The sequence below is a fragment of the Allohahella marinimesophila genome, from assembly GCF_039538005.1.
GTDB lineage: Bacteria > Pseudomonadota > Gammaproteobacteria > Pseudomonadales > Oleiphilaceae > Allohahella > Allohahella marinimesophila.
In genome coordinates, this window is the sequence record NZ_BAABBO010000007.1 from 57,672 (window position 1) to 288,357 (window position 230,686).

Here is a 230,686-nt window from a genome sequence, read left to right on the forward strand (position 1 = left end):
TGCTGCAGCAGATGGGGCGCCTGCATAATGACTGTCGGGAACTGCTCGATGATCCGGCGAGTGCAATTCTCGATATTGATCAGAAAGTCATCACTTCCATGCAGGCTCCAGACTTTCCGGTTGAGTGCTTCAGTACTCCGCTAGCCGGTAGTGTTATTCCGTGGATCGATAGTCTCGTGGCCAATGGACAGACCCGTGAGGAGTGGAAGGCTGGCGCAGAGGCGAACAAGATTCTCGGGAATACACAGCGGCCGATTCCTATCGACGGTCTTTGTGTTCGCGTTGGAGCGATGCGTTCGCATAGCCAGTCGGTCACGGTAAAGCTGAAGAAGGGTGTATCGGTTCGCGCGCTGGAAGACATTGTTGCCAGTGGCAATGAGTGGGTGGAAGTGATCGAGAATACGCCGGAGGCCACTCGCGCCAGGTTGACGCCTGCCTATGCCAGTGGATCGCTCAAGATACCGGTTGGTCGTATCCGTAAACTCTCGTTAGGCGACGAATATCTCAGTCTCTTTACCGTTGGTGATCAGTTGCTCTGGGGTGCTGCCGAACCGTTGCGCCGCATGCTGGCCATCCTCGTGGGCCGGCTCTGATACATCCTACCTGACCCCTGCCTCGCCCGTTGATTCAGCGGGCGAGCGCACGCCCGCTGACCCCGCGGGCTAATTTCTTGTAAAAAACTGATCCCTCATCAATACTTACTTTCGATAAGACATTCCAATTCTAGGTACGCTAGAGGCTCGGCCTGTTTGTTCAAAATGGCAGAGCGAAACTCCGCGGACCTCTTTGATTCAGCATTGTGACACTAAGGAAATGGCTATGGTTCGCAAGTTCGCGGTTGCACTCTTCGCAGCATCCTCGCTCTCTGCCAGCATCGCTCAGGCGTTAGGCCTTGGCGAAGTTACCGTCAACTCATCGCTGAACCAGCCCCTTGATGCTCAGATCGAGCTGGTCAACACGGAAGGGCTACAGCCCTCCGAAATCGTGACAGCGCTGGCGAGTCAGGAGGCGTTTCGACGCGCCAATATCGACAGGGCATTTTTCCTGAACGATGTCCGCTTCAAGGTTGAGTGGAAGAATACTGGCAATGCCGTCATTCGCCTGACCAGTTCAAAGCCGGTGCGCGAGCCCTACCTCAACTTTCTGGTTGAAGTGAACTGGCCATCCGGGCGTCTGTTGCGCGAATATGCTTTGCTGATCGATCCGCCGACTTACAGTCTCGACGATACCACCTCTACCGCGCCGGTTCAGGCAGCACAGACGAATACTCCGGCACAACAGCCGACTCGCGAGCGCGAAACAGCGCAGCCGCGTTCCGAATCTGGAACAGCGTCGCAGCAGCCTGCTCGAACTACAGTTCCTGCCAGCACCGCCAGTCAGGGTGGCGGGCAGGCAGATGCCTACGGGCCGATCCGCTCCGACGAAACGATGTGGGAAATCGCGCTCAAGACCCGTCCGAATAGCCAGATATCGCCACAGCAAATGATGCTGGCGATCCAGGATCTCAATCCGGACGCATTCGTCAATAACAACATCAATCTGGTCAAGCGTGGCCAGATGCTGCAAATACCAGACGAACAGACCATCCTAGAACGCGATCGTCGAAACGCTACCAGCGAGTTTGCCGAGCAGAATCGTGAATTTGAAGAAATTACCGGTACAGAATTACCCCGATCGGAAAAGATGCGAATTCTGGCTGATGATCGAGGCACTGCGACTGGCTCTGAGGCAAATTCTGGAGAAGGTCAGGTCACGGGTACGAGTGTTCGCGCTACTGATCCTGTCGTACTGGGTGAAGATCTCGCCGAGCAGGCGCGTGCGAATGAAGAGCTCAAAAGTCGACTCGATGCTGTTCAGGAGCAGTTAGCCACGGCGCAGCGACTCGTTAAGTTGAAGGATGACGAGCTCGCGGCTCTGCAGGCCCAATTGGCTCAGGCCAGAGCCGAAGGCTCGCAGGCCGGCTCTGCTGATCAGGCCGCACCGGGGTCAGCAGATGGCGGAACAGCCATGCAGACCGAAGGGGCCGGTTCCGATGAGGTGTTCACTCAGGAAGAGGGCACTACTGAAGCCAGCGACAGCACGGCGAGCACAGATGACCCCATCGCCCAGCCAGGCGAGGGCGATCAGGCAGCTGAAGAGACTTCCGGTGAGCTTGAAGGCGCAGCAGGGGATACCGCAGCCATCGACAGCTCGGATCCGAGCGCCGAAATGGCGGCTGGCGACGCCACCGATGGCGAGATGACTGATGGTGCTGTCGAGGATGCTGAAGCGCCAGTGCTGACTGAAGAGATCCCTGTCGTCAAACCACGGGACGTCGCCCCTCCGGCCGCAACAGAACCTGAGAGTCTGCTCGACCAGATTGCATCGAATCCGCTGTATCAGATGGCGCTTGGCGGTGGACTGTTGCTGATCTTGCTTCTGTTGTGGGCAATGTCACGTCGCAAGGCCAACAAGGATGCTGATGGCTACGATGAGGTGGCCGACGATGCGGCTGGACCTTCCGGTGCAGCGCTGGCCGCGTCACGTGCAGGCATGTCCCGGAATGCTGACGATGCCGCTTCTGATGAATCGGATCCGGTGGCTGCGGCAGATGTCTATCTGGCTTACGATCGCGAAGATCAGGCCCGACAGGTGCTGGAAGATGCCCTTGAGAAAGAGCCGAATAATCAGCGCTACCGTCTGAAGCTTCTTGAAGTGCTTGGCATGGCTGGTGCGACCGTCGCCATGCAGCAGGCCTACGATCGTATCATGGCCGGCGAAGACGAAGACGCCATCGTTGAAGCTCAGACGGTCATGAATCGTTATGATGTCGCTACTGACAATCATGCCGGTATGGATGATGCCGACGATGACACTTCGCTCGAGGCGCTCGAAGAAGAACTGCGGAACTCGTCACCTTCACCAGCACCAGCGTATGCGCGAACCGGTCATCCGGATGATGAACTGAGCGACGATGATCTGGCCGATGTCTTTGGCGAGCCTGAACAGGCGCCAGAACGGTCCGGTAGCGCTTCCAGTGCCAGTAACGACATTGATGATCTCGATACTGACAGTGGCTACGATGCTGCCGTCAATACGCCGGATTCACCGAATAATTCCCGTGATCTGAGCTTCAGTCTCGACGACACCGCAACATCAGGTGCGTTCGACGACAGCGATGATCTGGATATCGACTTCCGCATCAGTGATCTCGATCTTGACGATGCCGATGACTCCCCGGCGTCTGTGTCGACCAGTAGCCTCGAAGACGAAGCTGATCTGCTCGACCTGGATTCGCTTGAGACTGTTGATGGCGACAAGAATGGTGATCCACGAAGCACTGAGTTCGACCGCTCCCTGCAGGCGGCCGAAGCCGCCGCCGATGAGATCAATGCCTCACTCGAAGAGCCCATCGAACTGGATTCGGACGAGGATGTGATCGATCTCGACAGTAGCGAGCTGGATCTCGAGCTGAGCGATGCCGAAGAAGACGAAGTTACCGATTTCGATCTCGAACTCGATGAAGAAGACACCATTCCGACGACAGGCTCAGTATTGGGCACAAGCCCAAGCGACAAGAAAGACGCTGACGATCTGGATCTCGCTGACCTCGACATGGACGACCTTGAATCGGTTGACCTCGAAGCAGATGAACCTGACCTGGATGATCTGCAGACCGCTGAGCTCGATGAGGATAGCCTCGACATCGACAGCACTTCGGGTGACCTGGCAGCGCCTGTTGTGACTGGCGGTTCTGACTCGGATCTAGCTGATGACGAGCCTGCTGAGGCAAAAGAGCTGGATGACGATTTCGACTTCATGTCGGATGCCGACGAGGCAGCGACAAAGCTTGATCTCGCTCGGGCCTATCTGGATATGGGTGACAAGGATGGCGCACGTGATATCCTTCTCGAAGTCGTCGAAGAAGGCAGCGACGAACAGAAGACAGAAGCCAACGAACTCCTCGCTGGCCTGTAGATCGGTAGTCACAGGGATGACAGGGAAAGCAGGATTTGCGATCAGCTTTAGAACGTTTCAGCAATGAGCCGCTTCCGGCTGGTCGCATCGCGCTTGTCGTTGCCTATCAGGGCAGCCTCTATCACGGCTGGCAAGCGCAGCAATCTGATCATGACACGGTACAAGGTACCCTGCAGAAGGCGCTGAGCCGGGTCGCGGCTCACGAAGTCGCGCTCAGCTGCGCCGGTCGAACTGATGCCGGTGTGCATGCCACCGCCCAGGTCGTCCATTTCGATACCACCTCGCTTCGCTCACCCCATGCCTGGGTTGCCGGCACCAATCATTTTCTGCCTCCGGACATCGTGGTTCGCTGGGCCGGGCCGGTCTCAACCGAATTCCACGCCCGCTACAGCGCCACAGCGCGCGAATACCGCTATGTCATCCTCAACCAGACCGTACCCCCGGCGCAGCGTTACAGACAGAGCACCTGGATTCACTACCCGCTGAATGAGCGGCGCATGCATGATGCGGCACAACTTCTCGTTGGTACCCATGACTTCAGTGCGCTGCGAGCAGCAGAGTGCCAATCGAAGACGCCAGTACGGCAGTTGCACTCTATTGATGTGAGCCGTCACGGTGATTACATTCTGCTGCAGTTGAGGGCCAACGCTTTCCTGCATCATATGGTCAGAAATATCACCGGTACTCTGCTGCCGATAGGTGAGGGCACTCGTCCTGTGGCCTGGGTATCGGACGTACTGGCATCGAAGGATCGCCGCTGCGCCGGTATTACAGCACCAGCTCATGGCCTCTATCTCGTCGGTGTTGATTATCCGGACGCCTTCGGTCTACCAGCTCTGCCGAAGGGCCCTGCAGTATTCACACCCGATATCTGAGCCAGCACAAGCGCTTGGCTTTAATGCGGGCATGAGCACATGTATACTCCGGAATCGATCGAAGTTCCGAGGTCTGCCCTTTGCAACGAGTGCGCGTGAAAATATGCGGTATCCGCGAGGCTGAACACGCCCATGCCGCAGCGCATGCCGGTGCCGATGCGCTTGGTTTTGTGTTCTATGCGCCAAGCGTGCGCGCGATCACGCCACGCCGCTGCGCTGATATCTGCCGTGACCTGCCGCCCTTCGTAACCCGCGTGGCCCTGTTCGTCAACCCGGAAGCTGATGAAGTTCGTCAGGTGATCGATGAAGCAGGCTGTCAGACCCTGCAGTTTCACGGCACCGAGGCACCTGAGTTCTGTGCACAATTCGGGCTGCCCTGGGTCAAGGCCATAGGCATGACTGACGATATAGACCTCGCAGCAGAAAGTTTGCGTTACAAAGCTGCGCAGGCGCTTCTGCTGGACAGTTACGATCCCATACACCATGGCGGCACTGGTCGTACCTTTGACTGGACGCTCGCTCACAACGGCCTGAGAAAGCCGCTCATTCTCGCTGGCGGCCTCACCGCCAGCAACGTCGGTGATGCAATACGTACAGTGCAGCCGTATGCTGTGGATATCAGCGGCGGCGTCGAGATAGAGAAAGGCGTCAAGTCGACCCAAAAGATTCAGCAGTTCCTGCATGAGGTAATGGCTACATATGCAATTCGATAAAGAGTATCTCGCACAGTTCCCAGATGTTAACGGCCGCTTCGGCGAATATGGCGGCCGCTTCGTGTCGGAAACGCTCATGGCCTCATTGCTCGAACTGGAGCAGGCTTACGCCAAACTGAAGAACGACGAAGTCTTTCAGCGTGAGTTCGATCGCGACCTGGCCGACTACGTCGGGCGCCCTTCGCCGCTGTATCTGGCGGAGCGCCTCACCAAGCAGATCGGCGGCGCCAAGCTCTATTTCAAGCGTGAAGATCTCAACCACACTGGTGCGCACAAGGTCAACAACACCATTGGGCAGGCCCTTCTGGCAAAGCACCTCGGCAAGAAGCGTATCATCGCCGAAACCGGAGCCGGTCAGCATGGTGTGGCTTCTGCGACAGTGGCAGCCCGCCTGGGTCTGCAGTGCGTCATATTCATGGGCGCCGAAGACATCGAGCGACAGTCACTCAATGTGTTTCGAATGAAGCTGCTTGGTGCCGAAGTTCGTTCGGTCACCAGTGGCACCGCGACCTTGAAGGATGCCATGAGCGAAGCCCTGCGCGACTGGGTCAGCACCGTCGAAGACACGTTCTATATTATCGGGACCGTTGCCGGCCCGCACCCTTATCCGCTGCTCGTGAGAGACTTCCAGTCCGTGATCGGCCGAGAAGCTCGTGAACAGATCCTCGAAAAGGAAGGCAAGCTGCCGGATGCCCTGGTGGCCTGTGTAGGCGGCGGTTCGAATGCTATTGGCCTGTTCTATCCGTTCCTTGGCGACGAATCGGTCAAGATTTACGGTGTCGAAGCCGGTGGCAAGGGGCTTGAGACCGGTCAGCATGCTGCGCCACTGTCTGCCGGGCGTCCAGGCGTGCTGCACGGTAACCGCACCTATCTCATGGAAGATGAAGACGGCCAGATTTCGGCGACTCACTCGGTATCTGCCGGTCTCGACTATCCTGGTGTCGGTCCTGAACATGCCTGGCTGAAGGATATCGGTCGCGCGCAGTATGTGGCCGCCACCGATGACGAAGCCATGGCCGCCTTCCATACGATGACCCGTATAGAAGGCATTATGCCGGCGCTGGAAACAGCCCATGCCATTGCCTATGCCATGAAACTGGCGAAGGATATGAGCCCGGAGCAAAGTATTATCGTCAACCTGTCCGGTCGCGGCGACAAGGACATACTCACGGTTGCGAAGTTGGACGGAATATCACTATGAGTCGTTTGAAATCACGTTTTGCTGCGCTGAAATCCAAAGGTGGCAAGGCCCTCATCCCCTTTATCACGGCAGGCGATCCTGATCTCGATACCACACTGAAGCTGTTGCATGCCCTGGTTGAATCAGGTGCTGATGCGATCGAGATTGGCATCCCGTTTTCAGATCCCATGGCCGATGGGCCGGTCATCCAGAAAGCGTGTGAGCGTGCACTCGCCAGTGGCACCAGCCTGAAAAAGATACTCGCCATGATCAGCGAATTTCGCAAGGATGACACTGAGACCCCCCTGGTATTGATGGGGTATCTCAATCCGCTCGAAGCCATGGGCTTTCAGGTGTTTACTGATGCAGCTGCGAAGGCCGGCGTCGATGGTGTGCTGACGGTGGACCTTCCGCCGGAAGAGGCCGGGCGCCTTGCGCCGATGCTTCAGGCGGCCGATCTGGATCCTATTTTCCTGATTGCGCCTACCACCCAGACCGCGCGAATCAGGACAGCTGCCAATAACGGTGGCGGATATATCTATTACGTTTCACTGAACGGTGTGACCGGGTCAAGCAAGCTCGATGTCGAATCTGTGAGGACCCATGTCGAAGCCATCCGGCAGGAATCGGACCTCCCGGTCTGCGTCGGCTTTGGCATCAAGGACGCCGTCTCCGCACGACAGGTGGCCGAAGTGTCCGATGGTGTCATCGTCGGCAGCGCACTCGTCAACATCATTGCTGAACAGGCTTCCCAGCCGGATCAGATGATTGAGCAGGTGAAGGGTCTGATGACGTCTATCAGGCAGGCCTTGGACGGCCTGATCGTCCATTCCAGTTAGTCATACAATTTTTTTTTGAAGCAGGATTGAGGCATGTCGAGCTGGCTCGAAAAACTGATTCCAGGAATGAGCAGTGCTCAAGCCAAAAGCAAGCACAAAAGCACCGTTCCTGAAGGTCTGTGGAAAAAGTGTCCCAACTGTGAGTCCGTGCTCTATAGGCCGGAGCTTGAGAAAAACGTCGAGGTCTGTCCGAAGTGCAGTTATCACATGCGGATCAATGCCAGGCGTCGTATCGCGGTTTTTCTCGATGCGGTGGGCGAGGGTGGTCTTGAGCAAAAAGAAATTGCCGCAGAGCTCGAACCAACTGACAAGCTGAAGTTTCGCGATACCAAGAAATACAAGGACAGAATAGCCGCCAACCAGAAAACGACGGGCGAGAAAGATGCGATGATCGTGGTCGAGGGTGGCCTGCATGGCATTCCGGTCGTCGTGGCGGCTTTTGAGTTCAGATTTCTGGGTGGATCGATGGGTGCTGTGGTGGGCGAGAAATTTGTCAGGGCCGTTAACCGTTGCATCGAGCTGCGGGCGCCCCTCATCTGCTTTTCTGCCAGTGGCGGCGCGCGTATGCAGGAAGCGCTTATTTCGCTGATGCAGATGGCGAAGACCGCCGCTGCACTCGAGCGCCTCAAGCGCGAGAAGCTGCCCTATGTCTCGATCATGACAGACCCGGTTTTTGGCGGTGTTTCAGCCAGTCTGGCCATGCTTGGCGACATCAATATCGCCGAACCGAAGGCCTTGGTGGGTTTTGCCGGTCCGCGGGTCATCGAGCAGACTGTTCGACAGACCTTGCCAGAAGGTTTCCAGCGTAGCGAGTTCCTGCTCTCTCATGGCGCCATCGACATGATCGTAGCCAGACCCGAAATGCGCGAGCGTGTGGCGAGCCTGCTCGCCAAGCTGATGAAGTTGCCGGTGCCGTCTTCGCTTTCAGGCGGTGATGATTACGACGCTCCACCATCTGCCGATCCCGCACCCCTTGCCAATATCGAAGTGGAGCAGCCCCCCCGCGTGCCGGACCAACCCGATAACGACGCTCAGGCAACGGTTGCTCAGTCGCCATCGGAGGATGGCAGACGGCAGACCATGTCAGCCATAGGATCAGGCGCCGCCTGGGATGAAGTCGAGGGCGCTGCGTATTCCCCGCTGGATACCGACGGGCCGGGCAGGCTGGCGTCGATTGAGCCGAAACACGGCAAATCGACCCCATCCGATTGACCGGAGCTGTGGGATGATCAAGCACGCTGCTGAGTTACCAGCAGCTGGCAGTGAGGACCTGGCTGGCTGGCTGACTTATCTGGAGAGCATGCTCGGCGCTGAGTTCAGCATGCGCCCGGGTCTCGATCGCAGTGCCCGGGTGTGGCAGCGACTCAACCCTCTTGGGCTTCGGATAGCGCGGCAGATCGTCATAGTGGCTGGCACAAACGGCAAGGGCTCGACAGCTGCAGGTTTGAGCGTAGGCGTCTATGGTTCACCCCATGTGCTCAGATTCAACGAGCGTTGTCGAATTGATGGAGAAGAAGTCAGCAATGCCCGCTTCTGCCAGGTGTTCGAGCAGGTCGAGACGGCTCGTCACGAGGCCGCAGTGCAGGGCCCGGTGCCGCTCTCCTATTACGAGTTCACCACCTTGGCGGTGTTCGAGCTGCTACGCGCTGCCGACCTCGATCTCGTGGTACTTGAAGTCGGGCTCGGTGGACGCCTCGATACCGTTAATCTGATTGACGCTGATCTTGCGATCATTACCCGTATCGGGCTAGATCATCAGGCCGTTCTCGGTAACACACTCGAACTGATCGGTGCAGAGAAAGCTGGCATCCTTCGCCAGGATGGGCTGTGTGTGCTTGGATCAGAGGCTATGCCCGCCAGCGTGCTGACACATGCTGCGGCACTAAATAACGTCGTCAGAGGCTACGGTGAACATTTCGATGAGCGCCACTATGGTCTGGCGGATGCAGGGTTGGAGCACCACGGGACCTGCCTGCCTGCGGTCAATCTCTCGGCAGCCTGCGCAGCGTTCGAGTTGCTTGGTCACGAACTACCAGATGATTACCTGCACCGCCTGAATGCACTGTCGCTCCCCGGACGCTTGCAAATCCTGCAGGCCGACCCAATGATCTGTGTAGATGCTGCGCATAACGAGCAGGCTGCAGAGTTTTTGGCCGCCTGGCTGCATAGGTATATGAAACCGACCAGGGAGGCTGGTGGAGAAGCGGGAGCTGGTCGGCGTGGCGACATTCGTGCAGTTTTTGCCTGCTTCGCCGACAAGGCAATCGAAGAATTGCTGGCACCGATGCTTCCATTGGTCAATCACTGGTGCCTGTTTCCGCTTCAGGGCCCTCGGGCCGCGAGCGTTGCCAGATTGGAGCAGGCGCTCGGTACCGCACTGGCCCAGGCCGCTTCGCAGTCACACACAGCAGCGATAGAGATGCCTCGAATTGAAGGCCACTGCTCGCTGTCGAATGCACTTGAGTCGGCCACCAAGGGGCTTCAGTCAGGCGATTGCGTCATAGCCTTCGGCTCTTTCCAGGTCGTGGAGGCGATGCTCTTGGGCTGGCACAACTCGAACAACAATTCTCACGCATCATGAACGGACGATATTACAAATGACCTCATTCAAAACCCGCGTCATAGGCGCCGTTATTCTTGTCTCATTGGCGATCATTTTTGTGCCCATGCTATTCAAGAGTCCTGCTGATCAGCCCGGTCAGGTGGAGACGCCACAGAGTGATAGCGCGCTTCGCTCCGGCAGTGACCGTACGCCCATGACCGATGCAGATCCTCGAGCCTCGCAGCGTCTTGAAGTGCCGCCGACGCCTGAAGTCCCTGAGTTCACCATTGAAGAGCCTGCCGAACCCGAATTACGTTATTCCGATCGCGCAGCGGATCTCGATGCCGGGCAGTCCGCCGTCGAGGCGCGCGGCAGCGACGATTTTGAAATCGAGCGGCCCACTGCAGGTGAGCGCGAGCCCCCGACGCCAGCAGCCGAGCAGAATGCTCAGCCTGCCTCTGCGCCCCGCGAGGCGCCAGCAGCCCAACCTGTGGAGAGGACTGCTTCGGCCCCCGCCACCCCGAGACCGGCTGCTGAAAAGCCCGCAGCACCAGCAGGCAGCTTCGGAGAAGCCTGGTCCATACAGGTAGGCTCGTTCTCGGACCAGGAACGGGCGCAGACAGTTCGCGCGGATCTCCAGAAAGAAGGCACGGCAGCCTATGTTCAGGAAGTACAGCTGGACAATGGCTCGACGATGGTGAGGGTCTATGCAGGGCCCATGCTTGAGCGAAGTACCGCCGAAAAACTGAAAGTGACATTGGACAAGAAGTTCGGCGTGAATTCTCTCATTATGCGCTACCGCCCTGTGCAACCCTAATCCGAGCTGTTACAATCCGCGCCCTTCGAACACCGACTCGCATCAGGATTGAAGCATAATTGACAGCACTGAACTGGTTTGACTGGGCCATCCTCGGCGTTATTGCGCTCTCGACGGTGGTCAGCCTGATGAGAGGCTTTGTGAAAGAGGCGCTCTCGCTGGTCGGCTGGTTCCTGGCATTCATCGTCGCCAGGCTGTTTTATATTGAATTTGCTTCTCTACTGGTAAATCTCATTGAAACACCCTCGATGCGCCTCATTGTCGCGTTTGCTGGGCTGTTTCTGCTGACGCTGCTGGTTTGCTCGCTGGCAAACCATCTGTTGTCCGCGCTGGTGAAGGCTACTGGGCTCGGTGGCTTCGACAGGGTTCTGGGTACCATTTTTGGCGCGCTGAGAGGCGTGATCATTGTTCTTGTCATTACCGGTACGCTGCGGATGACGCCCGTCGTAGAAGACGACTGGTGGCAGAATTCAGCATTCATACCATCCTTTGGAAGGATCGAAACCTGGGCGCGTTCTACGCTGGGTGATCCTCTCGAACGCATCGACTTCCAGGCATTGTGATGGCTGGATCAAAAGGTCGTGGCGTTACGCAATACGCTAATAAAAATCAGCAGTCTGAAGTCATACATTGCAGTGTCATCGTGTGAAAAGCAGGTAGCCTATGTGCGGAATTGTAGCAATCGTAAGTAAAAGCAATGTCAATCAGGACCTCTATGACGCCCTGACGGTATTGCAGCACAGAGGGCAGGATGCCGCTGGAATCGTAACATGTCAGGATGACCGGTTTTTCCTCCGGAAAGATAATGGCCTCGTCAAGGATGTGTTTCGAACGAAACATATGATGAGACTGGCTGGCAATGCCGGTATCGGTCACGTCCGGTACCCCACTGCAGGCACCAGCAGTTCCGCTGAAGCCCAGCCCTTTTATGTGAACTCACCCTACGGTATTACGCTGGCGCATAACGGGAACCTCACAAACACCCACGACGTCGCTGAAGACATCTTCAAGACCGACCTGCGTCACGTCAATACACACTCGGATTCCGAGGTGCTGCTGAACGTATTCGCTCACGAATTGCAGAAGCAGGGGAAATTCCGCCCCGGCCCTGACGAAGTGTTCGAAGCGGTCAAGTCCGTGCACCGCCGCGTTCGCGGTGCCTACGCTGCCGTAGCCCTCATCACTGGCTTTGGCGTCGTGGCCTTCCGCGATCCGCATGGCATTCGGCCCGTCTGTTTCGGCTCTAGAGAAACTGCCGAGGGCAAGGAATACATGGTCGCGTCCGAGAGCGTCGCCCTGAATTCGCTTGGCTTCAAGCTCGAGCGTGACATTGCCCCCGGCGAAGCGCTGTACATCGAAATTGACGGTACGCTTCACAGCGCGCAGTGCGCAGAGAATGCCGTGCTAGCGCCGTGTATTTTCGAGCATGTCTATTTCGCGCGCCCGGACAGCATCATCGACAACATTTCGGTATACAAGGCGCGCATGCGCATGGGCGATAGCCTGGCGGCCCGAATTCGGGAGAACTTCCCCGACCACGATATCGACGTCATCATCCCGATACCGGATACCAGCAGAACGGCCGCCCTTCAGATGGCCTTCAATCTCGGGGTGAAGTATCGCGAAGGCTTCATCAAGAATCGTTATATCGGCCGGACCTTCATCATGCCGGGGCAGCAACAGCGCAAGAAGTCCGTGCGCCAGAAGCTCAATCCGATCGACCTCGAGTTCCGAGGCAAGAACGTCATGCTGGTCGACGACTCCATCGTTCGCGGTACGACTTGTCGGGAAATTGTGCAAATGGCGCGGGATGCCGGGGCCAACAAGGTGTATTTCGCGTCAGCAGCGCCGCCGGTTCGCTATCCGAATGTCTACGGTATCGACATGCCCGCTGCCAGCGATCTCATCGCTCATGGCCGCACAGAGAAGGAAGTTCAGGAGATCATCGGCGCTGACTGGTTGATTTATCAGACGCTGGAAGACCTGATTGCCTCGGCTCACGAGGGGAATCCGGATATCGTAGAATTCGACTGTTCGGTGTTCACCGGTCAATATATCACTGGCGATATCACTGAAGATTATCTTACCAAACTCGAGAAGTTGCGCGGCGACAGGAACGAAGCGCTATGGGAGGCATCGAAGGAGGCTTCCCACACGCAGGTGCCGCTCGACCTGCACAACGACGTCTAGGAGATCACGAAGCGCCCATGTCCGAAGATAACCAGAAGCCAGAAGCCCAGCCATCTGCAGTGGCTCGAGGCCAACGCGAAGGACATGGCCGGCTTGGCCGAATCCACCAGGCAGACTGGTCGACCGAAACCCAGGCTATTCGCAGCGGGCAATATCGCACGGAAGAGCAGGAGCACTCCGAAGCGATCTTCCCGACATCCTCGTTCGTGTTCAATTCGGCAGCAGAAGCGGCTGCCAAGTTTGCCGGTGACGTGCCGGGCAACATCTACAGCCGCTTTACCAATCCGACCGTTCGCATGTTCGAAGAACGCCTGGCTGCCATGGAAACGCCAGCTGGGTACGCCGGCGGCGAAATCAGCTGCATCGGGACCTCGAGTGGTATGGCCGCCATTCTCGCTACCTGCATGGCCTTGTTGAAGCAGGGCGATCACATTGTCTCCTCCCGTCAGGTATTCGGCACCACCAATGTGGTGTTCGACAAGTACCTGGCCAAGTTTGGCGTGACGACCACCTGGGTCGACCTCACTGACTACGAGGCCTGGTCGGCTGCGATCAGACCTGAAACGAAACTGCTATTCCTCGAGACGCCATCGAATCCACTCAACGAAGTGGCCGATCTCGATCGGCTGAAAGCCATAGCGGTGGCTGGCGACTGCCTGCTCGTGGTCGATAACTGCTTCTGTACCCCGGTTCTGCAACAGCCACTGGCCTTTGGTGCCGACCTTATCATCCACTCTGCGACCAAGTACCTGGATGGCCAGGGGCGCGGCATCGGGGGTGCGGTCGTCGGCCGCGAAGACCTCGTCAATGAGATCAAGGTTTTCATGCGTAGCGGCGGCTTCAGCATGAGCCCCTTCAATGCCTGGATTTTCCTCAAGGGTCTTGAAACCCTGAGCATTCGCATGAAGGCGCACTGTGAGCAGACCGCCGAGCTCGCACGATGGTTGACCGAACAGAGCTGGGTTGAGAAGGTATATTATTGCGGCCTGCCAACACATCCCAGTCACGACATTGCCCTTCGTCAGCAGAGTGGCTTCGGTGGCGTTGTGTCCTTCACGGTGGCCGGTGGCCGTGATGCCGCCTGGCGTTTTATCGATGGCACACGCTGGATCTCGATCACCGCCAATCTGGGCGATGTGAAGACGACCATGACCCATCCGGGCAGCACCACGCATGGTCGGCTTTCACCTGAGGCCAGAGCTCAGGCGGGCATCGAGGATGGGCTGATCAGGCTGTGCATCGGACTTGAGTCTGCAGAAGATATACGCAAAGATTTGCTCAGTGGCAGTAAGGCCCTCTAGACTCCTGTAATGTCCACAAAAAACGTCGCACCAGCCGCTGGCAAGAAGTCAGCACGGGGATCCAGTCCCTCATCGTCCCCAGCCGCCAAAAAGGCCGCGCGATCGCCTGCGTTCGCCCGATATCTGGAGCATGTCGAGCGCGAAGGTTCGCTCATATTCTGGCTGTTCATGACTGCCTTCCTGATGATTGCCCTGGCCACCTACAGTCCGGCCGATCCCGGCTGGTCAAGCACGAGTGATCGGGAGCTGATTGAAAACTATGCCGGTCGCAGTGGCGCCTGGGTGGCCGATATCCTGCGCTTCTTCTTCGGTCATGTTGCCTACCTGTTCCCACTGGTCTTCGGTCTGAAGGCGATCAGCGTGCTGCGTAGCCGCATTACCGGCAGGATCGTTCATTGGCCCGTGATTGCCATGCGCCTGTTTGGCGTCATGCTCATCGTCTGCTCGCTTACCGCGATTTTCGACCTGTATGCTGTCATGACCTTGCCATTACAGTCGGGTGGCGCCCTCGGTCATGCCCTGGGCGAACTGTCTACCAGCGGCCTCAATATCGTCGGCAGTACCTTGTTGTGGATTGCGGCATTGTTTTTCGGCTTCAGTCTTGCCACTGGTTTTTCCTGGCTGCGTTTCATGGATCTGACAGGCGAGTATGCGCTCCGGACCGCGCAGAGCTTCGGCAGCTGGACCGGCATTGTGGCTGGATGGACCGGCAAGGGTCTGCGCAAGAGCTCTTCAGCTGCCGCCGGCTTCCTGCGTAAGCGCAATGCCCAGCGGCAGGCTGAAAAGGCGGCCAGAAGTGGCGTGAAGCGTTTGCCCAAACTGCCTGCCGAAGGGGCTGAGCGTGCAGCGGTCCAGTCGACCGCAAACAGCGCGTCTGCTAACAGCCAGGCCGCCCAGGCTGCGCCTGCAGCTTCCTCATCCAGGCCTCCAGAGGGCAGGATGCAGGCGGCCGGTCGGGCGGCGGCAACCGCAGCGGCTGAGGCAGCGGAAAAAGCTGTTCGTATTTCGCCCTTTCAGCGCAAGAAGGAAGCTGGCGCGCGCAGGGATCAGCCATCACTTTTCGATACCAACGACAGCCCCATACCGCCGCTGTCACTGCTGGATCCCTCGGAAGTCACCAAGAAGGGTGGCTATTCCGAGCAGGCGCTCATCGACATGTCCAGGCTGCTTGAAGCGAAGCTTGCTGATTTCGGTATTTCCGTCGAAGTGGTCGAGGTCAATCCCGGCCCGGTCATCACCCGCTTCGAAATTCAGCCGGCACCCGGTATCAAGGTCAGCCGAATCAGCAATCTGGTGAAGGATCTGGCGCGATCGCTGGCGGTCGTCGGTGTGCGAGTGGTCGAGGTCATTCCGGGCAAGTCGGTGGTGGGGATCGAGATTCCTAACGAGAACCGCGATATCGTCCGCCTCAGGGAAGTCCTCAGCTGCAGTGACTATGAGAACATGAAGTCACCGCTTGCCCTCGGCCTCGGCAACGACATTGCCGGTAACCCCGTGGTGGCCGATCTGGCGAAGATGCCGCACCTGCTGGTCGCTGGTACCACCGGGTCGGGTAAGTCCGTCGGCGTCAACGCCATGATATTGAGCATGCTCTTCAAGTCCACGCCGGAAGAGCTGCGGCTTATCATGATCGACCCGAAGATGCTGGAACTGTCGATCTATGACGGTATTCCGCATCTGCTCACGCCAGTCGTGGTCGACATGAAGGAGGCCGCTAATGCCTTGCGCTGGTGTGTTGGTGAAATGGAGCGACGTTACCGCCTGATGTCAGCGCTTGGCGTGCGTAACCTCGCGGGTTTCAATCGCAAGGTCAAGGATGCGCTCGCGGCAGGTGAGGGGATACCCGATCCACTGTGGAACCCATCCGACTCTGCTTTGGCCCATGAGCCGCCGGCCCTCGGACCTGTGCCGCACATCGTGGTCGTGATTGACGAGTTTGCCGACATGATGATGATTGTCGGCAAGAAGGTTGAAGAGCTGATCGCGCGTATCGCTCAGAAGGCTCGGGCCGCCGGTATACACCTCATTCTGGCGACACAGCGGCCATCAGTCGATGTCATCACCGGTCTGATCAAGGCCAACGTCCCGACGCGAATGGCTTTCCAGGTCTCCTCCAAGATCGATTCCAGAACAATTCTTGACCAGGGTGGAGCCGAACAGTTGCTCGGTCACGGTGATATGCTCTATATGCCGCCCGGCACCTCCTTGCCCGTGCGCGTGCATGGCGCCTTCGTGGACGATGACGAGGTGCATCGTGTGGTCGCCGAGTGGAAGCGCCGCGGCGAGCCAGACTATCTGACTGAAATTCTCGATGGCACCTCCGACAGCGACTTCGTCCAGAGTATCGACGGCAGCAGCGGAGGCGGTGAAAACGGCGATGGCGAGCAGGATGCGCTCTACGACGAAGCTGTCGCTTTCGTTATCGACTCGCGGAAAGCGTCTATATCTTCTGTGCAGAGAAGGCTTAAAGTAGGCTATAACAGGGCAGCCAATCTGGTCGATGCCATGGAGGCCGCCGGTGTCATCAGTGCTGCCGGTCACAATGGCGCTCGAGAGGTCCTGTCCCCACCATCACGGGAATAGTGTGCTGGCGCTCAATACCTTACAGGGACCTGCAATGATAATGAAAAGAACCATGAAACCTGCTCTGCTACTGCTCGGTCTGCTGGCCTGGCCGCTACTGGGCAATGCCGCCGAGGAAGCAGGCGTGCCGGACTCGGTACGACAGCTGCAGAGTGGCTCGCCTGACGCGGATCTTCAGTTCGAAGCCGCCCCAGGTGAAGCCCTTCGTGAACTGGTGCAGTTACTGAAGCCACTCGACACCCTGAGCGCGGAGTTCACCCAGCGGGTGTTTTCACAGAATGGCAACGCCATGCAGAGTGTTGAAGGCAGCTTCAAGGCCCGACGCCCCGGCCATTTCTTCTGGCAGACCGCAGCGCCCTCGGCGCAGACACTGGTCACCGATGGCGATTTCATCTGGCTTTACGATCCGGATCTGGAGCAAGTCACAGTGCAGAAGATGTCTGGTGAAATACAGACTACGCCGGCGCTGCTCTTCAGTGGTGAGGTGGCCGCTATCGACGAGCACTATACCGTGCGGCTGGTCGTGACCGGCGACAAGGATCCCGACGAGTTTCGCATGTTCGAGCTCAAGCCAAAGGCTACAGAATCGCTGTTCGAAACCTTGCGCATCAGTTTTCTTGAAGGTAAGCCTGTCGCACTGCTTATACAGGATGGACTTGGTCAATTTACCGTGCTTGAGCTGAGCTCGGTCAACATGAATCCGTCGATACCGGACAGTGTATTCAAGTTCGAAGTCCCGGATGGGGTCGATGTCATCAAGGATTTCTAGATGAACCTGTCCATGCTTCTCGCAGTGGCCTGCGGCGGCGCACTCGGTGCCATGGCCAGATACGCTGGCGGTAGCTACATCATGCAGAAGTTTGGTCCTGACTGGCCATTGCCGACTTTCAGCATCAATGTGGCGGGGTCGGCGCTCATGGGCGTCTGTCTGGCGCTGCTGCTGTCGTGGACTGCGGCAAGAACCGGTGCGTCAATAAGTCAGGCTTCGGTCTCATCCGAGCCGGTAAGCCTGTGGTTCAGTCCGGAGCAGTTTCGAGCCTTCGTCATGGTCGGCTTTCTGGGCGCGTTCACGACTTTTTCTACCTTCTCCATGGAGGTGGTGCACCTGCTGGAAGCTGGCAGGATTTCAATCGCGCTTTTTTATGCCGGTGGCAGCCTGGTCTTTGGCTGCCTGGCCTTTGCCGGTGGTTACATGCTCACGAGACTGCTGCTGCAGTCGTTCGTTCAGAGTTGATGCGATATCATCATTTTCAATAATTCGCTAAACGGATCTTTTCCACATGCTTGACCCAAAACTGCTGCGGCAGGACATCGACAGCGTCGCAAGCGCGCTGGCCAGGAAGAACTTCAAGCTCGACGTCGAGCGATTTCAGACACTCGAGGCCGAGCGCAAAACGCTGCAGGTCGATACCGAGCAGCTGCAGAGCGAGCGTAACGCCACCTCGAAGCAGATCGGCCAGGCCAAGGCCAAAGGTGAGGATACTTCTGCCATCATGGCGGCGGTGGCCGGTCTCGGCGAACGCCTGGATGAAAAGAAGAAAGCTCTGGTCATGCTCCAGGATGAGCTCGACGCCATGCTCGCTGGTCTTCCCAATCTGCCGGATGATTCGGTGCCAGCCGGCAAGGATGAATCTGATAACCAGGAGGTTCTGCGCTGGGGCGATCTGCCACAGTTCGACTTCGAGCCGAAAGAGCATCACATCCTCGCCGCCGACAACGCAGCGCTGCATGGCCAGATGGATTTTGCGGCTGCCGCAGCCTTGTCAGGGAGCCGTTTCGTGGTGCTGAAGGCCGACATTGCCAGGCTGCACCGTGCGCTGGCCCAGTTCATGCTGGACACGCAGGTCGACAAGCATGGCTATCACGAAGTCATCGTGCCGCTTCTGGTGCATGAGGCTGCGTTGATGGGTACTGGCCAATTGCCGAAATTTGCCGACGATCTGTTCAAGATCCCCGGAGATCGCGATTTCTACCTGATACCTACTGCGGAAGTACCGCTCACCAATCTCGTTAGCCAGCAGATCGTCGAAGCCGATGCGCTGCCGCTCAAGTTTGTTGCGCACTCCAACTGTTTCCGCAGTGAAGCAGGTGCATATGGACGTGATGTCAGCGGCATGATTCGACAGCACCAGTTTGAAAAGGTCGAGCTGGTACAGATCACCAGGCCTGAAGACAGCGATGCTGCGCTCGAGGCGATGACAGGCCACGCCGAGGCCATCCTGCGTGCGCTGAAGCTGCCGTATCGCAAGGTGCTGCTCTGCGGTGGCGACATCGGTTTTTCTGCCGCAAAAACCTACGATCTGGAAGTCTGGCTGCCAGGCCAGAACGCCTATCGCGAAATATCTTCCGTGAGTAATACGAGAGACTTCCAGGCTCGCCGTATGCAGGCTCGCTGGCGCGCACAGGCTGGTGCAAAGCCGGAGCTCGTCCATACCTTGAACGGTTCTGGTCTGGCGGTCGGTCGCACGCTGATCGCCGTACTGGAGAACTATCAGCAGGCGGATGGCAGTATCCGGATTCCAGAGGCGCTGCAGTCCTGGTTTGGCGACCGAACTCACATCGGGACCGCCGGCTGACATGACACAGCCAGCTGCCTGGCCTCTGTTACCGCTCGCACTTCGCCTCGAAGGGTCCGCCTGTCTGGTGGTCGGTGACACGGATCAGGCCGAACGAAAATGCGAACTGCTGACGAAGGCCGGTGCGCTTATCCAGCGCATGAGCCCGGCCCAGTTCCAGCAGTCCCTGGCTGACGGCACGCTCTGCAAGACGCTGGCAGGCGCTATGCTCGTCGTCTCAGCTACCGGTGATACGACCGTCGACGAAGCTGTCGCCACCGAAGCCCAGGCGCTCGGCATTTTCGTGAATGTCGCAGAAAACAGATTGCTCAGTTCTGCCATCTTTCCCTCCATCGTCGATCGATCACCATTACTGATAGCGGTCTCGAGCGGTGGAGAAGCCCCGGTGCTGACGCGCCTGATTCGTAATAGGCTTGAAGCCTTCCTGCCGTCTAGACTCGGCCACCTCGCGCAGTTGGCCAGTGCACTCCGGGAAACAGTGAAGTCGAAGCTCACGAATATCAATCAGCGTCGTCGTTACTGGGAGACGGTGCTTGAAGGTCAGGTGCCGGATCTTGTGTATAGCGGGGCTGAAGACAAGGCTCGCGACCGCATGCTCGAGGTGCTGGATACTGCCGATGACCTTAGTAGTGCTGGCGAGGTGTATCTCGTGGGTGCCGGCCCCGGTGATCCCGACCTGCTGACCTTTCGGGCACTGCGCCTGATGAGACAGGCTGATGTGGTGCTGTACGACCGTCTGGTATCACCGCAGATTCTCGATCTGGTCAGGCGCGATGCCGAGCGCATCGACGTCGGAAAGGCTCGCTCGCAGCACACGGTGCCGCAGGAAGAGATCAACGAGATGCTCGCCAGGCTGGCCCTCGAAGGCAAGCGCGTGTTGCGCCTCAAGGGCGGTGATCCCTTCATATTCGGACGTGGCGGTGAGGAAATTGACTTACTGGCGTCGAAGGGTGTTCCGTTTCAGGTAGTACCTGGCATCACCGCAGCCTCGGGCTGCGCGGCCTACTCGGGTATTCCGCTGACGCACCGTGATCACTCACAATCGGTGCGCTTCATAACAGCCCATCTCAAAAATAACACGAGCGACTTACCGTGGTTCGAGTTGGTCAGGCCCAGGCAGACGCTGGTCTTCTATATGGGGCTGGCTGCACTGCCACTGATTGCGAGGGAGTTGGTCGCACACGGCATGGCTGCAGATATGCCTGCAGCCATTGTATCGAAGGGCACACTGCCTGAGCAGCGTGTACTGACGAGTACCATTTCAGAACTGGCGGCACTGGTTGCCGCCGAGGAAGTACCGGGCCCCACGATTATCATCGTAGGGACGGTGGTCAGGCTCCGTGACCAGCTGGCCTGGCAGACAGTCGCTCACGACGCTGCTTCATGATCGGCTTGAGCTTCTGATCCATCTCGAGAATAGCTTTCTCGGTCGTTTCCCAGTCGATGCAGGCATCGGTCACTGATACACCATACTTGAGATCAGCCAGGTTCGCCGGAATAGGCTGATTGCCCCAGTTGATGTGACTTTCGACCATGACGCCGATGATGGACTCGTTGCCTTCAGCAATCTGACGGCTGATGTCCTGCAGCACCAGTGGCTGTATGCCGGGGTCCTTGCTGGAGTTGGCGTGGCTGCAATCTATCATGATCGCCTGGCGCAGCTTGGCGTTCTCGAGCTCTTTCTCACACAGCTTTACTGATACCGAATCATAGTTTGGCTGGCCACCGCCTCCCCGCAGCACCACGTGACCGTAGCGATTGCCCTTGGTCTTGATGATGGCCACGTTGCCTTCGTTATCGATGCCGAGAAAAGCGTGGGGATGGGCGACAGATTTCATGGCATTGACCGCCACGGTCAGGCTGCCATCGGTGCCGTTCTTGAAGCCGATAGGCATGGACAAGCCACTGCTCATTTCACGATGGGTCTGCGATTCAGTCGTTCGCGCGCCAATGGCCGACCAGGCAATCGTATCCTGCAGGTACTGCGGCGAAATCGGATCAAGCGCTTCGGTCGCCGTTGGCAGGCCCATTTCACACAGCTCGAGCAACAGACCACGACCCAGCTTCAGGCCTTCTTCAATCTCGAAGGAATCGTTCATGTGCGGATCGTTGATCAGGCCTTTCCAGCCAACGGTCGTGCGTGGCTTCTCGAAATAAACCCGCATCACCAGCACCAGCGTCTCATCGACCTTTTCTGCAAGCCCTTTCAAACGCCTGGCATAGTCGCGCGCGGCTTCGAGATCGTGGATCGAGCAGGGGCCGATGACCACGAACAATCGTGGATCTTCGCCGTCGAGGATCTGTTCGATGGTGCGGCGACCCGTATAGACGGTCTCCGCAGCCTTTTCGCTCAGCGGCAATTCGGCTTTGAGTTGTTCTGGTGTGATGAGCACCGTCTGGCTTTCAACGTTGACGTTGTGAATCTGGTTCATGGCTGCTAACTGCTATGTTGTTCTTTGGAGGCTGTCTTGAGTGACATGCGGGGTCATGCCCCCGATCAGCTGATTTGACTGGTGTAGCCGAGCAGGGAAGTGTCGTTTAGTGTGCTGCAAACTGGCGGCTAAATCAATCGACGATGCGGGCTTCGATTACAGCGCCTGACGTTGTAGAGTGGTAGTTGCAGCGCCGACGAGCGACTGCCTGACTCCAGCGACAGGACCTTTCATGCCGACCATTGAACTCCTCATCAGCGACTGCGACGGCGTGATCGTCGACAGTGAAATTCTTACCCATCGTATCCTGGTCGAAGCGCTGAGCGCCTACGTGCCGCTCGAAGAACTCGAAGCTGCGCTTGAAGGCACATTCGGGCTCATGGTGCCCGATATCATCGAACTTATCGAAAAGCGATTTGATCTTGAAGTGCCGGCGGATTTTGATAGCAAGTTGCGAGAGCAGACTGAAAAACTGTTGGCTACCGAGGTGCAGGCCATCCCTGGCGCCAGGGATGCGCTGCTGGCGATCGATCTGCCGCTCGCCGTGGCGTCAAACAGTCGTCGTCACAATCTGGCCTCCTCAGTTGAACGCGCTGGGCTTACAGAACGGGTAGCCGGCAACCTTTTCAGCTCTGACATGGTGCCAAACCCGAAGCCTGCCCCGGACGTGTACCTCCTGGCAGCCGAGCGTATGGGTGTGGCGCCAGGACACTGCCTGGTCGTCGAAGACAGCCCAACGGGCGTGCTGGCAGCGAGACGGGCTGGCATGCATGTCATTGGTTTTACGGGCGCAAGTCATATTCCCCCTGGCCACGATGCCGTGTTGAGGGAGCTGGGCGTGAGCGCAGTGATCAACAATATGCGTGACCTGCCTGATCTAGTTGCCGCTATAATGGCCGGCAAGTATGAGAGAGCCGCCAGATGAACCTTGAAAAGTCACAGAAAAGAATTGCGAAGCAGGTTAAAAAGGGCTTTCAGGGCTACCCCTTGATCAGCATCGTCTATTATGGCCCAAACGAGTCGATGGCGACCAAGGTCATTGTGGGTTTCACCGCTGAAGAAGGTGCGGAAATGATGACTGAAACCTTTAGTACCCAGACGGATATCCGTGAAGACACCGTGGTGCAGACCACGATCATCAAGATCATCGACCGCTCGGGCGCGAAATCCGTGACTATGGATGAGCGCGTTCAGCCACTGTAGTGGCGCTTATCCCACTCGTCGCCTGAGCATGGGTTGGAGATTGAAATAGGTCAGCGTCCGCCAGAGCCACTCGACTGGACCCTGTAGGAAATACCGCAACCAGATGAGCGATAACAGGATCTGACCACACCAGATTCCAACGATGATCGGCAGCAATTCCAGCCGTGAGAGCGAACCATACAGCCCCAGCCCATATCCGTAGAAGAGCAGGGCGCAAATGAGCGACTGCATCAGGTAATTCGTCAAAGCCATGCGTCCAACGGCAGCTAACGCCGTAGCCATACTTTTCGGCAGGACTGTCCGCAACGCCAGAAGCACCAAAGCTGCGTAGGCCACAGTCATGAACACAGCGCCAAGGTGCTGTGGAATCATGCCGAAGGCGTACCAGGCATCCATATTCCACTGCTGGGCATAATTCCACCACAGGCCAAATCCAGTCAGTGGCAGACCGATACCGAGGCAGATGCCGGCTAGTCTGCGATACTCACGACTCGTCCGCCAGCCTTGGAGTACGCCCAGTTTATAGAGGGCCATCCCCAGACACATCATGCCGAACACTTTAACCAACATGGCCAGCCCGCCTTTGGCCAGGATAAGGTCGGCGCTGTGTTCACTGTCGGTAAATTCTGTCGCCAGGGTGCCACGTACTGCAGCGACCGTGTCCTCATGGCTGCCGAGATACATGGCTCGCTGTTCTTCTACCTGAGCGATATCGGGCTGAAAATAGGCTTTCAGATCGTAGCGGCCATCCGCACCTATAGTCGCTTCACTGATATCGGGGAAATGACTCAGATACAGCGTCACATTGAGTGCACAGGCAGCAATTACCAACAGGGTCAGCGGGTTGAGGTATCTGAATGGATACAGCAGCAGAGCGATCATGGCGTAGATCTGCAGTACATCGCCCTCCCAGAGATACCAGGCGTGCATGAGACCAATGACCAGGAGCCAGAAGGTTCGACGATAATGCACTGACGCTGCGTTTCGGCCGCTGACCTCTGACTGTTCTGCCAGGAGCAGCATGCTCGCACCGAACAGCAGCGTGAACAGGCCCATGAATTTCTGGTCGGCGAAGAGATAGAAGAATCCGAAAAGAATATCGTTCAGGGCGTTGCCATCACCCCATGCCTGCGGATTGACATAAGCGGCCGAGGGCATCGCGAAGACAATGATATTCATGGTCGGCAGGCCAAGCAGCGCAAGGCCCCTCAACACATCGAGGCTGGCAATTCTGGAAGGGGAGGCGGGCTCAGTCACCAGTGACATGAGCCCACAGAGTCCTCAGGCGGATTCAGGCAACTCCGCGTTGTGGTAGACGTTCTGCACATCATCCAGCTCGTTGAGCATGTCGAGGAATTTTTCGAACATGGGCACGTCCTCACCGGTGACCGGTGTAAGCGTCTGGGGCAGGAAGTGAATATCGTCGGTGTCGTAATCGATCTCGCCGAATGCTTCAGCCAGGGCTTGCTTTGCATTGTTGAAGTCGGTGTGCGGCGTGAATACGGTCATCTTGCCGTTCTCACTCTCGATATCCGTGACTTCTACGTCAGCCATCATCAATGCCTCGAGCACGGCGTCTTCGTCTTCACCGGCAAAAGCAAGAATGGCGCAGTGGTCGAACATGTGGCTGACGCTGCCGGGGGTACCGATCTTGCATTTCGTCTTGGTGAATGCCTGGCGCACATCACCGAAGGTGCGATTTGGGTTATCCGTCAGACAGTCGACGATGACCATGGTCTGACCTGGTCCGTAGCCTTCGTATCGGGCTACAGCGTAGTCTTCTCCGCCAGCACCCTTTGCCTTGTCGATGGCTTTATCGATGACGTGCGAAGGCACCTGGTCTTTCTTCGCTCGATCGATTAGACCTCTCAATGTCAGGTTGGCATCCGGGTCAGGACTGCCCGACTTGGCCGATACGTAAATGGCGCGTGCGTACTTGCTGTAGACCTTGGTCTTGGCGTCGGCCGTTTTGGCCATGGATTCTTTGCGGTTCTGGTAGGCTCTGCCCATACCGGTATCCTGGAGCTGATTCGTGAAAAATGGAGAGTTTACACGGAACTGCCCCGCGGCCGATAGCTTGCAAGTTTGCGATCGATCACGAACCGCACTACGCTTTAACGCATCCAGTGACGAATTCGGCAGCGTGCGCCAGCATTCTGCCTGCGTCTCTTTTAACCGACAGACTCCCTATTCAGCATGAACAAACCGGTCGATTTCAAAGCTCTGTCCTGTAAACAATGTATCGAAAGCGTCGATCTCGGTTTCGAGTTCACCATGGCGTTTCAGCCTATTGTTGCTTGGGCCAGCAAAACAATCTTTGGCTACGAAGCCCTTTGCAGGGGGCTGAACAACGAGTCAGCCTGGTCGGTGATTCAGCAGGTCAACGAGAGTAACCGCTACCGTTTCGATCAGGTATGCCGGGTGAAAGCGATTGCACTGGCCGCGAAGCTGGAGATCCCGTCCGTGCTTAGTATCAACTTCTTCCCGAACGCGGTGTACAAGCCTGAATTATGTATCCGCACCACGCTGGAAGCCGCAAAAATCTGCGGCTTTCCAATTGAACGTATTCTCTTCGAATTCACTGAGGCTGAAAAACTCACATCCACCAGCCACGTAAAGCAGATCGTGGAATCATATCGGGAGATGGGTTTCAAGACGGCGACAGATGATTTTGGATCAGGTCATTCCGGACTGAATATGCTGGCCGATTATCAGACTGACATCATCAAGTTCGATATGGCGCTGGTGCGCAACATCGATAGCGACCTGGTGCGTCAGAAGATCGTCAAGCACTGCGTGAACCTATGCCTGGATCTTGGTATTACACCGTTGGCCGAAGGAATTGAGACAAAAGCGGAAATGGAGGTCTTGCAGTCGCTCGGTATCGACCTGATGCAGGGCTACTACTTCGCCAAACCTGGTTTCGAGTGCCTGCCTGAAGTCGATTTCGACCAGGCCTAGGCCTGTTTATAGCCCCAGAGTTCATCAAGATTCAGCGTCGGCAGAACCTTTGGCACCACGACGCCCTGAATGGTAAATTCCGCCTCGAGGCTTTCGCGCTTGAGCCCGCCCATATAAGCATTCCCCTTGGCGCTGATCACAGCCTGCATGCACGGTGGTGCGCCCTTGCGCTGTCGAGTGATGACGGCTGTTTCTCCGGTACGAATGGTGACGAGGCTGCCGGGGGGGAAATCTCCCATTCCCTCGAACAGAGCGTTATAGACCGTTTGATCCGGGTCCTCTGCGTATGCCTGCAGGATTTCCAGTCTGGCCTGATCACTGCAATACCGGTCGCGATAGGCTCGTCGCGTGACCATGGCGGTGTAACGCTCTGCGAGGGCCAGTGCCTTGGCTTCCGGGAGAATGGCGTCCCCCTTCAAGGCATTTGGATAGCCCCGGCCATTGAAGACCTCGTGATGCTGTTCGATGATTCGCAAATAGCGCGGCTGTTCGACACCGGCAGCCTTGAGTGCAGCAACGCTCAACAGTGGGTGCTTGTTGATGATGGCTCGTTGTGCATCGGTAAGCGCCATCTTCGAGTTATTCAATTTGTCCTGATGCGGTAAGAGCGCGATATTGGCTGACAGTGCCGCCGCCGCCAGGATGATGATCCTGTTAGGAATGAAGTTCAGTCGCTGACCGATGATACAGCACAGAATGGCGTAAAATAGCACTTGCTCGTAGGCAGTAGGCTCAACCGAATAAATGTGCACCAGCGCGATACAGGCATCAGGATCACCAGCACACATTTCGGCGATGCGCTTGGCGAGAATGAGAATTTTCTGGCTCGCCCGTGGATCCTTGACCAGGACCGAGTGCAGTCCAGCTTCGAGATCTTCCAGCAACAGCGCGTACTCGGCGAAGGGGCTGACCTTTCGACCTTCCTGACGCTCCTCGGAAATCTGCGCCCGGGTGGATTGCATGGTCTTCTGGAACATGCCCCGGTTGTAAAGCAGTTCGAGCTGGTATTCGCTTTGTATAACGTGTCCCTGGCTTAGCAGGAGACCACCATTTTCGTCGTAGACCGGCCACGGCAACGGTTTGCCAACGTACAGCGCGCCGGGGATGAGTTTTAACAAATCTGCCATAGTGACTGCTCAGCTACTACCTGTCTTCAGCAATGCCCGGGCCCGGGCCATAACATATGGAATAAATCCATTTAAGTTAAGCACATATTGGGAAAACTGCGACCCCAGAAGGGACGGCCACTATGGTCTTCATGGTGAAACGTTGCTGAAGTTCGCCGGCCGTGTCCAGGGTTCTGGCAGTGTCATTCCGCTCGAGGCCGCCTTTCCTGTTGCCGATGCGTGGGTCCTGCCAGAAGTTGGCTTTCTCATACAGGTCTGTGAGGCTCTGTATTTCTGCGTCAGCGCGCTTCTGAATACACTCGTTGACGTTATAGCGGGCATCCCCGACATCTTCATTGTTGCCACCAATATTTCGAATGCTCGGGCGGCCGGTCGTGTCTGTAAGCAGAAGCTGCACCAAGAATAGCCGCTGGACAACACTACCCTATACCAGTGTATGGTGATGCCGGACCATGCTCGAAACCAAAACGCAAGAGGCCCCCTATGGCACAGTTCCAGATTGATAAAGGACGCTTTATATCCAGTCGCATCGTCAGTACCGATCCCGCTGCGGAAGCCGAGTCGCTTCAGGATGGTGATATTCTTGTTGCGATCGATCGTTTCGCCTTTACGGCAAACAATGTCACCTACGCTGTTGCAGGCGATCAGCTGGGGTACTGGACATTCTTTCCGCCGGTACCGAGCCAGTCGAATGAAGACGTTTCCGGGTGGGGTGTGATTCCGGTATGGGGCTTTGCGGATGTCATTGCCTCGAAAAGCGAGGACATCGATGTGGGTGAGCGCCTGTTCGGTTATTTCCCCCCCGCAAACACCCTCAGGATCACGCCTGTTCGAGTGGCTGCCACACGGCTGATCGATGGTGCTCCGCATCGCTCCGAGCTGCCCCCAGCCTATAACAGCTACAGTCGGGTGAGTAACGAAACAGGCTACGACAGCGCTTTGGATAACCAGCGCATGCTCCTGTGGCCACTACATATCACCTCATACTGTCTTTGGGACATGCTGCAGGAGCAGGGCTGGTTCGGTGCGAAACAGGTGGTGATCCTGAGTGCTTCGAGCAAGACCAGTACCGGTCTGGCCTATGCCCTTGAGGCAGACGAGTCGGCGCCAGACGTCATTGCCATCACTTCGCAGCGAAATCTGCATTTTGTCGAAGGTCTTGGACTATATTCGAAGTGTCTTACGTATGATGAACTCGCTCACGTCGATGCCAGTGTGCCAACCGTGATTGTCGATATGTCCGGCAGTGGTCAGGCGCTTGGTCAGTTGCACACGCAGCTGGCCGATAATATGAAGCAGTGCATCAATGTTGGTCTCACACATTGGGATGAAGTCGTTCCGGGTAAGGGCATCATCAAATCGCGCAGCCAGTTCTTCTTTGCGCCAAGCCATATCCAGAAGCGTATCAAGGACTGGGGTGCGGATGGCTTTGCTGAGCGCTTAGCGGGCTTCCTGCGGAACACTGCCGAAAAGAGCTCGCAGTGGCTGAAACTGTCTACGGTAGCTGGTCTTTCGGGGCTTGCCGATGTGTACCCCAAGGTGTGTGAAGGTATGATAGCCCCGGATGAAGGGCTGATAGTGGTTCTGGAAGACGATACGTAAAATTTCCGCCCTCACAGGCATAGTAGTCAAACGCGTAGTGGTGAAGCATGGTCCTGAATGTTGAAGATCTTGATTTTGATAGGTGTGAAGATGAGCCCATACATATACCGGAATCCATACAGGGCTACGGCTATCTCTTTGCCCTGGATCGCACCGAGGGCAAGATCAGAATCGTCAGTGAAAATGTTCAGGACCTGTTCGTCGACACTGATGATCTCATCGGGTCAAATTTCTTCGATCTGCTCGATAGCAAGGAAGCAGTCTCTGACTTCCTGCGTGAAACATATCAACGGGCCAAGCAAAAGGAAACCAGGCTCCCGGTCGAGGTCAAGTTCAAGCAGTCGGTCATAAAGTCGACGCAGAGCACCGACTATTATGCGGTTGTATATGACAGCGACGATCACTTTGTCATCGAACTCGAACCAGCAGCCAATTTCCGCGACTCCTATTCGGCCAAGCATTTCATCAAGCTATATGCGCTTGGCATCGCGCCCAAGTTCAAGAAGTTCGAAAGCCTCGATACCATGGCGAAGGAGATCGTTGATACGATCAAGTACGTGACCAATATGGATCGTGTACTGCTATACAGGTTCAACGAGGATGCTTCAGGCAAGGTCATCGCCGAGGCGAAGGAACCGGACATGGAGTCTTATATCGATGTCTACTATCCGGCTTCGGATATTCCGCCCCAGGCCAGGGAGCTATACAAGAAGAACTGGGTGCGTCTGACGCCGAATGTGGACCTCGAGCCGTCCAAGCTTCTGCCAACGGTGGCTGAAAGCGGGCGCAAGCCCCTTGACCTGACTCATTCGATATTGCGCACGCTGTCGCCAATTCACCGGCAGTATATTCGCAACCAGGGCTTGAAGGCATCAATGTCGATGTCGCTGGTGACCCATGACAACCTCTGGGGCATCATTACCTGCCACAGCAGGGAAGCGGCCTACATACCGCAGAATGTTCGACTTGAGTGCGAAATGATTTCGCAACTGTTCAGCTGGCATCTCTATGCCAAGGAAGAAGAGCTGTATATCCGGAAAAAGGAAAGTGCAGATCAGGCGATCAGTCGCATGCTTTCGATGGTCTCGAGCGAACAGTCCATTATCGACATCTTCAAGCATCATGAAGATGAAGTGCTCAGGATCATGGACGCCGACGGCTTCGTGTTCTTTTCGGAAATTCAGGTGGTATCGATAGGCGTCACGCCGGAACTGGATGTCATCCATGAGATCTGTGATCGTCTTAACCATACCCAGGAAAAGCCGTACCTCTCCTCTGATATCAGTGCAGACTTCCTGGATACGGAGCGTCTCAACGGCATCAAGGGCGCGCTTTTCATGCCCCTGGCTGAAAAGCAGAATTACTATACAGTCTGGTTCCGTAAGGAAGAAAAGCTGGTGCAAAAATGGGCTGGCGTGCCGGATGAGAAAGCGGTGTCCAGTTCCAAGAAAGAGCGCTTGATGCCGCGGACTTCTTTCCAGGTGCATATCAGGGAAGTGAAAGGCAAGAGCAAGAAATGGGATCAGAATGATGTTGGCATGGCGGAGCGATTCAATCTCGTGTTCATGGCCTATGCACTGGAAACTCAGGAGAGGATGCATCGCAACCTGACAAACCTGGAGAAGCAGGACCGGCACAAGAATGAATTTCTCGCGACACTTGCTCATGAACTCCGTAACCCACTAACGCCCATCAGCACGGGCATATCCATTCTTGAAGCCGAAAGCAATGAGGCAGTGCGGAGCCGTGTGATCCAGACCATGACACGGCAGGTCGATAGCATGACGAGAATGATCGACGACCTGATGGAAGTCTCCCGAGTGACCCAGGGTAAGATTAAACTGGATATGCGCCGTGTCGTACTTCAGGATATCATCCGGGATGCGCTGGAGACCTGTGATAGCTTGCTGAAGGAAAAGCGGCACACGCTAGAACTGAAATTGCCGGAGGCGGAGTTACCAGTGACTGGCGACAGGACCAGGCTGGGACAGGTCTTTGGCAATATCATCAACAATGCTGCCAAATACACCGACGAAGGCGGCCGGATTCAGATTCGTGCCTACGCGCAGGATGGCCTCATACACATCAAGGTGATCGACAACGGTGTTGGTCTGGCACCGGAAAACACTGGTCTCATCTTTACCATGTTTACCCAGATGGACACTCACTCGAGCCGGGTAAAAGGTGGTCTTGGTATTGGCCTGACGCTCGTGCAGAAACTGGTGGAGCTACATGGCGGTAAGATCGTGGCGCGAAGCGCTGGTATCGGGCAGGGTGCCGAGTTCGAAGTCGTGCTGCCGCAATCCGAGCTTGATCAGAACAGCGAGCATACCAGCTCAACCGACCTGAACAGGGTGGCCACCAGCAAGAATCGTGTACTGATCGTTGATGATAACGAAGATATCGCAGCAATGTATGAGCTCTTGCTCATCGCAAGTGGCTACGACACGAGAAGCGTGACGAAACCAAAGGATTCCATAGAAGTGTTCAAACAGTTCCAGCCGCACTTCGCTCTGCTGGATATTGGCATGCCGGATATCGATGGTTATGAACTGTGCGGCATCCTATCTGCCTTACCTGAGGCGAGGCATACCATCTTTCTTTCGCAGTCCGGCTGGGGCAACAAGGAGGATATCGCCAAAGCCTACGCTGCTGGCTTCCGTGAGCATCTGGTGAAGCCCCTCAATAGTCAGGCTTTGCAACTTGTGCTGCAGAAATACGCCCAGGACTGAGGGTCCGCTTCCGCAACCGCCACGTAGAGTCTTCAACAAGCCTGCTCGAATCAGCTGGAAATGCAGTCGGCCGGGTAGAGTGTACACTTCTGAAGGACTCCCACGGCATGAGCGACAAGAGCAAGACCCAGGACGAGGACCTGCCACACTACGATAGACCAACTGGTGGCTGGGGCTCTGTCAAGAGTCTTGCCACCATCATGGAGCGAAGCAGGCCGGACCCTGGCGTCATGAAGACCCTCTGGCGCCAGAACAAGCCTGGTGGTCACATGTGTACCTCCTGCGCCTGGGCCAAGCCAGCAAAACCACATCCCTTCGAATTCTGCGAAAATGGCGCCAAGGCGACCGTCTGGGACCTCACCAGCCATCGTTGCACACCGGCCTTTTTTGCCGAGAATTCCGTCGAAACGCTGAAGAGCTGGAGCGATCATGACCTGGAGATGGTCGGACGCCTGACGCATCCGCTGCGCTACGATGCCAGTACCGATCATTATGTCGAGACTACCTGGGCAGAAGCATTCGCAGGCATCGCGGCGGAGTTGCAGCAACTCGATCCGAAATCCGTCGTGTTCTACACCTCCGGCCGCGCTGCTCTGGAAACGTCCTACCTCTGGGCCCTGTTCGCACGGCTCTACGGGCACAATAACCTGCCCGACAGTTCCAATATGTGTCACGAAACCACCTCAGTCGGACTTAAGAAGGTGATTGGCTCTTCCGTCGGCACCTGCACGCTCGAAGATTTCGAGCAGTGCGACATGATCATGTTCTTCGGGCAGAATACCGGTAGCAACAGCCCAAGGTTCCTGCACAACCTGCAGGCGGCGGCGAAACGCGGTTGCCACATCGTGACTTTCAATCCCGTGCGAGAGCGGGGGCTCATCGAGTTCGTCAATCCCCAGAGCCCGGTGCAGATGCTCACTACCTCGAGCACCCAGATATCCGAGCATTATCTGCAAGTCAAACCAGGCGGCGACATCGCTGTATTGGCCGGGCTTTGCAAGCGCGTTCTGGAACTGGAGGCAGAGAAGGGCGGCGTGCTCGACAAGACCTTCATTGCAGAGCATACAAAGGGCTTCGACGACTTCGTCCGGTCGATGCAGCAGACGCAATGGGCAGACATCGAGCAGGCTTCCGGTCTGAAGCGCGCAGATCTCGAAATGATAGCTGCCATGTACGCGACTGCGAAAAAGACCATCGGCATCTATGGCATGGGACTCACACAGCATGTGCATGGCTTCGTCAATCTCGCCATGTATGTGAATCTCCTGTTGATGAAGGGTCACATTGGACGTCTCGGCGGCGGGATCAGCCCGGTACGGGGCCATTCCAATGTACAGGGGCAGCGCACAGTCGGCATCTCGGAAAAGCCAAAGCTGGTGCCGCTCGACAAACTGGCCGAGATGTTCGATTTTGAACCGCCGCGCGATGAAGGCCGCACCACGGTCGAGGTCGTGCGAGGTGTGCTGGATGGTTCTGTAAAGGCATTCCTCAGTCTGGGCGGCAACTTCGCCCGCGCCATTCCCGATCAGGGTCAGGCTGATCCAGCGTGGAAGGATCTCACCCTGAATGTTCAGGTAGCGACGAAACTCAACCGTTCGCATCTGCTGGTCGGCAGGAAGACATGGTTACTCCCGTGCCTGGTGCGTGCCGAGGAGGATATGCAGGCGACTGGTGCGCAGGCTGTCAGCATGGAAGACAGTCTCAGTAATATCTATGGCTCGGTCGGCAAGCGTCAGCCCGCCAGCGAGCACCTGAAGTCGGAGATGGCTATCGTGGCTGGATTGGCCAAGGCGACGTTGAAGCCGAATCCGAAGGTGAAGTGGGATGAGTGGCTGGGCGATTACAGCCTGGTTCGTGATCTTATCGAAGAGACTTATCCAGATGACTTCAAAGACTTCAATGCCCGGATGTTCGAGGCTGGTGGCTTTTACCGTGGCAACCCAGCGCGGGAAAGAGTGTGGAAAACAGAGTCCGGCAAAGCCGAGTTCACCGCACCAAAGGTGCTGAGCGCACTCGGTGAACGACCCGGCAAAGGTGAGTTCACCATGATCACAATGCGCTCCAACGATCAGTTCAACACCACGATCTACGGCCATTCAGATCGCCTACGGGGGCTCGAAGGTTCACGCTATATTGTGCTGATGAACCCCGATGAGATCGCCAACGCGGGCCTCAGTGAAGGTCAGATGGTGACCCTGGAAAGCGCCGTGAACGACGGCGTCGAGCGTCGAGTAGCCAATATGAAGGTCACCGCCTATGACCTGCCTGATGGCTGCGTCGCGACCTACTATCCGGAGGCAAATCCATTGATTCCCCTGGATTATCACGATGAGGAATCCAAGACGCCGGCGTATAAGGGCGCGCCTGTTCGTATTGTGGTCTGACGAAACTGTGCAGCAGTCGTCACCACGCAAGACGGGTGGCTCATATTGCTCTCCCTCCAGGAATCGGTTGTATTTATTTGATGAACCGATGGGAGGTTAACAACGCCAATGTGACTGAAAAGTCGCTGAAATGTGGAATCTACGTCAGAGCCCGGATGGCAAGAGTCGTTTCAACTGAGGGGAAGTTTCAGCGCCACTCTATGTCACGCTTCTCTTTCCGGTGCAGCGAGTACTTTCCTGATGAGTCATCAGCTCAAGCAGGCCTTACGCTGGGACTGGTTCAGTTCGACTGGCGCGTGCCGGCACCACGACAAGCACCAGCAGTGACAGCAGCAACATGACCGAGAGGCCTGCAAAAGCTGAGCGGAGGCTCCAGGCTTCAGCCACCCAGCCGATCAGCGGGGGGAAAGTCAGCAGACCGATATAGCCAAGTCCTACTACCAGTGTGAGACCGCTCCCATGCGGCAGGCCGGGCACATTGGCCGCCATGAGGAAATAGACCGGCACGACATTCGCCAGCCCGAGTCCCAGTAGCGAATAGCCCAGCGTGGTGATGACCACATTCGGCGAGTAGACGATCACCAGGTAGGCCATCGCGCCCACGATCAGGCTAATGGCGATCACCCTGCGATCACCGAATCTGGCACGAAGCGCGTCGCCACTGAAGCGCATGATCGCCATCGATAGTGAAAAGGCAGCGAAGCCCAGCCCGAAGAGGGCGGGCTCAACACCCATCACGGTATCAAGATAGACGCCAGACCAATCGATCACGGCGCCTTCAGCGGTAAAGGCCACCAGCGCGGCGAGGCCAATAACCAGCAGAAGGGGAGAGAATGCTCGAGCTGGTGCAGCGGGGTCCTTAACGCTTGACTCAGGCGCCTCATACAGCAGGCCACGATTCACCAATGCAAAGAACAGTAACACCGTTGCGCAGGCCAGAATGGCCATCCATTCGAGCCCGAGCATTTCTCCGACGGGGCCGATCAGCAAGCCCGCCAGCCCGCCTGCAGAGTACCAGCCGTGGCACGACGACAGCATCGGACCTTTGCCAGTCGCCACATACAGCCGCTCTACTGCGACGGCATTGGCGTTCATTGAAATATCAGCAGATGCGAGGAGTACGCCAGCCAGAAATACCGTCACTACCAGCAGCGAGGGCACCGGCATCAGCGCCGGCAGGGCAAGGGCTATGAAGGCCATGAACACGGCTAGACGGGTGATCGTTGCGCTGGCATAGCGCGCCAGTAGAAACCGCGCCAATGGCAGTGCGACCAGGGCGCCGCAGCCGAAGGCCAGCAGAAAGCGGCCGAACTCAGCCTCCGAAAAGCCGAATTTGAGCCGGATAAGCGGTAGCATGACCGAGACCAGCGCAACGTTGCAGCCGATGGCGAAGAAGGTCGCGCTGATGGCAAATCTTGGAGTAATGGACATTGATAACCCGAATGAGACCTGAAGCGAAAGCCACAAACAGTACTCGTTAGCGGCAGGTTCGGATCATTACGCGTTATCTCCACCACTGCCATACGCAACTACACGGTTTCGACCGGCATGCTTGGCCGCGTACAAGGCCTCATCGGCACGCTTGATCAGACTCCTGGCTTCTTCGAAACGCTCAGGTATGCAACTGGCTACACCGATACTGACCGTGAGTGAGACGGTGTGACCCTCCCACACGAAAGGCGTTTCTGCCACGGCACATCGCACCCGCTCACCGATCAGCATCGCGCCGTCGAGCGTGGTATGGCACAGCAGGATCGCGAACTCTTCGCCACCATAACGCGCTACGCAGTCACCAGCTCGGGTGACCGACTGTTCGTAGATCTGCGCAAGATGTTGCAGGCAGGCATCGCCGCACAAATGTCCGTAAGTGTCGTTCACCCTCTTGAAGTAGTCGCCATCGATCATCAACAGGCTCATTTCGCCAGCGGCTCGCGTGCTCTTGCTCCACTCCTGTGTGAGCGTCTGCTCGAAGAAGTGACGATTCTTGACCTGAGTGAGGCCGTCGACGGAGCTGACTTCCATGAGTTTCTGATTCGCCAGTTCCAGTTCACTGGTACGCTCCCTGACGCGCTGCTCCAGCTCATCGTTCGCTTTGCGCTGCACCTGCAGCACTTCTGCCTGTGCAAGATAGCGCTTCTTGCGCTCCATGTTCACCCGGTAGGCCAGGGCAAATGAAAGAAGAAGACCCTCGGCAACGATACCGAATTGTTGAGCATGCTCGATCAACAGATGCCGCGGCAGGAAGCCGATCTTGCTCAGCGGTACAAGCACGCTGCCACCCAGCAATATGAACCAGGCGACGGTGTAGAAACGCGCCAGTACATCGCCGGCGCGCCAGACATAGACACCAGTACCGAACAGAAACAGGGCCGCCACCACTGACAATAGCGAAGCTACCATGACGAGCGATCCGTCCGGCATCACGAAGGTGAGGAGCGATAGCGCAATTCCGATGACAACGACACTGCGAATGGTCCATTTGATCACGGCCCCGTAGCGATCCAGTCGAAGAAAGGTGTACGCAAAGATGTTGGAAAATACCAGGGCCGTCGTCGTCGCCAGTACGATGGAGCCGTTGTTCAACTGCGGCCAGTTCGGCCAGATGAACTGGAACGCGAGACCCTGAAGAATGAGTGTGACCGAACTGATGCAGAGCAGGCTCAGTACATACCAGAGGTAGCTCCAGTCGCGAACCGCCAGGAAAAGAAAGAAGTTATAGATGGCCAGGGCCAGCACGACACCGACGAACACCAGGTGAATCAGGAGCATGATCTGTTCGTGCTCGAAGAAGGCATACACATCCCAGAGGTCCAGTGGCACCTGAAGGGCCCCACTCGTCTGCGCGCGAATCAACAGCTGGACTTCGCTAGTGGCTGGCACGTCGATCGGGAAGAGGGAGTGACGATGGTAGACTTCGCGACTCTCGATCGGATACTGATCGCCAGTGCTGAGAGAATCGACGATCTCGCCCTTGTACACCAGGTAGAAATTGACGTGATCCAGCAGGCCATAAGCCAGCTGCACCAGCTTGTGCACGCTTTCACTGGTTGGATTGCTCAACGAAGCAGAAAACCAGTAGGCTGATTCAGTCAGTCCAAAATTCAGCACTTTCTCGTTTCCGCGCTCCCATTTCAGCGCGGCACCATTCTGAATGATGTCCAGAGGCGTTAGCGAGCCTTCTGGGTCTTCCAGATAATGTAACTGGCTGCCGAGCGACAGTCGTGGTGCTAGCACTGAGTTTAGTTCTAAGCTTGGTGCATCAACAGGTTCAGCCGACACGAGGCTACTGGCTATCATAAGCCAAGCCACCAAGGCCGCTAGAAAAAAACGTTCAGGATTCATGCACGAAGGGACCGGCTTAGCGGTTGGATGGTAGATCGGATAAGGACCAGGCATGATGATAACTATAGCTACAGTCGAGAATTCTGCCGGGCTCTCGGGAAATGTTTGAACCTTCAGCCAGCTTTTCAAACGCTGGCGACAAGCTTGCTTGCCGAGACCCGCGCGCAGTGCAACACTGTGTCGACACCTGGGGGCCAGCAATGAACCAACATACCACCGTCGACGATGCCATCGTTGACTCAGTAAGGCAGTGGCTGACGACCATGGTCGTTGGCTTGAACCTTTGCCCCTTCGCCAAACGCGAACTGGTGAAGAACCGCATCCGCTTCAGCGTGACGAAAGCCTCCAGCGAGTCAGAGCTCCTGCATGCGCTCAAGGATGAGCTGATGCTGCTTGACGAAGACGAGAGCATTGAGACTACCTTGTTGATTCATCCCCATGTGCTCGCTGACTTCCGCGAATACAACGACTTTCTTGCCGAAGCTGACGGCTTGCTCGATCTCCTTGATCGGGAAGGCATCTATCAAGTGGCCAGTTTCCACCCCGATTACCAGTTCGGCGGCACCCACCCGGACGACGCCGAGAACTATACCAATCGCTCGCCAGTGCAGATGTTGCACATTCTTCGTGAAGACAGCCTGGAAAAGGCGATCGACGAATATCCTGATGTTGAGGGCATTCCGGAGCGGAACATTGCGTTGATGAACGAGATGGGTGTGGAACGCTTGAAGGCATTGTTGGGCTTGGGTAGATAGTCAGATAATCGATTCCAACTTTCGCCAGCCCCGATTCTATCGATGACCACTGCAACGGAGAACTCAGTGTCTTTGAAGAAATACCTGCTTCGCTTCACGGTCGCCTATGTGGTGCTGCTGATCGCAATAGCCATAGTGCTCGGCTATTTCGAGCGTGAGTCGAACACCGGCGCCAACATGGGGGCCCTGATGGGTGCGGCCTTGTTGGCTGTGAGCAAATTCATCAGTGATCACAAACGACCGCCCGATGCCAGAGAAAAACGAATACTGGTCATGAGCTCGTTTCTGGCCTCGCTCGTTGTGTCCGTGGCCCTGTTCATCCTGTCGGTGATGCTGGCGGGCGGGACGGCGACTCTTGAAAGCCTCAATAGCATCCCAACGACCATTCTTCTGGGTGTAATAGCCTTTGTCTGCCTCCTGAACCTTGTCGTGCTCTGGCTGGTATACGGTTACATGGCCCGCAAGCAATTCGAGGCGCTTCAGAAGAAGGGCAAAATCTGAGTGCTCGATTGGACCTGGGCGAGAAGCATTCCCTGCATGCCATTCGATGCCCTGCGTGCACTGTCCTCAGCGAACACACAACGGTGTTCGCCGCTGAATTTCGGCGTTATTCTCTCTCGAGGCTTTCGCCAACCCTCACGCAGTAGGCGGTAATTTCGCAGATGCGATCGTCTTTCAGGGTATACAGGTCGCAGAAGGCGTAGTGTTTTCCAGCGTCTTTCCCGGTGAAGGTGATGTCGCCGGTCAGCGCTGCGCTATCGCCGTCGACAATCAGACGTTCTATATTGATGTTTGCCTTGCTGTCACTGCAGTCCATAGACTTCAGCCAGTCAGCGAAGGCCGCCTTGCCTTCGACTGCTTCGTCGCTGTTGGCCATGCGAAACCGTATGTCATCGGTGACACTGGAGAGGATGGTATCGAGATCCGGTTGTGCCCAGGCGTTGTTGAATTCCCGAAGAAACTTTTTCACATCTTTCATGGGGCCTCCTGAAGGCTATGCTTGGTGTAGAAGTGTGACTTCACCTTATAGTCGTCCAGGGGAGCCACATATCGACAGCAGCCTCAAAAAAATATCGATCAGATCGACGTGGCACCCCCGTCCACAGGCAGCGCAACACCAGTCGTGAATGCAGCGCCTTCAGAGCAGAGGTACAACACAGCGGCAGCAATCTCACTGCTCTGTCCGATACGGCCTACCGGATGAATGGCTGCGGCGTAGGCAGCCTTTTTCGGATCCAGCTCTGCGGCACGGCGAAACATCTCGGTATCGATGACCCCGGGGCAGACTGCATTCACGCGGATGCCTTTCTTGCCATACTCGACCGCCGCGGATTTCGTAAATCCAATCACCGCATGCTTGCTGGCACTATAGATGCTCATCTTTGGCGCAGCGCCGAGGCCTGCGACAGAGGCCGTATTGACGATCACACCACCGCCCTGGGCCAACATGGCCTTGATCTCATGCCGCATGCAGTGCCAGACGCCTTTCACATTGATGTCCATGATGCGGTCGAAGGTGTCTTCGTCGCCATCGGCCAACTTGCCCTGCTCGAACTCGACACCAGCATTATTGAAGGCGAAGTCCAATCTGCCATAGGCTTCTAGCGTGCCAGTGATCAGCTGTTCGACTTGCTCACCCTGGCTGACATCGCAGGCAATGAAGATGGCTTTACCGCCGGTATTCCTGATAGCGCTGGCCGTTTCTTCACCGGCCTGCGCATTTACATCTGAAACGACGACTTGAGCGCCGTTGCGAGCGAATGCCTCTGCAGTTTCGCGCCCGATACCAGCTGCGCCGCCGGTTACCAACGCCACCTTGCCTTTGAATTGTTCTGTCATCTTGTTTTCCTGATTTTAGGGATGTCATTGGAAGCGTCCCACGGTCACGGCGTCTGTATATCCAGTTACCGAATGTGCCCAGGTCAACTTTAACCGCATTCGGGAGTATCCTAGCAGACAATATCATCGATAACGCAGCCAGTAGAGATTGGGTTTGGAAGAGAAACCATTAGTCACAGGGCAGGTCACTCCCGAAGAGGTCGAGGGCGTTCTGTCGTCGATTTCGCTGTCCAATACGCTGCAGAGGCCGGGTGCTAAAAAGCATGCGCTCATGACAGGAACTAAAAATCCCGCGACCCACCGGTTTTACCAGTCAGCTGGCTTCACGACTAGCAAGCAAGGCTATGAGATCCGGTTTAGGCAGGTATAACTTGGCCGGCTGAGGAGAAGTCCACCGGAGGGTTCAGCCTGACTATCCGAGTGCTCAGTCCGTTATCGGGGAGATAATGACCGAGCGTGACTGCCGCAGTGTTACGCTTTTGGTACGGCCCCGTAAGCTTCCAGAATATCATGAATCTCCATATTGGAGCCGCTTTGCATGCGCTGGTAGTGCCTGAGGGTTTGCTGCCGATACGCCTCGATAGCTTGACGCTTTTCGGCAGTGTCCGCCTGCCAGATGGCCTTGCCGACTTTGTGAATAGGCTCGCCTTCATCTGGATCGGAGGAGACCAGAAGAACTTCGTAGAAGCGCTGCCTGTCTTCAATCAGCACCTCGTCTTTCAGACTGAATGCCAGCCGGATCAGCTGCTCTCGCAGCGAAAACTGCTGTCGAACTGGGCAGAGGAGAAAGTCCATTTGGGTCTGAGGTATACGTTGATGAATGGCCTCGATGAACTGTCCGGTCAAAGCCCCACCCACGCCGGCAATGACGATGAGATGACGGCCTGGGTACTGCTGCAGCGGTAGCGCCCTGACATCGACGCAATGGGTCGTCCAGGCAGATATTGGCTGTGTGTCGAAGCGCTGAAGCTTATAGTCGAGGGCCTCTACCAGCTCCGGAACAATATCCACGAAGTGAATGTGGGGTGCCACGGCGCCCGACAGCAGGGCCGCCCCGAGCAGACCGTGATCGCAGCAGCAGTCCCAGATATGATCGTATCCCGGCGCCACCATGGCCTCGATTTGCCTCAGTCGTTTACCAAACCTCAAGTCAAAAATCCTTTTACAAGTCTGAATCTGATACTGTCGCCGCAATGGTCCATTAAAAATTCTTGACCCAAATTCGTTTGTACGAGGTCCGGGAGGAGACGGATGTTAAGGTATCGTAAGTGGCCGAAGTGGCTAAGTCATTGTTATCTTAGGGGTGTTGAATCGATACCAAAACCAAGGAGGTTAGTATGAAAGACTCAAATACGGATAAGGCAGAAGGTACTATCGATAAGATAAAAGGTAAGGCCAAAGAAGTTTTCGGCAAGGCAACTGATGACAAGGATACCGAAGCTGAAGGTAAGGCTGAAAATACCAAAGGTCATGCCAAAGAGACCAAAGGCAAGATGAAGGATACAGTGAAATCCGTTACCAGCTGATCCAGCCCGTCTCTACAGAAAGCAGCCGTCAGGCTGCTTTTTTTTCGTTTGCGGTTTCGGTTAGCTGATCTTTCCAACTCATTGCTGCGTTTTGCTGCTTGCTGTCTGCGCTGGCGAAGTTAAGATGCAGACTGCAGGATGACATACTCAGGAGAGAATGAATGCGTTCGTTGGAAAGCAAGATCGAAGCAGGTATTTTTGCGAGCCGCTGGCTCTTGGCGCCATTTTTCGTAGGCCTGATCGCGGCAATTCTCGTGTTGCTGGTGAAGTTCATGAAAGAGCTGGCCCTGCTGGTGATGAATGCCTGGACCGCCGATCAATACGAAGCTGTCATCTCAATTCTCACGCTGGTCGATACCGCCCTCATAGCCAGTCTTTTGCTGATTATTATCTTCAGTGGCTACGAAAACTTCGTGTCGAAGATTTCCGTAGGGGGGCATGAGGATCGTCCGGCCTGGATGGGGCGTGTGGGCTTCGCGGACCTGAAGCTGAAACTGATCGGTGCGATCGTGGCCATTTCGGCAGTAGAGCTCCTCAAGGCTTTTCTTGTCAGTGACCAATTCACGACAGAGCAGCTCGCATGGAAAGTCGGTATTCACTTCACTTTTGTCCTGTCCGGCGTGTTCTTCGCGCTGACTGACTGGATCTCCGAGTCCAGAAAGAAGGATCACTGACCAGAGGTTGAAGTGCCTGGTGGCCCGTCCGCATTAGCTCAGGCCTCCTTGAGACGCTCGTGGATATACGTCCTGAGCTGATGCAGATTTTGATCTTCATCATTGAAGCGGATGCGGGCAAGGTGATTCTTCACCGACAATATCCGGCCTCGCAAATCTGTAAAGCCGAATTGAAGTCGGACATCGTCTCCCTCGCGAATAGCTGCTTCAGAGGGCACTTTCGCCAGCGTACCCTTCTCTGACAGGTCCCTGATGTAGAGTGCTGTCTTGCTGCCACCGATCACACCCTCGATTTTCCGGCGAAAACGCAGTCTGGGGTTCTTGCGCTGAGGTTCGACTACGCGATGCCGCTCATGCTCAAGAAACAGATAGGACAGCAGGAAGGCGACCGCAAAACCCCTGAAGAAGCCGAACAGCAGGAAGGCCGCCACATTGATACCCGTAGTCTCCATTCCCCGAAACGACAGGTGTGTCAACAGTTGCAGCAAGCCCGTGATCAGGCCATACGCGATGGAGATTTGCACCGCCTTTACGATGACCTCTCGTGAGGTCTCATAATGCCGGTTACAGCTGGCGATGGTCACGGCCGAAAACAGGCCAAAGGAAATCGATAACCAGACGAAGGGCGGACTGAAGTTTTCACGAGCGAGCGTAAAGAATATGCCTGCGCCGAGTGTGCCGAACAGGAAGGCCAGAAGGTAGGCGATCCAGTTTCCCGGTCCCAGCTTCCTCGAGATGACCTCATTGAAAAAGATTCCGAACAGGGCAGCGATCACGTAGGAAGTCCACCCGCCCAGGGACCATCCTGTGATACGTTCGAGCTCAAACCAGCTCGCGGCCCCTGGTCGACCCGGCGGGCTGACGCCAGCCTCGTCAAAGGCCAGAAGACCTAGCGTTATGACGACTACGCACGCAGCAAGCATTCCGGCTATGGCAAGGATAAATGGCTGGTAGTCAGGTTCCTTATGGTCGAGATACTCGATGACGAGGCCGTACTGAAGTAGCATCGAATGACGTCGATTGCCATCCGGGTAATGCCGGACCGCATTTTTTGCCAGTATTTCAGTAAGGTCGTCCGTCAGGTTGTCGAGCTCCATCTGATACTCATGTAACTGTGTCCGGGAGGTGTCCGTCGAGACTCTGGGCAATATGGTGGCTAGTTCGGCCAGGCGTTTTTCGATGCGGGTCAGGTCCTCGATATCCGGCGTGGTCGGATGCAACAAATGATTGATGGCTGCCAGATACAGACTCTTGAGCAGTGCCTTACCTAACGGAGAAGTCTGCTGATCACCCTGACCGTCGACGACTGTCTGCCAGAAGATGCCATCACTATCGCCAGTGAATCTATCGATAATCGCTTGCATACGCTGGCCGTCGAGATTGATCTTCCAGAGGCTCGCAGAGAGACGAACCTTCAATTCGAGGGCATCTCGAGGAAGGCGTGCCAGTGAAAACAACGTGCTGCGCCAGCGCTCATCGACTTCGTTGATTCGTGGGACCGCCAGCAAGGCCGTCAGCATGATGAGAAATGCTGTGAATGAGCTGTTGCCCAGGATGTCGGTGAACTGCGACGGAATAGTCTGCGTGATGCTTGCCGAAATGGCCTCCGCGTTCTCCAGCTGGCTCAACGCAAAGGCAAACAGAACGAATGTACTCAGGTAAATGCTGCTGTAGAGAAAATATTTGCCCCGGCTGATGTACTCGGACGGCTTGCCGCTGAAACGTTCAGATTCGTTGCCAGGCCAACGGTTGAAGCGGGGCAGGATGACCAGAAACAGGATGACTGCGCTGGCGAGGATGTGAATAGCGACCATGGCACGGACCCTCCGTGGCCGGTCAGCTCATAGACCGACTCAATCTAATACTAGGCCTGTCAGACTGGAGTGAAAAGACTTAAATGGAATAAACCGCAGATAAAACGGTGCTAAGGCGATATTGGTACTGTCAGTCGAGGTATCTCTCAAGAATCGCATCGAAGTTGCCATCATTCTGCATATTTTCAAGCAGTTCCGAAAAGGCCTCCACGAATTCGGGCGAGGTGGTCTCTCGTGAAAAAGCGAAATAGGAAGGTGCATCAGCTACGATGAGGTCAGTTGGGCCGATGACCAAGCCGAGGCCAAGCGAGTTGAGCTCTGCACGGGCAGTGAGTTCATCTGCAATGACGCCATCAATCCGTCCCATCGCCAGCATTTTCCACAGCGATTCGCGTTCGTTGACGGCTACGAGCTGTTTCTCGAAACCAGCCCTCGTGCGCAGTCGTTCAAACTCACTGCTGTACGACACGCCGATCTGAACGCCGAGGCGATACTCACTGTCCTCAATATCGGCCAGTGCTCCCACTTGCCATCTGTCGAAAGCTGCTGTCTGTTGGAAGAGCCGATTAGGTGACTGGAAGTCTTTCGATGAAAATAGCGCAAAGGTATCTCTCTCTGCAGTTCGGAATGCGCCTCCCACCATATCGATCTTGCCTGCTTTCAATGCTTCGAGCGCACGAGCCCAGGGCATTTTGGTCAGTTCCAGGCTGCAGTCCATCTCGCTAAGAATCTCGCGCACGACATCGATATTGATTCCAATAGGGAGTGTAGGATGCGCTGCCGATATGAAGGAAAAAGGTGGGTCGTCATTCCAGCGAAGAATTTTGGTACAGGCGGTGGCTTTAGAGCTGAGCGTGATAAACAATGTCACAAGAACCAGTCTCTGCAGCATGGTCATCCTCTCAGAGTTACTACGGTGACAACAATTCTACAAGAGATAGCACCGTAAACCGCATTGATCAATGACTGTGATGGCTCAGCATGCCCATTTGTTTGTCGGCGCCGACAGCGCCACAACAGATCTCGCTGGATTCTACTCGGCGCCTTCTCTAGTATGACTTCGGGCATGGCTGCTTCAGTCATTGTAAAAGTTCGAAGCCAGAGGCGGGCGGGTTTGAAGGCAAGACGGCTCCACCAATTGACTGCCTGGCTGGCCCTGCTGTCCGTCCTGCTCATCTATTTAGCACCAATTCTGACGCAAACCCAGAATGCGCGCCGCGATCAGCCTGCGTCGCCTGCTTTATCCCACCTGCATCAATCCGATGATGCTCAGGATTCGACTGAACATCATTCGCATCATCATGACTTTGCTACCAGGCAGTCGGACTCACCAGCTTCGTCGCCTGCGACTGATCACGCCAAGCACAATGAGTGTGGGTACTGCGCACTTCTGACGACAACACCCCCGATTACGCCGCCGGATCTGTCAACTCACCGCCTTGAGCTGGCGTCGATGGGCTCCGGGACAGTCTCCTGGCTTTCCCTCCCGAAAAAAGCTCCGGTCTTTCCAGACTCACCCACCCGCGCTCCACCTGTCATGGCCTGAACCCGGACTACACCTTCTCAATTCAAGTTCAAGGATAGCCATGCTGAACCATAATCAAACCAGCGATAAAGGCTGGGAATACCCTCTGCTCGTTCGTCTGCACTTTTACGCCGGTCTGCTCGTCGGAACTTTTATTTTCATAGCAGCGCTTTCGGGCGCCTTGTTTGCACTGACACCCCAGATCGAAAACTGGCTCTACCAAACGGAACTGACAGCTGTGCAGGCGGGCGAACATCGTCCACTGGCGGCACAGGTAGAGGTCGCTCGCGAGGCTATTGGTGAACACGCTGTATTGTCAGCTGTTCGCCCCGCACCAGCGCCTGGCCAGACCACTCGCGTCATGTTCTCGGTAGATGGCCTCGCCCCTTCTGAACATCAGGCTATCTTTGTCGACCCGACAACATTGAAGGTCCGCGGTAGCCTCGCGGTCTACGGCACCAGTGGCACGCTACCTTTTCGTATATGGATCGACTATCTGCATCGGCAGCTTCATCTGGGTGAAGTTGGGCGCTACTACAGTGAATTGGCTGCCTCCTGGCTGTGGCTTGTCGCCCTGGGTGGCGTGTTGCTCTGGTGGCATCGACGTGGGCAGAATCGGGCGGCGAAAGCCGAAGGTGCTCGGGGTCGACTGCGGCGCTGGCACAGTACACTTGGCGTCATACTCTGTGTCGCCTTAGTATTTTTTTCTGTTACCGGCCTGACATGGTCGAAGTGGGCGGGTGCCAATATTGCCTCGCTCCGCGCCCAGTTGGATTGGAGCACACCGGGCCTGAGTACTTCCCTCAGTCCCGGCAATACTGGCTCCGAATTGTCTCATCATGAAGGTCATCACGCGGAGAGTCCGCGACTGACGATGCTGACCGATAGGCCCGCACTCTTCGATGAGATGCTCGCGCGAGCGCGATCGGCAGGCATCGATGCGGCGTTATTGGAAATCAGGCCAGCAGCCGATGCGGACAGTGCCTGGGTGGTCAAGGAGATCGATCGTCGCTGGCCTACACAGGTTGACGCTGTGGCTATCGACCCTCGAAGCATGACGGTCGTTGATAAGCAGGTGTTCGAAGAATTTCCCCTTGCCGCCAAGCTCACCCGCTGGGGCATCGACGCCCACATGGGTATTCTGTTTGGTTGGCCCAACCAGCTCTTTGTAGCCGCTTGTGCCTTGGCCTTATGCGTCCTCGTCGCACTGGGATACCGGATGTGGTGGCTTCGGCGACCTGCGCTGAACAGCCGTGTTTCGGCTGATCCAAAGCGGGTGATGACCCACCTGCGCAAGGCTTCGCCCATTGCCATGCTGGCCATGACGATAGTAGCGTTCATGCTCGGTATATTCGCGCCAGTTATGGGCGTTAGTCTCCTGATATTTCTCCTGATCGATGCCTGGCTTGGGCAGCGATCGATACCAACGCAGCCCGTGTTGATGGAATGATGTTCGAACCAAACACGGCATCATGCCGGTTCGTCTTTAGCATGCTCAGCTGTCGCTGCCTTGCAAATAGCCGAGCAGGGCTTCGTGAAAGCGTTCGGGTGCCTGGATCTGAGGTGAGTGACCGAGATCTTCGAAGCTGACCAGTGTGGCATTCGGTATTCGCTCCGCAGCATCCTGGCTGATCTGTGGATACTGCCCCAGGGTCTTCTGCTGCTCTGGCGATGCTGTAGCCTTGCCTACAGCGGTATTGTCCTGCTCACCTATCAACAGGAGGGTAGGCGGCTTCAGCTGGTCGAATTCGTATACCACGGGCTGGGTCAGAATCATGTCGTAGGTCAGCGCCGAGTTCCAGGCTACGGCTTCGCGGCCCTCGCCACGAAACATGCCCGCACGCATGTCTACCCAGCGATCAAACTCAGGGCGCCAGGTCCCCGCATAATAGGTGCTCTTCTGGTATTTTCGCATGCCCTCGGCAGAAGCATTTAGCTCACTTTCATACCAGCTGTCGATGCTTCTGTAAGGGACGCCCTTGGCAATCCAGTCTTCGAGTCCGATCGGATTGACGAGTATGAGCTGCTTGACCTGCTCCGGATTCAGGAGCGCATGTCGAGTCGCGAGCATGCCGCCCATGGAGTGTCCCATGACGCTGTGCCGCTCGATGCCAAGCGAACTCAGCAAAGCCGAGGTGTTTGCTGAGAGCTGGTGAAAGCTGAACTGATAGTGTTCAGGTTTGCTGGATTTGCAGAAGCCAATCTGATCTGGTGCGATGACCCGGTAACCGGCACCAGTCAGCGTCGTGATGGTGCTTTCCCAGGTGGCTGCACAGAAATTCTTGCCATGCAGAAGGACCACCGTTTCTCCATTGGGCTTCGCGGGTTTGATGTCCATGTAGGCCATCTCCAGCGTCTGGCCTTGCGAATCAAGCTCGAACTTTTTTACCGGATGAGGATAGTCGAAGCCTTCAAGTCTCGGCCCGTAGGCGGGCTCGTCAGCCGCCAGGGCGGGTAGAGCAGCAGCGAGTAACAGGGTATGAAGCAGGCGTTGCATGAAGACTGTTCTCCGAATGGGTATGTATGTCCAGCCTAGCAGGCACTGGTTCGTCAGGGCTATGCTTGTCGTCCTTGGAGCTGAGTGTAGTAGAGAGAAAATATCATGACTGAGGCAGTTCACAACCCACTGACCGAAGTTTACCGCGACGCGTGGCTGCTGGTAGTGCATAAGCCGGCTGGTTTGCTGGTGCATCGTAGCCCGATCGATCGGCATGAAACCGAATTTGCGCTGCAGTACGCCAGGTCGATGAACGATGGCGCGCATGTCTATCCTGTTCATCGTCTGGACAGGCCGACATCAGGATTGCTGGTATTCGCCCGTGACCCGCAAACGGCCAGTCAACTGGGGCAGAACTTGATGTCCGGCGCGGTTCAAAAGACCTATCTTGCCATGGTCAGGGGGTGGTGCCCCGAGAGCGGGATGATCGATCACCCGCTGCGAGAGGAGCCTGAGGACCGACGACGCAAGGCGGAACCGCAACCCATTCGCGAGGCGAGGACAAATTACCGACGGCTGGCGACAACGGAAATTCCAGTCGAAATTGAAGGCTATCCGATCAGTCGTTACAGTCTGGTCGAGCTACAGCCGGAGACCGGCCGCAAACACCAGCTCCGGAGGCACCTGAAGCATATCAACCACCCCATCATTGGCGATGCGAATCACGGACGGGGGCGTCACAATCGTTACTTTGCTGAGCGCTTCGGACAGAGCCGTCTCATGCTGGCGGCAACGCAGTTGATTTTCGAGCACCCGGTGACGCGAGAACGCTTGCATCTCAAGGCTGCCCCGGAAGCCAGCTTCCTTCAGGTGCTGTCTGTTTTTGACTGCAGCATTTGGCCTGGGCGAAGGGAATGACTCAAATGTCTCGGTCTGAGGATCGAAGCGTACATGACTGCGCCGTCATCATCCAACCGGCGCCGTAGCGCCGTAACCCACACTAACTTCTCATCCGATCTGCCGGCGCGCAGGTCGGACCCATAAAGGAATATCGATATGAACGAGAGAACCCTAGTGATAGGCAGCAGCGGCAATATAGGCAAGCTTCTGGTACCCATGCTGGCGAAAGCAGGCATTCCCACCGTCGCCATGGTGCGAGACAAGTCGAAGCTCGAAAGGCACGAAGGTATCGAGATTGTAGAAGCCGATCTCGAAAAGGATTTCGGGCATGTGTTCGAGGGTTGCAACAGGGTAGTATTCTGTGCCGGCTCGGGGCCGGATACCGGGCTCGACAAGACCTTTCTCGTCGACCTGTGGGGCGCAAGAAAAGCAGTGGCTCAGGCAAAGAAGCATGGAGTCGAACAGTTCGTCATGGTCAGTTCAATGGGTGCCGGCGACCCTGAGGCGGGCCCGCAAGCGATGCGTCCCTACCTCATCGCCAAGCACCTGGCTGATGAAGGTTTGATCCAGTCCGGTGTGCCTTATACGATACTGAGACCCGGTCAGCTGACCGACGTCGATGGCAGTGGTCGAATCACCACCACGGTCCCTGAACAGTCAGACGACCAGAAAGTACCGCGAGAAGATGTCGCGAGTGTGATTCTTGAGACCCTCAGGAAAGGCGCCCCTTTGAATGAGATTGTTGATATCTATCAGGGCGAAGAGGCCATCGAAAAAGCTATTGGCTGAAAATACTTTGATCCTTTCAATCGAGGGCATTGAAATCCACTTCCGTAGGCCTGGTGGCGCCAATATTGAACTGTTGAATCAGCACCTCGTAGGCGGGTTGCTTACGGAAGCTTCGGTAGGCCTGGGCAAACTGGTCCGCCTGGACTGAGTCCTTGTTCCGGGGAAAGGCGATATACATTTTAGTGGCAAGAAATGTCGAGTTTTCGAGCGCTTGCAGTTCATCCCGAAAGAGTGAGTTGACAGCGAGAGACAGCGCAGTGATCGAACCGAATACGGCATCGTATCGGTCGGTCTGAAGCATATTGAACAAACGTGACTGATTCACCGTGGCGGTATTGACGGAGTCACCTTTGTCTATCAGCGTCTGAATCCGTTCCCCCATGTAGTAGCCATCCGGAAAACCAATATGCCAGCGGTCGGCAAATGCTTCCAGCGGTTGATGGAACGTGATCTCGTCTGCGCGGGACTTCTTGATGTAGAGTGTGGCGCCATTGACATGTAGCAGATTGTCCGGAAGAAATTTGGCAAACGCCTCCCTTTCTGGACTGGCAGCCACATAGATAGCGGCGTCTACGCTATTGTTCTCAAGCTGTGAGATGACCCGTTTCCAGGGCAGGGCGATGAACGCGACATCCCATCCCAGGCTGGATGCGACAGCGCGCACCAACTCGATATGGAACCCGGTGAGGGTTTTGGACTGGTCCCGATACTCATACGGGCGATTGTCGGCATCTTCCAGAGCTACGAGAAATTTTTCTGCATTCGCCCAGGTAGCGCAGCAGCAGAATAGAATGAGTAGAACTCGTGGCATGGCGCCCTCGGGAAATCCGGGTAACGCGTGAATCGCGACCGTCTGCCAATTCCAGTGGCTGACTCTACAACGGGTCCATTGTTTCCTCTCCTCCAGCTTGAAAACTGTACCCGAGCAAAGGGGAGAGTGGTCGCGCTCGTACTGTCAGCAGAGTGATCTGTTCTGCCACCGATGCCGCTATACAGGTAAACAAAAGGGGACAAGGGAGATCGACGATGGCTACGAGCACGAGCACGAGCGAACACGCGAACAAGCAGGCTAGTCTGTATCGTATGGTCATGGACAAGCATCTGTGTCCCTACGGTCTCAAATCGAAAGACCTGTTGGAGCGGAACGGGTTTGAAGTCGATGACCATCATCTGACCTCTCGAGATGAGACCGAAGCCTTCAAGTCCAAGCATGACGTGGAGACTACGCCTCAGACCTTCATCGATGGCCAGCGTATCGGAGGATATGACGAGCTGCGTGAGCATTTTGGGGAAGACGTGCCAGAAGAGGGCGCGACAAGCTACAAGCCGGTCGTCGCAATCTTCGCTACGGCTGCGCTCATGGCGCTGGCCACTTCGTGGGCTGCTTACGGCGAGCTGTTAACGGTCAGGGCCGCTGAATGGTTCATCGCCATGTCGATGTGCATTCTGGCCATTCAGAAGTTGCAGGATCTTGAGAGCTTTTCAACCATGTTTCTCAACTATGACCTGCTAGCACAGAAGGTAGTCCGCTATGGCTATATCTATCCTTTCGGGGAGGCGCTGGCCGGCATATTGATGATTGCCGGTGCGTTAACCTGGCTGTCGGTACCCGTCGCGCTCTTTATCGGTACCGTCGGAGCGGTATCGGTATTCAAGGCGGTCTACATAGACAAACGCGAGATCAAATGCGCCTGTGTCGGCGGCAACAGCAATGTGCCGCTAGGCTTCGTCTCGCTTACCGAAAACCTGATGATGATCGCCATGGCGTTATGGATGATGATGAAATAGCCAATTTTCTGTCGACCAGCAGCTCAGGCTTATGTATGTGCCAGCCCTGAGCATAGTCGACCTTGAGTTCGCCGAGCCGTTCCATGATGCCCGCTGTCTCGACATATTCGGCGACCACTTCCAATCCCATGGCATGCGCTACCCGGGTCATGGACGAGACCATTTCCTGATCGACGGGGTCTGTCAACAGATCACGAATGAAGCAGCCGTCTATCTTCAGGCAGGTCACGGGCAAGCTCTTCAGGTAACCATAGGAGGCAAATCCGCTACCGAAATCGTCCAGTGCGAAACGGCAGCCAAGCTCACGAAGAGTGGCTATCAGGCTTTGCGTTTCGTTGATGCTGGCTACAGCGGCGCTTTCTGTAATCTCGAAACAGATCTTGTCTGCTGGAATATTATAACGCTTGAACGCACTCAGAATGAATGAAGTCAGTTCTGTGGTTCCGACCGACTGACCACTGAGGTTGATGTTAGCCTGGGCGAGCCCTTCGAGTTTGTCAGGATTTTCTGACAGCCAGCGGAAGTAGGTGTCGATGACCCAGCGGTCGAGTTCGATGATCATGTTGTAGCGCTCTGCGGCTGGAAGGAAGGCACCCGGCAAGAGAATTTCTCCGTTTCTTCGCATTCTCACCAGCAGCTCATATCGCTCGCCTTTGACTGCGCCGCCTTTTACAGTCGCTATTTTTTGATGATACAGGATCAGGTCGTCGTTGCTGATGGCCTCGCGAATGACCGCGACCAGTTCCATCTCGTTCTGACGCCTCACGATCTCTCCACTCTCCTCATCGTGAACAAAGACACGGTTGCGACCAGCATCCTTCGCCGCATAGCAGGCCGTATCGGCCAGACTGAGCAGTTCGCCGACGGTGCCGGCATCCTTGATCACGGGCACGACGCCGATGCTGATACCGACGTTGAAAATTTTGTCTTCCCAATTGAATCGGTAGTCAGCCACGTCCTGGCGAAGCCGCTGAGCAGTCTCGGCGGCTTCGGGCAGGGGCACGTCGTGCAACAGAATCGCGAACTCATCGCCGCCCAGGCGGGCGAGCGAATCGCTACTGCGAATGTGGCGCTGAAACAGCATGGCGATCTGCTTCAATAGTTGATCACCAGCACTGTGACCGCAGGTGTCATTGACAATCTTGAACTGGTCAAGATCCATCAGCAGCAGCGCGTGACTGTCATTCAGACGGCTTGCGCTCAGAATTGCGGTCTGAAGTCGCTTGTCGAATTTGAGGCGATTCAGCAGACCCGTCAGTGTGTCATGGCTGGCCAGGTAGTTGAGCTTTTGCTCACCAGCCTTTCGGTCTGTAATGTCGACCAGGGAGCCTTCCAGGATCGGCTCCCTGGTATCGGGATCATGAACCACTCGACCATACACCGCGACCCAGAACAGACTGCCGTCCATACGGCGGCATTCTGCCTCGAAGCCATCAAGCTTGCCGAAGCGGGTTAGCAGATCCATGGATTCGTGCAGCTTTTCCCGCCGAGCCGGCATCAGGGCTCGTGAATCAGGGTGATGGACGATAAGCGCATCCGGACTGCTCGCGCCGAAAATTCTGGCCAGCGCTGGGTTTGCCGATGTGAAGCGGCCCTTGCTGTCGATCTGGAATCGACCTTCCATCGACTCATCGTGAATGATGCGGTAGCGCTCGAGGTTCGCAATGGCGTTTTTCTGCGCCTGTTCACGAGCGAGCTTCTCCCGGTTGATGCGGTCTGCCAACGCAAACGAGAGCAGGGCTACCACTGAAATCGCCCCGAAATGAATTGCGTGCTCTGCCAGCCAGGTACGCGGCACCAGGGTAAACTTGCTGAGAATGAGGTAGACGGCGAACACCGTGAACAGGGTGAAGGCAATCACGAGATAGCGAGCGTCGGTCACTCGTCGCCAGGCCCAGAAGTAGATGCCAGCGGCATAAGTGCTGAGAGCGACCACTGCGACCATGACCAGCGCGAGCTGAATCGCGATCTGATAGGGTACCAGGAATGCCAGCGCAGCAACTATGAGGCAGAGTAGGGCGTGGGTGTAGAACACCTTGCCAAGCCCGGGCGAGCGCTCACCGAGTTTTAGAAAGCGGTGGGTAAACATGGCTAGCGCAAATAGCGCTATGCCGGCTGACACCACGACGCTGATCTGAGCCCATTGTGGGGAATTCGGCCAGGCATGCCGATATGACACGCCTGTGAGGCTGGCTTCCACGCCGCTATAGCCGACGAGACACAGCGAGTAGTAGAAGTAGGCGCTTTCCCGAATCGATAGCCACAAAAACAGATTATACAGCGCCATGATGGCGATCATGCCGATAATTGCCCCAAACAATTCGCCTTCGGCATACTTTTCAGTAGCCAGCGCATCGGGGTGCCAGAGGGTGAGCGGTGCCTGCATCGCCGAAGTGGTTTCGATACGCATGACCGCGACGTAATCGGTGAGCGGCTCCAGCGCCAGCGGAAAAACGAAATTCGGGAAGTGAATTGGGCGCTGCGCGAAAGGCAGGTCGTCGCCTGCCTGAATAAACTGAACAGGCTCGCCTGTGCGCGCTTCGAACAGCGTGAACTGAATATCATCAAGCAGCGGATAATTGATATCGAGGTAGATACTGCGCAACAGCGTGAAATCGTTTTCCAGCTTGAAGCGCAGCCAGACGACGTCGCTGGTGAATCCCAGGTTCAGATTATCCGTTGCCAGACTGTTCCAGCCCTGATCAAGCTTTCGGACTTCATCGGCAGCCAGATTGCGATCCTGATCGATCTGATACACCACATGAGCGCCCAGCGGAAGACCAGCGTCATCGGGCATGATACTCAACGGCACAGCGTCTTTCGCCAAAGCCGGAAGGCTAAGGGCAAAGAAGAGGGTGGTTACGGTTCCCAGAACCCGCAGAACAAGGCGGGAACGATACAGCAGGGCACGCAAATACATCTGGACTCTCAGAAATAGGTGATAACGCTTCTATGTTTGAGTATAGGCGGCGTGTCCGCTTGTACTGTTACGTTTTGTGAGGGGCTTCACCCAGCCTGTTAACAACAGCTTTGCTCTTTATACCTATGGCTTTTTCAGGAATTTAAACAGATCATATCGGCGTCCGTTCGCTCGAACGCTCCACCTACCGGTCCTGGCCGGAATTTTAATGATCGCTCTGCCGCCGCCGACTACTTTTCGCTCTGATCTTCGCGCGCTGCTTGCAATGCTGTGCCTGGTCGTCGTCGTTTTTTTCAGCGGCGGCGTGTCAGCCTTCTCCCATGGCGATCGGGAGTTTACACAGGGGCAGCGAACCGATGCAGGGCAGGCCGGACATATCAAGGCCGCCTTCCGCGAAGCGCTGTTGCTCACTCAGCGACTCAGCCACGCCGAAACCTCTGACCCGGACGTGTTTGACGACTTACTCACACCCTTGCTCCGCCTGCTGTCTGCATGGCCAGCTTCCGGCTTTTCTGCCATGCATTTTCATGTCGCCCACACTGCGAAAGACTTGCCCAATGCGGCTATCGCTACCATACCCTGTCAGCCTCAGGCGCCACCCCGCTAGTTCTCGCTGCTACGTTTCAAGGCAGCATCGCTCCAAATCTGAATAATCTCATTGAACGGTTCGACGGTGTGGCCTTGCGCGCTTGGTCCTGCCCCCGCCGTTTACAATTCCAGTAGCTTGCACAGAATTCGCTATCAGGACCTTAATAATGCCGGATACTCTGTTTTACCTGTTGATCATTTTTGCGCTGGCCGCCCTGGCGGGCGTCGTTTTCGAAGAAAAGACCCACGTGAGCAAGGCCAAGATCACGCTGTTCTTCGGCACCATCTCGTGGATGCTGCTGATCGCTTTTGCGCCAGCAGGCCCTGAGCGGGACGGCGTGCTGCACGGCCTCACGGAAAATATTACTGAAATTGCCGGTTTATGGCTGTTCCTGATTGCCGCCATGACCTTCGTGGCCTATCTGAACAAGAAGGGGCTCATTGAAAACCTGGTGTATCTGGTGCTTCCCAGGCGAATCAGTGAGCGCGGGCTTCTGTTCGTGACCGGAACCTTCTGCTTTCTGTTCTCCTCACTCGCCGACAACATCACGGCCACACTCGTATCAGTCGCCCTGGTGTTGTCACTCAAGCTCGACCGTGTTCGCACCATCAAATTTGCCACGCTCTGCGTATTTGCGGTCAACTCTGGTGGCGTCGCACTGATTACCGGCGATGTCACGACGCTCATGATCTTCCTTGCGGGCAAGGTGGACATCTCCAGTCTGCTGCTGCTGTCGATACCTGCTTTTGCGGCCGTGATGTTTCTCGCGACAGTGCTCTCCATAGGCATGACGGGCGAGGTCCAGATCCAGTCCCATCAGACTGATCTGCGCAAGGTGGATCTGGCCATAGCCGGTGTCTTTATGGTCACGATCCTGTCGACCATCAGCGGTAACATGTTGTTCCAGATACCACCAGTACTGACCTTTCTGACGGGACTTTCGATCATGTTCCTGGTCGCGCGCTTCTTTAACGAAGATAACGACAATGACCCCATTCTCGAATACATCCGTACGATCGAATTTGAGACCCTGCTGTTCTTCCTCGGCATACTGCTACTGGTCGGTATGCTCAAGGAAATACAGGTGCTCGACGCGCTGCCACAGGTCTACGAGACCATACCTGTAGCCGCTGCGAATTTTCTCATGGGTATTGTGTCGGCCACTATCGATAACGTGCCTTTGACAGCCGCGCTTCTGAAATCCGGTCTGGCAATGAGTCCTGCGGAATGGATGGGTCTGACCTATGCCGTCGGTGTAGGCGGTTCCCTGCTGGTCATTGGTTCAGCGGCTGGTATCGTGGCCATGAGCAAGGTGCCTGGATTGACCTTCTCTGCTTATATGCGCTACACACCGTTGTTGCTGGCTGCCTACAGTCTCGGCTTCGCCGGTGTTTACGCCATCAACCAGCTTATACAGATCTAAGCCAAAGGAAGCTTGCGCGATGACAACAATGACATTCGTCTATTTATTGGCTGGACTGATACTGCTGGTAGGCGGGGCAGAAGTGCTCGTGAAGGGCGCAGCCCGACTTGCAGCGACCTTCGGAATTTCGCCACTGGTTATTGGCCTGACTGTGGTGGCGTTTGGTACCAGCGCGCCAGAAATGGCAGTGAGTGTGCAGGCCGCGTTCTCGGGTAATGGAGATATTGCGATCGGAAACGTCGTTGGCAGCAACATTTTCAACGTGCTGTTCATTCTCGGCGTATCGGCTCTGATCATACCGCTGGTCGTCTCACGCCAGCTCATCCGACTGGATGTGCCAGTGATGATTGTCGCCAGCGTGCTGGCCATGGCCCTGGCGTACGACGGTGCGCTGGGGCGTCCCGATGGTGCCATCCTGTTTGCCGGGATCATTGCCTACACCGTGTTTCTCATTGTCAGCAGCCGTCGCGAAACGGCACTGGCAACTGATGAGTTCAGTAAGGAGTACGGCCTGGATGAAAAGCCTCGGCCGAACGCGACCCTGACAAATGTTGGGCTGATATTTGCTGGTCTGGTGCTGCTGGTGACAGGCTCCAATTTTCTTGTGGAAGGGGCCGTGTCCCTGGCCCGCGCTCTGGGGCTGTCCGAGCTCGTGATTGGCCTGACAGTCATTGCCGCGGGCACCTCATTGCCTGAAGTGGCCACGTCCATAACGGCCGCCGTCAAAGGCGAGCGCGACATCGCTGTTGGCAACGTGGTGGGGAGCAATGTCTTCAATTTGTTGGCTGTGCTTGGCCTGGCGTCTCTGGTGTCGCCTATTCCACTGAATGTCTCCGCCAGTGCATTGGCATTCGATTTTCCGGTCATGATCGCGGTAGCGCTTGCCTGCCTGCCGGTCTTTTTTTCTGGCTATCTCATCAATCGCTGGGAAGGTCTGTTGTTTCTGGTGTATTACATCCTCTACACCACCTATCTCATCATGTATGCGACGGCGACACCGGCATTTGCACAGTTCCAGACCGCACTTGTCTGGTATGTTGCTCCGTTGACTGTGGTCACGCTGGTGGTCCTTGGCGGGCGGTCATGGATTACCCAACGTCAGCAGTAGGTCCTGCGTCTCTTTAAGCGAGATGGACAAATATCGGCGATCCGGGCTATGGACGGCTTCTGCTGCATCCTGAGAGACTCATTCATGATGTCCACACAGAGGCAATGATGAGAAAAACTATAACAGCGATTACGCTTGTCCTGATGCTGGCAGGCTGCAGCAAGAGTGACGGCCGCAATGAGATGGGGAATGAGGAGATCACAGGTCCAGCTAACGAGCCGGTAGCCGAGCCCGAAGCCCCGGTCATCGCAGACCTGGCATCCGCCGAGGCGGCCTGGAACGCTGCAGACCTCGATGATTACCAATTTACCCTGACCAGGATCTGTTTTTGCGATCCGGAACCACCAGTGGTCATCATCGTCAGGGATGATGCCGTCGAGTCAGCGTTCTACCAGCCTAACGGTGAATACCTTTCGGCCGAAGAGCTCGCTGAACTGCCTACCGTTGACGGGCTTTTTCAGGAGATTAAGGACGCCTACGCAGCGGAGGTTGCCCTGGTTGAGGCCTCTTACAATAATGCTCGGGGCTATCCCGAAAGCGTATTCATCGACTACGACGACAATTTTGTGGACGAAGAGTCTGGTTTCGAGGTCAGTGGCTTTCAGTAGGGTGTCGGGCGCCTTCATCGGAGGGCGCGCTCAACCTTGTCACCATAAGTTTGTCGACACGATTGCCATCCATATCCACCACTTCGACCCTGAGGCCTGGCAGCTCGACCACGTCCGCAATACGCGGCAGATGGCCCAGCGTAGTCAGTATCATTCCGCCCAGCGTGTGATACTGACCATCCTTTTCTTCCGGTAGATGTCTCAGATCGAAGTGCGCCTTGAAGGCGCTGATATCAACCAGTCCGCTCACCAGCCAGCTGCCATCCTCCCGCTCTACGAAATCGGGCTCGTATTCTTCATTTTCTGGCAGATCGCCGACGATGGCCTCTAATACATCGTTCAGCGACACCAGGCCGCTGGTGTCGCCATGTTCATCGACCACTATGGCAATATGGCTATGTGATGTCTTGAATTGCTCAAGCAGCTTGAGCGCGGTCGCGTAGCGAGGAATGAACAGCACTGCCCTCACGAGCGAGGCCAGCTCCGGCTCGATATCCGACAACACCTTGTTGAGGACATCTTTGGCATACACCACGCCAATCATGTGATCGATGCCGCCCCTGCACACCGGGATACGCGAGTGCGGACTAATCGCCACCTTGCGCCGATTTTCTTCAAAGCTGTCATCGAGGTCGATAAAGTACAGTTCCTTGCGCAGGGTCATGATGTTACCGACGCGCTGGTCATCAAGGCGCAGCACATTTCTGATCATCACCTGCTCGGCCTTATCCATCACGCCCGCTTCGGTGCCTTGCTGCATCAACGAGTGAATTTCTTCTTCCACCATAGGGTCTTCCACCGGTCGCTTTGCTCTCAAAAGCCTGAGCACGGCTTCAGTCGAAATCATCAGGAACCAGACCAGGGGCCGAGCTATGCGCGACAGCATGTTCATAGGCAATGACAGCACCGAAGAAATGCCTTCCGGATTGAGTAGCGCCAGCCGCTTCGGCTCTGGATGTCCATTTGAAAGCCCGGCAACTGAATTCTTCGAAGAATAGCGGTTCGAAGTGGCAGGCGGAATCGGCCCTCGCTGCACCACAGCAGTGCATTACTACGTGCACTAACTAATTAGGTGCACACAGATCGCCATAAGATGAACCCGAAATATCTAGGTTATGTAACGATGAAAGGCAATAAGGCAATTCAAAACAACAGCTTGAAAAATATAGTTTGTGTACATACTAATTTGGTATGGAAACTGCTTCAGCCAGGTTAACACTGGCTGGCTTCGTTTTATTCGTCAGTTCAGGTCCTGATACTGCTGCGGCCTCACGGGGGCAACATGAAAGATACAGCCGCCCAAGGCGCGCACGACATTGCATTCAAATCCGCTGTATTCGAAGGCTGTCAGCTTCGTGGCATCAGCAGGCTCAAAGATGTCCTGCCTGCGCTTGACCCCCTGATATTTTTACACGCGGGTCCTCCATTGCCGCTGAACGACTTGCCGAATGCCGTTCATTACGCTGTTGTGGCTGCGATGATTTTCGAAGGCCTGGCTGCCGATCCGGTCGAAGCCGCTCAGCGCCTCGCCAATAACGATGTGAAACTGCTACCTGCTCAGGATTTCGGTGTCGTCACACCGCTAGCGCAGGTGGTCTCGGCGTCCATGCCGGTCTTTATTGTCGGCAATGACGCCAGGCTCTGTTATGCACCACTCGTGGAAGGGCCTCCACCAGCTCTGCGCTTCGGATCATTCGATCCTGAGTGCTGGGCAAACCTGAAACGGGTCTCCGAATTCGGACTAGAGGTTCTCGACCCAATCATCAAGGTCAGGCCGGTGTCGATGTCCTCCGTTGTCGCCAGCGCGCTGGCCAGGGGAAACGACTGCCATGCCCTGGTCGGCAATGCCAATGAAGCCTTTATAGATGCACTCGCACAAGCGCCTTCCGACGCTCAGCAGCAGTTGAGGGCCAATGGTGCATTTGTTCTGCCAATTCTCATGGCTGCAAGTGCCTGGGTACTGAAGACCAGCAGCACTGACCTTGATGCCGTGGGCGGAAACGGTCGCCGTTTTGGTGTGCGCTTCAAGGGCAGTAAAACCTGGAGCGTATCTCCTGCCAGTGCGCCCATTGGTCCTACAATACCGGGGTTGGAGGGCAGGGCAGTGCTCGGCGCCATTGGCGATAGCGCGGTAATTGATTTCTGTGGTCTTGGCGGCCAGGCACTGCATCTGGCACCCGCACTACTAGCCGATTGGGCAGCTTACCTGCCCTCAGATCATGCCACCATTGCGGACGCTGTCATCGATCCTGAAACGGGTTTGGTGTCGGTCAAACGAATCTTGTCCAGCGGTGTATCGCCGCTGATTCACCTGGCAATGCTAGGCGAAGGACCGCAAGCCGGATTGCTTGGCAAAGGCTTCTTTCGTCCAGCGCTCGATACTTTTCTCAAGTCTTCTGCAGGTAGCCACCCATGAAACAGGTTTCTCCAGTGATAGCCACAGTGCCCGCCATCGACTTGTCGGCTGCCTTCGAGGGCGGTCCCGAAGACAGGCAGCGAACGGGCGACGAGATCGACCGAACCTGCCGCGAAATCGGTTTCTTCACAATCACCGGTCATGGCGTCGACAAAGCACTTATCGATGACCTTCGAGACCAGTCCTATCGTTTTTTCAACCAGCCTCTCGAGCAGAAAAAGCGCTCGGCACCAGTTCATGTCGACACCCCGCGAGGTTACAGAGGACTGGGTTTCGAAGCCCTGGCCCACGGCAACGCCGACGCTACGCCCCCGGATCTCAAGGAGTACTATCACTTCGGTCGCGAGCAGTGGCCGGATGAACCCTATTACACGAGCCCGGAAGGACAACAGTATTTCGTACCCAATATCTGGCCGGATGAGCCGCCTGGGTGGGCCGACTCTGCCGCGGCTTACTATGCGGCGATGGAAACCCTGACGTCCAAGCTGCTGGGACTTGCGGCGCTGGGACTCGGGCTCGATGAACACTTCTTCGATGACAAGATTGACCGCCACATCACCGCCATGCGCATCAATCACTACCCCGCACAGGTCAGTAGCCCGGAAAGCAGGCAGCTCAGGGCTGGCGCACATACCGACTACGGTCTGCTGACCATTCTCAATGGCGAGAACACGCCAGGCGGTTTGCAGGTACAGACCCGCCAGGGCAACTGGGTAGACGTTGAAACGGCACCTGACAGCTTTGTCGTGAATATCGGTGATCTGCTCATGCGCTGGACCAACGATCGCTGGGTGTCGAATACCCATAGGGTCGTGAATCCACCGGCCGGTGTGCCCCAGTGTTCAAGGCTTTCGATAGCATTCTTCCATCACCCGAATTACGACACGATCATCAAGTGCGTGGCCACCGCTGGCGAGGCGAAATATCCTCCCGTGAGCTCTGGCGACTATCGTGCTGAGAAGTACCGGCAGACCCGTATCGCAAAGGCACAAGGCTGAGCGATACGGATCCACCGTTCATTCAACTCCCAATGGAGTAACACACAATGCTAAGCACAAGACTGTTCATAGCAACGATGGTAGCCAGCGGACTCGGTGCAGGCTCCGCACTGGCGGCTGATACCATAAAGATCGGTGTCTCGGAGCCTCTGACTGGTTCCGTCGCAGCCTCGGGAAATTATGTCGCCAACGGTGCCCGGTTGGCCGCCGAGAAAATCAATAGCGAGGGCGGCGTGCTGGGCAAGCAGATCGAGCTGGTCATAGAGGATAACAAGTCGAACCCGCGAGAAGCTGTGAATGCAGCGGAGAAGCTTATTCTCAGTGACAAGGTTCCGGTCATGATGGGTGCCTGGGGTTCAACCTTTACCCTCGCCACAATGCCCAAGTTGGAAGAATATGGCGTGCCAATGCTGGTTGAGACCGCATCATCCAGCAAGGTGACGAGCGCAGGCAATCCATGGGTCTTCAGAATAAGCCCGACATCTAAGATGGAAGCCATTGCCTTCGGCAAGAAGCTCGATTCATTCGATCCTCCCATCAAGCAGGTCGACTTCCTGTCGGTCAATAACGATTGGGGACTCGGCGCCACGGAAGCCTTCAAGGAAGTGCTCACTGAAAAAGGTGTCAAGATCGGCAGAGTCGAAACGATCGCGCCTGATGCCACCGATCTTTCAGCGCAGCTGGCTGGCCTGAAGGGGAGTGGTAGCGACACCCTGATTCTGACTTCGGGCGTCGAACAGTTGACCCTGGGTATCCGGCAGGCGGCAGAGCAGCGTCTTGACCAGCGAATCGTAACCACAGGTGGATCCTTTCCAGAGCCATTGATCGCATCGCCTGGACCCAAGGGTTATGTCAGCACCCACCTGTTGTTCTTCTCGCCATGGACTGCAGACAGCGCAGTGTATCCGGACATCGCTGAAGAGTTCGTCTCCGCCTGGAAAGAGAAGGATCTGCCGTTCCCTGGCTTGAGCGAAGGCTTTCGTGGGTACGACGGCATTCTAACGATCGCCCAGGCGATCGAAGATGCTGGCAAGGCCGAGCCTGAGGCTATTCGCAAGGCCCTCTGGGATGTGAAGGTCAAGGGTGTGAACGGCGACATCGCCTTCGAGAAGGATGGTCCAGAAGGCAAGGAAAGTGGCCAGAGCATGCCGAACGTCTACATTGTCCAGCTGAAAGATGGCGCTGTGACAGCCTACTGATCAGCGTCAGCAGGCGGTGTTCGAAGCCGCCTGCTGAACATTCAGATTTCCAGGGAGTTCTGCAGTGGACGAAGTGCTTCAACATGCCATGAACGCGCTGGTGCTGGGGTCGACCTATGCCTTGCTCGGGATTGGTCTCACGATTATCTTTGGCATCATGGGCGTGGTCAATTTTGCGCATGGTGAGATCTATGCCCTCGGCGCTTATGCCGCCTATGGCCTCGTCGCACTGCTTAAAATCGACTTCTTCGTTTCGATTGTGCTGGCAGCCCTGATCGGCCTGATCGTCGGGGCGCTCATCGAATTCGTATTTCTGCGAAAACGGAATCTACGCAATATCGATGAAGTCATGCTCATCATGATCGGCATCATGATCGTGATGCAGAATCTTCAATTGATGGTCTGGGGCGGTGTCGCCAAGATCATTCCTTCACCGTTTTCACAAAGCCCGCTGGTATTTGCCGATATTGCCATTTCCCCAACGCGGCTCTTCGTACTCTGCCTGGCTATTGTCTTGCTGGTGCTGTTTTATCTTGGCATCGAAAAGACTCGGTTTGGCCTCGCTGTCCGGGCCACTTTTCAGGACCGGGATGCAGCCAGAATCGTTGGTGTGAATGTCTCGCGTGTCTATACTCTGACCTTTGCAATTGGCTCCTGCATGGCTGCGATAGCCGGTGCCTTGCTCGGGCCCATCTTCGTGGCTACACCGACCATGGGCGACCTGGCCAGCCTGAAAGCCTTTGCTATCGTCATTCTTGGTGGGCTCGGGAATCTGGGCGGCGCAGCCATTGGCGGCTTCCTGCTCGCGTTCATCGAAGAGTTCGGGGCCAGTTATATTTCAACAGGCTATCGTGACGCTTTCGGTTTTCTTGTCATCATCCTGGTGATGCTGTTCCGTCCGCAGGGCCTGTTCACCCGAAAAGAGCGGGTGGGCTGATGCAGCGTCATACACTGTTTTTCGTCTGGGTCATAGCGCTGGCCCTGCTGCCAATCATCTGGCCAGATCCCTACATGCTGTCTGTACTCGGCGCTGCGGGGATCATGATCATTGCCGCGATCAGTCTCAATCTTCTTCTGGGTTTCACCGGTCAGCTGAGCCTGGGTCACGCCGCATTCTTTGGAATCGGCGCCTATACCAGCGCCTTGTTGACGCTGGGCTTCGATGTCCATCTTGGCTTCGGTATTCAGCTGGTGGTCGAGCCGAAGCCGGTCTGGATTGCCTTCCTGATGGCCATAGTCGTCACTGGCATTTTTGGCTGGGGGCTCGGCAGGCTCGCCTTTCGGGTGCGCGGCGCCTACTTCGTTGTCATCACGATCAGCTTCGCCCAGGTCATGCGCATGGTTGCGCTCAACTGGGTGGATCTGACTGAGGGCCCGATGGCGCTGATTTCCATACCACCACTGACTATCTGGTGGCCGGGTGAGGGCACGATTCGGCTGGTGTCGAAATCAGCCACCTACTGGCTGGTGCTCGCTGTCGGAGTGGTGGCTTATCTTCTGGTCGCAAGCCTCGTGTACTCACGAATCGGGCGTGCCATGATTGCACTGCGGGAGAATGAAACGCTCGCCACCTCTGTCGGTATTCCGGTCACGCGATATCTCACCATCGCCGCCGTCATCTCCGCGGGCATTGCTGGCGCGGCAGGCGGATTGTATGCACACACGGTTCGCATCATCGATCCCGAAGTCTTCCTGTTCATCTACACCGTGACCATGGTGATCATGGTGATTTCCGGTGGGAAAGGGACCCTGGCCGGGCCGGTCGTGGGCGGACTGATCTTTGGTCTGCTACCCGAACTGCTTCGAGGTGTTGTCGAGCCAGAGGTGCAGTGGATACTGTATGGCGCCCTCATGGTACTGATTCTGATTTTCATGCCGAAGGGCATCGTGCCGGCACTTTACTCGTGGCTGGCGTGGATTCGGTCGGGACGCCTCCCGCCCGAAAAGCGCGCGCCGGAGAAGCATCACTCCGAAACGATCAGACCGGAGGAGCGGAGAACGGCATGAACACACCAGTAACGGACGATAAAGCGGCATACGCGCTATCGGTCAAGGGCCTTACGGTAAAGATTTCCGGGCTCGTCGCGCTGAACGATGTCAGCTTCGATATCGAGCCAGGCAAGATCGTCAGTCTTATAGGTCCAAACGGCGCTGGCAAGACGACAGCCTTCAACGTCATCTCAGGCTACATGCCGCCAACGGCTGGCACTGTGACGATGTCGGGCCAGACGATCACCGGGATGAGTCCACACAGGATAGCCGCCCAGGGGCTGGTGCGGAGCTTCCAGCGCACCAGCGTATTCGACCAGAGCACCGTATTCGACAACCTGCTCACGGCTTTCCACCTGAGTGGTCAATGCTCAATGCTGCAGTCACTGCTGCGTTTACCTGCCTTCCAGCGGGAAGAGCGGCGCCTGCGACAGCTGACGAACGACATGCTCGACTTTCTCGAACTCAGGCATCGTGCGTCTGAAATGGCGGAAACCTTGTCGTACGGCGAGCAGCGCAGACTTGGTGTTGGCATTGCCCTTGCCGCGCAGCCAAAGGTGCTTTTGCTCGATGAGCCAGCCGCAGGACTGAATCCCTCGGAAACCGATGACTTCAAGGCGATGATCAGACGCATTGGCGACTCCGGCGTGACTGTTCTGCTCGTCGAACATGATATGCATATGGTGATGTCGATCTCGGACTACATCGTGGTGCTGAACCAGGGGCAGTTGATCGCGGAGGGTCTGCCTTCGGAGGTCCAGCAGAATGCCAATGTCATTGAAGCCTATCTTGGAACGGGGTTGAAACGTGCTGAAGCTTGAAGGTGTGACTGTGCGCTATGGCGCGACCATCGCCATGAATGAAGTCTCGATGCAGGTGAAAGATGGTGAGTTCGTCACCCTCATCGGTTCGAATGGCGCGGGGAAATCGACGACCTTGAGAGCGATCAGTGGGCTCGAGCCCGTCGTCTCAGGCCGTATCATTTTTGATGGGGACGAGATTCAGAACGGTAGCACGCAGAGTATCATTGCCAAGGGCATCGCACATTGCCCGGAGGGGCGTCGTGTATTTCCCCATCTCACGGTTCACGAGAACCTGCAGATGGGCGCCTATCAGCGATTTGATCGTCAGGGGATTCGAAAGGATACCGAGAAGATGCTGAATATGTTTCCGCGACTGCGGGAGCGCCTGAAGCAGCCTGCTGGCACGCTGTCCGGTGGTGAGCAGCAGATGCTGGCCATCGCCAGAGCAATGATGTCACGACCACGCCTCATCATGTTCGACGAGCCCTCGCTGGGGCTTGCACCGAACTTCGTCGAACAGGTGTTCAGACTGATTTCAGAAATACAGGAAGCAGGCACTACCGTGCTGCTGGTCGAGCAGAATGCCTACGCGGCCCTCGAACTCTGCGATCGCTCCTACCTGCTGAGTTCCGGGCGAGTGGTGCTCGATGGGAGTGCCGAGGAGATGCGGGCCAATCCTGAAATCAGAAAGATCTACCTGGGCGGCTAACTGATTTTCAGGGTGGCACGGCCGTAGTCATTGCCGGCATCGACAAGCTGCATCATGTAGTTGACGAACTGCTCGCGCTCAGCCTTTTCGAGTGGGGCAATGGTGCGCTCGTGAGCTCTGCGGGCCTTTTCGTCCATGGCCTCGAGCAGGTCGCGACCGGCTGGCGTCAGGCTGGCGATCCGTCTGCGGTTATCCGCGACACTTTTCACGCGGTGAATCCAGCCAGCACTATCCAGACGCTTCAGCACTTCTGTCATAGTCGCCCGGTCTATGCCGATGGCGATGGCGATCGACTTCTGATCCAGACTTGTTTCCCGCAGCGCCGTGAGTACGCTGTACTGCACTGGCGTGATATTGAAGCCTGCGCACTCTTCCAGAAACAGCGCAACGTGTATCTGATGCAGCCGGCGAATGAGGAAGCCGGGCCGATGGGCCAGCGCGTCATGAATACGCTGGAAACTGTCGTCCGTGGTGTCTGGAGCTGGCTGGGACTGTCTGGGCATGTACGCTGTTCCATGGATGAATTGACTGATGCACATCAACGCCTTGAAAATAATCGTTTCAGCCAGTGGCGGCAAGCCACAATCATCAATCTGAACACGCTGAGTGACTTCGCCTGCGGTGCAACCTCGCCATTGAGCCGGGCTTCGAAATTGAGGCGGAACTGCTCAATCAGGGAGCGGACGACGGCATCGACCATGCCACCCCGGCTGAACTGAGCCAGCATGCCGGTCAGCTCGAAACTGATAGTGGCGGTCATCCGAGTGTGTGCATCCGCAGTTTCGCTGAGCTGAAAGTGCAAGGCTCCATGCGCGCGGGAGTCCGAGCGCTTGTCTTTGCCTTCGCCTTTCACCAGTCCGGTGAACGCACTGTCGTCATAAGTGACCTGGCCTTCGCCTGCAATCTTTGCGGCCACAGGGCCCATGCTCACGACGAAGAGACCTTCGATGCGCCCGTCTTTACTAATGCTGGTGATGTCTGCACCCGGCAGGCAGGCTACGACAGTGGCGATATCGTGGCGAATGACCTTCCAGACTGTCTCCAGCGGGTGTCGGAGGACAAAGGTCGAGTTGATACCAGGCGCAGTATTGCCTGCCTCTTCGCGCTCACCTGTCGACAGCCCATCAGTATCGACCCGGCTATTGTCGGACGGTGACTGGGCCAGAGGGATGCTTGAAAGGGCGTCGAACTCGCCTGACTGCAAGCCGTTGTGGGACGAAGCCTGGGCAGTCGATGTCCGGAACCGGGCCAGTTCCGGCTCCGGCCAGGCCGATACCTCACCCAAAGCTCTGCGAATGGCCTTTACGATCCCGTTATAGCCGGTGCAGCGACAGAGATTGCCACTGAGCGCTACCCGAATCACCTGATCGTCGATCGCAGGCCTCCCGGCGTGGCGCAGCACGATATCCCTGGCCGTAACCAGCATCCCTGGTGTACAGAAGCCGCACTGCAGGCCGTGTTCTGCAGTAAATGCCGCTCGAAGCGTCTGCATCACGGCGTCTTCATCCAGGCCCTCTATAGTCAGTATCTCGGTATCTGCGCAGGCGACCGTGTAGGCCAGGCAGGCGCGAACCGGGACACCGTTGCGGAGCACGACACAGGCGCCACAGACACCTTGCTCGCAGCCAAGATGAGTGCCGGTCAGATGCAGGTCCTCACGAAGGAAGTCGGCAAGATGACGCCTGGGCTCCGCCAACTCTGATCTTGCCAGGCCATTGACCATTATTTGTACTGGCTGTCTGTCAGCTGCCACGATGTTTTGCTCCATAAGTCTGTGTGGAATCGCTCATCGCTCTCTGCAGCACATGCAGATGCGTGCGCAGTGTCTGCGGAGGCATCTGAGGTGCCGCCTGGCTGAGTCGTTGACGCCAGACCTTCTCATCGAAGGCGCTGCTGCCTTCAAGCATGATCGGTGACCCGGGAAGGGCACCAATGACAGCTCGCTGTTCACCGCTGGCACAGACCAAGACAGCGCTCATCGCATGGGCCAGTTCGCCAGTCTTGCTACAGAGCTTGAAGTAGCCAAATCGAGTGGCTGCATCGACGCGGGGAATATATATGGCCACGATGAGTTCGTCTTTGGCCAGGCGCGTAGTGAAAGCCCCTGTCAGAAACGCGTTCACTGGCATTCGTCGCCTGCTTGGGCGCTCCTTGCTCATGAATCCGGCAGGGCTGGATCGTGACTGTAGAATGACTTCGGCATTCAGCACACTCAGCGTCGTGCACCAGTCTGCGCTCGGATCGGCGTGGGCGATGCTGCCGCCGATGGTGCCGCGGTTACGCACCGATCGATAGGCAATGCCGCTGGCAATACGCGGCAGAATGCCATTTGTGGTGTCCGGCAGCAGGCCGTCTTCAATTTCTGCCGTGGTGATCGCGGCACCGATGATGAGACCTTCTGCTGTTGCCTGAAAAGTCCGTAGCGCGGGCAGTCGCGAAATATCCAGCAACATGTCAGGGCGGGCCAGACGGAGATTCAGCATCGGGCCAAGGGACTGAGCGCCGGCGACAAGCCGGACATCGCCCTGCAAAGCTGCGCAGGCCGACTCGACCGTACTGGCGATCTGGTAGTCAAAGGCGTGCGCTTTCATGCTTGTGCTCTCCTGATGGCCGGACGCTCGATGGCATTCCGAGCAAGCGCTATGGCTTCCAGTACTCTGTGCGAGTTGGCGGGAAGGGTTGTCACTTCAGCACCAAGCGGCCGAAGAGCATCATTGATGGCGTTGACGATGGCTGCAGGCGGACCGATGGCACCGCTCTCGCCAATACCTTTTTGGCCGAACATGGTGTAAGGCGACGGCGTCTCCATATGGTCGATCTCAATCTCCGGCACTTCGGTCGCGCCTGGCAGGAGATACTCGGCAAGGGTCGATGCCAGTGGCTGGGCGTTGCCATCGAAGGGCATTTCCTCGTAGAGCGCCGTGCCGATACCTTGTGCAATACCCCCGATGACCTGGCCGTCGACGATCATCGGATTGACCAGTACGCCACCATCTTCGACGACGACGTAGCGCAGTATGCTGGTGGTACCGAGTTCGGGATCGACAGCTACGATGACCGCATGCGCGGCGTAGCTGAAGGTACCGCTGTCACGGGTCGGCTTGTAGCCAGCTGTGACCTCAAGGCCGCAAGCGCTTACGTTAGCTGGTAATGACTGAGGTTCGAGATACCAGACCCGTCCAACCTCGGCGAGACTCACACTGCGGCCATCGCTATGGCGCACTTGTCCCGCCTCGACGCTGACCTCTTCAGGCTGGGCCTGTAGCAGATGTGAACCAATGGTCAGCAGGTGCTCGATGAGCTCCCGGCAGGCCGTGGCCACTGCGCCGCCAGCCATGACCATGCAGCGTGAACCCCAGGTGCCCGTAGAGTAGGGCGTGGAGCCGGTGTCGCCATGCACGACCCGAACGCGCGCTACGTCAATACCCAGTATTTCTTCTGCTACCTGGGCCAATGTGGTCTCAAGTCCCTGGCCATGTGAGTGGATACCGACCTTGATTTCCAGACCGCCGTCGGGTGTCAGCTTGACGGTGGCCTGTTCGTAACCCGGCACCATCGGTATGCCCCAGCCCGCGTAAACCGAGGTGCCATGCGCCGACTGCTCGCAGAATATCGACACGCCGACGCCAATCAGCCGTCCGTCGGCTTCGCCGGACGCTTGCCGCCTGCGAACAGCTTCGATATCGATGGCCTTGACGGCACGGCTGAGACACTCACGATAGTCGCCGCTGTCGAAATGTTTGCCGGTCACATTGGTAAAAGGCATGTCGGCCTTGTGCACCAGAGCATCCATTCTAAGATCTGTGGGCTCTCGCCCGACCGCCCGTGCCAGTGCATCAAGCGTCACCTCCATCGCGAAGCAGACGCCAGTTCTGGCGACGCCACGATAAGGCAGTATCGGTGGCTTGTTGGTGGCGGCCGAGCGGGCACTGCAACGATACGCCGGAAAGTCGTAGGGCCCAGGTAGAATACTGGCCACCTGCGAAGCTTCCAGGCAGGCGGAAAAGGGATATGAACTGTACGCCCCAGCGTCGACCACGGCCTCTGCATCGATGCCCAGCAGACGCCCGCGGGCATCTGCATACGCCGTCATCCGATAATGATGTTCGCGACAGTTGGCGTTGGCGGTGAGCTGCTCACGCCGGTCTTCGAGCCAGCGCACTGGCCGTTTCAGGTGCATTGCCAGCCACGCGCAGCAGACTTCCTCCGGCAGCAGAAGACCCTTGTAGCCAAAGCCACCGCCGACGTCCGGCGCGACAACACGGATCTGTTCGTGGGTGAGACCGAGTGATTCGCACAGTCCGGTCCGTACCACGTGAGGAATCTGGGTGGAGGTATACACCAGCAGTTGTTCCAGCCTGTGATCCCATTGGGCCACGACGCCGCGACCTTCCATGGGCGCCATACATTGGCGCGAGGTTCTGAGTTCGCGTTCCACCTTGTAGACAGCCTGTTCCCTGATCCGGTCGATATCGCCATGCCCGGTGTCACCGCTCAATAGCGTGTGCTGGAACATATTGTCGCCCCAGTACTCGTGCACCAGCGCGCTGTCCGGCTCGAGGGCCAATAGCATGTCATGCACGGCGGGTAGTGCATCGTAGTCGACCTCGATCATATCGAGCAGGTCTTCCGCTTCAGCACGACTCCGTGCGACACAGGCAGCCACCAGTTCACCGACGTAACGCACTTTTTCGTCAGCGAGCACTGGCTGTGTGGATGACTTGAAACCGGGCAGGGCCGAATCTGCGCGAATTGGTTTCACACCCTTGAGATCCGCCGCCGTAAAGATCGATGCTGCATTCGCCTGAGGCTTGGTGATGGTGCCCAGGCGGGCGTGCGCCAACGGGCTACGCAGGAATGCGACGTCGAGCATGCCAGCCATGCTGATGTCGCCGATATACTGGCCCCGGCCGCGCATGTAACGATCGTCTTCCTTGCGAGGCGTTCGCGCACCAACACCGCGCGTTTTCCCCGCTCCCGCCGGCAGATGCCCGGTAGTCTGTTGCTCACCGAATGCTGTCATCCGTCGATGTCCTCATCTTGCCTGCGCGCCAGTGCAAATTCGGCCAAAGCCCTCGACGCGGCAGGGCAAAAGCCATATAGTTAGTGTACTGCGTATTTCCAGTTTAAGTTGTTCGTGGCATGGAATGCCAGTGCTTTGGTGCTTTTTATCAGGCAGTCGTCTGCGGCTGCGGTCCAGTTGACGAGTTCATACAGGAGACACGCGTAATGACTTCCCCACAATTTGACACCATCCTGAAAGGCGGCCGGGTGATCGACCCTGCAAATGCGCGCGATGCGGTGATGGACGTCGGCGTTCTGCAAGGCAGGATTGCAGCGCTTGGTCCGGAGCTGAAGCCCTCTGCGGCGACGGAGGTTATTGACGTCAGTGGTCATATCGTCACGCCCGGTCTCATCGATACCCATGGTCATGTGTTCCAGCATGTCACCGGCCGTTTCGGTCTCAACCCCGATGTCTGCGGGGTCAGGGCAGGTGTGTCGACAATCGTCGATCAGGGCGGACCAAGCCTGATGACGCTGCCTGCTTTCAGGCATTTCATCAGCGAAGCGTCTGATACCCGGGTGCTGTGTTTCCTCTCTGCATACCTGGTGGGTGGGCTCGAAGGCCATCATTATCCCCAGCTCTATGGCCCGGACGACGTTGACGTCAGCAGGACGATCGACATCGGCTTGGCCAACCGCGATCTTGTCAAGGGTATCAAGGCCCACGCTGAAATTGGCGGCATGTCCCGCTGGGGCATGGCGGTCATCCGTCAGGCGCGCGATATCGCCCGAGGCATCGGCGTGCCGCTCTACATCCACCTGGGACAGCTGTGGCCAGAGGCTGGTAAGGGTATCGACGATCCTGATGCGGTCATCGAGGAGCTGGTGCCACTGATGCAGGCTGGCGACGTGCTCGCACATCCCTTCACCAGGCACCCCGGCGGCTTCATCTCCTCCAAGACCGGGGAAGTGCATCCGATCGTGCGGGAAGCCATGCGACTCGGTGTGAAAGTGGACGTTGGCCATGGCTCGCACTTCAGCTTTGAAATGGCCCGTAAGGTCATCGAAGCAGGTATCTACCCTGACACGCTGGGTGCCGATATGCACGGCTACAATACCAGTGCTGCCGAGCCCTCCAGTGATCTTCATGACAACCCATTCTACGGCAAGACACGCTTCTGCCTGACTCATGCGATGACAGAACTCCATGCGCTTGGCATGCCGCTGGACAGGATCATCGCGACGGTGACCAGTGGCCCGGCAGAGATGCTCGGCATGACTGGCGAGATTGGCTCGCTCAGCGAAGGTATGACCGCTGACGTGGCAGTGCTCAGGTATCACAAGGGGCAGTTCCGGCTGACTGATAACAGTGGCGGAACTGCGATATCAGACGTCGCGTTCTCACCAGCGTTCTCGCTGAAGGCGGGCAAACGCTTCGATGTCGATAGTCCGGTCGTGGTTCAACCTGAAGCTCTCGCTGGCTGAGGGGCGGCCTCATGAAGACTGAAGACGACCGGTCTGGCTGTGCTTGACGAAATTCGATGATGCCAGCCCTGCTGATGAGAGGTGGCTGCGAGTGGCGCGCGCCGCAGCCTCCGGGTCGCCGGCCATGATGGCCTGAACGATGGCGTCATGTTCCTCCCAGGAGACACTCGCCCTCGTTGGCACCTGAAACTGAGCGCGGCGGAAAGGTTTAACGCGAGCTCGAGTGGCTTGAGCCAGTTCGATCAGGTATGGGCTATGACTGCCTTCAAAAAGCCTGGTGTGGAAGCCGTGATTGAAGTGGTCATAATCGTCAGGCTGCCCATCACGCACGATATCGATCGACTCGATATGCGCCTGCCTGAAGGCCTGACGTTCAGCGAGTGACATGCGTAAGGCCGCCAGCCTCGCACACGCCGCCTCGAGCTCCGACATGGCTTCGAACATCGCTCCGAGACTGCCCTCGGACATTTCTGTCACGGTCACGCCCCGATTAGGCCTGCGTTCAACCAGACCAAGCGCAGCGAGTTGGCTGAAGGTCTCGCGGACTGGTGTACGTGAAACGCTGAAGCGTCTGGCCACGCTCTGGGCCTCGAGCTTCGTGCCCGGCAGCAGGCGACCGCTGACGATGTCGTCCGACAGCAGTTCGAGCATGCGGTCTACAGTGGTGCCCTGACGAACCAGCGCCGCCTTCGAAGCTGTCATATGGCCCGGGCCTGTGGCACGGACCTCGCGGGAGGGACTGGGATCGCATCGAGCAGGGCCTGTGTGTAGGGGTGCTTCGGATGCTTGAGCAAGGCCTGACTCTCGCCGCTCTCGACAATCTCGCCATGCTGCATGACCATGACACGGTCGCACATCAGTCTGACCACGTTGAGGTCATGACTGATAAAGAGGTAGCTGATGCCAAGCCGCTGTTTCAGGCTGACCAGCAGGTTCAGAACGATTGCCTGGACGGAGACATCCAGCGCGGCTGTCGGCTCGTCAAGAATGATGAGTTTCGGATCCAGCGCCAGTGCCCTGGCAATACCCACCCTGGCTTTCTGACCGCCGGAGAGCTGATGCGGAAAGCGGTCGAGCAGGGCCTGTGGCAGCCCGACAAGATCGGCGAGCGCTTCAACCCGTGCATTGCGGGCCTGTTTGCTGCTGAACTCACCCAGCCTCAACAATGGATCGGCAATGGCGCGCCTGACGACCCAGCGCGGATTCAGACTTTCGGTAGGGTCCTGGAAGACCATCTGTAGCTGGCTGCGCATGGGGTGTCGCGCAAACTTCAGTGCCGGAGTCGCCGCCAGCTCCTCGCCATTGAAAATGATACTACCGCTGCTTGGATCGAGCAGTCGCATGATCATCGATGAGGTGGTCGACTTGCCACAGCCACTTTCGCCGACCAGCCCGAGACTTTCGCCAGCGTACAGATCGAAACTGAGCGACTTCACGGCGACGTGCTCGGTGCTGCTGCCTTCCGCGAATACTTTTCTCAGATTCTGCACCGCCAGCAGTAGCGTGCCACGCGCCAGCGATGGTGTCGACGGGCTGTCGATGGTGCTGGCTGCTGTCCTCATGTCAGCGGGTAGCAGCGAAGCAACGCTCGAATCGAGTCTTGGTGTGGCATCCAGCAGTTTGCGTGTATAGGGATGGGAAGGGTTGGCGAAAAGCCCCTCCACCGTGTTCGCTTCGACGATCCGACCTTTCTCCATCACCACGATTCGGTCGCAGTAGCGTGACGCCAGGCCCAGGTCGTGAGTGATCAGGATCGTGGCCATATTGCGCTCTGCTGTCAGCTCGACAATCAGGTCCATCACGGTCTTTTGTGTTGTCACGTCCAGGCCGGTAGTCGGTTCATCAGCGATCAGAAGTTGTGGACGACAGGCCAACGCCAGCGCGATCACGATGCGCTGACACATGCCGCCAGACAACTCGAAAGGGAAGGCGCTGTAGCGCTGCTCGGGGTTCTGGATTCTGACGGCAGTGAGCATCGCGATCGCCCGGTCTCGTCCGTTAGCCCGTGTCGCCAGGCCATGCTCAATGAGCACATCCTCGAGCTGTAATCCGACGCTACGGATCGGGTTTAGGGCCGCCCTGGGATTCTGGAAAATCATGGAGATCTCGCGCCCGCGCAGCTCGCGCATCGTGCGCTCGGTCGCCCCGGTGATGTCTACACCAGCAAAGCGTATCGATCCGCCGCCAATTCTGCCCGCACGGTCGAGAATTCTCATGAGTGCATAGGAGGTGACAGATTTGCCTGATCCTGACTCGCCAACGATGCCAAGGGTTTCACCTTTCCTGACCGAAAAATCGATGGTATCGACGGCAGTGACCTTGCCTCCACGGGTGACGAATTCGATACTCAGGGACTCGACGGTCAGCAATGGAGCAGTCATCAGGTGCGCCTCCGTGGATCGGCGAGATCACGCAGGCCGTCGCCCATCAGGTTGAAGGTGAATACCGCCAGCATGAGCGCAAGGCCTGGGAAGAGCGCAAGCCACCACTCGCCAGAGACGATGAAGTTGGCACCCTCGGCCACCATGATGCCCCATTCCGGCGTCGGCGGTCGCACGCCGAGGCCGATGAACGACAGGCCCGCAGCATTCAGTATGGCCCAGCCCATGTTGAGCGATAGCTGGACCATGACGGGTGGCATGGTATTGGGCACAATCTGGCACATAAGTATCCGCCAGTCGCCGTTGCCGGAGAGACGCGCAGCCTGCACGAAGCCAGCGTCGCGGCGAATATTGACCTCGGCACGAATCATCCTTGTGTAGAAGGGCAGGTTGACGATAGCCGTCGCGTAAATAATGTTCTCAATGGTGTTGCCGGCGGCTGCGACGATGCCCATGGCCAGCACGAACAGTGGGAAGGCCATGATGGTGTCCATCAGGCGACCAGTAATCCGGTCTGTCCAGCCGCCGAAGTAGCCAGAGGCGGCTCCCAGAAATATACCAGCGGCAAGCGCCAGCGCGACGGCCGACACAGCTATCCCAAGATCGAGCCGGGTGGCGACGACCACTCTGGAAAACACATCCCGGCCAAGATGGTCGGTGCCGAACCAGTGAGCTGCGGACGGTGGCTGCATGGCAACTGCGGAGTCTGTAGCCAGCGGATCGTACGGAACAAGATAAGGACCGAAGACAGCCGTCAGCACCATGAGCAGGAAGAGACTGAACGCCACGACGGTCACGGGATTCTGGGTCAGTACATAGCCGACATGGTGCAACCAGGACTTTCTTTGCGGTGGTTCTGGCAAATCGGGCTCGAACAAACCGGGAAGCTGGGCACTGTGCGCCTCTTTCAGCATGTCAACTCTCCAGCCCCAGGCGCGGGTCGATGAGTGTGTAGGTGATGTCGATGACAAGGTTCAGTGTGATGAACAGCAGAGCCATCGCCAGCACGAATCCTTGAACGGCGGCATAGTCGGAGACCACCAGTGCCTCCACGGCAAATGATCCGATGCCGGGCCAGGCAAACACCTTTTCGACCAGAACGTTCGCTCCCAGCGCAAAGGAGAACACCATGCCGAGGGTGGTCACCACCGGGAGAATCGCATTCCTGAGTGCGTAGCGATAGAGGATCTTGCGAGGTGCCAGCCCGGCCGCTCTCGCCGTTCTGATGAAGTCCCCGGACAAGACCTGAAGCATTGCCGCTCGGGTCATCCTGGCGATCGGTGCGAGGGTGAACAATGCCAGGGTAATGACCGGCAGGCAGAGCTGGCCGAGGGCCGCGAGCGCCGTTTCGGTCTCGCCCGCAATCAGCGCGTCGAGGACGTAGAAATTGGTCACGGCCGGTGGTGGCAGTGACATCATGTCCAGTCGCCCCATTGGTGCAGGTGCCCACCCGAGCAGGTAATAGAACAGGTAGGACAGGGCAAGCCCTGTGAAGAAAGTCGGTAGCGAAACGCCAGCCGTTACGATAAAGCGGCAGGCATGATCTATCCAGGAGTCCGGATGAGTCGCAGCCAGAATGCCAAGCGGCACAGCGATGCTTACCGACAACAGCATGGCGAGCAGGGTCAGCTCCAGTGAGGCTGGTAGCCTGGTCGCGATTTCCGTGAGCACCGGCTGGCCGGTCGATATCGAGTAGCCGAGATCACCATGGGCCAGGTCGTTGAGATAGGCGAGAAACTGAATTGGCAATGGCTGGTTCAGACCCATCTTCTCGCGCATCTGCTCGATGGATTCGGCATCGGCCATGGCGCCAGCGAAATACGCTGCCGGGTCGCCAGGCAACGCCCGCGTAAGCAGGAAGCACACTACGAGGATGCCAAAGACCACCGGCACCGCCTGCAGCAGCCGCAAGCACACGAACTTCAGTTTCGGATGTAGGTGCATATCGAGTGTCAGCTCTGCTCGAGGTCCAGGGTGCGTATATCGAGCTGCCGATGGAACCAGTATTCATAGCCTTCGACGCCAGGTCGCATGGCCTCGTTCAGGGTCGGCTGCCACAGGGCGATTCGCGGAACGTCTTCGAAGGCGATGTCGATCATGCGCCGAACGTTCGGGGCGTAAGCGGGATTGTCCTGCGCCATGTACAGGGAGTCATCCACCAGTTTTACAATTTCTTCGTTATGATAATTCGACGAGTTGAACAGGTTGCCCTTGATGTAGGCCCAGTAGAAATAATAGTCCGGCGTGTTGAGCCAGCCGCCGAAGTTCTCCAGATGTAGTGGCAGCTTCTTTTCAACCAGCGCCAGCGTTCTCCAGTTTGCAGCAGGTACTTTATCAATCGTCGTTCTGATGCCGATGTCCTTGAGTGACTGCTGAATCAGCAAGGCTGCTGGTTCCGCCCAGGCAGCTTCACCCAGGTCGAAGGACAGCGGGACTTCGAAGCCGTCCTTGTACTCGGTTTCGGACAGTAGCTGCCGGGCCTTCTCAAGATTGGTGTCGTAGGGAAAAGGCTGCGGCCAGGCGATGCTTTCGGGATTTGCGTCATTGCCACCCCACATCTTCACACCTCTGCCGTAAGCGGCATTCTGGAAGATGTCAGCATAAGGCAATGCCCAGGCAATCGCCTGCCTGACCTTCTTGTTCTTGAATGGTTCGAATTCGAGATTCGTGCACAGCACATACATGCAGTTTTCTATAGGCGTGCTCGTGACCTCCACGCCTTGCTTGTCTGCAAGTTCCTTCGCATCTTTGGGAGGGATGTCATGGGCGATATGCACATCCCCGCGCTCGATCAGTGCGCGCCTGGTCGACTGTGAGGGCACTTCCTTGATCATCACTCGTTCGACCTGCGGCAACGGACCGCATACCCAGTCATCGTTCCGTACATATACCAGTTGCTGGCCAGGGTTCCAGCGTTCCACCTTGAACGCGCCTGATCCTGCAGGTGTCCGATGCAGATACTCTGTTGCCCAGGGATCCTCTTTCGTGGCCTTAGACTTCGCCAGTGCCGAGTTGATGACGATGGGGATGGGGACCGCAAGATCCGGCAGGGTCAGTTTCGAAGGGTGCGGTAGCGTGATCACGAAGGTGTGATCGTCTTTGGCTGTGAACTGTTCCGGCTCAGACAGTGAGCCAGCCTTCATTTGCACGGTCGGGAAGCCGCCGAGTGAAACAGCGCGGTCGAACGACCACTTCACATCGGCGGCCGTGACTGGCTTGCCATCCCAGAATTTTGCGTCCTTACGCAGTTTGAATGTCAGCGTCATGCCGTCGTCGGAGACTGTCCACGATTCGGCCAGCTCTGGTGTCAAGGTATCGTAATCGTAGCTGAGTGAGCCGTCTGCGAGGGTTTTGGTACCGAATGACAACAGGCGGTCGTAGCAATTGATCGCCACCTGATAGCTCGGGCGGTTAGTGCCACTGCGGTGGATATCGAGGCTGTTGATCGTGCTGCCGATCACCACGACCATGCTCTTCATGGGCGCAGCGAAAGCCGTCATAGTCTTCAGAAAGGGCAGGGTGGCAGCACCTGCTGCAAGATTCTTGACGAAAGTACGACGATGCATGTGATGGCCTCTGGCAGATGGACTCGAATGTCTGAAGCAGGTGTATGCATTTGTCGGTCCACTCTGTGCAGAAACGGTTCGAGTCGCCGCAGGGCGCGGCTTTTGTCGATGGCAAGACTGAATCGGCCGCACACGCTGATGTGGCGGGTGCCCGTTTCAGGGGCGTAGTGAGTGTCAGCGGCTACATTTCAGGGCGTCAGAGGTCTGTCTGCCGGAGCTGCCATGTGAATGAAACCTGCCAGATCCCTTTGAAACCGAGGCCTGGGCCCAGCTGTCGGTATATGGCGCAGATATTGCGGAGCAAGTGCATACACCTTACAGGCGGGTTGATGGCAGTATGAAGGCATGTTCCAGCAGAGGCGTTATCTGTACGCCGCATGCCCTGGCCTCCGAGGCAGGGATGGACCAGCTCGATCGAGGCGGGTCGGCTATCGATGCTATGTTGGCTGCCAGTGCAATGCTCTCAGCCGTGTTCCCGCATATGAGTGGGCTGGGTGGCGATGCGTTCTGGCTGCTGCACGACCCGGCGCAATCCAGCGCCCCTGATCAGGGTGTGCGAACGATCGTCGGGGTTGGGCAGGCGGGCCATCAGCTACCTGAAGGCGGCCGCATCACATTGCGGGGCCCAGCTTCGGTGGCCTCAACAGCTGGAGCGCTCGCGAGCTGGAAGCTTGCTCATGAGATCAGTCAAACCGAATGGGGCTCGAACCGTAGCTGGAAAGATCTGCTGTCTGGGGCGGCCGAGACAGCAGAACAAGGGGTGGAACCGAGTATTTCCCACCTGTTCTGGCTGGGGCACAGAAAGCCGCTCATCGAGACGCTGCCCGATCTAGATGAGATCTGCAGAGACGCGAATGGGCAATGGCTGACCCCGGGAAGCCGTTTCTTTCAGCGAGACCTGGCGACGACCTTGAGGCAGTTGATCGCCAGCGGTATCGACGACTTCTATATCGGAGAAATAGCTCACGAGCTGGCCACGGCCTTCGACGATATTGGCTGCGGGCTGACACTGGCCGACCTCAAGGCTACGCGCGCCTTCGAAGCCGCACCACTGTCGATTCGCTATCGCGAGGGCCGACTGTTCAACACTGCCCCGCCGAGCCAGGGGCTGTATACCTTACAGGCCATGGGCGCAGTCGGGCAGAGCGAGCTGTCAGGACTGGGTAACGGCACTGCGGCTTATTTCCATCAGCTCGTCGAGGCCATCAAACCGGCGCTGATACGTCGTAATCGGCAGTTGCACGACCCGGCCTTCAGGTCGTCTGCTGCAGTTCGCGGTTGGGACTACCAGCATAGTCTGGCTACCGCCCAGCTACAGGCCTATGCTCAGGCCATCGATGCTGAGCACGCGGCACCGTGGCCAGCAATCGGTCAGCCAGCCGATACGGTCTGGATGGCCGCGACGGACGAGGCAGGCCGAACCGCCTGTCTGATCCAGAGCCTGTTCCATGACTTTGGTTCAGGGTGTGTGCTGGGTGATAGCGGGATTCTGTGGCAGAATCGTGCGGCCGGTTTCAACGCTGATGCCTGGCATCCAAATGCCTGGGCACCAGGCAAGCGCCCCGCCCATACCCTCAACCCGTCATGCTATCTGGCCGACGATGGCTCACGGCTGTTCTTCGGCACGCAGGGTGGCGACGGTCAGCCGCAGACACAAATGGTGCTGGCGAGTCAGCTCATCGATTTCAGCACGCCCGTGGAAGCGGCGATTGCCATGCCCCGCTTCCTGCTCGGCCGCAGCTTTTTCGATGGCGGCGACAATCTGAAGCTTGAGGCTGGTGTCGGCGAAGCGACCATCGAAGGCCTGAAAGCGCTCGGGCACGACGTGGAAGTACTTCCTCAGCACAATCTGTTCATGGGCCAGGCCGGCATCATATCGATCGCCAGCAACGGTCGGAAAGAAGCTGTCCATGATCTCCGTGGACAAATCAATGACAACCCACTCACCAGTCTCGGCCAGGCCGACTAGAGGAAATTTTCATGATGTACATTCTTGCCTACCTGCTGCTTGGCGCTTTCGCAGGCGTCATGGGCGGTATGCTCGGAATAGGTGGCGGTGTCATTATCGTGCCCGTTCTGATCGCATTGTTCACCTGGCAGGCCTTTCCTGCAGAAGTCATAACGGTGATGGCGGTGGCCAGCTCGCTCGCCAGTATCATCTTTACTTCCTTGTCTGCGATGCGCGCGCAGATGAAGCGGGATGCCGTCGATTGGGTGATCTTCCGCCAGTGGAGCGTAGTCGTCGTTCTTGGGGGCTTCTGCAGTGGCTTCATCGCCCAGTATCTGCCTGCGCTGGCCATGAAGCAGGGCATCGCGGTCTTCCTTCTGATTGTGTCGATCATCATGCTGAGCCAGTGGGTGCCAAAGCCGGAGCGTCAACTGCCTGGACCCGTGGGCACCGGTATTATCGGCTTCATATGTGGTGTGGCCTCGGCGCTCGCGGGCATCGCGGGCGGTAATATCATTGTACCGACCCTTGTGTTCTTCAACGTACAGATGCAGCGCGCTGCGGCGACGGCCAGTTCGCTCGGCTTGCCGATTGCTACAGTCGGTACGCTGGGGTACGTGATCGCCGGACTCGACGCAACAGCCCGCCCCGAATGGTCGCTCGGCTACGTGTACCTGCCAGCGGCGCTGTCCGTGGCTGTCATGACCTATCTCATGGCGCCGCTCGGCGTGGCCATCGCCCACAAGCTCCCGGCAAAAACCCTGAAGCGCGTCTTCGGGGGGCTGCTGTTTTTCGTCGCCAGCAGCATGCTGTGGTCAACCCTGGCGTGATGGTTTGCCTGAGCGTCAGCCATCTACTGCTGACAAACATGGCCGTGATGGGGCAGTTTCTCGAGTGTGAGATCTCTCTGCATCAGCATGGTGAGGATCAATATGAAGTAGCTGTCTTATCCTGCTGATAAATATTACTTTAAACTGGCACGATCAGCCGCTACTCTTAAACCTCCGATTTTGAGTTGCGGCGCTTTCACAGGCCGACCTTCTGAACAGGCTGATGATGTTCGATACAACACCAGACATACGTCTCCGGAAGCTGCTCGTTTGCCTGTTCGCCGCACTGGCTCTCGGCAGCACTGCAGCGTTCGCGGCAATCGAGAACGCTGATCTCGAGCGTTGGGACGGGCAGAAACCGCAGAGCTGGACCACGATCGACAGCGGTATCGTGCTCGCGCGTTCCACCAGCATCCGCCACCAGGGCGGGGCGGCGGCTTCTGTTCTCGTCACTACCAATAACCAGGGCAACACCGACTTTCGACAGGCGCTAACTGTCGAAGCCGGACAGGTGTATGAGTTTGCGGTCTGGGTCCGGCATACCGAAGGCGGTGTGCGAGCCCGTCTGTATGCCGACGGCTACCGGAACTATAGCGACCCCACTCTGACGGGGCGCTGGCAGAAACTGTCGCATCGCTATCGTGCCGAGCAGAGTGGCGCTATTGAAGTCGGCCTTCGATTCTATGATATCGCAGGCTTCGATGGCTCGGAGCTCGTGTACGTCGACAGCTTCGCACCCGTCGCCTCCATTGTGCAGCCAGGTGAGCCCGGCACCGGCCCGCTCGACCGCTATTACAGCGCTGCTGAGGGCAAGCGCGGCGCTGAGCTCAAAGAAGCGTTATTCGACATCATCAACACCCAGATCAACCGCGGCTATGCTGCGCTCTGGTCGTTCTTCCTCAATCATGACATTGACCGTTACTACGAAAATGATGGCTCAATTCTTGATATCTACTCGGAAAATCCGGCCACCAACGACCCACACAGCTTCCGCAAGAGCCTGGATCAGTGCGGTACTTATCGAGCCGAGGGCGATTGCTATAATCGCGAGCATTCCTTCCCGAAAAGCTGGTTCGGGCGGAGCGAGCCAATGAATTCGGATGTGCACCACATCTTCGCCGTGGATGGCTACGTCAACGGTATCCGCAGCAGCTATCCGTATGGCGAAGTAGGCTCTGTTCGCTATGTCACCGCCAACGGCTCGAAGGTGGGGCCCGGGCATTCGTCGCTCGGCTATGGCGGCACCGTGTTCGAGCCGAGAACAGAGTTCAAGGGCGATCTGGCGCGGGCGCAGCTGTACATGGCGATCCGATACCAGCATCTCATCGCTGGCTGGGAAGGTCTCAGCCCAGAGGGTGATGCAGCGCTCTCCGGCGCTCATGATCAACCGTTCGAACCATGGTATCTCCGCATGCTAGTGCGCTGGCATGCCGCTGACCCGGTGAGCCAGAAGGAGCGAGACCGTAATTCGGCCGCCTTCGAATTCCAGGGCAATCGGAACCCCCTGGTAGATTATCCTCAGTTCGCCGAGTTGATCTGGGATGAGTATCTGGTAAATGAGGATTGAACTTGCCTGATATTCTTGGATGGGCTCACGAAAAAGAGATAGACCTCCGGGCCACGATAAACTGGTCAACACCGCTTTCGGAAGACATGCTGCCCACGGGTATGTCCGCTGACGAGGACACGGCCTATTTCTATGCCATCGTTGGCCGTTTCGAGCGTGAGTGGCAATCGTATTATATCGGAATGGTGTATTCCCAGTTCGTCTCGACCCGTCACAGGAATAACGATCACCTGACGCGCCTGAAAGATCTGAAATCGAAGCATCCTGACACCGTGTGGCATCTGACGCTTGGAACACTGACGCTGCAGGACAAGCGCCTCAACGAGGGCCTCGTCAAGAAGGTCGAAGGCTTGTTGATCTACAGTCACTGGCATGACAAGTGTGTGAGCCGAACGAGGAGTCTGCGTTTCAGTTGCGACCAATCGATCCAGATATCCAATACCGGCTTCAATGAGCCCTTCCACAAGACAGTAGCGTACGGCGCATTAGTTTCAGGATAACGGTGAAAACGGTGGCTGCCAGAATCAGCCGCCGTCAGGAAAATATACATTCATTTTTTCTGCAGCTTTTGCTGTTGTAACGTCTGACCGCATTTTTTCGTTGCTCGTCGAAAAGCTCTAGGCCATATGGCTAGGGGGCTGCAGGCGCAGTTGCCAGGCTCACGGCCGTCGTCACCGATCGATCTCGGCCGACAACCATGAAAGATTCATGAATTTGCGTAAACCCCGCGTCCACATTCTTTACGAAAACGCCATCGGCAACGGCCGACTGAGAAGACAAAAACCTTTATTGGTCAATGTCTTGGCGCTTTGGTATGGGTGTTGCTTACGTTCTGTTACAGACGCATAGATTTGCTGTACTACTCGTCGTAACTGCAGATGACGGACGACATGGATGATCATCTGCAAAAACAGGACCGGATTGGTTTCACAATAATTCAGTTACGAAGGTGTTTATTATGACTAGCTCAAGCATTTTTAAAGGTATGGCTGCTACTGCACTGGCGGTGACATTCTCCGCTTCAGTCTCTGCAGCAACAATCTACGAAGCGTTCGACCAGGGTGAAGTCGCCAGTTCCTGTGGTGGTGCACAATATGGCCTCTGGACTAACGGTTTGGCGCTCGGGTCAGGTTCAGCATGCTCTTACCATTACAGCATCAATCCTGGCACCAACTTCACCACATTCGATGACGGCACTGCCAGCTTTACTGGTACGGCTACCAACGGTTATGGCATCGAAGCGACCATCAGCCTCAACCTCTTTGGTTTCACGACTGATTATTCGCCAGTCAAGACTGGCGGTTCCGCCAATACTGCAGACTGGGCCTTTTATACCAACCTGACCGAAGACAGCTCCATCACCGTCGGTGGCGTTGAATATTTCGCCCGCCTGGTCGGTGCGCCCGATAATATCGGTACAAAGCCAGTATTCCAGTATGGTACAGGCGCCAATGACAAGACCGAAGCGTTTGGTGGATCAGTCTGGCTGGACATGTACTCGGCCAACGGCGACGCATTGTTCACTGAGCCAAACCACTGGGACATCAATTTCGACCTTGGTCCTGGCGTCGGTCTCGATGTGCCAGCGCCGTCGACCATAGGTCTGCTCGCGCTTGGCATCGCTGCGCTGAGACTGTCTCGCCAAAGGAAGTAGTGCTATAGCCTACGTCATCCCTCCTGTTTTCTAGCCCCTCTATGAGGGGCTTTTTACGTTTAGTCGGCTAGACTTTCCCTGTTCATCACATTTAATCAGTTATCCTTGTAGTCTGGTACGGAACGTCTATGCGATTTTTCCTCCTGTTTCTGTGGTGCATGGCTGTAGGCGTCTCCGCCCATAGCGAGATGCCCGCAGCCGTCGTCCTCTCCGCAGGCGCACCTAACGCGGTGGAGCTTGGCGAGCATCTCCAGTATCTGGAGGATCCCAATGGCGTTCTCGACAATGCTACAGTAAGAAGCGACGCGAGCATCTTATGGCAGCGCTCAGATCAGGCTGAGCTGAATTTTGGCTACACACCCTCGGTCTACTGGCTACGATTCTCTCTGGTGCAGGCGGGCGAAACGTCGGTGCCGTACCTGCTCGAGATCGGCTACCCGGTTCTTGACTACGTGGATGTCTATATCTATCGCCAGGATGAGCCGGCTCAGCATGAACGCATGGGTGATCGTTTCAGTTTCGCAGAGCGGCCGATCGAGTACACGACCTTCATGGTGCCACTCACGCTCCAGCCCGACCAGCCAGTAGACCTGTTGATTCGTGTGCAGAGCAGCTCCTCTGTGCAGGTGCCACTCAGGCTTTGGCCAGAGACTCGAATACTGCCACACAGTTTTGCCGAAACCTTTGGCAATGCGTTTTTCTATGGCGCGATGATCGTGCTCGCCATTTACAACTTGTTGATATTCGTTTCTGTCCGTGACATCAGCTACTTCTATTACGTGATGTACCTGCTATCGATGACGGCCGTCATCGGCGGCATTCAGGGAATCACCTTCAGAATGCTATGGCCGGAGGCCACGTCCTGGAACGATATCAGCATCCTCGTCGCCATCAACGGTATGGTTATTTTCGGCGTCCTGTTCCTGCATAGCTTTCTGGCCGTACGCCAGGCCCGCCCCAGACTATCTGCGGCACTGCTCGGTATCGCAGGCCTGTCAGCTTTTTCGCTTTTTGCAAGCTTCGTACTGCCATATGGTACGATCATCGCGCCGACGAGCTGGCTCATGATGACGGCTATCGTCGCTGGACTTGTGGCGGGTGTAGTGCGGGCTATGGATGGCTATCATAGCGCCCGATACTTTCTTCTGGCCTGGGGCTTTGTACTGACCAGTGGGCTGATGTTCACCTTGAACAAGCTTGGCCTGCTGCCACGAAACTGGTTTACGGAAAATATCATTCTGGTCGCTGCAGTCGGGGAGGCTATTTTGCTGTCGTTTGCATTGGCCTATCGCATGAATCATGAACGCCGCATGCGCGAGCTGGCCCAACGGGATTCAATGGACTCGAAACAGGCCCTGCTTGATCATCAGATCAAGGCGAATGAGGAGCTCGATCGCACGGTACAGCAACGAACGGCAGCGCTCGAAGCGGCGAATCGACAACTCAGACGGATCAGTATGACCGATGGGCTGACCGGGCTGCTCAATCGACGGGCCTTCGATGAGCTGTTTGAAGCCGCCTTCGAAAGGGCTCAGCGCGAAGGTCGCAGCCTTGCGGTGTTGATGATAGACCTCGATCAGTTCAAGCAGGTCAATGACGAACATGGCCATCTCATTGGTGACCTTTGCCTGGTGAAAGCCGCACAGTCGATACAGCACGAGGGCCGCCGCCCTCAGGATGTAGTCGCCCGTTTTGGCGGAGAGGAGTTCATTGTGATGATGCCTGATACAGAGATAGTCGGCGCTGTGTCTCTCGGGCATCGAATCCTGAAGGCGCTGGCGGCCATGGTCATTGCGAGTGAAGACCTCGAATTGCGCATAACGGCCAGCATTGGGGTCGCTGCGCTGATCCCGGATGGCAGTACCGATTCCAGCGGCTTGATGGATATGGCTGACCAGAATCTCTATCTCGCCAAGCATGCGGGTCGCAATCGGGTGGAATCCGGGCCTGAATCAGAAAACGTGACCTGAATCCAGCTGTCAATCCAGGGGGTCTGTATGATTGTCAGACATCCCGATAATGACAGGCAGGTGGGTTACATGTCCGAACCGATGGCTGATCAGGTACAGCATGCCTGTGGTGTGCGACCTCCTGTCGAGGCACCGAGCCAGCTGCAGTGTGATGATCCCCATATCGATGAGTCCCTGCACGCTTTCCTGCTCGTCGAGGATCATCCGCTGTTCATTCATGGATTTCGCTCGGCGATCGAACGAATGTTTCCCCACGCTCGGCTCGATATCGCTGGCACCGGCGCTGCAGCCCAGTCGCTGATGCTTAGTCAGGACTACGACCTCGTCTTCCTCGATCTTCACATTCCAGAAATCAGCGGCTTCGCCGTGCTTGAAGAATTGCGGCGAAGGCGAGTTGTGCAACCGGTCGTTATTATCACCGGACAGGTCGATAGCATCATCGTCGACAAGGCAAGACGACTCGGTGCCCTCGGGGCGATATCCAAGCGTATCGATCTGTCGCGACTCGCCGGGCTCTGCGTGAAGCTGCTTGATGGTCAGACCATTTTCGAGGAAGGCAGGGAATGGCAGGAAGCGCCCTGGCGCTGCTGGATTACCGTCTGCCGGACAGCAGTGGTCTGATACTCGCTCAGGCGATTCGTTTGCGACTCAGGCCCGACTTCCCCATCATCATCCTCACAGGCGACATCCATCTGTCCATGTCCGAGCCCGACATCAGGGTGCTGAGCAAGCCAATCAGGCCCACACGCCTCCTCGCAGCCATTCAGACCATTCGCTACGCCTAGTCTTCTCAGTTGCAACAATGGCTTACTGAGCTAGTCTTGAACTGACCTTACATCGAAATACTCAGTCGTTCGTGGAGTAGGCATTTGAGTCTATCGTGGCCGTTCCGGCGCAAGCATAACCAGTCTGTCGGCCTCGAAATCCGACCGAGCGCTATCGTGCTCGCGCTCACAACGCCTACATCGGCGAAATCTGATGCACAGATTCTGCGGGTGGATACCATCGCCGCCCAGCCTGCGCAGCGACTTCTACAGCTTACTGAGTATGTCGCCAGCCACAAGCTACAGGGGGCTGCCTGCAACCTGGTGTTGCCACCTGAATTCTACGCGCTGCAGCAAATCGAACGACCACCTGTCGATGACAGCGAAATGAGCGCAGCAGCTGGCTGGAAGATTCGTGATCTGCTGGATTACGACCTCGACGACGCCATCGTCGAAGCGTTCGAATTTCCTGATGATGCGCTGCGAGGACGACCTGCTCAGGTGAACGTTGTCAGCGCCCGCAAGACCGTGTTGCAGGATCTCATCACGCTCGTCGAGAGCAGCGGTCTCAAACTGGATACCATCGATATTACGGAGTTGGCGCTACGCAACCTGCTGCTGCAGATTCAGTCGGCCGAGCCACCAGCCAAGGGCATCGGTCTGGCCTGTCTCATCATGCGGGAACATGGCGGCATTCTGGTGCTGGTCAAGGATGGCAATCTCTACCTGACACGTCGCCTCGATGCCGATATGGAAGGTCTGGGTGACCCGGAGCGTCAGGGCGCGACCGGCCAGCAACTCGCACTCGAAGTACAGCGATCGCTGGATTATGTCGAAAGCCAGCTTGGCCAGGTCCCGCCACGTCGCCTTTTCGCAGCCTCGGAACTGCACGAAGAACAGATGCTGAAGGCGCTCGACGACACACTTGGACTGCAAGTGCTCCCACTACCGTCCACGGAGGCCGGCGTCGCAGCGGCTGTCATACCATCTGCCGGGCAGTGGGTAGCCTGCGGGGCTGCATTGCGCGGTCAGGCCAGGTTGGCGAGCGGGGGTGCCTGATGCAGCAGGTCAACCTGTACACCGAAGCCTTTCGACCGAAAAGAGACTGGTTTTCACCGGCCAGCATGGCCTGGTGTCTTGGCATCGTAGTCGGCCTCATTCTCATCTACAGCGCCGTACTCATGTGGCAGGACTCAATCGGTGAGACTGAGCTTCTGGCGCTTCAACCGGACACCACCAGGCTGCAGCTCGAAGTCAGCGAGCTGACCCAGACCCTGGAGCAGCGCGCGCGTGATACCGGTCTGCAAGCACAGCAGGAAACACTGCAGCAGCGTCTGCAAAATACCAATATGTTACTTGGCACAATTCAGGGCCGGCTGTTGAACGAGCGAGCAGACGCCTCTTTCTTCGCCATATTGCTGGCGCTTGGCAAGCATACCACCGGCGCGCTCTGGCTCGAGGAGATCGTGATCGAGAACAGCGGCGCTCGCCTGCAGCTTGCCGGGCAGACCTCTGAGCCACAGTTACTGCCAAGGTATCTGCAGGCACTGGGCAAGGAAGCGGCATTTGCCGGACGTGCCTTCAATGGCTTTCGATTGAGTCTCGACCAGCCTGACGGGCAGAAGAGTGGCCAGGGGCTTGACGCACGTCGTAGTAGTGACAGCTCTGGCTCTGGTCCCTACAGGGCCTTCAGCGTCGATACCCATACCGAGGACGCAGACGATGCTTAAGCAGTGGAGTGCACGCCTGTCGGTCATGTCAGTCCGCGAGAAAGTGATACTGCTTGGGACCGTGCTTGTGCTCGTGCTGTTCATCGCCATGGAGTTTGTCTGGGCGCCGCTGTGGGAAAAGGATGCCGTCCGAAAGACAGCGATCGCCACCACCATCGAGAACTCGAAAACGCTTCAGCAGCAGCTTCAGGTGCTCAAGACCGCTGTCGATCGCGATCCTGATGTCGTACTCAGACAGGAGATTGAACAGCTGCAGCGACAACTCGACCAACGTGAAGACGAGCTTCGTGCGAACCTGTCGAGATTGGTCTCACCAGAGGAAATTACTGCAGTGCTGATCGATCTGCTGCAGGGCCAGGGTGGTTACTCGGTTCGCGAGGTCAGCAAGCTGCCAACGCTGAAGATTCAGCAGGGCGAAGGCGAATCTGCTGCCGTGCTCTATAGTCATCGTGTCCGCATCGTCATCGATACCGACTATTTCAGTGCACTTGAATACCTGGAAAGAATAGAGCGGGACGAGAGTCGACTGCGTTTGCTGTCGCTGCAGTATGAAGTCGACGACTATCCCTCCGCGCGCCTGACGCTGGACTTCGAAACGCTGGGGCTCGATGAGCGCTGGCTGGGAGTCTGATATGCGAATCAAAAGAGCGTTTCGTTTTCGCCTGAGGACACTGCCCTCTGTGGGGGTCCTGGCCCTCGGCCTGATGTGTATCCCCATTAGTCAGGCAGCCGAGGCGCCGCCTGCCAGCAAGATGATTGAAGGCATGGAGATCCAGGACCCGACCCGGCCACTGAACTGGCGTGCAGGGCCCAGGGCAGCATCCAGTGCAGCCGTGGCCCGGCCGAAGCTGGCGATCAATTCCATCTTGATATCGTCGGCGCGTCGGCTCGCCATCATCAATGGCCGCAGCGTCGCTGAAGGCGACACCATCGAAGGCGTGAAAGTTCAGCGTGTGAGCGCTGACGGCGTTCGACTGAGCTGGCAGGGCCAGCAGTGGACGGCCCGGCTGTCGACTGCTGGTGGTGCTGTCAGGAAGCCATCAAGGACTCAGCCATGATCATTACCCGGAGTACGCAATGACCTGTAGTAACAAGCTTGGTGCACGCAGCCTCGCGACGCTGCTCTGTGCAGCGCTCGGCGCCTGCACCGGACCGGGTCAGCTGAAGCATCCCGGGCAACCAGTCAGCACCGACAATACGGCGCGGATGGAACGAGTACTGGCTGAAGCCAGTGCTTCACAGCCTGCGGAGGTCAATGCCATCAGCCCGCCAGCCCCGCCAGCCGAGGTGATCGCAGCGCTACTGGATGACGCGCCAGCCGGTGACGACGCCCAACGCTTCGACGTGTCCGTTCGGGACCTGCCTGCACGGGATTTCTTCAATGGTCTCGTGGCAGGAACGAGCCAGAACATGGTCGTTCATCCCTCGGTAGAAGGCAGCATCAGCCTGGATTTGAACAACGTGACTGTCGAGCAGGTCATGAACCTGACTCGCGAGCTGTACGGCTACGACTATAGACAGTCCGACGGCATCTATCAGGTCTTCCCGGCGATCATGAAAGCCGAAATCTTCCAGATCAACTATCTCAATATCAATCGCTCCGGCGCTTCGGATATTCGCGTGAGCTCTGGACAACTCTCAGGCAGCGTCGGCAGCTCCGGCAGCTCCGGCGGCTCGAGTAACCAATCCGGACAATCAGGTGAGGGCGGTGAGTCATCGGTCAATACCATACTGTCGCGAATCACCACGCGCACAGAGTCGGACTTCTGGGCCTCGCTCGAACGTGCGCTGGTGGCCATAGTCGGCACCAGTGACGGCAGAACCATCATTGCCAATGGCAACGCCGGTATCGTGCTGGTCAAGGCCATGCCAGACGAACTACGTGCCGTGCGCGAATATCTGACCCAGTCGGAACTCATCATGCAGCGTCAGGTCGTGCTCGAGGCGAAGATTCTGGAGGTCACGCTGAGCGAAGGCTTCCAGCAGGGCATCAACTGGCAGTACTTCGATGAGTTCACCTCTAACGTCGATGCAGAGGGCCTGCCGACTCAGAGCCTTGGACTTGGACAGACGGCCCGATCGCTTGGCGACGCCGCCGGTGTCTTCAGTGCAGCATTGCGTATCGATGATTTTTCCGCCTTCTTCGATCTGCTCTCGACCCAGGGCTCGGTACAGGTGCTCTCGAGCCCGCGTATTGCCACACTCAATAATCAGAAAGCGGTGATCAAGGTCGGTACCGATGAATTCTTCGTCACCGGCATCGAAACCAACTCGAACCAGAGCGGTCTGGTTGGGAACGACGAGACGACCGACGTCGAGATCACGCCGTTCTTCTCAGGCATCGCGCTGGATGTCACCCCGCAGATCGGCGAGTTCGGTGACATCACACTGCACGTTCACCCGACAGTCAGCGAAGTCCAGGATCAGACCAAGATCATCGGTATCGGCGATCGCAACCTTGTTTTGCCGCTGGCGCTGAGCACCGTGCGAGAAACAGACAGCGTCATCAAGGCCCGCAATGGCCAGGTTGTCGTCATTGGCGGTCTCATTCGTGATGTGACTCGTGATGAACAGGCTGAGGTGCCGTTCTTTGGCGATATACCCATATTCGGTGAAATGTTTACCCAGAAACGCCAGGCCCAGGAGAAGACTGAGCTGGTCATTCTGATCCGGCCTTCGATTGGCGACGCTGACACGATCGGACAGGACCTCGAAGCGGCAGGTCTGCGCTACGAAGCCCTGCGCAAGCGAATCGACAATGATTACAGGCCATAATGGGGACGCTCCAGTACAGCATGTATGAGCAGCACTTCGGGCTGGCCCGCCTGCCATTCACACTGACGCCGAACACGCGCTTCTATCTGCGTGCGCAGAGCCATGATCGGGCGTTTGCCACCGTGATCCATGCACTCAGGGGCAGGGAGGGCTTCATCAAGGTGACCGGACAGGTGGGCACTGGCAAGACGCTCCTCTGCAGACGTCTGCTGAATGCGCTGAAGCCGCCATTCGTGACCGCCTACATTCCAAATCCCCAGCTCGACCCGCTCGATCTCTATCGTGCGGTGGCCGAGGAACTTGGCTTGCAGAAGGATATGGTGGAGGGGCAGCATCACCTGCTGAGACTCATTCAGGGCTGTCTGATAGAGCACGCCCGAGAAGGTCGCAGTGTGGTGCTGGTCATTGACGAAGCTCAGGTCATGAGCGAGGCGACCATAGAAGCGGTCAGGCTGTTGACGAACCTTGAGACCGAATCCCGGAAACTACTGCAGGTGGTGCTGTTCGGCCAGCCTGAACTGGACACGATGCTGCGCGGTCCGCGGCTACGACAACTGCTGCAGCGCATCACCTTTCAGGAGCGCATCGAGCCCTTTACCGCGAAGGAAGTGCCCGCCTATATCAATCACCGCCTCAGTATGGCCGGCTACAATGGCCAGGACCTGTTTCGACAGGGTGCCCTCCGACTGGTGGCGCGCAGCAGTGGCGGTGTGCCCAGACTGATCAATATCCTTGCTCACAAGGCGCTGTTGAGCGCTTATGGTGAAGGCTCAACGCGGGTGGAAGCCCGACATGCCCGCAATGCCGTGCGCGATACCGAGAGCGCCATTCCCCTGAGGTGGCCATGGTCATTGAAGCGCGCATGAACGCTCGCTCACTGAGAATGCAGGCTTCGCGATGAGTCTGCTCAACGATGTGCTGCGCGATCTCGACAAGCGAAATGCAGGCGGCAGCGAAGGGCCGCCAGATGGCGTGCCACCAGGCTTGTTCAACGGCGCTGGCAGACAGGATCGATCGGGCCCTGGTTTTGGACGCGGTCAGCTTATGAGAGTCGTTGTCTGGGTGCTGATCCTGCTCAGCCTGATCACGGCCTTGGTCGTTGGCTGGCGCTCGCTTGACATGGGCCGGCAGGCGCTCGACCGTATCCCGGTTGACCAGAATTTACAGGCAGTACCGCGAGATGAGTCGTTAGATGGCGTGGTCAGGTCAGTGCCGCCGCTGCCTGCGAATCTGACTGCACCAGGTTCGGCGCTCACCCGGTCCGAAGCCTCGCGCCCGGTGCCAGCAAGCCAGTATCCTCCGCCAGTGACTGCGGCACTGGCTGGTCGGTCACCGGGTGAGCCGGAAAGCGGCTACACCACAGAAGAACGCACGGATCGCTCGGGACCCGCTTCGACGGCGCCAGAGGACCCAAGGCAGCCAACCGTGACGGTGGTTGGTGAAACTGAAGTCATAGTGACAGACCTGGCGGCAGAATCCGAAGCAGGGGCCGGGCCTGTGTCTGAACCGGTCGTGAGCGAAACAGCCGCCGTGGCATCGAAGCCTACAGCGCCAGAGCAGCCGCAAGCCCGACAACAGGCCAAGCCACCACGATCTGCACCAGCGGCATCTCCTGCTGCACCCGACATGAAAGCCGCCACGCTCGCCGCTCGCCGTCTCGAAGAAGCTCGAGCCCTTCAGGCCGCAGGACAGACTGAGGCTGCCCTGGCGCTGTTTGACCAGCTCGAGAGTTCGATTGCGAGTCCAGCCCGTGCGCCGGCCCTGTTCAGCTTCAAGGCTGGTCTACTGCAGCAACAGGGTCATTACGACGAAGCCGCCAGGCTCTATGCCACGCTACTGAAAATGAAGACGGCCGACGCCGCCCTGATCGCCCATGAAGCGCGCTGGTGGAGCGGGCTGGCCATTGCCCTGGAGCAACTTCGGCAAGCTGGGCGTGCACATGCCGCCTGGCTGAACGCGCTCTCTGCCGGTGGATTGCCCGCCACCATGCGCAGCTATGCCGCCGCTCGAATTGAAGTGCTCGGCAAAGCTGGCATCACACCCGATTATCAGACCGTGCTCGACGTGAGCGCGGCCGAGAACAACAGTCAGCAGGATCAGCGATGAGCGAACCCGCCAAGAAAATGCGCCTCGGCGATATGCTGGTGCAGAACGAGATCATTACTGAAGCCCAGCTCATGAAGGCGCTGGCAGAACAGAAAAAGGCTGGTAGCAAGCTCGGCAGAACCCTGATCGACCTTGGCTTCATGGCCGAAGATGACCTGCTGCGCTTCCTCTCCAAGCAAATGGGTATTCCACTGGTGCAGCTGCGCAACTTCCAGTTCAACGCCGAACTGGTGAAGAAACTGCCTGAAACCGCCGCTCGTCGCTATCGTGCCATCGTGCTCTCGGAACAGGAAGGGACACTGCTCGTTGGCATGTCCGATCCATTGGATATCTACGGCTACGACGAGTTGACCCGAATTCTCAAGCAGCCGGTCAAATTGGCCGTGGTTCGTGAGTCAGAGCTCCTGAATACGCTCGACATGGCCTATCGCCGCACCGACGAGATTGCCAGTATTGCGGGTGAGCTCGAAGATGAACTCGGCGACGACGCCTTCGACCTGGCGCAGATTGCCGCCACCGGTGACGGCAGCGACGCCCCGGTCGTCCGCCTGCTGGAATCCATCTTCGAAGATGCCGTCATGGCGCGCGCTTCAGACATCCATATCGAGCCTGATGAAAACGTGGTGCGGATTCGTCAGCGCATAGACGGCACGCTGCATGAGCAGGTCATGAAGGAAAAGCGGATCAACGCTGCTCTGGTCCTGCGCCTGAAACTCATGTCCGGCCTGAACATCTCTGAAAAACGTCTGCCGCAGGATGGACGCTTCAACATACGGGTCAAAGGCCGCTCCATCGACGTGCGACTGTCTACCATGCCGGTGCAGTATGGCGAATCGGTGGTCATGCGACTGCTCGACCAGAGTGCCGGCACGCTCAACCTCGATGCGACGGGTATGCCGCAGGTATTGCGTGATCGTCTGCGTATCCTGATACATCGCCCCTACGGCCTGTTGCTGGTCACCGGGCCGACTGGTAGCGGTAAGACGACGACACTTTATGGAGCACTCAGCGAACTGAATACGCCGGCCACCAAGATCATCACTGCCGAAGATCCGGTCGAATATCGATTGCCTCGAGTCACTCAAGTGCAGATCAATCCGAAGATCGGACTCAACTTCGCCACCGTTCTGCGATCTGCCCTGCGACAGGATCCCGATATCGTGCTGGTCGGAGAGATGCGTGATCAGGAGACCTCCGAGATCGGCCTCCGTGCTGCGATGACGGGTCACTTCGTGCTCTCGACCCTGCACACCAACGATTCAATCTCCAGTGCAATGCGCCTGATCGATATGGGCGCTGAGCCCTTCCTGGTCGCGAGTGCGCTCACGGCTATTCTGGCGCAGCGTCTGGTGCGTCGCGTCTGTGAAGACTGCAGAAAAACCCATGAGTTGACCGATCAGGAAAAGGTCTGGCTGCGAGGCCTGGGGCCAAAGGCCTCGGCAGCGCTGCAGCCGGATGCGACATTCGTACGTGGCACGGGCTGCTATCAGTGTGGCAACTCGGGCTACAAGGGCCGGGTAGGCGTGTATGAGCTGCTGGAAATGAATGAAGACCTGCTCGATGCGCTGCGTCGTGGAGACCAGAGCGAATTCACGCGTGCTGCCCGCCAGACGCCGCTGTACCGGCCGCTCGCCTTGAGTGCGCTCGATTATGCGCTGAAGGGCATCACGTCCCTTGAGGAAGTCTTCAGAATCACCGCTTCCCTGGCGGACGCCGGATTTTCAGAGGCCGAACCAACCCTGACCATGCAGGCCGACGTCTAGGATGGCCGAATTCGCCTACAAGGGCCGCGACAGCAAAGGTGTGCTCGTCGAAGGCCTGCTGTCGGCCCCGAACAAGCAGTTGATCGCTGCGGAGCTTCAGAAGAAGGGCGTCACGCCGGTATCGATCGAACCGCATATCGCTCAACTCGATGTGAACGAGCTGTTTGAGCGCATTCCGATGTTCAAGCCGACGGTCTCGCTCGACGAACTCGTTCTGCTGTGTCGTCAGATGTTCGCACTGACGCGAGCGGGAATTCCTATCATTCGAGCCATCCATGGTCTGGCGGATACGACCAAGTCAAAGTTGCTGGCAGAAGTGCTCCGCGATGTCGCCAACCGGCTTGAAGGCGGCGTCAACCTCGCGACGGCAATGCGGGCGCATCCTGAAGTCTTTAGCGATCTCTTCATATCGATGGTGCACGTCGGCGAAAATACCGGTCAGCTTGAAGATGGTTTCCGGCAGCTGGCCAGCAACCTCGAACTCGAACGCGATACGAGAAAGCGGGTCAAGCAGGCCACCCGTTATCCGATGATGGTGGTGACCGCGATATTCGGCGCAATTTTGATCGTGAACTTCTTCGTTATTCCGAAGTTTGCCGACGTTTTCAAACAGTTTGGCGCCGACCTGCCATTGCCGACGCAGATTCTCGTAGGCATGTCCGACTTTCTCATCAACTATGGCTGGCTCGTGCTGATCGGTGTTGTCATCGCCATCGTCATGTTCCTGCGCTGGATCAAGACGCCGGAAGGTCGCTACAAGTGGGATCACTTCAAGTTGAAGATTCCCATTATTGGTCGGCTCTTCGAGCTGGTAGCGCTGTCACGTTTTTCCCGTAACTTCGCCATGATGCTGGGCGCGGGTCTGCCGATCACTTCAGCGCTCAGCATCGTTGCCGAAGCGGTCCATAACAAATATATCGGTCGCGCCATTTCTGAAATGCGCAGTGGTATAGAGCGCGGCGATACCCTGGTACGCACCGCGCGAGCTTCGAATATGTTCTCGCCACTTGTGCTGCAAATGATGTCGGTCGGCGAGGAAACGGGCTCCATCGACAACCTGCTCATCGATGTGGCCGATTTCTATGATGAGGAAGTGGAATACGCCCTCAAGCGCCTGTCTGACTCCATCGAGCCGATACTGCTGGTGTTCATGGGTGTGATGGTGCTGGTGCTGGCACTGGGCGTGTTCCTGCCAATGTGGGATCTCGGCTCCGCAGCGATGGGTGGCTGAGCGAGAATGGCGCTGAGTCGCCGCGCAGGCGTGTTCAGCCTCGAGCTCTGGGTCGCTGTCATTGTCGTGCTGATACTCATAGGCTTGTTCGTGCGCAGCTTCAACAGCACTTATGACGATGTTGAACGGATGAAGCCGCACAAGCTTGCCGCGGTCATGGAAGCTGCGCTACGGCAAGTACATGCGAGCTGGCTGGCTGGCAATCAGCCAACGGTGCTGTCTCTGGAAGCGCTCGTGTCATTGCAGATGAGCGACAAAGGCTACCCGGTCGGCCTGGCTGCAGAGGCGATGGCAGAACCTGCCGCTGGCTGTACCGATGTACTCGAACGCCTGGTGGGCGATGCGCTACCCAAACAGTCGGATGGTTGGCCTCAACTGGTGACTACTGCGGGCAAGGGCAGCTGCCATTACAGCTATCTGTTTGAAGCGGGTCACAGTTTTGAGCTTCGATACGATACTGCGACCGGTAAGGTGACCGTTCTGGAGCCCGCTGGGTAAGCGAATTTCTCCATTCAATGCACTTGCGTGAATGAAGGTAAGCCTCGTTCGCTCCGAAAGCCCGATACAGCTATGCGTAGCGCACGGATACATAGTCACGCCTGGCTGTTTCCATTTGCTACAAACACTCACAGATACAGCGTCTATACTCCTGATAACGATCAATGAATTGATCCAGTTTGAACCGTTGAGGAAATGCCATGAAGTCTGTACCCATGAACACGCCATTCAATGCCATGCCGTCCAATGCCAAGGGTGCTCAGGCTGGTTTTACACTCATCGAGCTGGTCATGGTCATCGTGATTCTCGGTATTCTGGCGGCGTTTGCGCTGCCGCGCTTTGCCGATCTCTCGCAGAACGCCAATGCAGCTGTCTATGATGGCGCTGTTGGTGCAGCGAGATCAGCAATGGCGATCACGCATGCACAGGCGCTTGTTGAGGGCAAAGCCTCCGAAGCGCCCGGTACCGATGCTAATATTACTCTGGAAGGCCAACCCATCACTATGGCTTATGGTTATCCTGACCGAGCAGGCTTGGCAACCGCGGCTCAGTTTCAAGGAGAGTCCATTCAGTACAACGCCACTAACGGTACAATCACCGTTGGCACCTGCGTAGCGACCTACACAGCAGCAACAAGCGCTACAGTGCCAGCCACTCTAGTAGCTGCAGCAAAGTCTGCAGATAACAAGTGCTGATAAAAACGGCCCCGCGATCCGGAGCACCTGACTGATCCGGATGAACAAGGTCGCCATGCAGTGAGCCGTTATTCCCGCGGCTTCACATTGGTAGAGCTGATACTGGTCCTGTTACTGGTATCAGCTCTTGCCGTTCTGGGAATAGGTTTGTTCAGCAATACCAGCAGCTATGCCTCCCTCGCACTGTACGATCAGATCATCTCGCAATCCAGGCTTGCCCAGCAGGTGGCGCTCGGCCGCCACGCTAGTACCACGACACGATTATCAATATCCAGCGTTGACGACAAGTACATCTTGGCCGTCAGCAATGGGGTTAATCCTGGGGTTTACCAGACTGTCCGTGAGCTACCGCGGGAAGGCGTGCAAATCACCTGGAAAGACAGCGGTACAACAGGCTGCGGCGGTGGCAGCGGCGCTGATTTCGCCGTTCATTTCGATCCGTCTGGCGACCTCATCTCTCCAAATGGCTTGCGCCGACCCACCCTGATCTGCCTGTCAGGCGAGCCACAGAGAAGCGTCTGCCTCAGCACCCTTGGCTTTGCTCATGAGGGGCCATGTGATCAGTAGTCGTCTTGGCCGCAGTCTTCAGCAGGGCGTGACCCTCGTCGAACTGGTGATCACCATCATCGTGATGGGTATCGCCCTGACTGCCATCATTGGCGCCATGTCGGCGACCATCGGCCGCAGTAGTAACATCATCATTCAGGACCGGTCTCTGCAGCTTGCTCAGGCCTATCTGGATGAGATAGCGCCGAAACGTTTCGATGAAAACACCCCGTCCGGAGGTGTGCCGTCTACGACTTATCCCTGCGACACCAGTGCCGAAGGTGGTGAAAGCCGCGAAACCTACGACGACCTTGGCGATTATGATGGCCTGGTCGATAACCCGCCACGGTCGCAGACCAGCTCCCAGTTTGTGGCCTACGAGGGCTACAGCGTCAGCGTAAAGGTTGAATGTACCAGCCGTGCAGGTATCGCTGCTGCAAACCTCAAGCTGATTACGGTAACGGTCACGCCGCCAAGCGGACCTTCCATGGCCTTCGCTCGCTATCGGAGTAACTTCTGATGCGACAGCACGCCACCCGCAGTCAACGAGGTTTCAGCCTCACCGAACTGATCATGGTCATTGTTATTCTTGGCGTACTGGGGGTGGGCATCACCAGTTTCATCACCCGGAGCGTGGGCGGCTACATCGACACCGGTGAGCGCCAACGGATGGCTACGGCCGGCCTCGTCGCTGCGGAGAAACTCACCCGTGACCTGCGGGGCGCGCTGCCAAACTCCGTGCGAACAAACTCGAGCAATAGCTGTGTCGAATTCATCCCGATATATACTGCCAGCACCTATATCGACATTCCAGTCGACCTGCCCGGCACCACAATCAGAGCCGTATCCGACCAGCGCGGTGCTGCAGTGTCCGGTCGAATGGCCGTCTACCCGATCAACACTGCTCAACTGTACACTCCCTCAGCCACAGGCGCGCTGACTCAGGCAACGGCCACCTTGCCTCCCGGAAACGGTGCCATCGATGTCACCCTGTCGGCAGCACATCGTTTCCCCCTGCAATCGCCAACCAGACGCTTCTATATCGTCGGTACGCCAGAGGCCTATTGCCAGACAGGCACCAGCATCCATCGCTACAGCAATTATGATTTCAACCCTGGAACAGGATCCTTGCCTCCCTCCGGGGCCGACGTGGCCCTGTTGATCAACCAAGTGCAGGCGAACAGCGCACGGTTCGATTATTCACCGGCATCGCTGGTGCGTAATGCAGTCGTCAATTTCCGCTTCAGGCTCTTCGAAGGCAACGAGCAACTGGTGGTTGAACAGGAGGCGGCTATCCGTAATCTGCCATGACCAGCCGTCTTCAGCTTCAGCGTCACCAGCACGGTTTAGGTCTTCCGACAGCCTTGTTTGTGATCGTTATTCTCAGCTTCCTGTTGATGTCAATCACGCAGCTCGAGCGCAGCACGGCAGAAGGCTTTTCGATCAGTCTGCAGTCGACACGAGCCTTTTACGCCGCAGAAAGTGGCGCAGAGCTGGCCATGCATCAGTTATTCCCCCCGCCGAATGGCATCAACAATTGCTCAGCGGTAGCCGCCTCACACAATTTCGACGAGCCGGGCCTGGCTGGTTGTTCGGCCGCCTTGACCTGCGTTGAGGAAGTCGTCGATACAAAGCCATACTTTACCGTGACCAGCACTGGCCGTTGTGGTTCCCCAGCAGACGGCGCCCAGCGCACCGTCGTCATAGGTGCGCATTGATGAGCCTCAAGCGATTATTCAGGCTCTGGCTGGGGCTTTATACGGTAGCCGCGCTGTATTCAGCCCCAGTCTCAGCCGAGCCGATCGTCGTGTTCAGCGACAACTTCGAAGGCGCTTTCGACTGGCGGCGCTCTGGTGGGCGAGGCGAGGTCACCACGGGCTACTTCATTTATAAATCTGCCTGGACCTCAATGTGGATTGGTGAGGGGCCCGTAGACGCCACATCACCGAGAATCGATGCCAGCAGCGACGAGAATGTTCAGAGCGTCGATGTCGCCGTTTGGGTACAGCGTGGCTATAACGGTTGGAGTAGCGACTACCCGGAGTCCGGGGAAGATCTGATTTTCGAGTATCGAGACGCGACCAATACCTGGGTAGAACTTGAACGCTTCGAGGGGGGCGGTGCAGCCGGTGAGATCTTCGATCGTCATTACGCACTGCCCGCGTCAGCCGCAGTCAGCGACCTGCAACTGCGCTTTTCACTCACCAATGGCAGTGGCCGTGGCTACGATTACTGGCACGTCGACGATGTCGTGGTGACTCTGCAGACCGGGCCAGCAACGACGGCGGCCACCTATATTATCGGCGGCAACAGCCGCCGGTTCTCCAGAAACAATGGCAACTGGGCCTGGGACGGCTCAGAAATGTCAGCCTTTCGCAGCGCTGCCGAGAACCCCGCCAATTTCGGCCCAAACGGTGTGAAGCTGACCACAGTCGACACGATCGACCTGTTGAGTATTTCAGGGGCTTCGCTACTGGAGATCGACGCCTTCGTCGCCTCGTGGTGGACCGACGGTGACGCCAGCGCCTATAGGAACACGCTCCAAACCTGGCATCTCGGTGGAGGAGACCTCGTTCTCCTTCAGGATGATTCTGCCCATGACGCTGTCGGTGCGCAACTCGGCTTTCCGACCATTGGCACGTCGGCAGGGCCGACCACGATCAGCGCGCCGCTGCAGGCCCCCGTGGGTCCCTTCGGCGTAGTGAATCCGCTTGGCCAGATAGGCGAGTTCGGCTATCTCAACCAATCCTCAGTGCTTGCTGCAGGCGGCACCATTTGCGGGCGTGACCGCAATGGAAGGGTCACGGTCGCCTGCTGGGATGAGGGGGAATACGCCCCCGGCGCAGGGAAGCTGATCATCGCTACCGATGTCGATTTCCTTACGGGCAACTTCGGCGGAGCCAATTACGCATTGCCCAACGATAAAGGTCGCTTTGGCCTGAATCTCATCGCCTTCCTGCTGGATGAGTTCGATACCCAGCCAGTAGCGCATTTTGCGTTTGAGCAAAGTAGCTGGAGTGGGGCAGGGGTCATTATTGAGGACTACTCCGGCAATGGGCGCGCAGGTATATCTGTCGGCGCGGCCAGTTCAGCTGGACGTGGCTATATCTGTCGTGGCGCTACGATTCCAGAGAACACTTCAAGCGCCATTGTGGATGCTATCGATACCAGGGTGGACATCGATACCGTCCTCGGTCCCGCTGGTTCAATCTCCTTCTGGTGGCAGGCCAGGGCCAATTGGAACGATGGACGCAGTCGCACGCTTTTCGATGCAACCGAACGGCGAGTCAATAGCGCTCAGGACAAGTATTTCTATCTCTCCAAGGAAGCGAACGGGTCACTGCTGTTCAGCTATGAGGACTCATCCGATCGGGACTTCAATGTGCGCAGTTCGGCGCTCGGATTTGCCGCTGGTGAGTGGGTCCATATCGTCGTGACCTGGGATTATGAAAACGACCGGACTGCGATCTTTGTCAATGGACAGTCCGTGGCGACCGGGAGCGACAATACCAACGGTCAGATGCCAGCTGCGCTGGCCAACCTGCATTTCGGTGACAACAGTTCACCCTACCAGTCCCCAGGCAGTTCCGCCGCCGGTGTGCTGGACGAAATCATGCTCTACGACCGAGTACTGGAAGTCTTCGAGATCGACCTGCTCAATCAGGCGACCAGGGCCTGCGATATCTGCTCGCTGGGCAGCTTCGATCTGCTTCAGCCTACGTATGGGCTGGCTTGTCCGGGCACCCGCATGCCGGTGGAGATAGTCGCGCGCTGCGACGATGGCACGCCTTTCACAGAATATGTCGGCACGGTGAATCTGAGCACAAGCGGGGGGAGTGAGAGTGTATTGTTCGCGGCGGCCAATGGTGGTTCACCTATCAATTCAATTACCTTCGATGGCAGCGAAGGCGGCCAGGCAGAAGTCTTTGTTTATCATCGGGATGAAACACCGGACCTGCGGCTGACCGCCATCGATACCCTGGCAGGTATCAGCTCAACTGCCGCATCAGCCACTGACGTAAGAACGGCGGGGCTGGCGGTCACAGGCGCACAGCCTTTCAGTTGCGGTCGCAGCATTGATCTGCAAGTGACTGCGATTGGACAGAGCGATGACGGCTCAGGCAGCTGCACGGTCATCGAAGGCTTCGATGGCACCAAAAGTGTCAAGTCCTGGTTCACGATGAACCTCGACTCAGGAGAAGCACCGCCGCAGCCGGATTCCATAAATGCGCCACTGTTGGTAAATGGTACGGCGGTGGATGCAGACACTCTGGCCAGCGCTGACAACATAACGCTTGAGTTCGTGGCTGGTGTCGCTTCATCATCGCTTGGCTACGCCGACGCGGGGCAGTTGCTGGCACTGAATTTTCTTCACGATACGGCACCCTATGATGGTTCGACGCCTGAGCTGATGCCCTTGCTCGGTTCGACTGGCGCCATGGTGATTTCGCCAGAAGCCTTCGCAATGACCCTGCCTGCAAACCACGATTGCAGCACGCTGGACCAGAACTGCAGCGCCTTCGTGCCCGCGGGCGCGAATTTCGAGCATACAGTCAGCGCTCGTTGTGCCACCCCGGCCGGCACGCTCGGTCCGGTGGCCACACAGTTCCGTGGTGATATTGGGCTCACCCACTCGATCGTAGCGCCGTCTGGCGGCTCGCCGGGCACCTTGCGACATGATCGTGTCAGCATCGATGCCAGCAGTGGTGCGCTGGCGACCACACCGGATCAGGCGCTGAGCGAGGTCGGCATCTTCAGGCTGGCAGCGTCACCCGAGCCCTACTTTGGTGTGAGCTACCCAGCGGTCGAAGCTATCGTAGGTCGCCTCTATCCCGCATTCCTGTCAGTGCAGGGCAATTCACCGATGTTGCAGGCGCCAACAGGGTGCGGATTTGGTTTTCAGTCGCAGCCCATCGACTATAGTGTATCGCCAGAGCTGACCGTCAGTGGCTATAACCAGCAAGGTGTGCTCACGCAGAACTACGATGGCGCATTTTTCAAATTCGGTCATCCAGTCCCTGATTACAGCAACACCGCCGTGACGCTCAGCGCGCTGACGCCGGACCTGACACACCGCAGTTTCGATCGACTTACGGCGCCTGAATACAATGGTCAGGCGACGATCACAATCGTTGGCGATCAAGTGGGTTACCTGCGGGCTGCGCCTCGTCCACCTCTGGATGACGAGCCTTTCAACGCGTCCTTCAATCTGGATTTCCCGGCTATTGAACTCACTGATGCTGACGGTGCGTGCTATCGCCTGAACTCAGCCGGCGGCTGTCTGCCGTTACAGCTTGAGCTCGACGCGACCTCGCTGCCCCTGAGGATCGTTTACGGCAGAATGGCCATGGAAAACGCCTTCGGACCTGAGCTTGCTGACCTGATCGTCCCTGTACGATCCGAATACTGGACGGGTACCGCCTGGGCAGTCAACGATCTGGATAGCTGCTCCGTCTATGACACCACTCAGATTACACTGGACGACTTCACGGGCGCGCTCGAAGCTGGAGATACCAAGGTAATGATCGGTTCTACAGAACCCGCCAGTCAGCCCTTCCTCGCCGGTCATTTCGCTGATTCGGCACCGCTGTTACTGTCGCGACCGTTGGCCGACCAGACCGGCTCCGTTCGGCTGACACATGCCGTGCCTGAATGGCTGCAATTGGACTGGGATCTTGATGGAGCCCCTGATGACCCTTCAGCCATAGCCACCTTCGGCCAATATCGTGGGCACGACAGAATTATTTACTGGCGCGAATCACTCGACTAATCGCCACGCGGTTCTGGGCTGGCGAATGAGTGCTTCGAGCGCCTCGGCGGATACAGGCTCGCCCAGGAAAAATCCCTGGCCGTGATCACAGCCCTGCCGAATCAGGAAATCCAGCTGTTCCTCATGTTCGATGCCCTCGGCAATCACCCGAATATTGAGGCTGTGCCCTAACGATATGATGGCCTCAGCTATAACAGCATCATCGACGTCGATGTGCAGGTCACGCACGAAGGAACGGTCGATCTTGAGCTCATCCACTGGGAACTTCTTCAGATAGCTCAAGCTGGAATAGCCGGTACCAAAATCGTCAATGGAGAGCATGACGCCTAGCGCCTTCAGCTGATGAAGGGTCTGCACTGCCTGTTCCGCCTCCTGCATAACATGACTTTCTGTAATCTCCAGGCAGAGATAACGAGGGTCGAGATCCGCCTCGTTGAGTGCTGTTTCTATTCGATGCACCAGATCGGCCTCGGCAAATTGCCTGGCCGAGAGATTGACCGCCACGACCAGCGGCGGAAGACCATCGAGTTGCCAACGTCTGTTGCGCCGAGTCGCCTCCTTCATCACCCAGTCACCAATACCGATGATCAAGCCAGTGTCCTCGGCAATCGGCACGAATCGGTCAGGCTCGATGAGTCCGAGCTCGGGGTGATGCCAACGTAGCAGGGCCTCCGCCCCGATGATCTCGCCAGAATTCAGGTCGATCTGGGGCTGATAGAGCAGGGTGAACTGATGTCCATCCAGGGCCTGGCGCAGGCTGTGCTCCAGATGCACACGCTCATTCAGACGCAGATTGAGATCTTCAGTGAAGAACCAGAAATTGTTTCGCCCATGGGCCTTGGCCTGGTACATCGCAATATCGGCATGCTTGTAGAGTGTATCGACATCCTCGCCATTTTCAGGAAACAGACTCACGCCAATACTGCAAGTCAGCTGTAACTGTCGGCTTGTCGTGGGTACGGGTATCGAGATCGTTTCGAGGATACGTCCCATAAGCGCCGCCATAAACACCTTGTCGACTGCCTCAGACACCACAATGACGAATTCGTCTCCGCCGATCCTGGCCACGGTGTCTTCTGCGCGAAGACAGGACTGAAGCCGCAGCGCAGCCTGCTGCAGGGCCTGATCGCCAACGCCGTGACCGAGGGTGTCGTTGATATACTTGAAATTATCGAGGTCGATCAGCATCAGGGCTACGGCCTGACCGGTACGGCGGGAGTGTTCCATCGCCATCTGCAGGCGGTCCATCAGCAGGTTGCGGTTGGCAAGACCGGTGAGTTCATCGAAGTTGGCGCGTTTCTCAAGCGCTTCTTCATAACGCTTCGTTTCGGTAATATCCACAATCACGGCTACGAGGTGGGCAAACTCACCCTTGTCGTTCGCAACCGGTGCTGCGTACAGGTCACTCCAGAACTCAGTGCCATCACTACGGAGCAGCCGCAGGGTGACATGCACTTCCTCTCCGGTACCAAGAATGGCGTACAGACTGTTCAGCCGCTCGGGCTCCTCATTCGTGAAGAAGATATCGGCCCAGTTCTGGCCGACCGCAGTCGAGGTCAGCAGACCAAGCATCTGTTTCAGCGCGGGATTGACGTAGCCGATGAGTCCCGGCTCATCGCCAAGGCCGATGAGTGCGATGCCATTGGGGCTCGCTTCGACTGCCCGATTGCGTAACCGGAGTGCCTGCTCGGTTTCAAGCCGATCACTCATGTCGACGCCGATGCCCGCGAGATGAGGCTCGCCATCGACATCGATTCGGGCGCCAGTGAACCAGTAAGGGATCAGTTGTCCACTCTTGGTTTTGAAGCGGGCCTCTACAGTGGCGTGGCCACTCTCCTGGGTTTGCTGGATGGCGGCCGCCACCAATGTTTGCTCTGCTGCCATGAAATAGTCGAGGGGATGCGATCGGTTGACTTCATCGGCACTGTAGCCGGTGACAACCTCGAACGGCTTGTTCCAGCGCAGGAAGCGGCCGTTTGCATCGAACAGATAAAAAATGCTTGGGATGCTGTTGATCATTCGCTCAGACAGCATTTTCTCCTCTTCGAGACGCTGTATGGCTTCAGCCAGTTTGTGATTACGGCTCTCGATGGCCGCCTCACTCAGTCTTCGTTCAGAGATATCCCGGATGACGCCAGTGAACTTCCTGCGACCGTCAATGATCATTTCGCTGATACCGAACTCAGCAGGAAATTCCGTCCCGTCCTTGCGCAGGGCTGAGGCCTGCGTACCCACACCGATTATTTTCGCTTCGCCGGTAGCGAGATAGCGATGCAGATAGCTGTCATGCTTCGCCCGGTGCGGCGCTGGCATGAGCGTGTTGACGTTGAGCCCGATGATGTCTTCGCAGCGATAACCGAAGGTGCGCTCGGCCGCTGGATTGAAGGTTTCTATGATGCCGCGCTCATCGATGACCACAATGGGGTCGAGTGCTGTTTCGAGTATGGAACGCAATAGAATGCGCTCGTCACTGGCCTGCTTGGTGACGGTGAAATCCTGGGTGAGCAGAGAAAAACCAAGCAGCTTGCCTTCGCTGTCTTTTAGCCCCGACAGACTGACTCGACCGAAGAATCGACAGCCGTTCTGACGACTGCGCCAGCCCTCGAAATGTACACTGCTCTCATCGACGGCCTGAGCCAGCAAGCGTTCTGGCAGTCCTGATGCTGCATCGTCAGCACTGAAAAGAACGGTCCAGTACCGATGCAACATGGCCTCCTCAGTGTAGCCGTGCAGTCGCTGCGCACCGGCATTCCAGGTGGTTATCTGACCGAGTGGATCAAGCCAGATAATGGCGAACTCATCGATGCCCTTTACCAGCCATTCGAAGCGGTCATCCGGCTGGCGGGATAGTTCATCAGGTGCAGCGGTGCCTTGAGCGCTGGGGCTCAGACGAGTCGCCAGACGCAGGCAGAGTCTGGCCGCATGCTGAAAACACTCCGCCAGGTGCGCTGTAGCGGCAATTCGGCGGGTGAGTGAATCGGTCTGATCAGGTGAATGCCGCGGCATGGCGCTGTTCACTCTCGGGGAAAAGTTAGCGGCCTTTTATCGGTAGAGACGCGCTGAGCAGAAACTTATACCAGATTAGTCCAATTCATGGGCTTTATCGAGGGAGGGCGGGGAGTCGCGATGTCAGGCATTACCCATCATGCGAAGAGCCTATGTAAATGCTTTGTAATAGATTGTAATTTCAATTACACAAATTAACGTGAATTCCCTGCCCTGAGTTATATTGCGTGTGTTGAAGCATCGTTGGTCAGTTTTTGGCCAGTCGTTTCCGCATGCCCAGGGGCGCTCCAAATGAAAGGGTCAGGTAGCTTTATGAAGTCGGCAAGTCCAGTTAGAGCGATACTCGCTGCGGTCATCATGCTCACGCTTGGTGCGTGTGCCGAGGAGACTGGCGGTCGCGGCTCTTCAGGTGCTGCCAACCCACCGCCGCCCGCGGGTGGGGAGCCTTCTGGGGGCGGGCCTGCTCCTGGTTCGCCTGCGGGGGAACCAGGAGATACGGGTGGGACCGATACCGCCGCGCCCTTCGAGCGTTCAGTAGCTTATATATCCTCCGAAGACGATGGTGACGAACAGAAATTGTACGCCATCGATATCGACGGCCAGAACCTGGTAGAGCTGTCTGGTAACCCGCAGCGGAACGGTAAGGTCTCCTCCGTTGTCCTCTCGCCTGACGGACGCTGGGCGGCCTACGTCGCAGAGCATGATCGTGCAAAAGCCCTGGACCTCTACGTGACCAACCGTGATGGCAGTATCCGGCAGAAGTTGTCGAGCGATATCAAACGCAATTCGGCGGTCCGGAGCGTGACCTGGAGCCCGGACTCCAGCCAGCTGGCCTACATTATCAGTAGTAGTGATTCCAAAAAGAAAGACGAACTGTGGCTGGTGTCAGCTGATGGCTCGTCCAATCGACGCGTAGTGTGGGATAACGAGTCCGAGTTTCTCAGTGGATCGGGTTACAGCTGGTCCGCCAGTGGTCGATTCCTGGGCATTTCTGTGAAGCGCGGCTACGGCATGACCTATTTCAGTGTATCTGCCATCGGTGAGATGCAGGCAGTCTCTGTTGGTATCGGCAATCTTTTCTCCAATAGTTGGGGCGCCTGGTCTGCTGATGAAGACCGCTTTGCTTACATATCTAGCGTGCCGTTCAGGGCGCCAGTATTGACTTCGTACGAGGCCGATAGGGGCGTGCGTTCTGAAGTGGTGAATACCCTAAATATCGGTGATGGCATTCTTGCACTTCGCTGGTCTCCAGACAGCCGATATATCGCCTCGTTTGCACCGAGTAAAGGCGGTATTTTTGTGGCCCCGGTCTCCGGCGGTGCCAATACCCAGGTGTCCGCAGAAGATTCGACTGGCTTGAGCTCGGCGCGTAATTTTGTCTGGGCGCCGGATAATGCCAGCGTCGCCATGGTGGCCATTGAAGACAGACAGTACCAACTTTTGCTGGCGAGAGCCGATGGCAGTTCAACCATCACCTACCCACTGGTAGATCCTGGCACCAAGGTCAGGGCGAGCAGTGCCGTCTTTTCACCGAACAGTCAATATCTGGCTTATATTGACGGTCGCGATCAGGGCCGGCTTTATATCAGCGATGGAGGCGGGTTCGGTACCCGACAAACCCTGGCTTCTGCAGACCGGCCGTTTGGCTCGTTGTATTGGGCTCGTGATGGATCTGGTCTGCTGTATGAAGCTGAAACATCAGGTGATTCTAAACGAGCGCTGCGATTCGTTTCACTCGATGGCCAGCAGGACAGCGTAGTATCGACAAACTTGTCTGATGATGACGACGAGGTGCTCTGTATCGCTGTGATGCCAAACGGCATAGCACGGGATCAGCAGAACGGCTGCCAATTGTTCAGTAACTAGTCGGGATCATTAAACAGCTGCCATGGTAACGCTCAAGCAAGTTGAGGAAGGCCAGGTCGGCTGTTATCTCGTCGCTCTGTTAGCCGGGCTGTTGCTTGGTGCCTTCCTGCCGACATCAGGGCTTCTGCTTGAAGCCTGGATCGAGCCAGTCCTCGCTGTTCTGCTCTATGCCATGTTTGCTCAGATCCCATTCCTCCAGCTTCGCGCGGCCTTTTCTCATTGGCGCTTCATGTCGGCGCTGTGTGTGGCCAATTTCATTATTGTGCCTCTGCTTGTCTGGGTACTGACGCGTTTTCTTCCCAATGAACCGCCTTTAGTGATTGGGGTAACGCTGGTGTTGCTGGCGCCCTGTATCGATTATGTTGTCGTCTTCACTCATCTTGGGCGCGGAAATGCGAAGCTGGTACTGGCCGCTACGCCACTGCTGCTGCTGTTGCAGATCATCCTGATTCCTGTCTACCTTTGGCTTATCGTTGGTGAGGCCGCCGCCAGTCTCTTTAAGGCCGGGCCACTGCTGCGCGCGTTTCTGATCCTCATCGCCGTACCACTGGCATGCGCAGTGCTCACAGAATGGCTGAGCGCGCGACACCGCCTGGCTCGACAATGGCATGCCGCAACAGCGTGGCTCCCGGTACCGGTCATGGCCCTGGTCCTGTTCATCATCGTTGCCTCGCAGGTGCCAAAAATATCCGGTCACCTCTGGTTGATTGCCAGCGCCGTGCCAGCCTATATCGCTTTCATGCTCATCATGCCCCTCGTAGCGAAGTATGTCGCCCTGGGTTTTCAACTCGAGACCGGCGCGGGCCGCGCGCTGGTATTCAGCGCCAGCACGCGAAATTCTCTGGTCGTCCTGCCACTGGCATTTGCGTTACCAGACCCGATGCGCACCCTGGTCGCTGCGGTCATCGTGACCCAGACCCTGGTCGAGCTGCTTGGCGAACTTATCTACGTAAAGCTGGTGCCGAAGCTGGTCACCGATCCTGACTGATCGGCGCCCCGCATTGCGTTGAACTGCACGCTGTCTGCATCAAAATAAAGCCCCAATCCACATCCTCTAGTTGATAATGCTTCTCATTTAGCGATAATAGGGTTCCAGCCTGGTAGCCAGGCACCGTTTCCATCCACGGATTGGGATCTTATGTCAGCTGCCTTCGAAAGACAGGCCCAGATACTCATCGTCGAAGATGATCCTGAACTCAGCGATCAGCTCAGCAGCCTGCTAAGAAGCCGGGGCTACGATATTCAGCAACAATTCAATGGCGAGGCAGGCTTGATCGCGGCGCTCAGAGGCAGCTTCGATCTGATTCTGCTGGATGTCCTGCTACCGGCCATGGATGGCTTTTCGGTGCTCAACCATCTGCGCAAGACGCGGCAGACGCCGGTCATGCTCCTGACAGCCTGTGGTGCGGAAGAAGAGCGTATCGTGGGCTTCAGTAAAGGGGCAGACGACTACGTACCAAAACCTTTCAATTTCACAGAGCTCCTCTTACGCATCGAGGCGCTGCTGCGGCGGGCGATGGGTGTTGGCCACCCACGGGGCGGTCAGCAGCAGCTGGTGGTCGACACGCTGCAACTCGACCGTCAGCAGCAGTCGGTCAAGGTCGATGGCTGTGCGGTCACCCTTACACCCATTCAATTCAAGTTGCTCTGGGTGCTGGCGCTGCACCGGCATGAAGTGCTGAGCAAAGCCTACCTGTATCGCCTGGTGCTCGAACGCGAATTCAGTCGTTACGATCGCAGCCTCGATATGCACCTGAGTCGGGTACGGCGAAAGCTCGTCGATGCCGGCCTGGCTGCCGATAGGCTGCAGACGGTGCATGGCACTGGATACTGTTTCTCGTGAACAGGCCACTACTGTGGAAATTCTGTCTGATCATCGCAGCGGGTTCGGTCGCGCTATTCTGGCTCGTCAGCCTGTTGACGCTGCGTACCGAGCAGGCCATGAGTTTTATTGCAGAAGAGCATCAGGATACGCTGGTCGAATATGGCGAAACCGCCGAGGCCCTCTACCTGGCCGGCGACATGGTGGCGCTCAATCGCTGGTTGGCCGACTTGCAGCTCAAAGAGCAGACCTGGGCCGCCGTGGTGCGGTCGAGTATCGAGCCGCTGGCCGGTAGTCTCTCATCCACCTTCGTCGACAGTTTTCGGCTGGGCCGGAATGTGGAATGGAAGATCCATCTCTATTTCACTGAAAACCCCATCATGGACATCACCTTTGCGGACCGTCATACGCACTTTCTGATTACCTTGCCGCAGCGCATGCGGCCGGGCATGTACTGGCAGCAGGCCAACATTCTGCTGCAACTGGGACTGCCATTGCTGTTACTGATACTGCTGAGCGTGCTGCTGTACCGACATCTCGTCACGCCCCTGAGACAGCTCGAGCTAGCGACCCGGCAGTTCAGCGAAGGTAAATATGATGTCCGGGTGCAGTCCGGCCTCGGCTCACGCAAGGACGAAATCACCGCGCTGGCTGCCACCTTCGACCGTATGGCCGAGCGAACTGGCACGCTCATCCTGACACAGCGTCAACTGATAGCTGATCTCTCGCACGAGATCCGCACACCCCTCACTCGCATAGACGTCGCCGTGAGTTGCATCGAGCAGGGTATCGAGCCGGACATGGCGCTCGCCCGCATCCGCCGAGACTCTGTGGCCATGCGGCGGCTTGCCGAAGATACCCTCACACTGGCATGGCTGGAAAATGAGCGGCCGCGCCTGGATCAGGAGTCACTGGATCTGAGCGATCTGATAGACAGTATTCTCGATGATGCCCGTTTTGAATTTCCGGACCGCTCTGTCGAGGCCGTCTTACCGGAAGTAGCTCCTCTGCCGAATAGTAGCCATCGCGTGCTGGCACAGGCTATCGAAAATATCGTTCGGAATGCACTGCGGTTCACACCGCCAGGCGGAGAGGTCAGTGTGAAGCTCGAGCGTGAAGACAGCCGCTATCGCCTTGATATCAGCGATCAGGGGGCCGGCGTGCCCGAGGCTAATCTTCAGGACATCTTCAAACCTTTTTTCCGTCTGGACAAAGCTCGTGAGCGGGTGCGTGGGGGCTTCGGCCTGGGCCTTGCGCTGGCACGACGGCAGGTGGAGGCGGCGGGCGGCATTATTCAGGCGGGCAATCGCCCGCAAGGTGGGCTGGTCGTGATGATCTGCCTGCCCCTCGTGCCAAGCGGGAACTGATGCCCGTCTCGATGTAACAAATGTAAAAGCTGTTTACTTGCAAGCCGCCGATAACAAGAATAGCCCGCAATTGATATTGATTCTCATTTGAGGGGAGTGGTAAATGAGTGCTGCGGGTCAGAGTTTATTTCGACGTACCATACTGTCAATCGCCATATCCGGCGTCATGGTCAGTTCACCGGCAATGGCAGAGGCCGAGTCGGCTGCAGGTGCTGGCGAGGTCATCGAACTGGGCACGATGACCGTGGTAGAGAATACGCCGGAAAACGCTGAGCAGGTGGTGACGCGTGAAGACATCGAACAGCTGCAGGCGAACGATCTCGAGGACGTCTTCCGGGCTGACCCCTCGGTCGCGGTTGGCGGCGCCAACAGTGTTTCACAAAAGATCTATGTCCGCGGTCTCGAAGATACTCTGCTTAACGTCACTATAGATGGCGCGACGCAGGCCGGCTATCTCTTTCACCACCAGGGTCGGATTTCCATCGAACCGGAGCTGCTGAAGCAGGTCGGCATCCAGGCCGGAGCGGGCGACGCTACCAATGGGCCTGGCGCCCTGGGCGGTGCAATCCGCTTCGTGACTGTTGACCCTGAAGATCTGCTGCGGCCGGATGAGCGGATTGGTGCCTTGCTCAAGGCCGGCTATTTCAGCAACACCGAAGGTTACAAGGCGAGCACCACACTATTTGGCCGAATGAGTGACGACTGGAGTGCGATGGCCTCACTATCGAAGCTGGACGAGGGCGAATTTACCGATGGCAATGGTGATGAGCTCAAATTTACCGATGCTGAAGAAGAAATGGGCTTTGCCAAGATCGTAGGCAAACTGGGCGGTGGCCAGACGCTCAAACTGAGTTACGAGCTTCAGGACACAGATGGTTTCAGGCTCGAGCGTCCGCACTGGATACCGAGTGAACGGAACAATCCGATAGATCAGAGAGGCGAGCGTGAGACCACCACCTTCAATTACTTGCTGCAGCCTGAAGGCTCTGATGTCATCGATATGCGGGCAACGGTGTACCAGACTGATGCATTCCTCGAGCAGGATGGTCGCTTCGGCCTGTATTACGGCGGCGTAGAGAGCCGGGGTATCGACCTGCGAAATACCAGCCGGCTCGGCGCACACTCGCTCACCTACGGGGTCGATCATCGTGAAGACGAAGGCACTCTCGAAAACCGCTCAGATGCCACCGTGCCGACTGAGACGGAAGAGGCCACAGTGACGGGCGTCTATATACAGGATCAGTATGCCTTGGCCGATCAGTGGCTGCTGAGCCTCGGTACGCGCTACGATATTTTCCGCCTGGACGATGCCAACGATCAGAAGTTCCGGGAAACAGGCTTCAGTCCGAATGCCGGCATCACCTATTCGCCCACAGAGAGGCTGGACTTATTCCTGACCTATGCCGAAGCGCTGCGGGGTAAACTGGTCAACGAGACCTTCGTGCTCGACTTCTACACCAACTCGCCTGACCTGGAGGCCGAAGAAGCAAAGAATGCCGAGCTGGGTTTCAACTACGTACCGGGCGCGCTGAGCGTGAGCGCCAAGGTATACGCCTCGCGCATAGACAACGTGATCGATGATGTGGAAAACGTACTGACAAATGTTGGCGATCTCGAAAACGAAGGCTTCTTCACCAAGGTCGGCTATCAGTGGGACCAGGTGTTCGCGGCGCTGAGCTTCAACTACAGTCGCCCTGAAATTGAAGGGGTGCCCTTGCACGACGACAACTGGTCGGTGGGTACCTCCATCGGTGATACCTGGGTGGCTGAGCTGCACTACCAGCATAGCGAAAGCCTGCAGCTAGGCTGGTATGGTCGTATTGTCCAGCGTCTCGAAACGGTGGCCGATGGCTATAACGAAAAGGCCGGCTACGGGGTGCACGACCTGTATGCCGAATGGCTGCCGCTGCAGCGTGATGAGCTCAAGCTGACACTAACGCTGAAGAATATTTTCGACAAGTACTATCGCGATCACGCCAGCTACGGAGATTACGGCCCGATTGCCCAGGGCTTCCCGGAACCAGGTCGCGACGCGCGTCTGAGTGTCGCCTGGCGCATCTGATGATCGTTAAATCACTCAAATACCACCGCCTTTTGCCGCACTGCATCGCAGTGCTGCTGCTTCTGCTGCTCGCAAACCAGGTCACAGCCATGACAGTGACCGATTTGGCCGGCCGTCAGGTAGATATACCGGCCAAGGTCGAGCGGCTCATACTCGGTGAGAGCCGCTATATTCCGGCGCTGGCCATTCTGGACCGTGAGCGGCCGCTCAAGCGGATCGTGGGCATGCTGGCCGACTTCAAGCTGGCCGATCCTGGTAGTTACCGGCAATACCAGCAGGCCTTTCCCCACATTGATGACATACCCCAGATTGGCCATGCTTCGGCTGAGAGCTTCAGCATCGAGCAGGTGCTCACCCTCGACGCGGATCTCGCCATATTCGGCATAGAAGGCCATGGCCCATCCGCCCGAGACGAATATCTTATCGACCTGCTACAGCGCGCCGGTGTCACTGTCGTCTTTATCGATTTTCGCCGCGAACCGCTGGAAAATACCCCGCGCAGTATCGAGTTGCTTGGCAAGGTTCTGGATCGTGAGGCTGAGGCCAGCGAGTTCCTCGAGTTCTATCAGGCCGAACTGATGAAAATCAGCAGCCGACTCAAGGATGACCTTAAAGCACCAAAGGTGTTTTTGCATAGCCGTGTCGGTATCCAGGATCTCTGTTGTGAAACCATGGTCAACGGCATGATGGGGGATTTCCTGCAGTACCTGAATGCAGAAAACGTAGCGGCTGAAAAGGTGCCCGGTCATGCGGGCGTGATGAATCTGGAATTCCTGCTGACCGAGCAGCCGGCGGTCTATATCGCCACTGCGATCGGATCTGATCAGACGGTCGGCAATGAACCACGCTTCATAGCGCTCGGTGCGGGCATCGATGAGGACACTGCGAGGCAATCCTTCAGCGCAGCGCTTTCGCGCAGTGGCACGGCTGAACTCACCGCGGTAAGGCAGGGCCGGGCTCATGCCATCTGGCATCACTTCTACAACACCCCGCTGAACGTCGTCGCGGTGCAGGCCATGGCCAAATGGCTCTACCCGGAGCGCTTCAGTGATATTGATCCACAGGCGACGCTCGCAGAACTGTTTCGACGCTTTCAGCCGGTGCCGCTCGAAGGCACTTACTGGGTGGATCTCGATGCAAGCGAATTCCAGTAGACGATGGCTAAGTTGACCAGCCTGGAAAGGCCTGATCCGGCGGTGAACTCGCTGGCAGGACAGTACAGACGCTTTATAGTCCTGCGGCTCATACTGCTGTTCGTGCTGGCGGCGGCCACTGCCATCTCGCTGTTGCTCGATATTGCCAACGGGCCATCCATGCTCGGGTTTGGAGACGTCTTTGCGGCACTTTGGCGTCCGGAGGACCTGGCAGCGAGTACGCGCATCATCGTCTGGGACGTGCGCCTGCCGTATGCCCTGATGGCCATCGTGGTCGGTGCCAGCCTGGGCCTGGCCGGGGCTGAAATGCAGACGGTGCTGAATAATCCCCTGGCCAGCCCCTATACACTCGGTATTGGCGCAGCAGCCACGCTTGGCGCCTCTGTGGCCATACTGTTCGATCTGTCTTCGCTTGGCTTACCCTACAACTTCATCATGCCATTCACGGCCTTCGTGTTTGCCGCGGCGGCCTCCCTGCTGATTCTGGTGCTGGCTCGCTATCTGGGCGCCTCGGTCCACATGGTGGTGCTGTTCGGTATTGCTTTGCTGTTCGGCCTCAATGCACTGGTGGGCCTGCTGCAATTCATCGCTGATGCAGAGTCACTGCAGCAGATCGTGTTCTGGACCATGGGCAGCCTGGCGCGGGCCAATCTGGACAAGGTGGCGATCGTCGGCGCTGTGCTACTGGCCTGCCTGCCGTTTTCTTGGCATCAGGCCTGGGCCATGACCGCCCTGCGCACTGGTGAAGAGCAGGCCCGCAGCCTTGGCATCAAGGTTGAGCGCCTGCGTCTGATGGCGCTGCTGCGGGTTAGTCTGCTCACGGGCGTGGCCCTGGCTTTTGTCGGCGAAATCGGTTTTATCGGGCTGGTGGCTCCGCATATTGCCCGCCTGTTGCTTGGCGAAGACCATCGTTTCTATCTGCCCGGCAGTGCGCTTGCCGGTGCGCTGCTGTTGTCGATGGCTTCGATCGTGAGCAAGGCGCTGGTGCCTGGGGTGGTTTTGCCTGTGGGCATTATTACTGCGCTCGTTGGCATTCCGCTGTTCATCGCACTCATCGTGACCCGCGGGCGGGCGCTGAGCTGATGGCGCTGACCGTGACCGATCTGAGCGTGGCCTATCGTCAGCGCCCAGTGTTGAACCATCTGAGTCTGTCGCCCATTGCGGCAGGGTCGCTGGTCGCGGTGATCGGGCCGAACGCCGTCGGTAAGTCCACCTTGCTCAAGACCATTACTGGCCTGCTGCCTTATCGGGGTGATGTCCATCTGGGCGAGCAGGATCTCAGGCGGCTATCACCAGCCGAACGATTCCGCGCCCTGGGTTACCTGCCACAGACGCTGCCGCAGGCGACGACGCTGGTCGCCTATGAGACCGTCTTCAGTGCCTGTCGCGCGGTTCGCCATGATTTGTCCGCATCACAGGTGGAAGCAGCGCTGGAGACCGCCTTTACGACACTGGGCATCGAGGCGCTGGCCTTTCGCAAGCTCAGCGAGATGTCAGGCGGGCAGCGGCAGATGGTTGGTCTTGCCCAGGTGCTGGTGCGGCAGCCTCGCCTGCTATTGCTGGATGAACCGACGAGCGCACTGGATCTGCACTGGCAGCTCAATGTGCTGGAAACGGTACGAAAGGCGACGGCGGACTCCGGCGCCATCGCGCTGGTCGCCAGCCATGACATCAATCTGGCGCTGCGCTTCTGCGACGAGCTGCTGGTACTGGGCCCGGCCGGTCTGCTGGCTCAGGGCAGCCCGGCCGATGTCCTGACGCCAGCGCTGCTTCGCGCCACCTATGGCATCGAAGGGCGAGTCGAATATTGCTCCAGGGGGTCACCCATGGTGCTGACCGACCGCGCGGTGTCTCCCCATTAGTCCATCAGGAGAAAATGAATGTCAGTCGTTGCGACGGCCACTGTAGCCACAACATCCGCCGGCCTGTATCTCAAAAAGCTGTGCCGACATTTTCAGCACAAGGTAACCGTCGATTTTGGCGACACCACCGGTCGTATCGATTTCAAGGTGGGGACCTGCGATCTCAAGGCAGACTCAGCTGCGCTCAAGCTATTCTGCGTGTCGTCGAACGAGGAAGATCTGGAGGATGTCAAAGATACCATGAAGCGGCATTTCGACCGCTTTGGTGAAAAGGATGAGCTGGTGCTTGGGTGGGATGTCTGAGCCGTCAGCCGCTCATCACCATCCTTGATGGCGTGAGTTCGCGTTGCAGTGCGCGCTCGAGTTGCCTTATTTCTGTGCAGTCCTGCTTCAACACCGCTTCTGCGTCACCACCGAACCATTCAAGTGAGGCCTCCGAGGCCTCGTCCAGCAGGAGGTGGCAGAGAAAGTCGTAATAGTCGACAGCGCCTCTGAACAGCGGCACCATACCTTCACGGCTGCCTGCCGCCGCGTAGACATTGGGCGGCGCAAATACGCCCAATTGTTCGCGTGAGCCGATGTTCTTGAGGTGGTAGTGCGACACGAAAGGTCGCATGAGCGCCAATGCCTCAAGCGGATCTTCACCCGACTCCCACACGTGCAGGACATCGAAGTTGATTCGGAGTCCGGGATGATTCACTTCGGCTAACAGCCTCATCGTCGAGGCCAGTGAGTCAGCAAGCGTATTCGGATGCGTCTCGATAAGCAGCTGCTGGTCGTGTTCCGCCAGTAATTCACAGAGCTGGCGCAGACGACTGACGATCTGGCGTCGCTCGGCCGGACTAGTGTCGGTGCTGGAACGATGTCCGGCGAAAGTGCGGATTTTTTGCGTGTTCCAGTGCTCTGCCAGCGCGCACAGCGACTGAGCCTTGGCCAGCATGACGGCCTCTGGCCCCTCCATCGGCAGGTAGTCACTCAGCATGGACACGCCCAGCCCCAGGCGCTCGATCCAGGCGGCATTGAACTGCGGGGTGTTCGCCAGGTTTGTGGCATGAATACCCCAGAGCTCGATGCCGTCGAAGTGGTGAGTGCTCGCCCACTGCGCCAGTTGATCGATCGACGTGAGGTGATGACGAAAGGAGATCGTACAGATTGACAGTTTCATCGGCAGGTCTCCGTGCGCTCGGTGACAGTGGGATGGGCGCTCAGCTGCAGCGAACGACGACTCCAGTCTTCGAACAGCGATTGTAAACCGTTCTTGATTCTGAACTCGGTATTGTCCTGCTGGTCCAGCAACTGATAGAGCTCCGCGGCCTGTGAGACATCGCCGGTCATCACCATTTTCATGCTCCGATACTGGATCAGCCGATAGGTCTTCACCAGCAGTTCAATAACATCACACCAGTCTTCGAACTCGTCCCAGGGCAGGGACAGCGCTTCGTAAAACCATGCAAAGGCATGCTCATAGGCGTACTTGCGAATGGAGAGCACGGGCAACTCTCGCATCGCCAGGTTCAGGTCAGAGAGCGTCAGGTCGTTTTCGCCTGCGATATGGGCCCGGATCATCTGCCGGACGGCATCCGTCAAGGGGTTAGCCTCGCGCTTCATGCACTGGGCAAAGTAGGCACGAATGGTATCCGCCGAGCTGTGGGTGATATCGATACCGTCAAAGTAGAAGCCCCCGGCTACCGTCGGCTGGGCAACCGCATTGAGAATCTGATCTTTTGGCAGTCGGCCTTCCCAGCGAAAATCCGGGTCCAGCATCAGCCATTCCTCAGGGTCTTCGGTTGCCTGCAGCATGACGTAATGTGGAAAGGGATTCTGGTTGAACTTGTTTTCGCGTTCCGGCAGGTGATACAGGTCGAGCATCACCATGATGTGCCTGTGCTCCGCCCGCGTCTCCACCAGCGTGATCAGATGTTCGAGATTCTCCGCCTTGGAAGCCGCACGGTCATACCATTCGTGAATTCTGATGCCATAAAGCAACTCGTACCAGGTCTTGAAGAACTCATGCCCGGTGTGTTCGGAATGGTAGGATATCCGGTAGCGTTCGCTGAGCGAAAAGTCCGCATCCCACACACCAAAATAAAAAGGTCGATGATCCACGCCCGGCGTGCGCTTGATAATTTCGCAGACACAGCTGACGAAGCAGTGCACCTTGATCATACCGACGTACCCACAGCCTTGATCTGCAGGCCTGACAGAAAGCGTGCCAGACTGCCGACAGTGTCGAAGTCAGCCTGCGTAAGCTGGTCGTCGGGAATCTCGACACCGAGGTCGAGCTCCAATAGCAGAATCAGATGCAGTGTGAGCAGTGAATCCAGGCACAGGTCTTCATTGAGCCTGGCGTTGTCGTGAAAGGCTGCCATATGCGGGTGATTCATTTTGTCCTGAAGGACTCTGCGAATTTCAGAGATCAGGGGCTTATCCATGTTCGTGCTCGCTATTGTTGTGTTGTGAACGGTCAGGCGGAGAGCGCTTGCGGCTCTTCGATCAGCTGACGACGGTTGATCTTGCCGTTATCCAGGCGGGGAATGTCGTCGACCTGGCTGATGTCCATAGGCACCTGATGCGGCGAGAGATGAGCGGTGCTCCAGCTGCGCAGCCGGCTGATCTCCAGCGGTATCCTGGCCACGAATTTCAGGCACACACGCTCACCAGCGTATTCATCCGGCCGCTTGAACACCACGGCATCGGTAATCTCCGGGCGCTGAAGGAACACGTCTTCGACCTCCTGTGGATACACGTTGATGCCGCCGACAATAATCGTGTCATCCAGACGCGCCAGGAAACTCAGATTGCCCGACTCGTCAAAGACGCCGAAATCGCGCGTGTTGATGATCCGACCGCCTGACTTCACCTGAATCTCGCCTGGTGTTCCCGGTTTTCTGCCGGCTCTCACCTGAAGATGTGGTAGCGGTTTGCCGAGCTCGTTGGCGGCCTGCATGTCCTGGTTGATGGCGATGCAGCCAGCTTCGGAGCAACCGTATTGCTGAAAGCAGTGATCGGCCTTCTGCCGCAGCAGGTCGAAACAAGGGGCGGGCATGACTGCGCCTGAAGTCATGACCGCATGCAGACGCTGGCCTGGCGGCAGCAGCTTCAGCAAGGTATTGATCAAGACCGGCGACGAATACAGCAGGCTCTGCGGATGCTCCGCCATTTTTTTCAGCGTGTATTTTGGATTGATATTCGTGACTATGATCGGCATGAGCTCGCGCTGTAGCGCGACCAGCACGCCGCAGATCAGGCCGTAGGCGTGGGTAACAGGGCAGGCAATGACCGGCTGCATAGTCTGCGCGATAGGAAAATGCTGGATATAGGCCCTGACTTCGCGGTCGATAGAGCGCCAGCTACGTTCGATGCACTTGGGCTCGCCGGTTGTGCCGGAGCTCATTTGCACCAGCACCGCCTCGGTGTCGCCGGATCTCAGGGTCAGCGAGATTGGTTCTTCGAGGCTATGGAACAGCAACTGGTGGCAATTGCCACGGCGCGCTTGCCGCAGTGCGGCTTTCAACGGTGTCGCCGGGTGTAGCGGCATGACCGAGCCACCGTTGGCGCGTAGATAGAGACACAGGGCCAGCCATTCAGCCGCATCAGCGAGGCAGATGGCGTAGCGTTGCCCATGGCAGCCTCTCAGACCAGGTACGGCTTCGAAGTGGCGGAAATAGCGCTGCAGGTCGTCCGCGTTAAAGAACGTGTCGTTCACATGGAACATGGGCATAGCTCCGTTTATGTTGCAGGGGCGATAAGGTGTTGGGGATCAGGTGACGCTGCTGCGCCATGCCGAGCTTCTGCGCAAGCAGCGATTCCGCGGGTACAAAGCCGGCATCGACATCCACCGCTGTCCATCGTTCAGCAGTCGTGTTCCTGGTCTGCACGTGCTGCAGCAGATGCCTGCGAACATGCTGCCAGAACAGTGATTCAGGCATGTCGTAATGGGTTTCGAGCAGCCATGAGAGATCGGCCAGATTGAAGACGAACAGCGTGTCCATCACCAGCTCGCGCAAGGCTTCGATGCTGGACATCCAGTAGTAGCGGTCCTCAGGTGCCTGCGCGTACGCTGCGTTCAGCTTCGCGAAGTCCGGCTTCAACTCGGGGCGCTTGAGAAAGCCTTCGACATATTCGACGCTGTCGTGAAAGTCTCTCAGCGCCAGTCTTTCTGGCCAGCCATCACGATGGATGAGGATCGAGTTCTGGGCATGCGCTTCAACAGCAATGCCTTCTTCAACGAACAGATGCCACACCGGCAGCACCGCGACTTCGATCAACCGGGCCAGCCAGGCGGCCAGGCCGTGCTGCACGATCCAGTGATGCACGAAGGGTTTGCCATCGGCTTCAGTCAACATGAGGGCTGTCATGGGTACGGCCGACTCATCGGGCTGCAGATAGGGATGCAGGCTTTCGCGCCAGATGGCGCCCAACTGGCCGTCCAGCGCCTCGGCTTCGCAGGCGTCGGCAGGGCAGTAGAGCAAGCCAGCGTATTCCTGCAGTATCACCAGCCCACGTTCACTGAGAAAGGCATTGGTCGCCACGACATCGCGCAGCCACTGTGAAACGACCGGTGCGGTGCACACGGAGTGACTGTCGAGGCTGCGTACCGACGAGGTGTTGACCACGTTCAGCGGCAGCTTTAGGTTGGCCTTCGACGGCCAGGCACGATTCTGCAGCGTTCGTAGCGACTGGGTGGCGCAGTATTCATCGCCCGCAAGGCCAAGATGGATGATATCGCCACGGGTGAGGGCCGGCTGTAATGCCTGACTCAGGTGCTGCCACTGCCAGGGGTGGATCGGCACTGGCATGTAGTCATCCCAGCTGGCCTGTTGCATGAACAGGGCCGTGCCGAGATGATCCCAGGCCTCGCGCCCAAGCTCCCGCTCGGCGAATGCCTCAGCCGGCTCGGGGAGGCGATGATGCAGTTGTGTCCGGCGCACGGCCAGCCATTCCAGTGCGAAACCCTTCGCCGACTCCGGCCCAAAGCGCACATGATCGCCCAGGGTGAAACCAAGCCTGGCCTTGAAGCTTGGGTGATAGAGGTGGCCCTCATGGATGGCGCTTTCTAGCGCATCCTGGTTCAGGTGCCGTCTCGCGGAATTGCCGTCCAGACTGGCGTTATTCCATGTGCACAGCCTGACCGTCTGTCCCAGTTCCGCCTGCAGCCTGGCTTTGGCCGTCGTCTCGACCGGCAACGCGTTCACGATGCTGCGCCAGTCAGCCAGTCGCGTATGGCCTTGCTGGTTCAGGAAGTGCACCTGCTCGTCCTGCAGGCGAATTCGTCCGAAAGCAGTCACCCGAACCAGGCAGACCAGTGTCAGTCCGTCCAGATCGAGGCTCACTCGTATCGATCCATTCTCCAGTATCTGTTCGTCGCTCGGAACGATACGCTCAAACAGCAAGGCCTCGAGCAGCTGACGTCGTACGCGTTTGTCAGGCGACCTCACTGGCTGTCTCCGGCAATGCACCATAGCTGAAAATGGACAGCGGATTCTTGATGCGGGTGTAGACGGCCTGTTCCAGTCGGGCGGTGAGTTCGTCAACATCGTGGATACGCGTGAGTAGATTCCCCTTGTAGGGCATCTCCCTGTTGGCGAGGAGGCCATCGACCAGTGCCCGTCCAGCAACGCGCAAAACGGGCCGCAGCGCAACGAGCCGTTTCAGCACGATTGCGAGCAGGGCTTCTTCCTTGAGTACACCATCGATGCCGAAGCGATTGATGACCGAAAACAGCTGGTTGACGACGAGGTAGTAGCCGAAGCGATCCTGAATCAGGTCGTCGGCATAGAAAAGCTCTGGTGTGGCGCTAAGGTCAGGCTCCAGCTTTTCGAGATGAGGGCGATAGGTATTGGCGAGGTAAAAGCCCTGGTTGTCACGATAGAAATAGCGGCGGGGGTAGCCCTGTGACACATCGAGCAGACTGTTCTGCTGATGCGCTTCAAGGGCAATGCCGTGCTCGTCGAGCAGCTTGATCAAAGGCTCGACCGCACATTGCAGATAGCGGCAGAACCAGTCCCGACTCACCTGATCCTTGCTGCGGCCTTCTCGTTGTGCCAGGTCATCAATCAGTGATAGCAGTCTCGATCTCCGGCCTGGCAGCGGCGCCTGAACCAGTGCTGCGATCGAATGGATGCCCCGGTCTTCGCCAGGCTTGAAGGGGTTTGCGCGAATGATGGTTTCGAAACCTGTGAGTGCGATACCTGGCAGGTCGATTGTCATCGAGGCCGGATCTTCAAGCAGCTGGAATCGTGGATGGCGCTGACAGAAGGCGCTCTTGCGCAGCAGCTTCGACATGACGACACCGGCGCGCAGCTCATGGCGCTGGTTGAAGCGGAGCGAGTTGGTGATCTTGACCGGCATGGAGAGCTTGAACATCCATGGGCTGTTTGCTGCGTACAGGGTGCGAGCGGAGGATGTCGCCGTAAATGCTGGACCAAGCGGTCCCAGGTCTCGGATCAGACCGGCTGCCAGCGCCTGTCGCACGTGGGGTTGGTGCAACAGCCACTGCGCCTGCAGCGGATGACTGGGCAGCGGTACTTCGTGGCTATCCAGTGTCACCGTATGCAGACAGCCTTTCAGACCGTCCAGCACCATCTCCTCGGCAGTCATGCGATTTGCCGAGTGTTGCAGGATCAGATCGCGCTTCGCGGCAAAATAGTGCAGCTGAAAGCATCCTGCGAGTTCAGGCGCGTAATGCTCATGGTGCCAGTCCAGCATACCCTGCCGGCTCTTCGGGGTAGGGTGGGCCCAATGACCATAGAGCATCGATTGTTCAGATTCGATGAAGCGATCGCCGTCCAGCGCCGGGTCGTCTCGACGCGCCTTGATATAGCGCGCCATCAATTGATAACTGTCCAGCAGTCGACAGGACAGCTCCAGCGACTTGGTTTTCAATAAGTCAGAGCTGTCGCCACCGATGCGGAAGTACATCTCCCCAACGAGCAATTGCACCGCCGCGAAAGGGTCTACCGTAGTCCATTCACTAGTGGCGCGCTGCCTGAGAAGTATGGCCCCGAGCTGATGGCGCCCAACCAGGGAACGATAGTGAATGTCGATCGCGAGGGTGGCGCGCTGCATTTCAAGTGACAGCTCGAGCACATGGCTACCGCGAAAGGGCGTAATCCGGCCTGCAATATCCCGCCACTCAGCCAGCCTGTGCCAGCAGCCAGCGTCTACTTCTCGAAGATAGCAATTGATGAAAGTCTGGGTCGTCTCGTTCTCTGCAATCGTCCTGGCCGATTGGCACATGATCTCACCTGTTGTTTTTGACTCGCGTGGCTGGCCATGGCCAGCACACGTTTGAGCATCAAGAGTGAGATTATTTAAATGCGAATGAGTATCATTAGCAACAAAAGTTACAATTGTTACAGTGGCTTATGCCGCTTCGGCCAAGGCAGGTGCTGGTTTGACCGGGACTAGGCGGCGTGGCCGGAAGCGCAGATACAGGGCGCCAGCGAGCAGGAAGGTGAGCCACTCGGCTACTGGCAGTGCCAGCAGTATCGGCTGGTCTGGTAGCCACCAGTAGAAGCAGAGCAGGAGCGTAATCGGCAGCACGAGGCTGCGCGAAAAGGCGACCGTCGCGGACGCCAGTGGCAGGTGCATGGCCGTGAGATAGGCAGAGATCAGCACATTGACCCCGTTGACCGGGAACAGCGGCCAGAGAATGAAAAAGAAGGATCTCGCCAGTTCAGCCGCCGCGACTGCAGAGTCTTCCAGGAACATATCAACCAACAGGTCTCCGGCGGTGAACAGCAGGCTGATCAGTAGTCCGCTCAGCAGGAGGATGGCGCAGAGCCCGGCCATCATGAAGCGTCTGATTCTTTGCAGCTTGCCCGCGCCATAGTTCTGGCTGACCAGCAGGTGCATCGCGTCGGCAATGCCATAAAACACCATCATGCTCAGAAAGATCAGGTAGTTCACCACCGTGAAAGCAGCGACACCATCGACACCCAGCTTCAGCATCATCAACCAGTTGATGAGCAGGATGACCAGACCGGCCGAAATCTCATTGATGAATTCCGAAACGCCGTTATAGGCGGCACTGCCGAGTTCACGCCAGCCGTGACGGACGAACTGGAATCGCAAACGCCGCACCGGAACCGTGAAATAAGCCAGCATCACCGCTAGCTGGATGCTTTGGGCGAGCAAAGTTGCCCAGGCAGCCCCCGCAAGTCCGTAGCCGAGGTAGGCGACGAACAGGGCGTTGAGCATGATGTTCGCCAGCGATCCGGTCACCAGTGCACTGGTGGCATGCACTGGTCGACCCTCCGCCCGGATGAAGTAGTAGAGGACTACGCTGGCCAACTGGATCGGCATCGCCACGGCGACAATGCGGAAGTAGGGGCTCATCAGCGCGAAGAGTTCCGGCGGCGCCCCGAGCAAGGTGAAAATCTGTTCTTCGAACAGGAGGCTGACTGATGTCAGACTGATACCGAAAGCCACGATTGCGATCAGACATTTACTGAATATGGCTGAAGCCGCCTCGTTGTCGTCCTCACCGAAATATTTGCCAGCACGGACGGAGCCGCCGACAGCAAGCATCAGCGCCAGGCCAAACAACAGCGTGAAAAAAGGGATCATCAAGGTGACGGCAGCCAGTGCCTCCGCGCCAACATAATTGCCAACGAAGATGCCATCGACGATGCTGGCAGTTGTAATGGCTAACAGTCCCACAATCGAGGGGATGACAAAGTAGAAAAAGGTCGAGAGAATCGGACCACCGAGTGCTCGGCTGTCGCTGGGGCTTGAAGTCACCGGAAAGTCCCTGTCTTGGGCGAGTGGCGCGCGGAGAAGAGCCAGCGCTTAAATCGAATGGGAATGATATTCATTCGCATGATGAGGGGCAAGGTGCAAATTCGGATTGATCCAGGGCATTCATTCACAAACTGGTTTTAAACAAGTGCATGATACTTATTTCAATAATTAGAGATTGCGCACGCGTTCTGACCTTTCGGCAACCCTCTGTTGACATCGCTCGACACTGGCCCGCTTATCTTGCCTTCGGGCTGATTTGCTCCTGGCTGGCAGGCGTCGGTCGCTACTGGGACAACCCGAAAGCAGAACTCTGGCAGTATCTGGGGCTGGGATCAGTAGCCTATGTTTTTGTGCTCGCGCTGATTCTCTGGGTGCTGATCAAGCCTCTGAAACCGGTGCGCTGGTCCTACCGAAGCGTGTTGATCTTCGTCACCTTGACCTCGCCTCCAGCCATCCTCTATGCCATTCCGGTTGAACGCTTTTTGGCGCCGGATATCGCACAGGCCGCAAACGCGTGGTTTCTTGGGATTGTCGCGTTCTGGCGTGTAGCGCTGCTCTTCTGGTTTTTGAAAGTCATCGCTCGGCTCTCAGGGCTGACAATTGTCGTCGCCTCGCTATTGCCTATCACCTTGATCGTCATTTCGCTCGCACTCCTGAATCTCGAGCACGTAGTCTTCAATCTGATGTCAGGTATCAATCCTGACGATCGCTCACCGAACGATATCGCTTATCAGATAGTGACATTGCTGGCGATATTTTCATTCATGTCGGCACCCTTTTTGATAATCGGTTATGTCATAGCCATCGTGCGGGCCCATGTCTATCAAGGAGGAATAGATGACTGATTCTGACCCGAAGCATGTTCCACTATTCAAACCAACGCTCAAAGGGAGCTGCCACTGTGGTCTTGTGCAGTTCGAAGTTAATCTGCCAGATGGCCTGAAAGATCTGAGCCGCTGTAATTGCTCGATATGTAGTCGACGCGGTGCAATCGTGACCTCGGTGCCGCTCGAAGACTTCAGGATCACCAAAGGCGAGGATGTGCTGACGCTTTATCAGTTCAATACCAAAGTGGCGAAGCACTATTTCTGTTCGAATTGTGGTATCTACACTCACCATCAGCGGCGGTCGAACCCGCAGCTCTTCGCCGTGAATATTGCCTGTCTCAAAGGCGTTCGCCCGTTCGAGCTTGACGATATTCCGACGACCGATGGTATCAACCATTCGTCTGACAGAGCTCATCTCAAGTCTGACCAGTGATGGCGTGCAGTGAGTTCTGCCCGCGATCTCGTAGGTCACGATCCCCCTGTGGGGGCGCCTTATCTAGCGACCTCTGCTCTTGAGCATGATGCGAGCGACGACACCGGCATGGTCTGACGGCCAGAGACCACCCGGCGTCATGTCGAACACATCGTCGCCCACCACTTTGGCCTGAACCTTCACGCGCGTTCGCTCCGGCGCAGCGAGGAAGATGTGGTCGATCCGTTCCGACAGTTCAGAATCCGGGCCGTTGACCGTCGAACTGAAACAGCAGGTCAGACCAGCGCCCGGCCGCTTCTGTTCAAGCCAGGCGTCGGCGTAGCCGCTGGCCACGGCCTGCAGATACGGCGGTACAAGGGCCAGGCCATCGAGGCCGGGTATGCCTGAGGCTGAAACGAAAGCGTCCTCACCTGGCGCGCTGTTGAAGTCTCCGACCAGAATCGTGGGGATCCCATTGGTATTTGTCATGTCCATGATACCGAGCAGCTCGGTCATCTGGACGGCCTGCAGTGATTTGAACGGCTCTGATCCTCCAGTTTCGAGATGGGTATTCACGAATCGGTAAGTGTCGCCTTTCACAGTGATATCGACTGCAGCATAGCCTCGGGTGAATTCGAGGCTGGAGCCGGCCACATCGACTGCCGCGTTGTAGGTGTAGTTGCCGGTGAGCGGGTTTGACGCCATTGTTTTTCTGCTGACCAGGATCACGTCATGGTCGACCATACGCAAATCGCTCAGCAATGGGCCGCTGTCGGATACGCCGGTGACCATGGGGACTTCGATGTCCGCGTTAGTGACAGAGGCGGCGACCGTATAGTGCAGGCCACGTGCTTCGAGCGCAGCCTGAAGCACTGAGAGATAGTCGATGTAAACGGTATCAGCAGCGCGTTCCGGGTAGCCCTGCGCGGCATAGCCGAAGTCGCTCGGTGTCTGCGTGTAAAAAATCGAAACCTCTTGCAGACCAATGGCATCCGGCCGATATCGCTTTATCTCGACTGCCAGCGCTTCGGCGCGCTCGGTAAAATCCGTCTGCTGGACTTCCTGGAAAGCTGCGGTGACGGCGAGCGGAACCGTAGTGGGATCTGTCATTGCCGCCTCCACCACCTTGAAGATGTCAGCGCCAAGATAGACGTTGCGAGTCATGACGGTGAGCTTATCGGTGCCGGCGTAGCTGAAGGGTGCGGTGAGAACTAGCGCTGCAATAAGTGGGAGGGTTGTTTGCTTGAGGTCTTCCATAGTAGCTGTACTCGTCTTGTTGTTATGGTGAGGACGAGTCTACACAAGCCAATATCTTCGAGGAGCGCAAGCGGTAGAAACTGTGATCTGTGTCACAAGTGCTCAGGCTCGAGGCGGTCCTTGCAAGCACCTCGAGCCAAAGCAGCTGCCCTCAGGCAGCCATTCCTTTACATGGCCTTTTTAAGCTCGCCGTAATCTCCATCTGTACGGAGGACAACCGTAACGTCATTGTCGTTTCGGTTGCGGAAAAACCAGCCGTGATTGCCAGTGAAGGACGCCGTCAGCTCGCCTTCATCTGCCGAGACGCCTCGACCTTTTTCGTATGAAATCGACTGGCCACTGCCGTCACCATGGGTGTCGAAGTTCAGGGGACCGCCTTCGGTTTCCCACGAATAACGGGCCACTGCATCTTTTTCCATCGTCAGCTTGTACTCGGTCCCTTCACCCGGCGTCAGTACGAAGCGCACTTCGTCCTCCCATTTGGCTTCGGCTACCGGTGCTGGCGCTTCAGCTTCAGCTTCAGGTCCGGCCGCAGCAGCGGGTTCGCTGGAATCAGGGGCCGTCTCAGCTGGGGCTGCAGCGATTTCGGCAGCAGGCGCAGCAGTAGGCTCTGTTACTGTCTCCTCACTCGAAGACGACATTGATGTTGCCAAAGCCGCTTCATCAGCCTCAGCTTCATGGGCGAGCTGCTCCTTGATTTCACCCATTTCTTTCAGGCCGAGCACGCGACCCGCGCCTGTGGGATCCAGCCCATACTCGGCCGGCATCACGACAGTCACCAGCAGCACGGCCGCTACGATGGCAGCAATGATGGTGGAACGGATCAATTTTGCAGAACTGGGTAGTTCGTTTTTAGCAGGTATTTCGGTGTTATACATGAAAAATCTCCAGAATCTATGCGATGAAATAGCCGGTGAGCTGATAGCCGATGAGCAGGAAGCCTGCGCTCATCAAGGCCACATTGGCGGTGTAGGCATGACGAATGAAACCATCGGTCTTCCGCCAGAAACTCATGACGATCAGAATCATCGCCAGTGCGATGAGCTGGCCAATTTCAACGCCAACGTTGAATGCGAGCAGGTTGGGTACCAGGCCGTCCGGCGAGATGTCGTACTCGTTGATTTTCGTGGACAGACCAAAGCCGTGGAAGAACCCGAAGATAAGCGTGGCGACCTTCGTGTTCGGCTGAAAACCAAACCAGCGTTGGTAGGCGCCAAGGTTATCCAATGCCTTGTAGACCACCGAGAGGCCGATGATGGCATCGATGATGAAGCTGTTGATACCGACGTTGAAGTACACGCGCAACAGCATCGTGGTCGAATGCCCCAGCGCAAAAAGGCTGACGTAAATGGCGATGTGTTGCATCCGGTAAAGGAAAAAGATCACCCCTAGCAGGAACAGCAGATGGTCGTAACCGGTGACCATGTGCTTGGCGCCCAGGTAGGTGAACGCGATGAGATTGACGCCGGTGATTTCCTGGATGTAGCCCTTGTCGCCCTCGGCAACCGCATGGGCGAATACCTCGGCGCTCATGCCGAGCAAACCAATGACAAGGAAAATCCAGACGAGACGGTAGCTGCGGGTCGCTGTACGCGCCCGACAACAGCCGTCAAACAAAGTTGACAACATGATGACTCCAAAAGTTTTGATTCAGATAGCTGCAATGCAGCGTGATTCAAACAGTCGGAGCAGTCTTCGGAGGTCGGTCGAGGCGGGTTCGAACAGAGCGGGGCGGATCGCCAGTGTAGGGGGTCGGCTGCTGATAGGCGGTCGACAATCTACTGAGCAGGCGTATGGTCAGATGGTGAATGGTGTCGTGCGTGTGGTTACCTGAGTCGTGATGAACGTGACCGGTTGGCTCTTCGTCGACATCATCATGGCCGTGAGAGTGCCTATCGTGGTCGCCGACCGGCAGTTCGGCCACTGCAGCAACGCCATGGGAGGATGCTTCGCCAATCATCGACAGCGCCAGTCCTGTCAGCGCGAGCAGCATGACAAGAATCGGCAGCAGCTGTCTATTATTGATGGCGATCATCATAGATATTAGCTAATGGCTCGTAGATCGAATGGGGTGAGGGTAACAAGTTCGAATGGGAGATACGAGTTGAAAGCAGGAATTGATCAGGATCGGTTAGTACCCGGGCTAAACCATGTTTGAGATCCTGAGACACCGTACTTATCGGCATCTGTTCCTTGCGCAGGTAGTCGCCTTGCTGGGTACCGGTCTTGCTACCGTCGCCCTCAGTCTCATGGCCTTCGATATCGCTGGTAGTGATGCGGGGCAAATCATGGGCACGGCGATGGCGATCAAAATGGTGGCCTATGTGCTCATTGCGCCACTGGCTGCCGCAGTCGCCGAGCGCATTCCGCGTCGGGTGACGCTCGTTACCCTCGATCTTGTGCGCGGGGCGACGGCGCTAGCCTTGCCCTTCGTCACAGAAGTGTGGGAAGTGTATGTGTTGATCGCGGTGCTTCAGTCTGCTTCGGCTGCGTTTACGCCCACCTTCCAGTCCACGATTCCGGATACGCTGCCGAACGAAGACGACTACACCAAAGCGCTATCACTTTCGCGGCTGGCCTATGATCTTGAAAACCTGATCAGCCCGGCGCTTGCGGCCCTCCTGTTGCTGGCCACCAGCTGGCAGGGGCTGTTCTCGGGTACGGTGATCGGTTTCGTGGCATCGGCCTTGCTCGTGGTGTCGGTGGCGATCCCGGTCGGTGCCAAATCGGAGAGGCGTCGAAGCATTCATGAGCGTACCTGGCGCGGCTTCAGGATCTTTATGGCTACACCGCGTCTGCGCGGACTCATGGCCCTGAATCTGGTGGTCAGCCTGGCGGGCGCAATGGTCATCGTGAATACGGTGGTGCTGGTACAAGGCAATTTTGGTCTGACCGATCAGCATACGGCCATGGCCTTCGCAGCCTTTGGTGGCGGGTCGATGCTGGCGGCATTGGCACTGCCAGCTTTGCTCAAGCGATTTCAGGATCGTCAGGTCATGTTGACCGGGGCTGGTATGTTGATTAGCGGATTGCTGTTCGCACTGCCGGTAGAGAGTCTGGGATGGCTACTTGTGGTCTGGGCCTGGCTTGGCGTGGGCTTCTCGGCCGCACAAACCCCCGTTGGCAGGCTACTGATCCGCTCGTCTCATGGGGAAGACCGGCCAGCCCTGTTTGCCGCCCAGTTTTCCCTGTCTCACGCAGGGTGGCTGGTGGCCTATCCGCTGGCCGGGTGGCTGGGGTCAATGGCCGGTATGCCGACGACCCTGGTGGTACTCGCCGTGCTGGCAGGCCTGGCCATGATACCGACTATAAGACTCTGGCCGGCGGACGATCCGGCAGAGCTTCCCCATCGGCATGACGAACTCGCTGACAACCATCCGCATATGGCACGGTCTGGTCGACAGCATGTTCACCCCTATATTATCGACAGCCTGCACCCGAAATGGCCGGAGTAGAAGGCGGCCGATTTACGCATACGCTTTCATGCAGCCCCTTCGAGTAACTGATCGCTCACCAGCCCCAGATGGTAACTCGCGTCACCAAACTGCAGATTGATCATGGTCAGGCGCTTGAACAGGTGCGCTGCGAACATTTCCTCAGTCACGCCCATGCCACCATGCAACTGCACGGCGCTCTGACCGACCTTGCGGGCGCACTGGCCGACCATGGTCTTGGCCATGGAGACGGCTCGACGGCGGCTTTCGCGGTCGTCTGAGTCCGCTTCGCTCGCCGCCAGAATGGCCATCGACTTCGCTTCTTCAGTCGCCATGAACATGTCCGCCATGCGGTGCTGCAGCACCTGGAACTTGCCGATGGGCACGCCGAACTGCTTGCGCGTCTTGAGGTATTCCAGTGTCGCAGCGTTGAGGGCTTCCATCGCGCCGACCGCTTCAGCACAGAGTGCCGCAATCGCCAGGTCAGTGGCTTTCTCGATCAGGGGCAGGGCAGCGCCGGCTTCGCCGATCAGCGCATCTGCGCCCACGCGTACATTGTCGAGCGTAAGCTCAGCCGTGCGTTGACCATCATGGGTAGCGAAATCATCGATCTTCAGGCCTGCGATTTCAGCGTCTACCAGAAAGAGCGAGATGCCGCGCTCGTCCGAGGTCTTGCCATCGGTGCGCGCGGAGACGATCAGCTGGTTGGCCTGTGCGCCATTCAGTACAGCGGTTTTCTTGCCGTTGAGGACGAAGCCCTCACCATCCTTGTCGGCAGAGGTAGTCACCAGGCTCAGGTTGTACCGCGCCCCAGGCTCGCTATGCGCAAAAGCCATGAAGTGCTCACCCGCAGTGATCTTCGGCAATATCGTCGCCTTCTGTGCCTCGGTACCGGCATCACGAATCAGACCGCCGCCCAACACGACTGTCGCCAGGTAAGGCTCCACCACAAGGGCGCGACCGAAGGTTTCCATCACCAGCATCGTATCGACAGCATCACCACCAAGACCGTCATGCTCTTCAGGAAAAGTGAAGCCGAGCAGGCCCATTTCAGCGAAGGCCTGCCAGGCTGCAGGGTCGAGTCCCTTGCCGGACTCGATGGTCCTGCCACGCTTCTCGAAGGTGTATTCATTGGTCAGGAAGCGCCGCAGCGAGTCCTGCAGCATTTGCTGTTCTTCTATCAGATTGAAATTCATAAGAGGCTCCTTTAGAGACCGACTTTTAACTTGTGAGCAGTCTGGTTACAGGCCAAGCACCATCTGTGCGATGATGTTGCGCTGAATCTCGTTTGACCCACCGAAGATCGACAGCTTGCGCATGTTGAGGTAGTCGCCGGTGGCCGGTGTGGCATGTTCGGAGCCCACACGTGCGCCTTCGTAGTCAAGTTCCAGCGCGTCAGGAATGTGCGCGATGGCGTCTGTACCCATCGCTTCCATCAATAGCTCGAACATGTTCTGGCCGATTTCGGTGCCACGCACCTTGAGGATCGAGGCCTGCGGACCAGGGCCTTTTTCGTCGGTCAATACACGCAGCACAGTGAGTTCCAGCGCCTTCAGTTCGATATCGAGCTGGGCCAGACGATCACGGAACCGTGTATTCTCGATCAGTGGCTGCTGGCCATCTTTCGTCTCTCGGGCGACCTGTTTCAGGCGAGTCATCATCGCCTTCCACTGGCCGACGTTGGCAAGACCAGTTCGCTCATGGCCGAGCAGGAACTTGGCGTAGGTCCAGCCTCTATTTTCTTCACCAATCAGGTTCTCGACGGGGACTTCGACGTTATCGAAGTAGACCTCGTTCACCTCGTGCTCACCATCGAGCATGATGATTGGCCGAACGGTCACGCCTGGCGTCTTCATGTCTATCAGGAGGAAGGAGATGCCCTGCTGCGGCTTGCCTTCGGTGCTGGTGCGAACCAGACAGAAGATCCAGTCGGCGTGCTGGCCCAGAGTGGTCCAGGTCTTCTGACCGTTGACGATGTACTTGTCTCCATCACGCTTGGCGCTCGTACGCAGCGAGGCGAGGTCGGAACCGGCGCCAGGCTCGGAATAACCCTGACACCACCAGTCCTCACCGGTGAGTATGCCAGGCAGGAAACGCTGTTTCTGCTCTTCGGTAGCGAAGGACATGATGACCGGAGCCACCATGCGCAAACCAAAATCCAGCTGACGAGGTGCACCAGCGGCGGCGCATTCCTCTTCGAAAATCAGCTGTTCGATTGCATCCCAACCCGTGCCGCCGTATTCCTTTGGCCAGTTCGAAGCGCCCCAGCCCTTGTCGCTGAGGATCTTCTGCCAGCGTTGGGTTGTGGCCTTGTCTGGTCGCAGACGCTTTTCAGTCCGCAGCCGGATGTCTTCTGGCAGATTGTCGTGCAGGAACTGACGGACCTCCGCCCGGAAAGCCTCCTGTTCGGCTGTGTAGTTCAGATTCATGCTGATTCCTCTACGTAGCGGGTTCATGTGGACGAACAGGCAGGGGCTTGACTGACCTATCCATACACATGTGTATTGTCTGATCCATACACTACTGTATGTTGACTAAGGCGGTCAAGCAGAGGTTTAGCGAAAGCCGATAAGCCGACCCATTGTGATGACGGCCAACCACAGCAATAGTGATAGTGCGGCCATGATCTGATGCCAGAGGCGGTGGGTGGTCGTCTGATAAAGCGCAGCATTGAGACCGGCGACGGCGATCAATAGCAGCTTGATGCGAAAGACTGTGGACTCTGCGTAGCTTGTGGCCTGCACCGAGAAGAGGCTCAAGCCAGTGACTATTACGAGGCCAAGACCGATCAGTGCTAAGGGTCTCAGCAGGCGCTCGACATCCGCTATGGCAATTGATCGACCCAGCCAGCCAAGAATCCTCATATCCAGCGCTGCCACTGTGCCAACCAGCAGTGCAATGCCGACGATGTGTCCAGCATTGACAAGTGGATACAGCCACTCCGACTGCGCCAGAATGCGGGCCGGCCCGCTGGCTTCAAGCCAGGCCAGAATGCTCACAGCGCGCCTTTGTCACCTGGCTGATTCATGCCGGTGAGACTCAGGACTTCCTGTCTGGATAGAGGTTGTAGTCTTTGCCATCGATCACAAGGCGCTCGGCTTTCATCAGGAGTTCGCCAGCCTCTGCAGAACGATGCCCGTGGATGGTCAATTCGGTACCGGGCTTGAGCATGTCATCCTTGAGGTCAACTCGTTCGTGGCGCCAGGGCTGCCCAACCTCAACGGTCCAGAGATCGCCATCAGCATCTACCTTGAGCTCGCCGTGCGGATTGCCAAGCCGGGCTTCCTTCACGGTGCCACTGAGCTCGAATTCCTCATCGGTGGCCCAGCGCCAGCCATGATGGGCAGCAGCGCTGGCGGTCAGGCAGCACAGCAGGATGGCCAGCCATGCCCTTGTGCCGATGTGAGTGCGAATGAGGACTGCTACCGAGCGTGTCATGAGAGATCTCCCGATTGTCGATTCAAGAATGACGGTCGTAATCTGTATGGTGAAATGACCACTGACTCTTGATACGTCGTTGGAAGGACTATCAGCGCGATCGGCAGCAGATTTTTGCCTGCCACTATCGACAGGCAAAGTTCCAGGTGCTCAATCCGGGCCTTCTGTTCAGTACAGTCTCTGAACGATGCTGGCAGTGACTGAGCGGGGTACGCCGTAATCACAGGTTGAAGTAGGCAAGGTGCCAGAGCAGTAGATCTCCTGCTCATCAAACACATTCTGCGCACTCAGCTGAAGCAGGGTCTGGCCGATCTGGTAGCGAATGCTCACGTCCGTAGCCAACGACGACGGATATTTCAGCGTGTTGTTTGCATCAGCATATGAGGTGCCGGTGTACCGCAGGCCTGCACCACCGCCGAGCCCACGCAAGCTGCCTGAGAGTACCGTGTAGTCGAGCCAGGCGCTGGCGAGATGCTGCGGCTTGTTGGTCAACTGCTTACCGTTGGTCGCACCCACGCCGCCGGCTTCGACGACTTCGACGTCCTGGTAGGTGTAGCTGACGAGACCCTTGAGGCCACTCTCATGTTCGGCAGACAGGCTGAGTTCAGCGCCCTGGGAGCGGGTCTCACCGATCTGGATGCTGCTGGCGTCGTTAGCGGGGTTTGTGGCCAGTTCATTTTCGCGGTCGATCCGGAACACCGCGGCGCTGGCCAGCAGGCCATGGTTCTCCGGTTGCCAGCGGAGACCGAGCTCGTACTGCTTGCCTTTGATGGGCTCGTAGGATTTTCCAGTGACTTCGTCGCTGCCATACTGTGGACTGAAGGCCTCGGAATAATTCACGTAGGGCGACAAGCCATGATCACCAAGGTAGACGACGCCTGCCCGGTAGGTCGTCGCTGACTGATCTTCGCTATCGTCGCCAGACTTCTCTTCAACCCGATCATGCCGTACGCCGATGGTCGTCGCCCAGCGATCGGCAAATTTCAGATGATTCTGAGCATAAAACCCCAGTTGATCAGCTTCGGTTTTTGTGGTGTTGAACTCCGTCGGCGTCTGGAACGGCCCACCATAGACAGGGGCATACAGATCCAGTGGCTTGTCCATCGGGTCGAAACCGCTATTACGGCTGTCATAAGTCAGCGTCTTGTAATCCAGGCCGACCAGGCTTGTACTCTCGGTCTGGCCAAGCTGCCAGTCGTAGGTGAGCTGGTTATCGACAGTCAGTGTCGTGCCTTCGTCGTAGCGCGCACGGTTATAACGGTTTATCGTGCGGCCATCTTCCTGAAGATAGGGCGCGAAATAGTCCCTGAAGGTATCGAGTACATCGTATTCGATGTCCCTGTAGCGGAGGTTCTGCCTGACCGCCAGCACCTCGGAAAACTCATGCTCGAAGATGTAACCAAGCGAGAATTCGGTGGCGTCATAGCCGTCGAATGAAGGCTCGCCAATGTAGCGGCTGTCCGGAATTCGACCAAACTGGCTGGGCTCTTTGGTGCCCAGGCGAGGGAAGGCCGTCCAGGGATAGCGGGTTTCGTTCTTCTGGTACTGCCCCAGGAAGGTGATGCTTGTGCTCGTACCGATGTCCCAGGTGAGCGCTGGCGCGAAGTAGATTCGGTCGTCATTGACGTGGTCAATGAAGGTATCCGCATCCTGAAACAGACCTGTCAGCCGGTATCGCAGCGTTTTGCTGGCATTCAGGCTGTCGCTGATATCGCCCTTGATCTGCTTGTGATCGTGGCTGCCATATTCGAGGCCGATTTCCGCGAATGGATCTGCAGTTGGTGTCTTGGTCACCAGGTTGATCACGCCGCCAGGCTGACCCTGACCGTAGAGTACGGAAGCCGGGCCACGTAGTACTTCGATGGCTTCAAGACCATAGACTTCGGTGGGGCTGTCGTAAGGCATTCCGGCCTGAATCTGAGTGCCATCCCGAAAGGTGGCTTCTGCTGCCGAGAAGCCACGGATGTCGATACTGAATGAGTCGATGACCGACGCACTGGCACGATCCTGAATGTAAATACCAGGAGAATAGGCGACTGCACCAGTTAGGGTCTGCGTGTTCCTGTCTTCCAGTTGTTCGTCGGTGACGACGGTCAGTGACTGGGAAGTTTCGGCAAGCGGAATGTCAGTCTTGGTGGAGACACCGCCGCTTTGTGGGACATAGCCGTCGTTACTGGCAGCGTCAACTTCCCCCGTGGCTGTGACGGAGATCGAGGGCAACACCATGGTATCGTCGGCAACAGCGACCGAAGCACCAGTGGCTGTGAAGGCCAATAAACCTGACGAAACGAGAGTTTTTACGGCAAACGCCGTTTGAGTGAGGCGAAATTGCATTGCAGATGTGTCCAGATGGTGTGGCGTTCAAATCGTTCAAGGTCGAGACCCTGAACCGCTAAGAAACGCAATGATAACCATTATCATTACCATTTGCACATCTGAAGTAAGGTGGGGGTAATACAGCTGCGTGGCGAGAGACGGATCACCCGCCACGCAGCCTCAGATCAGGCGACTTCGAACAGACCAGCCGCACCCATACCGGTGCCGACACACATGGTGACGACCACATACTTCACACCACGGCGCTTGCCTTCGATGAGGGCATGGCCAACCAGACGTGAGCCGGTGGTGCCGTAGGGGTGGCCAATGGCGATAGCGCCGCCGTTGACGTTCATGCGCTCGAGCGGGATACCCAGCTTGCGCTGGCAGTAGAGCACCTGCACGGCGAAGGCTTCGTTCAGCTCCCACAGGCCGATATCATCAACGGTCAGGCCGTGGCGCTTGAGCAGCTTGGGCACAGCGAATACAGGGCCGATACCCATCTCGTCAGGCTCACAACCAGCGACCGCAAAGCCACGGAAGATGCCGAGTGGCTTCACGCCACGCTGTTCAGCCAGCTTGCCATCCATAAGAACACAGGCCGAGGCGCCGTCTGAAAACTGGCTGGCGTTACCCGCCGTGACCACACCGCCTTCAACCGCTGAACGGATGCCGGAGACACCTTCGAGCGTGGTATCAGGACGAATGCCTTCATCCTGTGACAGCGTGACTTCCTTGGAAGACAGCTGACCAGTCGCCTTGTCGGCTACACCCATGATGGTGGTAATCGGCGCGATCTCATCCTTGAACTTGCCATCCTTCTGCGACTGGGCCGCGAGCTGCTGGCTGCGCACGCCGTACTCGTCCATGTCTTCCTTGCGGATCTCGTAACGCTTGGCCACGGTCTCTGCTGTCTGCAGCATCGACCAGTAGAGCGCAGGCTTATGCTCGGCCAGCCAAGGCTCCATCATGTAATTCTGGTTCACGGTGGCCTGCACGGTTGAAATGGATTCAACACCGCCCGCGACCATCACTGGCACTTTGTCGACCGCAATGTGATGCGCCGCCATGGCAATGGCCTGGAGGCCCGATGAACAAAAACGGTTGATAGTCACACCGCTGACGGACACTGGCAGGCCGGCACGCATGGCACCCATACGCGCCACATCGTTACCGCATGAGCCCTCTGGCAGGCCGCAGCCCATCATCACGTCTTCGATCTCAGCGGGGTCGACACCTGAGCGCTCGACCGCGTGCTGAATGGCATGACCGGCCAATGTGGCACCGTGGGTCATGTTGAGGCCGCCGCGCCATGACTTGGCAAGCGGGGTACGGGCAGTGGATACAATGACGACATCATTGGACATAACAATTCTCCTGGTGGCGCGTAGGCCTTACTGATTCTTTGAAGTGGCGTATTCGTCGAAGCGCTTGCCTTCGGCTGCGCATTTCTTCAGCAGCTCCGCAGGCTCCCAGAAACCGGGTTCTGCGTCTGGATTCTGCGCAAAGGTTTCCATGGCACGGACGACGTTCAACAAACCCACTTCCTCGGCGTAATGCATCGGGCCACCACGATAAACGGGGAAGCCATAACCGGTGAGATACACCATGTCGATATCCGACGCGCGCTGTGCGATGCCTTCTTCAAGAATGCGTGCACCCTCGTTGACCAGCGCATACACGCAGCGCTCGACGATTTCCTGAGAGCTGATCTTGCGCGGGGTGATGCCAAGTTCCTTGCGGACCTCATCGACCACCTTGTCCACTTCAGGATCGTGCAGGGCATTGCGATTGCCTGGCTCATAGCGATAGAAACCTGAGCCGGTCTTCTGGCCGAAGCGTCCCATCTCGCCGAGACGATCCGCGACCACCATCTTCTTCATGTTCGGGTTTTCAGCATACTGGCGCTTGCGAATGGCGAAGCCGATATCGCCACCAGCCATGTCCGCCATACGCAGCGGGCCCATGGCGAAGCCGAACTTCTCGATAGCCTTGTCGATCTGCTGCACGGTCGCACCTTCCTGCAGCATCAGCAGTGCTTCACGCGAGTACTGGTTGATCATGCGGTTGCCGATAAAGCCATCGCACACACCAGAAACGACTGCTGTCTTGCGAATGGTCTTGGCCAGCTTCATGGCGGTCGCCATCACGTCCTTGGCGGTCTCCTTGCCACGAATCACTTCCAGCAGCTGCATGATGTTCGCAGGGCTGAAGAAGTGCAGGCCGATCACATCCTGTGGACGCTTGGTGAAGCTCGCGATCTTGTCGACATCCAGCGTTGAGGTGTTGGACGCCAGGATCGCGCCTGGTTTGCAGACTTCATCCAGCTTCTTGAACACGGATTCCTTCACGCCCATTTCTTCGTAAACGGCTTCGATCACGAGATCTGCATTCTTCAAGTCGTCATAGGTCAGCGACGGTGTCACCAGCGCCATGGCAGCTTCGGCCTTTTCCTGTGTCATCTTGCCTTTCTTCACACGGCCTTCGTAGACCTTGCGAATGGCGGCGATGCCGCGATCCAGACCGTCCTGCTTCATCTCGACGATGGTGACCGGAATGCCGGCGTTGAGGAAGTTGATGCTGATGCCGGTGCCCATGGTGCCAGCGCCGATTACGCCAACCTGCTTGATGTCGCGGGTCGGGGTGTCAGACGGCACATCGGGAATCTTGCTGGTCAGACGCTCTGCAAAGAAGGCATGACGCAGCGCTTTGGACTCAGAAGTGTTGATGAGGTGAGCGAAGGCTTCGCGCTCGATCTCCATGCCCTTGTCGAAGGGCTTGGTCACGGCGGCTTCAACGGCATCGACACACTTCAGAGGCGCAGGATAATTTTTCGCCACAGCCCCAACAGTGTTGCGGGCAAACATGAAGAAGCCTTCTGGGTTCGCGTGCTTCGCTTTCAGGTTGCGGACCTTCTTCAGCGGCAGGTTCTCGCTGACGACCTTGTGCGCAAAGGAGAGGGCGCCGTCGAGTAAGTCGCCATCGACCATCTCATCGAACAGTGCGCTGCCGTTGAACATCTTCGCCGGCATCACGGCACCGGAAACGATCATGTTCAGGGCGTGTTCAGCACCGATCACCCGTGGCAGACGCTGTGTTCCGCCAGCACCTGGCAGGATACCCAGCTTCACTTCAGGCAGGGAAATCTGCGCATCAGGCTTGCTGACGCGGTAGTGACAACCGAGCGCCAGCTCCAGGCCGCCACCCATGCAGGCTCCACCGATGGCGGCAACCACTGGCTTGCTGCTGCTTTCGACATAGTTGATGACGGTGAGCAGGTTCGGCTCGCCCAGCATCTTCGGCGTACCGAATTCGCTGATATCGGCGCCACCGGAGAAGGCACGGTCCGATCCGATAATCACGACGGCCTTGATGGCGCTGTCGCCCTCGGCCTTCTTGATGCCATCGACGATGCCCTGACGCAGTGGCAGGCCCAGGCCGTTGACTGGCGGGTTGTCCAGCCGGATAACGGCGACATTGCCGTGGGTATCATAGTGCGCGGTATTCATATGCAGCTCCTCGTGCTTACCGAAAGTAAGTCAGATACAGGGTGGTGTTGGCCGACAAAGGTGTTTTTAAATGCCATACACTGGTGTATGTTGGTGCCATACACTAATGTATGTTTGTGGCTGCGGTCAATGCTTATGTAGAATCGCGGCCCGAATACACCCATAGGATGCACTGAAGACATGACAGAACCGAAGCCAGTAGCCCGAAGTGGCAGTAGAGCCACCGACAAGCCTCAGCTCACCAGGGACAACTGGCTCGATGCGGCTGCGGGCGAAGTCGCGTCTGGTGGGTTCAGCAATCTGCGCGTGCTCACGCTGTCGAAAAAACTGGGTGTGACCCGCGGCAGTTTCTACTGGCACTTCAAGGATCATGAAGACCTCGTGACCAGTTTCCTCAACCGCTGGCGTGACCGCCGGCTCCATGAGCTGCTGTACTGGAAACCGGACGTCAACAGTACAGGCAATGTCGAAGCCGAACTGAAAAGCATTCTCGAGTTGCTCCTGACCGACGCCTCCCGCAACATCCGCCGCCTGCAGGTCGAGCTAGCCGTACGCGATTTCGCACGCCGGAATGACTATGTCGCCGATCTGGTCGCCGAGGTCGACGCCGCCCGTATCGATCAAAATTGTCTGCTACTGCAACGCATCAGCAGCGATCCGCGTCGGGTGCGGGATCTGTCCACGCTGTTGTATGTCGCGACGATTGGGTCGCAGGTGGTGTTGACTGGTCAGAAAGGTGATGAAGATGCGATTTCACGCATCGAAGACCTGCTGGCCAGGGTGGTGCTGGGGCAGGGTGACGCCTGATACGCGGTTCCAGCGTATCGAGGACATGACAGAGAACAGCTCCTCGACCAAAGAAGGCTACGTGCTCATCAAAGGCAGGCACTGGCGCTGCACCGATCCAAAGATTCCCGAGAACCTCCGTCAGCAACTGGTGAACGAGCTCATGGCTGCCCGCCGGGCCGTGGCCGCTGGCAAGAAAGCCGGTGACGAGGAGGGCATCGCTGCGGCCCGCGCGCGTGTGCAGGCGGCAAAGGTGGCGCTGGGCGAGCGGGGGCCGAAGTGGTGGCTGGAGATGGATGAAGCGGCGTATCTCGAGCGTGCTGAGGCGGTGATGGTGGCCTTGCTGAATGGACGGGATGACGAATCCTCGATTTGTCCTTCAGACGTGGCTCGGGTGATTGGTGGAGAAAACTGGCGTGACCTGATGCCACTAGTGCGTGAGCTCGCCTTCGAGCTCGCAGCTGAAGAGCAGATGGTGGTGATGCAGAAGGGCAAGTCTGTCGGCCCTGCGGCTCGCGGGCCGGTTCGAATCGCCAGAAGACCGTCAGCAAAAAACTAAAAACAGCCTTCATCGAAAACCTGCGGTTATCCGGCTATGCTGAAGCGATGTGTCCACCCATCATGCAAAGGCTGCTGAATGCCGCTTACGTCGACTGACGCCAGTTTTCAGGAGAAGCTGGACCGCCAACTGCTGGCGAGCTTCGTAAAGCAGACCCCGACCGTCATCACGGGGCATTTGCTCGTCGCGTCGATCAACATCGGACTGTTCTGGCAGCAGATCAGCCATGCCTTTATTACCGCCTGGATGATGTTCCTGCTGGCGATCGGGCTGGTCCGTTGGTTGATGACGCGACAATATCAACAGCAGCAACAAAGCCTGGCCCCGGCCCGGTGGCGGAGTATTTTCGCGACGAGCTCGCTATCACTCGGGCTTGCCTGGTGTGTCTGGTGCATCTACGTCAGCACGACCATCCAGTACGCCGGCACGGGGCTTTCGATCGTCGTCGTGACATCGGCTGGACTGGTCGCAGGCGCCGTAGCCTCGACGTCCTCTTCGCTACTGTCCTATATCTGTTTCTCTGCACCCATATTGCTGCCGTTCAGCGGTCTGCTGCTGCTCAATGATCAAAGCGAAACCTGGGGCATTGGGCTCCTCATGGTGCTGTTCTTCATCATTACCTGGAATCAAGTCCGGCGGATAAACGGTGTGCTGAAGGAAAGTATCATCAACAGCCTGAACCTGGAGGCCTCACAGAAGCAGGCCGAGAAGCTCGCCAACGAACTCCACCAGTTGTCGACACAGGACGCCCTGACAGGCGTCACCAATCGCCGCGGCTTCGACGAAACCCTCAGCCGTGAATGGTTGCGCGCCAGACGCGCCGGCACGCCGCTCACCCTGCTGATGATCGATGCGGACTTCTTCAAGCCCTATAACGATACCCTGGGCCATCTCGCTGGCGATGACTGTCTTCGCAGAATTGCCGCTTCGCTCACAGGATATGCCAGACGCGAAGGCGAGGTGGTCGCTTGCTACGGGGGCGAGGAGTTTGCCGTTCTGTTGCCGGGTACGACAGGGCCAGAAGGCGTCACCATTGCCGAGGCGATAGCGAAAGATATCGCCGATCTCGATATACCCCATCCAGCTTCAGGCGTCGCCAAGCGCATCACCGTGAGTATCGGCGTTCACAGCGTAGTTCCCGGCGAACTGGAGGACAGCCAAACCCTGGTGAGTCATGCGGATCGCGCGCTCTATCAGGCGAAGGCCGATGGCCGGAACTGTATCCGTCTGGCGGCATAATGGATTTGTTCTTGCAGGTCTGGGGAGGCGCCTGTTATCTCTCCAACAAGATCCTCTTCTCGGTGTCCGAAGGTCAAGAAGCTTCCACAAAACGCACCCTTAAAATCCTGGGCTGGATCATCTACATCATCGGTGTGCCAGCCTGGGTCATCATACTCGTCGCGCATGATGACTGGATCGCGGCATCCATAGAGGCCGGCGGTATCCCGGCAATGCTGCTCGGCCTGTACAACACCATCCACGACCACAGAAAAGAGCACAAGGCCTTCGGCTGGTTCGTGTTCTTCTGCACCTACGGCTCGCTGGTGTTCGGACTCGCCTACAGCCTGTATGTTTATGGCGGCATCACCTCTGTCTCACAGGTCCTCGAGATCGGCGTAATGCTCGGATTCCTGCTCGGCAGCTATCTGATGGCCAAGGGCAATCCCAAGGGCTGGCTGTTCTTCATGCTCATGAACGTCAGCATGTCGGCGCTCATGGCCCTGCAGGACAAACCAGTGCTCATGGTGCAGCAACTGGTGTCGCTCTGCTTCGTGATCTATGGCTACCGGCAGTCGTCACCAGCGAAGTAAGGCATCAGTTTTACTGCTCGCCTTCCACCATCACCATCCAGTTCAGGCCAAAGCGATCCTTCACCTAACCATAGAGTGGCGACCAGAACACCTGTTGCAAAGGCATAGTCACTTCGCCGCCATCAGCCAGGGCATCGAAAGCAGCGTGTGCCAGTTCAGCAGTCGCAACAGTAAAGGCCAAGCTGAAGCCTGCCGGGGCGGCACTCTCACCGCAGCCATCGGAGGCAAACAGCTTCGTGGTGCCCACAGAAAACTCCGCGTGCATGATCCCGTTCTCCGCGCCAGGCGGGATAGCGCCTTCCGGAATCGGGTCTGGTGACTCGCTGAATCGCATCATCATGTGAATGACGGCGCCGAGGTGCTGCTCGTAATACTTCAGCGCCTCTTCAGTGCGGTTGCCCAGGAACAGATAGGTGTTGGTCTGTGCTGCGCGCAAGGCGATCTGCTGGCGCATCTCATCCTCTTTCTTGAGGGTGTCGCCCACGCCTGGGATGTCGGCGAAGTCGGACATCTCATAGAAGGGGCGAATCTCGATCTCCGAGCTCTCAGGCATCGGGTTCGGGCAGCGCTTCACCCACTCGATAGCCTCTTCCAGATTCTTCACCTCCCAGATCCAGAACCCTGCGATCAGTTCCGAAGTCGCGGAGAATGGTCCGCGATTCACCTCACGGCTGTTGCCATCGAAGCGGACCCGGAAGCCTTCCTTACTTGGCTTGAGGCCGTCGCCATTCTGCATGATGCCGGCTTTGACCAGCTCTTCGTTGTACTGGCCCATGGCTTCCATGAGCGCCGGATCGGGCATCTCGCCGGCTTCGGATGATGCGGTAGCTTTGACGATAACCATGACTTTCATGTGCTGCTCCTGATGCAGATGATGTGTTGTTCATCTGATAGTCGAACGGCTTCGACAACTTTCGACAGGTTCACGAAAAAATTTTGCTTACAGCGCCGCCGCGCCGCCAAACAGCAGAAAATACGCGATACCCAAAACCGCACTGACGAAAATCACCGGCAGCATGCCCACCTTGAAACGCAATATCGCAATGAAGGCGCCCAGCGCCAGCACGACACTGGCAATCTGAATGCTGCTCCATGTCGGCACCAGCAGCTGCATGCCAAAGGCCTCAACCGTATTCACCTCATCGAAGGCGACATGCACGGCGAACCAGATCGCCAGGTTCAGCATGACGCCAACGACGGCAGCCGTGACGGCGGACAGCGCCGCACTCACCGTCTGATTTCCACGAAGCTTTTCGACATAAGGCGCGCCAAGGAAGATCCACAGAAAGCAGGGTACAAAGGTCACCCAGGTCGCCAGAATCGAGGCCAGGATACCTGCAGTGAAGGGATCGAGCGGACCGGCATCACGGAAGGCGCCCATGAACCCCACGAACTGCACGACCTGAATCAGCGGGCCGGGCGTGGTTTCTGCCATACCCAGACCATCGAGCATCTCGCCTGGCGCGAGCCAGCCGTAATTTTGCACTGCCTCCTGCGCCATGTAGGCCAATACGGAATACGCCCCACCGAAGGTGACGACCGCCAGCTTGCTGAAGAAGAATCCGACCTGGGTGAAGACGTCGTCGAAGCCGAGTGTCGTCGTCAGCACGATGAGTGGTATGAGCCACAATGGTAACCAGATGGCGAGTACCTTGAGCGCTCGCGTCCAGGTTGCCTGAGTATGATGCGTGGCTCCGCCATCGATCATGGCATCAATAGCGCGGTCGGCATCCTCAGGCGCATCATGACCCTTGATGACCACAAAGCGCTCCGGGTCGACGTGCCGGCCCAGCAGACCAATGACGGCAGCCGTAACGATCACGATTGGAAACGGCACCGCAAAGAAGAAGATCGCAACAAAGGCCAGGGTCGCCAGCGCGTACATATAGGCGTTTTTCAAAGCCCGTTTGCCGATGCGAATGACCGCCTGAAGCACGATGGCCAGTACCGCTGCCTTGATGCCAAAGAACAGCGCCTGCACCAGCGTGGCATCCTGATACCCGGCATAGAGTACGCTCAACACCAGGATGCTCACGAAGCCCGGCAGGATAAACAGACCGCCGGCCACGAGCCCGCCCTTGACCCCATGCAGCAGCCAGCCGATGTAGGTGGCGAGCTGCTGGGCCTCCGGCCCGGGCAGCACCATGCAGTAGTTCAGCGCGTGCAGGAATAGGCTCTCACTCACCCAGCGCTTTTCATCCACCAGAATACGGTGCATGACCGCGATCTGACCGGCAGGCCCGCCAAAGCTCAGCATGGCGATGCGTAGCCAGACATGTACAGCTTCCCGAAAGGAAATCTGGTGGCCGAATTCGTTGAGTATGCTATCTCGTGGTACTGCCGCGTCCTGAGGGTTCGAGTCAGACGGTGGAATGGGGTAGGCGGACTCGGGCATGTTCACTGTCCTTGTGTGTGGATGATGTAGAGGCTACTCGAAGCCTGCAGCGGGTTCTACAGGTTTTGATGGCGGTGCATCAGATTGCTGAGGCAGGTCCTTAATTATCTATATTTGTAGTTTTTAACTTTAAAGGTCTATAATAAGAGTAAGCCAGTTGACATGGAGGCCGGCCATGAAACCACTCAAGAACACCCATCTGCCAAAGGATGCGTCTGCCAGGCAGGACAGTGCAGCCAGACTCGCCCAGGTGGCGCTGAAGATCTTCTTCGGTATTGCCGAGGAATGGCAGCTGAGCACGAAAGAGCAGCGCATACTGCTCGGCGATTTGCCTGAAGCCACCTACTTCAAGTGGAAGAGCACGCTCAACGCCAAACCCGGGCGCGATATTCTCGAGCGCATCTCGCATCTGCAGAATATCTACAAAGCCCTCAGAATCATCTTCCCCACGCTCGAGCAGGCGACCGCCTGGCCACGCAAACCCAACGCGGCTTTCGGCGGCAAGAGCGCCCTCGAAGTCATGCTCAACGGCAGCATCCTCGATCTCGCGCGGGTGCACGACTACGTCGATGGTGCACGTGGATGGTAAAGACCGCGCTGCGCCCTAACATCGAGTCGGCGCCCCTGCGCCTACCATGGAACAAATGCCACCGCCTGGTGTCGAGTCAGTTTCCGCCGATCAACCTGTATGAAAGCATTCTCGATCCTGAGGATCTCGATGCAGCCTTTGAGCTTGAAGCACTGACCAATCCACGGCTCAGGGACGAGGCTGGCGATCTCGGCTTCGTTGCGCCGGAGGATCGGGTGAGTGGGCCTGGGAGTTCGGCTGTCATGGCCGCGTTTACGCATATTGGTGCGGCTTCACGTTTTACCGATGGTCGTTATGGTGTGTATTACGCTGGAGATTCATCGGCTACGGCCATTGCGGAGACTCGCTTTCATCGCGAGCGTTTTCTGTCTGCAACGGAAGAGCCGGATACGCGGCTGACGCTGCGTGAATACGTCACGACGATTCTCTCCGAGCTGCATGATATTCGAGCTGAGGATGAGCTGCATGATCCTGATCTTGAGAGCTACAAACACACTCAGCCGATCGCTGCGCAGTTTCGGGAGCAGGGGAGTCATGGCTTGTTGTATCGGAGTGTGCGGCATGCTGGGGGTGAGTGCGTGGCGATCTTCAAGCCGCGGGCATTGAAGGTGCCGTTGATTCAGGCGGCGCATTATCAGTACGTGTACAGTGAGCATGAGCGGCGGATTACTGATGTGTTCAAGATGTCGCGCGTGCCGGGGGTGGATTGATGCCGTTTACGCCGTTTCAGTAATGGCGACCAATATTTGACAAAGTTAAAGGCATTTCGTGAGCTAAAAGTGTGTTGCTCAGACGAAAGCCTATAAGCTAATCCGTGAAGGCGCCCGTCAGATTATACATATATCAGTCCATTAGCCGTGACCAACGATTTAGTATAAACCGTGCCGGTCACGTACAGCATTTTGTCCCGGCTGAACTTCCGTCAGATCTTACTGCTACTAATAGGTTTTAACTTGCGCTACTACAAGAATGAGAGCTCTTATCTTCCCTTGGCACGTTTAGCGATATCGACGCAATTCTCCTCTGAGTTGGAGTTCATGGAATTCTACAATGCGCTCGGAACGCCGGAGCGCAAAGATCAATTTCTCCGGGTGGCCAATTTCTATTTCTATTTGGTCCAGCGTGGAGACTGGGTCACAACGGCCCCGAACTGCAATTCGGTCGTCGACTATCTCTCCAATTCTTACAAGATGGTGGGTATTTTTGCTCTCGTTGAGTCCCTGTCTGAGGAAAGGCACGAAGATTTTTTCACGTGGCTGAATAAAAGAGATTTGGATGAGACATTTCCGATTGCGTCGAAGGAACGACTGGCTGAACTTCATCGGGACTACAAAGCCACCTACGGTTCCATCCGACGGTGCGTTGATTTCTTCGCGCGACTTCCGGTAGACCGGCAAAAGATGCTTTGCAATGCGGTGAAGCTAAATCGAAAACCGTTGCCGAATATCAAAAAATTCGCTGAATTTCTTTATACGATTCGCAGCAAGTTTGTACATGAAGCCGATCTGGTGCTCTGGCTATCCGGCAGCTCAATCCGACGGGAGGGCAGCAAGACTGTTCATACTGAGCTAACAATCCCAGTAATAATGTCCGCAATGGAGGAGGGGTTAGTAGCCTATTTCCGTGAGAAATCACCGTTGCTTGCAAAGTAGACGTGTCGTTAAGCCGACCTCAACGTAAATCTGTACATGAACTTCAAACTAATGACCTACAACGTCCAGGACCTCTTCCTGCAGACCGCGTTCCCACTAAAGCCCGAATACCTTCACACGCTCAGCGATGAGCACTGGGGGATGCTGGGCCACTCGGATCAGGAGCTCAAGCCCTTGAGCAAGTTGAAGGCCCTGGCGCAGATCATCCTGAATGAAGATCCGGATTGTGTGTGCCTCTGTGAAGTGGGCGGTCTGACCGCGCTCAGCAATTTCAATGAATTCTTCCTGTCGGGTGCCTATGTCGCCTACCTCATCCCCGGCAACTCCGATCGCGGTATTGAGAGCGGTTTTCTGCTGAAAAAGAGCCTGCCGTTTACCGCTGAGTTACAGACAAATCGGCACTGGCCGGTCCCGTTCCAGTACCTCCACGAGGAGGACCCGGAAGCCTATTCCGTGACAGCACTCATGGCAGAAGCATTCAACCTGGGCGACTCGGACAGACGAAGACTTTCACGCGATATTCCGGTGCTTCACCTGTATGACCCTCAGGGCATCTGCATCCTCTCGGTGATGCTCGCCCATCTGAAATCCGGTTACGATCCGCAGGGTTTTGATGCGGGCGGGCAGAAGCGTCGAGCCGCTGAAGTAAAGGCATTGATAGCCATCTACCAGAAACTCAAGGCTGAAAAGTCGAATGATCATCCCGTGATCGTGGCGGGTGACTTCAACGGCAATGCCTCGCGCGACGACACCTCTGCAGAATTCCTGCCCCTCTACAAAGCCACTGATCTGGAAGACGCGCTCTATCTGGCCGGAATACCCCGCTATGAGCGTCATACGCATATGACCTTCTATGGCAGAACAGCCTCTGCCAAACAGCTCGACTACATTTTCCTCAGCCTTAGCCTGCACCAGCGACTCATACCGGAAGAGACCTACGTCTACCGGTATGTGTATGACGAAGATGGCAGCGAGATGCTGGCGCCGTTTTCGTTTCGGGATCGGGATTTGCTGCCTTCGGATCATTATCCGGTGGTTTGTGTGGTTGAGCTTTAGGGCGCCTTGAGGTGCGCATTACTGCGGGCTAGCTTGCTCTTGCAGTAGGACCAGCTGCGGGTGTGGTAGCTGTGGGTGCTTGAATACCAGCGCTTTGTTGACATACTCACGGGAAGCCTAAGAATCAGTGTCACGTGTGATCAATGCTTGGCGCCCTAGACGCGGCATCGTTGACGGCAGTTTGCGGAGAAAAAGCGATGCACAACAAGCTAGCGCTGGTCATCCTGCTGTCGGCTCTTCTGTCTGGGTGTAAGAGCGATAAAGCAGGAGCCACAACACCCTGTCCAGCGGCTATATTTTCGGTGGCTATCCAGCTAAAAGATGCAATTACTGACGCTAACCTTGGCCAAGGCACAGTCGGTTTCGTGGCGATTTGGTATAAGGCTAATACTGACGGAACTACCAGAGAACTAAGTTCTGAAATCAATATAGCTTTCGAAGATTCTTTGGATAAGTATTATTTTTCTAAGGAGTCCAGCCAATACATCTATGCCGATGACATTGCTATCTATGCGCTCCACGCGGGCTATTATCCTGCCGTTCACAAAGAAAAGGACATCGGGAGCTCGTTGTCTTGCACAGATTATGAGCACACGTTCTATCTTTGTCCCACGGGGACAGTGTGCAGGTAGCCATTCTTCAGAGTTTTGCTGTTCTGGAGAGAAGCTGTTCAAGGGCCGTGGTGGTGAAAAATGGAAAGTTTACCGAGTTGGAGGGGCGGGGATGTCGAACAATCTACTAAGTGAATTCCTTCATGAAGATCATAATAGCTACGAGTCTAGCGAGTTAATTGCAGAAATTGAGGAAATGAACAAGAACGATTCTCGCGATATCAGAGAGTTCTTTTTCAACAGATTCAATGTTTATCTGCACGGTGAGAAGAAGGAAGTTAGGCTTGAGGATGAGCTTGATATCTCGACGGGCGTAGTGACCTTAAGTTTTGAGCAGTTTGTACAAGCGGTAAGTAGTTCCAAGTGAAGTCTGCGCCGTTGCGACTCTCTGTGATTGAAAGTGATTCATATGAGCTGCACGCTCACTTCCGCTGTAGGGAATATCGCCACAGAACGGCTCTGTGAAGTACCTTAAGCTGTATGAATCCATGGGCTCTGATCCGGGCGGGCAGAAGCGTCAAGCCGCTGAAGTAAAGGCGTTGATAGCGATCTACCAGAAACTGAAGGCTGAAAAGTCGAACGATCTTCCAGTGATCGTGGCGGGTGACTTCAACGGCAATGCCTCACGCGACGACACCGCTGCGGAATTCCTGCCCCTCTATGAAGCCACCGATCTGGACGATGCGCTCTTTCTGGCCGGGATACCCCGCTATGAGCGTCATACGCATATGACCTTCTATGGTAGAACAGCCTCCGCCAAACAGTTCGACTACATTTTTCTCAGCCTTAGCCTGCACCAGCAACTGATACCGGAAGAGACCTACGTCTACCGCTATGTGTATGACGAAGACGGCAGCGAGATGCTGGCGCCGTTTTCGTTTCGGGATCGGGATCTGTTGCCGTCGGATCATTATCCGGTGGTTTGTGTGGTTGAGCTTTAGGTCTCGGGCGATGAGCGGATTGACGCAGGCAATCTTGCTCGCACAAGAGAGATGAGTGGGGGAGCGGCAGCACCGGGCGCTTGAATAGCTCGACTTCCCTGACATACTCACTAAAGCAAGGTGGTGGTGTGCTGCGGTAGTAGTTGCCTGCACGGAAATGCGCTTGTATGCGGAGGTTGGTGGTGTGATAGAAGGATCGTTCGAGACGGCGTGGCCGGAATATTTCGACCTTGTAGCGGATGTAGAGTGGACGCAACCGGTCCCGCATGCGCTTCTGTTCGAGGACGGAGTGCAGGCTGACCGAACTGCTTATTTTTACAGCATCGTTGCGCGGGTCAAGCAGCACTGGTGGCCATTCTACATAGGAATGGTTTTCTACCAGTATGCGTCTGTCAGGAATCAGCAGCCTGATCACCGTGACCGGCTTTTGAAGCTCCAGAATAGCAATCCTGGGCTTACATTTGTAGTGGCATAGTGAATCTGGCCACCTGATTTTGAGTGTATGATCACTCATATAGAAAATCAGGTGAAGACGATGACGAGAAAGAAAACCTTCAGTCCGGAATTTCGTTTGGAGGCGGCCCAGTTGGTGGTCGACCAGGGATATACCGTGAAGGCTGCCTGCGATGCCATGGGAGTCGGTAAATCCACCATGGAATACTGGGTCCGAAAGCTTCGTTCTGAGCGGGCAGGTAAAGCGCCCAAGGGCGAAGCCCTGACGTCGGAGCAGCGTGAGATTCAGGAACTGAAACGCAAGCTGCGGCGAGCTGAGGAAGAGAAGGAAATATTAAAAAAGGCTACCGCTCTCTTGATGTCAGACTCCCTGAGCAATTCTCGATAATCGAGCGACTTGAAGAGAGCCATGCGGTGCAGCGCCTGTGTCAGGTGTTCGGGGTGCATCGCAGTAGCTATCGGGCATGGCGTGACCGGGATAGAACGCCCTGTAAGGCTGAGCAAAAGCTCCAGGAACAGGTTGTCGAGGCACATGAGGCCAGCAATGGGTCGGCCGGGGCACGGACGATTGCCAGCATGGTAACGCAGGCAGGAATACCGCTGAGTCGTTACCGTGCCAGCAGACGGATGAAGCAGTTGGGGCTGGTGAGTACGCAACCGCCAAGCCACGCTTACAAGAAGGCCGATCAGCCGCATCTGGATATCCCGAATCTTCTTGACCGGGAGTTCGACGTAGAGAAGCCTAATCAAGTATGGACTGGGGACATAAGCTATCTTTGGACGGGCTCGCGCTGGGCTTATCTGGCTGTCGTGATCGATTTATTCTCCCGTAAACCGGTGGGTTGGGCCATGTCCCTATCGCCGAATACGGACCTGGTGAAGAAGGCTCTGACGATTGCGTATGAATCCCGTGGAAAGCCATCAGGAGTCATGTTCCATTCGGATCAAGGGTGTCAGTACACTAGTCTGAACTTCCGGCAGCTGCTCTGGAGTTATCAGATGAAACAGAGTCTCAGCCGACGAGGGAATTGCTGGGACAATGCTCCGACAGAGCGCTTCTTTAGGAGCCTGAAAACAGAATGGGTGCCCGAAATCGGCTACCCATGCTTTGCCTCGGCGAAGCAGTCGGTCACGGACTATATGATCGGCTATTACAGCGTTCTGAGACCGCACAAACACAACGGTGGATTGCCGCCGAATGCGGCAGAGCAGGCTTATTGGGAGGCTCAAAAGACGGTGGCCTAAAATACTTGACCACTACAAATGACACTTTCAACAATTCTCCTGATTGTCCTGATATTAATACTGATAGGTGCAATTCCGGCCTGGCCCCATAGTAGATCCTGGGGTTATGGCCCCAGTGGAGTTCTGAGCATCGTCGCCGTAATTCTGATCGTCCTGTTACTTACCGGCAGGATCTGATCAACCTGGCAGTCAGGCAGTAAACTACAGGCACTTACCCCCCCCCCCCCGGTAAGTTTTCTCAATGAGACGTTCGTGTCAATCGAAGATGCAGCTGCCTCGGGTACCCTCTGACTGGCTTTGTGCTTACGCAAAGCCAGTTCTATCGCAGGTTGTTTACAAATTCGCCCCAGCAAACCGTTAGCTGTTCACAAGCACTTGGCCGGCAGTACCGCCTGATGGCAGTATTTCCCTGCTCTGACGGGCCTTCATTAGTCGTTTTTCCGCCCTCCCTCCAGCTCACCTATACGTCAACCCCACTGCTCGCCAGAACCTACAGATTCCGCATTCAGTTTTACTCAGCGAAATTGATTTCCAAATATGTTGACTAAAAACGCCAACCCGTGACAAATTAACCCCACGATGTTCTCTCCTGTGGCGGCCTGCCATGGACCCAACAGGAGCGAGGCGAAGAGGAACTCGAATGTCAGAACAGCAACAAGTCACGTCGTTCAGTAGTGCCAACGACCTCCCAGGATTTCACCGGGTCCTTGGCTATCGCCAGGCAGCGTGGGAAGAAGGCGTCGCAGTGATAGAGCTCACCGTTGAACCTCACCACTTGAACCTGGCCGGCGTCATCCACGGCGGAGTCATCACCTCGCTGCTGGATATCGCAATGGCCGAAGCGGGCACCTACTGCCCCTTTGCCGGGCGAATGCGGAAGGCAATCACCTTGTCACTAACAACAACCTTTACTGGCCAATGTTCAGGTGGGTTGATCCGTGTGACCGGCACCAGGCGAGCGGGTGGAAGTCGAATCTTTAACAGTTCAGGTGAAGTCCGCGACCAGGAGGGACAGCTGCTCGCCATCGGCGAAGGCACCTTCCGGCTGCGGTCAGGCAGTGAAAAGCCAGAGGGTGTGCCGCTGTAACACCGGTCACCTGAAGAGCACTGATAACAATAAGGACAACGACATGTTTGAGCTCTCTGAAAAAGCGAAGAAGCTACAGGATAAGTTGCAGGCCTTCATGGCGCAGCACATCTATCCGAATGAGCATGTGTTTTATGAGCAGATCGCCACGGCCGATAATCGATGGGCGCCGCCGCCTATTCTGAACGAGCTCAAAGCCACCGCGAAGGCGCAGGGGCTGTGGAACCTGTTTCTGCCAGAGAGCCAGTTCGGCGCTGGCCTGACCAACTTCGAATATGCCCACCTCTGCGAAATCATGGGCCGCTCTCATATCGCCCCTGAAGTATTCAACTGCTCTGCGCCCGATACCGGCAACATGGAAGTGCTGGCCCGCTACGGTAGCGCTGAGCAACAGGAGCAGTGGCTCAAGCCGCTTCTGAACGGCGAGATTCGCTCCTGTTTCTCCATGACCGAACCGGCCGTCGCCTCCTCCGATGCCACCAACATTTCCTGTGAGATCCGTCGCGAGGGCGATGACTATATAGTCGACGGTCTCAAGTGGTGGTCTTCCGGGGCGATGACCACAACCTGCAAAATCGCCATCGTCATGGGCAAGAGTGACCCAAGCGCAGCCCGTCACCAGCAGCAGTCGATGATCCTCGTGCCGCTGGATGCCGAGGGTGTGGAAGTCATTCGTCCTCTCACGGTGTTCGGCTACGACCATGCACCGCATGGCCACGCAGAAATCCGTTATAACAAGGTGCGCGTCCCCGCCAGCAATATGCTGCTGGGTGAGGGGCGTGGTTTCGAAATTGCTCAAGGCCGCCTGGGGCCAGGCCGCATCCACCATTGTATGCGCACCATCGGCATCGCAGAACGCGCCCTCGAATCAATGTGTGAGCGCGTTCATGAGCGCGAAGCTTTTGGCAGACAGCTGGTGAAGTTTGACTCGATCCGCAAAGACATTGCCCGTTGCCGGATCGATATCGAACAGGCGCGCCTCTTGACTCTCAAAGCGGCCTACATGATGGACACGGTCGGCAACAAGGTGGCTCGGCAGGAAATCGCCATGATCAAGGTAATTGCGCCGAATATGGCACTGCAGGTGATTGATCGAGCCATTCAGGTTCATGGTGCACTCGGACTCAGCCAGGACAGCTTTCTGGCAGCGGCCTATGCCCATGTTCGCACGCTTCGGCTGGCCGACGGGCCCGATGAGGTTCACCTCGATGCCATCGCCAAGATCGAGCTGAGCGGCTACGGCGCAGACGAACACGGAAGAAGCCACTCACAAACAGGAGAACGCCCATGACCAACCCACTATTCGATATGACCGGCAAGGTCGCGCTCATCACCGGCTCGACGAAAGGTATCGGCCGCGCCATTGCGGAAGAGATGGCGAAATGCGGCGCCAAGGTCGTGATATCCAGCCGTAAGGCAGACGCCTGCGAAGCGGTCGCCGGCGAGTTGAAGGCGGCGGGTCATGAAGCGCTGGCGATCCCGTGCCACGTCGGGCGCAAGGAAGACCTGCAAAACCTGGTCGACAAGACCCTGACAGCCTGGGGCAGGATCGACGTGCTGGTCTGCAATGCGGCGACCAACCCGGTCTACGGCCCCACCAGTGAAGTCTCGGACGACGCCTGGGACACGATCATGACCACCAATGTCAAAGGCACGTTCTGGCTGGCCAATATGGTGCTGCCGCAAATGGCCGAACGAGGTGAGGGCGCTGTGGTACTGCTTTCGAGCATTGCCGGTCTCCGCGGTAACACCGTCATTGGCACCTATGGGGTGTCCAAGGCTGCTGAAGCCGCGCTGGCGCGCAATCTCGCGATCGAATGGGGGCCGAAAGGCATCCGAGTGAACAGTATCGCACCGGGTCTGGTCCGCACCGACTTCGCCAAGGCGTTGTGGGAAGATCCTGTTCGCCTCAGACAGACCGAAGAAAAATCGCCGCTTCGACGCATTGGTGAGCCTGTCGATATCGCAGGTCTGGCGGTGTTCCTTTCCACGCCTGCCAGCGCTTATATCACTGGACAGGTCATTGTGGCCGACGGCGGTGAAACGGTCGTCTGACCGAACGCTCGAGAAGGACTTGCGCCATTTAATAATAATAGGAGTTGAGCTGCATGTTTACTCGTCATTACGAGGTCTGGCCAAAGCACTTGCCCAAACATCTTGCTGTGCCTGAAACAAGTCTGGTCGCGAACCTCGAGATCTCGGCGCTGCGGTACCCCGACAAGACCGCCATCATCTATTACGACACCAGGATGACGTATCGGGCCTTGCTCAGTGAGGTCGAGGCTCTGGCGGGTTACCTGCAGCACGAAGGTGTCAGGAAGGGCGACCGGGTGTTGCTCTACATGCAGAACGCGCCCCAGTTCATCGTTGCCTATTATGCGATTCTCAGAGCTGATGCGGTGGTCGTTCCGGTCAATCCCATGAACCGGACCGTGGAGCTGGAACACTATCTCTCCGATACTGAGGCTGCGATCTGCATTTGCGGTCAGGAGCTGGTTCCCTGTATCGCACCCCTCCTGGGCACCGGCCACTTGAGGCAGGTGATCACCACCGCGTACTCCGAATATATTCGCACCCCCACGGATCTGAATTTGCCGGCTGAGGTTCAAGCGCCTCTCGAGGCGCAGGATGTGGAAGGCTGTGTGGCCTGGCGCAATGCTTTGGCAGCCGGCTATCAGCCCGCAGAACACACAGCCGGCCCTGATGATATGTGCGTCTTTCCCTATAGCTCCGGGACCACCGGCGCCCCTAAAGGCTGCATGCATACCCATCGCTCCGTCATGGCAACCGCTGTGCATCGGGTTGTCTGGCTCGAAAGCACTTCAGAAGAGGTTGTGCTGGCGACACTGCCGTTCTTTCACGTCACCGGTATGCAAGGCGCCATGAACGGTCCCATATATTGTGGCTCGACGGTAGTCATCATGACGCGCTGGGACCGCAAGCTGGCTGCGGAACTGATCCAGCGCTACAGGATCACCGGCTGGGTCAATATCGCGACCATGGCGATTGATTTTCTGTCTGATCCCGACGTTGAACACCACGATCTATCCAGTCTCAAAAGCATCGGCGGTGGTGGAGCTGCCATGCCCAAAGCCATCGAAGAAAAGCTACGAACGCTCACCGGTCTGCCGTACATCGAAGGCTACGGCCTATCGGAGACCATTGCGGCGACACACATCAATCCCGTAGATGAACCCAAGGCTCAGTGCCTGGGTATTCCGGTATTCGATGTCGATTCGCACGTGATCGACGTCGATACCTTACAGCCAAAAGGCCCAAACGAGGTCGGTGAAATCGTCAGCCACGGCCCGCAGATCTTCCAGGGCTACTGGAAGCGGCCCGACGAAACACGCAAGGCCTTTATCGAACTCGATGGCAAGCGCTTCTTCCGGACCGGGGACATCGGCTACTACGATGAGCAGGGTTACTTCTTCATGGTCGATCGTGTGAAGCGGATGATCAATGCCTCCGGCTTCAAGGTGTGGCCATCCGAGGTCGAGAACCTGATGTATCGCCACCCGGCCATCCAGGAGTGCTGCATCATTTCATCACCCCATGAGCGCCGTGGCGAAACGGTGAAGGCCTGTGTGGTTCTGAAGTCCGGCCACGAGGGCAAGGTGCGCGAAGCGGACATCATCGACTGGTGCAAGGCTGAAATGGCGGCCTACAAGGTGCCGGCCTGTGTCGAGTTCATGTCATCTCTGCCTCGCTCACCAACTGGAAAGCTCATGTGGCGCGCACTTCAGGAGGATGAGTGGGCAAAACAGCCTGAAGGCACACTTAACAACAATAATCACACGGAGGAAGTGCTATGAACATGTTCTTCCAGCAAATCCTCAATGGTCTGACCTTGGGGAGTATCTATGGGCTGGTCGCCCTGGGCTTGACGCTTGTCTACGGGATCCTCCATACCCCGAACTTTGCGCACGGTGCGCTCTACATGGTTGGCGCCTTCGCATCCTATTTCTTCATGGTCGATCTGGGCGTGCACTACTGGATTGCCATGGTGTTAGCCGGTTTCGTCGTTGCCGTTCTGGCGGTGCTCTCGGAGCGACTGGTCTTTCATCAGCTCCGAAACTCCCCGCCGATTCACGACAAGATTGCCGCCATCGGGATATTGCTGTTCCTCGAAGCGGTCGTGCAGATGATCTGGGGTTCAGACTTCCGCCGTATGCCGACGCCTTACATGGGCATCCTCAATTTCGACGGGCTGATCATTCCAGAGCAACGGCTGTTGATTATTCTTGGCGCCTTTGCCCTGATGATAATGCTGCATCTGTTCCTCAGAAAGACCATGGTGGGGTCGACCATCATTGCCATGGCTCAGAATCGTGAAGGTGCGTTTCTCGTGGGGATCGATGCCAATCGTGTTGCCATGCTGACCTTCGCGATATCCGGCTTCCTGGCCGCAGTGGCTGCGACGCTCTACGCACCGATCAACCTGGTGTACCCGTCGATGGGGCACCTCGTCATCATGAAGGCCTTCGTGATCATCATTCTGGGCGGAATGGGGAGCGTGCCGGGCGCCATCGCTGGTGGGCTCATCATTGGCTTTGCCGAGAGCTTTGGTGGCTTCTATATCTCGACCGCTTACAAGGACATCATCGCGTTTGGACTGCTGGTCGTCATCCTGTCCATTCGACCGACTGGCTTGTTCGCCAAGGGGGCGCACTGATGTATCAGCTGGCTGCAATACTGACAGGTCGGGGCGCCAAACTGGCGGCACTCCTCATGGCGCTCATCTTTCCACTGCTCGCGTCCAATGAATATCAGGTCTACGTCATGGCCAGCGCGTTCGTGTGGGCGATTGCCGTCTATGGCCTCAATATCATCACCGGCTACTGTGGTCAGTTGAACCTGGCCCACGGCGGCTTTTTTGCCATTGGCGCCTATACGCTCGCGATTCTGACGGCGGACCACGGCTGGAGCTTCTGGCCAGCCTTTATCGCCGCTGCATTTTCGTCGGCGCTGCTTGGGTTTCTGGTCGGCATCGTCTCGCTGCGTCTCAAAGAACACTATTTCGCCATTTTTACCCTATGCGTTGGCTTCATCATTTATCTGTTGCTGGATAAGTGGGAGGAGCTGACTCACGGCGCTTTGGGCATTCGAGATATTGCTGCGCCCAACGGCTTAGGCCTGGTCGATTTCAGCGAAACCAGGCCGTTCTATTACCTGGTGCTTGGCTTCCTGGTGTTTGCGATCTGGTTCATGGGGCGACTGTCTTCCTCGCTGCTCGGCCGCACCTTGCTGGCGATCCGTAATGGCGATGATCTTGCCGAGTCTCTCGGCATCAACCTGATGCGAAATAAAGTGCTGGCCTTCGTGCTGTCGACAATCTACGCCGGTGTGGCGGGTGCGCTCTACGCGGGCATGGTTCGCTTCGTCGGCCCTGAGGAGGCGAATATCAACCATACCTTCGACATGATCACCTATCTGCTCGTGGGCGGCATCGGCACCCTGTTTGGACCGCTGGTCGGCACCATCGGCATCGTCTGGATTACCCAGTCACTGCAGTTTCTCGAGGACTACCGGATGATTATTTTCGGGCCCTTGCTGGTGCTGCTGGTGATCTTCATGCCGCGGGGGCTGGTTGGATCCTTCCTGGGCTGGAAGTACCGTAAGGACGCTGAGGCTGCACAGGCTGTGAGCGCGAAGCAGGATGCAGCATCAGAGACACGGGTCTCTTCCACCCAGTCAGATGGAGTGAATGAGCATGCTTAGAGCACTCAATCTCACGAAGATGTTTGGTGGCCTTGCGGCCATCAAGGATGTGAGCGTGACGTTCGAAACGGGCAAGATCAACGCCATTATCGGGCCCAACGGCGCAGGCAAGAGCACCTTTTTCAACCTGGTGGCCGGCGCGTATAAACCCACCTCTGGCTGTATCGAGATCGACGGCCAGGACGTGACCCATTTGCGATGCGACCTGATCGCTCGACTTGGGGTAGGGCGCACGTTCCAAACCACCAATCTGTTCGATCAGTCCACAGTACTGGACAACCTGATCGTCGGTCATCGACTGCGGACGCAGTCGGGCTTGTGGGACGTGTTGATCAACTCCAGCCGCCTGCAAAGGGAAGAGCGTCGCTGCCGTGAAAAAGCCCGCGAGGCCCTGGATTTCGTTGGCCTGTCGCACCTGGAAAACCGGGTGATTGCCGATATCTCCCAGGAGGAGCGCAAGCGCGTGGCCTTTGCGCTGGCTTTGGCTACCGAGCCTCGCCTGGTGCTACTGGACGAGCCAGCGGGTGGGGTGAATCCCGAGGAAACCGTTGGCCTTGCCGCCCTGATCCGCAAGATGGTCGACCACGGCCTGACGGTGTGTCTGATCGAGCACAAGATGGACATGATCATGAGCATGGCCGACAAGATCATGGTGCTGAACCACGGTGAAAAAATCGCCGAAGGCACCCCTGAAGAAATCAAAGCCAACCCGATTGTCATTGAAGCCTATCTGGGGAGTGATCACGATGCTGCAGCTTGATCATGTCGAGGTCTGTTACGGCGCCTTTAAGGCGCTCAAGGATGTCTCGATGACAGTCGGGCAGGGGGAGTTGGTCGTGCTGCTGGGCGCCAATGGCGCTGGCAAAACGACGCTGTTCAACGCCATTAGCGGGCTTATCAAACCCAGCGCTGGTGACATAACAGTGGAAGGGCAGAGCCTCACCGGCGCGAAGCCGTCTGCGGTGGTCTCGGCCGGTGTGGTGCAGTGCCCCGAGGGGCGCAAGCTGTTCCCACAGATGTCTGTGATGCAGAACCTCTTGTTAGGCGCCTACGTTCATCGTCGCGACAAGGCGGGCATTCAGCAGAAATTGCGCGAGGTATTGGAGCTGTTTCCAATCCTCGAAGACAAGAAAGATCAGCCAGCCGGCTCACTCAGCGGCGGTCAACAACAAATGGTCGCGATAGGTCGTGCATTGATGGGACGGCCGCGCCTACTGCTACTGGACGAGCCCTCGCTGGGCTTGGCGCCTTTGGTGGTAAAGCAGGTCTTCGAAACCATTAGCCGAATCAACCGCCAGGGCACGAGCGTTCTCCTCGCAGAGCAGAATGCCTTTGCCGCTTTGAAGATCGCCCACCGGGCCTATGTGATCGAAGGCGGGCGGCTGGTCATGGAGGGCGATCAGGCCGCCATGCTCGGTAACGAAGACGTCCGCAAAGCCTATATCGGTGCCTAGAACTCTCGAATAAAAGAATGGCCTATTCTGGGCCGGAAGTAGTGAGCCAAGGAGAAAACAATGAAAATACTCAAAAAGCTCGGACTGGCAATAGCAGCGGCGACGCTGAGTGTGAGCACCGCGACGCATGCCGCTGATGACAAGATCAGTATCGGCTTCACAGGACCGCTGAGTGGTGGTGCGGCGCTGTACGGCGAGAACACCCTGTCTGGCCTGAAAATGGCTGTGGAGGAAATCAACGCGAGCGGTGGCGTTAAGTTTGGCGGCAAACAACACACGCTGGATCTGGTGTCGCTCGATGATCGATATACTCCGGCACAGGCGGCCACCAACGCCAAGCGACTGGTGCAGGAATCGAAGGCACCGGTTGTATTCGTGCCGCACTCAGGTGGCGTTTTCGCGCTTCAGGATTTCAACGAGAAATCGAACTTCCTCTTGATGGCTTACACCAGTGTGCCGTCGGTCACTGAAAAGGGTAACAAGCTCACGGTGCGTATTCCGCCAACCTTCGACGGCTATGTTGAAGCCTTTACCGATTATGCCCAGACCAACCAGGGCAAGAAACTGGGGATAGCTGGCGCGACGCATGAATACGCCAAGATCTGGACCGACATGATCACCGACTACTGGAAAAAACAGGGCGGCACGATCGTTGTCAGCAACCCCATGGATTACAACAAATCCGCTGACTTCTATACCGGCGTCAGCAAGGTGATTGCCGCTGACCCTGACGTTATGTTTGTAGGTGGTGCGTCAGAGCCAACTGGTCTCGTGGTTCAGCAAGCGCGTCAGTTGGGCTATCAGGGCGGCTTCATTGTCATGGACCAGGCCAAGATTGACGAAGTGGCAGAAGTCGCGGGTGGTCTGGAGATGGTAGAAGGGGCGATTGGGGTCATGCCGCTTTCGGTGTATGACACCAAAGCCGCTCAGGATTTCGTCAAGCGCTACAAGGCGAAGTTCAACAAGGTGCCAGGCTCTGAAGCGGCCTATAACTATCTTGCGCTGAACGCCGTCGCCAAGGCCATGGAACTTGCCGGCTCCAGCGATCCGACGGCCATCCGCAAGCATCTGGGCGAAGCGCTCAAGACCATGGACGACAGCAAGAATCCCTATGAAGTGGTCGAGATCACCGACGACGGTGGATTCGTGACTGAGACCCTTTTGGCCGTCGTTGAGGATGGCAAGATCGTCCGCAAGCCCGTCGAGCCTAAAAAGTAGTTTTGGCTGCGTGGCCTGAAATAGGCGGAGCTACACGACGTAGATCGCGAGATTTTCGGCCACGCAGGCTGGACGGTCAGCGCCTTCAATTTCGATAACCGTCGAAAAACGGGCCAGATACCGACCGCCATCCTGTGCCGTAACATTCAGCAGGCTGAGCCGGGAACGGATGCGGGCGCCACTGATGACCGGCGCCGGAAACCGCAGCTTATCAAGACCGTAGTTGATAACCGCTTTGACGCCCGAGACCTGCATGATCTGTTGGTTCAGGCAGGGAATCAGCGACAGAGTGAGATAGCCGTGGGCGACCGGAGCACCCCAGGGCGATTCGTTGCGAGCCCGCTCCACGTCGAGGTGAATCCACTGATGGTCGTCGGTGGCATCGGCGAACGCCTGGATGCGTGCCTGTGTGATTTCGAGCCAGTCACTGACACCGATTTCGGAGCCGATGAGGCCGGTCAGTTCTTCGATACTTTCAATGCTTTTCATGTCGATACTCATATGCTCGGCCAGCCCCCATTCTTACGTACCTGCGCTACGACAGCAACACCCCCACTGGAGAGAATAATGGAACAGAACCAACGCTATAGCCTGGTCGAACGACCGGCCGGTATGCCTGATGAAAATCACCTGAAACTTGAAGACGCACCGATGCCAACGGTCGGGGATGGCGAGCTGCTCCTCCGTACCATCTATCTGTCGCTAGACCCATATATGCGTGGCCGCATGAACGCAGCGAGCTCCTACGCCCAATATGTTGAGTTGGGTGATGTGATGACCGGTCGCACGGTCTCGGAAGTGGTAGCGTCGAAGAGTGACGACTTCAAGCCGGGCGACATCGTGCTCAGCGAAAATGGCTGGCAGCGCTATGCTGCGGTTCCAGTAGCCTCAGTGCGCAAGCTCGATCCCGAACAGGCACCTGTAAGCACAGCCGTGGGTATTCTCGGGATGCCGGGATTGACCGCCTATGTCGGCTTGCTTGATCTGGCGCAGCCAAAGGCCGGAGAAACGGTGGTGGTATCGGCGGCGGCCGGTGCGGTCGGACAGGTGGTCGGACAGTTGGCCAAGATGAAGGGCTGTCGGGTCGTGGGCGTGGCCGGAGCGGAGGACAAATGCCGCCACGTTGTTGAAGCCTATGGTCTTGATGCCTGCATCAATCACCGGGACTCGGATTTTTTCGATCAGCTCAAGGCCGCCTGCCCGGACGGCATAGACGTCTATTTCGAGAACGTAGGTGGGCACGTCTTCGATAGCGTCATGCAGTTGGTCAACGATTTCGCTCGAATACCGGTGTGCGGCCGGATAGCGCATTACAACCAGACGGAACTGCCAACCGGCGCGGATCGTCTGATCCCGTTTATGGGTAAGGTGCTGATCAAACGCTTGATGATTCGTGGTTTCATTCAATCGGATCATTGGGACCGGCTACCGGCGTTCCAGGCCGATATGAGCCGCTGGATTCGAGAAGGCAAGGTCAAGTATCAGGAGGATATCGTGGACGGGCTGGAGAATGCGCTAAGCGCTTTCCAGGGCCTCCTTGAAGGCGCAAATCGCGGCAAGCTACTGGTGCAGGTGAGCTCAGATCCTACCCAGCGATGACCAATTGCTGTACAAGATCAGATGGCATAGCCGGGCGATCTGCTGTCGAGTAACCTCAACAGCGCCGGCCAGGTGAGTGTCGCGGCCTTGCCCAGTTCTTCCGACTGCACGCGCGTGGTCTCGATGGCTTCCTCTGTAGGGAGATAGGTAGGGCCGCAAGACAGGGTCCGGACCTGGATCTCGCAGGCCTTCATTAGAAAGTACATGTAGGTGAAAGCTTCTGCCACCGTACGACCCACCGTAAGGGTGCCGTGATTGCGCAGTAACATCATCCGGGCGTTACCGAGATCGCGTGTCAGTCGTTCACGCTCATCGAGGTTCAGCGCCACACCTTCGTAGCCGTGATAACTCAGATGCCCCAGGCACAGCATCGCGGTCTGGCTGAGCGGTAGCAGACCGTCCCGGTGGGCTGATACGGCGACGCCGTCCGGCGCATGTAGATGCACCACGGCGCCGGCATCTTCACGACTCATGTGCACGGCACTGTGGATAGTAAAACCGGCCGGATTGACGCGGTGCACACTGCCACTTTGCACGATGGTCCCGTCCTGATTCACTTTGATCAAGGAGGAAGCGGTGATCTCGTGAAACAGCAAACCGTAGGGGTTGATCAGAAAGTGATGCTCGGGTCCGGGCACGCGGGCTGAGAGATGCGTGAACACAAGATCATCCCAGCCGTACAAAGCAACGAGCCGATAGGCGGCGGCCAGGTCCTTTCGAACCTGCCACTCTTCGAGTTTCTGCTGATGAGTATCTGCTTCTTTCATTTCGGACTGCATTGTTGTTGTCTCCGAGTTCCAGCGTGTAGCGCTGAGGGTTAAGCCGTCTCCATCAGTCCGCTGAAGACTTCGAGGTGATGGTCATCGTCGCCCAACTGGTGATTGATCATGATCAGGCGCTTGGCATAGTGAGCCAGACTATACTCCCAGGTCATGCCGATGCCACCATGCAGCTGTATAGCCTGTTCTGCTACATACTGGCCAGACCTGCCGATCACATGCTTTGCGGCCGAGAGTACACGCTGACGCGCCACACTGTCGCCATCGTCCGCGACCGAGGCCGCGAGCGTGGCCATGGACCGCGCCTGCTCGAGCTCGGAACTCATGTCGACCATACGATGCTGCAATACCTGGAACTTGCCGATAGGCACGCCAAACTGCTTGCGCGTCTTGAGGTAGTCCAGCGTCAATTTGACCGCTTCCTCCATCGCACCAACCGCCTCTGCACAGAGGGCCGCCATCGCCCGACCGGCCTGATAATGGATCGCAGGGCTGGCCTCGTCGAGCGTACCGAGTAAGGCCTCCTTGGGTACAGTGACATTGCGGAGAAATACATCGCAGCCTTTGAGCCCGTCGACAGTCGGATAAATCTGGCGTTCAACGCCATCAGCGTCCGCATCAACCACGAAGAGGCTGATGCCTGCCGCATCGCTTGCCTCACCGCTGGTGCGGGCTGAGATGATCAGCTTCACTGCCTGATGCCCCCCGATGACCACGGCCTTTCGGCCATTGAGGCGGTAGCCGTTCTCGAGGCGTTCAGCACGGGTCTCGACGTCGTCCAGGTTGTAATGGCTCTGCGGTTCCTGCAGGCCCACGGCTGCGATGAACTCACCGCTGGCGATGCCTGTCAGCAGTGTCTGTTTCTGATGATCGCTGCCCAGCTGATCGATCAGCCCGCCCGCGAGGATCACCGACTGCATGTAGGGCTCCAGGCACAGGCCGCGCCCCAACTCTGTCATTACCACCTGCGTTTCGACACCGCTACCGTCGAAACCACCGAATGCCTCGGAGAAGGGCACGGCTGTCAAACCGAGTTCGCTCAGCTGCTTCCAGAACGCTTTGCTGAAGCCTGGCTCTGATTCCCGGTATCGTTCGCGTTGCTCGAAGGTATACTCGCTGCGCACCAGGCGAGCCGCGGTTTCCTGTAGCATCTGTTGTTCTTCAGTCAATCTGAAATCCATGGCAGTCTCTTTCTCTCTCGCTGGAATGTTCAAGGCTCGTCGTGTTAAAGCTCGAGGATCATCTTGGAAACGATGTTCTTCTGGATCTCGTTGGAGCCGCCAAAGATCGAGAGCTTGCGCATATTGAAGTACTGGGCTGCCAGCGGCGCGGCGTCGATGTCCGACAGGTAGTCACCTTCGTAGTCAAACGCCATTTCTTCTTCCAGGAAGGGCTGCGCGTAAGGGCCGATCGCACGGCGCAGCAGGTCGGTGATCGCCTGACGGATTTCTGTGCCTTTGACTTTAAGCATGGAGCTTTCGGCGCCCGGCATGCCACCGCCTTCGACTGTCGCGATGATGCGCAGGTTGCTGATTTCGGCAGCCATCAGGTCGATTTCAAGCGCTGCGATGCGCCGACGGAACGCGCTGTCTTCAATAAGCGGCTTACGGTTCTTCTGGACGCGTGAGGCCAGCTGCTTGAGATGATGCAGCGCCGCTTTTGAGCCGCCAATACCGGCAAGCCCGGTGCGCTCGTAGGTCAACAGGTACTTGGCGTAGGTCCAGCCACGGTTCTCTTCACCAACCAGGTTCTCGACCGGTACTTTGACGTCGTCAAAGAACACTTCGTTGACCTCGTGTTCGCCCTCAATGGTGATAATCGGGCGAACGGTGATGCCGGGGGTATCCATGTCGATGAGCAGAAAGGAGATACCGCGCTGGGGCTGCACTTCAACGTCCGTCCGGACCAGACAAAAGATCATGTTGGCGTGCTGCCCCAGGGTGGTCCAGGTCTTTTGACCATTGACGATATAGTGGTCGCCATCACGCACGGCACGGGTTTTCAGTGAGGCCAGGTCAGAGCCCGCGCCAGGCTCTGAATAGCCCTGACACCACCAGTCTTCGCCGCTCAGGATACGCGGCAGATAGTGCTGCTTCTGTGCCTCATTACCAAACTTGATGATCACCGGTGCGACCATGTTGACGCCGAAGGGAATGCTGCGTGGCGCCCCGAACGCCGCGATTTCCTCATCGAAAATGTGCTTCTGGATCGCCGACCACGCGGTTCCGCCGTGTTCGGTAGGCCAGTGCGTGGCATACCAGCCTTGCTGACTCAGCACTTGCTGCCATCGCTGGTGGTCTGCCTTGCTGAGATATCTCCCGCCTTTGACCTTGGCAGCGATGTCAGCCGGCAGCTTGTCTTTCAGAAAGCCCCGGACTGTCTCCCGGAAGGCCTGTTCCTCGGCCGTGAAGTTGATATTCATCTGACAACCTCTTTGCGTCTTTAATGTTTATTGTGAAAGAAAATACCGCACAGCAGAATTAGACGATCATGCAGCCTCATAACTTGACTGTCAATTCTCTTCCGGTGCCCTCGAGAAGGATCTGTGACAAATAGTTCGTTTCATCAGATGAAGGCTTGTTGGATGCTCAGTGTTTCAGTATATTTTGAGGTGCACGGAATGGTGGTTCGCACAGTGAAACCGATATATGCAACAGGTCCGCACAGCGAAATGCGGTAGTCTTCTGGGCTGAGCCTCTTGTTGAGGTTCGCGATCACACCCTCGTTGCGAGGCCGGGTCATCAATAGCTGATATCCCGGCTCGCATAGAACAACAACAAGAGGTACATGACATGAAAACCAGGAACAGCACAGCCAAGTCGAATCTTGGCGTCCACATCGGAGCGGCAGCAAGTTTGCCTACCATGGCGCCGATCATTGCAATGCTAGGCGCACCCGTCTGGGCTCAGGACGTGGCCGATCTCGAGCGGCGCGTTGAGGCTCTACAGGCTGAGGTAGAGACGCTCAAATCATCTCGCGCCCCGGAGGCAGAGGAGGACAACCCCTACCTTCTGAAGGATGGCGACGGCATTCGGATTGGTGATACGACCGTCTCGTTCGGCGGCTTCATCAAGGCTGATGCGATTATCGGCTCCAATGGTGATGGTACCGAGAACGCCTATTCAGTCGGCCTCCCGCGCGCGTTCGCAGCCTATGCCCGTTCAGATGAGAACGACTGGCAGGTGGGCTTTACGGCGCGAGAAAGTCGCTTCAGCTTCGGTACCGCGACCGTCGATGTGCTCGACGCCGTGCTCACAACCTATCTGGAAATGGACTTTAACGACAACGCGAGCGGCGATGGCAACGAGATCGTCTCCAACAGCTACAATCCGCGTTTGCGCCAGGCTTTTGGTTCCTGGAAAGGCTGGACGATTGGCCAGACCTACACCACCTTTTCAAACCTGGCCACGCTGCCGGAAATCCTGAACCAGGGGAAAATGGCCGGCTTCATCTATACCACTCAAGCCCTGATCCGCTACACGATGGCAGTGCCAGGCGGTAAGCTGCTGATGTCCCTGGAGAACCCCGAAGATGCGTCGTCGTCCTTCGAGTACGCCGACGAGTTAGCCTTCGCAGGCGACACGCTCTACGATGACCAGTCGATCCCGGACATCGTGGCCCGTTATGACATCACGGGGGATTATGGCGTCTATTCGGTGGCAGGTCTGGTGCGCCGTATAGACTCCCGCACCGATGAAGCCTGGACTGGCGCCGGGTCTTTGAGTGCACGTATCCCCACGATCGGTAAGGACGATGTGCGATTGCAGTATTCCTACGGCGCGCTTGGCCGCTACATGGGGCTTTATCTGTACCCCGACTCCAACTACATAGCAGAAATGGCAACCGGTGGCGATGTGGACCCCTTCGACTCACAGGGTATTACCGCTGCCTATCGGCACTTCTGGACGGCAGCCTGGCGCAGTACCCTGAGTGTGTCTCACACGGAGGCAGTGGATGATCCGTTTACGACAGGCACCCTTGGCGGTCTGGACTCGGCGACTTCGACCCATGCGAATCTGATCTGGACGCCGCATCCTAATATGACCTACGGCATCGAGTATGCCTACTGGGATTTCGACACGTACAACAAGCCGGGCAGCGATCAGTATCAGCAGGCCATGCTCTCTGCACAGTTTCAGTTCTAGGCGACTGCGGTCCAGGAACGATACGAAGAAAGGGAGCTGAGGCTCCCTTTCTTTGTTGAGACTAGAAGAATGCCTGGAGGCCGGTTTGCCCCTTGCCCAGAATCAGCGCATGGACATCATGTGTGCCTTCGTAGGTATTGACGGCTTCCAGGTTCATCATGTGGCGAATGACGTGATACTCATCAGAGATGCCGTTACCGCCGTGCATGTCGCGAGCGACCCGGGCAATGTCCAGCGCCTTACCACAGTTGTTTCGCTTCAGCAGGGAGATCGCATCAGGACTCGCCTTGCCGGCATCCATCAATCGGCCCAGCTGCAGCACGCTTTGCAGGCCAAGAGTAATCTCGGTTTGCATATCGGCCAGCTTCTTCTGAATCAACTGATTCGCGGCCAGTGGCTGCCCGAACTGCTTGCGTTCCAGGGTATACGTGCGCGCAGCGTGCCAACAGAACTCCGCGGCCCCCAGGGCACCCCAGGAAATCCCAAAGCGCGCTTTATTGAGGCAGCTGAGCGGGCCCTTCAAGCCCTGGACATCGAGCCGATTCTCCTCTGGTACAAACACCTCATCCATGAAAATGGAGCCTGTGACGGAGGCCCGCAGTGAAAACTTGCCTTCGATGGTGGGTGCATCCAGGCCCTTGGCGCCACGCTCGATCACGAAGCCAGTCACCACGCTATCCAGCACGGCCCACACTACAAACACATCTGCAATCGGCGCGTTGGTAATCCAGGTCTTCGAGCCGTTCAGCACATAGCCACCATCGGCTTTCCTGGCGCGGGTTTCCATGCCACTGGGATCGGAGCCGTGATTCGGCTCTGTCAGCCCGAAACAGCCCACCCATTCGCCAGACGCCAACTTTGGCAGCACACGCTTTTTCAGCGCTTCCTTCGCGTAACTAAAGATGGGGTACATCACTAATGAGGACTGGACGCTAAGCGCCGAACGGTAGGCAGAATCGACACGCTCGACTTCCCTCGCAATCAGCCCGTAGCAGATGTAATTGAGGCCAGGGCCGCCGTATTCTTCAGGCAAGGTCGCGCCTAGCATGCCGAGCTCGCCCATCGCAGGGAATATCGAGCGGTCGAAGCGCTCGTGGCGATTGGCATCGCGGATGCCCGGCATCAGGCGCTGATCGCAGAAACTGCGGATGCTGTCGCGCACCTGGCGCTCTGTTTCGCTCAGTTGTTCGTCAAAATGTAAGAGATCATCCCATGGGGCCGAAGCCATTGTGTTACTCCTGAGTCGTGTCTTGAATGTGTATAAGTGTAGAACCTTTATCCATTAATCCCTCACGCGCTCGATGATGGTCGCGATGCCTTGCCCGACGCCGATACACATGCTGATGAGTGCGTAGCGGCCCCCAGTCCGTTCAAGATGACGCACAGCCGTCAGGGCCAGCCTTGCGCCTGATGCACCGAGTGGATGGCCAATGGCGATTGCACCACCGTTCGGGTTGAGGCGTTCGTCGTCACCAGCAATGCCCAGTTGGCTGGCACACCCCAGCACCTGGGCCGCGAAGGCTTCATTGATTTCGATCAGGTCCATGTCGGACAGGCTGAGGCCAGCCCGCTGCAATGCCTTTTGGCTGGCCGGCACAGGCCCGAGGCCCATCACTCGGGGTGGCACACCACTGATGGCGGCGGCAACGATTCGCGCCCGGGGTTTGATGTCATACCGCGCCCCAACGGCCTCGGAACCGATGATGAGAGCGCCAGCACCATCGTTGATGCCGGATGCGTTTCCTGCCGTGACAACACCACCAGGAAACAGCGGCCTCAAATCGGACAGGGCTTCAAATGTGGAGTCGGGGCGGGGATGTTCATCAGTGCTGATGGCAATCGGTGGCTTCTTTCGGCCCTGTGGCACTTCGATCGGGAGGATTTCATCGTCATAGAAGCCGGTCTTACGGGCGGCCTCATAGAGCGCCTGGCTTCGGGCGGCGTAGCGGTCAACCTCTTCGCGGGTTAGATCCAGATCCTGCGCGATATTGTCGGCAGTCTCTGGCATGCTGTCGGCACCGAATGCTGACTCGAGTCTTGGGTTGGGGAAGCGGGCGCCGATGGTGCTGTCGAAGGCTGAGATCTGACGGCTGTAGGGGGAGTCGGCCTTGGCAATGACGAAGGGGGCTCGGCTCATGCTCTCCGCACCACCGGCGATAAACAACTCGCCTTCCTCGCATCGTATGGCTCGCGCAGCATCCATGAGCGCGGCCAGGCCCGAGCCGCACAGCCGGTTGACGGTCATGCCGCCGGTCTCAACGGGTAGTCCGGCAAGTAAGCCAGCATTTCGAGCAATGTTACGGGCATCCTCGCCCGCCTGGTTGGTGCAGCCGGCAATGACATCCTCAAAGCGTGCGGGGTCAAATCGGTTGCGCTCGACCAGTGCCTTGATGACCGTGGCCAGGAGGTCGTCCGCTCGAACTGCAGCTAATCCGCCGGCATGGCGTCCGAAGGGCGTTCTGAGACCGTCATAAATATATGCGTGCATTTAATCTCCTCCATTTCGAGCGTAGGGCGCCATTTCGTGCTTGCTAAATAGAAAAACGCTTATATAGTTCCGTACTGCGAAACACAGTTTTATAAAAACGAGGTTAATTCCAAGCGTGTATGAAAGCAAGCCTTTGTTCGCCTCTGAGAGCGTCGCTGGATTGACGCCATGCGGTGCTGTGAGATGAGCAGAGTAGTAGTGCCTGCGGGCGTGCTCTGCGAGCTGATGGCCATCCTCACGGGCTCACCGCTCTTGAGCTATATGGCCTGCAGCCTGTTCGTCTTTCATTTCACGCAGGTATTTCTGCGGCTGGAGTGGTATGCCCGGATACTGGCTTCGGTTACCGTCGTGACCTTGGTGATGCTCGCACTGCTGGGGAAATTGACATGGCCTCTGCTAGGTAAGGCTGCGGAATCTGCTGCATTTTTTGCCACCTTTCTGGGCAGCCTCGGGTTGATGCAGTTGCTGGTGCGACGCTTCGAGTTTCTGCGACGTATTCACGACGCGCTGCTCAGTGGACGGACGACGCTCCTGTATCCGAAGTATGCGATTACCAGTTTCGGCGTCGCCTCGGTACTCAGTTTCGGTGTCTTGAATATGCTCTGCGGCGGCCTGGCACAGACCCTCGATCAGCGTCAGATCGAAGGGCAGGCGAGGCTCGACTGGCTACGGAGCCTGTTAGGCGTCACTTTGAGAGGGTTTGCGCTTGTTCCACTCGTTGCGCCGACCAGCGTTGCTGTGGCAATTATCACGCGCGAGGTGCCTGCGTTGTCCTGGAGCAGCCTGGTGCCTTACACCGCTGTGGCAGCACTGCTGTTTCTGGCAGTGGGATCGGTTCTGGAGCGCCACCGCTTCAAGGCAATCAGCGGACAGCGCGTACATTTGGGCGGAATACCCGCGGGGACGAGTGTATTACTGGCTTTCGTGGGGACTTTGTTCGGGGGCATAGGTCTGCTGGTGTTCTGGACACCCCTGAATGTCTCGAGAGCCGCTATGATCCTCGTACCTGTCCTGACAGTCTTCTATCTGCTCGTTCGTGAGCGGCGTCCAAGCGCGCTCGCCCGGGAACTAACCAGCAATATGCTGTCACAGTCCAACGAGATGATGATTTTCGCCAGTTCGGCGGCCTTGGGTGGCACGCTGGCGTCGCTAGTCCCGGCGCAAGTTATCGGTGCGGCATTCGTCTCGCCGCAGGGGGAGTTTGCTTTCGCAGTGACAGGCATGCTGATCCTGCCGGCTGCAGCGGCAATTGGCATTGCGCCCATGGCAGTGCTGAGCTTCCTCGCCGGCATTCTGGCGCAGTTTCAGTCCATGGGACTGTCGCCCCTGACTGGCGGCGCAGGGCTGGCGATCGGGTTTTCTCTGGCAATGATGCTGTCGCCCTTCGGTCCTTCCGTCATGATACTGGCACGCTTTGGCCGTATCTCGAAATTCACCGTGGCCTTCGGTTGGAACGGGTTCTTCACGCTGGCCGCCTTGCCGCTGATGCTGGTGCTGCTTGCCTGGATGGCGTGGTAAGGTTTGTCTCCGTCTATCAGAGCTGGCGGCGCAAGTCTTGGACCACTAGAATGTAATTCAAACACCTGTTGGGTCCTTGACTCGGTAAGGCGCGTAGATCTCCTGAAGTGAGCTGATGAGTGATCACCGGACACGCAGTCCGTCAGGAATGCTTTCTGACATAAGAAGAAGATGGAAGAATATGAGTACAGCAAAGAAAAATCGGCCTGCAGCAGCAAAAACCAGTGCCTCAGCAAAAGGCAGTGCTGCAGCGAAAGGCAATGCCGCAGCGCCCAGGGCCAAATCTGCATCGACCACGCCCAAGGCTGCATTGACCAAGGCCAAGGCTGTTCAGGACATTGAGGCGGTGGAAGCGCCAGGTAAGGACCGCAAGTTCGTCGAGGCGCTCTCGCGTGGCCTGGATGTGCTAAGAGCGTTCACACAAGGCTCAGTCATTCTCGGTAATCAGGATATTGCACGGATCACCGGTCTGCCCAAGCCGACAGTATCCCGAATGACCTACACCTTGACCAAACTCGGCTACCTCAGCTATTCCACTCAGCTTGAGAAGTATCAGCTCAGCTCAGGTGTACTCGCGCTTGGCTACGCCTATGTCTCGAACCTCAAAGTGCGCCAGCTTGCCAAACCTTATATGGATGAGTTTGCCCGCCGTACGAATACCACCGTGGGCTTAACCTGCCGCGACAGGCTTAATATGATTTACGTCGAAAACCGCCTGCCGCCGGGCGCCTCGATGATGCGTATGGAAATTGGCCTCAAGCTGCCGATCGCCACTTCGGCGGCCGGTCGTGCATACTGCTCGGCAATTGGCGAGGAAGACCGCGCGCACCTCTTCGCCTCGCTGGCAAAAAAATATGGTGAAGAATGGCCTAAACATGAGAAGGATATTCAACGCTCGCTTGAAGAATACCGTGAGAATGGCTTCTGCCTCTCCCTTGGTGAGTGGGATCGCAACATAAACGCTGCAGGCGCACCTGTGTTTCTGGGTGACGGCACCGTGATGGCGCTGTCATGCTCGGCGCCGACCTATCTTGTACCCCCTGAAGCCATGCGTAGCTCCATAGCGCACCAGTTGGCGATACTGGCCAGCGACATCGAATCGCTGGGCGTCTAACAGCCTTGCTCGAAGCAAAAAGGGCGCAGTCGTAACGACCGCGCCCTTTTTTGTTATTGCAGGCGACTCGCCAGCTGGCTCACCAGTTGGCTCACCATTTGGTCAGGGGCAAACAGGCATACCCGGCCGATCTTCCGACGTATAGGTACAGCCGTAATTGGGGTCCGAAACAACAGCTGGATCCAGCATCACGTCGCCACCCGGTTTCACACCGTTCTGCTCCCACTCAACCATGGCGCTGAAAGCCGCCTCTTCTTCCGCAGGCATGAAGTCACAGTGACCGGGCGCTCTGATGGCACGCTGCACCAGCAAGGCATCGCTGCCATTGGCCGCTGCACGACGCAGATATTCCTGCTCATGAACAAAGGGCACGTAGAGATCCCCCAGGCCATGAATGGTGACGACCGGAACGGTGAATTCACCGCTGATTTCAGGGACCCAGCGGAGGCCGTCGGCTCGCAGACTGTTCGCCTCAGGGTTGCCATCGATCCTGAAGATGTTGCTGTTGAAGGCGGTCTCTTCGGCCGAGAGGGCCGGTTCAGCGTCGAACTGGTACACGGTGTCCGCATTGCCTGGATAGTCTTCGGTAAGGATGCCGTTGATCTTGCCGTCACGTCCGCCGGTGCCCATCACGACATTGTAATAGGGGCCGCGAAAGCCGTATTCGAAAATGGGGCGATCACCCCCTGAAAGATTTCGAACGACATTCTCGAGCAGCAGGCCTTGCTCGGTGGGTACGCCAAGCTGGGTTTGCGACGGCACGACATCCCACAGTACGGCGTTGATCGCCGCAGCGTCGAAATCAGTGTTGGGATATTGCGTGGGCCCCATCCCGGCAATGTGCTGTGCTGCGAAGGTGAAGTCCTGGAGATAGTCGAATTCTATTGGGCCGGCGACAACGCCGCACATCGGCACCGAACCATCGTAGGAGACAACATTGTTGGCCGTGGAGAGGGTTTCCTGCTCGACGGCAGCCGCCGCGATATGGCCACCCATGGAGTGACCCGTGATATAGGTCTTGACAGGGGCGGTGAGGGTCCTGCCATTCTGTGCGGCGATGTCGTTGAAGGCCAGTGCCAGTGCATTCGTGTCTTCGAGGCCGGCACGCACATCGTAAAAGTTCTTGCTGTAACTGGAGGCTGCCCAGGCGTAGCCGTTGTCCACCAGCCATTTTCGGATGCTCGGTGGTGTGACAGTCAGCTCTGAACCTTCGCCGCGATAGCCGTGAGCATACATGACCAGCATGCCATTCCAGTTCTCCGGCACTTCAATGAGATATCCCGCGCCGCTTTCCATGACACCCGTCCAGGTGTCAGTCTGCGTGTCTTCCAGCGACTCAAGAGCGAGCTTGGACTGATCGACGGAGAACGTACGTGCATCCTGCGCGCGCGCCGGTTCATCAGGTTGTGGCGTGGAGTCATTATCATCATCGTCACTGCAACCTGAGAGCATCATGCCAGCCATGAGCAGGGCCAGCGTTCGTGTAGAGACTACATGTTTCATGTGATCCATTCCTCTGTTGTTGTTATTGCGGTGATTCAGCAAGTCTGCGAGCGCTGCGTGCATCCAGCACGCTCGCCTTCTATTCCGCAGAGCGGTATCTGGTACTGACTCCGAATCTAAATAGACCACTAAATTTCGCTAGCGTCAACCGACTATCGACGAGAAAACGGCGGAGATCGCGTCAAATACCGGTTGAAAGGGTGGGCGATCTAGAATTTAATCGTATTCTATTCCGCAGTATAAAATTAAGTTTCATTGAGGATGTGCCATGACAGAGGTCGTAACCTACAGCCGTGACGGAAATATCGGTGTATTGACGGTGAGGTACCCGCCGGTGAATGCCCTCAGCCATGAGGTCCGCAGTGGACTGCTCGAGGCACTGGAGAAGGGGCAGGCAGATGAGAACGCGAAAGCATTGCTGCTGGTCTGTGAAGGTCGCACTTTTATAGCGGGCGCCGATATTCGTGAGTTTGGCAAACCTATGCAGCCGCCAAGTCTGCCGGATGTTATCAATGCGTTCGAAAACAGCAGCAAACCCATTGTCGCAGCGATACACGGCACTGCGTTGGGCGGCGGGCTCGAGCTGGCCTTGGGCTGTGACTATCGGGTGGCCGTGTCGAGCGCCAAGGTGGGGCTGCCTGAGGTCAAGCTGGGGCTTTTGCCTGGCGCTGGTGGCACACAGCGGCTGCCGCGCCTGAGCGGTGCTCAGAAAGCGCTGGAAATGATCACCAGTGGTGAGTTCGTCGGCGCGAGCGAAGCCTTGAGGTTCGGTATCGTCGATGCTGTTGAGGAAGGCAACGACATTCTCTCGGTCGGTAAGGCCTATACCGAGAAAGCCATCAGCGAAGGCTGGCACTTGCGCCGCGTGCGGGACCTGACGGACAAGCTCACAGCCGAACATGACAGTACCGTGTTCGATGAGTTCAGGGCCAGCCTCCAGAAGAAGGCGCCCAACCTGTTCTCACCATTCAAGTGCGTAGACGCCGTGGAAGCTGCCTTCCAGCTGCCGTTCGAAGCCGGCCTTGAAAAAGAGCGTGAGCTCTTCATGGCATGCATGCAGTCGTCTCAGCGAGCGGGCCTTGTCCATGCGTTTTTCGCCGAACGTGAGGTTTCCAAAGTTCCTGGCCTGGCAGCCGAGACGCCAGTCCGGGAAATCAATCGAGTGGGCATTGTAGGTGCTGGCACCATGGGTGGCGGTATCGCAATGAATTTTGCCAATGTCGGCATCCCGGTTCGACTGCTGGAGGCCAGGCAGGATGCCCTCGACCGCGGCCTTGCCGTCATCCGCAAGAACTATGAGAACACCGCGAAAAAGGGCCGCATCACCGCAGCGCAGGTTGAAGAGCGAATGGTGCTGATCGAGCCGACGCTGAACTATGATGATTTCGGCGATGTTGATCTCGTCATTGAAGCCGTGTTCGAGGACATGGGCATCAAAAGGGATATCTTCGCCAGGCTTGATGAGGTCTGTAAGCCCGGCGCGATTCTGGCTTCCAACACGTCGACGCTCGACATTGACGCGATCGCCTCAGCAACTAGGCGCCCCCAGGACGTCGTCGGCATGCACTTCTTCAGCCCCGCCAACGTGATGAAGCTGTTGGAGAATGTGCGTGGCGAAAAAACCGCCGATGACGTGAAGGCGACGGTGATGGCGGTCGCCAAGCGCATCAATAAGGTCGGGGTACTCGTGGGCAATGGCTATGGCTTCGTGGGTAATCGCATGCTGCACAAGCGGGGTGCCGAAGCCGTTGCTCTGGTCAATGAGGGGGCCTCTCCGCAACAGGTCGATCAGGTGCTCACGGACTTCGGCTTTCCAATGGGGCAATTTGCCATGTCGGATCTGGCGGGTATCGATGTTGGATACCGTATTCGACAGGAACGACGGAAAGCCGGTGAAGACGTACCAGTGAGTTGGCTGGACAAGCTTGCCGAGCAAAACCGTCTGGGCCAGAAAACCGGTATGGGCGTCTATCGCTATGAGGCGGGTAGCCGTGCGCCCATTCCAGATCCGCAGGTCGATGCCCTGATTGCCGAATATCGTGCAGAGCAGGACATTACGCCGCGAGCGGTCAGCGACCAGGAGATTCTCGAGCGCTGCCTGTACGTCATGATCAATGAGGGCGCCAGGATTCTTGAAGAAGGCATCGCGGCCCGCTCACTCGATATCGACGTCATCTGGATCTACGGCTACGGGTTCCCCGCTTACCGTGGCGGCCCCATGTTCTTGGCTGATGAAATCGGTCTCGATGCGATACTCGCGACCATAAAGGACTTTCAGCAGCGCTTCGGTGCTTCGCGGTGGCAACCCGCATCCTTGCTGGAGAAGCTGGTAGCCGAGGGTAAACGCTTTAGCGATCTGTAATCAGTCCTGACTCCCAAAAAAGCCGGAGCCTGAGCTCCGGCTGCGGCAGGCGCCAGGTGCTTTAGAACAGCGCGTCCGGAAGGTAAGTTGCGATCTTCGGGAACACCATGATCAACGCCAGTCCAACTATTTCAATCGCCACGAAGGGTATCACTGAGCCGTAGATATCCTTCATGGTGATACTCGGCGGTGCGACCCCTTTCAGGTAGAACAGATTGAAGCCGAACGGCGGCGTCATGTAGCCAATCTCCATATTGATCACAAAGAGGATGCCGAACCACACCGGATCGAACCCTAACGACGTCACGATTGGCATGAATACCGGCAGGGTGATCAGCATGATCCCGACAGGGTCGAGCACCATACCCAGCAGGAACACAATGAGCATCATGGCAATGATGATGCCCCACGGGCCGCCCGGAATGCCCGTCATCAACCCTTCAATGAGCGCCTGTGCGCCCATGCCCTGGTAGGCCGCGCTGAAGGCGTGGGCTGCAAACAGAATCCACATGATCATCCCGGTCAGCTTGAAGGTGCGGAGCGAGGCCTCGTGCAGCATTTGCCAGCTGAACTTTTTGTACACGATCGCGGAGATCAGCGCCCCCAGCACGCCTACGGCCGCAGCTTCGGTCGGTGTCGTGATTCCGCCGATAATAGATCCCAGCACCATCACCACAATGAGTATCGGCAGGATGACCGCCTTGAGGGCACGTAGTTTTTCCGGCCAGGTACCGCGCTCTTCCTTGGGCAGCGCTGGTGCAAGTTCTGGCTGAAAGTAACAGCGAATGATGATGTAGGCCGAGACCAGCACCATGAGCAGCACGCCCGGGAGGACGCCAGCGGCGAACATCTTGCCCACAGACACGCCCGTGATCAGCGAATACAGAATCATCAGAATGCTCGGCGGGATCAGGATGCCCCAGCCACCGCCAGTGTTGATACAGCCCAGCGCAATATTCTTGTCGTAGCCGCGCTCAAGCATCGATGGCAGGGCGATGGTGCCCATAGCCACCACGGCTGCACCGCTTACGCCACACATGGCCGCGAAGATGGCGCAGATCCCGAGCGTGCCGATGGCCAGGCCGCCACGAAGGCCACCCCACCACAGGTGCATCATGCGGTACAGATCGTTGGCGACACCCGTTCGTTCCAGCACCATCGCCATAAACACGAACAGCGGGATCGCCACGAGAGTGAAGCTCTCCATGGTGCCCCACATTTGTGAAGCCACGAGGTAGAACGCGTCCGGGCCCCAGGTAAAGTAGAGAAAGATCACCGACACACCGCCCAGCACGAAGGCCAGCGGCAGTCCGAGTACCAGGAACAGCAACAGTGTCCCGAAGAACAGGAGGGTCATCATCTCAATACTCATGAGCGGTCACCTGTTGTCGATGATGGGACTGTCGTAGACGATGAGTCAGCTGTGCTGGGGTGGTTGATCGCGATCGCGATGTCCTCGAACAGTTTGGCGATCCCCTGTAGCAGCAGTAAGAAGGTCGCGATCGGGATGGCCATCTTGACTGGCCAGATGGCCGGATTCCAAGCTGAATAGGACGTTTCCCGACTGGCGAAAGACTCCCACGCCATCGAGCCGCCGAAGTACAGCAGCGCCGCCATAAACAGAAAGAAGATGATGGAGGTAAAGATATCGACGCCGGCCCTGACACGCGGCGGGAGGTGCGAGTGCAACAAATCGACATTCACGTGCTCTCTGTGAGCCATCACATAGCCGCCAGACATCACGGTATACACGCCGAAGAGGAGCTGTGTCAGCTCATTGGTCCAGACGGTGGGTGACTCAAGGAAATAGCGGTTGAAGACTTCGAGCAATAGAAAGACGAACATGGCGAAGATCAGATAGGAGATCCAGCGGCCAATACCGTCGTTTAAACGGGTAACCCCTTTGATGAACGCATGAACCACGCGCATGTGAACTCCGCAGGACGTGTGGGTAAGGAACGAAGGCGGACCCGGATGAGCCCGCCTGAGGGCTTAGAGATAACCCAGATCGGTCAGGAAGGTTCTCAGTTGCTGGACTGCCTTGGCAGCGTTGTCACTGCGCTTGGCTTCCTCATGCCAGGTCTTTTGCGCAGCTTTCGCCAAACGCGCCTGTACATCTTCTGGGAGCGTGTTCACCTTGACGCCGTGTTCTTCCATGGCCTTGGCCAAAGCAATCTGCTCCTGATACTGATACTCATTGGTGCGGAACCAGAACTGCTCATCAAGCGCGTCGATGACGACTTTGCGGATATCCTCAGGCAGCTTGTCCAGCGCCTTTTGGTTCACGATGAAGGCATCTGTTCCGGCAATATTGAGCGCCGGTTTGACGTGGTGCTTGGCTACCTCGTATAGCCCCATGCTCGATGCCCCTTGCGCAGCGCCCCAGTGAGCGCCATCAACGACACCGCTGGACAAGGCAGGGTAGAGCTCACCGCCGGGCAGATAGGAGGCAGCCGCACCGGCTTCCGTCAGAAACTTCTGCATCGCGCCTGAAGAGCGAATCTTCAACTTGGTGAAATCCTCCCAACTGTTCACGGGCTCCTTGATCACCATTTCAGTCGGATAGACTTTATCGGTTGAGTAATAGACCCCGTGTTTGGCGGCTTCTTCGCGCAGCATGTCTTCAAAGCCCAGGTTCTTGTGAAAGTAAGCCGCTTCCCAGACGTTCCGGAACGCGAACGGCAGGCCAGAAGCTATGCCGGCAAGCGACATTTTGTCTTGCGCGTAGGCTGGAGAGATGGTGCCCATCTGGACGATGCCACGGCCGACCGCATTGAAGGTTTCCTTTGCCTTGAACAGCGCGCCGTCTTCAAAGAGATCGAGTTGCAGACGCCCGTCAGTACGCTCTTCGATGATCTTCTTCAAGCGGACCAGACTGTCCTGATAGGAGCTGCTCGAACTCGGCCAGTGAGATTGAACTTTCCACTTGATGGTGTCTGCAGCCAATGCTGATGGCACAAAGGCCGAGGAGGCTGCGAGTGCAACAGCCGTTGTGGCTGTGACGAGTCTCTTGCGAAGATGGGATAAAACTTTCATACGAAACCCCTGTTATTTTTGTCTTGGCGGCTAAACTTTCCACGGCGGTGACTGAACTACAGTTTCGCATAGCGGTACAAAAGGCTGCACAACGAATCTGTGATCCCGAATTTATCACACGCGCGTTTTTTTTCAATTGGTTTCGTATGGCTTTTCGTTTTAGCTGGCTGCGTCTACGAAGAGTGGGGGCACTACATGGCGTATCCGGGAGGAAATAGTTGTGGCGCTATCTCCATTCATGGCAGAAGCATCCAACCTGTGCGTTTCCGAACAGCGAAGACTTGCACGCGATATCCCGGTGCTTCACCTGTATGACCCTCAGAGCACCTGCATCCTCTCGGTGATGCTCGCCCATCTGAAATCCGGTTACGATCCGCAGGGCTTTGATCCGGGCGGGCAGAAGCGTCGAGCGGCTGAAGCATCTGAAGAGTATTCGGCTCTAGGCGGAGCCTGCTGGCAGGCCGACTATACTCTCAGCGATCCGGCTACGCGCTCTAGATGCGCTCCATAAGCCAGGTGGGCAGTTTCATGGCGGGTTCCGTCAACACCGGTGCACATTCTGCCAACGGTATAACGGCCGTATTCATGGCGACTGGGCGGGACGTGGCGAATGTAGCACCACGCTTTGCCTTGTGTCGCTAGCCCATACGGGCAAGCAGCCCAGTCGGCAACGCCTTGAGAAGCGGACCCAGAAGACTTGAGAGATACACCGGAACCGTGGCCCGTTTGACCTTCTTTTCGATGAGATCGGCGAAGACTTTTGCGCCTTTTTCCACGGTGATCAGAAAGGGACGCGACTTGAGGTGACGGTTTATCTCGGTGTCGATATAGCCAGGATGCAGTACGGTGACGTCGATTTTTTCCTTGAAGGTTTCGGCCCTGACCGCCTCCATGAAGGTCGATAATGCTGCCTTCGATGCGCAATAGGCTGCATTGCGTGGCATGCCTCGGTAGGCTGCGAGCGATGAAGTCGCTACAAGGTGGCCGTGGCCCTGCTGACGGAATATGTTCAGAGCCGCAGAGACAGTGGCAATGGCGCCGTTGACGTTGGTATCGATAGTCAACAGATTGTCCGCAAGAGGCATCTTGCCAACCTTGCCACCCCTGGCAATGCCAGCGTTGGCGAGCACAATGTCGATTTTGCCGAGGGCGCTAGCCAGCTTGTCAAAGACTGGCTGCACCGTCTCATAGGCGGTGACATCGAGCGCTTCTACTGCAATCTGTGTCTGGGGGTAGCGCGCGGCAATGTCGTCCGCTATAGCCTGTAGCCGTTCGAGCCGGCGAGCCGTGAGGCCAAGATCATAGCCGCGCCCTGCCATTTCAAAGGCCAAGGCCTTGCCTATGCCATCGCTGGCGCCAGTGATCACGATACTTTTACGGCTCATTTTTCCGGTGCTCCTCATTCATTCCTGCCTGTTTCCTGCGGAGAGCTTACGAGGCCTGTAGCGGACGCACAAGCGCATGGGCGGAATCATCTGTCTAGGCCTTTATCGGGGCCTTGAGTACTTGCAACAATCTGCTCAACTAATTCCTGTAGGTCGCCGAAGTGTCCATCACCTTGGGCCGGCTGATTGGGGTTGGAGGTCATCACGATAGACAACTGCCGGCTTGGCACAACCACCAGCAACTGGCCGCCATAACCGCGTGCATAGGCAGCTTCCTGGCCCGCATACCGGGTCAGGAACCAGCCATAGCCGTACAGATCACCGGAAAAGGGCGAGCGCCCCCGCGGCTGCCACGACGTCTCGAGCCAGCTTTCGCTGACCACTGTCCGTCCATCAATCTGGCCGCCGTCAAGTACCATATCGCCGAGCTTAGCAAGCCCTAGAGGACTGATCGCCATGGCGTTGCCTCCCATGTAGCGCCCGTCAGGATCGGTGACCCAGGGCGGGATAGCAATGTCTAGGGGGTCACCCAGCCAGTCGTTTGCTAGCCGATGCAGGCTTTGCCCGGACGCCCGCGAGAGTACTGCGCCGAGAATGTGCCATCCACCTGTAGAGTAGATGAACTCACCGCCCGGGCGGTCTACCAGTGGACGATTCAGTGCATAGCCCACCCAATCACCGCTGGAGACCCAGGCGCCATAATTCCGGCCTGATGTGCTGGCAAGCCCAGTCTGCATCGTCAGAAGATGTTTGATGGTCAGCCCGTCGCGTGGGTAACCGAATGGCTCTAGCCCTAAAAGTGGCAGAATGCGTTGGTCGACGCCCTTGATGATACCTTTGTCGATAGCGATGCCTGTCAGCAGCGCGACTAAAGTCTTTGATACCGACTTAATCTGTGCCGGTTGCTCTAGCGCTGGGCCTCGAAAGGCTTTGGCAAATACATGACGCTTATCTTGATGCACGACAAGTGAATGAAGTTGGTCGAGTCGACCGGCCTCCGCGGCGATCGATCGTAGCTCACCTTTGGCTGATGCGTGGCCGCCGAGTAGGGCGGAAGCCAACAACGTTGCGCCAGTGATGAGTATCATTCGTCTGGATAACTGCTGCATGAGTGACTTTCCAATCGGCTAGAGACTGCAAGGCAAAAGCGCAACCCGGCAGTCCAAACGGCATAGCTTGTGTACTACGGCGGGGAATGGTGGTTAGCCTTCGTTACTCAATCGCCCGTGGCCGTGGGGCCGCGAGAGACGCATCCAACTCCGGCCGAGCTGGCGCGAAAATGCGTATGCGCTCCAGATGTGAGAGGACGCTTGATGGCTTCATTCCGACCATGGTACGGAAGGTGTTGGAAAAGTGAGATGAGTCGGTAAATCCGGCTGAAAGCGCTGCTTCGGTCAAGGATTTTCCACCGGCAACCCCAACCGCTGTCACGTACACCCTGTGCCACTGCCGGTAACGACGAATGGGCACGCCTATCTGTCGCTTGAACAATTGAATCAATCGAGGCGCCGAGAGTTCGACCGCATCTGCCAGGTCCTCCACCAGTAGATTAACTGTTATTGAACGTTTAATGAGTTCCACCACCTGTACCACTCTAGGGTCCACGGCCAATGGCGTATCGCCACGCTGATGAAAGAGTTGATCCAGAATGGCGTACAGGGGATCCGGTGTGGGCGTCTCACGAAGCACGTCTGCAAAAATTTCCTGAAAGCGTTGCTCTTCCGGGAGCTGCACGTATATGCCATCCCGAACTTGAGTCATGACAGCCGACAGGCTCGCGTAATCCTGTCCGAAAGGATCCAGGAAGCACATGGCTATCATGGCGTTGCCGGAATCGATATGTGCCTCCTGACCGGCAGCCAATAGCAGGCTTCGACAGACGATCTCCTGGCTAGGGTTTCCATGCTGCACTCGGAATGGCCCGTCAAGGCTAACGGTCAAAATGGCGGCAGCCTGAAAAATATGGCGTGGGTCCGATAGCACCCCGAGAAAGAAAGTTCTTCGATCCCATAAATACAGCAAGCCCGTGGACGACGGAGTATCCATACCAACACCTTTCTGACATGGCTATTGTTCTTCGCAAGCATCAGTGAGTCGAGCTGATCATAGAGTGTGCACGCTGAAACGTCCTGGCTCGAATCCAGCTTTCGTGACTGCTCGCTCATTCCCAACAATGAAAGAAAGCAGCAATCAGATCGTCCAAGTAACTCGAGCAAAGCCCTGTTTAACTTTTCGAGTGGCTGCAAAGTGGCAGTCCACGGTGAACACGTGGCGCAGGTAGCCAAAACAAGAATGATCCAACACCTAAGGAAAACCCATGAAGAAGTTGCTCATACCCGCAGTAATGATGTCCATGCTATGCGGCAGTGTTTCCGCCCAAGCTGGCTGGCTGGATTTCGGGAAGAAGAAGTCTCAAACCAGGAACCCGATTGTATTGGTGCCTGGAATTTTTGCGTTCGATACCATTTCCGGTGTCGATTATTGGTACAAGATTCCGGCCGCGCTGGAGTCCCAAGGCGCCAAGGTTTTTATCCCGAAAATCAATTCTTTTGACAGCTCCGCCAGTCGTGGCGAGCGGCTGATAGAGCAGTTGGAAAACATCCGTGCCACTTCCAATGGCAAGATTCAGAAATTCAACCTGATGGGCCACAGCCAGGGTGGTCTCACCGCACGCTATGTCATGAGCGTGCGTCCAGACCTGGTGGCCTCTGTCACCTCCATGCATGCCCCGCACAAGGGCTCGCCGCTTGCCGATGTCGTGACTGGAATGGCGGAGCCAGGCACATTGCAAGGCGTCTCCTTCGAAGTGTTCTCTAATGCAGTTGGCGACCTGGTCAATCTGATGTCGGACAACAAGCAGGACAAGGCCGATGTCAGGGCAATGCTGGCCGAATTCGACAAGGCTGGCGCAGCTGCCTTCAACAAGCGTTTTCCTGTCGGCATCCCCACTTCTGATTGTGGCCAGGGGCCAGCCAAGGCCACTGTAAGTGGCCACGACATTCGCATGTACTCATGGAGTGGGACCTCGACTGTGACATCAGGTATTGACCTCTCCGATGGTCTCTTTGCCATTACCTCAACGGCTTTTGACGGGCCGAATGATGGCGTTACCGGTCAATGTTCAAGCCACTTCGGGACAGTGGTGAAGGACAATTACAGAATGAACCACCTCGACGCGAACAACCATGTGTTGGGGCTGGTATCGCTGTTTGAGACCAAACCGGTAACTTTGTACCAGAATCACGCCAACCGTTTGCAGAACGCAGGTCTGTAAGCATAGTGCCCGCTTTGCCTGGCGGCGAAGCGGGCGTTCGAGACCGAGTAGATTGAGGTCAACATCTCCCCAAGGAAAAATCATGTCATCACCTGATCACCGGTTTGTTCGGTATGCCGTCGGCATCCTTGTCATCATTGCTGTTGTTGTGGGCCTGGGATTTTCGTTCCAGGCGGAGGTGCAGACAGCTGCATCATCGGAGGCGGCGAGTGCACCGAATCCGCCTTCGACTACCGTGGACATGCCCTCCAAAGCCCCTGTCATCAATGACCAGGCGTTTACTCGTCCTCTGGATAGCGATGTGGAGTTGGGTCCGCCGCCTGCATCTTTACAGGGCGCCGCTCCCGAGATCGTGTTGACAACAGACAAGCAGGGTAACCTGGTGCCGGAGCGTGATCTGATGACCTTGTTTGATTTCTATTTTTCTGCGATTGATGAGGAGCCACTCGATCGACTACTGTCCAGGATTCAGCATGCCCTGGATGATCAATTGGACGGCCAGGCTTTGGCTCAGGCCCGGGATCTGCTGCGTCGCTACGTGGAGTATCGAATCGCACTCGGCGAGATCGAGGAGACCGATATGCAAGTCGCCTCGAACGGTATGGCGACAGCGGCATCGCTCCGCCAACGTTTTCAGGCGGTGGCTGCCTTGCGTCAGGGCTTGTTCTCATCAGAAGAAGATGACGCTTTCTTTCAGCTGGATAACGTGCAGGATGAGTACATGCTGCAACGCTTGGCGATAGAGCAAAATCCTGGCTTGAATGACCAGCAGCGTCAACAAGCGGTGGCTGCCTTGGATCGAACACTTCCCGAAGAGATCCGCGACTTGCGCCAGCGTGTGACCCAGGATGCTGCACTCTACACCACCACGGAGGCCATGCGACAAGCTGGTGCTGGCCCTGAGCAAATCTACAAAGTGAGAGCTGAAACCCTGGGTGACCAAGCTGCCGCAAACCTGGCAGAGCTGGATCGCCAGCGGGCGGAGTGGGATCAACGACTGTCGGATTATAGCCGTCAACGGAATGCGATTCTTGAATCAGATCTCAGCCAGGCCGGCCGTGAAGCCGCGTTAAATACGCTAATCGAAAGCCGCTTTACCGAACTGGAGGGGCAGAGGGTTAGGGCACTTGATGGGGATTTGTAGCTCAGTAAAAAAGCCCGGTGGCAGTACGAGACCATCCCCCGGGCAAGGCCTCACAAGGGGAATTCACGCGAGGCTGAGGTATTGCTGCTCGCGATCCTAGTCAGATTTGGCGGGGCACTGGGAGCGTGCGTGGTTGACCTGGTCAAGGGCACTGCTGGTGGAAGCCTGCTCACTGCCGCGCTAGTGACCGGACTGCGAAAAGCCTTGAGCGCATAAGCACTGAGTGTTCGCATACAGACGACACCGACGCAAGGCAGCTCAGTGCCGACATTCCATGTTGGGTTGCGTGCCTCGAAAAAGCCGATTTTAGGATGCTTTTGGCGCAGTTCATCAGAGATCTCGGCTACGTCATCGCGCAGGCATTGCGCATTCTCTCCGAACTTTAGCAGCCCCGAGTCGTCACGTTTCCCTGGAAAAAGCGCCTCGCAATAAGAATCCGTCACCTTCTCCAGTTCAGCATCGTGATTATCCAGGTTTGGATAGTAGCGCCGGAAATTATTGGCGAGCAGCAAGTAAGTCTTGTAGCCCTTGGATATCAGCAGCCAGAACACAGGCTTGTGCGGTGAGCGGAGTTTTTCCAACAGCATATAGCGGGCAAAACAGGACTGCAGCGCACGAGAGCCCCAGAACTCCCGTTCGATAATGGTGTCGCCACTGAAAATGCCCGTGCCTCTTCTGTTGCCGAAGGTCACCTCCAGGGTGGCGACGGTAGAAAAGCCAACCACACGGTTATCATCGTTTGCTCGTACCAGGATAACGCCACTCTTTTGGCTGATATCTTCCAAGAAGGTGTTGAGGTCTGTGTTGTCGTAATAGCGCTGAAACACCGAATACATGTGCTGAATATCAGCAATGGTTATCTTTTTCATCGCGACGTAACGAGCGTTGATTCCTGTTGAGGACGCGTTGTTCATAAGCAGTTCCTTTGATCACTTCAGTTATTCTTATTGGCGGGTCATCTGCACCGCGGGTTTGCTGTGGAGGGCGACTCTGCAGCCATTCAGGAAGTTAAACAGGGCTTCAGCGAAGTTAATTGAACGAACTGATAACGAGCTGTTTACTGCGGCGAAACTGAGTTGGCAGTCACAGATATTGCCTTTCGTACTTGAAGCAAAGCGATATAAGGGAGTTGGGAAGTGCCGAGCCACTGGTCACGGGTGAGTTCGAGGTGGACGACAGCTCACAGGGCTCATTCCGTCTGATTCAGAACAATCCCTGAGGGAGGCTCAAGTGGTCAGGTTCGGCAAACTCATGCGAGAGCCCCTGTTTGTCTTCCTTGCCGGTGGTAGCGTGTTGTTCGCCCTGGACAACGGCAATCGGGGTAGTGGGGATAGCCGCTCTGCAATGGTGATCGAGGTCGATGAGCAGGTACTGGCGCTGGCGGTAGACAATCGTGAGCGCCTCACCGGCAGGCCAATTTTGCAGCTTGAAACGAAGCAGGCTCTGGACGTCTACATCGATGAAGAAATCCTCGTGCGGGAGGCTTACCGACGCGGTCTGCATGACGATGGCGTCATTCGTACCCGGCTCATGAACAAGATGCGGCTGTTGCTTGGTGCGGGTTACGCTGAGCCATAGCAGGCTGATTTGGAGCGCTGGTACGTCGAACATCTGGAGGCTTATGCCGAGGCTACAAAGTGGACACTGGAACAGGTGTATCTGCCTCGAGATCAGAGAGCGCCTGACAATTTTCTGCAAGCGCTAGAGCAAAATAGGGTCGGTGACTTCACGTGGAGCGAGCACTCGCGTTTCCCCAGGTATCTCCAGAATCAGGATATGGAAGCCATTGCCGCTCGCTTTGGTCAGCATGTCGCCGATGCTGTCGCTGAAGCCAGTGCGAACAGCTGGTTCGGACCAGTGCTCAGCCCTCATGGCAGCCATTATCTGCGGGTAGTGGCTGAGAAATCAGGTGAAGTGCCTGATTTCGAGAAGCTCTCTGGCTATATCGAGCGGGATTGGCGTGAGGCGCAGATGGAGAGGGCAGTTGATCGCGCGCTCACCAGCTTGCGCGAGCAGTATAGCGTCCGGCAGGTCGACTGAGCATGACGGTGTTCGTATGCAGAAACACGCTTCTATCTTTTATCATTGCGCTTTTGATCGCGGCCGGCGCACTAGGCGCGTCAGACACTGCGAAAGCTCATGACCTGGGGATGCTGAAAGCTGAGCTCGTGGAAACCGACACTGCTGCAGGTTCTGCTTACCACCTGATGGTATGGATAACGGCGACGCCGCTGCAGCCCGCCTTCCAGACGCCGGACTTGCCGAGCCGTTGTACCATGAGTGAGGTCAGGCCTGATACAGTCGAGGGGCGCCAGGATTTTCGCTTCGAATGCGAAAGCAGACTCAACAGCCTGGATGCTCTTATTCTGCATTGGCCAATCGACGGTCTACTCGTTCAGGCCAGCTGGAAGGACGCGCCCGATTCGAAAGCCCTTTTTGCTACCGACAACGGTGAAATTAACCTTAAGCTGTCGGCACTGGACGTCTATTCGGCCTCCACCATTGCTCAGGTTCGCAGCTACTTCGAGCTCGGTACCGGGCACATCCTCAGTGGTGCAGATCACCTGTTCTTCGTCAGCGGACTTTTGCTTCTCATCGCATCCAGGCGTCAGCTGCTTGCGGCTATAACGACGTTCACCGCAGGGCATAGCGTAACCTTGCTCATCACTACTCTGGGTTACGTGCATGTGCCGGTCAAAGCCCTTGAAGCGTGTATTGCCTTATCAGTCGTCGTTATGGCCTTTGTGGCTGTCCAGGCGCAGGATGGTCGCGCGGGGCTTTGCACCCGATATCCATGGGTAGTGGCCGGTGCATTCGGACTGCTTCATGGATTCGGCTTTGCCGGCGCGCTAACCGAGCTGGAGCTCGAGGCATCAGATCTGCCACTCGCGCTTCTCGGCTTTAATCTCGGTGTGGAAGCCGGTCAGCTCATCTTCATTGCCCTGGCACTGCTCGTATGCGGGTTGGCGCTCAAAGTTGCGCCGTCGTTCAACAGGGCCAGCAGCAGGCGTGCCACAGCGTATACGCTCGGTATCGTAGCCACCTATTGGACCATGCAGCGGACGCTATTGCTGGTATAAATCCTGGAGCGGTGCTGACGGGCCAAAAAATCCAGGTCAAACCCACATAATCGAAAACTCCGTAAGCTCAATGCTGCCGTATTCTAGAACCGACGGCTGGCGTTTCTCGTTGCATGGTGTCCTCTACGTTCGGTTTTGGAGTCGACTACCACCACTCCCATGGTCTGCGACACTTGGACCACTTGCGTGCCAGCTATCCGCGATGAAATTATTTCAGGAGAACAGCGACATGAAAGCAATCACGCTCAAGGCGTTCGGCGGACCAGAGGTCATGACGCTGGGCGATGTCGACAAGCCCCAAGCTGGCGCTGGACAAGTTCTGATCAAGGTCGTGGCTACGTCTGTTAATCGCGCCGACATCGTGCAGCGCAGAGGATTTTATCCAGCGCCCCAAGGCGAGTCAGAAATCCTCGGCCTTGAAGTCGCAGGGATTGTGAGCGCTGTTGGCGATGGTGTTCGTAGTCCAGCCGCTGGCGACCTGGTAATCGCACTTGTTGGCGGCGGCGGTTATGCAGAGTATGCCGTAGCTTATGCTGGTCACTGCATACCGCTGCCAGAGAATATGGATTTTGACGCGGGCGCATGCATCTGTGAGACCTATATAACAGCGTTTCTGAATGTTTTTCAGCTGGGCGCTCTGGCAGATGGCGACGCTGTCCTGCTGCACGGGGGTGGTGGCGGTGTAAACACGGCGGCCATCCAGATCTGTCGGGCCCTGCGACCCAATAGCACGATCTATGTGACAGCCTCATCGGGAAAGCTGGATCGTGTCGCTGAACTCGGCGCGCATCATGTGATCGATTATAAGCATTCAGACTTTAGTAAGGAGATAGAAAGACTGAGTGAAGGTAAGGGCGTCCCCATGATTCTGGATCATATCGGAGCCGATTATCTGCAGCAAAACCTGCACTGTCTTGGCAAGGATGGCAGGCTCGTCGTCATCGGTGTCATGAGTGGTGCTGTTGGTAAAATCGATCTGATGAAGATGATGGCCAAACGGCAACAGATCATTGGTTCGACGCTGCGCTCGCAGCCGCCAGAGGACAAAACCAGGCTTATCAGCGATTTTCGCGAGAAGGTCATGCCCCTGTTTGCCTCGAGCAAATTAGAGCCGCTCATTCACCTGACCTTTCCACTGGCCGACGCATCAGAGGCACACAAGGCTATGGAAGAAAGTAGTCATTTCGGTAAGCTAGTGCTGAAAGTCCAGGGCGCCTGACGAGCCTGGCCATATATCGTTGCTGTTGCAATAGGTGCCAACTTGGGCGTGCTAATGACCTTTGAGTCCGGTTTGCCGACGTTGATGATCGGCACATCGGCGAATATTCCTTACCTACATTTTTGATGGTATCGGCGCCGCTTCCAAACTGAACATTTCCTGTTACTATCGACGTACAAGTTGAACATCCGACAATAACAACAATCTAACGAAACGCGTCCTCTCCGGATGTTCAATGCAAGGCTTAGTTGCCCATGCTCGGACCGTTTCCAGTGGAGTATCAGTATGATTCTACGGACAAAGCTATTTCCGAGTACTTTGCCTTCTGCAACCATAATCGCTTCAGCCTTGCTGTTCAGCTTCAGCACCCAGACACTAGCCGCCTGTGAGCGCGGCGCTCTCGACAAAAAATACTGCGATGAAAACGGCGACATGGTGGCCGACCTGCCGAAGGATAAATCGGAGTGGGTCAATCCCGACACATTGATCTTTGCCTACACGCCGGTCGAAGACCCGGCCATCTATTCGGACATCTGGCAGCCCTTCATTGATCATCTCTCCAAAGTCACCGGTAAGGACGTTCGCTTCTTCGCTGTGCAGTCCAACGCGGCACAAGTGGAAGCCATGCGCAGTGGACGCCTGCATATCGCCGGTTTCTCGACTGGCCCTACACCGTTCGCAGTCAATCTTGCAGGCGCGGTGCCTTTCGCGCTGATGGGCTCGGATTCAGGGCAGTTTGGTTACACGCTGCAGGTCTTCACCCAGGATGATTCCGACATCAAGGAAGTGAAAGACCTCAAAGGCAAGCGCGTCGCGCACACCTCACCAACATCCAATTCTGGCAACCAGGCCCCCATGGCGCTGTTTCCTGAACTGGGGGTCGTGCCTGGTGAAGACTACAAGATCAACTTTTCGGGTAGCCACGATCAGTCCATGCTCGGTGTGGTCGCTGGCGACTATGATGCCGCGCCGGTGGCGTCTGAAGTGGTCGATCGTATGGCCGCTCGCGGGCTGTATGACCCGAAGGATGTGCGGATGATCTGGGAGTCAGATCGCTTCCCGACAACCTCCTACAACTATGCCTACAACCTGGATCCTGCCCTGGTCGAGAAGATCAAGGAGGGTTTCTTTAGCTTCAAATTCGCTGGCACCGAGCTGGGCAAGGAGTTTGAAGGCGTCGAGAAATTCATTCCGATCAATTACAAGGATAACTGGAAGGTCATTCGTACCATCCAGCAGGCCAATGGCGTCGACTACACCCGCGATAAAATCGAGTAGGCCATCAGAGGCCTCTGGCTGCCCGCTGCAGGCTTCATCCGGAGTGAATACATGTTAGAGATTACCAATCTCGTAAAACGCTACGGGCAGAACGAGGCTGTGCTCAAAGGTCTGGATCTGACTGTTGAGGGGAGCAGCGTGGTGGCCATCGTCGGCGCCTCAGGTGCCGGTAAAAGTACGCTCTTGCGCTGCATCAATGGTCTGGTCGAGTCCACCTCGGGCTCGATCAAGCTGAACGGCCACGAGCTGGTCGGCCTTCGCGGTAGCGCATTGCGCCGCTCGCGCCAACGCATCGGCATGATCTTTCAGGGCTTCAACCTGATTGATCGCCTGAGTGTGATGGAGAACGTGCTGTCCGGGCGCCTGGGCTATGTGTCGTTCTTCCAGGCATTGACGCGACGTTTCCCACAAGTTGACATCGACCGAGCCTTCCATCTGATGGAGCGGGTGGGCATCGACCAATACGCCGACAAACGGGCCGACCAGCTATCCGGTGGTGAGCGGCAGCGGGTGGCTGTGGTACGAGCGTTGATGCAGGAGCCGGAGATCCTGCTGGCTGATGAGCCCACAGCGTCACTCGACCCGAAAACGTCTCAGCAGATCATGAGTCTGTTACAGAGCCTGGCCAGTGAGATGTCACTGCCGGTCTTGATCAATATCCACAACGTCACACAAGCGCGACTATATACCGACCGGATCGTCGGCATGCGCCATGGGCAGATGATCTTTGACGGTGCGCCCAGTGAGTTTGATCAGGCCGCGCTGGATGCCATTTATGGTGGTATTGAAGCACCGGATGAAACAGGTGGCGAGCCAGCTCGTGACGGTTTTCAGACTCAGGAGCCTGTGGCATGACAGGCAGGGTCTGGAAAAAGCCACCCTTCATTGCCAGCCCCTGGCTTCGTTACGGCTTGATCGCAATAGCGCTGACTTACCTGTATTGGGCGTTCTCCACCTTGCCGTTCAATTGGGAGCGGATTTCTGAAGGCTTGCCGAGAGCGGCGCGAATCTTTGGTGGCGCCTTTCCGCCTAGCTTCGAGCGAGGCAGCCTGTTATGGACAGGCTTCAAGGAAAGCTTCCAGATTGCATTTCTGGCTACGCTGATGGGTGTTGGTCTGTCGATACCCATCGCGGTAATGGCTGCCAGGAATGTCGCGCCACTGCCTGTCTATCTGCTTGGGCGCGCCATCATTATCGTGTCCCGCAGTTTCCACCCGGTCATCGTGGCCATCCTGCTTGTGGCCGCCGTTGGCTTTGGTCCGCTCGCTGGAATTCTTACGCTGACACTCTACTCCATCGGCTTTGTCGCGAAGCTACTGGCTGAGGAAATCGAAGAGATCGACTGGGGGCAGGTCGAGGCCATGCGGTCGGTAGGGGCAGGGTACTTTAAAGTGCTCTTGTATGGCGTTTTACCACAGATCATACCCCGTCAGATCGGCTTGTCCATGTACCAGCTCGATAGCAATCTTCGCGCCTCAGCGGTAGTCGGTATCGTTGGTGCTGGCGGTATCGGGAGCACGCTGATGAACGCCTTCGGGCGTTATGATTATGATTTTGCACTGGCTATTCTACTGATGATTATTGGCATTATTCTACTCAGTGAAGGCTTCAGCGGATGGGTCAGGAAAAAGGTATGGTAGATCACGCTGCAAAGTTGTCAGATCGAGTCTGGTCACGTTATGACCGCAAGGAGCAGTTGATCCGCTACGGGATTTACCTGGTCACTGTGGTAGCTGTCGTTTGGGCGGTAAAAGATATCGATATTTTCTGGCCCTGGGTATGGGACGCGCCAACCCAGATTCAGAACCTTGGGGCCAGGATGTGGCCGCCCGAACTCGCCAGGTGGAACGACATCTTCCAGGCGATGCTCGAGACCGTGCATATCGCCACGCTCTCAACCGTGCTCACGATATTCATCGCCTTGCCGGTGTCTTACATCGCGGCTCAGAACACTACGCCGAACAAGGCCACGCTGTGGCTCGGCCGGTTCATTCTGGTCTCGAGCCGTTCAGTGAACACCATCATCTGGGCACTCCTGTTCGTGGCCATATTTGGCCCAGGCGTACTGGCAGGGATACTGGCCGTGACCTTTCGTTCCATTGGCTTTATCGGCAAGCTGATGGGTGAGGCCATTGAAGAAATCGATCACCGTCAGGTAGAAGCCATACAGGCGACGGGTGCCAGCAAGATGAAGGTGGTGCTCTACGCGATCGTTCCGCAAGTCATGCCCGCCTTTTTCGCGATTGTCATCCTGCGCTGGGATATCAATATCCGCGAATCCACGGTCCTGGGTCTGGTGGGTGCTGGCGGTATCGGCGTCTTGCTGCAGGGTTCCATCGATCTGTTCGCCTGGCAGACCGTCGCCACCATCTTGCTGGCTATTCTTGTCCTGGTCATCCTGGGCGAAGCGATTACCAGCGTGCTTCGCAAGAAAGTCATGTAATGGATAACTTCGACTTCGGCGGCGCCGACATTCTGTTCACCGATGTGGACGACACATTGACCACGGGCGGGCAGCTCTTGCCAGAGACCTATCTCGCGCTCTGCCAGCTGGCGTCAGCCGGCATTCGTATCATTCCTGTGACCGGAGGCTGCGCCGGCTGGTGCGACCAGATCATTAGAACCTGGCCGGTAACCGCCGTGATCGGAGAAGGCGGCGCTTTTTACGCCCATCGTACAGCACCACAGACAATTCAATGGCACTACTGGGATAACCAGGCCTCACATCGCGCCGATCAGGCGAAGATATTAATGGCTGTTGCATCGCTGGAGCTGGACTTTGAACCAAAACTGGCGAGCGATCAGGCTTTTCGCTATGTCGATGTGGCGGTGGACTACAACCAGCAGGAATCGCTGAGTCCAGAGCAGGTGGAAAGCGTCCATGACCAGCTAGTCGCGCAGGGCTTCAATGTCCGGCAAAGCTCCATACACCTGAACATCTGGCTGGGGGACTTTGATAAGTCCACCATGGCCATTCGCGTGGGCCGCGAATTATTCGATCTGGATATGGAGGCGCTGCAGCAGCGGTCTGTGTTTATTGGCGATGCGCCCAATGATGACAGTATGTTCAGGAACTTCCCCCTGAGTATCGGTGTGGCGAATATTCGGAAGCATCTGTCGGTGATGGTCCATCAGCCGGTCGCTATCACCAGTAAGCGTTCGGGTTTGGGGTTTGCTGAGATGGCGGCGACGTGGTTGGGGCAGCGGGAGAGCTCGGCCCGAGCAAAAGTCCGACCGGACTAAGGGTCAGCTGTTGGCCAAGCGCGCTAATGACCTGATCCCGGATATCGGCCTCCTGTTCACGTCGGGTTATATCCAGAGCAACAGGTGCCAACGCAAGGTAGTCTATTCCCGTTACCAGCCAGGGGCTTTTCCTGGCAACAGGCCTATGCAGTACGTAAGATGCAGCTAGAAACCTTAAAAAATCAGCACCCGGAGAATATATGCAGGAGAACTCAAGTTCTACACTCAACCCCCCGGTATTCTTCTCTTCCGCCGTTCTCATTATTGCCCTGGTACTTTACAGCGTTCTGTTGCCGGCAAATGCACAAGCCGTATTCAGCGCGATACAAAGCTGGATAATCACTAACGCCAGCTGGGTGTATATTTTGGCGGTGGCAATGATTCTACTCACCGTAGTCTCCCTTGCCGTCAGCCGCTTTGGTAACATCAAGCTTGGTCCCGACCATAGCGAACCTGACTACAGCCGCGCCACCTGGTTCGCCATGCTCTTTTCAGCGGGAATGGGCATTGGTCTGATGTTCTTCGGCGTAGCTGAGCCTGTCATGCATTTTCTCGATCCGCCAACAGGTGAGGGTGGGACAGCGGCAGCGGCCCGCGAAGCGATGAAGATCACCTTTTTCCATTGGGGGCTACATGCCTGGGCCATCTACGCCATCGTTGCCCTGGTGCTGGCGTACTTCAGCTATCGACACGGGCTACCACTGACACTGCGATCTGCGCTCTTCCCGTTGATTGGCGACCGAATTTACGGCCCAATCGGTCATGCCGTCGATATCTTTGCGATTATCAGTACTGTACTCGGTGTCGCCACATCCCTGGGTTTAGGCGTCAGCCAGATCAACACCGGCTTGAACCATCTGTACGGGCTGCCAATTTCAATTCCGGTACAGATCGGTCTCATTGCCATTACCACCGCATTGGCCACGGTATCAGTGGTGACAGGTCTTGATAAGGGAGTGCGCAGGTTATCCGAGATCAACCTGACGCTCGCGGTCATCCTGTTGACCGTCGTGCTGCTCACGGGACCTACTGTCTTTATCCTGACCACATTCGTACAGAACACGGGTGGCTATATATCGAACCTGGTAAGCACCACTTTCAACCTCTATGCCTACGAGCCGAACGATTGGATAGGCGGTTGGACGCTCTTCTACTGGGGCTGGTGGTTGGCCTGGTCACCCTTCGTTGGACTGTTCATCGCTCGCATTTCACGTGGTCGCACCATTCGGGAGTTCGTTACCGGTGTTCTATTAGTACCGACGGCTTTCACGTTGCTGTGGATGACCGTCTTCGGCGACACAGCTATCCATATGATTTTATGGGGGGAGATTGAGGGGCTGGCTCAGGCAATAGAGATGAATTCAGCTCTAGCTTTGTTCGCCTTCCTCGAACACTTCCCGTTCGCCTCGGTATTGTCGATGGTGGCGATTCTGATGGTGGTGGTTTTCTTCATTACCTCCGCTGACTCGGGCGCGCTTGTCGTAGACATGCTGGCCTCTGGCGGCCGCGAGCCTACGCCTGTGTGGCAGCGTATGTTCTGGGCGATCTCCATGGGGGTGGTTGCGATAGCGCTCCTGCTGGCAGACGGATTGACGGCGCTGCAAACCGCAACCATCGCCAGTGCCCTGCCGTTTACGATCGCCTTGATGTTCTCTGTGGTTGGTCTGTTCAAGGCACTGCAACTGGATGCGACCAAGCGGGAACTACAGCACCGTGCGCCGCAAACCTCGCCCGTAGCACCTGCGTCCTCTGGCAGCTGGCGACGACGACTACGAAATCTGGTGCGATTTCCTGATGAACAACAGGTGGATCAGTTTCTAAACGAAGTGGTGTTACCAGCCTGCGAGGCGGTTAGTGAAGAGCTTGGCGCAGAAGGTTACATCATCCGTGTGCAGCGTGGTGAGGATCAACGTGTACGTCTGGAGATCGATCATCAGGGCGAAGCTGAATTCGTCTACGAGGTCAGGCCCAGGCCCTACCTTAAGCCGAACTTCACGGCCACAGGAGGCGAGTCACCTGCCATTGACGGCGAGCAAAGTTATTACCGGGCCGAGGTGTATCTCAAGGAAGGCGGTCAGAACTATGACTTGATGGGGTGGACCCGTGACGAGATCATCGGCGACATTTTGGATCAGTATGAAAAGTACCTGCACTTTCTGCACGTTGTTCGTTAAGTTTGTAGTTGCGACTCGCATTTCGTGCGTTGCCTTACCGCGGAGCGTGTTCTCAGACACGCTCTGAAGGCTCGTTGTTTCGATTGGCTAGGGCTTGTAACAATCTGTATCGGCCGGACTTGCATCGCCTTTGCCCGCGCTCATAAGGAGTAGAGTACGCACAGTCCCTGCTGCCGCTGAGAGCCAATCATGAATACCGGTCATTCGACGCCAAACCTCAAGCCCTAAGTGCTCTATGAGGTTCCGCGAGCCATCTACTTGCCCGTAGCCGGGCACTTCACGCCCGGCTGGTCGCTGCATATCGCGAGCTGAAATCAGGTGTTCCCGTAAATGAGATAACAATCACGCCCCGCATGTTTTGCCTTGTAAAGCGCATCATCGGCCCGTTTGATCAATAGCTCTGGAGCCTCATCTACCTGCGGGACCATGGTGGCAATGCCCTGACTCACCGTAATGGCGAGCTCCTCTTTTCCAATCGGAAACGGGTGCATCGCCAAGCGCTCTTTGATGCCACCCGCAACAGTCTCTGCGCCTTCAGAATCAGTGCCAGGCAGCACCACCGCAAACTCCTCACCGCCATAACGCACCACGACATCGGTGGGCCGCAGCACGGCCGCATTCAAGTGCCGCACCAGGAATATGAGGCAATCATCACCAATCTGATGACCATAGGTGTCGTTAAACAATTTGAAACGATCGATATCCAGCATGATCAATGAAATCGTGGTTTGCTCTCGAGTAGCCCGCTGCCATTCCGACACGAGCTGCTCGTCAAAGTAGCGACGGTTGAGTGATCCGGTCAGCGGATCCAGGTTGGACAGTTGCTGGAGCTTTTCATTCGCCTGCTCAAGTTCCCGTGTTCGCTCTTTGACACGCACCTCCAGCCGCGATGTCGCTTCGAGTTGTGCCTCTTCCGTCTCGTCCCGGAGCACCTTGATTCGGAAGGCGAGGGCAAATGACAGCAGCACGAGCTGGGCCAACGAGCCAATCTGTTGGCCATTTTCGGTGAGCGGGTTCAAAGGGAGAAGTCCGAACTTGTTCAGAATCATCAAGGCCGTGCCTATGAGAAGCGCAGCGAAGGCAATGCTGTAATGGACAGCCGGTTTGTAACCCCGGTACCAAATATAAAGGCCGGTGCCCAGCGCGACCAGAACGGACACAAAACCAAGTGCTGCGGCCAGCTGGATGATATAACGATAGGGGGCGAGCAGGGTGAGCAGGCCGCCGACTCCGGCAATCGCGGACAGACCCCAGAAGAGTCTGCGCGAGTAATACCGCACATTCAGAAAGCTGATGGTGAACCAGATGCCGAAGAGCGATGCCATGGCGACGAACACGCCGGTAAGTTTGTCCTGAAGCCAGGGCGATTCCGGCCAGAGAAACTGGTAGGCGAATCCGTGCAGACTCAGCTGGAAGCCACCAACCGCCAGAACCAGCATCACATACAGCAGGTAAGCCCGGTCGCGTGTCGAAAACAGAATAAACAGGTTGTAAATCAACATGACCGCAATCACGCCAAAGTACATGCCCTGGAGGCCGAGTAGTGTTTGCTCGTTCTGGAACAACGCCGCCGGGGTAGTGATGGCCAGCGGCATCTGAACCGCACTCGAAGACTGAATCTTCACGTAAACGCTCACCACTTCTTCAGAACCCAATGTCAGCGGAAACAGAAAGTTTCTGTAGTCTATCGGGCGCTGCTTGAATGGTCGTCTGTCGCCGGTCTGATAATGCTCCGTCAGGCGACCATCCTGTAGAAAGTAGACGTCGACGTAATCGAGAAGCGGATAACCCAGCTCCAGTATCCACGCTTGCTCGATAGCCTTCTGCTGAAGGTCGGCGCGAAACCAGTACGTGGCTTCGGAGAAACCAAAACTCGCGCTCGTGGCCTTTACCTCTTGCCACTCGTCATTCGGGATGGCTTGAATCGAATCAATATCCAGTTTGGCCTCTGTATCGATCAAAAACTCAAAATGGCCGCCAATATTGTAAGGCAGGGCATCCGGAGGTAGAGATATCGAATGAGGGGCACCGATCACCGACCCTGCATACAGGGTAAAGACGGCCACTATCGAGACCAGAACATGGCGGAGAGATGTGTTGCGCATTCTTAACCTGTAGTAGATAGCGAATGATATCGAATCGAGAATGGCCGAACTTTCAGCGAAACATTGATTCAGTTTAGGCAGACTTCTTCATGAGCGCGCAAGGAATGATTTTTTCATGGGCAAAGATCGCATTCGCGGATCTTAGGAGTAGACCCTCTGACAACCAGCCTGGCACCCATGAGCTGTTAAAACGATGTAGGATTTTTGCAACGGTGAGTAATGATGAGTATCGCCCGGACTTGCATCGCCTTTCCCCAAGGCAAGAACGGATACAGTACGTCGAGTCCCGTAGTTGCCGCCGAGAACCCAATGATGAACAACAATCTACCCCCGAAGAGCCTCAAACCTTATATGCTTCACGAGGTTCCGCGGTCCATCTATGTGCCTGCTCCTGGTCATCGTCAATCGAAAATCGATAAGGCCGAGAGAGCCTCATTTCTGAAGATGTTGAGACGCAAAGACGATAGCGTAAAGTCCGGCCAAACAGTCGCAGAACGGCCGGTGAGGATCACGTTGAGTGTTGCGACATGGCTGCGTGTGAGTTCCCAGGAGGAGCAACGAGCGACCCTGGTCCTCGTAGTGCGGCAAGAGAGCGGAGATTCCGGAATAAGAATTGACCAGCAGCTGTGCCGGCCCAATCAGTCAACGCTGTTCAGCGGCGAAGTAGAACTCGATACGAAGCGCCCACCGCTCAGTGTGCATCTGGCCCTGCTCGGCATAGATACTGGTCAAGCGGTCTATGTTGACGAACTCTTCGTGCAGCCAGTTCTGACGGAAGTGATGTCTACTGCTCAGCGTGCCTGATCCAGGTCCCGCTCATCAGGGATTCTGGATAGCTGTGCCAGTTCAGACCTGTCAGTCGACGTAGACGCTCCAGAGCATCCCCTGGTCGTTTCACCTGCAAGTGCAGGACCTTTCTGCTATCCGGATCCTTTCTATCGCTCATCGTTCTCTCCATGCGAAGACCATGACCCGCCAGGTCAGAATCTTCGCACCATCCCTAACCCTGCGAGAATATGATTCAAATATCGGGCCAGAATTCAAGGCGTTGATTTCTAACAGCGTAATCTCGAGCAGTAGAGTGTCTGGTCGAATATGTGTCGCAGGGCGACACATTCTGCCGAGTTGCGGCTCACGAGCAGCTTTTTTATGAGAGGCTAAGCTTGAAGTAATATGATCGTCATCATGCTGAGGAGCCAAAGAGCGATTTCATGGTATATTGCTCCTGATAAGCCTAGCCAAGGAACCCGTACCCAATGACCCAACAAGACCGACCGCCTATCAACTGGCCGGCCACCCTTATGTTCATTATGACGACATTGCCTGTGCTGTTCGTTCTACCCTGGTATCTATGGGAGTTCGAGGTCAGCGCTGCCGCTTGGATCGCCGCAGGCCTCCTGTGGATGGCGACCGGCATGGCGATTACCGCTGGCTACCATCGCCTATGGGCGCATAAGGCCTATAAAGCCCACCCGATAGCCAAGTGGGCGCTCGCAATCTTCGGCGGCATGGCGCTGCAGAACAGTATCCTGATCTGGGCTACTGGACATCGCAGTCACCATCGGCACGTGGACCATAAGGATAAAGATCCCTATTCGGCAGAGCGGGGCTTCTGGTTCTCACACATGGGCTGGATGATCCGGAAATATCCTTCGTCGGATCTCGATTACAACGGCATGCCGGATCTTGTCAACGACAGGGTGGTGATGACGCAGCACCGTCACTACCTCTGGTTCGCGCTGGTGCCGAACTTCGCCATTCCGATGGGGCTGGGGCTGGCCTTCGGCGACTTCTGGGGCTTCGTGCTGATTGCCGGCTTCCTGCGTATTGTCGTCTCCCATCACGCGACCTTCTTCATCAATTCGCTCGCGCACATGTGGGGCCGCCAGCCCTATACCACGGCGAACTCGGCGCGCGACAATGACCTGCTGGCGCTCTTTACCTGGGGCGAGGGTTATCACAACTATCATCACATCTTCCAGTATGACTATCGCAACGGTATCCGCTGGTGGCAGTTCGATCCCACGAAGTGGAGCATCTGGGGCATGTCCAAACTGGGCCTGACCAGCGAGCTCAAGCGTGTACCTGAGATAAAGATCGAGCAGGCGCGAGTGAACCGTGAGCTCGAGCGCATGAACGAAGCCCTGCAGGCCAGAGAAAGCCACAGCCTCATCGGCGAATGGCGCCATCAGATCGATACCGAGTGGGTGCATTTCAAGGACACGCTCGCTCAGTGGGCCGACCTGCAGAAGTCGCGAATTGAGGCCGCCCGCGAACAGGTCCAGGAAACCTGGGAGCACAGCGACATCAAGAGCCGCATCGACGCGATCGATATCGAAAAGGCACTGCGCCAGCAGCGCATGCGCTTGCGCACCTTGTACCGCGAGTTTGAGCTCGCGACAGCTGACGCTCGACCTGCATAATCATCCCGGGCCGTGTGCGCTGATGCCGCGGCCCGGCAGTTCCGTCTGTTTCCTTTTACACTAAAAGCGCTTTGTATAAATTGAATACTGATATCCCGCTGATTAACATCCCGACCAGTACTAGCAGGGTTCTGGTCGAGAACTTTTTGCACGCGTAAGCTGCAAACGGCGCGGCGAATAAACCACCCACAATCAAACCCGCTACTACATGCCAGATGGTTTCATCGACCAGGATGAAGAGCGATGCGGCGCTGGCCAGAGTCAGAAAAAACTCAGCGAAATTTACCGATCCGATCGTAGTGCGTGGGTCGTGGCCTGTGCCGACCAGTGTCGTGGTCACTACGGGTCCCCAACCGCCTCCGCCATAGGTATCGACAAAACCGCCCAGTAGCGCAAGTTTGCCAACATGCCTCGGCTCGTCCTTCCTCGTTGCAATGTGTTTGCGGAAGGCTTTGCTCAAAACATAGACACCCATCAACAACAGATATGCCGTGATAAAGGGCTTGAGGGTGTTACCGTCGATCTGGGTGACGAGTACCGCGCCGAGCAGGCCGCCAACAATGCCGGGGATCAACAAGCGGATAAATAATCTTATATCGACGTTGCCAAATTTAGCGTGAGACACGCCCGATACCCCGGTAGTAAAGACCTCGGCCATGTGAACCGAGGCCGTGGCCAGCGCAGGAGAAGCGCCGGTAGCGAGTAGAAAGCTAGTAGAGGTGAGTCCATAAGCCATGCCGAGTGCTCCATCGACGACTTGAGCGAGCAAGCCAACCAGAACTGCATTCCAGAACATTGAGTCGTTGAAGGTGTTGCCGATGGTAGTGACACCTGCATTCCAACTATCGCCAAATACCTGTGCGGTTCCGGCAGCGACAAGTCCAGTCAGTGTCAGTATTGCAAACCACATGGCAGTGCGGATAACAGGGTGCAGCGGGATCTGCTCTATAGGCGGTATGCCGAGCGCCTCGTGTTCCTGGTTGATGACTGTGTCAGATAGATCGAGGTTGCGAATTTTCATGATAGCGGGCGTCCGCGCCTTGTGTTGAGTCAGCGTATGCTATTGAGATCGCGGCATTTCGAGAAATACTGAAGAGCTATCAGGGTATATCCAAAAGAGATAACAAGAAATTTATTTATAATCGAATGGAACAAGTGAGGCAATTAGCTGCCACAGCAGCTCGCGAGCAGGCTCTGCAGATGTTAATTTGCTTCAATCTGCTCGATAGACGAACTGGGAGGAGATCCCCGACCGAGCGGGCGTCTCTGTATGGCTTGGGAAGCGGACAGGTGGATATATCTTTACTTGCCTCTACGCTTATTACACCAAGTGTTCAGTTGTGGACGCTGGATAAGCATTTTCTTCAAAATGGCCCAACGGTTCGCCATTGCCTACGAGGTCTTATGAGTTTAAATCCAGAAACCGAGCAGAGAAAACTCCCTAGACTCCTGTGCTCCGAGGGCTTCAGTGCCAGCAAGGTCGTATTCGGTGACCAGACATTCGAGCTCGAGTCAATTAACTACACCCACGACGGCATGGCTCTGTTCAAGTCTGATCCGCTGCCTGAGGTCGATACTTTTTTTATCAGCTTCAACTACCCGGTCGACGGCCATCTCGTGGAGATTAGCGAATTACCTTGCATCCTCGTGCACGTTCGGGATACAGATAACGGTTTTTACTACGGCGCGTCCTTTGACCTTGAAGCAGCCACTTCGCAACAGATCTCTGATCTGATCCGTATCGAGGAAGAAATTGCTGTTGAACAGGATCGCGCCAGATAGAATTCCCGCATGAATCAATTCGACGATATTCGGCCCTATTTCGATGAGGAAGTGCGCGCCGTCCTGAACAACCTGCTGAACGACGCCGAATTACTTCGCTTGATAAGCCGGTCCAACGCGCCGTGGTTGGCAGAGAAAGTACCCTCGCTTGCCCGGTGGGGCACTCGGCTTCTGCTTTCGGCCAGGTTGCGGCACGTTCATAGCGTGGCTGATTTGCAGCGGATAGTGGCTGTTTATATGGCACAAACCGTCGCGAAGACCACTACATCGCTGACAGTAAGCGGCCTTGATAAGCTCTCTCCCACCCAAGCCTATCTCTTCATCTCGAATCACCGTGACATCGTACTGGATCCCGCTCTGATGAACTTTGCGCTGGATCAGGCCGGGTTTGCGACTGTTCGCATCGCGGTGGGCGACAATCTCCTCAAGAACCGACTGGTCGGTGAGATCATGCGGCTCAACAAGAGCTTCATCGTCAAGCGTACGGTCAGCAGTCCACGAGAACTTCGCGACACTTTCATGACCTTGTCGAGCTATATCAATGGCTCGATCGCCGACGGCCACTCTATCTGGATCGCCCAGCAGGAGGGCAGGGCAAAGGATGGCATCGACCGCACCGATCCCGCCATTATCAAGATGTTCAATATGAGTCAGAAGCAGACCGGGGCCACGTTCAGTGACGTGATACGGCGGCTCAATATCGTACCGGTAAGTCTTTCCTATGAATATGATCCCTGCGACACCGCCAAGGCCCGAGAGCTCGAGATGCGAGCCCGTACAGAGGTGTATGAGAAAGCGGAGAACGAGGATATCGACAGTATTATCAGCGGCATCACGGGCTTCAAGGGCCGAGTTCATATAGGCTTCGGTGAGCCGCTGGCCGAGATCTACGAGTCACCCAGGGCGGTGGCAGAGGCCATTGACGCTCAGATTCTGCACAACTATCTGCTCTTTCCATCCAATTATCTGGCCTATCAGAAGTTGCGCCAGGCAAATCCAGAACGCGTCCTGCCAGCAGTTGAGGCAAGATACAGCGCAGACCAGATGCTCGCTGAAACAAGAACTTTTGAGCTGAGGTTGGCACAGTGTGCTGACAATTTGAGGCCGTATCTGCTGGCTATGTACGCCAACCCAGTCATCAGCGCGTTGCGGTAGTGCCAGTTTAATTGACGGTGGCGGACCGCAGTCATCTGGCAATCATCGATTGAGTATATAACCTTTTCCGTATACCGATTCGACAGAAGAGGCAGGTCGCGAAATGAAATTGCCTCGATTTTTCTGCACCCAGGGTTGCCCGAGACTCTTTTGTACCTTCTGCTACACTCAGAACAGAAGATGTGAGGCGTCCTGTATCAACTCAGGCCCGAAGCGTGTGCCTCCTCGCCAGATGCCAGATGCCAGGTATGAGACGAATGTCGGACCAACAATTCCTCATGGGTAAAGTTCTGATTGTGGATGACAATCCGCAGCTGATTAAGATGTTGAGCGCCATCCTTCGGGGGATCTGTACGGTCAGTTTTGCCTTGAGCGGCGAAGAAGCTCTGAAAGTCGCAGCCCAACAGAAGCCACAAGTCATTCTGCTCGATATGCAGTTGCCGGGTATGAACGGTTTCGAAACGTGTAGGGCGCTCAAGAGTTCGGCAGAGACCTGCAATGCTGCCATTTTGTTCCTGACGGCGCACTCTGAAAGCGATTTTGAAGTGAAAGCGCTCGAGCTGGGCGCCGTCGACTTCATCGCAAAGCCTTTCAACTCAGCCGTTGTTATGGCAAGAGTCAAGACGCAGCTGCTATTAGCCGCACAGACTGAGACTTTGCGTCAATACGCTGAGCGTGACGCGCTGACTGGCCTCTACAATCGTCGCTATTTCGACAAGAAGCTAGACGAGGAAGTCGCCTGGCATCGGCGGCAGGCCTTGCCGATGGCTGTCACCCTGCTGGATATAGATCACTTCAAACTTTACAACGACGGCTATGGCCATGTGGCCGGAGATCACTGCCTGCGGCAGGTAGCGGAGATTCTGTCTGAAAGCTTGCGAAGGCCAGGTGAATTTGTTGCACGCTACGGTGGTGAAGAGTTTTGCACTGTACACCCTTATAATGATAAGGAGCAGGCAGGAAAGATAGGCCAATACCTTTGTGAGCAGGTGAGAAAGGCCCAGATTCCCCAGGAGTTCTCGCCGACAGCCTCGTTTCTTACAGTTAGCGTGGGCACTGTGAGCTTCGTGCCAACTCTTGACATGAAGCTGCAGGATGTGCTCGCGTGTGCGGACAAAGCGTTGTACCTGGCAAAGCAAAGCGGCCGCAATACTGCACGGACCAATTCTTTTGCATAGGTCGGGCTTGAGTTCTGAGGAGCGGACAGGTCCGGCGCCGAGCTCGCCTGTCATGCGGCTCACAGCACTAATACTGTGTTGTGCATTGGTCTACTTTGTCGTTGGCTTTCTGAGCCTGCAGATGGCTTTCGACACTACAAATGTCTCGCCAATCTGGCCGCCTTCAGGACTTGCTCTCGGAGCTTTGTTGTTGCTTGGGCAACGTGTATGGCCAGCCATCACCCTCGGGGCATTCTGCGTAAACCTGGCAACATTTCAAAGCTACGGTGAGCTCTCCACTGTCATTGCCTCACTAGCAATTGCGGTAGGCAATACGATGGAAGCGCTTGTGGCGCTGTGGCTCATTTGTCGGTTCACGAATATCAAAAAAGTTTTCAGTACAGTTCCAGGTGTCTTCATATTCTTACTGGCGAGTGCATTGGCCTGTATGGTGAGCGCTGCAGTTGGCACAGCCTCCCTCGTACTGGGAGGTTTTGCGCCTGGTGCCGCTGCGGTCAATGTCTTTAGTACGTGGTGGGTAGGGGACTGTACCGGCATATTGGTATTGACGCCGTTTATGCTGGCGTGGGGACGGAGACTCGACTGGCAGCCAGACAAAAAACCTCGGTTGGTTCTTGGCGTTCTGGTCGCCGCTGTTATTGCAGCCACGATCTTGACCTTCAGCAATATCCTGGCCTCGGACATGTTGGGGTTCCTCGTTCTGTTCCTGTACGTGCCCTGTGTGGCTATAACAGCCTATTTTTATGGCATACGAGGCGTGACCCTGCTGATCGTTGTCACCGCCGGCGTGGCGGTGATCATGACGGCCAAAGGTCAGGGGCCCTTCGTCTTCGGCACAGGCGCCGATAATGCCTCGCTGATTGCGCTCGACAGTTTTATTCTACTGTGGGTGGCCAGCGGACTGATGCTCTCAGCTGATTTGACCGACCGGCAAGGTGTAGGTGCTGTCAGAGCTCCGGTACTCATGCTGCCATGGGCGCTGTTTATTCTGAGTGTCGGCTTGTCAGTTTGTGCCTGGCGACTGACTACCCTCTCAATAGAGAATACGGCCCGCGACGAATTCGCCTTCAATGCTCAAGCGATTCAATCTCGAATCTTTGATCGGATGCGCGATTACGAGCAGGTGCTGCGTGGCGCCGCTGGATTTTTCAATGCCTCGGCTTCGGTCGAGCGTGACGAGTGGGAGCGTTACGTGTCTACCCTCAAGCTCTCAGAAAGCTACCCCGGTATCCAGGGGGTGGGATATGCCGAATATTTGAGGAATGAGTCTGAGAAGCGTCGCTTTGTGCAGGCAGTGCAAGCAGACGGTTTTCCCGATTTTGAGGTGAAGCCGCGAGGCGATCGGAGCGCCTATGTGGCTATAAAATATCTCTCGCCATTCGATTGGCGTAACCAGCGGGCACACGGCTACGACATGTTTTCCGAAAGTCTGCGTCGAGAGGCCCTCACTGTCGCTCGAGACAAGGGTATCACCAGTGTTTCTGGGAAGATTGTGCTGGTGCAGGAGACGGAAGTTGGGCAGCAGTCCGGCTTTCTGATGTATCTGCCGATATTCGAAGGCGATACGCTTCAGCAAACAGCTGATCAAAGGCGGGCATCTTTCAGAGGTGTTGTATACAGTCCGTTCAGGATGAATGACCTGATAAACGGAGTGCTCGGGTCAAGTCGCGCGACACTGGCCTTGCAGATCTATGACGGGAGCGAAGCGCTCCCGGAAAATATCATGTACAGTGATTTTCCGTCTGAACTGCCTGAAAAGTCATCTTTCCTGTCGAGTTTGCGCTACGAGAAGCCCGTAAAGATCTCTAATCGCGACTGGCTGCTCGTCGTAACGCCCACGCCAGATTTCGGGATAACCATCGATCGCGGAAAAGCGCATATCGTGCTGATAAGCGGCATACTGATAAGTCTTCTGCTTTTCTCATTTATCCGCGCGCTTGTGGTTACAAGAAGCCGTGCCTTGTCGCTTGCCGAGCAGATGACAATGGCACTACGAGAGTCCGAAGCACGGTTTACATCGCTCGCAAAGGCGGCCCTGGAAGCAATATTTATTGTGAATGGCGATGGAAAAATTCTCTACTGCAATCCTGCTGCTGAAAGAATCTTTACTTACTCCACAACCCAGCTAATGAAGCGCTCATGGCTATCGCTGATTGCGGATTCGGACCGCCAGGACGTTGAGAAAAACCTGCAGGCCCAGCGCAATACTGGAGCAGAGGCTGCAAGAGAAGGTGAGTCGGTTCGAGCAAGCTGCGTGAGAGCGACTTCAGAAACTTTTCCAGCCGAGTTTTCTCTTTCTTACTGGGAAAATGACGGACATCATTTCTACGGCATCATTCTGCGCGATGTCACCGAAGCGCGCCTTGCCAGTCAGCGCCTGACAGAAGCCCGAGAAGTTGCTGAGTCGGCAAGCCTCGCAAAGAGCCAGTTTGTAGCCAATATGAGTCATGAAATCAGAACGCCGATGAATGCCGTTCTGGGCATGACTCAGCTTCTCCTGCGGACCTCGTTGGACACTGAGCAGCGCAAGCAGCTGGAGATCATGCTTAGGGCTGGCAACTCGCTCATGGACATTCTGAACGATATTCTGGATTTTTCGAAGATGGAAGCGCAACGTCTCGAATTGCGTAAGAAGGTCTTCAATCTCGACCACATTCTCAACGAACTTGCGGCTATCATGAGCGTTGAGGTAAACGACAAGCCGCTAGAGCTTGTTATCGGCGTCGAGTCCACGGTGCCCCGGTCTTTGATAGGTGATGAAACCAGAGTACGACAGATACTGTTGAACCTGGTCGGCAATGCTATCAAGTTCACTGAAAGCGGCGAAATTTCATTACTTGTCGAATTGGCTGAATCCCTGGGCAGCTCAGTGACCCTGAGGTTTATCATTAAAGACACTGGCATTGGAATCGCCGCCGAGAAGCAGGGCGCACTGTTTACGGCATTCTCACAAGCAGATGCTTCAGTTACTCGAGAGTATGGCGGCACAGGGCTTGGGTTAGCAATTTCCCGAGAGCTTGCTCAGCTCATGGGTGGTGATATCACTTTGTCCAGTGAACAAGACAAAGGCAGCACCTTTACTGTTCGCCTACCTTTTCAGATTGCTGAACAACATGATCTTCCTGAGGGGCAGCAAGAGGCCTTGACGACTTCGGAAGGTCGCCTATTGGGTATAAACATTCTGCTTGTAGAAGATAACTCATTCAATCAGGCGGTGGCGAAAGGGCTTCTGGAGCACGCTGGTGCAAAGCTTGCCATTGCGGATAATGGTGACGATGCCATCAAGTGCTTATCATCGAAGAGTGAGCATTTCGATCTCGTACTGATGGACGTGCAGATGCCAGGAATGGATGGCATCACAGCCACCAGGATCATACGTCAGGAACTAAAACGTTCTCTTCCAATCCTGGCAATGACGGCTGGAGTACTGGAATCCGAACGAGCGGCCTGTATTCACGCTGGCATGAATGGCCTCATTCCGAAGCCTGTTGTCGAACATGAAATGCTAGACCTGATTGAACAGGCGCTTGAAGGCAAGGTGGCCACTACGCCGGTTTCCGCGCCTATGGAATCGGATCTTGAGCAAGCGAGCATTTCAAACACCCTCGATGAGCTCGTCAAAATCGCGAAGGGCAATGTAGCAACCGAGCGCCTGGTCCTGGAAGCCGTCCGTCAACTTCTTGAGCAGGGCGATGCTCCGATCATGGAAGCTCGGCGCGAATGGCTTGGCCAAAATTACAAGGCGTCAGCAGCAGTGCTACACAAGCTCAGAGGATCCGTCAGTCAGCTTGGCGCTGATAGCTTGACCAGAGGCCTGCTCGCCCTCGAACAGCGAATCACGGATTCTGAGATGCAAGCGGACCTGGAGCAGGACTGGATTCAGGCACGCCGCCAGTGCGAAGTCATGCGTGCTTCAATCTCTCTGTGGTTCGAAAATCGGCAGCGAGGCCGCATCGCCGACAGTGAGCCGGCTTCGACTGCAGTGCCTGTGGAGAATCCTGAGCCTGAGCTGGCAACATTGAAGCAGATGCTTGCAGACAGAAATATCGATGCCGATCAGCAATTTGAGCGACTCCGAGCCTACCTGGAGTCGCAAATGAGCACGAGCGATCTACAGACCCTCGTTATGGCTATCGATGCACTGGATTTTGCGTCAGCTTTGGAGATCCTCGAACAGGCGGGCAAACCCGAATGACAGAACCCCGCTTCCAGGCACCACCGCTGCCCGTCAATGAGCCCGAACGTCTCGATGCGCTACGCAGCCTGAACATCCTCGACTCGCCTCCTGAAAAGGAGTTCGACACCCTCGTTCAGCTGGCGAAAACGATCTGTGACGTGCCTATAGCCCTGGTCTCGCTCATAGATCAGGATCGGCAGTGGTTCAAGGCCCGCTGTGGGATCGATGCTACGGAAACAGAAAGAGCCATATCCTTTTGCGGCCATGCCATTCTTCAAAAGGAAATCTTTGAGGTGCAGGATGCGCGCCTGGACGAGAGGTTTGCAGAAAACCCACTGGTGACTGGTGCGCCATTCATTCAGTTTTATGCTGGGGTGCCGCTTGTTTCAGAGCACGGGCACTGCTACGGCACACTATGCATCATCGATGCTAAAACCAGGACGCTGGAAGAGAGCAAACGATCGCAGCTGATTCAACTCGGTGACCTTGCAGTCCACCTCATGAATACGCGACGGAATCAGCTCGTAGCCGAGGCCGATGCTGCAATGGTTGATACGCTGCTCGAGCATATGCCGAATGCAGTAGTTGCCTGCGATGCAAATGGCAAATTGAACCGGTTTAATCGGCTGGCCCGCCAGTGGCATGGCATCGACCCGCTGGAGGTTCCACCCGAGGAGTGGGCCGAGCACTTCGATCTGTATGAACCAGATGAATCCACTCTGCTACCCACGGAAAAAATCCCTCTCTTGAGAGCCTTCAGGGGCGATGCCGTGGATGGCAGCGAAATCGTCATCAAACCAAGAAACGAAAGACCGAGACATGTTCAATGCCACGGGCGCTCAACGTATGCCGCCGATGGAACTCATGTGGGGGCTGTGGTCGTCATGCAGGATTTTGGCGCTCTCAAGGAAGCCGTCGCGCAAAGCGCCAGAACCAGTGCACACCTGAAAGCCATAGTCGATGCTTCGACTGATACCTCAATCATTGCAACCGACAAGAGTGGATTGATTACCCTCTTCAATACAGGCGCGAGCCGTCTACTTGGCTACAGTGCCGAAGAGCTGATCGGCATTGAGACGCCGGTATGTTTTCATCTGGCGAGCGAAATTGAGGCTCGCGGAGAAGAGCTTTCCGCCAGAGCGGGCAGATGCATCGACGGCTTCGATGTGTTTGTCTTTGAGGCGCTTGAAAGTTCTTGCGAGAGCTCTAACTGGACCTATGTTCGAAAAGACGGCGCTCATCGGCAGATTCATCTATCGATCAACGCTTTACAGGATGGCCGCGGAGAGGTTACCGGCTATCTGGCGGTGGCCGTGGATCAGACTGAACAGCTGGCTGCGCAGCGCGAAGCCCGGCTGCAGGCGGAGCGATTCGCTGGCGCCTTCGACACTGCCGCTATAGGCATGGCGCTGGTCTCATTGGAAGGCAGGTGGACTGCTGTGAACGATTCTCTATGCCAGATGCTTGGCTACTGTAGAGAAGAGTTGCTTGCGACCGACTTCCAGACGATCACTCACCCTGAGGATCTCGATAGTGATCTTCATCTGCTGGATCAACTGCTGGCGGGGGAGATTCGCAGCTATAGACTGATCAAACGCTACTGGCACAAGGACGGCTCGGTTATCTGGGCTGAACTATCCGTCGCCCTGGTACGGGATGAAGAGGGCGCGCCACTGCACTTCGTATCGCAGATACGGGATGTGACCACGGAGAAGCAGGCAAATTTTGCACTGCAGGCTAGCGAGACGCGCTTGCGGGGGCTGTTCCAGCTGTCGCCGATCGGCATTGCGCTGAATGATGCCGAGACCGGCGACTTTCTCGACGCCAATCAGGCGCTGCTGCAGCAGACCGGTTACGACCATTCGGAGTTTATTCGCCTCAGCTACTGGGATGTTACACCGAAAGAATACGAGGCCAAAGAGCAGGTCGCCCTTCGCGAGCTCAAGACCCTCGGCCGCTACAACCTGTTCGAAAAAGAATACTACCGAAAGGATGGGAGCCGCTACCCGGTTCGGCTACAGGGTATGATGATCAAGGGTATTGATGGGCGAGACGTGATCTGGTCGCTGGTTGAGGATATCAGTGAGCTGCAGCGAGTGGAGCGTATGAAGGCAGATTTTGTATCCACAGTCAGCCATGAGCTTCGCACGCCGCTCACGAGTATCTCAGGTGCCTTGCAGTTGTTGAGCCATGGCATCGCCGGTCCAGTACCGGACAGCATGCAGGAGATGCTGGAGATTGCTGCCAAAAACAGCCAGCGACTGGTGTTGTTGGTGAACGATCTCCTCGACATCGACAAACTAGCTGCCGGCAAGATGCAGCTTCAACTCGCTGGAGTCGATCTGTGCGCTCTGCTTGAGGAAACCGTGCAAAGCATGAAAGCCTTCGCCCTGCCGATGCAGGTCGAGATCGCACTTGGCGGCGACCTGGAGGGGCAGGTGTACGCCGACCGGGCGCGCCTGATTCAGGTACTACACAATCTGCTCTCCAATGCCTGTAAGGCCTCGCCCGCCGGCAGTCTGGTAGAGCTGATATGTGAGCGTACAGCTGATGATGCTGTCATTATCGAAGTTATCGATCGCGGCCGCGGCATCCCAGCAGCCTTTCGTCCGCGAATCTTCCAGAAGTTCGCGCAGGGAGACGAGAGGGACTCCCGAGCTTATAGCGGCACGGGCCTTGGCCTTGCTATCAGTCAGCAATTAATCTCGCACATGGGCGGCGTCATCGGTTTTGAATCCATGGAGGGTCATGGCAGCCGGTTCTGGATCAGGTTGCCCAATCACAGCTCAGGCTCGGCAAGATTCCGTCCCAACGGACCGCCGCGTGTTCTTCACGTCGAAGACGATGCGGATCTTGGTGCGGTCATTCGCACACAACTGCGCGGGATTGCGGAGGTCGAACAGGCGCTAACACTACAGCAGGCCAATTATCGGCTGCGCGAGAAACACTTTGATCTGGTCCTGCTGGATCTCAAGCTTCCGGACGGCTCAGGCGAGAGTCTGTGGGAGGTGTTCCATCAGGCTCAGCCTGACATCCCGGTGGTGGTGCTTTCAGGCCACGAGGTCCCGAGGGCGCTTGCAGGCAGGGTCAGTGCTGTCATCACAAAGAACCAGGAGGCTGGTGATCAACTGACGGAAACAGTACGTCGATTGATAGGCGGAATAGGAGCGGCAGAATGAAGCCACTGAAAAAGGTGCTCCACGTTGAGGACGACCCTTCGATTAGAACGATAGCCAGGCTGGCGATTGAGGTAGTAGGCGGACTGACGCTCTTGAGTTGTGAAGACGGCAGATCCGCCCTGGTGCAGGTAGAAGAGTTTTCGCCAGATCTTATTCTTCTCGACGTCATGCTACCGGATATGGATGGGCCGGCCATACTGAAGGCCTTGCAGGCGCAAATGGATCTTGCTCAGACTCCTGTGCTGTTCATGACCGCCAAGGTTCACAAAACAGAGCTCAATCGCTTTCAAGCGCTGGGGGCATTCGGTGTGATTCCAAAACCCTTCGATCCGATGACTCTGGCGCAGACCCTGCGCGAACATCATAAGCGATTTCATTCCGGCTGCTGAGGCGATCAGAAATAGAAATGGGCCTGTATGACACAGACCCATCGAAGCAGAACTCAGTACTGACTAATTACTTGAAGCGGCGCAACCCAAAACCCAGCAAGCCCAGTACTACCAGCCCAAGACTCGCAGGGGTAGGCACTGATGCGATCACACTCACATCGTCGATGAAGTTTCCGACGGTGCCAGTCTCGGGGAAGATCGAGGTAAACCTGAGTGTGGAAAAGTCCGATATCGCGAGGAAGCCGCCGTCGTAGATGCTCCAGCCGTTCGTCGTGTGGTCATCCAGAGTCAGGCTAAGGCCTGCGACATCGACGGCGAAACTTTCCTTGTTTGACTGCCGTGCGCGATACGCGAAGCTCAGGTCATACCATTTGCCTACAGTAGTGCTGAAACTCTGGAAGATGCTGAAAGCACCGCCGCTGGATGGATGAGCATTCAGTTCGGCGTGCTGGGCACCCTCGAAAGCCACGACACCGTTGTAGCTATCCCAGATTTCGATATTGCTGCCTTCCCATCCGGCGACATTGCTGGAGGCGAAATATTTCCAGGTGCCTGCTTTGACGTCCGGCTGCTCGAAACCTCCGTTCTGGATGAGATTTGCGCTTGCCGGAGCAGCTATGAAAACACTGACGCTTAATACACTGATAGTGGTGAGTCGACTGAACAGAGACATCTGAGACTTCCTTCTGAACATGGAGATACGCTATTCATCGTTTATAAGCAATATTTAGGCCATTATAAAAAAACTATAAATCCCAGTCTATTACTGCAAATAGAAACGCGGTTTACAGTAGGAGTGCATATTAGATCGACACTTGTGGCTGCCATATTGTGGTCTCGATGCGGAGTTCCAGACCGGATGTCAAAACTAGTCAGCGAGACATGGCGACGACTCCGATTGAAGATTTTTGACCATTGCCTTGAGGGAGTCCGTACAAAATTCGAGATCGCGCTGCGGTTTCGCTGATGTGACTGCTTGCCTGGCGCCTCATTCACTCCGACAGGACCATTTACCCATGGGCACTCAATCTTCACCTCCCGCTGGCTATTCAGACCTCAGTGCTGTTTTCATCAACACGACCTTAAAGCCTTCCCCGCAAACATCTCACACGGAGACGCTGATGCAGGCGTCGCAGGCATTGATGGAAGCGCAGGGCGTCAAGGTAACATCGATTCGAGCAGTGGACCATTTACTGGCGCCTGGTGTTCAGCCCGATATGACTGAAAATGGCTTCGATAACGATGAATGGCCGGACCTGTACGCAAGCGTGAAGGCTGCAGATATTCTTATCCTCGGTACACCTATCTGGCTCGGTGAGCGGTCATCAATATGCTCTCGTGTTATCGAACGGCTTTATGCCCATTCAGGTGATTTGAATGACTATGGACAATATATCTTCTACGGAAAGGTCGGCGGCTGCCTGGTTACTGGCAATGAAGATGGCATCAAGCACGTCTCGATGGGCATCCTGTATAGCTTACAACATATTGGTTACACGATACCGCCTCAGGCAGATGCTGGCTGGATTGGTGAGGCGGGCCCTGGACTGAGCTACGGGGACTCGCGAGAAGACGGCTCACGGGCTGGCTTTGACAATGACTTCACACAGCAAAAAACCGCATTCATGACCTGGAACATCCTGCACGTGGCGCGAATGCTGCGTGATGCGGGCGGAATACCTGCGCACGGTAATCAGCCTCGAGCCTGGAAAGACGGGCACCGCTTTGGCTATCCAGGCCCAGACAAGCGCTGACGCGGCGCACGGTTCAAGGCGCCGAGCTTACCGCAGTCTCGACATTGTCCGGATCAAGTAACTTATCATCCGAATGCTCCTCCTTGGCCCACACCTGCATCTCTGGGCTTTCGGCGTCTCCACGGATAGTACTGAATGCAACATCAGCTGCGTCGCGACCGGTGCCGATGCGGACGAACCCACCCACAGGGGCGAGCCGCGTGGCGTCGAACAGGAACCAGCGACCGTCCAGGTAGGCTTCGAAAAAACCGTGAAAGTCTGGTGGGTTCAGGTTTACGGCATATCCGGCTACGTACCGGGCTGGGATGCCCAGCGCTCTGCACAGGCTAATGCTGACATGCGCGAAGTCGCGGCACACGCCTTGTTTGAGTTCGAGCACATCGCAGGCCGTCGTTGTGGGTCCAGTACTGCCAGCGGTATAGGACAGCTCTTCGTAGACCCAGTTGCAGATGGCCGTCACCCGCGAGTAGTCCGGCACCAGCGAACCAAACTGCTTCGTCGCAAATTCCAGAAGCTTATCGGATTCGCAATATCGGCTTGGGTTGAGATAGGGAAGAATATCGGCCGGCAACTGTTCGTAAGGCGTCTCGCTTACATCTGTCGCCTGCGCCTCTTCGACGTTGAGGTTGACGGTTGCGTTGTAGCTGACAGTCAGGTCGCACGGTGATACGGACAGCCGAACCAGTCGATTTCCAAGGGGACTGACAGCGCATTCTTCGATCTTGAAGAATGGTTCGACCTCGAACAATTCTTCAACAATTTGCTGATGTTCGTTTCGCGCTACCGAGATGTTGAACAGGAAGGTCGTAGGGGCATGGACCTGGTAAACAATCCGGCTACCGACTTTGATCTGATTCATGAGTTAGGCCTATAGGTTTGGGGCTGGAGAGAGGTCGAGAGGGTTCTCGAGAGACGCATGACCCATGCTAAGCTGAATCGTCGCTGCTTTACCAGACACCTTCCATCACCTTCCAGAATCAAACACCGACCACTCGAGAGACTTTGAAAGCGCTTCGAGCGCTCGCGTACCGAGCAGGGAGTTGCCTTGCTTGTTCAATCCGGGTGACCAGACTGCGATGGACGCCTTGCCAGGTAGAATGGCCAGAATACCGCCGCCAACGCCGCTTTTGGCAGGAATGCCGACCCGATAGGCGAACTCGCCAGAACCGTTGTAGTGGCCGCAGGTCATCATGAGCGCATTGATGCTGCGCACATTGTCTCTCGACACCAGGCTTGGCGAATGGCTGAAGCCTGCGAGAAAGCGACCAAAATGCGCTAATTGCTCACAGGTCATTTCGATAGCGCAGTGGTGGAAGTAGACGCCCAGCGTCCGCTCGCAGGGGTGTTCCAGATTCTTGAAGCTGGCGAGAAAATGGGCAAGTGCCCAGTTCTTGTGGCCGGTGATGGTCTCCGATGCGGCGACAGCCGGATCGATGAGGATGTCATCATCGGACGCAGCCTGGCGAACGAAGCGCAGCATTTCACCCAGGGTCTCAGCTGGCGTCGAACCAGCAAGAATCATATCTGTCGTGACGAGCGCGCCCGCATTGACGAACGGATTGGGCGGGATGCCTTTACGGAGCTCGAGCTCCTGCACCGAATTGAACTCATGGGTCGATGGCTCTCGACCAACCCTGCGCCACAGGCCGTCACCATAGCGGCCAAGCGCAATAGCCAATGTAAAGACCTTGGATACACTCTGAACAGAAAAACGGGCCGTAGCATCGCCAGCGCTGAACTGTTGCCCGTCGGCAAGGCAGACCGAAATGCCGAAGCGATCCGGACTGACCTTGGCCAACTCGGGTATGTAGTTCGCAACCGCGCCTTTGTCATTGCAGCCTGCCATGTCTGCGCAAATGTCCAGCAAGGTCTGGTGCAAGTCTGTTTTACTCATGTGGTCCTAGCATCTGACTGATCGCAAATGAAATTCGACCTGTCAGAGTATGGCAGCAGGATGAAGATATCTCGACCGATCCATGTGGGCTACTCCACCCAATTACTCGTAACCGCCTACTGTGGTTGTTCTTCAACTAGATCAATATTCCTCGCACCCCATAACAACAACGGTTAAGGACGGATTGATGGCAGACGCAAAATCCCCCAAATCAACGCTACTCATGCCGGTCTTTTTACCCGCCGTGATCATTATTCTGCTGCTGGTGATCGGCACCGTCAGCGCTCCAGAGCTGGCGGGCGAGGCATTTGCAGACACCCTGGCATACATTACCCAGACCTTCGGCTGGTTCTACATGCTTGCCGTCGCTTTTTTTCTCGTGTTCATTGTCATCATCGCGCTGTCCTCCTGGGGCAACATCAAGCTCGGGCCAGACCATGCAGAGCCGCAATATAGCTTTCCAGCCTGGTTCGCGATGCTGTTCTCGGCGGGCTACGGTATCGCGCTGCTCTTTTTCGGTGTGGCAGAACCGGTGCTCCATTATGCGAGTCCACCTGCGGGGGCAGGGGAGACGGTCGATGCAGCGAAACAGGCGATGCAGATTGCCTTCTTCCACTGGGGTTTCCATATCTGGGCCATCTACGGCCTGGTGGGACTGGTGCTGGCGTATTTCGCCTTCAGACACGGCCTACCGCTATCCATCCGCTCAGCGCTCTATCCGCTGATCGGCGACCGCATATATGGCCCAGTCGGTCATGCAGTGGACGTGTTCGCTATTCTCGGTACCATGTTCGGTATTGCTACCACGCTTGGCCTGTCGGTGGCGCAGATCAACGCAGGTCTGAACTATTTATGGCCAGTCATTCCGGTGGATGTGACCGTTCAGATTATCGCCATAGCGATCATTACCGGACTCGCAATTTTCTCGGTAGTGGCTGGACTGGACAAAGGTGTGAAGCGACTGTCCATCCTCAACATGGGCCTGGCTGTGCTGCTGATGACCTTCGTGTTCTTCGCAGGGCCAACTATTCATATCCTCGAAAGTTTTCTGCAGAACACAGGCAGCTACCTGAACAATATCATCGAGCGCACCTTCAATCTGCAGGCCTACACACGCAGTGACTGGATTGGCAACTGGACCCTGTTCATCTTTGGCTGGACTATAGCCTGGGCGCCATTTGTAGGCCTGTTTATAGCGAAGATCAGCCGTGGACGAACCATCCGCCAGTTCGTTATGGGCGTGATGCTGGTACCCTCGATCTTCACCTTTCTGTGGTTCTCCATTTTTGGCGACACCGCGCTGCACCACATCATGAATGAGGGCTATAGCACGCTGATTGGCTTCGTACAGGAAGATCATGCGATCGCGCTGTTCAAGCTCTATGAAGTGCTCCCGCTCACATCCATCGCGTCATTCGTCACCGTCATTCTGATCATCACATTCTTCGTTACTTCGTCAGATTCCGGCTCGCTGGTCATTGACTCACTGGCTTCCGGTGGCGCTAGCGTGACGCCTGCCTGGCAGCGCGTATTCTGGGCGTCGGCAGAGGGTATCGTGGCGGCCACTCTGTTACTGACCGGTGGACTGAGCGCCTTGCAGACAATGACCATTGCGAGTGCACTGCCGTTCTCCATCATCATGATGATCTCAGCCCTTGGTCTGTGGCGCGCTCTGGTGATCGAGGGGCATCAAAAGGAGAGCCTGCAAAGTTATGTGCAGAGCAATCGTTTATCCGGTACCTCTGGCCGAGGCTTGTGGAAACGTCGTTTGGCCGGGCTGGTGAATTTCCCTGATCGAGACGCTGTACAAACATTTGCGGATACCACAGTTGCCAAGGCCATGCGACGTGTACAGCGCGAACTGGAGAAAAGCGAGTGGCCAGCACAGTTTCATCAGGACGAAGCGAATTCACGTCTGTATCTGGAGGTCATCCGGGAAGGTCAGCTGGATTTCATTTATGAGGTACGCATCGTCGAACATCCACTCCCGGGCTTCGCGTTTCCGGAAATGGCGCACGATAATAGTCAGGAGGAATTCTATTATCGGGCAGAAGTGTTTCTGCGACTTGGGGGCCAGTCCTACGATATTTACGGCTTTGATCAGCAGGACATCATTACAGACATCCTGGATCAGTTCGAAAAGTATCTGCACTTCCTGCACATTTCCCCAGGCGTTCTGCCCTGGAACATGTCGGAGCACGATGACATGCTGTTGACTGAGGCAGGGAATTTGAAGCAGCCGAGCTAGGCATCATCGCATTGCAGGTGAGCCGCTGCAGAACTTTGGTTGCTGCAGCGGCTGACGTTTTTGCCTGGCGCCCTCACGCCACCTGCTGCAGTCTTGCATTCTCGAACTGACTCGCAGGCGTCACCAGCCAAGATATAATAATCCTTCAACGGCGGAAACCCATTGAACTCTACAGAACTGTAAGAGGTCGTATAGGCGCCAGTAGACAGCCAGTACAGTCGATCGCCTATCGCCAAATTAAGCGGCAAACCGTATTTGTAGTTTTCATACATAATGTCCGCGCTGTCGCAGCTTGGACCGGCAATCACCACATCCTCGACTTCGCCTTTTTTCTCGGTATGAATTGGAAACTTGATCGCCTCGTCCATGGTTTCCACGAGGCCGGAAAACTTGCCCACGTCGGTAAAGACCCAGCGAACCAGGGCTGTGCGCGACTTGCGTGAGATCAGCACCACTTCGCTGACCAGTACGCCGGCGTTGGAAATTAATGAACGACCCGGCTCGATGATGATCTCGGGAAAGTCTTCGCCAAAGTCCTCCCGGATATAGCGGGTGATTTCCTCAGCATAGGTCTTCAGGTCATTGGTGCGGGTCAGGTAATTGGCTGGGAAGCCACCGCCCATGTTGATCATTTTCAGCTCTATGCCGTCTTCCTTCCGCAGCCGCTCGAAGATGACTTTGACCTTGGCGAGGGCCGCATCCCAGGCGCCGATATCGCGTTGCTGGGAGCCGACGTGGAAAGACACGCCATAGGGCACCAGGCCCAGATCCCGAGCCAGAATCATCAGATCCATGGCCATGTCGGTCTGGCAGCCGAATTTGCGTGAAAGTGGCCAGTCTGCGGTAAGGGTGCCTTCAGTGAGGATTCTGACGTAAATTTTCGATCCTGGTGCTGCCTTGGCGATATTGCGCAGGTCCGCCTCGGAGTCCGTGGCATACATGCGTACGCCTTTTTCAAAGAAGGCGCGGACGTCACGGGATTTCTTGATAGTGTTGCCAAAGCTTATGCGATCCGGGGTGACGCCCAGGGCAAGCACCTTCTCCAGCTCGTAGATCGATGCAATATCGAAGTTTGACCCTTTATCGCGCAGCATCGTCAGGACTTCCGGTGCCGGATTGGCCTTGACCGCGTAGTATACGTTGGCGTAAGGGAAGGCGTCCGTCATCTCGTCGTACTGGCGGTTGATGGTAGCAGTATCAATGACCAGGAACGGTGTTTCGCGGCCCTCAGAGAAGGCCTTGATGCGCTTGAAGGTATCAGTGTCGTAGTAGTCGCTTACATTGATCGAAGTCTGGTCGCTCATGGGCGTAATGGGTCTCTCGAAAAGAGTTGATAAATCCCGGGAGGCGCCGTCTGATATTTGAGCTTCCAGGGGCTGCGCGCATGTCGTCACGAGGCGCATCACTTGTCAGCAAATGTAGTCTGCCTTCGAAAGAAGGGCAAAGGCGTGCCTGAGGATAGTCGATGGTCGTTCAGCTCACTTGCTGGCTAGTCAGTCTCACTGGACAACAGCTCGAACAGATACCCCGGCAGTTTCTGATTGAGTTCGTCCCGAGCGCGCTGTTGAACCATGCCAGCGTCAGCAGCAGAGACCTTTACCGGCCAGCGCTGCTTGGCCATCACGGTCTCGTTGCGTTGCAGCATCAGCTCATAAGAACCCCGCAGCCAGAACCAGCCCTGCTGCTCCGTGACCGGGGCCATATCCGTAAACCCGCGCAATACATACTCAGACTCGGCCACGGTCTTCACACCGAGTTTGGTCAGGGCGCGCTGAAGCTCGGCTTTCACCGACGGGTCGTCGGCTTGCACTGTAACCGGCAAGGTGCCCAGAGCATTGCGAATGAGCGTATCCACGGCCGCCTGATCGTACTGACTCTTGATGCCCCGGCCATCGGCAACGATCATCAGGCTCTGGTTCAACTGGTCACGTCGAATCTGGGCACTGCGAGCGCGCTTGAGGGCGCTCAGCGCCGATAGCGGATTGTTGGCAGTGACACTGGCGTATTGTATGAGGTCCTTGATCTCGCCATCAGCCGCTAGTATGGCCTGGCGAAAGCGGTTGGAGGCAGGTTGCTTGGCCAATACGGCCAGGGCGTGAACCTGCCCCTGTTCGTTTTCCCAGTACTCGACAACCTGAGCGCCTTGCAGCACCTGTCTGGTCTCGGTGCTCACCGCTCGGGTGATTTTCTGTTCATTGGTGATCTGCTGCTGCCCCTGGGTTGCGTTGACCTGGGCGCTACTGAAATCGGTCGACGTTTCCTGAACGTTTACTTCGAATATTTTGGCCAGGTTACTGATGGCTCGATCCGAAGCGGTTTGTCGGTCATCGGCTGATCCGGTCGCCGTCAGATGTGTGGTGGCAGGGTAGGAAGATTCCGGGCTATCCAGCCAGTCGGGTCGTTCGGGTGTGGAGCTACACGCAGTGATGACAAGCAGGCTGAGCCACACCACGACACTGGCAAGTGCCCTTGGCTGAATCACAGATGAACTGAGTACAGGCTTATTGTTCATTCGGCTGTCCTTCATTTGATTTGATGCCTTTGACAGGCGGATAACTGAGCAGGCGATTATTCAGGCTGTTCACCAGTGCAACACCGTACCGAACTGCCCGGCTACGGCTCGCGCCAAGCTCGTTCAGTGGCGGCAACGCTAGACCCTTTCCTACTATCTGCACCGGGGAGTCCAGGGGCGCTACTGTCCGCGCGACCTGAATCGACGAAGGCAGCATATTCCAGCTCCGCACATCCGCCTGCTCTGAGAGCACGCCGGCAATATTGGCCAGTAGACCGCCTAAACCGCCCCCGTTTTTCTGAGCTTCCTTCACCATCTGGTATTTGGCCACTGCACGTACAGTGGCCGCTGCCATGATCTTGGCGCTTTGATCAGCAAGGTCTTCGCGTGCCCGACGCTCGATCATCTCGATGACTTCGGTGCTGTTCACATCAGTGCCGGCCCCGACCTTGCCATTCCCGGACTTGATGGAAAGACGTCTGGGCTGGTAACGCGATGGCGGATACTGCGGGACCACCACACTGATCAGAGACCTCAGCTTTGGCTCAAATACCGAGAGTCGGGCTTCAGTCTTGTTCGTCACCACGCCATCGTGATAATACACAATCCATTCGCCTTCGTTGGCCTTGGGCAATGAGGCCTTGCGACCAAATTCGGCGACGTGTTTTTCATATTCTTCATCGTTGTTCTGCCGCAGACTCACATTCAGCAAGCTTGTCGCGAGGGCATCAGGTACCTGCTCACCACGAGTCTTGATGATCTCATGCGCGCTGCGGTAGCTGATCAGGGCGTCGTCCAGCTCACCGTTCATTTCATAAATCAGCCCGGCGAGAAAGCGCACGCTCGCCAATTGCCCGCTGACAGATTCTCTTTCGCCCAGGCGGCTCATTGTCACGTTCGCCTGCAGCATTTCGACCCTTGCACCATCGAGATTGCCACTGAACAAATAGCCCATCGCCAGCATGGCATGCACCAGCACCTGCTCACTCGGCGTGCCGGTATAGCTGCGAAGCGTCTCGTTCGCCGTCAGCGCGCCAAAGTTCTCGGTGAGACTGACCGCCTGTAAGGAAGACATGATGACCTTGGCCTGCTCGAGATCCTGTCGACTACCGTCCAGATCGCCGCTATAGAGCTTCAGCACGCCACGGTTTAACAGGTATTGAGTTCTGTCGCGATCTGACGGATCGATCTCTTCGAGCTTTTTCAGGGTCTCCTCGGGACCCGCTGTCGGGAGGGCGGTCGAGAGCTGGTTGATCTGCCAGGACGAACAGCCCTGCAGATACAGCAAGCCTAAGCCCAGCAGTGGTGTCGCCAGAAACCGAAACATTCGCATCCCGGAGATCACCTTAAAGCGGTCTAGTAGCGAATGGACGCGTTTTTAACCAGCTTCTTGATTTTCTTCTGGCCCAGCCAGACCTTGCGGTTATCAGCCATGCTGATCAGGGTCAGGTCGACCTGGTAGAAGCGAACCTGCTCGTTATCCTCAGCGTCGATGATGGTGTTGACCTGGCCTGTCAGCATGAAATCAGCGCCTAATTCCTGACCGGCTGCATTACGTGTTTCTTCGCGTGCATTCAGATCCTGATCAAGTCGTTCGTCACGTACTTCACCACGCTCGTCTCTGGACGCGACGAAGTCCACCCGACCAGAGTTGACCAGTTCCCGCTCCATATCGGCGACAAAAGTCTTCAGGTTGATGTGCTCATGGCTCAGGTTACGAACCGTACCGACGATAACAGCAGGCCGCTCGCCGGTTCGACCGGTGTAATCACTGATCCAGGGGCGAGACAGGGCATCCTGAATCATCTCCTGGGCGACCAGGCGCGAGTCGCTGTCGTTCCAGGCGCCGCTCAGATCGACTGTAGTATCGCTGTCTATTCGCTCGACCGACGTACTGCAGCCGCTGAACAGCATGGCTGCAAAGATAATGGCCCATATTTTCATCATTTATTTCCTTCCACGAACCGTTCAAAATTGGCATTCGCATTATTGCTGTAGAACGCCTTGAAGTTTTCGGACAGTTTGCTGGCTGTCTGGATCGAGTCATCCAGGACATCCATATCCATCTCTGCGAAGGAATAGATGTTTCCGGTGTCTTCATCTTTCCAGCGGCCTTTGATCTTGGCGCCGTTCAGAGCCGTTTTCGTTGAATTGACGATGGTCTGTTCAATGTTCGCGACAGCAGTATCGCCCGTGCTGGCTGTGTAATCGTTCAGGGTGCTGTCGACGAAGCTGGAGACCACTCTGGCGACTTCGGCCCTGGCCCTGCCGTCGGCTGTCGAGGTCTGCAAAGACTGATCATTCAGCGGCGGCGCATAAGCAACGCCCTGAATATAGCGGCCGTCATCGTCATCCACTGCCTGTGTGCCTTCATTCACCCAGTCCGGCGCATCTGACATACCCATATCACTTTCAATGGTTTCTTTGCTGCTGCACGCAGCCAGGCCCGCCAGAACTGAAAAGATCATGGCTGCCGACAGTGAACGGTTCAACATACGCGCTGTGCTCCTATTGTTTGTTCCGTACATGCTTGCTTACCTAGATTAGGCTAAATCAATGCTCGCGGCGAGACGGGAATACCAGTAGACAACCAGCAGGCTTGCAAGATCTTGTAGTTTGACGGCTTTGGGCGGGCTCGGACTGGCGGCCCTCGATGGACGACCATTTGGCATATTACGACACAAAGGACCCCTGTATTTGGGCGAAATTTGAGCCGTCTGGCCTATGCGCGTGGCACGCCTGTTCATTTAACATGCGACGCAAGGTAGAGACAGCCAGCAAGAGTTTGCTTTGCCCGATCGAAGAATTCGCTTCAATCAGACAGGGATAGCAATCTTGAATATTCTCTTATCGCGTGCCCCAGCGGCCATCCTCGCTTGTTTTTTCACTACACTCGCTGCCTGCAGCGATGAATCCTCGAACGGCGGAAGTGTCTCTGCCCAGACCGAGGCACAGACCTTCGCCACAGCAGATACGGTCGAAGAAGCCGCCAGCGGAGTCGATGCTGAGGGATCTGTCGACACAGGCAGTACGTCTTCGCCAATCGACTATGAAGGCACCGTCGACGAAGGCCTGCGACCGGCAGCGAATCAGGGCGGAAGTGGCGGGTCTGGCTTCGCCGGGAACCTGGAATCAAACGGAGGTTCCAGTTCGAATGGGGCGGGTAACGCTTCAGGCTCTGGTAGCAGCAATAACCCTTTCAACAAGCCGGCGCCGCCGGTAGCCTCGCCAACGCCAACGCCAACGCCAACGCCAACGCCAACGCCAACGCCAACGCCAACGCCAACGCCAACGCCAACGCCAANGCCTGCAGCACCGGCGCCCACACCAACTCCGCCTCCTGCGCCAGCGCCAGCTGAACTGAAGGTGGAGTCGACTAGCCCAGGCCAGAATAGTCAGGATCGGGCGTTGTCCACCAAGGTGACCTTGAATTTTTCTGAAGATCTGATCCCGGCTACTGTGAATACGGACAATCTGGAAATTCGGAAGTCGGGCAGTCCAATCGGCATCAAGGTCGAGTATGCCGCTGGCAGTGATCAGGTTCGCCTGGTTCCACAATCAACACTGTCACCTGACACGCTTTATCAGATTGTCATCAAGAGCGGGCTGATGTCGGCCTCGGGTGATGAGGCCACGTGGCAGAGCTGGCAGTTCCGTACCGTGGAAAGTGCAGGGGAGACCTCGCAAGGCTCGATAGATGGGTGCATGAGTTCTGTCGACGTCGAAATGCTCCGGGCAGTCAATGCGGCGCGGTCCAACGCCCGTAGCTGTGGGGGAACACACTATGCTGCGCAGTCTGCCCTGCGCTGGAGCTGCAAGCTTGATTCGGCTGCAACGACGCACGCCAGGGATATGGCCAGCAACAATTTCTTCAGTCACACAGGCAGCGACGGCTCGAGAATGGGGCAGCGAATGAACAATGCCGGCTATCGCTGGTCTTCAGCGGCGGAGAATATCGCTGGTGGTCAGTACACGGTCGGCAGTGTGATGAACGGTTGGTTGTCCAGCGCTGGACATTGCCGCAATATCATGAGTTCGAGCGTGACTGAAATGGGCGCATCGCTCATCACGACGTCACCTGGTTCTTCGGGTTACAGCCGATACTGGGTGCAGAACTTCGGAAGACCTGCCAACTAGAATTTTACCGGCCGTTATCAAGGTCGGTCGGCAGCTTATCAAAGGCGTACTGTTTGGCGGTGGACTACATCGATCATTTGGCTCGGGCAGCGCAGTATGCGCTATGCTCGGGTATACAAGTCATCAAGCTGTTGTCTGAATTATGTCCGTTGATCTGCAAGCGCTATATCCCAAGCTCATCAGTCTGCTGTTGGACCCAGTCTTTGTGGTCGACAGGCATAACCTGATTGTTTTCGTCAGTGACGCCTGTGAGAACTTGCTTGGCTACAGTGCTGAGGAATTAACTGGGACCGCCATCACCGACTATGTACACCCTGAGGACCAGGAGGCTTCGCGTGCCTCTATCGTCCGGGTCATGAGTGGCCAGCCCCATCGTGATTTTCGCAACCGTTATATCCATAAAGACGGTACTGTGGTCTATATCCTCTGGTCTGCGCAGTGGTCCGAAGAGGATCATGTGCGAATCGGGGTAGCCCGGGATGTGACCGCCCTTCGGCATGCAGAAGAGAAACTGAAATTCCTGGCCCATCACGACCCACTCACCGGTCTGACCAATCGCTCTCTGTTCAATGATCGGCTCGCCCTGGCGTTGCGTGCCGCCCCACGCCAACAGCATCGCTTGGCCTTACTGTTTCTGGACGTTAATGACTTCAAACTCATCAATGATACGTATGGTCATGCGGCTGGTGATCGTGTGCTCTGCACCATTGCACGCAGGCTTGAACTCTGCGTGCGTGAAACGGACACAGTGGCTCGGCTTGGTGGCGATGAATTCGTTGTTCTATTGACGGACATCCAGGCGGGGGATGCAGTTACCCAAAAGCTTGAACAGATTGTCGAGGTCATGACCGAACCCTTGGGCCCTGATTTTGGCGGGATTAATATGCCTTCCATGAGCATCGGCGTGGCGTGTTATCCGGAAAACGGGGAGGATGCTGACCTTCTGCTTAGTTATGCGGATGAGAATATGTACCACCAGAAAGGGACTTCACGGTAAGGGCCTTAACACAGGTGCGGAACAGCTCGCTTGAAAAGTGGCTATGATCTCCCTCTGTGTTCGCCACATACAGCCCCCCTCCGGACTCCGCCATTCCGCACTCGATCATCAGGTTGTCGCTGAGTTCGAAATCCTCGATGGTGTGGCCAGTGATCCCCTGAGTTGCCGCGCCAGCCCTGTGAAGATAAGGCCGCTTGTCCATGGTGAACCCGAATGCCGGTTTGCCGTGACCGATCATATAGCCAACTTCAAAGACGGTGCCTGGGTCGGCGCTGATGCCCCGGAATGGCGTCAGGTTCGCTATTATCGCGCTGCAGCTGTCCATGAGATCGCGGTTTGCCCTGTATATTCGCAGAGCATGAGCCTGCTTCGTTTCCTGCTTGTCAAAAACGAGATCGGCATCCAGAGGATCTACACCCACAAACCCTTGCGCCTGAAGAAGGCGTTTTTTCTCCGCGACGATGGTCTGGTGCTCCTCTTTCGGAAAGAAGACTTCCGGTCCAGCGAGGTAAATGCGGTGAGGGTGTTCCATGGCGGGTGAACCTCTGGCTATATGATTGACTCGGTCAGCATGCTAAAACGTCACGTCCAGCTGTGGCCAGCGTATCTTCAACGCTTGAGCCGATGATACCAGGAGGAAGGCGATGATTATTTGCGGAGTTGAGTTGACCGGTAGCGATGCGGTGGTCTGTTTGCTGGAGCTGGACCGGGGGCAGTTCAGCTTGCCCGAAAGCAAGATACGCAAGTTGACCCTCAACAAGAACCATACCCGGGAAGACCTGAAGCAGTTCCAGTCGGACTTTGCGGACATGCTGGCCAGAAATGAGGTGAGCTGTGTTGCGATCAAGGAACGAATGACGAAAGGCAAATTTGCTGGTGGCTCGAGCAGCTTCAAGCTCGAGGCGGCTATTCAGTTAATCGCCGATGTTCAGCTGGAGGTGAAATTGATCCCTACATCGCTGGCAAAGTCTACACTGTCAGCCAATCCACTGCCGATAGCGTTTACTGAGACTGGCTTGAAGGCTTTTCAGGAAGCAGCCTTCATCACCGCTTATGTGGGGCATATGGCGAAGTGAGTTTGTCAAATGAAGGCAGCGAATCAGATCTTCTGCGGTCCCAGTACCCGCAGCACTTCTTCAGCCATAGCGTTCCGATCGTTTTCTTCGGTCGGCGGATAATCACCCTTGAGTGAGCTTTTCCCACATTGGCTATCCATCGACACCACAAACGCCACCATCAACATGATGCTGCTCGGCGTCATTCTGTCCGCCAGTATTTTCGCGGCTGCGATTGCCCGCCGGACGAACATTCCGCGGATATCCATTCTGATGATGGTGGGTATTGGCATTGCCTTCATTCAGCAGGTATGGCTGGGTGCTCCCGCTGACGATTTGCTGAAGGGGCTGAGTACGCCTTTGATTCAGCTGGCCTTGGTCATGGTGGCTTTCCTGCTCGGTAACGAGTTGGAGTTTGGGCAGTTGCGGCAGACTGGTCGGCTGATTCTGGTGACTTCTCTCAGTGTCGTCCTCATGAGCGACCTATTGGTTGGCGCGGGCCTGCTAATGCTCGGGTTTCCCATTGTTGTGGCTGTCTCGCTGGCTGCCATATCAGTAGCGACGGATCCCGCTGCTGTCAGCGAGTCGGTGCGGGATAGTGGGCGCACTGGGTTGGTGCCCAGGGTTTTGCTGGGTGTCGTCGCTATCGATGACGCCTGGGGTATTGTCCTGTTCGGCGTCAGCATGTCGATTCTCGGCTGGATGGTGGGTGCCGAGGGCCAGCTGGCCTTGTGGCATGCCATGTGGGAGTTGGGTGGTGCGATACTGTTAGGCTTTGCGGTGGGGCTGCCCGCGGCCATGCTGACCGGTCGTCTAAAGCCGGGCGAGCCGACTCAGATCGAAGCTATTGCGATCATTCTGTTGTTGACCGGGCTGTCATCGTTTCTGGGCGTATCAGCCCTGCTGGCATCAATGGTCGCCGGAGGGCTGGTGGCCAATTGCTCCCATCACCATACCCGCTCGTTCCAGGAAATCGAGCTGATCGAGTGGCCATTTCTAGTGTTCTTTTTTGTGTTGTCCGGGGCCAGCATCGATTTGTACAAGGTGGACGATGCACTCATGTTGACGCTCGCCTATATCGTTCTGCGGCTGGCAGGCCGGTTGGTAGGTGGGCTTCTGGCAGCCGTACTCACTCGACCAGGGCACGAAGGGCTGCCCCACAATATTGGGCTGGCCCTCACACCCCAGGCTGGAGTCGCTATCGGCATGGCCTTGCTCGCGGCGGAGCGATTCCCGCAATACCGTGACTCCATCCTG

207 protein-coding genes (2 of these 207 only partly in view) are annotated in these 230,686 nt (G+C 56.6%); 135 read left to right on the forward strand and 72 right to left on the reverse strand.

Features of this window, described 5'->3' with window-relative positions; genetic code table 11:
• The 17 genes from asd to cysG all read left to right on the forward strand — a co-directional run.
• A protein-coding gene (asd, locus tag ABD735_RS05940; protein ID WP_344804305.1) for an aspartate-semialdehyde dehydrogenase crosses the window boundary here: on the forward strand, positions 1 to 593 show its 3' portion. 514 nt of this gene lie to the left of the window's left edge; only the last 593 of its 1,107 coding nucleotides appear in the window; its start codon lies beyond the left edge, outside the window; the stop codon is at positions 591 to 593.
• Between the two features lie 226 nt (positions 594 to 819).
• A complete protein-coding gene (locus tag ABD735_RS05945; RefSeq protein ID WP_344804307.1) occupies positions 820 to 3,957 on the forward strand; it encodes a FimV/HubP family polar landmark protein in 3,138 nt (1,045 codons plus the stop codon).
• 35 nt (positions 3,958 to 3,992) lie between these two features.
• Positions 3,993 to 4,832, forward strand: a complete 840-nt coding sequence (gene truA / locus ABD735_RS05950) for a tRNA pseudouridine(38-40) synthase TruA (protein WP_344804309.1) — start codon at positions 3,993 to 3,995, stop codon at positions 4,830 to 4,832.
• An 89-nt stretch (positions 4,833 to 4,921) separates the two neighbouring features.
• On the forward strand, positions 4,922 to 5,545 hold the full coding sequence (locus ABD735_RS05955; protein WP_344805382.1) for a phosphoribosylanthranilate isomerase: 624 nt from the start codon (positions 4,922 to 4,924) through the stop codon (positions 5,543 to 5,545).
• Positions 5,532 to 6,746, forward strand: a complete 1,215-nt coding sequence (gene trpB, locus ABD735_RS05960) for a tryptophan synthase subunit beta (RefSeq protein WP_344804311.1) — start codon at positions 5,532 to 5,534, stop codon at positions 6,744 to 6,746. Before ABD735_RS05955 ends, trpB begins: the two co-directional genes overlap by 14 nt.
• Positions 6,743 to 7,564 (forward strand): tryptophan synthase subunit alpha, encoded by an 822-nt coding sequence (gene trpA, locus ABD735_RS05965; RefSeq protein ID WP_344804313.1) that lies wholly within the window; start codon positions 6,743 to 6,745, stop codon positions 7,562 to 7,564. Before trpB ends, trpA begins: the two co-directional genes overlap by 4 nt.
• A gap of 33 nt (positions 7,565 to 7,597) precedes the next feature.
• A complete protein-coding gene (gene accD / locus ABD735_RS05970) occupies positions 7,598 to 8,776 on the forward strand; it encodes an acetyl-CoA carboxylase, carboxyltransferase subunit beta (RefSeq protein ID WP_344804315.1) in 1,179 nt (392 codons plus the stop codon).
• 13 nt (positions 8,777 to 8,789) lie between these two features.
• Positions 8,790 to 10,145, forward strand: coding sequence for a bifunctional folylpolyglutamate synthase/dihydrofolate synthase (locus tag ABD735_RS05975; RefSeq protein ID WP_344804317.1), 1,356 nt, complete (start codon positions 8,790 to 8,792; stop codon positions 10,143 to 10,145).
• 16 nt (positions 10,146 to 10,161) lie between these two features.
• The gene (locus tag ABD735_RS05980) at positions 10,162 to 10,923 is read left to right on the forward strand and encodes an SPOR domain-containing protein (RefSeq protein WP_344804319.1); all 762 of its coding nucleotides are present in this window, start codon (positions 10,162 to 10,164) and stop codon (positions 10,921 to 10,923) included.
• A gap of 59 nt (positions 10,924 to 10,982) precedes the next feature.
• The gene (locus ABD735_RS05985) at positions 10,983 to 11,486 is read left to right on the forward strand and encodes a CvpA family protein (RefSeq protein ID WP_344804321.1); all 504 of its coding nucleotides are present in this window, start codon (positions 10,983 to 10,985) and stop codon (positions 11,484 to 11,486) included.
• Positions 11,487 to 11,586: 100 nt separating this feature from the next.
• Positions 11,587 to 13,113: an amidophosphoribosyltransferase gene (gene purF / locus ABD735_RS05990; RefSeq protein ID WP_344804323.1), complete on the forward strand. Its 1,527-nt coding sequence runs from the start codon at positions 11,587 to 11,589 to the stop codon at positions 13,111 to 13,113.
• 17 nt (positions 13,114 to 13,130) lie between these two features.
• Entirely contained in the window at positions 13,131 to 14,414 is a 1,284-nt protein-coding gene (locus ABD735_RS05995; RefSeq protein ID WP_344804325.1) for an O-succinylhomoserine sulfhydrylase, read from the forward strand.
• Between the two features lie 9 nt (positions 14,415 to 14,423).
• Positions 14,424 to 16,997 carry a DNA translocase FtsK gene (locus tag ABD735_RS06000; protein WP_344804327.1) on the forward strand — a complete coding sequence of 858 codons (2,574 nt, stop codon included), beginning with the start codon at positions 14,424 to 14,426 and terminating at the stop codon, positions 16,995 to 16,997.
• A 34-nt stretch (positions 16,998 to 17,031) separates the two neighbouring features.
• Positions 17,032 to 17,766, forward strand: coding sequence for an outer membrane lipoprotein periplasmic chaperone LolA (lolA, locus tag ABD735_RS06005; protein WP_344804329.1), 735 nt, complete (start codon positions 17,032 to 17,034; stop codon positions 17,764 to 17,766).
• On the forward strand, positions 17,767 to 18,231 hold the full coding sequence (locus ABD735_RS06010; protein ID WP_344804331.1) for a fluoride efflux transporter FluC: 465 nt from the start codon (positions 17,767 to 17,769) through the stop codon (positions 18,229 to 18,231).
• A 46-nt stretch (positions 18,232 to 18,277) separates the two neighbouring features.
• Positions 18,278 to 19,573 (forward strand): serine--tRNA ligase, encoded by a 1,296-nt coding sequence (serS, locus tag ABD735_RS06015; protein ID WP_344804333.1) that lies wholly within the window; start codon positions 18,278 to 18,280, stop codon positions 19,571 to 19,573.
• 1 nt (position 19,574) lies between these two features.
• Positions 19,575 to 20,960 (forward strand): siroheme synthase CysG, encoded by a 1,386-nt coding sequence (cysG, locus tag ABD735_RS06020; RefSeq protein WP_344804335.1) that lies wholly within the window; start codon positions 19,575 to 19,577, stop codon positions 20,958 to 20,960.
• Here cysG and ABD735_RS06025 read toward each other — a convergent pair.
• Entirely contained in the window at positions 20,905 to 22,005 is a 1,101-nt protein-coding gene (locus ABD735_RS06025; RefSeq protein ID WP_344804337.1) for a 3-deoxy-7-phosphoheptulonate synthase, read from the reverse strand. The genes cysG and ABD735_RS06025 overlap by 56 nt on opposite strands.
• Before the next feature lie 232 nt (positions 22,006 to 22,237).
• Here ABD735_RS06025 and ABD735_RS06030 point away from each other — a divergent pair, with 232 nt between their 5' ends.
• Together ABD735_RS06030 and ABD735_RS06035 are read left to right on the forward strand one after the other, a co-directional pair.
• A complete protein-coding gene (locus ABD735_RS06030; protein WP_344804339.1) occupies positions 22,238 to 22,930 on the forward strand; it encodes an HAD family hydrolase in 693 nt (230 codons plus the stop codon).
• Positions 22,927 to 23,208, forward strand: a complete 282-nt coding sequence (locus tag ABD735_RS06035) for a hypothetical protein (RefSeq protein WP_344804341.1) — start codon at positions 22,927 to 22,929, stop codon at positions 23,206 to 23,208. Before ABD735_RS06030 ends, ABD735_RS06035 begins: the two co-directional genes overlap by 4 nt.
• A gap of 6 nt (positions 23,209 to 23,214) precedes the next feature.
• Here ABD735_RS06035 and ABD735_RS06040 read toward each other — a convergent pair whose 3' ends face one another.
• The gene (locus ABD735_RS06040; RefSeq protein ID WP_344804343.1) at positions 23,215 to 24,474 is read right to left on the reverse strand and encodes a DUF418 domain-containing protein; all 1,260 of its coding nucleotides are present in this window, start codon (positions 24,472 to 24,474) and stop codon (positions 23,215 to 23,217) included.
• A 15-nt stretch (positions 24,475 to 24,489) separates the two neighbouring features.
• Complete coding sequence (locus ABD735_RS06045) at positions 24,490 to 25,218, reverse strand: YebC/PmpR family DNA-binding transcriptional regulator (RefSeq protein ID WP_344804345.1); 729 nt, start codon at positions 25,216 to 25,218, stop codon at positions 24,490 to 24,492.
• Positions 25,219 to 25,404: 186 nt separating this feature from the next.
• Between ABD735_RS06045 and ABD735_RS06050 the strand changes: the two genes are divergently transcribed.
• Positions 25,405 to 26,169 (forward strand): EAL domain-containing protein, encoded by a 765-nt coding sequence (locus ABD735_RS06050; protein WP_344804347.1) that lies wholly within the window; start codon positions 25,405 to 25,407, stop codon positions 26,167 to 26,169.
• On the opposite strand, the gene ABD735_RS06055 is transcribed toward ABD735_RS06050, so the two are convergent.
• Together ABD735_RS06055 and ABD735_RS06060 are read right to left on the reverse strand one after the other, a co-directional pair.
• Entirely contained in the window at positions 26,166 to 27,296 is a 1,131-nt protein-coding gene (locus tag ABD735_RS06055) for an HD-GYP domain-containing protein (RefSeq protein WP_344804349.1), read from the reverse strand. The two genes, ABD735_RS06050 and ABD735_RS06055, sit on opposite strands and share 4 nt — an antisense overlap.
• A 76-nt stretch (positions 27,297 to 27,372) precedes the next feature.
• Positions 27,373 to 27,693 carry a hypothetical protein gene (locus tag ABD735_RS06060; protein WP_344804351.1) on the reverse strand — a complete coding sequence of 107 codons (321 nt, stop codon included), beginning with the start codon at positions 27,691 to 27,693 and terminating at the stop codon, positions 27,373 to 27,375.
• An 86-nt stretch (positions 27,694 to 27,779) separates the two neighbouring features.
• On the opposite strand from ABD735_RS06060, the gene ABD735_RS06065 reads away from it, so the two are divergent.
• The 3 genes from ABD735_RS06065 to ABD735_RS06075 all read left to right on the forward strand — a co-directional run bounded on the left by ABD735_RS06065 (position 27,780) and on the right by ABD735_RS06075 (position 34,014).
• The gene (locus ABD735_RS06065; RefSeq protein ID WP_344804353.1) at positions 27,780 to 28,898 is read left to right on the forward strand and encodes a DUF2855 family protein; all 1,119 of its coding nucleotides are present in this window, start codon (positions 27,780 to 27,782) and stop codon (positions 28,896 to 28,898) included.
• A 47-nt stretch (positions 28,899 to 28,945) separates the two neighbouring features.
• Positions 28,946 to 31,630, forward strand: coding sequence for an ATP-binding protein (locus ABD735_RS06070; RefSeq protein WP_344804356.1), 2,685 nt, complete (start codon positions 28,946 to 28,948; stop codon positions 31,628 to 31,630).
• Positions 31,631 to 31,737: 107 nt separating this feature from the next.
• Entirely contained in the window at positions 31,738 to 34,014 is a 2,277-nt protein-coding gene (locus ABD735_RS06075; protein WP_344804358.1) for an FdhF/YdeP family oxidoreductase, read from the forward strand.
• Positions 34,015 to 34,278: 264 nt separating this feature from the next.
• On the opposite strand, the gene ABD735_RS06080 is transcribed toward ABD735_RS06075, so the two are convergent.
• Both ABD735_RS06080 and ABD735_RS06085 read right to left on the reverse strand, forming a co-directional pair.
• Positions 34,279 to 35,445, reverse strand: coding sequence for an MFS transporter (locus ABD735_RS06080; protein ID WP_344804360.1), 1,167 nt, complete (start codon positions 35,443 to 35,445; stop codon positions 34,279 to 34,281).
• Between the two features lie 66 nt (positions 35,446 to 35,511).
• Positions 35,512 to 37,248 carry a sensor domain-containing diguanylate cyclase gene (locus ABD735_RS06085; RefSeq protein ID WP_344804362.1) on the reverse strand — a complete coding sequence of 579 codons (1,737 nt, stop codon included), beginning with the start codon at positions 37,246 to 37,248 and terminating at the stop codon, positions 35,512 to 35,514.
• A gap of 308 nt (positions 37,249 to 37,556) precedes the next feature.
• Here ABD735_RS06085 and ABD735_RS06090 point away from each other — a divergent pair, with 308 nt between their 5' ends.
• Positions 37,557 to 38,111, forward strand: a complete 555-nt coding sequence (locus tag ABD735_RS06090; protein ID WP_344804364.1) for a DUF1415 domain-containing protein — start codon at positions 37,557 to 37,559, stop codon at positions 38,109 to 38,111.
• A gap of 66 nt (positions 38,112 to 38,177) precedes the next feature.
• Entirely contained in the window at positions 38,178 to 38,612 is a 435-nt protein-coding gene (locus tag ABD735_RS06095; RefSeq protein WP_344804366.1) for an ABZJ_00895 family protein, read from the forward strand.
• 106 nt (positions 38,613 to 38,718) lie between these two features.
• Here ABD735_RS06095 and ABD735_RS06100 read toward each other — a convergent pair whose 3' ends face one another.
• The 3 genes from ABD735_RS06100 to ABD735_RS06110 form a co-directional block, all read right to left on the reverse strand.
• Positions 38,719 to 39,090 carry a nuclear transport factor 2 family protein gene (locus tag ABD735_RS06100; RefSeq protein WP_344804368.1) on the reverse strand — a complete coding sequence of 124 codons (372 nt, stop codon included), beginning with the start codon at positions 39,088 to 39,090 and terminating at the stop codon, positions 38,719 to 38,721.
• A gap of 98 nt (positions 39,091 to 39,188) precedes the next feature.
• The gene (locus tag ABD735_RS06105) at positions 39,189 to 39,950 is read right to left on the reverse strand and encodes an SDR family oxidoreductase (protein WP_344804370.1); all 762 of its coding nucleotides are present in this window, start codon (positions 39,948 to 39,950) and stop codon (positions 39,189 to 39,191) included.
• Positions 39,951 to 40,421: 471 nt separating this feature from the next.
• Positions 40,422 to 41,099 (reverse strand): tRNA (adenine(22)-N(1))-methyltransferase, encoded by a 678-nt coding sequence (locus ABD735_RS06110; protein ID WP_344804372.1) that lies wholly within the window; start codon positions 41,097 to 41,099, stop codon positions 40,422 to 40,424.
• A 188-nt stretch (positions 41,100 to 41,287) separates the two neighbouring features.
• On the opposite strand from ABD735_RS06110, the gene ABD735_RS06115 reads away from it, so the two are divergent.
• Both ABD735_RS06115 and ABD735_RS06120 read left to right on the forward strand, forming a co-directional pair.
• The gene (locus ABD735_RS06115; RefSeq protein WP_344804374.1) at positions 41,288 to 41,476 is read left to right on the forward strand and encodes a CsbD family protein; all 189 of its coding nucleotides are present in this window, start codon (positions 41,288 to 41,290) and stop codon (positions 41,474 to 41,476) included.
• A 161-nt stretch (positions 41,477 to 41,637) separates the two neighbouring features.
• A complete protein-coding gene (locus ABD735_RS06120) occupies positions 41,638 to 42,150 on the forward strand; it encodes a TIGR00645 family protein (protein ID WP_344804376.1) in 513 nt (170 codons plus the stop codon).
• A gap of 38 nt (positions 42,151 to 42,188) precedes the next feature.
• On the opposite strand, the gene ABD735_RS06125 is transcribed toward ABD735_RS06120, so the two are convergent.
• Entirely contained in the window at positions 42,189 to 43,964 is a 1,776-nt protein-coding gene (locus ABD735_RS06125) for a PilZ domain-containing protein (RefSeq protein ID WP_344804378.1), read from the reverse strand.
• Between the two features lie 130 nt (positions 43,965 to 44,094).
• Positions 44,095 to 44,856 carry a substrate-binding periplasmic protein gene (locus ABD735_RS06130; protein WP_344804380.1) on the reverse strand — a complete coding sequence of 254 codons (762 nt, stop codon included), beginning with the start codon at positions 44,854 to 44,856 and terminating at the stop codon, positions 44,095 to 44,097.
• 174 nt (positions 44,857 to 45,030) lie between these two features.
• On the opposite strand from ABD735_RS06130, the gene ABD735_RS20125 reads away from it, so the two are divergent.
• On the forward strand, positions 45,031 to 45,510 hold the full coding sequence (locus ABD735_RS20125) for a DUF2946 domain-containing protein (RefSeq protein WP_425548579.1): 480 nt from the start codon (positions 45,031 to 45,033) through the stop codon (positions 45,508 to 45,510).
• Positions 45,511 to 45,550: 40 nt separating this feature from the next.
• Positions 45,551 to 46,939, forward strand: coding sequence for a PepSY-associated TM helix domain-containing protein (locus tag ABD735_RS06140; RefSeq protein ID WP_344804384.1), 1,389 nt, complete (start codon positions 45,551 to 45,553; stop codon positions 46,937 to 46,939).
• A gap of 45 nt (positions 46,940 to 46,984) precedes the next feature.
• Here ABD735_RS06140 and ABD735_RS06145 read toward each other — a convergent pair whose 3' ends face one another.
• Complete coding sequence (locus ABD735_RS06145) at positions 46,985 to 47,986, reverse strand: alpha/beta fold hydrolase (RefSeq protein WP_344804386.1); 1,002 nt, start codon at positions 47,984 to 47,986, stop codon at positions 46,985 to 46,987.
• A 105-nt stretch (positions 47,987 to 48,091) separates the two neighbouring features.
• Between ABD735_RS06145 and ABD735_RS06150 the strand changes: the two genes are divergently transcribed.
• Positions 48,092 to 48,844, forward strand: a complete 753-nt coding sequence (locus ABD735_RS06150; RefSeq protein ID WP_344804388.1) for a pseudouridine synthase — start codon at positions 48,092 to 48,094, stop codon at positions 48,842 to 48,844.
• A 138-nt stretch (positions 48,845 to 48,982) separates the two neighbouring features.
• Positions 48,983 to 49,615 (forward strand): SDR family oxidoreductase, encoded by a 633-nt coding sequence (locus tag ABD735_RS06155; protein WP_344804390.1) that lies wholly within the window; start codon positions 48,983 to 48,985, stop codon positions 49,613 to 49,615.
• Between the two features lie 16 nt (positions 49,616 to 49,631).
• Here the strand turns inward: ABD735_RS06155 and ABD735_RS06160 are convergent, their stop codons facing one another.
• On the reverse strand, positions 49,632 to 50,426 hold the full coding sequence (locus tag ABD735_RS06160; protein WP_344804392.1) for a substrate-binding periplasmic protein: 795 nt from the start codon (positions 50,424 to 50,426) through the stop codon (positions 49,632 to 49,634).
• A 215-nt stretch (positions 50,427 to 50,641) separates the two neighbouring features.
• On the opposite strand from ABD735_RS06160, the gene ABD735_RS06165 reads away from it, so the two are divergent.
• The gene (locus tag ABD735_RS06165) at positions 50,642 to 51,403 is read left to right on the forward strand and encodes a MauE/DoxX family redox-associated membrane protein (protein ID WP_344804394.1); all 762 of its coding nucleotides are present in this window, start codon (positions 50,642 to 50,644) and stop codon (positions 51,401 to 51,403) included.
• On the opposite strand, the gene ABD735_RS06170 is transcribed toward ABD735_RS06165, so the two are convergent.
• Complete coding sequence (locus tag ABD735_RS06170; RefSeq protein ID WP_344804396.1) at positions 51,351 to 54,323, reverse strand: EAL domain-containing protein; 2,973 nt, start codon at positions 54,321 to 54,323, stop codon at positions 51,351 to 51,353. The two genes, ABD735_RS06165 and ABD735_RS06170, sit on opposite strands and share 53 nt — an antisense overlap.
• A 208-nt stretch (positions 54,324 to 54,531) precedes the next feature.
• On the opposite strand from ABD735_RS06170, the gene ABD735_RS06175 reads away from it, so the two are divergent.
• The 4 genes from ABD735_RS06175 (at position 54,532) to ABD735_RS06190 (ending at position 58,051) form a co-directional block, all read left to right on the forward strand.
• Positions 54,532 to 54,930, forward strand: coding sequence for a hypothetical protein (locus tag ABD735_RS06175; RefSeq protein ID WP_344804398.1), 399 nt, complete (start codon positions 54,532 to 54,534; stop codon positions 54,928 to 54,930).
• A gap of 148 nt (positions 54,931 to 55,078) precedes the next feature.
• Positions 55,079 to 56,335, forward strand: a complete 1,257-nt coding sequence (gene nhaD, locus ABD735_RS06180; protein ID WP_344804400.1) for a sodium:proton antiporter NhaD — start codon at positions 55,079 to 55,081, stop codon at positions 56,333 to 56,335.
• 19 nt (positions 56,336 to 56,354) lie between these two features.
• Positions 56,355 to 57,443, forward strand: a complete 1,089-nt coding sequence (locus ABD735_RS06185; protein WP_344804402.1) for a calcium/sodium antiporter — start codon at positions 56,355 to 56,357, stop codon at positions 57,441 to 57,443.
• Between the two features lie 104 nt (positions 57,444 to 57,547).
• Complete coding sequence (locus ABD735_RS06190) at positions 57,548 to 58,051, forward strand: DUF6174 domain-containing protein (protein ID WP_344804404.1); 504 nt, start codon at positions 57,548 to 57,550, stop codon at positions 58,049 to 58,051.
• Here the strand turns inward: ABD735_RS06190 and ABD735_RS06195 are convergent.
• Entirely contained in the window at positions 58,035 to 59,087 is a 1,053-nt protein-coding gene (locus ABD735_RS06195) for a hemolysin family protein (protein WP_344804406.1), read from the reverse strand. The two genes, ABD735_RS06190 and ABD735_RS06195, sit on opposite strands and share 17 nt — an antisense overlap.
• A gap of 246 nt (positions 59,088 to 59,333) precedes the next feature.
• Between ABD735_RS06195 and ABD735_RS06200 the strand changes: the two genes are divergently transcribed.
• The 7 genes from ABD735_RS06200 (at position 59,334) to ABD735_RS06230 (ending at position 66,165) form a co-directional block, all read left to right on the forward strand.
• Positions 59,334 to 60,467, forward strand: a complete 1,134-nt coding sequence (locus ABD735_RS06200) for an oxamate carbamoyltransferase subunit AllG family protein (RefSeq protein WP_344804409.1) — start codon at positions 59,334 to 59,336, stop codon at positions 60,465 to 60,467.
• Positions 60,464 to 61,465: an isopenicillin N synthase family dioxygenase gene (locus ABD735_RS06205; RefSeq protein ID WP_344804410.1), complete on the forward strand. Its 1,002-nt coding sequence runs from the start codon at positions 60,464 to 60,466 to the stop codon at positions 61,463 to 61,465. Before ABD735_RS06200 ends, ABD735_RS06205 begins: the two co-directional genes overlap by 4 nt.
• A 47-nt stretch (positions 61,466 to 61,512) precedes the next feature.
• Positions 61,513 to 62,664: an ABC transporter substrate-binding protein gene (locus ABD735_RS06210; protein WP_344804411.1), complete on the forward strand. Its 1,152-nt coding sequence runs from the start codon at positions 61,513 to 61,515 to the stop codon at positions 62,662 to 62,664.
• A 64-nt stretch (positions 62,665 to 62,728) separates the two neighbouring features.
• Positions 62,729 to 63,601 (forward strand): branched-chain amino acid ABC transporter permease, encoded by an 873-nt coding sequence (locus ABD735_RS06215; RefSeq protein ID WP_344804413.1) that lies wholly within the window; start codon positions 62,729 to 62,731, stop codon positions 63,599 to 63,601.
• Positions 63,601 to 64,671, forward strand: coding sequence for a branched-chain amino acid ABC transporter permease (locus ABD735_RS06220; RefSeq protein WP_344804415.1), 1,071 nt, complete (start codon positions 63,601 to 63,603; stop codon positions 64,669 to 64,671). The genes ABD735_RS06215 and ABD735_RS06220 overlap by 1 nt, the downstream gene beginning before the upstream one ends.
• The gene (locus tag ABD735_RS06225) at positions 64,668 to 65,474 is read left to right on the forward strand and encodes an ABC transporter ATP-binding protein (protein WP_344804417.1); all 807 of its coding nucleotides are present in this window, start codon (positions 64,668 to 64,670) and stop codon (positions 65,472 to 65,474) included. The genes ABD735_RS06220 and ABD735_RS06225 overlap by 4 nt, the downstream gene beginning before the upstream one ends.
• Positions 65,461 to 66,165 (forward strand): ABC transporter ATP-binding protein, encoded by a 705-nt coding sequence (locus ABD735_RS06230; protein ID WP_344804419.1) that lies wholly within the window; start codon positions 65,461 to 65,463, stop codon positions 66,163 to 66,165. The genes ABD735_RS06225 and ABD735_RS06230 overlap by 14 nt, the downstream gene beginning before the upstream one ends.
• Here ABD735_RS06230 and ABD735_RS06235 read toward each other — a convergent pair.
• From ABD735_RS06235 to ABD735_RS06250, 4 genes are read right to left on the reverse strand one after another with little or no spacing between them, the layout of a single operon-like run.
• Complete coding sequence (locus ABD735_RS06235; protein ID WP_344804421.1) at positions 66,162 to 66,668, reverse strand: MarR family winged helix-turn-helix transcriptional regulator; 507 nt, start codon at positions 66,666 to 66,668, stop codon at positions 66,162 to 66,164. The two genes, ABD735_RS06230 and ABD735_RS06235, sit on opposite strands and share 4 nt — an antisense overlap.
• A gap of 35 nt (positions 66,669 to 66,703) precedes the next feature.
• The gene (locus ABD735_RS06240) at positions 66,704 to 67,918 is read right to left on the reverse strand and encodes a 2Fe-2S iron-sulfur cluster-binding protein (RefSeq protein WP_344804423.1); all 1,215 of its coding nucleotides are present in this window, start codon (positions 67,916 to 67,918) and stop codon (positions 66,704 to 66,706) included.
• Complete coding sequence (locus ABD735_RS06245) at positions 67,908 to 68,756, reverse strand: FAD binding domain-containing protein (protein ID WP_344804425.1); 849 nt, start codon at positions 68,754 to 68,756, stop codon at positions 67,908 to 67,910. The genes ABD735_RS06240 and ABD735_RS06245 overlap by 11 nt, the downstream gene beginning before the upstream one ends.
• The gene (locus tag ABD735_RS06250; protein ID WP_344804427.1) at positions 68,753 to 71,188 is read right to left on the reverse strand and encodes a xanthine dehydrogenase family protein molybdopterin-binding subunit; all 2,436 of its coding nucleotides are present in this window, start codon (positions 71,186 to 71,188) and stop codon (positions 68,753 to 68,755) included. The genes ABD735_RS06245 and ABD735_RS06250 overlap by 4 nt, the downstream gene beginning before the upstream one ends.
• A gap of 206 nt (positions 71,189 to 71,394) precedes the next feature.
• On the opposite strand from ABD735_RS06250, the gene ABD735_RS06255 reads away from it, so the two are divergent.
• Positions 71,395 to 72,654 carry an amidohydrolase/deacetylase family metallohydrolase gene (locus tag ABD735_RS06255; RefSeq protein ID WP_344804429.1) on the forward strand — a complete coding sequence of 420 codons (1,260 nt, stop codon included), beginning with the start codon at positions 71,395 to 71,397 and terminating at the stop codon, positions 72,652 to 72,654.
• Between the two features lie 9 nt (positions 72,655 to 72,663).
• On the opposite strand, the gene ABD735_RS06260 is transcribed toward ABD735_RS06255, so the two are convergent.
• From ABD735_RS06260 to ABD735_RS06280, 5 genes are read right to left on the reverse strand one after another with little or no spacing between them, the layout of a single operon-like run.
• Positions 72,664 to 73,356 (reverse strand): GntR family transcriptional regulator, encoded by a 693-nt coding sequence (locus tag ABD735_RS06260; RefSeq protein WP_344804431.1) that lies wholly within the window; start codon positions 73,354 to 73,356, stop codon positions 72,664 to 72,666.
• Entirely contained in the window at positions 73,353 to 75,035 is a 1,683-nt protein-coding gene (locus tag ABD735_RS06265; protein WP_344804433.1) for a dipeptide ABC transporter ATP-binding protein, read from the reverse strand. The genes ABD735_RS06260 and ABD735_RS06265 overlap by 4 nt, the downstream gene beginning before the upstream one ends.
• Complete coding sequence (locus ABD735_RS06270) at positions 75,035 to 75,949, reverse strand: ABC transporter permease (protein WP_344804435.1); 915 nt, start codon at positions 75,947 to 75,949, stop codon at positions 75,035 to 75,037. Before ABD735_RS06270 ends, ABD735_RS06265 begins: the two co-directional genes overlap by 1 nt.
• 1 nt (position 75,950) lies before the next feature.
• The gene (locus tag ABD735_RS06275; RefSeq protein WP_344804437.1) at positions 75,951 to 76,979 is read right to left on the reverse strand and encodes an ABC transporter permease; all 1,029 of its coding nucleotides are present in this window, start codon (positions 76,977 to 76,979) and stop codon (positions 75,951 to 75,953) included.
• A gap of 8 nt (positions 76,980 to 76,987) precedes the next feature.
• Positions 76,988 to 78,601: an ABC transporter substrate-binding protein gene (locus tag ABD735_RS06280; RefSeq protein WP_344804439.1), complete on the reverse strand. Its 1,614-nt coding sequence runs from the start codon at positions 78,599 to 78,601 to the stop codon at positions 76,988 to 76,990.
• A gap of 337 nt (positions 78,602 to 78,938) precedes the next feature.
• Between ABD735_RS06280 and ABD735_RS06285 the strand changes: the two genes are divergently transcribed.
• From ABD735_RS06285 to ABD735_RS06400, 24 genes are all read left to right on the forward strand, one after another.
• Positions 78,939 to 80,570, forward strand: a complete 1,632-nt coding sequence (locus ABD735_RS06285; RefSeq protein WP_344804441.1) for a gamma-glutamyltransferase family protein — start codon at positions 78,939 to 78,941, stop codon at positions 80,568 to 80,570.
• 11 nt (positions 80,571 to 80,581) lie between these two features.
• Positions 80,582 to 81,379 carry a sulfite exporter TauE/SafE family protein gene (locus tag ABD735_RS06290; RefSeq protein WP_344804443.1) on the forward strand — a complete coding sequence of 266 codons (798 nt, stop codon included), beginning with the start codon at positions 80,582 to 80,584 and terminating at the stop codon, positions 81,377 to 81,379.
• A gap of 223 nt (positions 81,380 to 81,602) precedes the next feature.
• Positions 81,603 to 82,946, forward strand: coding sequence for an HNH endonuclease signature motif containing protein (locus ABD735_RS06295; protein ID WP_344804444.1), 1,344 nt, complete (start codon positions 81,603 to 81,605; stop codon positions 82,944 to 82,946).
• Between the two features lie 2 nt (positions 82,947 to 82,948).
• Positions 82,949 to 83,446 carry a hypothetical protein gene (locus ABD735_RS06300; RefSeq protein ID WP_344804446.1) on the forward strand — a complete coding sequence of 166 codons (498 nt, stop codon included), beginning with the start codon at positions 82,949 to 82,951 and terminating at the stop codon, positions 83,444 to 83,446.
• 458 nt (positions 83,447 to 83,904) lie between these two features.
• On the forward strand, positions 83,905 to 84,600 hold the full coding sequence (locus ABD735_RS06305; protein ID WP_344804448.1) for a PEP-CTERM sorting domain-containing protein: 696 nt from the start codon (positions 83,905 to 83,907) through the stop codon (positions 84,598 to 84,600).
• A 128-nt stretch (positions 84,601 to 84,728) separates the two neighbouring features.
• Positions 84,729 to 86,570 carry a sensor domain-containing diguanylate cyclase gene (locus ABD735_RS06310; protein WP_344804450.1) on the forward strand — a complete coding sequence of 614 codons (1,842 nt, stop codon included), beginning with the start codon at positions 84,729 to 84,731 and terminating at the stop codon, positions 86,568 to 86,570.
• Positions 86,571 to 86,597: 27 nt separating this feature from the next.
• Positions 86,598 to 87,191 (forward strand): response regulator, encoded by a 594-nt coding sequence (locus ABD735_RS06315; protein ID WP_344804452.1) that lies wholly within the window; start codon positions 86,598 to 86,600, stop codon positions 87,189 to 87,191.
• Positions 87,134 to 87,355: a hypothetical protein gene (locus ABD735_RS06320; protein ID WP_344804454.1), complete on the forward strand. Its 222-nt coding sequence runs from the start codon at positions 87,134 to 87,136 to the stop codon at positions 87,353 to 87,355. The genes ABD735_RS06315 and ABD735_RS06320 overlap by 58 nt, the downstream gene beginning before the upstream one ends.
• 84 nt (positions 87,356 to 87,439) lie before the next feature.
• A complete protein-coding gene (locus ABD735_RS06325; RefSeq protein WP_344804456.1) occupies positions 87,440 to 88,393 on the forward strand; it encodes a hypothetical protein in 954 nt (317 codons plus the stop codon).
• Positions 88,393 to 89,064, forward strand: coding sequence for a hypothetical protein (locus tag ABD735_RS06330; RefSeq protein ID WP_344804458.1), 672 nt, complete (start codon positions 88,393 to 88,395; stop codon positions 89,062 to 89,064). The genes ABD735_RS06325 and ABD735_RS06330 overlap by 1 nt, the downstream gene beginning before the upstream one ends.
• A complete protein-coding gene (locus ABD735_RS06335) occupies positions 89,057 to 89,695 on the forward strand; it encodes a hypothetical protein (protein ID WP_344804460.1) in 639 nt (212 codons plus the stop codon). The genes ABD735_RS06330 and ABD735_RS06335 overlap by 8 nt, the downstream gene beginning before the upstream one ends.
• Before the next feature lies 1 nt (position 89,696).
• On the forward strand, positions 89,697 to 90,122 hold the full coding sequence (locus tag ABD735_RS06340) for a general secretion pathway protein GspB (RefSeq protein ID WP_344804462.1): 426 nt from the start codon (positions 89,697 to 89,699) through the stop codon (positions 90,120 to 90,122).
• 19 nt (positions 90,123 to 90,141) lie between these two features.
• Positions 90,142 to 91,839 (forward strand): pilus (MSHA type) biogenesis protein MshL, encoded by a 1,698-nt coding sequence (gene mshL / locus ABD735_RS06345; RefSeq protein WP_344804464.1) that lies wholly within the window; start codon positions 90,142 to 90,144, stop codon positions 91,837 to 91,839.
• Between the two features lie 20 nt (positions 91,840 to 91,859).
• Entirely contained in the window at positions 91,860 to 92,705 is an 846-nt protein-coding gene (locus ABD735_RS06350; RefSeq protein WP_344804466.1) for an ExeA family protein, read from the forward strand.
• A 31-nt stretch (positions 92,706 to 92,736) separates the two neighbouring features.
• Positions 92,737 to 93,945 carry a tetratricopeptide repeat protein gene (locus ABD735_RS06355; protein ID WP_344804468.1) on the forward strand — a complete coding sequence of 403 codons (1,209 nt, stop codon included), beginning with the start codon at positions 92,737 to 92,739 and terminating at the stop codon, positions 93,943 to 93,945.
• On the forward strand, positions 93,942 to 95,708 hold the full coding sequence (locus ABD735_RS06360; protein WP_344804470.1) for a GspE/PulE family protein: 1,767 nt from the start codon (positions 93,942 to 93,944) through the stop codon (positions 95,706 to 95,708). The genes ABD735_RS06355 and ABD735_RS06360 overlap by 4 nt, the downstream gene beginning before the upstream one ends.
• Before the next feature lies 1 nt (position 95,709).
• Positions 95,710 to 96,939, forward strand: a complete 1,230-nt coding sequence (locus tag ABD735_RS06365; RefSeq protein ID WP_344804472.1) for a type II secretion system F family protein — start codon at positions 95,710 to 95,712, stop codon at positions 96,937 to 96,939.
• 6 nt (positions 96,940 to 96,945) lie between these two features.
• Positions 96,946 to 97,437, forward strand: a complete 492-nt coding sequence (locus ABD735_RS06370) for a hypothetical protein (RefSeq protein ID WP_344804474.1) — start codon at positions 96,946 to 96,948, stop codon at positions 97,435 to 97,437.
• 200 nt (positions 97,438 to 97,637) lie between these two features.
• A complete protein-coding gene (locus ABD735_RS06375) occupies positions 97,638 to 98,132 on the forward strand; it encodes a type II secretion system protein (RefSeq protein ID WP_344804476.1) in 495 nt (164 codons plus the stop codon).
• 60 nt (positions 98,133 to 98,192) lie between these two features.
• The gene (locus ABD735_RS06380; RefSeq protein WP_344804478.1) at positions 98,193 to 98,699 is read left to right on the forward strand and encodes a prepilin-type N-terminal cleavage/methylation domain-containing protein; all 507 of its coding nucleotides are present in this window, start codon (positions 98,193 to 98,195) and stop codon (positions 98,697 to 98,699) included.
• Entirely contained in the window at positions 98,689 to 99,198 is a 510-nt protein-coding gene (locus ABD735_RS06385; RefSeq protein WP_344804480.1) for a type IV pilus modification PilV family protein, read from the forward strand. The genes ABD735_RS06380 and ABD735_RS06385 overlap by 11 nt, the downstream gene beginning before the upstream one ends.
• The gene (locus ABD735_RS06390) at positions 99,198 to 99,989 is read left to right on the forward strand and encodes a PilW family protein (protein WP_344804482.1); all 792 of its coding nucleotides are present in this window, start codon (positions 99,198 to 99,200) and stop codon (positions 99,987 to 99,989) included. The genes ABD735_RS06385 and ABD735_RS06390 overlap by 1 nt, the downstream gene beginning before the upstream one ends.
• Positions 99,986 to 100,396, forward strand: coding sequence for a type IV pilus modification PilV family protein (locus ABD735_RS06395; RefSeq protein WP_344804484.1), 411 nt, complete (start codon positions 99,986 to 99,988; stop codon positions 100,394 to 100,396). Before ABD735_RS06390 ends, ABD735_RS06395 begins: the two co-directional genes overlap by 4 nt.
• Complete coding sequence (locus ABD735_RS06400) at positions 100,396 to 104,448, forward strand: DUF6701 domain-containing protein (RefSeq protein ID WP_344804486.1); 4,053 nt, start codon at positions 100,396 to 100,398, stop codon at positions 104,446 to 104,448. The genes ABD735_RS06395 and ABD735_RS06400 overlap by 1 nt, the downstream gene beginning before the upstream one ends.
• Here ABD735_RS06400 and ABD735_RS06405 read toward each other — a convergent pair.
• Positions 104,437 to 107,454: an EAL domain-containing protein gene (locus ABD735_RS06405; protein ID WP_344804488.1), complete on the reverse strand. Its 3,018-nt coding sequence runs from the start codon at positions 107,452 to 107,454 to the stop codon at positions 104,437 to 104,439. The genes ABD735_RS06400 and ABD735_RS06405 overlap by 12 nt on opposite strands.
• Before the next feature lie 312 nt (positions 107,455 to 107,766).
• Here ABD735_RS06405 and ABD735_RS06410 point away from each other — a divergent pair, with 312 nt between their 5' ends.
• The 9 genes from ABD735_RS06410 to ABD735_RS06450 all read left to right on the forward strand — a co-directional run bounded on the left by ABD735_RS06410 (position 107,767) and on the right by ABD735_RS06450 (position 117,890).
• Positions 107,767 to 109,320 carry a hypothetical protein gene (locus ABD735_RS06410; RefSeq protein WP_344804490.1) on the forward strand — a complete coding sequence of 518 codons (1,554 nt, stop codon included), beginning with the start codon at positions 107,767 to 107,769 and terminating at the stop codon, positions 109,318 to 109,320.
• A gap of 22 nt (positions 109,321 to 109,342) precedes the next feature.
• Entirely contained in the window at positions 109,343 to 110,308 is a 966-nt protein-coding gene (locus ABD735_RS06415; RefSeq protein WP_344804492.1) for an arsenic resistance protein, read from the forward strand.
• A gap of 150 nt (positions 110,309 to 110,458) precedes the next feature.
• Positions 110,459 to 111,163 carry a response regulator transcription factor gene (locus ABD735_RS06420; protein WP_344804494.1) on the forward strand — a complete coding sequence of 235 codons (705 nt, stop codon included), beginning with the start codon at positions 110,459 to 110,461 and terminating at the stop codon, positions 111,161 to 111,163.
• Positions 111,160 to 112,509: a sensor histidine kinase gene (locus tag ABD735_RS06425; RefSeq protein WP_344804496.1), complete on the forward strand. Its 1,350-nt coding sequence runs from the start codon at positions 111,160 to 111,162 to the stop codon at positions 112,507 to 112,509. Before ABD735_RS06420 ends, ABD735_RS06425 begins: the two co-directional genes overlap by 4 nt.
• A 103-nt stretch (positions 112,510 to 112,612) precedes the next feature.
• Entirely contained in the window at positions 112,613 to 114,571 is a 1,959-nt protein-coding gene (locus tag ABD735_RS06430) for a TonB-dependent receptor domain-containing protein (protein ID WP_344804498.1), read from the forward strand.
• Positions 114,571 to 115,725 (forward strand): ABC transporter substrate-binding protein, encoded by a 1,155-nt coding sequence (locus tag ABD735_RS06435; RefSeq protein ID WP_344804500.1) that lies wholly within the window; start codon positions 114,571 to 114,573, stop codon positions 115,723 to 115,725. Before ABD735_RS06430 ends, ABD735_RS06435 begins: the two co-directional genes overlap by 1 nt.
• A 3-nt stretch (positions 115,726 to 115,728) precedes the next feature.
• A complete protein-coding gene (locus ABD735_RS06440) occupies positions 115,729 to 116,808 on the forward strand; it encodes a FecCD family ABC transporter permease (protein ID WP_344804502.1) in 1,080 nt (359 codons plus the stop codon).
• Positions 116,808 to 117,587, forward strand: coding sequence for an ABC transporter ATP-binding protein (locus ABD735_RS06445; RefSeq protein WP_344804504.1), 780 nt, complete (start codon positions 116,808 to 116,810; stop codon positions 117,585 to 117,587). The genes ABD735_RS06440 and ABD735_RS06445 overlap by 1 nt, the downstream gene beginning before the upstream one ends.
• 18 nt (positions 117,588 to 117,605) lie before the next feature.
• Positions 117,606 to 117,890 carry a DUF2218 domain-containing protein gene (locus ABD735_RS06450; RefSeq protein ID WP_344804506.1) on the forward strand — a complete coding sequence of 95 codons (285 nt, stop codon included), beginning with the start codon at positions 117,606 to 117,608 and terminating at the stop codon, positions 117,888 to 117,890.
• A gap of 4 nt (positions 117,891 to 117,894) precedes the next feature.
• On the opposite strand, the gene ABD735_RS06455 is transcribed toward ABD735_RS06450, so the two are convergent.
• The 7 genes from ABD735_RS06455 to ABD735_RS06485 all read right to left on the reverse strand — a co-directional run bounded on the left by ABD735_RS06455 (position 117,895) and on the right by ABD735_RS06485 (position 126,332).
• Positions 117,895 to 118,752, reverse strand: a complete 858-nt coding sequence (locus ABD735_RS06455; RefSeq protein WP_344804508.1) for a sugar phosphate isomerase/epimerase family protein — start codon at positions 118,750 to 118,752, stop codon at positions 117,895 to 117,897.
• A complete protein-coding gene (locus tag ABD735_RS06460; RefSeq protein WP_344804510.1) occupies positions 118,749 to 119,753 on the reverse strand; it encodes a DUF6005 family protein in 1,005 nt (334 codons plus the stop codon). Before ABD735_RS06460 ends, ABD735_RS06455 begins: the two co-directional genes overlap by 4 nt.
• The gene (locus tag ABD735_RS06465; RefSeq protein WP_344804512.1) at positions 119,750 to 120,019 is read right to left on the reverse strand and encodes a phosphopantetheine-binding protein; all 270 of its coding nucleotides are present in this window, start codon (positions 120,017 to 120,019) and stop codon (positions 119,750 to 119,752) included. Before ABD735_RS06465 ends, ABD735_RS06460 begins: the two co-directional genes overlap by 4 nt.
• Positions 120,020 to 120,051: 32 nt before the next feature.
• Positions 120,052 to 121,302, reverse strand: a complete 1,251-nt coding sequence (locus ABD735_RS06470) for an AMP-binding protein (protein WP_344804514.1) — start codon at positions 121,300 to 121,302, stop codon at positions 120,052 to 120,054.
• A complete protein-coding gene (locus ABD735_RS06475; RefSeq protein ID WP_344804516.1) occupies positions 121,274 to 123,025 on the reverse strand; it encodes an IucA/IucC family protein in 1,752 nt (583 codons plus the stop codon). Before ABD735_RS06475 ends, ABD735_RS06470 begins: the two co-directional genes overlap by 29 nt.
• Complete coding sequence (locus ABD735_RS06480; protein ID WP_344804518.1) at positions 123,012 to 124,826, reverse strand: IucA/IucC family protein; 1,815 nt, start codon at positions 124,824 to 124,826, stop codon at positions 123,012 to 123,014. The genes ABD735_RS06475 and ABD735_RS06480 overlap by 14 nt, the downstream gene beginning before the upstream one ends.
• A gap of 126 nt (positions 124,827 to 124,952) precedes the next feature.
• Positions 124,953 to 126,332 carry an MATE family efflux transporter gene (locus ABD735_RS06485; protein WP_344804520.1) on the reverse strand — a complete coding sequence of 460 codons (1,380 nt, stop codon included), beginning with the start codon at positions 126,330 to 126,332 and terminating at the stop codon, positions 124,953 to 124,955.
• Between the two features lie 149 nt (positions 126,333 to 126,481).
• Between ABD735_RS06485 and ABD735_RS06490 the strand changes: the two genes are divergently transcribed.
• Together ABD735_RS06490 and ABD735_RS06495 are read left to right on the forward strand one after the other, a co-directional pair.
• On the forward strand, positions 126,482 to 127,177 hold the full coding sequence (locus ABD735_RS06490; protein WP_344804522.1) for an LTA synthase family protein: 696 nt from the start codon (positions 126,482 to 126,484) through the stop codon (positions 127,175 to 127,177).
• Positions 127,170 to 127,592 carry a GFA family protein gene (locus tag ABD735_RS06495; protein ID WP_344804524.1) on the forward strand — a complete coding sequence of 141 codons (423 nt, stop codon included), beginning with the start codon at positions 127,170 to 127,172 and terminating at the stop codon, positions 127,590 to 127,592. Before ABD735_RS06490 ends, ABD735_RS06495 begins: the two co-directional genes overlap by 8 nt.
• A 63-nt stretch (positions 127,593 to 127,655) precedes the next feature.
• Here ABD735_RS06495 and ABD735_RS06500 read toward each other — a convergent pair whose 3' ends face one another.
• From ABD735_RS06500 to ABD735_RS06515, 4 genes are all read right to left on the reverse strand, one after another.
• Positions 127,656 to 128,828, reverse strand: coding sequence for an endonuclease/exonuclease/phosphatase family protein (locus ABD735_RS06500; protein ID WP_344804526.1), 1,173 nt, complete (start codon positions 128,826 to 128,828; stop codon positions 127,656 to 127,658).
• Positions 128,829 to 128,995: 167 nt separating this feature from the next.
• Entirely contained in the window at positions 128,996 to 129,706 is a 711-nt protein-coding gene (locus ABD735_RS06505) for a hypothetical protein (protein ID WP_344804528.1), read from the reverse strand.
• 16 nt (positions 129,707 to 129,722) lie between these two features.
• On the reverse strand, positions 129,723 to 130,361 hold the full coding sequence (locus ABD735_RS06510) for a HupE/UreJ family protein (protein WP_425548589.1): 639 nt from the start codon (positions 130,359 to 130,361) through the stop codon (positions 129,723 to 129,725).
• Between the two features lie 142 nt (positions 130,362 to 130,503).
• Positions 130,504 to 130,866: a hypothetical protein gene (locus ABD735_RS06515; protein WP_344804532.1), complete on the reverse strand. Its 363-nt coding sequence runs from the start codon at positions 130,864 to 130,866 to the stop codon at positions 130,504 to 130,506.
• Between the two features lie 112 nt (positions 130,867 to 130,978).
• Here ABD735_RS06515 and ABD735_RS06520 point away from each other — a divergent pair, with 112 nt between their 5' ends.
• Positions 130,979 to 132,283 (forward strand): MFS transporter, encoded by a 1,305-nt coding sequence (locus ABD735_RS06520; protein ID WP_344804534.1) that lies wholly within the window; start codon positions 130,979 to 130,981, stop codon positions 132,281 to 132,283.
• 26 nt (positions 132,284 to 132,309) lie between these two features.
• Here the strand turns inward: ABD735_RS06520 and ABD735_RS06525 are convergent, their stop codons facing one another.
• From ABD735_RS06525 to ABD735_RS06555, 7 genes are all read right to left on the reverse strand, one after another.
• Positions 132,310 to 133,458, reverse strand: coding sequence for an acyl-CoA dehydrogenase family protein (locus ABD735_RS06525; protein ID WP_344804536.1), 1,149 nt, complete (start codon positions 133,456 to 133,458; stop codon positions 132,310 to 132,312).
• A 45-nt stretch (positions 133,459 to 133,503) separates the two neighbouring features.
• A complete protein-coding gene (locus tag ABD735_RS06530) occupies positions 133,504 to 134,691 on the reverse strand; it encodes an acyl-CoA dehydrogenase family protein (protein ID WP_344804538.1) in 1,188 nt (395 codons plus the stop codon).
• Between the two features lie 126 nt (positions 134,692 to 134,817).
• The gene (locus ABD735_RS06535) at positions 134,818 to 135,261 is read right to left on the reverse strand and encodes a hypothetical protein (protein ID WP_344804541.1); all 444 of its coding nucleotides are present in this window, start codon (positions 135,259 to 135,261) and stop codon (positions 134,818 to 134,820) included.
• A gap of 40 nt (positions 135,262 to 135,301) precedes the next feature.
• Positions 135,302 to 135,700, reverse strand: a complete 399-nt coding sequence (locus ABD735_RS06540; protein ID WP_344804543.1) for a DUF6152 family protein — start codon at positions 135,698 to 135,700, stop codon at positions 135,302 to 135,304.
• Positions 135,701 to 135,868: 168 nt separating this feature from the next.
• Positions 135,869 to 138,034 (reverse strand): TonB-dependent siderophore receptor, encoded by a 2,166-nt coding sequence (locus ABD735_RS06545; RefSeq protein WP_344804545.1) that lies wholly within the window; start codon positions 138,032 to 138,034, stop codon positions 135,869 to 135,871.
• Between the two features lie 167 nt (positions 138,035 to 138,201).
• On the reverse strand, positions 138,202 to 139,383 hold the full coding sequence (locus tag ABD735_RS06550; protein WP_344804546.1) for an acetyl-CoA C-acyltransferase: 1,182 nt from the start codon (positions 139,381 to 139,383) through the stop codon (positions 138,202 to 138,204).
• 27 nt (positions 139,384 to 139,410) lie between these two features.
• Positions 139,411 to 141,525, reverse strand: a complete 2,115-nt coding sequence (locus tag ABD735_RS06555) for a 3-hydroxyacyl-CoA dehydrogenase NAD-binding domain-containing protein (RefSeq protein ID WP_344804547.1) — start codon at positions 141,523 to 141,525, stop codon at positions 139,411 to 139,413.
• A 180-nt stretch (positions 141,526 to 141,705) separates the two neighbouring features.
• On the opposite strand from ABD735_RS06555, the gene ABD735_RS06560 reads away from it, so the two are divergent.
• The 4 genes from ABD735_RS06560 to ABD735_RS06575 all read left to right on the forward strand — a co-directional run bounded on the left by ABD735_RS06560 (position 141,706) and on the right by ABD735_RS06575 (position 144,681).
• Positions 141,706 to 142,332 carry a TetR/AcrR family transcriptional regulator gene (locus ABD735_RS06560; RefSeq protein WP_344804548.1) on the forward strand — a complete coding sequence of 209 codons (627 nt, stop codon included), beginning with the start codon at positions 141,706 to 141,708 and terminating at the stop codon, positions 142,330 to 142,332.
• Entirely contained in the window at positions 142,322 to 142,870 is a 549-nt protein-coding gene (locus tag ABD735_RS06565; RefSeq protein ID WP_344804550.1) for a DUF3253 domain-containing protein, read from the forward strand. Before ABD735_RS06560 ends, ABD735_RS06565 begins: the two co-directional genes overlap by 11 nt.
• A gap of 78 nt (positions 142,871 to 142,948) precedes the next feature.
• A complete protein-coding gene (locus ABD735_RS06570) occupies positions 142,949 to 144,109 on the forward strand; it encodes a GGDEF domain-containing protein (RefSeq protein ID WP_344804551.1) in 1,161 nt (386 codons plus the stop codon).
• Positions 144,109 to 144,681, forward strand: coding sequence for a nicotinamide mononucleotide transporter (locus tag ABD735_RS06575; RefSeq protein WP_344804553.1), 573 nt, complete (start codon positions 144,109 to 144,111; stop codon positions 144,679 to 144,681). The genes ABD735_RS06570 and ABD735_RS06575 overlap by 1 nt, the downstream gene beginning before the upstream one ends.
• 64 nt (positions 144,682 to 144,745) lie before the next feature.
• Here ABD735_RS06575 and ABD735_RS06580 read toward each other — a convergent pair whose 3' ends face one another.
• Positions 144,746 to 145,534 (reverse strand): YciI family protein, encoded by a 789-nt coding sequence (locus ABD735_RS06580; RefSeq protein ID WP_344804555.1) that lies wholly within the window; start codon positions 145,532 to 145,534, stop codon positions 144,746 to 144,748.
• 87 nt (positions 145,535 to 145,621) lie between these two features.
• Positions 145,622 to 147,076, reverse strand: coding sequence for a chromate efflux transporter (gene chrA / locus ABD735_RS06585; RefSeq protein ID WP_344804557.1), 1,455 nt, complete (start codon positions 147,074 to 147,076; stop codon positions 145,622 to 145,624).
• Positions 147,077 to 147,251: 175 nt separating this feature from the next.
• Here chrA and ABD735_RS06590 point away from each other — a divergent pair, with 175 nt between their 5' ends.
• From ABD735_RS06590 to ABD735_RS06675, 18 genes are all read left to right on the forward strand, one after another.
• Positions 147,252 to 147,665 (forward strand): antitoxin Xre/MbcA/ParS toxin-binding domain-containing protein, encoded by a 414-nt coding sequence (locus ABD735_RS06590; protein ID WP_344804559.1) that lies wholly within the window; start codon positions 147,252 to 147,254, stop codon positions 147,663 to 147,665.
• Positions 147,659 to 148,375 (forward strand): RES family NAD+ phosphorylase, encoded by a 717-nt coding sequence (locus tag ABD735_RS06595; protein ID WP_344804561.1) that lies wholly within the window; start codon positions 147,659 to 147,661, stop codon positions 148,373 to 148,375. The genes ABD735_RS06590 and ABD735_RS06595 overlap by 7 nt, the downstream gene beginning before the upstream one ends.
• 327 nt (positions 148,376 to 148,702) lie before the next feature.
• A complete protein-coding gene (locus ABD735_RS06600) occupies positions 148,703 to 149,317 on the forward strand; it encodes a hypothetical protein (RefSeq protein WP_344804563.1) in 615 nt (204 codons plus the stop codon).
• A gap of 36 nt (positions 149,318 to 149,353) precedes the next feature.
• Entirely contained in the window at positions 149,354 to 150,373 is a 1,020-nt protein-coding gene (locus ABD735_RS06605) for an endonuclease/exonuclease/phosphatase family protein (RefSeq protein WP_344804565.1), read from the forward strand.
• A gap of 197 nt (positions 150,374 to 150,570) precedes the next feature.
• The gene (locus tag ABD735_RS06610; protein WP_344804567.1) at positions 150,571 to 151,005 is read left to right on the forward strand and encodes a hypothetical protein; all 435 of its coding nucleotides are present in this window, start codon (positions 150,571 to 150,573) and stop codon (positions 151,003 to 151,005) included.
• Positions 151,006 to 151,096: 91 nt separating this feature from the next.
• Positions 151,097 to 151,351, forward strand: a complete 255-nt coding sequence (locus ABD735_RS06615) for a hypothetical protein (RefSeq protein ID WP_344804569.1) — start codon at positions 151,097 to 151,099, stop codon at positions 151,349 to 151,351.
• A 94-nt stretch (positions 151,352 to 151,445) separates the two neighbouring features.
• The gene (locus ABD735_RS06620; protein ID WP_344804571.1) at positions 151,446 to 151,925 is read left to right on the forward strand and encodes a hypothetical protein; all 480 of its coding nucleotides are present in this window, start codon (positions 151,446 to 151,448) and stop codon (positions 151,923 to 151,925) included.
• Positions 151,926 to 152,427: 502 nt separating this feature from the next.
• Positions 152,428 to 153,623 (forward strand): IS3 family transposase gene (locus ABD735_RS06625; RefSeq protein ID WP_425548580.1). Its coding sequence is split into 2 segments (ribosomal slippage): positions 152,428 to 152,713 and positions 152,713 to 153,623, totalling 1,197 coding nucleotides; the frame shifts between segments, so codons are not numbered across the junction.
• Between the two features lie 18 nt (positions 153,624 to 153,641).
• Positions 153,642 to 153,800, forward strand: coding sequence for a DUF3309 domain-containing protein (locus ABD735_RS06630; protein WP_344804573.1), 159 nt, complete (start codon positions 153,642 to 153,644; stop codon positions 153,798 to 153,800).
• Positions 153,801 to 154,263: 463 nt separating this feature from the next.
• Positions 154,264 to 154,710: a PaaI family thioesterase gene (locus tag ABD735_RS06635; protein ID WP_344804575.1), complete on the forward strand. Its 447-nt coding sequence runs from the start codon at positions 154,264 to 154,266 to the stop codon at positions 154,708 to 154,710.
• Positions 154,711 to 154,753: 43 nt separating this feature from the next.
• Positions 154,754 to 156,001 carry an acyl-CoA dehydrogenase family protein gene (locus ABD735_RS06640; protein WP_344804577.1) on the forward strand — a complete coding sequence of 416 codons (1,248 nt, stop codon included), beginning with the start codon at positions 154,754 to 154,756 and terminating at the stop codon, positions 155,999 to 156,001.
• The gene (locus ABD735_RS06645; protein WP_344804579.1) at positions 155,998 to 156,765 is read left to right on the forward strand and encodes an SDR family NAD(P)-dependent oxidoreductase; all 768 of its coding nucleotides are present in this window, start codon (positions 155,998 to 156,000) and stop codon (positions 156,763 to 156,765) included. Before ABD735_RS06640 ends, ABD735_RS06645 begins: the two co-directional genes overlap by 4 nt.
• A 53-nt stretch (positions 156,766 to 156,818) precedes the next feature.
• Positions 156,819 to 158,525, forward strand: coding sequence for a long-chain fatty acid--CoA ligase (locus ABD735_RS06650; RefSeq protein WP_344804581.1), 1,707 nt, complete (start codon positions 156,819 to 156,821; stop codon positions 158,523 to 158,525).
• Positions 158,522 to 159,385 carry a branched-chain amino acid ABC transporter permease gene (locus ABD735_RS06655; protein WP_344804583.1) on the forward strand — a complete coding sequence of 288 codons (864 nt, stop codon included), beginning with the start codon at positions 158,522 to 158,524 and terminating at the stop codon, positions 159,383 to 159,385. The genes ABD735_RS06650 and ABD735_RS06655 overlap by 4 nt, the downstream gene beginning before the upstream one ends.
• Entirely contained in the window at positions 159,385 to 160,431 is a 1,047-nt protein-coding gene (locus ABD735_RS06660) for a branched-chain amino acid ABC transporter permease (RefSeq protein WP_344804585.1), read from the forward strand. The genes ABD735_RS06655 and ABD735_RS06660 overlap by 1 nt, the downstream gene beginning before the upstream one ends.
• Positions 160,418 to 161,191: an ABC transporter ATP-binding protein gene (locus ABD735_RS06665; protein WP_344804587.1), complete on the forward strand. Its 774-nt coding sequence runs from the start codon at positions 160,418 to 160,420 to the stop codon at positions 161,189 to 161,191. Before ABD735_RS06660 ends, ABD735_RS06665 begins: the two co-directional genes overlap by 14 nt.
• Positions 161,178 to 161,885 carry an ABC transporter ATP-binding protein gene (locus tag ABD735_RS06670; protein ID WP_344804589.1) on the forward strand — a complete coding sequence of 236 codons (708 nt, stop codon included), beginning with the start codon at positions 161,178 to 161,180 and terminating at the stop codon, positions 161,883 to 161,885. Before ABD735_RS06665 ends, ABD735_RS06670 begins: the two co-directional genes overlap by 14 nt.
• A gap of 60 nt (positions 161,886 to 161,945) precedes the next feature.
• Positions 161,946 to 163,103, forward strand: a complete 1,158-nt coding sequence (locus ABD735_RS06675; RefSeq protein ID WP_344804591.1) for an ABC transporter substrate-binding protein — start codon at positions 161,946 to 161,948, stop codon at positions 163,101 to 163,103.
• A 30-nt stretch (positions 163,104 to 163,133) separates the two neighbouring features.
• Here the strand turns inward: ABD735_RS06675 and ABD735_RS06680 are convergent, their stop codons facing one another.
• Complete coding sequence (locus ABD735_RS06680; RefSeq protein WP_344804593.1) at positions 163,134 to 163,592, reverse strand: MaoC family dehydratase; 459 nt, start codon at positions 163,590 to 163,592, stop codon at positions 163,134 to 163,136.
• Positions 163,593 to 163,670: 78 nt separating this feature from the next.
• Between ABD735_RS06680 and ABD735_RS06685 the strand changes: the two genes are divergently transcribed.
• Positions 163,671 to 164,702 carry an NADP-dependent oxidoreductase gene (locus ABD735_RS06685; protein WP_344804595.1) on the forward strand — a complete coding sequence of 344 codons (1,032 nt, stop codon included), beginning with the start codon at positions 163,671 to 163,673 and terminating at the stop codon, positions 164,700 to 164,702.
• A 17-nt stretch (positions 164,703 to 164,719) separates the two neighbouring features.
• Here the strand turns inward: ABD735_RS06685 and ABD735_RS06690 are convergent, their stop codons facing one another.
• The 3 genes from ABD735_RS06690 to ABD735_RS06700 are packed head-to-tail and all read right to left on the reverse strand — an operon-like array spanning position 164,720 to position 167,903.
• A complete protein-coding gene (locus ABD735_RS06690; RefSeq protein WP_344804597.1) occupies positions 164,720 to 165,469 on the reverse strand; it encodes a class II aldolase/adducin family protein in 750 nt (249 codons plus the stop codon).
• Between the two features lie 50 nt (positions 165,470 to 165,519).
• On the reverse strand, positions 165,520 to 166,662 hold the full coding sequence (locus ABD735_RS06695; RefSeq protein ID WP_344804599.1) for an acyl-CoA dehydrogenase family protein: 1,143 nt from the start codon (positions 166,660 to 166,662) through the stop codon (positions 165,520 to 165,522).
• Between the two features lie 44 nt (positions 166,663 to 166,706).
• The gene (locus tag ABD735_RS06700) at positions 166,707 to 167,903 is read right to left on the reverse strand and encodes an acyl-CoA dehydrogenase family protein (protein WP_344804601.1); all 1,197 of its coding nucleotides are present in this window, start codon (positions 167,901 to 167,903) and stop codon (positions 166,707 to 166,709) included.
• Between the two features lie 370 nt (positions 167,904 to 168,273).
• Here ABD735_RS06700 and ABD735_RS06705 point away from each other — a divergent pair, with 370 nt between their 5' ends.
• Entirely contained in the window at positions 168,274 to 169,626 is a 1,353-nt protein-coding gene (locus tag ABD735_RS06705; protein ID WP_344804603.1) for a DcaP family trimeric outer membrane transporter, read from the forward strand.
• Positions 169,627 to 169,687: 61 nt separating this feature from the next.
• Here the strand turns inward: ABD735_RS06705 and ABD735_RS06710 are convergent, their stop codons facing one another.
• Together ABD735_RS06710 and ABD735_RS06715 are read right to left on the reverse strand one after the other, a co-directional pair.
• Positions 169,688 to 170,854: an acyl-CoA dehydrogenase gene (locus ABD735_RS06710; RefSeq protein WP_344804605.1), complete on the reverse strand. Its 1,167-nt coding sequence runs from the start codon at positions 170,852 to 170,854 to the stop codon at positions 169,688 to 169,690.
• A gap of 54 nt (positions 170,855 to 170,908) precedes the next feature.
• The gene (locus tag ABD735_RS06715) at positions 170,909 to 172,114 is read right to left on the reverse strand and encodes a 3-oxoadipyl-CoA thiolase (RefSeq protein ID WP_344804607.1); all 1,206 of its coding nucleotides are present in this window, start codon (positions 172,112 to 172,114) and stop codon (positions 170,909 to 170,911) included.
• 183 nt (positions 172,115 to 172,297) lie between these two features.
• On the opposite strand from ABD735_RS06715, the gene ABD735_RS06720 reads away from it, so the two are divergent.
• Together ABD735_RS06720 and ABD735_RS06725 are read left to right on the forward strand one after the other, a co-directional pair.
• The gene (locus ABD735_RS06720) at positions 172,298 to 173,632 is read left to right on the forward strand and encodes a hypothetical protein (protein ID WP_344804609.1); all 1,335 of its coding nucleotides are present in this window, start codon (positions 172,298 to 172,300) and stop codon (positions 173,630 to 173,632) included.
• A 181-nt stretch (positions 173,633 to 173,813) separates the two neighbouring features.
• Entirely contained in the window at positions 173,814 to 174,746 is a 933-nt protein-coding gene (locus ABD735_RS06725) for an IclR family transcriptional regulator (protein WP_344804611.1), read from the forward strand.
• A gap of 102 nt (positions 174,747 to 174,848) precedes the next feature.
• On the opposite strand, the gene ABD735_RS06730 is transcribed toward ABD735_RS06725, so the two are convergent.
• Positions 174,849 to 176,249, reverse strand: coding sequence for an alpha/beta hydrolase (locus ABD735_RS06730; protein ID WP_344804613.1), 1,401 nt, complete (start codon positions 176,247 to 176,249; stop codon positions 174,849 to 174,851).
• A gap of 268 nt (positions 176,250 to 176,517) precedes the next feature.
• On the opposite strand from ABD735_RS06730, the gene ABD735_RS06735 reads away from it, so the two are divergent.
• A complete protein-coding gene (locus ABD735_RS06735; protein ID WP_344804615.1) occupies positions 176,518 to 178,611 on the forward strand; it encodes a 3-hydroxyacyl-CoA dehydrogenase NAD-binding domain-containing protein in 2,094 nt (697 codons plus the stop codon).
• Positions 178,612 to 178,672: 61 nt separating this feature from the next.
• Here ABD735_RS06735 and ABD735_RS06740 read toward each other — a convergent pair whose 3' ends face one another.
• The 3 genes from ABD735_RS06740 to dctP all read right to left on the reverse strand — a co-directional run bounded on the left by ABD735_RS06740 (position 178,673) and on the right by dctP (position 181,647).
• Positions 178,673 to 179,983 (reverse strand): TRAP transporter large permease, encoded by a 1,311-nt coding sequence (locus ABD735_RS06740; protein WP_344804617.1) that lies wholly within the window; start codon positions 179,981 to 179,983, stop codon positions 178,673 to 178,675.
• Positions 179,980 to 180,540 carry a TRAP transporter small permease subunit gene (locus tag ABD735_RS06745; protein ID WP_344804618.1) on the reverse strand — a complete coding sequence of 187 codons (561 nt, stop codon included), beginning with the start codon at positions 180,538 to 180,540 and terminating at the stop codon, positions 179,980 to 179,982. The genes ABD735_RS06740 and ABD735_RS06745 overlap by 4 nt, the downstream gene beginning before the upstream one ends.
• Before the next feature lie 63 nt (positions 180,541 to 180,603).
• Entirely contained in the window at positions 180,604 to 181,647 is a 1,044-nt protein-coding gene (dctP, locus tag ABD735_RS06750) for a TRAP transporter substrate-binding protein DctP (RefSeq protein ID WP_344804620.1), read from the reverse strand.
• 220 nt (positions 181,648 to 181,867) lie between these two features.
• Between dctP and ABD735_RS06755 the strand changes: the two genes are divergently transcribed.
• Both ABD735_RS06755 and ABD735_RS20130 read left to right on the forward strand, forming a co-directional pair.
• Positions 181,868 to 182,158 carry a hypothetical protein gene (locus ABD735_RS06755; protein ID WP_344804622.1) on the forward strand — a complete coding sequence of 97 codons (291 nt, stop codon included), beginning with the start codon at positions 181,868 to 181,870 and terminating at the stop codon, positions 182,156 to 182,158.
• Complete coding sequence (locus tag ABD735_RS20130) at positions 182,146 to 182,289, forward strand: hypothetical protein (protein ID WP_425548581.1); 144 nt, start codon at positions 182,146 to 182,148, stop codon at positions 182,287 to 182,289. The genes ABD735_RS06755 and ABD735_RS20130 overlap by 13 nt, the downstream gene beginning before the upstream one ends.
• Here the strand turns inward: ABD735_RS20130 and ABD735_RS06760 are convergent.
• From ABD735_RS06760 to ABD735_RS06770, 3 genes are all read right to left on the reverse strand, one after another.
• Positions 182,286 to 183,032 (reverse strand): SDR family oxidoreductase, encoded by a 747-nt coding sequence (locus tag ABD735_RS06760; RefSeq protein WP_344804624.1) that lies wholly within the window; start codon positions 183,030 to 183,032, stop codon positions 182,286 to 182,288. The two genes, ABD735_RS20130 and ABD735_RS06760, sit on opposite strands and share 4 nt — an antisense overlap.
• An 86-nt stretch (positions 183,033 to 183,118) precedes the next feature.
• The gene (locus tag ABD735_RS06765) at positions 183,119 to 184,141 is read right to left on the reverse strand and encodes a serine hydrolase domain-containing protein (protein ID WP_344804626.1); all 1,023 of its coding nucleotides are present in this window, start codon (positions 184,139 to 184,141) and stop codon (positions 183,119 to 183,121) included.
• A 103-nt stretch (positions 184,142 to 184,244) separates the two neighbouring features.
• Entirely contained in the window at positions 184,245 to 185,078 is an 834-nt protein-coding gene (locus tag ABD735_RS06770; RefSeq protein ID WP_344804629.1) for a helix-turn-helix domain-containing protein, read from the reverse strand.
• A gap of 271 nt (positions 185,079 to 185,349) precedes the next feature.
• On the opposite strand from ABD735_RS06770, the gene ABD735_RS06775 reads away from it, so the two are divergent.
• Both ABD735_RS06775 and ABD735_RS06780 read left to right on the forward strand, forming a co-directional pair.
• Positions 185,350 to 186,306 (forward strand): esterase/lipase family protein, encoded by a 957-nt coding sequence (locus ABD735_RS06775; protein WP_344804631.1) that lies wholly within the window; start codon positions 185,350 to 185,352, stop codon positions 186,304 to 186,306.
• Between the two features lie 82 nt (positions 186,307 to 186,388).
• Entirely contained in the window at positions 186,389 to 187,450 is a 1,062-nt protein-coding gene (locus tag ABD735_RS06780; RefSeq protein ID WP_344804633.1) for a lipase secretion chaperone, read from the forward strand.
• A gap of 50 nt (positions 187,451 to 187,500) precedes the next feature.
• Here the strand turns inward: ABD735_RS06780 and ABD735_RS06785 are convergent, their stop codons facing one another.
• Complete coding sequence (locus ABD735_RS06785; RefSeq protein WP_344804635.1) at positions 187,501 to 188,364, reverse strand: hypothetical protein; 864 nt, start codon at positions 188,362 to 188,364, stop codon at positions 187,501 to 187,503.
• A 316-nt stretch (positions 188,365 to 188,680) separates the two neighbouring features.
• Here ABD735_RS06785 and ABD735_RS06790 point away from each other — a divergent pair, with 316 nt between their 5' ends.
• The 10 genes from ABD735_RS06790 (at position 188,681) to ABD735_RS06835 (ending at position 198,444) form a co-directional block, all read left to right on the forward strand.
• Complete coding sequence (locus tag ABD735_RS06790; protein ID WP_344804637.1) at positions 188,681 to 189,028, forward strand: hypothetical protein; 348 nt, start codon at positions 188,681 to 188,683, stop codon at positions 189,026 to 189,028.
• Positions 189,029 to 189,037: 9 nt separating this feature from the next.
• The gene (locus tag ABD735_RS06795) at positions 189,038 to 189,490 is read left to right on the forward strand and encodes a peptidyl-prolyl cis-trans isomerase (protein ID WP_344804639.1); all 453 of its coding nucleotides are present in this window, start codon (positions 189,038 to 189,040) and stop codon (positions 189,488 to 189,490) included.
• Between the two features lie 2 nt (positions 189,491 to 189,492).
• On the forward strand, positions 189,493 to 190,530 hold the full coding sequence (locus ABD735_RS06800; protein ID WP_344804641.1) for a HupE/UreJ family protein: 1,038 nt from the start codon (positions 189,493 to 189,495) through the stop codon (positions 190,528 to 190,530).
• A gap of 229 nt (positions 190,531 to 190,759) precedes the next feature.
• Positions 190,760 to 191,749, forward strand: a complete 990-nt coding sequence (locus tag ABD735_RS06805) for an NAD(P)H-quinone oxidoreductase (protein WP_344804643.1) — start codon at positions 190,760 to 190,762, stop codon at positions 191,747 to 191,749.
• Between the two features lie 285 nt (positions 191,750 to 192,034).
• Positions 192,035 to 193,027: a phosphate/phosphite/phosphonate ABC transporter substrate-binding protein gene (gene phnD / locus ABD735_RS06810; protein ID WP_344804645.1), complete on the forward strand. Its 993-nt coding sequence runs from the start codon at positions 192,035 to 192,037 to the stop codon at positions 193,025 to 193,027.
• Between the two features lie 51 nt (positions 193,028 to 193,078).
• Positions 193,079 to 193,882: a phosphonate ABC transporter ATP-binding protein gene (phnC, locus tag ABD735_RS06815; protein ID WP_344804648.1), complete on the forward strand. Its 804-nt coding sequence runs from the start codon at positions 193,079 to 193,081 to the stop codon at positions 193,880 to 193,882.
• The gene (gene phnE, locus ABD735_RS06820; RefSeq protein WP_344804650.1) at positions 193,879 to 194,667 is read left to right on the forward strand and encodes a phosphonate ABC transporter, permease protein PhnE; all 789 of its coding nucleotides are present in this window, start codon (positions 193,879 to 193,881) and stop codon (positions 194,665 to 194,667) included. Before phnC ends, phnE (ABD735_RS06820) begins: the two co-directional genes overlap by 4 nt.
• The gene (phnE, locus tag ABD735_RS06825) at positions 194,661 to 195,470 is read left to right on the forward strand and encodes a phosphonate ABC transporter, permease protein PhnE (protein WP_344804652.1); all 810 of its coding nucleotides are present in this window, start codon (positions 194,661 to 194,663) and stop codon (positions 195,468 to 195,470) included. Before phnE (ABD735_RS06820) ends, phnE (ABD735_RS06825) begins: the two co-directional genes overlap by 7 nt.
• Complete coding sequence (locus ABD735_RS06830; RefSeq protein WP_344804654.1) at positions 195,470 to 196,270, forward strand: HAD-IIB family hydrolase; 801 nt, start codon at positions 195,470 to 195,472, stop codon at positions 196,268 to 196,270. Before phnE (ABD735_RS06825) ends, ABD735_RS06830 begins: the two co-directional genes overlap by 1 nt.
• Positions 196,271 to 196,470: 200 nt before the next feature.
• Positions 196,471 to 198,444 (forward strand): BCCT family transporter, encoded by a 1,974-nt coding sequence (locus ABD735_RS06835; protein ID WP_344804656.1) that lies wholly within the window; start codon positions 196,471 to 196,473, stop codon positions 198,442 to 198,444.
• Between the two features lie 314 nt (positions 198,445 to 198,758).
• Here ABD735_RS06835 and ABD735_RS06840 read toward each other — a convergent pair whose 3' ends face one another.
• A complete protein-coding gene (locus ABD735_RS06840) occupies positions 198,759 to 200,549 on the reverse strand; it encodes a sensor domain-containing diguanylate cyclase (protein WP_344804658.1) in 1,791 nt (596 codons plus the stop codon).
• A gap of 513 nt (positions 200,550 to 201,062) precedes the next feature.
• Between ABD735_RS06840 and ABD735_RS06845 the strand changes: the two genes are divergently transcribed.
• On the forward strand, positions 201,063 to 201,353 hold the full coding sequence (locus ABD735_RS06845; RefSeq protein WP_344804660.1) for a hypothetical protein: 291 nt from the start codon (positions 201,063 to 201,065) through the stop codon (positions 201,351 to 201,353).
• On the opposite strand, the gene ABD735_RS06850 is transcribed toward ABD735_RS06845, so the two are convergent.
• On the reverse strand, positions 201,334 to 201,495 hold the full coding sequence (locus tag ABD735_RS06850; protein WP_344804663.1) for a hypothetical protein: 162 nt from the start codon (positions 201,493 to 201,495) through the stop codon (positions 201,334 to 201,336). The genes ABD735_RS06845 and ABD735_RS06850 overlap by 20 nt on opposite strands.
• Before the next feature lie 310 nt (positions 201,496 to 201,805).
• Between ABD735_RS06850 and ABD735_RS06855 the strand changes: the two genes are divergently transcribed.
• The gene (locus ABD735_RS06855) at positions 201,806 to 202,972 is read left to right on the forward strand and encodes a fatty acid desaturase (protein ID WP_344804665.1); all 1,167 of its coding nucleotides are present in this window, start codon (positions 201,806 to 201,808) and stop codon (positions 202,970 to 202,972) included.
• A gap of 55 nt (positions 202,973 to 203,027) precedes the next feature.
• Here ABD735_RS06855 and ABD735_RS06860 read toward each other — a convergent pair whose 3' ends face one another.
• Positions 203,028 to 203,993, reverse strand: coding sequence for a sulfite exporter TauE/SafE family protein (locus ABD735_RS06860; protein WP_344804667.1), 966 nt, complete (start codon positions 203,991 to 203,993; stop codon positions 203,028 to 203,030).
• 383 nt (positions 203,994 to 204,376) lie between these two features.
• Between ABD735_RS06860 and ABD735_RS06865 the strand changes: the two genes are divergently transcribed.
• The 6 genes from ABD735_RS06865 (at position 204,377) to ABD735_RS06890 (ending at position 214,832) form a co-directional block, all read left to right on the forward strand.
• Positions 204,377 to 204,754, forward strand: coding sequence for a hypothetical protein (locus ABD735_RS06865; protein WP_344804669.1), 378 nt, complete (start codon positions 204,377 to 204,379; stop codon positions 204,752 to 204,754).
• Positions 204,755 to 204,763: 9 nt separating this feature from the next.
• Positions 204,764 to 205,909 (forward strand): 1-acyl-sn-glycerol-3-phosphate acyltransferase, encoded by a 1,146-nt coding sequence (locus ABD735_RS06870; protein WP_344804671.1) that lies wholly within the window; start codon positions 204,764 to 204,766, stop codon positions 205,907 to 205,909.
• A 257-nt stretch (positions 205,910 to 206,166) separates the two neighbouring features.
• Positions 206,167 to 207,087 (forward strand): diguanylate cyclase, encoded by a 921-nt coding sequence (locus ABD735_RS06875; protein WP_344804673.1) that lies wholly within the window; start codon positions 206,167 to 206,169, stop codon positions 207,085 to 207,087.
• Between the two features lie 52 nt (positions 207,088 to 207,139).
• Positions 207,140 to 211,282 (forward strand): CHASE domain-containing protein, encoded by a 4,143-nt coding sequence (locus tag ABD735_RS06880; protein WP_344804675.1) that lies wholly within the window; start codon positions 207,140 to 207,142, stop codon positions 211,280 to 211,282.
• Positions 211,279 to 214,443 (forward strand): PAS domain S-box protein, encoded by a 3,165-nt coding sequence (locus tag ABD735_RS06885; RefSeq protein WP_344804677.1) that lies wholly within the window; start codon positions 211,279 to 211,281, stop codon positions 214,441 to 214,443. Before ABD735_RS06880 ends, ABD735_RS06885 begins: the two co-directional genes overlap by 4 nt.
• Positions 214,440 to 214,832 (forward strand): response regulator, encoded by a 393-nt coding sequence (locus ABD735_RS06890; protein ID WP_344804679.1) that lies wholly within the window; start codon positions 214,440 to 214,442, stop codon positions 214,830 to 214,832. The genes ABD735_RS06885 and ABD735_RS06890 overlap by 4 nt, the downstream gene beginning before the upstream one ends.
• Positions 214,833 to 214,899: 67 nt before the next feature.
• Here the strand turns inward: ABD735_RS06890 and ABD735_RS06895 are convergent, their stop codons facing one another.
• The gene (locus ABD735_RS06895) at positions 214,900 to 215,505 is read right to left on the reverse strand and encodes a DUF642 domain-containing protein (protein ID WP_344804681.1); all 606 of its coding nucleotides are present in this window, start codon (positions 215,503 to 215,505) and stop codon (positions 214,900 to 214,902) included.
• Positions 215,506 to 215,848: 343 nt separating this feature from the next.
• On the opposite strand from ABD735_RS06895, the gene ABD735_RS06900 reads away from it, so the two are divergent.
• The gene (locus ABD735_RS06900) at positions 215,849 to 216,586 is read left to right on the forward strand and encodes a flavodoxin family protein (protein ID WP_344804683.1); all 738 of its coding nucleotides are present in this window, start codon (positions 215,849 to 215,851) and stop codon (positions 216,584 to 216,586) included.
• Between the two features lie 13 nt (positions 216,587 to 216,599).
• Here ABD735_RS06900 and ABD735_RS06905 read toward each other — a convergent pair whose 3' ends face one another.
• Positions 216,600 to 217,445: a transglutaminase-like domain-containing protein gene (locus ABD735_RS06905; protein ID WP_344804685.1), complete on the reverse strand. Its 846-nt coding sequence runs from the start codon at positions 217,443 to 217,445 to the stop codon at positions 216,600 to 216,602.
• 105 nt (positions 217,446 to 217,550) lie between these two features.
• Positions 217,551 to 218,480: a glutaminase gene (locus tag ABD735_RS06910; protein ID WP_344804687.1), complete on the reverse strand. Its 930-nt coding sequence runs from the start codon at positions 218,478 to 218,480 to the stop codon at positions 217,551 to 217,553.
• 187 nt (positions 218,481 to 218,667) lie between these two features.
• Between ABD735_RS06910 and ABD735_RS06915 the strand changes: the two genes are divergently transcribed.
• Positions 218,668 to 220,728, forward strand: a complete 2,061-nt coding sequence (locus ABD735_RS06915) for a BCCT family transporter (protein ID WP_344804689.1) — start codon at positions 218,668 to 218,670, stop codon at positions 220,726 to 220,728.
• Here ABD735_RS06915 and ABD735_RS06920 read toward each other — a convergent pair.
• The 5 genes from ABD735_RS06920 to ABD735_RS06940 all read right to left on the reverse strand — a co-directional run bounded on the left by ABD735_RS06920 (position 220,725) and on the right by ABD735_RS06940 (position 225,735).
• Positions 220,725 to 222,032, reverse strand: a complete 1,308-nt coding sequence (locus tag ABD735_RS06920; RefSeq protein WP_344804691.1) for a type III PLP-dependent enzyme — start codon at positions 222,030 to 222,032, stop codon at positions 220,725 to 220,727. The genes ABD735_RS06915 and ABD735_RS06920 overlap by 4 nt on opposite strands.
• Positions 222,033 to 222,217: 185 nt before the next feature.
• Positions 222,218 to 223,240, reverse strand: a complete 1,023-nt coding sequence (locus ABD735_RS06925; protein ID WP_344804693.1) for an LPP20 family lipoprotein — start codon at positions 223,238 to 223,240, stop codon at positions 222,218 to 222,220.
• The gene (locus tag ABD735_RS06930; protein ID WP_344804695.1) at positions 223,230 to 224,573 is read right to left on the reverse strand and encodes a COG3014 family protein; all 1,344 of its coding nucleotides are present in this window, start codon (positions 224,571 to 224,573) and stop codon (positions 223,230 to 223,232) included. The genes ABD735_RS06925 and ABD735_RS06930 overlap by 11 nt, the downstream gene beginning before the upstream one ends.
• A gap of 23 nt (positions 224,574 to 224,596) precedes the next feature.
• Positions 224,597 to 225,187 (reverse strand): penicillin-binding protein activator LpoB, encoded by a 591-nt coding sequence (locus tag ABD735_RS06935; protein WP_344804697.1) that lies wholly within the window; start codon positions 225,185 to 225,187, stop codon positions 224,597 to 224,599.
• The gene (locus ABD735_RS06940) at positions 225,184 to 225,735 is read right to left on the reverse strand and encodes a hypothetical protein (protein ID WP_344804699.1); all 552 of its coding nucleotides are present in this window, start codon (positions 225,733 to 225,735) and stop codon (positions 225,184 to 225,186) included. The genes ABD735_RS06935 and ABD735_RS06940 overlap by 4 nt, the downstream gene beginning before the upstream one ends.
• Before the next feature lie 871 nt (positions 225,736 to 226,606).
• Between ABD735_RS06940 and ABD735_RS20135 the strand changes: the two genes are divergently transcribed.
• Positions 226,607 to 227,377, forward strand: a complete 771-nt coding sequence (locus ABD735_RS20135) for a CAP domain-containing protein (RefSeq protein ID WP_425548590.1) — start codon at positions 226,607 to 226,609, stop codon at positions 227,375 to 227,377.
• Positions 227,378 to 227,519: 142 nt separating this feature from the next.
• Positions 227,520 to 228,374 (forward strand): diguanylate cyclase domain-containing protein, encoded by an 855-nt coding sequence (locus ABD735_RS06950; RefSeq protein WP_344804703.1) that lies wholly within the window; start codon positions 227,520 to 227,522, stop codon positions 228,372 to 228,374.
• Here the strand turns inward: ABD735_RS06950 and ABD735_RS06955 are convergent.
• Positions 228,325 to 228,906 carry a nucleoside 2-deoxyribosyltransferase gene (locus ABD735_RS06955; RefSeq protein WP_344804705.1) on the reverse strand — a complete coding sequence of 194 codons (582 nt, stop codon included), beginning with the start codon at positions 228,904 to 228,906 and terminating at the stop codon, positions 228,325 to 228,327. The genes ABD735_RS06950 and ABD735_RS06955 overlap by 50 nt on opposite strands.
• Positions 228,907 to 229,018: 112 nt before the next feature.
• Between ABD735_RS06955 and ABD735_RS06960 the strand changes: the two genes are divergently transcribed.
• Complete coding sequence (locus ABD735_RS06960; RefSeq protein WP_344804707.1) at positions 229,019 to 229,450, forward strand: DUF3010 family protein; 432 nt, start codon at positions 229,019 to 229,021, stop codon at positions 229,448 to 229,450.
• A 108-nt stretch (positions 229,451 to 229,558) separates the two neighbouring features.
• A protein-coding gene (locus ABD735_RS06965; RefSeq protein ID WP_344804709.1) for a cation:proton antiporter crosses the window boundary here: on the forward strand, positions 229,559 to 230,686 show its 5' portion. 72 nt of this gene lie beyond the right edge of the window; 1,128 of the gene's 1,200 nt are visible here — the first part of the coding sequence; the start codon lies at positions 229,559 to 229,561; its stop codon lies off the right edge, out of view.

Excerpts from the sequence above, each read along its gene's own strand:
- ABD735_RS05945 (WP_344804307.1), top strand. The coding sequence starts at position 820 with ATGGTTCGCAAGTTCGCGGTTGCACTCTTCGCAGCATCCTCGCTCTCT.
- trpB (WP_344804311.1), top strand. The coding sequence starts at position 5,532 with ATGCAATTCGATAAAGAGTATCTCGCACAGTTCCCAGATGTTAACGGC.
- trpA (WP_344804313.1), top strand. The coding sequence starts at position 6,743 with ATGAGTCGTTTGAAATCACGTTTTGCTGCGCTGAAATCCAAAGGTGGC.
- accD (WP_344804315.1), top strand. The coding sequence starts at position 7,598 with ATGTCGAGCTGGCTCGAAAAACTGATTCCAGGAATGAGCAGTGCTCAA.
- ABD735_RS05975 (WP_344804317.1), top strand. The coding sequence starts at position 8,790 with ATGATCAAGCACGCTGCTGAGTTACCAGCAGCTGGCAGTGAGGACCTG.
- ABD735_RS05980 (WP_344804319.1), top strand. The coding sequence starts at position 10,162 with ATGACCTCATTCAAAACCCGCGTCATAGGCGCCGTTATTCTTGTCTCA.
- purF (WP_344804323.1), top strand. The coding sequence starts at position 11,587 with ATGTGCGGAATTGTAGCAATCGTAAGTAAAAGCAATGTCAATCAGGAC.
- ABD735_RS05995 (WP_344804325.1), top strand. The coding sequence starts at position 13,131 with ATGTCCGAAGATAACCAGAAGCCAGAAGCCCAGCCATCTGCAGTGGCT.
- ABD735_RS06000 (WP_344804327.1), top strand. The coding sequence starts at position 14,424 with ATGTCCACAAAAAACGTCGCACCAGCCGCTGGCAAGAAGTCAGCACGG.
- lolA (WP_344804329.1), top strand. The coding sequence starts at position 17,032 with ATGATAATGAAAAGAACCATGAAACCTGCTCTGCTACTGCTCGGTCTG.
- ABD735_RS06010 (WP_344804331.1), top strand. The coding sequence starts at position 17,767 with ATGAACCTGTCCATGCTTCTCGCAGTGGCCTGCGGCGGCGCACTCGGT.
- serS (WP_344804333.1), top strand. The coding sequence starts at position 18,278 with ATGCTTGACCCAAAACTGCTGCGGCAGGACATCGACAGCGTCGCAAGC.
- cysG (WP_344804335.1), top strand. The coding sequence starts at position 19,575 with ATGACACAGCCAGCTGCCTGGCCTCTGTTACCGCTCGCACTTCGCCTC.
- ABD735_RS06025 (WP_344804337.1), bottom strand. The coding sequence starts at position 22,005 with ATGAACCAGATTCACAACGTCAACGTTGAAAGCCAGACGGTGCTCATC.
- ABD735_RS06030 (WP_344804339.1), top strand. The coding sequence starts at position 22,238 with ATGCCGACCATTGAACTCCTCATCAGCGACTGCGACGGCGTGATCGTC.
- ABD735_RS06035 (WP_344804341.1), top strand. The coding sequence starts at position 22,927 with ATGAACCTTGAAAAGTCACAGAAAAGAATTGCGAAGCAGGTTAAAAAG.
- ABD735_RS06040 (WP_344804343.1), bottom strand. The coding sequence starts at position 24,474 with ATGTCACTGGTGACTGAGCCCGCCTCCCCTTCCAGAATTGCCAGCCTC.
- ABD735_RS06045 (WP_344804345.1), bottom strand. The coding sequence starts at position 25,218 with ATGGGCAGAGCCTACCAGAACCGCAAAGAATCCATGGCCAAAACGGCC.
- ABD735_RS06050 (WP_344804347.1), top strand. The coding sequence starts at position 25,405 with ATGAACAAACCGGTCGATTTCAAAGCTCTGTCCTGTAAACAATGTATC.
- ABD735_RS06055 (WP_344804349.1), bottom strand. The coding sequence starts at position 27,296 with ATGGCAGATTTGTTAAAACTCATCCCCGGCGCGCTGTACGTTGGCAAA.
- ABD735_RS06065 (WP_344804353.1), top strand. The coding sequence starts at position 27,780 with ATGGCACAGTTCCAGATTGATAAAGGACGCTTTATATCCAGTCGCATC.
- ABD735_RS06070 (WP_344804356.1), top strand. The coding sequence starts at position 28,946 with ATGGTCCTGAATGTTGAAGATCTTGATTTTGATAGGTGTGAAGATGAG.
- ABD735_RS06075 (WP_344804358.1), top strand. The coding sequence starts at position 31,738 with ATGAGCGACAAGAGCAAGACCCAGGACGAGGACCTGCCACACTACGAT.
- ABD735_RS06080 (WP_344804360.1), bottom strand. The coding sequence starts at position 35,445 with ATGTCCATTACTCCAAGATTTGCCATCAGCGCGACCTTCTTCGCCATC.
- ABD735_RS06090 (WP_344804364.1), top strand. The coding sequence starts at position 37,557 with ATGAACCAACATACCACCGTCGACGATGCCATCGTTGACTCAGTAAGG.
- ABD735_RS06100 (WP_344804368.1), bottom strand. The coding sequence starts at position 39,090 with ATGAAAGATGTGAAAAAGTTTCTTCGGGAATTCAACAACGCCTGGGCA.
- ABD735_RS06105 (WP_344804370.1), bottom strand. The coding sequence starts at position 39,950 with ATGACAGAACAATTCAAAGGCAAGGTGGCGTTGGTAACCGGCGGCGCA.
- ABD735_RS06115 (WP_344804374.1), top strand. The coding sequence starts at position 41,288 with ATGAAAGACTCAAATACGGATAAGGCAGAAGGTACTATCGATAAGATA.
- ABD735_RS06120 (WP_344804376.1), top strand. The coding sequence starts at position 41,638 with ATGCGTTCGTTGGAAAGCAAGATCGAAGCAGGTATTTTTGCGAGCCGC.
- ABD735_RS06125 (WP_344804378.1), bottom strand. The coding sequence starts at position 43,964 with ATGGTCGCTATTCACATCCTCGCCAGCGCAGTCATCCTGTTTCTGGTC.
- ABD735_RS06130 (WP_344804380.1), bottom strand. The coding sequence starts at position 44,856 with ATGCTGCAGAGACTGGTTCTTGTGACATTGTTTATCACGCTCAGCTCT.
- ABD735_RS20125 (WP_425548579.1), top strand. The coding sequence starts at position 45,031 with ATGGCTGCTTCAGTCATTGTAAAAGTTCGAAGCCAGAGGCGGGCGGGT.
- ABD735_RS06140 (WP_344804384.1), top strand. The coding sequence starts at position 45,551 with ATGCTGAACCATAATCAAACCAGCGATAAAGGCTGGGAATACCCTCTG.
- ABD735_RS06145 (WP_344804386.1), bottom strand. The coding sequence starts at position 47,986 with ATGCAACGCCTGCTTCATACCCTGTTACTCGCTGCTGCTCTACCCGCC.
- ABD735_RS06150 (WP_344804388.1), top strand. The coding sequence starts at position 48,092 with ATGACTGAGGCAGTTCACAACCCACTGACCGAAGTTTACCGCGACGCG.
- ABD735_RS06155 (WP_344804390.1), top strand. The coding sequence starts at position 48,983 with ATGAACGAGAGAACCCTAGTGATAGGCAGCAGCGGCAATATAGGCAAG.
- ABD735_RS06160 (WP_344804392.1), bottom strand. The coding sequence starts at position 50,426 with ATGCCACGAGTTCTACTCATTCTATTCTGCTGCTGCGCTACCTGGGCG.
- ABD735_RS06165 (WP_344804394.1), top strand. The coding sequence starts at position 50,642 with ATGGCTACGAGCACGAGCACGAGCGAACACGCGAACAAGCAGGCTAGT.
- ABD735_RS06170 (WP_344804396.1), bottom strand. The coding sequence starts at position 54,323 with ATGTATTTGCGTGCCCTGCTGTATCGTTCCCGCCTTGTTCTGCGGGTT.
- ABD735_RS06175 (WP_344804398.1), top strand. The coding sequence starts at position 54,532 with ATGATCGCTCTGCCGCCGCCGACTACTTTTCGCTCTGATCTTCGCGCG.
- nhaD (WP_344804400.1), top strand. The coding sequence starts at position 55,079 with ATGCCGGATACTCTGTTTTACCTGTTGATCATTTTTGCGCTGGCCGCC.
- ABD735_RS06185 (WP_344804402.1), top strand. The coding sequence starts at position 56,355 with ATGACAACAATGACATTCGTCTATTTATTGGCTGGACTGATACTGCTG.
- ABD735_RS06190 (WP_344804404.1), top strand. The coding sequence starts at position 57,548 with ATGATGAGAAAAACTATAACAGCGATTACGCTTGTCCTGATGCTGGCA.
- ABD735_RS06200 (WP_344804409.1), top strand. The coding sequence starts at position 59,334 with ATGAAAGATACAGCCGCCCAAGGCGCGCACGACATTGCATTCAAATCC.
- ABD735_RS06205 (WP_344804410.1), top strand. The coding sequence starts at position 60,464 with ATGAAACAGGTTTCTCCAGTGATAGCCACAGTGCCCGCCATCGACTTG.
- ABD735_RS06210 (WP_344804411.1), top strand. The coding sequence starts at position 61,513 with ATGCTAAGCACAAGACTGTTCATAGCAACGATGGTAGCCAGCGGACTC.
- ABD735_RS06220 (WP_344804415.1), top strand. The coding sequence starts at position 63,601 with ATGCAGCGTCATACACTGTTTTTCGTCTGGGTCATAGCGCTGGCCCTG.
- ABD735_RS06225 (WP_344804417.1), top strand. The coding sequence starts at position 64,668 with ATGAACACACCAGTAACGGACGATAAAGCGGCATACGCGCTATCGGTC.
- ABD735_RS06235 (WP_344804421.1), bottom strand. The coding sequence starts at position 66,668 with ATGCCCAGACAGTCCCAGCCAGCTCCAGACACCACGGACGACAGTTTC.
- ABD735_RS06245 (WP_344804425.1), bottom strand. The coding sequence starts at position 68,756 with ATGAAAGCGCACGCCTTTGACTACCAGATCGCCAGTACGGTCGAGTCG.
- ABD735_RS06250 (WP_344804427.1), bottom strand. The coding sequence starts at position 71,188 with ATGACAGCATTCGGTGAGCAACAGACTACCGGGCATCTGCCGGCGGGA.
- ABD735_RS06255 (WP_344804429.1), top strand. The coding sequence starts at position 71,395 with ATGACTTCCCCACAATTTGACACCATCCTGAAAGGCGGCCGGGTGATC.
- ABD735_RS06260 (WP_344804431.1), bottom strand. The coding sequence starts at position 73,356 with ATGACAGCTTCGAAGGCGGCGCTGGTTCGTCAGGGCACCACTGTAGAC.
- ABD735_RS06265 (WP_344804433.1), bottom strand. The coding sequence starts at position 75,035 with ATGACTGCTCCATTGCTGACCGTCGAGTCCCTGAGTATCGAATTCGTC.
- ABD735_RS06270 (WP_344804435.1), bottom strand. The coding sequence starts at position 75,949 with ATGCTGAAAGAGGCGCACAGTGCCCAGCTTCCCGGTTTGTTCGAGCCC.
- ABD735_RS06275 (WP_344804437.1), bottom strand. The coding sequence starts at position 76,979 with ATGCACCTACATCCGAAACTGAAGTTCGTGTGCTTGCGGCTGCTGCAG.
- ABD735_RS06280 (WP_344804439.1), bottom strand. The coding sequence starts at position 78,601 with ATGCATCGTCGTACTTTCGTCAAGAATCTTGCAGCAGGTGCTGCCACC.
- ABD735_RS06285 (WP_344804441.1), top strand. The coding sequence starts at position 78,939 with ATGAAGGCATGTTCCAGCAGAGGCGTTATCTGTACGCCGCATGCCCTG.
- ABD735_RS06290 (WP_344804443.1), top strand. The coding sequence starts at position 80,582 with ATGATGTACATTCTTGCCTACCTGCTGCTTGGCGCTTTCGCAGGCGTC.
- ABD735_RS06295 (WP_344804444.1), top strand. The coding sequence starts at position 81,603 with ATGATGTTCGATACAACACCAGACATACGTCTCCGGAAGCTGCTCGTT.
- ABD735_RS06305 (WP_344804448.1), top strand. The coding sequence starts at position 83,905 with ATGACTAGCTCAAGCATTTTTAAAGGTATGGCTGCTACTGCACTGGCG.
- ABD735_RS06310 (WP_344804450.1), top strand. The coding sequence starts at position 84,729 with ATGCGATTTTTCCTCCTGTTTCTGTGGTGCATGGCTGTAGGCGTCTCC.
- ABD735_RS06315 (WP_344804452.1), top strand. The coding sequence starts at position 86,598 with ATGATTGTCAGACATCCCGATAATGACAGGCAGGTGGGTTACATGTCC.
- ABD735_RS06320 (WP_344804454.1), top strand. The coding sequence starts at position 87,134 with ATGGCAGGAAGCGCCCTGGCGCTGCTGGATTACCGTCTGCCGGACAGC.
- ABD735_RS06330 (WP_344804458.1), top strand. The coding sequence starts at position 88,393 with ATGCAGCAGGTCAACCTGTACACCGAAGCCTTTCGACCGAAAAGAGAC.
- ABD735_RS06335 (WP_344804460.1), top strand. The coding sequence starts at position 89,057 with ATGCTTAAGCAGTGGAGTGCACGCCTGTCGGTCATGTCAGTCCGCGAG.
- ABD735_RS06340 (WP_344804462.1), top strand. The coding sequence starts at position 89,697 with ATGCGAATCAAAAGAGCGTTTCGTTTTCGCCTGAGGACACTGCCCTCT.
- mshL (WP_344804464.1), top strand. The coding sequence starts at position 90,142 with ATGACCTGTAGTAACAAGCTTGGTGCACGCAGCCTCGCGACGCTGCTC.
- ABD735_RS06350 (WP_344804466.1), top strand. The coding sequence starts at position 91,860 with ATGTATGAGCAGCACTTCGGGCTGGCCCGCCTGCCATTCACACTGACG.
- ABD735_RS06355 (WP_344804468.1), top strand. The coding sequence starts at position 92,737 with ATGAGTCTGCTCAACGATGTGCTGCGCGATCTCGACAAGCGAAATGCA.
- ABD735_RS06360 (WP_344804470.1), top strand. The coding sequence starts at position 93,942 with ATGAGCGAACCCGCCAAGAAAATGCGCCTCGGCGATATGCTGGTGCAG.
- ABD735_RS06365 (WP_344804472.1), top strand. The coding sequence starts at position 95,710 with ATGGCCGAATTCGCCTACAAGGGCCGCGACAGCAAAGGTGTGCTCGTC.
- ABD735_RS06370 (WP_344804474.1), top strand. The coding sequence starts at position 96,946 with ATGGCGCTGAGTCGCCGCGCAGGCGTGTTCAGCCTCGAGCTCTGGGTC.
- ABD735_RS06375 (WP_344804476.1), top strand. The coding sequence starts at position 97,638 with ATGAAGTCTGTACCCATGAACACGCCATTCAATGCCATGCCGTCCAAT.
- ABD735_RS06390 (WP_344804482.1), top strand. The coding sequence starts at position 99,198 with ATGCGACAGCACGCCACCCGCAGTCAACGAGGTTTCAGCCTCACCGAA.
- ABD735_RS06395 (WP_344804484.1), top strand. The coding sequence starts at position 99,986 with ATGACCAGCCGTCTTCAGCTTCAGCGTCACCAGCACGGTTTAGGTCTT.
- ABD735_RS06400 (WP_344804486.1), top strand. The coding sequence starts at position 100,396 with ATGAGCCTCAAGCGATTATTCAGGCTCTGGCTGGGGCTTTATACGGTA.
- ABD735_RS06405 (WP_344804488.1), bottom strand. The coding sequence starts at position 107,454 with ATGCCGCGGCATTCACCTGATCAGACCGATTCACTCACCCGCCGAATT.
- ABD735_RS06410 (WP_344804490.1), top strand. The coding sequence starts at position 107,767 with ATGAAGTCGGCAAGTCCAGTTAGAGCGATACTCGCTGCGGTCATCATG.
- ABD735_RS06415 (WP_344804492.1), top strand. The coding sequence starts at position 109,343 with ATGGTAACGCTCAAGCAAGTTGAGGAAGGCCAGGTCGGCTGTTATCTC.
- ABD735_RS06420 (WP_344804494.1), top strand. The coding sequence starts at position 110,459 with ATGTCAGCTGCCTTCGAAAGACAGGCCCAGATACTCATCGTCGAAGAT.
- ABD735_RS06430 (WP_344804498.1), top strand. The coding sequence starts at position 112,613 with ATGAGTGCTGCGGGTCAGAGTTTATTTCGACGTACCATACTGTCAATC.
- ABD735_RS06435 (WP_344804500.1), top strand. The coding sequence starts at position 114,571 with ATGATCGTTAAATCACTCAAATACCACCGCCTTTTGCCGCACTGCATC.
- ABD735_RS06440 (WP_344804502.1), top strand. The coding sequence starts at position 115,729 with ATGGCTAAGTTGACCAGCCTGGAAAGGCCTGATCCGGCGGTGAACTCG.
- ABD735_RS06445 (WP_344804504.1), top strand. The coding sequence starts at position 116,808 with ATGGCGCTGACCGTGACCGATCTGAGCGTGGCCTATCGTCAGCGCCCA.
- ABD735_RS06450 (WP_344804506.1), top strand. The coding sequence starts at position 117,606 with ATGTCAGTCGTTGCGACGGCCACTGTAGCCACAACATCCGCCGGCCTG.
- ABD735_RS06455 (WP_344804508.1), bottom strand. The coding sequence starts at position 118,752 with ATGAAACTGTCAATCTGTACGATCTCCTTTCGTCATCACCTCACGTCG.
- ABD735_RS06460 (WP_344804510.1), bottom strand. The coding sequence starts at position 119,753 with ATGATCAAGGTGCACTGCTTCGTCAGCTGTGTCTGCGAAATTATCAAG.
- ABD735_RS06465 (WP_344804512.1), bottom strand. The coding sequence starts at position 120,019 with ATGGATAAGCCCCTGATCTCTGAAATTCGCAGAGTCCTTCAGGACAAA.
- ABD735_RS06470 (WP_344804514.1), bottom strand. The coding sequence starts at position 121,302 with ATGTTCCATGTGAACGACACGTTCTTTAACGCGGACGACCTGCAGCGC.
- ABD735_RS06480 (WP_344804518.1), bottom strand. The coding sequence starts at position 124,826 with ATGTGCCAATCGGCCAGGACGATTGCAGAGAACGAGACGACCCAGACT.
- ABD735_RS06490 (WP_344804522.1), top strand. The coding sequence starts at position 126,482 with ATGATACTTATTTCAATAATTAGAGATTGCGCACGCGTTCTGACCTTT.
- ABD735_RS06495 (WP_344804524.1), top strand. The coding sequence starts at position 127,170 with ATGACTGATTCTGACCCGAAGCATGTTCCACTATTCAAACCAACGCTC.
- ABD735_RS06500 (WP_344804526.1), bottom strand. The coding sequence starts at position 128,828 with ATGGAAGACCTCAAGCAAACAACCCTCCCACTTATTGCAGCGCTAGTT.
- ABD735_RS06505 (WP_344804528.1), bottom strand. The coding sequence starts at position 129,706 with ATGTATAACACCGAAATACCTGCTAAAAACGAACTACCCAGTTCTGCA.
- ABD735_RS06510 (WP_425548589.1), bottom strand. The coding sequence starts at position 130,361 with ATGAGCGCCGAGGTATTCGCCCATGCGGTTGCCGAGGGCGACAAGGGC.
- ABD735_RS06515 (WP_344804532.1), bottom strand. The coding sequence starts at position 130,866 with ATGATGATCGCCATCAATAATAGACAGCTGCTGCCGATTCTTGTCATG.
- ABD735_RS06520 (WP_344804534.1), top strand. The coding sequence starts at position 130,979 with ATGTTTGAGATCCTGAGACACCGTACTTATCGGCATCTGTTCCTTGCG.
- ABD735_RS06525 (WP_344804536.1), bottom strand. The coding sequence starts at position 133,458 with ATGAATTTCAATCTGATAGAAGAACAGCAAATGCTGCAGGACTCGCTG.
- ABD735_RS06530 (WP_344804538.1), bottom strand. The coding sequence starts at position 134,691 with ATGAATCTGAACTACACAGCCGAACAGGAGGCTTTCCGGGCGGAGGTC.
- ABD735_RS06540 (WP_344804543.1), bottom strand. The coding sequence starts at position 135,700 with ATGACACGCTCGGTAGCAGTCCTCATTCGCACTCACATCGGCACAAGG.
- ABD735_RS06545 (WP_344804545.1), bottom strand. The coding sequence starts at position 138,034 with ATGCAATTTCGCCTCACTCAAACGGCGTTTGCCGTAAAAACTCTCGTT.
- ABD735_RS06550 (WP_344804546.1), bottom strand. The coding sequence starts at position 139,383 with ATGTCCAATGATGTCGTCATTGTATCCACTGCCCGTACCCCGCTTGCC.
- ABD735_RS06555 (WP_344804547.1), bottom strand. The coding sequence starts at position 141,525 with ATGAATACCGCGCACTATGATACCCACGGCAATGTCGCCGTTATCCGG.
- ABD735_RS06560 (WP_344804548.1), top strand. The coding sequence starts at position 141,706 with ATGACAGAACCGAAGCCAGTAGCCCGAAGTGGCAGTAGAGCCACCGAC.
- ABD735_RS06570 (WP_344804551.1), top strand. The coding sequence starts at position 142,949 with ATGCCGCTTACGTCGACTGACGCCAGTTTTCAGGAGAAGCTGGACCGC.
- ABD735_RS06575 (WP_344804553.1), top strand. The coding sequence starts at position 144,109 with ATGGATTTGTTCTTGCAGGTCTGGGGAGGCGCCTGTTATCTCTCCAAC.
- ABD735_RS06580 (WP_344804555.1), bottom strand. The coding sequence starts at position 145,534 with ATGAAAGTCATGGTTATCGTCAAAGCTACCGCATCATCCGAAGCCGGC.
- chrA (WP_344804557.1), bottom strand. The coding sequence starts at position 147,076 with ATGCCCGAGTCCGCCTACCCCATTCCACCGTCTGACTCGAACCCTCAG.
- ABD735_RS06590 (WP_344804559.1), top strand. The coding sequence starts at position 147,252 with ATGAAACCACTCAAGAACACCCATCTGCCAAAGGATGCGTCTGCCAGG.
- ABD735_RS06595 (WP_344804561.1), top strand. The coding sequence starts at position 147,659 with ATGGTAAAGACCGCGCTGCGCCCTAACATCGAGTCGGCGCCCCTGCGC.
- ABD735_RS06600 (WP_344804563.1), top strand. The coding sequence starts at position 148,703 with ATGGAATTCTACAATGCGCTCGGAACGCCGGAGCGCAAAGATCAATTT.
- ABD735_RS06605 (WP_344804565.1), top strand. The coding sequence starts at position 149,354 with ATGAACTTCAAACTAATGACCTACAACGTCCAGGACCTCTTCCTGCAG.
- ABD735_RS06610 (WP_344804567.1), top strand. The coding sequence starts at position 150,571 with ATGCACAACAAGCTAGCGCTGGTCATCCTGCTGTCGGCTCTTCTGTCT.
- ABD735_RS06615 (WP_344804569.1), top strand. The coding sequence starts at position 151,097 with ATGTCGAACAATCTACTAAGTGAATTCCTTCATGAAGATCATAATAGC.
- ABD735_RS06630 (WP_344804573.1), top strand. The coding sequence starts at position 153,642 with ATGACACTTTCAACAATTCTCCTGATTGTCCTGATATTAATACTGATA.
- ABD735_RS06635 (WP_344804575.1), top strand. The coding sequence starts at position 154,264 with ATGTCAGAACAGCAACAAGTCACGTCGTTCAGTAGTGCCAACGACCTC.
- ABD735_RS06640 (WP_344804577.1), top strand. The coding sequence starts at position 154,754 with ATGTTTGAGCTCTCTGAAAAAGCGAAGAAGCTACAGGATAAGTTGCAG.
- ABD735_RS06645 (WP_344804579.1), top strand. The coding sequence starts at position 155,998 with ATGACCAACCCACTATTCGATATGACCGGCAAGGTCGCGCTCATCACC.
- ABD735_RS06650 (WP_344804581.1), top strand. The coding sequence starts at position 156,819 with ATGTTTACTCGTCATTACGAGGTCTGGCCAAAGCACTTGCCCAAACAT.
- ABD735_RS06655 (WP_344804583.1), top strand. The coding sequence starts at position 158,522 with ATGAACATGTTCTTCCAGCAAATCCTCAATGGTCTGACCTTGGGGAGT.
- ABD735_RS06660 (WP_344804585.1), top strand. The coding sequence starts at position 159,385 with ATGTATCAGCTGGCTGCAATACTGACAGGTCGGGGCGCCAAACTGGCG.
- ABD735_RS06665 (WP_344804587.1), top strand. The coding sequence starts at position 160,418 with ATGAGCATGCTTAGAGCACTCAATCTCACGAAGATGTTTGGTGGCCTT.
- ABD735_RS06670 (WP_344804589.1), top strand. The coding sequence starts at position 161,178 with ATGCTGCAGCTTGATCATGTCGAGGTCTGTTACGGCGCCTTTAAGGCG.
- ABD735_RS06675 (WP_344804591.1), top strand. The coding sequence starts at position 161,946 with ATGAAAATACTCAAAAAGCTCGGACTGGCAATAGCAGCGGCGACGCTG.
- ABD735_RS06680 (WP_344804593.1), bottom strand. The coding sequence starts at position 163,592 with ATGAAAAGCATTGAAAGTATCGAAGAACTGACCGGCCTCATCGGCTCC.
- ABD735_RS06685 (WP_344804595.1), top strand. The coding sequence starts at position 163,671 with ATGGAACAGAACCAACGCTATAGCCTGGTCGAACGACCGGCCGGTATG.
- ABD735_RS06690 (WP_344804597.1), bottom strand. The coding sequence starts at position 165,469 with ATGAAAGAAGCAGATACTCATCAGCAGAAACTCGAAGAGTGGCAGGTT.
- ABD735_RS06695 (WP_344804599.1), bottom strand. The coding sequence starts at position 166,662 with ATGGATTTCAGATTGACTGAAGAACAACAGATGCTACAGGAAACCGCG.
- ABD735_RS06700 (WP_344804601.1), bottom strand. The coding sequence starts at position 167,903 with ATGAATATCAACTTCACGGCCGAGGAACAGGCCTTCCGGGAGACAGTC.
- ABD735_RS06705 (WP_344804603.1), top strand. The coding sequence starts at position 168,274 with ATGAAAACCAGGAACAGCACAGCCAAGTCGAATCTTGGCGTCCACATC.
- ABD735_RS06710 (WP_344804605.1), bottom strand. The coding sequence starts at position 170,854 with ATGGCTTCGGCCCCATGGGATGATCTCTTACATTTTGACGAACAACTG.
- ABD735_RS06715 (WP_344804607.1), bottom strand. The coding sequence starts at position 172,114 with ATGCACGCATATATTTATGACGGTCTCAGAACGCCCTTCGGACGCCAT.
- ABD735_RS06720 (WP_344804609.1), top strand. The coding sequence starts at position 172,298 with ATGAGCAGAGTAGTAGTGCCTGCGGGCGTGCTCTGCGAGCTGATGGCC.
- ABD735_RS06725 (WP_344804611.1), top strand. The coding sequence starts at position 173,814 with ATGAGTACAGCAAAGAAAAATCGGCCTGCAGCAGCAAAAACCAGTGCC.
- ABD735_RS06730 (WP_344804613.1), bottom strand. The coding sequence starts at position 176,249 with ATGAAACATGTAGTCTCTACACGAACGCTGGCCCTGCTCATGGCTGGC.
- ABD735_RS06735 (WP_344804615.1), top strand. The coding sequence starts at position 176,518 with ATGACAGAGGTCGTAACCTACAGCCGTGACGGAAATATCGGTGTATTG.
- ABD735_RS06740 (WP_344804617.1), bottom strand. The coding sequence starts at position 179,983 with ATGAGTATTGAGATGATGACCCTCCTGTTCTTCGGGACACTGTTGCTG.
- ABD735_RS06745 (WP_344804618.1), bottom strand. The coding sequence starts at position 180,540 with ATGCGCGTGGTTCATGCGTTCATCAAAGGGGTTACCCGTTTAAACGAC.
- dctP (WP_344804620.1), bottom strand. The coding sequence starts at position 181,647 with ATGAAAGTTTTATCCCATCTTCGCAAGAGACTCGTCACAGCCACAACG.
- ABD735_RS20130 (WP_425548581.1), top strand. The coding sequence starts at position 182,146 with ATGCGCTCCATAAGCCAGGTGGGCAGTTTCATGGCGGGTTCCGTCAAC.
- ABD735_RS06760 (WP_344804624.1), bottom strand. The coding sequence starts at position 183,032 with ATGAGCCGTAAAAGTATCGTGATCACTGGCGCCAGCGATGGCATAGGC.
- ABD735_RS06765 (WP_344804626.1), bottom strand. The coding sequence starts at position 184,141 with ATGCAGCAGTTATCCAGACGAATGATACTCATCACTGGCGCAACGTTG.
- ABD735_RS06770 (WP_344804629.1), bottom strand. The coding sequence starts at position 185,078 with ATGGATACTCCGTCGTCCACGGGCTTGCTGTATTTATGGGATCGAAGA.
- ABD735_RS06775 (WP_344804631.1), top strand. The coding sequence starts at position 185,350 with ATGAAGAAGTTGCTCATACCCGCAGTAATGATGTCCATGCTATGCGGC.
- ABD735_RS06780 (WP_344804633.1), top strand. The coding sequence starts at position 186,389 with ATGTCATCACCTGATCACCGGTTTGTTCGGTATGCCGTCGGCATCCTT.
- ABD735_RS06785 (WP_344804635.1), bottom strand. The coding sequence starts at position 188,364 with ATGAACAACGCGTCCTCAACAGGAATCAACGCTCGTTACGTCGCGATG.
- ABD735_RS06800 (WP_344804641.1), top strand. The coding sequence starts at position 189,493 with ATGACGGTGTTCGTATGCAGAAACACGCTTCTATCTTTTATCATTGCG.
- ABD735_RS06805 (WP_344804643.1), top strand. The coding sequence starts at position 190,760 with ATGAAAGCAATCACGCTCAAGGCGTTCGGCGGACCAGAGGTCATGACG.
- phnD (WP_344804645.1), top strand. The coding sequence starts at position 192,035 with ATGATTCTACGGACAAAGCTATTTCCGAGTACTTTGCCTTCTGCAACC.
- phnC (WP_344804648.1), top strand. The coding sequence starts at position 193,079 with ATGTTAGAGATTACCAATCTCGTAAAACGCTACGGGCAGAACGAGGCT.
- phnE (WP_344804650.1), top strand. The coding sequence starts at position 193,879 with ATGACAGGCAGGGTCTGGAAAAAGCCACCCTTCATTGCCAGCCCCTGG.
- phnE (WP_344804652.1), top strand. The coding sequence starts at position 194,661 with ATGGTAGATCACGCTGCAAAGTTGTCAGATCGAGTCTGGTCACGTTAT.
- ABD735_RS06830 (WP_344804654.1), top strand. The coding sequence starts at position 195,470 with ATGGATAACTTCGACTTCGGCGGCGCCGACATTCTGTTCACCGATGTG.
- ABD735_RS06835 (WP_344804656.1), top strand. The coding sequence starts at position 196,471 with ATGCAGGAGAACTCAAGTTCTACACTCAACCCCCCGGTATTCTTCTCT.
- ABD735_RS06840 (WP_344804658.1), bottom strand. The coding sequence starts at position 200,549 with ATGCGCAACACATCTCTCCGCCATGTTCTGGTCTCGATAGTGGCCGTC.
- ABD735_RS06850 (WP_344804663.1), bottom strand. The coding sequence starts at position 201,495 with ATGAGCGATAGAAAGGATCCGGATAGCAGAAAGGTCCTGCACTTGCAG.
- ABD735_RS06855 (WP_344804665.1), top strand. The coding sequence starts at position 201,806 with ATGACCCAACAAGACCGACCGCCTATCAACTGGCCGGCCACCCTTATG.
- ABD735_RS06860 (WP_344804667.1), bottom strand. The coding sequence starts at position 203,993 with ATGAAAATTCGCAACCTCGATCTATCTGACACAGTCATCAACCAGGAA.
- ABD735_RS06865 (WP_344804669.1), top strand. The coding sequence starts at position 204,377 with ATGAGTTTAAATCCAGAAACCGAGCAGAGAAAACTCCCTAGACTCCTG.
- ABD735_RS06870 (WP_344804671.1), top strand. The coding sequence starts at position 204,764 with ATGAATCAATTCGACGATATTCGGCCCTATTTCGATGAGGAAGTGCGC.
- ABD735_RS06875 (WP_344804673.1), top strand. The coding sequence starts at position 206,167 with ATGTCGGACCAACAATTCCTCATGGGTAAAGTTCTGATTGTGGATGAC.
- ABD735_RS06880 (WP_344804675.1), top strand. The coding sequence starts at position 207,140 with ATGCGGCTCACAGCACTAATACTGTGTTGTGCATTGGTCTACTTTGTC.
- ABD735_RS06885 (WP_344804677.1), top strand. The coding sequence starts at position 211,279 with ATGACAGAACCCCGCTTCCAGGCACCACCGCTGCCCGTCAATGAGCCC.
- ABD735_RS06890 (WP_344804679.1), top strand. The coding sequence starts at position 214,440 with ATGAAGCCACTGAAAAAGGTGCTCCACGTTGAGGACGACCCTTCGATT.
- ABD735_RS06895 (WP_344804681.1), bottom strand. The coding sequence starts at position 215,505 with ATGTCTCTGTTCAGTCGACTCACCACTATCAGTGTATTAAGCGTCAGT.
- ABD735_RS06900 (WP_344804683.1), top strand. The coding sequence starts at position 215,849 with ATGGGCACTCAATCTTCACCTCCCGCTGGCTATTCAGACCTCAGTGCT.
- ABD735_RS06905 (WP_344804685.1), bottom strand. The coding sequence starts at position 217,445 with ATGAATCAGATCAAAGTCGGTAGCCGGATTGTTTACCAGGTCCATGCC.
- ABD735_RS06910 (WP_344804687.1), bottom strand. The coding sequence starts at position 218,480 with ATGAGTAAAACAGACTTGCACCAGACCTTGCTGGACATTTGCGCAGAC.
- ABD735_RS06915 (WP_344804689.1), top strand. The coding sequence starts at position 218,668 with ATGGCAGACGCAAAATCCCCCAAATCAACGCTACTCATGCCGGTCTTT.
- ABD735_RS06920 (WP_344804691.1), bottom strand. The coding sequence starts at position 222,032 with ATGAGCGACCAGACTTCGATCAATGTAAGCGACTACTACGACACTGAT.
- ABD735_RS06925 (WP_344804693.1), bottom strand. The coding sequence starts at position 223,240 with ATGAACAATAAGCCTGTACTCAGTTCATCTGTGATTCAGCCAAGGGCA.
- ABD735_RS06930 (WP_344804695.1), bottom strand. The coding sequence starts at position 224,573 with ATGCGAATGTTTCGGTTTCTGGCGACACCACTGCTGGGCTTAGGCTTG.
- ABD735_RS06935 (WP_344804697.1), bottom strand. The coding sequence starts at position 225,187 with ATGATGAAAATATGGGCCATTATCTTTGCAGCCATGCTGTTCAGCGGC.
- ABD735_RS06940 (WP_344804699.1), bottom strand. The coding sequence starts at position 225,735 with ATGTTGAACCGTTCACTGTCGGCAGCCATGATCTTTTCAGTTCTGGCG.
- ABD735_RS06950 (WP_344804703.1), top strand. The coding sequence starts at position 227,520 with ATGTCCGTTGATCTGCAAGCGCTATATCCCAAGCTCATCAGTCTGCTG.
- ABD735_RS06955 (WP_344804705.1), bottom strand. The coding sequence starts at position 228,906 with ATGGAACACCCTCACCGCATTTACCTCGCTGGACCGGAAGTCTTCTTT.
- ABD735_RS06960 (WP_344804707.1), top strand. The coding sequence starts at position 229,019 with ATGATTATTTGCGGAGTTGAGTTGACCGGTAGCGATGCGGTGGTCTGT.